This is a genomic window from Streptomyces xanthophaeus, from assembly GCF_000725805.1.
Lineage (GTDB): Bacteria > Actinomycetota > Actinomycetes > Streptomycetales > Streptomycetaceae > Streptomyces > Streptomyces xanthophaeus.
In genome coordinates this window covers 56,394-283,409 of sequence record NZ_KL647132.1, presented here as the reverse complement: position 1 = coordinate 283,409, position 227,016 = coordinate 56,394, and the positions used below count along the sequence as shown (strand labels likewise).

The 227,016-nt window shown below is 72.7% G+C and carries 209 protein-coding genes, 2 tRNA genes, 1 pseudogene and 1 riboswitch (2 of these 213 running past the window's edge); of the genes and pseudogenes, 120 read left to right on the top strand and 92 right to left on the bottom strand.

The window, feature by feature from the left end:
- Positions 1-502, top strand: the 3' portion of a protein-coding gene (locus IO30_RS0130670; protein ID WP_234321891.1) for a DUF2567 domain-containing protein. 146 nt of this gene lie to the left of the window's left edge; only the last 502 of its 648 coding nucleotides appear in the window; its start codon lies beyond the left edge, outside the window; it ends in the stop codon at positions 500-502.
- Between the two features lie 42 nt (positions 503-544).
- Here the strand turns inward: IO30_RS0130670 and ybaK are convergent, their stop codons facing one another.
- The 3 genes from ybaK to IO30_RS0130655 are packed head-to-tail and all read right to left on the bottom strand — an operon-like array spanning position 545 to position 3,420.
- Positions 545-1,039 carry a Cys-tRNA(Pro) deacylase gene (gene ybaK, locus IO30_RS0130665; protein WP_031148355.1) on the bottom strand — a complete coding sequence of 165 codons (495 nt, stop codon included), beginning with the start codon at positions 1,037-1,039 and terminating at the stop codon, positions 545-547.
- Positions 1,040-1,052: 13 nt separating this feature from the next.
- A complete protein-coding gene (locus IO30_RS0130660) occupies positions 1,053-1,790 on the bottom strand; it encodes an LON peptidase substrate-binding domain-containing protein (RefSeq protein WP_031148353.1) in 738 nt (245 codons plus the stop codon).
- Positions 1,791-1,824: 34 nt separating this feature from the next.
- Entirely contained in the window at positions 1,825-3,420 is a 1,596-nt protein-coding gene (locus IO30_RS0130655; protein WP_031148351.1) for a hypothetical protein, read from the bottom strand.
- Between the two features lie 125 nt (positions 3,421-3,545).
- On the opposite strand from IO30_RS0130655, the gene hisD reads away from it, so the two are divergent.
- From hisD to IO30_RS0130610, 9 genes are read left to right on the top strand one after another with little or no spacing between them, the layout of a single operon-like run.
- Complete coding sequence (gene hisD / locus IO30_RS0130650) at positions 3,546-4,886, top strand: histidinol dehydrogenase (RefSeq protein ID WP_031148349.1); 1,341 nt, start codon at positions 3,546-3,548, stop codon at positions 4,884-4,886.
- A complete protein-coding gene (locus tag IO30_RS0130645) occupies positions 4,883-5,989 on the top strand; it encodes a histidinol-phosphate transaminase (RefSeq protein WP_031148347.1) in 1,107 nt (368 codons plus the stop codon). The genes hisD and IO30_RS0130645 overlap by 4 nt, the downstream gene beginning before the upstream one ends.
- Complete coding sequence (hisB, locus tag IO30_RS0130640; RefSeq protein WP_031148346.1) at positions 5,986-6,579, top strand: imidazoleglycerol-phosphate dehydratase HisB; 594 nt, start codon at positions 5,986-5,988, stop codon at positions 6,577-6,579. The genes IO30_RS0130645 and hisB overlap by 4 nt, the downstream gene beginning before the upstream one ends.
- A 2-nt stretch (positions 6,580-6,581) precedes the next feature.
- Positions 6,582-6,749, top strand: a complete 168-nt coding sequence (locus tag IO30_RS46140) for a hypothetical protein (RefSeq protein ID WP_031148344.1) — start codon at positions 6,582-6,584, stop codon at positions 6,747-6,749.
- Positions 6,746-7,396, top strand: coding sequence for an imidazole glycerol phosphate synthase subunit HisH (hisH, locus tag IO30_RS0130630; protein WP_031148342.1), 651 nt, complete (start codon positions 6,746-6,748; stop codon positions 7,394-7,396). Before IO30_RS46140 ends, hisH begins: the two co-directional genes overlap by 4 nt.
- Positions 7,396-8,124, top strand: a complete 729-nt coding sequence (priA, locus tag IO30_RS0130625; protein ID WP_031148340.1) for a bifunctional 1-(5-phosphoribosyl)-5-((5-phosphoribosylamino)methylideneamino)imidazole-4-carboxamide isomerase/phosphoribosylanthranilate isomerase PriA — start codon at positions 7,396-7,398, stop codon at positions 8,122-8,124. Before hisH ends, priA begins: the two co-directional genes overlap by 1 nt.
- Positions 8,121-8,525: a RidA family protein gene (locus IO30_RS0130620; protein WP_031148338.1), complete on the top strand. Its 405-nt coding sequence runs from the start codon at positions 8,121-8,123 to the stop codon at positions 8,523-8,525. The genes priA and IO30_RS0130620 overlap by 4 nt, the downstream gene beginning before the upstream one ends.
- The gene (gene hisF, locus IO30_RS0130615) at positions 8,522-9,277 is read left to right on the top strand and encodes an imidazole glycerol phosphate synthase subunit HisF (RefSeq protein ID WP_031148336.1); all 756 of its coding nucleotides are present in this window, start codon (positions 8,522-8,524) and stop codon (positions 9,275-9,277) included. Before IO30_RS0130620 ends, hisF begins: the two co-directional genes overlap by 4 nt.
- A gap of 19 nt (positions 9,278-9,296) precedes the next feature.
- Positions 9,297-10,529 (top strand): MFS transporter, encoded by a 1,233-nt coding sequence (locus IO30_RS0130610; protein WP_237403480.1) that lies wholly within the window; start codon positions 9,297-9,299, stop codon positions 10,527-10,529.
- 651 nt (positions 10,530-11,180) lie between these two features.
- On the opposite strand, the gene IO30_RS0130605 is transcribed toward IO30_RS0130610, so the two are convergent.
- On the bottom strand, positions 11,181-11,813 hold the full coding sequence (locus IO30_RS0130605; protein WP_031148333.1) for a TIGR03085 family metal-binding protein: 633 nt from the start codon (positions 11,811-11,813) through the stop codon (positions 11,181-11,183).
- Between the two features lie 92 nt (positions 11,814-11,905).
- Between IO30_RS0130605 and hisI the strand changes: the two genes are divergently transcribed.
- The 11 genes from hisI to lgt all read left to right on the top strand — a co-directional run bounded on the left by hisI (position 11,906) and on the right by lgt (position 21,098).
- Positions 11,906-12,274: a phosphoribosyl-AMP cyclohydrolase gene (gene hisI, locus IO30_RS0130600; RefSeq protein WP_031148330.1), complete on the top strand. Its 369-nt coding sequence runs from the start codon at positions 11,906-11,908 to the stop codon at positions 12,272-12,274.
- Between the two features lie 17 nt (positions 12,275-12,291).
- On the top strand, positions 12,292-13,782 hold the full coding sequence (locus tag IO30_RS0130595) for an anthranilate synthase component I (protein WP_031148328.1): 1,491 nt from the start codon (positions 12,292-12,294) through the stop codon (positions 13,780-13,782).
- 14 nt (positions 13,783-13,796) lie between these two features.
- Entirely contained in the window at positions 13,797-14,465 is a 669-nt protein-coding gene (locus IO30_RS0130590) for a TIGR02234 family membrane protein (protein WP_031148326.1), read from the top strand.
- A gap of 115 nt (positions 14,466-14,580) precedes the next feature.
- Positions 14,581-14,832 (top strand): HGxxPAAW family protein, encoded by a 252-nt coding sequence (locus IO30_RS0130585; protein WP_031148324.1) that lies wholly within the window; start codon positions 14,581-14,583, stop codon positions 14,830-14,832.
- Between the two features lie 65 nt (positions 14,833-14,897).
- A complete protein-coding gene (locus IO30_RS0130580; protein WP_051902676.1) occupies positions 14,898-15,353 on the top strand; it encodes a DUF2752 domain-containing protein in 456 nt (151 codons plus the stop codon).
- Positions 15,354-15,525: 172 nt separating this feature from the next.
- Positions 15,526-16,335 carry an indole-3-glycerol phosphate synthase TrpC gene (trpC, locus tag IO30_RS0130575; RefSeq protein WP_031148320.1) on the top strand — a complete coding sequence of 270 codons (810 nt, stop codon included), beginning with the start codon at positions 15,526-15,528 and terminating at the stop codon, positions 16,333-16,335.
- Between the two features lie 9 nt (positions 16,336-16,344).
- Complete coding sequence (gene trpM / locus IO30_RS47305; RefSeq protein WP_031148318.1) at positions 16,345-16,554, top strand: tryptophan biosynthesis modulator TrpM; 210 nt, start codon at positions 16,345-16,347, stop codon at positions 16,552-16,554.
- Positions 16,555-16,759: 205 nt separating this feature from the next.
- Entirely contained in the window at positions 16,760-18,004 is a 1,245-nt protein-coding gene (trpB, locus tag IO30_RS0130565; RefSeq protein WP_031148316.1) for a tryptophan synthase subunit beta, read from the top strand.
- Entirely contained in the window at positions 18,001-18,843 is an 843-nt protein-coding gene (trpA, locus tag IO30_RS0130560; protein ID WP_031148314.1) for a tryptophan synthase subunit alpha, read from the top strand. Before trpB ends, trpA begins: the two co-directional genes overlap by 4 nt.
- Before the next feature lie 68 nt (positions 18,844-18,911).
- A complete protein-coding gene (locus IO30_RS0130555) occupies positions 18,912-19,949 on the top strand; it encodes a DsbA family protein (RefSeq protein WP_051859727.1) in 1,038 nt (345 codons plus the stop codon).
- Positions 19,950-20,066: 117 nt separating this feature from the next.
- The gene (gene lgt / locus IO30_RS0130550) at positions 20,067-21,098 is read left to right on the top strand and encodes a prolipoprotein diacylglyceryl transferase (RefSeq protein ID WP_078904323.1); all 1,032 of its coding nucleotides are present in this window, start codon (positions 20,067-20,069) and stop codon (positions 21,096-21,098) included.
- Between the two features lie 71 nt (positions 21,099-21,169).
- Here the strand turns inward: lgt and IO30_RS0130545 are convergent, their stop codons facing one another.
- From IO30_RS0130545 to IO30_RS0130515, 7 genes are all read right to left on the bottom strand, one after another.
- On the bottom strand, positions 21,170-21,985 hold the full coding sequence (locus IO30_RS0130545; RefSeq protein ID WP_031148309.1) for an HpcH/HpaI aldolase/citrate lyase family protein: 816 nt from the start codon (positions 21,983-21,985) through the stop codon (positions 21,170-21,172).
- Entirely contained in the window at positions 21,982-23,181 is a 1,200-nt protein-coding gene (locus tag IO30_RS0130540; RefSeq protein ID WP_031148308.1) for a CaiB/BaiF CoA transferase family protein, read from the bottom strand. The genes IO30_RS0130545 and IO30_RS0130540 overlap by 4 nt, the downstream gene beginning before the upstream one ends.
- Positions 23,181-24,086: a ribokinase gene (rbsK, locus tag IO30_RS0130535; protein ID WP_031148306.1), complete on the bottom strand. Its 906-nt coding sequence runs from the start codon at positions 24,084-24,086 to the stop codon at positions 23,181-23,183. Before rbsK ends, IO30_RS0130540 begins: the two co-directional genes overlap by 1 nt.
- Positions 24,083-25,549 (bottom strand): ADP-ribosylglycohydrolase family protein, encoded by a 1,467-nt coding sequence (locus IO30_RS0130530; RefSeq protein ID WP_063768475.1) that lies wholly within the window; start codon positions 25,547-25,549, stop codon positions 24,083-24,085. The genes rbsK and IO30_RS0130530 overlap by 4 nt, the downstream gene beginning before the upstream one ends.
- Before the next feature lie 236 nt (positions 25,550-25,785).
- Positions 25,786-26,931, bottom strand: a complete 1,146-nt coding sequence (locus tag IO30_RS0130525) for an ADP-ribosylglycohydrolase family protein (RefSeq protein ID WP_031148302.1) — start codon at positions 26,929-26,931, stop codon at positions 25,786-25,788.
- Between the two features lie 7 nt (positions 26,932-26,938).
- On the bottom strand, positions 26,939-28,456 hold the full coding sequence (locus IO30_RS0130520; protein ID WP_051859726.1) for an ADP-ribosylglycohydrolase family protein: 1,518 nt from the start codon (positions 28,454-28,456) through the stop codon (positions 26,939-26,941).
- 587 nt (positions 28,457-29,043) lie between these two features.
- Positions 29,044-30,030: an ADP-ribosylglycohydrolase family protein gene (locus IO30_RS0130515; RefSeq protein WP_031148298.1), complete on the bottom strand. Its 987-nt coding sequence runs from the start codon at positions 30,028-30,030 to the stop codon at positions 29,044-29,046.
- A gap of 246 nt (positions 30,031-30,276) precedes the next feature.
- Between IO30_RS0130515 and IO30_RS0130510 the strand changes: the two genes are divergently transcribed.
- The 3 genes from IO30_RS0130510 to IO30_RS0130500 all read left to right on the top strand — a co-directional run bounded on the left by IO30_RS0130510 (position 30,277) and on the right by IO30_RS0130500 (position 37,402).
- On the top strand, positions 30,277-31,008 hold the full coding sequence (locus IO30_RS0130510) for a VIT1/CCC1 transporter family protein (RefSeq protein WP_031148296.1): 732 nt from the start codon (positions 30,277-30,279) through the stop codon (positions 31,006-31,008).
- A 387-nt stretch (positions 31,009-31,395) separates the two neighbouring features.
- Complete coding sequence (gltB, locus tag IO30_RS0130505; RefSeq protein ID WP_031148294.1) at positions 31,396-35,949, top strand: glutamate synthase large subunit; 4,554 nt, start codon at positions 31,396-31,398, stop codon at positions 35,947-35,949.
- Positions 35,942-37,402, top strand: coding sequence for a glutamate synthase subunit beta (locus tag IO30_RS0130500; protein ID WP_031148293.1), 1,461 nt, complete (start codon positions 35,942-35,944; stop codon positions 37,400-37,402). Before gltB ends, IO30_RS0130500 begins: the two co-directional genes overlap by 8 nt.
- Before the next feature lie 289 nt (positions 37,403-37,691).
- On the opposite strand, the gene IO30_RS0130495 is transcribed toward IO30_RS0130500, so the two are convergent.
- The 10 genes and pseudogenes from IO30_RS0130495 to IO30_RS0130450 form a co-directional block, all read right to left on the bottom strand.
- Positions 37,692-38,366, bottom strand: coding sequence for a contact-dependent growth inhibition system immunity protein (locus tag IO30_RS0130495; RefSeq protein ID WP_031148291.1), 675 nt, complete (start codon positions 38,364-38,366; stop codon positions 37,692-37,694).
- 12 nt (positions 38,367-38,378) lie between these two features.
- Positions 38,379-38,678: an RNase A-like domain-containing protein gene (locus tag IO30_RS0130490; RefSeq protein WP_031148289.1), complete on the bottom strand. Its 300-nt coding sequence runs from the start codon at positions 38,676-38,678 to the stop codon at positions 38,379-38,381.
- Between the two features lie 31 nt (positions 38,679-38,709).
- Complete coding sequence (locus tag IO30_RS0130485; RefSeq protein WP_051902675.1) at positions 38,710-39,321, bottom strand: hypothetical protein; 612 nt, start codon at positions 39,319-39,321, stop codon at positions 38,710-38,712.
- A complete protein-coding gene (locus tag IO30_RS0130480) occupies positions 39,318-39,893 on the bottom strand; it encodes a hypothetical protein (protein ID WP_031148286.1) in 576 nt (191 codons plus the stop codon). Before IO30_RS0130480 ends, IO30_RS0130485 begins: the two co-directional genes overlap by 4 nt.
- 11 nt (positions 39,894-39,904) lie before the next feature.
- Positions 39,905-41,605 (bottom strand): RNase A-like domain-containing protein, encoded by a 1,701-nt coding sequence (locus tag IO30_RS0130475; RefSeq protein WP_031148284.1) that lies wholly within the window; start codon positions 41,603-41,605, stop codon positions 39,905-39,907.
- Positions 41,605-41,910: a WXG100 family type VII secretion target gene (locus IO30_RS0130470; RefSeq protein ID WP_031148282.1), complete on the bottom strand. Its 306-nt coding sequence runs from the start codon at positions 41,908-41,910 to the stop codon at positions 41,605-41,607. Before IO30_RS0130470 ends, IO30_RS0130475 begins: the two co-directional genes overlap by 1 nt.
- A 29-nt stretch (positions 41,911-41,939) precedes the next feature.
- Positions 41,940-42,389, bottom strand: coding sequence for a WXG100 family type VII secretion target (locus IO30_RS0130465; protein WP_031148280.1), 450 nt, complete (start codon positions 42,387-42,389; stop codon positions 41,940-41,942).
- Positions 42,390-42,606: 217 nt separating this feature from the next.
- Positions 42,607-43,104, bottom strand: a pseudogene (locus IO30_RS0130460) (pyridoxamine 5'-phosphate oxidase family protein); the annotation flags it as partial.
- Positions 43,101-43,859, bottom strand: a complete 759-nt coding sequence (locus IO30_RS0130455; protein ID WP_037895679.1) for a VWA domain-containing protein — start codon at positions 43,857-43,859, stop codon at positions 43,101-43,103. The gene IO30_RS0130455 and the pseudogene IO30_RS0130460, both read right to left, overlap by 4 nt.
- 10 nt (positions 43,860-43,869) lie before the next feature.
- Positions 43,870-44,484 (bottom strand): PadR family transcriptional regulator, encoded by a 615-nt coding sequence (locus tag IO30_RS0130450; RefSeq protein ID WP_037895677.1) that lies wholly within the window; start codon positions 44,482-44,484, stop codon positions 43,870-43,872.
- A 108-nt stretch (positions 44,485-44,592) separates the two neighbouring features.
- Between IO30_RS0130450 and IO30_RS0130445 the strand changes: the two genes are divergently transcribed.
- Positions 44,593-45,324, top strand: coding sequence for an SDR family NAD(P)-dependent oxidoreductase (locus IO30_RS0130445; RefSeq protein ID WP_031148273.1), 732 nt, complete (start codon positions 44,593-44,595; stop codon positions 45,322-45,324).
- Between the two features lie 13 nt (positions 45,325-45,337).
- Here the strand turns inward: IO30_RS0130445 and IO30_RS0130440 are convergent.
- A tRNA-Trp gene (locus IO30_RS0130440) sits at positions 45,338-45,410 on the bottom strand.
- Between the two features lie 136 nt (positions 45,411-45,546).
- Here IO30_RS0130440 and IO30_RS0130435 point away from each other — a divergent pair.
- Positions 45,547-46,272 carry a class I SAM-dependent methyltransferase gene (locus tag IO30_RS0130435; protein ID WP_031148272.1) on the top strand — a complete coding sequence of 242 codons (726 nt, stop codon included), beginning with the start codon at positions 45,547-45,549 and terminating at the stop codon, positions 46,270-46,272.
- Here the strand turns inward: IO30_RS0130435 and IO30_RS0130430 are convergent.
- Together IO30_RS0130430 and IO30_RS0130425 are read right to left on the bottom strand one after the other, a co-directional pair.
- Positions 46,253-47,278, bottom strand: a complete 1,026-nt coding sequence (locus IO30_RS0130430; protein WP_051902673.1) for an acyl-CoA dehydrogenase family protein — start codon at positions 47,276-47,278, stop codon at positions 46,253-46,255. The genes IO30_RS0130435 and IO30_RS0130430 overlap by 20 nt on opposite strands.
- Entirely contained in the window at positions 47,278-48,423 is a 1,146-nt protein-coding gene (locus IO30_RS0130425) for an acyl-CoA dehydrogenase family protein (RefSeq protein WP_031148268.1), read from the bottom strand. The genes IO30_RS0130430 and IO30_RS0130425 overlap by 1 nt, the downstream gene beginning before the upstream one ends.
- Positions 48,424-48,504: 81 nt before the next feature.
- On the opposite strand from IO30_RS0130425, the gene IO30_RS0130420 reads away from it, so the two are divergent.
- From IO30_RS0130420 to IO30_RS0130400, 5 genes are all read left to right on the top strand, one after another.
- Positions 48,505-49,287: an SDR family oxidoreductase gene (locus tag IO30_RS0130420; protein ID WP_031148266.1), complete on the top strand. Its 783-nt coding sequence runs from the start codon at positions 48,505-48,507 to the stop codon at positions 49,285-49,287.
- Between the two features lie 180 nt (positions 49,288-49,467).
- Positions 49,468-50,094, top strand: coding sequence for a TetR/AcrR family transcriptional regulator (locus IO30_RS0130415; RefSeq protein WP_078904863.1), 627 nt, complete (start codon positions 49,468-49,470; stop codon positions 50,092-50,094).
- A gap of 19 nt (positions 50,095-50,113) precedes the next feature.
- A complete protein-coding gene (locus IO30_RS0130410; protein ID WP_031148262.1) occupies positions 50,114-51,271 on the top strand; it encodes an acetyl-CoA C-acetyltransferase in 1,158 nt (385 codons plus the stop codon).
- 274 nt (positions 51,272-51,545) lie between these two features.
- Complete coding sequence (locus tag IO30_RS0130405) at positions 51,546-51,752, top strand: cold-shock protein (protein ID WP_030707191.1); 207 nt, start codon at positions 51,546-51,548, stop codon at positions 51,750-51,752.
- Positions 51,753-51,855: 103 nt separating this feature from the next.
- On the top strand, positions 51,856-53,544 hold the full coding sequence (locus IO30_RS0130400) for a DEAD/DEAH box helicase (RefSeq protein WP_031148261.1): 1,689 nt from the start codon (positions 51,856-51,858) through the stop codon (positions 53,542-53,544).
- Positions 53,545-53,616: 72 nt separating this feature from the next.
- Here the strand turns inward: IO30_RS0130400 and IO30_RS0130395 are convergent, their stop codons facing one another.
- From IO30_RS0130395 to IO30_RS0130375, 5 genes are read right to left on the bottom strand one after another with little or no spacing between them, the layout of a single operon-like run.
- Positions 53,617-54,555 carry a tyrosine-protein phosphatase gene (locus tag IO30_RS0130395; protein WP_031148259.1) on the bottom strand — a complete coding sequence of 313 codons (939 nt, stop codon included), beginning with the start codon at positions 54,553-54,555 and terminating at the stop codon, positions 53,617-53,619.
- Positions 54,556-54,586: 31 nt separating this feature from the next.
- On the bottom strand, positions 54,587-55,678 hold the full coding sequence (locus IO30_RS0130390; RefSeq protein ID WP_031148257.1) for an NAD(P)H-dependent flavin oxidoreductase: 1,092 nt from the start codon (positions 55,676-55,678) through the stop codon (positions 54,587-54,589).
- Positions 55,679-55,682: 4 nt separating this feature from the next.
- Positions 55,683-56,417, bottom strand: coding sequence for a CoA-transferase subunit beta (locus IO30_RS0130385; RefSeq protein WP_234321888.1), 735 nt, complete (start codon positions 56,415-56,417; stop codon positions 55,683-55,685).
- Positions 56,414-57,265 (bottom strand): CoA transferase subunit A, encoded by an 852-nt coding sequence (locus IO30_RS0130380; RefSeq protein WP_031148254.1) that lies wholly within the window; start codon positions 57,263-57,265, stop codon positions 56,414-56,416. The genes IO30_RS0130385 and IO30_RS0130380 overlap by 4 nt, the downstream gene beginning before the upstream one ends.
- Complete coding sequence (locus IO30_RS0130375; RefSeq protein ID WP_031148252.1) at positions 57,262-58,011, bottom strand: enoyl-CoA hydratase family protein; 750 nt, start codon at positions 58,009-58,011, stop codon at positions 57,262-57,264. The genes IO30_RS0130380 and IO30_RS0130375 overlap by 4 nt, the downstream gene beginning before the upstream one ends.
- Before the next feature lie 56 nt (positions 58,012-58,067).
- On the opposite strand from IO30_RS0130375, the gene IO30_RS0130370 reads away from it, so the two are divergent.
- The 4 genes from IO30_RS0130370 (at position 58,068) to IO30_RS0130355 (ending at position 61,420) form a co-directional block, all read left to right on the top strand.
- Positions 58,068-58,832: an SDR family oxidoreductase gene (locus IO30_RS0130370; protein ID WP_031148250.1), complete on the top strand. Its 765-nt coding sequence runs from the start codon at positions 58,068-58,070 to the stop codon at positions 58,830-58,832.
- Position 58,833: 1 nt separating this feature from the next.
- Positions 58,834-59,742, top strand: coding sequence for an SDR family oxidoreductase (locus IO30_RS0130365; RefSeq protein WP_031148249.1), 909 nt, complete (start codon positions 58,834-58,836; stop codon positions 59,740-59,742).
- A gap of 318 nt (positions 59,743-60,060) precedes the next feature.
- Positions 60,061-60,711 carry a DUF4360 domain-containing protein gene (locus IO30_RS0130360; RefSeq protein ID WP_031148247.1) on the top strand — a complete coding sequence of 217 codons (651 nt, stop codon included), beginning with the start codon at positions 60,061-60,063 and terminating at the stop codon, positions 60,709-60,711.
- 34 nt (positions 60,712-60,745) lie between these two features.
- Positions 60,746-61,420: a DUF4360 domain-containing protein gene (locus tag IO30_RS0130355; protein WP_051859763.1), complete on the top strand. Its 675-nt coding sequence runs from the start codon at positions 60,746-60,748 to the stop codon at positions 61,418-61,420.
- Positions 61,421-61,573: 153 nt separating this feature from the next.
- Here IO30_RS0130355 and IO30_RS0130350 read toward each other — a convergent pair whose 3' ends face one another.
- Together IO30_RS0130350 and IO30_RS0130345 are read right to left on the bottom strand one after the other, a co-directional pair.
- A complete protein-coding gene (locus tag IO30_RS0130350) occupies positions 61,574-62,296 on the bottom strand; it encodes an HAD family acid phosphatase (protein ID WP_051859721.1) in 723 nt (240 codons plus the stop codon).
- Between the two features lie 126 nt (positions 62,297-62,422).
- Entirely contained in the window at positions 62,423-63,337 is a 915-nt protein-coding gene (locus tag IO30_RS0130345) for a hypothetical protein (protein ID WP_031148242.1), read from the bottom strand.
- 163 nt (positions 63,338-63,500) lie between these two features.
- Here IO30_RS0130345 and IO30_RS0130340 point away from each other — a divergent pair, with 163 nt between their 5' ends.
- The 7 genes from IO30_RS0130340 to IO30_RS0130310 all read left to right on the top strand — a co-directional run bounded on the left by IO30_RS0130340 (position 63,501) and on the right by IO30_RS0130310 (position 74,507).
- On the top strand, positions 63,501-64,262 hold the full coding sequence (locus IO30_RS0130340; RefSeq protein WP_031148240.1) for a serine protease: 762 nt from the start codon (positions 63,501-63,503) through the stop codon (positions 64,260-64,262).
- Between the two features lie 307 nt (positions 64,263-64,569).
- Positions 64,570-65,226 (top strand): response regulator, encoded by a 657-nt coding sequence (locus IO30_RS0130335; RefSeq protein WP_031148239.1) that lies wholly within the window; start codon positions 64,570-64,572, stop codon positions 65,224-65,226.
- 652 nt (positions 65,227-65,878) lie between these two features.
- On the top strand, positions 65,879-67,096 hold the full coding sequence (locus tag IO30_RS0130330; protein WP_031148237.1) for a sensor histidine kinase: 1,218 nt from the start codon (positions 65,879-65,881) through the stop codon (positions 67,094-67,096).
- Positions 67,097-67,160: 64 nt separating this feature from the next.
- On the top strand, positions 67,161-67,499 hold the full coding sequence (locus IO30_RS0130325) for a chorismate mutase (protein WP_031148236.1): 339 nt from the start codon (positions 67,161-67,163) through the stop codon (positions 67,497-67,499).
- A gap of 96 nt (positions 67,500-67,595) precedes the next feature.
- Positions 67,596-70,163 (top strand): aminopeptidase N, encoded by a 2,568-nt coding sequence (pepN, locus tag IO30_RS0130320; protein WP_107066944.1) that lies wholly within the window; start codon positions 67,596-67,598, stop codon positions 70,161-70,163.
- Between the two features lie 1,549 nt (positions 70,164-71,712).
- Entirely contained in the window at positions 71,713-73,101 is a 1,389-nt protein-coding gene (locus tag IO30_RS0130315; protein ID WP_031148231.1) for a pyridoxal phosphate-dependent decarboxylase family protein, read from the top strand.
- On the top strand, positions 73,098-74,507 hold the full coding sequence (locus IO30_RS0130310) for a lysine N(6)-hydroxylase/L-ornithine N(5)-oxygenase family protein (RefSeq protein ID WP_031148229.1): 1,410 nt from the start codon (positions 73,098-73,100) through the stop codon (positions 74,505-74,507). Before IO30_RS0130315 ends, IO30_RS0130310 begins: the two co-directional genes overlap by 4 nt.
- Positions 74,508-74,538: 31 nt before the next feature.
- On the opposite strand, the gene IO30_RS0130305 is transcribed toward IO30_RS0130310, so the two are convergent.
- A complete protein-coding gene (locus tag IO30_RS0130305) occupies positions 74,539-76,350 on the bottom strand; it encodes a bifunctional metallophosphatase/5'-nucleotidase (RefSeq protein ID WP_031148227.1) in 1,812 nt (603 codons plus the stop codon).
- 142 nt (positions 76,351-76,492) lie between these two features.
- Between IO30_RS0130305 and IO30_RS0130300 the strand changes: the two genes are divergently transcribed.
- The 3 genes from IO30_RS0130300 to IO30_RS0130290 all read left to right on the top strand — a co-directional run bounded on the left by IO30_RS0130300 (position 76,493) and on the right by IO30_RS0130290 (position 79,343).
- Positions 76,493-77,194, top strand: a complete 702-nt coding sequence (locus IO30_RS0130300) for an SIMPL domain-containing protein (protein ID WP_031148225.1) — start codon at positions 76,493-76,495, stop codon at positions 77,192-77,194.
- 146 nt (positions 77,195-77,340) lie between these two features.
- On the top strand, positions 77,341-78,768 hold the full coding sequence (pyk, locus tag IO30_RS0130295; protein ID WP_031148223.1) for a pyruvate kinase: 1,428 nt from the start codon (positions 77,341-77,343) through the stop codon (positions 78,766-78,768).
- 119 nt (positions 78,769-78,887) lie between these two features.
- A complete protein-coding gene (locus IO30_RS0130290) occupies positions 78,888-79,343 on the top strand; it encodes a hypothetical protein (protein WP_031148221.1) in 456 nt (151 codons plus the stop codon).
- On the opposite strand, the gene IO30_RS0130285 is transcribed toward IO30_RS0130290, so the two are convergent.
- On the bottom strand, positions 79,340-80,116 hold the full coding sequence (locus IO30_RS0130285) for a hypothetical protein (protein ID WP_031148219.1): 777 nt from the start codon (positions 80,114-80,116) through the stop codon (positions 79,340-79,342). The two genes, IO30_RS0130290 and IO30_RS0130285, sit on opposite strands and share 4 nt — an antisense overlap.
- 86 nt (positions 80,117-80,202) lie before the next feature.
- A tRNA-Leu gene (locus tag IO30_RS0130280) sits at positions 80,203-80,285 on the bottom strand.
- Between the two features lie 119 nt (positions 80,286-80,404).
- Here IO30_RS0130280 and IO30_RS0130275 point away from each other — a divergent pair.
- Positions 80,405-81,031, top strand: coding sequence for an ANTAR domain-containing response regulator (locus tag IO30_RS0130275; protein ID WP_031148217.1), 627 nt, complete (start codon positions 80,405-80,407; stop codon positions 81,029-81,031).
- A 91-nt stretch (positions 81,032-81,122) separates the two neighbouring features.
- On the opposite strand, the gene IO30_RS0130270 is transcribed toward IO30_RS0130275, so the two are convergent.
- The 8 genes from IO30_RS0130270 to IO30_RS0130235 form a co-directional block, all read right to left on the bottom strand.
- Positions 81,123-81,839 (bottom strand): ABC transporter ATP-binding protein, encoded by a 717-nt coding sequence (locus IO30_RS0130270; protein WP_031148215.1) that lies wholly within the window; start codon positions 81,837-81,839, stop codon positions 81,123-81,125.
- Entirely contained in the window at positions 81,836-82,759 is a 924-nt protein-coding gene (locus IO30_RS0130265) for an ABC transporter ATP-binding protein (RefSeq protein WP_031148213.1), read from the bottom strand. The genes IO30_RS0130270 and IO30_RS0130265 overlap by 4 nt, the downstream gene beginning before the upstream one ends.
- 3 nt (positions 82,760-82,762) lie before the next feature.
- Positions 82,763-84,595 (bottom strand): branched-chain amino acid ABC transporter permease, encoded by a 1,833-nt coding sequence (locus IO30_RS0130260; RefSeq protein ID WP_031148211.1) that lies wholly within the window; start codon positions 84,593-84,595, stop codon positions 82,763-82,765.
- Positions 84,592-85,521, bottom strand: coding sequence for a branched-chain amino acid ABC transporter permease (locus tag IO30_RS0130255; RefSeq protein WP_031148209.1), 930 nt, complete (start codon positions 85,519-85,521; stop codon positions 84,592-84,594). Before IO30_RS0130255 ends, IO30_RS0130260 begins: the two co-directional genes overlap by 4 nt.
- Before the next feature lie 128 nt (positions 85,522-85,649).
- The gene (locus tag IO30_RS0130250; RefSeq protein WP_031148207.1) at positions 85,650-86,879 is read right to left on the bottom strand and encodes a branched-chain amino acid ABC transporter substrate-binding protein; all 1,230 of its coding nucleotides are present in this window, start codon (positions 86,877-86,879) and stop codon (positions 85,650-85,652) included.
- A gap of 644 nt (positions 86,880-87,523) precedes the next feature.
- Positions 87,524-87,964 carry a hypothetical protein gene (locus IO30_RS0130245; protein WP_031148205.1) on the bottom strand — a complete coding sequence of 147 codons (441 nt, stop codon included), beginning with the start codon at positions 87,962-87,964 and terminating at the stop codon, positions 87,524-87,526.
- Between the two features lie 39 nt (positions 87,965-88,003).
- Positions 88,004-88,480, bottom strand: coding sequence for a PaaI family thioesterase (locus IO30_RS0130240; protein WP_031148203.1), 477 nt, complete (start codon positions 88,478-88,480; stop codon positions 88,004-88,006).
- 54 nt (positions 88,481-88,534) lie between these two features.
- A complete protein-coding gene (locus tag IO30_RS0130235; protein WP_031148201.1) occupies positions 88,535-90,805 on the bottom strand; it encodes an FdhF/YdeP family oxidoreductase in 2,271 nt (756 codons plus the stop codon).
- 104 nt (positions 90,806-90,909) lie between these two features.
- On the opposite strand from IO30_RS0130235, the gene polA reads away from it, so the two are divergent.
- A complete protein-coding gene (polA, locus tag IO30_RS0130230; protein WP_031148199.1) occupies positions 90,910-93,633 on the top strand; it encodes a DNA polymerase I in 2,724 nt (907 codons plus the stop codon).
- A 31-nt stretch (positions 93,634-93,664) separates the two neighbouring features.
- Here the strand turns inward: polA and IO30_RS0130225 are convergent, their stop codons facing one another.
- Complete coding sequence (locus IO30_RS0130225; RefSeq protein WP_107065205.1) at positions 93,665-94,555, bottom strand: DUF4184 family protein; 891 nt, start codon at positions 94,553-94,555, stop codon at positions 93,665-93,667.
- A gap of 204 nt (positions 94,556-94,759) precedes the next feature.
- On the opposite strand from IO30_RS0130225, the gene IO30_RS41235 reads away from it, so the two are divergent.
- A complete protein-coding gene (locus IO30_RS41235; RefSeq protein WP_051902671.1) occupies positions 94,760-96,121 on the top strand; it encodes a lytic transglycosylase domain-containing protein in 1,362 nt (453 codons plus the stop codon).
- 22 nt (positions 96,122-96,143) lie between these two features.
- Here IO30_RS41235 and IO30_RS0130215 read toward each other — a convergent pair whose 3' ends face one another.
- A complete protein-coding gene (locus IO30_RS0130215) occupies positions 96,144-96,542 on the bottom strand; it encodes a DUF6234 family protein (RefSeq protein WP_031148193.1) in 399 nt (132 codons plus the stop codon).
- Positions 96,543-96,719: 177 nt separating this feature from the next.
- On the opposite strand from IO30_RS0130215, the gene IO30_RS44950 reads away from it, so the two are divergent.
- Together IO30_RS44950 and pgfA are read left to right on the top strand one after the other, a co-directional pair.
- Complete coding sequence (locus IO30_RS44950) at positions 96,720-96,860, top strand: SPW_0924 family protein (protein WP_107065204.1); 141 nt, start codon at positions 96,720-96,722, stop codon at positions 96,858-96,860.
- Between the two features lie 14 nt (positions 96,861-96,874).
- The gene (gene pgfA / locus IO30_RS0130205; protein ID WP_031148192.1) at positions 96,875-97,858 is read left to right on the top strand and encodes a cell envelope lipid trafficking protein PgfA; all 984 of its coding nucleotides are present in this window, start codon (positions 96,875-96,877) and stop codon (positions 97,856-97,858) included.
- Here the strand turns inward: pgfA and hrpB are convergent.
- Both hrpB and IO30_RS0130195 read right to left on the bottom strand, forming a co-directional pair.
- Entirely contained in the window at positions 97,848-100,532 is a 2,685-nt protein-coding gene (gene hrpB / locus IO30_RS0130200; RefSeq protein WP_078904861.1) for an ATP-dependent helicase HrpB, read from the bottom strand. The two genes, pgfA and hrpB, sit on opposite strands and share 11 nt — an antisense overlap.
- Positions 100,436-101,284 (bottom strand): class I SAM-dependent methyltransferase, encoded by an 849-nt coding sequence (locus tag IO30_RS0130195; RefSeq protein WP_031148190.1) that lies wholly within the window; start codon positions 101,282-101,284, stop codon positions 100,436-100,438. The genes hrpB and IO30_RS0130195 overlap by 97 nt, the downstream gene beginning before the upstream one ends.
- A gap of 343 nt (positions 101,285-101,627) precedes the next feature.
- On the opposite strand from IO30_RS0130195, the gene rpsA reads away from it, so the two are divergent.
- From rpsA to IO30_RS0130175, 4 genes are all read left to right on the top strand, one after another.
- Entirely contained in the window at positions 101,628-103,136 is a 1,509-nt protein-coding gene (rpsA, locus tag IO30_RS0130190) for a 30S ribosomal protein S1 (protein WP_031148189.1), read from the top strand.
- 262 nt (positions 103,137-103,398) lie between these two features.
- Positions 103,399-104,337 (top strand): PAC2 family protein, encoded by a 939-nt coding sequence (locus tag IO30_RS0130185; RefSeq protein WP_037895666.1) that lies wholly within the window; start codon positions 103,399-103,401, stop codon positions 104,335-104,337.
- Between the two features lie 49 nt (positions 104,338-104,386).
- Positions 104,387-105,016, top strand: coding sequence for a dephospho-CoA kinase (coaE, locus tag IO30_RS0130180; RefSeq protein WP_031148187.1), 630 nt, complete (start codon positions 104,387-104,389; stop codon positions 105,014-105,016).
- An 80-nt stretch (positions 105,017-105,096) separates the two neighbouring features.
- Positions 105,097-105,504, top strand: coding sequence for a tetratricopeptide repeat protein (locus tag IO30_RS0130175; RefSeq protein ID WP_199921113.1), 408 nt, complete (start codon positions 105,097-105,099; stop codon positions 105,502-105,504).
- Positions 105,505-105,541: 37 nt separating this feature from the next.
- On the opposite strand, the gene IO30_RS0130170 is transcribed toward IO30_RS0130175, so the two are convergent.
- Positions 105,542-105,835, bottom strand: a complete 294-nt coding sequence (locus tag IO30_RS0130170) for a DUF6343 family protein (protein WP_037895664.1) — start codon at positions 105,833-105,835, stop codon at positions 105,542-105,544.
- Positions 105,836-105,905: 70 nt separating this feature from the next.
- Positions 105,906-106,523 (bottom strand): hypothetical protein, encoded by a 618-nt coding sequence (locus IO30_RS0130165; protein ID WP_031148184.1) that lies wholly within the window; start codon positions 106,521-106,523, stop codon positions 105,906-105,908.
- Between the two features lie 236 nt (positions 106,524-106,759).
- Between IO30_RS0130165 and IO30_RS47755 the strand changes: the two genes are divergently transcribed.
- The 3 genes from IO30_RS47755 to IO30_RS0130150 all read left to right on the top strand — a co-directional run bounded on the left by IO30_RS47755 (position 106,760) and on the right by IO30_RS0130150 (position 112,423).
- The gene (locus IO30_RS47755; RefSeq protein ID WP_031148183.1) at positions 106,760-108,211 is read left to right on the top strand and encodes a helix-turn-helix domain-containing protein; all 1,452 of its coding nucleotides are present in this window, start codon (positions 106,760-106,762) and stop codon (positions 108,209-108,211) included.
- Between the two features lie 121 nt (positions 108,212-108,332).
- Positions 108,333-111,221 carry a DEAD/DEAH box helicase gene (locus IO30_RS0130155; protein WP_051902668.1) on the top strand — a complete coding sequence of 963 codons (2,889 nt, stop codon included), beginning with the start codon at positions 108,333-108,335 and terminating at the stop codon, positions 111,219-111,221.
- A complete protein-coding gene (locus IO30_RS0130150) occupies positions 111,218-112,423 on the top strand; it encodes an SWIM zinc finger family protein (protein ID WP_031148181.1) in 1,206 nt (401 codons plus the stop codon). The genes IO30_RS0130155 and IO30_RS0130150 overlap by 4 nt, the downstream gene beginning before the upstream one ends.
- Here the strand turns inward: IO30_RS0130150 and IO30_RS0130145 are convergent.
- Complete coding sequence (locus tag IO30_RS0130145) at positions 112,404-112,952, bottom strand: hypothetical protein (RefSeq protein WP_031148179.1); 549 nt, start codon at positions 112,950-112,952, stop codon at positions 112,404-112,406. The two genes, IO30_RS0130150 and IO30_RS0130145, sit on opposite strands and share 20 nt — an antisense overlap.
- A 196-nt stretch (positions 112,953-113,148) precedes the next feature.
- Here IO30_RS0130145 and IO30_RS0130140 point away from each other — a divergent pair, with 196 nt between their 5' ends.
- Positions 113,149-113,808, top strand: a complete 660-nt coding sequence (locus IO30_RS0130140; protein WP_308443075.1) for a chaplin — start codon at positions 113,149-113,151, stop codon at positions 113,806-113,808.
- 21 nt (positions 113,809-113,829) lie between these two features.
- Here IO30_RS0130140 and IO30_RS0130135 read toward each other — a convergent pair whose 3' ends face one another.
- Positions 113,830-114,492 (bottom strand): DUF2293 domain-containing protein, encoded by a 663-nt coding sequence (locus IO30_RS0130135; protein WP_031148174.1) that lies wholly within the window; start codon positions 114,490-114,492, stop codon positions 113,830-113,832.
- A gap of 146 nt (positions 114,493-114,638) precedes the next feature.
- Here IO30_RS0130135 and IO30_RS0130130 point away from each other — a divergent pair, with 146 nt between their 5' ends.
- Complete coding sequence (locus tag IO30_RS0130130; protein WP_051859718.1) at positions 114,639-115,007, top strand: cupin domain-containing protein; 369 nt, start codon at positions 114,639-114,641, stop codon at positions 115,005-115,007.
- Between the two features lie 7 nt (positions 115,008-115,014).
- Here IO30_RS0130130 and IO30_RS0130125 read toward each other — a convergent pair whose 3' ends face one another.
- On the bottom strand, positions 115,015-116,460 hold the full coding sequence (locus IO30_RS0130125; RefSeq protein ID WP_031148171.1) for a WGR domain-containing protein: 1,446 nt from the start codon (positions 116,458-116,460) through the stop codon (positions 115,015-115,017).
- A 92-nt stretch (positions 116,461-116,552) separates the two neighbouring features.
- Between IO30_RS0130125 and IO30_RS0130120 the strand changes: the two genes are divergently transcribed.
- Complete coding sequence (locus IO30_RS0130120) at positions 116,553-117,200, top strand: nucleoside/nucleotide kinase family protein (RefSeq protein WP_031148169.1); 648 nt, start codon at positions 116,553-116,555, stop codon at positions 117,198-117,200.
- Positions 117,201-117,666: 466 nt separating this feature from the next.
- On the opposite strand, the gene IO30_RS0130115 is transcribed toward IO30_RS0130120, so the two are convergent.
- On the bottom strand, positions 117,667-118,566 hold the full coding sequence (locus IO30_RS0130115; RefSeq protein WP_031148167.1) for a carbohydrate kinase family protein: 900 nt from the start codon (positions 118,564-118,566) through the stop codon (positions 117,667-117,669).
- Positions 118,563-119,507 carry a pseudouridine-5'-phosphate glycosidase gene (locus IO30_RS0130110; protein ID WP_031148165.1) on the bottom strand — a complete coding sequence of 315 codons (945 nt, stop codon included), beginning with the start codon at positions 119,505-119,507 and terminating at the stop codon, positions 118,563-118,565. Before IO30_RS0130110 ends, IO30_RS0130115 begins: the two co-directional genes overlap by 4 nt.
- A gap of 82 nt (positions 119,508-119,589) precedes the next feature.
- Between IO30_RS0130110 and IO30_RS0130105 the strand changes: the two genes are divergently transcribed.
- Both IO30_RS0130105 and IO30_RS0130100 read left to right on the top strand, forming a co-directional pair.
- Positions 119,590-120,357: a class I SAM-dependent methyltransferase gene (locus IO30_RS0130105; protein ID WP_031148163.1), complete on the top strand. Its 768-nt coding sequence runs from the start codon at positions 119,590-119,592 to the stop codon at positions 120,355-120,357.
- A 92-nt stretch (positions 120,358-120,449) separates the two neighbouring features.
- Positions 120,450-120,860, top strand: coding sequence for a cupin domain-containing protein (locus tag IO30_RS0130100; protein ID WP_031148162.1), 411 nt, complete (start codon positions 120,450-120,452; stop codon positions 120,858-120,860).
- On the opposite strand, the gene IO30_RS0130095 is transcribed toward IO30_RS0130100, so the two are convergent.
- The 3 genes from IO30_RS0130095 to IO30_RS0130085 form a co-directional block, all read right to left on the bottom strand.
- Positions 120,847-122,175 (bottom strand): MFS transporter, encoded by a 1,329-nt coding sequence (locus IO30_RS0130095; RefSeq protein ID WP_031148161.1) that lies wholly within the window; start codon positions 122,173-122,175, stop codon positions 120,847-120,849. The two genes, IO30_RS0130100 and IO30_RS0130095, sit on opposite strands and share 14 nt — an antisense overlap.
- Before the next feature lie 292 nt (positions 122,176-122,467).
- Complete coding sequence (locus tag IO30_RS0130090; protein ID WP_031148160.1) at positions 122,468-123,031, bottom strand: methylated-DNA--[protein]-cysteine S-methyltransferase; 564 nt, start codon at positions 123,029-123,031, stop codon at positions 122,468-122,470.
- 73 nt (positions 123,032-123,104) lie between these two features.
- Positions 123,105-124,061, bottom strand: a complete 957-nt coding sequence (locus IO30_RS0130085; RefSeq protein WP_031148158.1) for a glycerophosphodiester phosphodiesterase — start codon at positions 124,059-124,061, stop codon at positions 123,105-123,107.
- Between the two features lie 285 nt (positions 124,062-124,346).
- On the opposite strand from IO30_RS0130085, the gene uvrB reads away from it, so the two are divergent.
- From uvrB to IO30_RS0130065, 4 genes are all read left to right on the top strand, one after another.
- Positions 124,347-126,509 (top strand): excinuclease ABC subunit UvrB, encoded by a 2,163-nt coding sequence (gene uvrB / locus IO30_RS0130080; RefSeq protein ID WP_031148157.1) that lies wholly within the window; start codon positions 124,347-124,349, stop codon positions 126,507-126,509.
- 87 nt (positions 126,510-126,596) lie between these two features.
- Positions 126,597-127,175: a TerD family protein gene (locus IO30_RS0130075; RefSeq protein ID WP_031148155.1), complete on the top strand. Its 579-nt coding sequence runs from the start codon at positions 126,597-126,599 to the stop codon at positions 127,173-127,175.
- 123 nt (positions 127,176-127,298) lie between these two features.
- Positions 127,299-129,257: a TerD family protein gene (locus tag IO30_RS0130070; protein WP_031148154.1), complete on the top strand. Its 1,959-nt coding sequence runs from the start codon at positions 127,299-127,301 to the stop codon at positions 129,255-129,257.
- Between the two features lie 269 nt (positions 129,258-129,526).
- Complete coding sequence (locus IO30_RS0130065; protein WP_031148152.1) at positions 129,527-130,507, top strand: TerC/Alx family metal homeostasis membrane protein; 981 nt, start codon at positions 129,527-129,529, stop codon at positions 130,505-130,507.
- Between the two features lie 27 nt (positions 130,508-130,534).
- On the opposite strand, the gene IO30_RS0130060 is transcribed toward IO30_RS0130065, so the two are convergent.
- The 3 genes from IO30_RS0130060 to IO30_RS0130050 all read right to left on the bottom strand — a co-directional run bounded on the left by IO30_RS0130060 (position 130,535) and on the right by IO30_RS0130050 (position 133,380).
- Complete coding sequence (locus IO30_RS0130060) at positions 130,535-131,875, bottom strand: MFS transporter (protein WP_078904859.1); 1,341 nt, start codon at positions 131,873-131,875, stop codon at positions 130,535-130,537.
- 146 nt (positions 131,876-132,021) lie between these two features.
- Entirely contained in the window at positions 132,022-132,678 is a 657-nt protein-coding gene (locus tag IO30_RS0130055; RefSeq protein ID WP_031148148.1) for an MBL fold metallo-hydrolase, read from the bottom strand.
- A 9-nt stretch (positions 132,679-132,687) separates the two neighbouring features.
- Positions 132,688-133,380 carry a maleylpyruvate isomerase family mycothiol-dependent enzyme gene (locus IO30_RS0130050; protein WP_031148146.1) on the bottom strand — a complete coding sequence of 231 codons (693 nt, stop codon included), beginning with the start codon at positions 133,378-133,380 and terminating at the stop codon, positions 132,688-132,690.
- Positions 133,381-133,566: 186 nt separating this feature from the next.
- Between IO30_RS0130050 and uvrA the strand changes: the two genes are divergently transcribed.
- Positions 133,567-136,572, top strand: coding sequence for an excinuclease ABC subunit UvrA (uvrA, locus tag IO30_RS0130045; protein ID WP_031148145.1), 3,006 nt, complete (start codon positions 133,567-133,569; stop codon positions 136,570-136,572).
- 78 nt (positions 136,573-136,650) lie between these two features.
- Here uvrA and IO30_RS0130040 read toward each other — a convergent pair whose 3' ends face one another.
- Positions 136,651-137,532 carry a carbohydrate kinase family protein gene (locus tag IO30_RS0130040; RefSeq protein WP_031148143.1) on the bottom strand — a complete coding sequence of 294 codons (882 nt, stop codon included), beginning with the start codon at positions 137,530-137,532 and terminating at the stop codon, positions 136,651-136,653.
- 84 nt (positions 137,533-137,616) lie between these two features.
- Here IO30_RS0130040 and IO30_RS0130035 point away from each other — a divergent pair, with 84 nt between their 5' ends.
- Positions 137,617-138,048, top strand: coding sequence for a Rieske (2Fe-2S) protein (locus IO30_RS0130035; protein WP_031148142.1), 432 nt, complete (start codon positions 137,617-137,619; stop codon positions 138,046-138,048).
- 3 nt (positions 138,049-138,051) lie between these two features.
- On the opposite strand, the gene IO30_RS0130030 is transcribed toward IO30_RS0130035, so the two are convergent.
- Entirely contained in the window at positions 138,052-138,993 is a 942-nt protein-coding gene (locus IO30_RS0130030; protein WP_031148141.1) for a hypothetical protein, read from the bottom strand.
- A gap of 231 nt (positions 138,994-139,224) precedes the next feature.
- Here IO30_RS0130030 and IO30_RS0130025 point away from each other — a divergent pair, with 231 nt between their 5' ends.
- The 13 genes from IO30_RS0130025 (at position 139,225) to pgi (ending at position 155,115) form a co-directional block, all read left to right on the top strand.
- The gene (locus IO30_RS0130025) at positions 139,225-139,827 is read left to right on the top strand and encodes a papain-like cysteine protease family protein (RefSeq protein WP_031148140.1); all 603 of its coding nucleotides are present in this window, start codon (positions 139,225-139,227) and stop codon (positions 139,825-139,827) included.
- A gap of 5 nt (positions 139,828-139,832) precedes the next feature.
- Positions 139,833-140,633: a hypothetical protein gene (locus IO30_RS0130020; protein WP_031148138.1), complete on the top strand. Its 801-nt coding sequence runs from the start codon at positions 139,833-139,835 to the stop codon at positions 140,631-140,633.
- Between the two features lie 161 nt (positions 140,634-140,794).
- A complete protein-coding gene (uvrC, locus tag IO30_RS0130015; RefSeq protein ID WP_031148136.1) occupies positions 140,795-142,849 on the top strand; it encodes an excinuclease ABC subunit UvrC in 2,055 nt (684 codons plus the stop codon).
- The gene (gene rapZ, locus IO30_RS0130010; RefSeq protein ID WP_031148130.1) at positions 142,846-143,805 is read left to right on the top strand and encodes an RNase adapter RapZ; all 960 of its coding nucleotides are present in this window, start codon (positions 142,846-142,848) and stop codon (positions 143,803-143,805) included. Before uvrC ends, rapZ begins: the two co-directional genes overlap by 4 nt.
- Positions 143,802-144,857: a gluconeogenesis factor YvcK family protein gene (locus IO30_RS0130005; protein WP_031148129.1), complete on the top strand. Its 1,056-nt coding sequence runs from the start codon at positions 143,802-143,804 to the stop codon at positions 144,855-144,857. Before rapZ ends, IO30_RS0130005 begins: the two co-directional genes overlap by 4 nt.
- Entirely contained in the window at positions 144,848-145,843 is a 996-nt protein-coding gene (gene whiA / locus IO30_RS0130000; RefSeq protein WP_030009075.1) for a DNA-binding protein WhiA, read from the top strand. The genes IO30_RS0130005 and whiA overlap by 10 nt, the downstream gene beginning before the upstream one ends.
- Before the next feature lie 155 nt (positions 145,844-145,998).
- Complete coding sequence (locus IO30_RS0129995) at positions 145,999-148,968, top strand: M14 family metallopeptidase (protein WP_031148128.1); 2,970 nt, start codon at positions 145,999-146,001, stop codon at positions 148,966-148,968.
- A gap of 231 nt (positions 148,969-149,199) precedes the next feature.
- Positions 149,200-150,204 carry a type I glyceraldehyde-3-phosphate dehydrogenase gene (gene gap, locus IO30_RS0129990; RefSeq protein ID WP_031148127.1) on the top strand — a complete coding sequence of 335 codons (1,005 nt, stop codon included), beginning with the start codon at positions 149,200-149,202 and terminating at the stop codon, positions 150,202-150,204.
- Between the two features lie 156 nt (positions 150,205-150,360).
- Positions 150,361-151,581 carry a phosphoglycerate kinase gene (locus IO30_RS0129985; protein WP_031148125.1) on the top strand — a complete coding sequence of 407 codons (1,221 nt, stop codon included), beginning with the start codon at positions 150,361-150,363 and terminating at the stop codon, positions 151,579-151,581.
- Positions 151,582-151,587: 6 nt separating this feature from the next.
- Positions 151,588-152,370 (top strand): triose-phosphate isomerase, encoded by a 783-nt coding sequence (tpiA, locus tag IO30_RS0129980; protein WP_031148122.1) that lies wholly within the window; start codon positions 151,588-151,590, stop codon positions 152,368-152,370.
- 131 nt (positions 152,371-152,501) lie between these two features.
- Positions 152,502-152,732 (top strand): preprotein translocase subunit SecG, encoded by a 231-nt coding sequence (gene secG / locus IO30_RS0129975; protein WP_031148120.1) that lies wholly within the window; start codon positions 152,502-152,504, stop codon positions 152,730-152,732.
- A gap of 212 nt (positions 152,733-152,944) precedes the next feature.
- A complete protein-coding gene (locus IO30_RS0129970) occupies positions 152,945-153,280 on the top strand; it encodes an RNA polymerase-binding protein RbpA (protein ID WP_078904317.1) in 336 nt (111 codons plus the stop codon).
- A 179-nt stretch (positions 153,281-153,459) separates the two neighbouring features.
- A complete protein-coding gene (pgi, locus tag IO30_RS0129965; RefSeq protein WP_031148117.1) occupies positions 153,460-155,115 on the top strand; it encodes a glucose-6-phosphate isomerase in 1,656 nt (551 codons plus the stop codon).
- 73 nt (positions 155,116-155,188) lie between these two features.
- Here the strand turns inward: pgi and pgl are convergent, their stop codons facing one another.
- The 5 genes from pgl to tkt form a co-directional block, all read right to left on the bottom strand.
- Positions 155,189-155,971, bottom strand: coding sequence for a 6-phosphogluconolactonase (gene pgl, locus IO30_RS0129960; RefSeq protein ID WP_031148116.1), 783 nt, complete (start codon positions 155,969-155,971; stop codon positions 155,189-155,191).
- Positions 155,972-156,125: 154 nt separating this feature from the next.
- On the bottom strand, positions 156,126-157,184 hold the full coding sequence (gene opcA, locus IO30_RS0129955; protein WP_031148115.1) for a glucose-6-phosphate dehydrogenase assembly protein OpcA: 1,059 nt from the start codon (positions 157,182-157,184) through the stop codon (positions 156,126-156,128).
- Complete coding sequence (gene zwf / locus IO30_RS0129950) at positions 157,181-158,707, bottom strand: glucose-6-phosphate dehydrogenase (protein WP_031148114.1); 1,527 nt, start codon at positions 158,705-158,707, stop codon at positions 157,181-157,183. The genes opcA and zwf overlap by 4 nt, the downstream gene beginning before the upstream one ends.
- A gap of 5 nt (positions 158,708-158,712) precedes the next feature.
- Entirely contained in the window at positions 158,713-159,831 is a 1,119-nt protein-coding gene (gene tal / locus IO30_RS0129945; protein WP_031148113.1) for a transaldolase, read from the bottom strand.
- A 34-nt stretch (positions 159,832-159,865) separates the two neighbouring features.
- The gene (gene tkt / locus IO30_RS0129940) at positions 159,866-161,953 is read right to left on the bottom strand and encodes a transketolase (RefSeq protein WP_031148111.1); all 2,088 of its coding nucleotides are present in this window, start codon (positions 161,951-161,953) and stop codon (positions 159,866-159,868) included.
- 366 nt (positions 161,954-162,319) lie between these two features.
- Here tkt and IO30_RS0129935 point away from each other — a divergent pair, with 366 nt between their 5' ends.
- From IO30_RS0129935 to IO30_RS0129925, 3 genes are all read left to right on the top strand, one after another.
- Positions 162,320-163,261 (top strand): heme o synthase, encoded by a 942-nt coding sequence (locus IO30_RS0129935; RefSeq protein ID WP_031148110.1) that lies wholly within the window; start codon positions 162,320-162,322, stop codon positions 163,259-163,261.
- A gap of 15 nt (positions 163,262-163,276) precedes the next feature.
- Positions 163,277-163,639: a hypothetical protein gene (locus IO30_RS0129930; RefSeq protein WP_031148108.1), complete on the top strand. Its 363-nt coding sequence runs from the start codon at positions 163,277-163,279 to the stop codon at positions 163,637-163,639.
- Positions 163,640-163,770: 131 nt separating this feature from the next.
- Positions 163,771-164,892 carry an amidohydrolase family protein gene (locus tag IO30_RS0129925; protein ID WP_031148106.1) on the top strand — a complete coding sequence of 374 codons (1,122 nt, stop codon included), beginning with the start codon at positions 163,771-163,773 and terminating at the stop codon, positions 164,890-164,892.
- A gap of 26 nt (positions 164,893-164,918) precedes the next feature.
- Here IO30_RS0129925 and IO30_RS0129920 read toward each other — a convergent pair whose 3' ends face one another.
- The 4 genes from IO30_RS0129920 to IO30_RS0129905 all read right to left on the bottom strand — a co-directional run bounded on the left by IO30_RS0129920 (position 164,919) and on the right by IO30_RS0129905 (position 168,819).
- Positions 164,919-165,887, bottom strand: coding sequence for a COX15/CtaA family protein (locus IO30_RS0129920; protein WP_037895662.1), 969 nt, complete (start codon positions 165,885-165,887; stop codon positions 164,919-164,921).
- A gap of 25 nt (positions 165,888-165,912) precedes the next feature.
- A complete protein-coding gene (locus IO30_RS0129915; protein WP_037895661.1) occupies positions 165,913-167,046 on the bottom strand; it encodes a hypothetical protein in 1,134 nt (377 codons plus the stop codon).
- A gap of 82 nt (positions 167,047-167,128) precedes the next feature.
- Positions 167,129-167,896 carry an ABC transporter permease gene (locus tag IO30_RS0129910; RefSeq protein WP_031148101.1) on the bottom strand — a complete coding sequence of 256 codons (768 nt, stop codon included), beginning with the start codon at positions 167,894-167,896 and terminating at the stop codon, positions 167,129-167,131.
- The gene (locus tag IO30_RS0129905) at positions 167,893-168,819 is read right to left on the bottom strand and encodes an ABC transporter ATP-binding protein (RefSeq protein WP_031148099.1); all 927 of its coding nucleotides are present in this window, start codon (positions 168,817-168,819) and stop codon (positions 167,893-167,895) included. The genes IO30_RS0129910 and IO30_RS0129905 overlap by 4 nt, the downstream gene beginning before the upstream one ends.
- A gap of 120 nt (positions 168,820-168,939) precedes the next feature.
- Here IO30_RS0129905 and IO30_RS0129900 point away from each other — a divergent pair, with 120 nt between their 5' ends.
- From IO30_RS0129900 to IO30_RS0129855, 10 genes are all read left to right on the top strand, one after another.
- Positions 168,940-169,731, top strand: a complete 792-nt coding sequence (locus tag IO30_RS0129900; RefSeq protein ID WP_051859713.1) for a formate/nitrite transporter family protein — start codon at positions 168,940-168,942, stop codon at positions 169,729-169,731.
- 101 nt (positions 169,732-169,832) lie between these two features.
- Positions 169,833-170,594 carry a helix-turn-helix transcriptional regulator gene (locus IO30_RS0129895; RefSeq protein WP_031148095.1) on the top strand — a complete coding sequence of 254 codons (762 nt, stop codon included), beginning with the start codon at positions 169,833-169,835 and terminating at the stop codon, positions 170,592-170,594.
- Positions 170,591-172,006: a Fe-S cluster assembly protein SufB gene (gene sufB / locus IO30_RS0129890; RefSeq protein WP_031148094.1), complete on the top strand. Its 1,416-nt coding sequence runs from the start codon at positions 170,591-170,593 to the stop codon at positions 172,004-172,006. Before IO30_RS0129895 ends, sufB begins: the two co-directional genes overlap by 4 nt.
- A gap of 65 nt (positions 172,007-172,071) precedes the next feature.
- Positions 172,072-173,250, top strand: a complete 1,179-nt coding sequence (gene sufD, locus IO30_RS0129885) for a Fe-S cluster assembly protein SufD (protein WP_031148092.1) — start codon at positions 172,072-172,074, stop codon at positions 173,248-173,250.
- Complete coding sequence (locus tag IO30_RS0129880) at positions 173,250-173,579, top strand: bifunctional 3-phenylpropionate/cinnamic acid dioxygenase ferredoxin subunit (RefSeq protein ID WP_031148091.1); 330 nt, start codon at positions 173,250-173,252, stop codon at positions 173,577-173,579. Before sufD ends, IO30_RS0129880 begins: the two co-directional genes overlap by 1 nt.
- A gap of 7 nt (positions 173,580-173,586) precedes the next feature.
- The gene (sufC, locus tag IO30_RS0129875; protein WP_031148089.1) at positions 173,587-174,351 is read left to right on the top strand and encodes a Fe-S cluster assembly ATPase SufC; all 765 of its coding nucleotides are present in this window, start codon (positions 173,587-173,589) and stop codon (positions 174,349-174,351) included.
- Positions 174,348-175,604 (top strand): cysteine desulfurase, encoded by a 1,257-nt coding sequence (locus IO30_RS0129870; RefSeq protein WP_031148087.1) that lies wholly within the window; start codon positions 174,348-174,350, stop codon positions 175,602-175,604. Before sufC ends, IO30_RS0129870 begins: the two co-directional genes overlap by 4 nt.
- 16 nt (positions 175,605-175,620) lie before the next feature.
- On the top strand, positions 175,621-176,082 hold the full coding sequence (sufU, locus tag IO30_RS0129865; protein ID WP_031148086.1) for a Fe-S cluster assembly sulfur transfer protein SufU: 462 nt from the start codon (positions 175,621-175,623) through the stop codon (positions 176,080-176,082).
- A complete protein-coding gene (locus IO30_RS0129860) occupies positions 176,079-176,423 on the top strand; it encodes a metal-sulfur cluster assembly factor (RefSeq protein ID WP_030388904.1) in 345 nt (114 codons plus the stop codon). Before sufU ends, IO30_RS0129860 begins: the two co-directional genes overlap by 4 nt.
- Before the next feature lie 153 nt (positions 176,424-176,576).
- Positions 176,577-177,983, top strand: coding sequence for a hypothetical protein (locus tag IO30_RS0129855; protein WP_107065201.1), 1,407 nt, complete (start codon positions 176,577-176,579; stop codon positions 177,981-177,983).
- Here the strand turns inward: IO30_RS0129855 and IO30_RS0129850 are convergent.
- A complete protein-coding gene (locus IO30_RS0129850) occupies positions 177,970-178,851 on the bottom strand; it encodes a hypothetical protein (protein ID WP_031148082.1) in 882 nt (293 codons plus the stop codon). The two genes, IO30_RS0129855 and IO30_RS0129850, sit on opposite strands and share 14 nt — an antisense overlap.
- Positions 178,852-179,021: 170 nt before the next feature.
- Here IO30_RS0129850 and IO30_RS0129845 point away from each other — a divergent pair, with 170 nt between their 5' ends.
- Together IO30_RS0129845 and IO30_RS0129840 are read left to right on the top strand one after the other, a co-directional pair.
- Complete coding sequence (locus tag IO30_RS0129845; protein WP_031148080.1) at positions 179,022-179,342, top strand: DMT family transporter; 321 nt, start codon at positions 179,022-179,024, stop codon at positions 179,340-179,342.
- Positions 179,342-179,896, top strand: a complete 555-nt coding sequence (locus tag IO30_RS0129840; RefSeq protein WP_031148078.1) for a TetR/AcrR family transcriptional regulator — start codon at positions 179,342-179,344, stop codon at positions 179,894-179,896. Before IO30_RS0129845 ends, IO30_RS0129840 begins: the two co-directional genes overlap by 1 nt.
- Before the next feature lie 28 nt (positions 179,897-179,924).
- Here IO30_RS0129840 and IO30_RS0129835 read toward each other — a convergent pair whose 3' ends face one another.
- Positions 179,925-180,806 carry a winged helix-turn-helix transcriptional regulator gene (locus IO30_RS0129835; RefSeq protein ID WP_031148076.1) on the bottom strand — a complete coding sequence of 294 codons (882 nt, stop codon included), beginning with the start codon at positions 180,804-180,806 and terminating at the stop codon, positions 179,925-179,927.
- 78 nt (positions 180,807-180,884) lie between these two features.
- On the opposite strand from IO30_RS0129835, the gene IO30_RS0129830 reads away from it, so the two are divergent.
- Both IO30_RS0129830 and dapD read left to right on the top strand, forming a co-directional pair.
- Positions 180,885-182,198: an MFS transporter gene (locus IO30_RS0129830; protein ID WP_037895658.1), complete on the top strand. Its 1,314-nt coding sequence runs from the start codon at positions 180,885-180,887 to the stop codon at positions 182,196-182,198.
- 9 nt (positions 182,199-182,207) lie between these two features.
- Positions 182,208-183,188 carry a 2,3,4,5-tetrahydropyridine-2,6-dicarboxylate N-succinyltransferase gene (gene dapD / locus IO30_RS0129825; RefSeq protein WP_031148072.1) on the top strand — a complete coding sequence of 327 codons (981 nt, stop codon included), beginning with the start codon at positions 182,208-182,210 and terminating at the stop codon, positions 183,186-183,188.
- A 115-nt stretch (positions 183,189-183,303) separates the two neighbouring features.
- On the opposite strand, the gene IO30_RS46135 is transcribed toward dapD, so the two are convergent.
- The 4 genes from IO30_RS46135 to IO30_RS0129805 all read right to left on the bottom strand — a co-directional run bounded on the left by IO30_RS46135 (position 183,304) and on the right by IO30_RS0129805 (position 186,438).
- Positions 183,304-183,480 carry a hypothetical protein gene (locus IO30_RS46135; protein WP_167347296.1) on the bottom strand — a complete coding sequence of 59 codons (177 nt, stop codon included), beginning with the start codon at positions 183,478-183,480 and terminating at the stop codon, positions 183,304-183,306.
- Between the two features lie 111 nt (positions 183,481-183,591).
- Entirely contained in the window at positions 183,592-183,846 is a 255-nt protein-coding gene (locus IO30_RS0129815; protein ID WP_031148070.1) for a hypothetical protein, read from the bottom strand.
- 231 nt (positions 183,847-184,077) lie between these two features.
- The gene (locus IO30_RS0129810) at positions 184,078-184,533 is read right to left on the bottom strand and encodes a GNAT family N-acetyltransferase (RefSeq protein ID WP_031148068.1); all 456 of its coding nucleotides are present in this window, start codon (positions 184,531-184,533) and stop codon (positions 184,078-184,080) included.
- A 63-nt stretch (positions 184,534-184,596) separates the two neighbouring features.
- Positions 184,597-186,438, bottom strand: coding sequence for an endonuclease/exonuclease/phosphatase family protein (locus IO30_RS0129805; protein WP_031148066.1), 1,842 nt, complete (start codon positions 186,436-186,438; stop codon positions 184,597-184,599).
- Between the two features lie 374 nt (positions 186,439-186,812).
- Between IO30_RS0129805 and IO30_RS0129800 the strand changes: the two genes are divergently transcribed.
- Both IO30_RS0129800 and IO30_RS0129795 read left to right on the top strand, forming a co-directional pair.
- On the top strand, positions 186,813-188,327 hold the full coding sequence (locus tag IO30_RS0129800) for a hypothetical protein (RefSeq protein WP_031148065.1): 1,515 nt from the start codon (positions 186,813-186,815) through the stop codon (positions 188,325-188,327).
- Between the two features lie 590 nt (positions 188,328-188,917).
- Positions 188,918-190,357 (top strand): alkaline phosphatase PhoX, encoded by a 1,440-nt coding sequence (locus tag IO30_RS0129795; protein ID WP_031148063.1) that lies wholly within the window; start codon positions 188,918-188,920, stop codon positions 190,355-190,357.
- A 27-nt stretch (positions 190,358-190,384) separates the two neighbouring features.
- Here the strand turns inward: IO30_RS0129795 and IO30_RS46130 are convergent, their stop codons facing one another.
- From IO30_RS46130 to IO30_RS0129775, 4 genes are all read right to left on the bottom strand, one after another.
- Complete coding sequence (locus IO30_RS46130) at positions 190,385-190,561, bottom strand: hypothetical protein (RefSeq protein WP_167347295.1); 177 nt, start codon at positions 190,559-190,561, stop codon at positions 190,385-190,387.
- Between the two features lie 101 nt (positions 190,562-190,662).
- Positions 190,663-191,910 (bottom strand): TerD family protein, encoded by a 1,248-nt coding sequence (locus IO30_RS0129785; protein ID WP_199921112.1) that lies wholly within the window; start codon positions 191,908-191,910, stop codon positions 190,663-190,665.
- Between the two features lie 53 nt (positions 191,911-191,963).
- Entirely contained in the window at positions 191,964-192,185 is a 222-nt protein-coding gene (locus IO30_RS0129780) for a hypothetical protein (protein ID WP_031148059.1), read from the bottom strand.
- Positions 192,186-192,241: 56 nt separating this feature from the next.
- Complete coding sequence (locus IO30_RS0129775; protein ID WP_031148057.1) at positions 192,242-193,765, bottom strand: aldehyde dehydrogenase (NADP(+)); 1,524 nt, start codon at positions 193,763-193,765, stop codon at positions 192,242-192,244.
- A 126-nt stretch (positions 193,766-193,891) separates the two neighbouring features.
- Here IO30_RS0129775 and IO30_RS0129770 point away from each other — a divergent pair, with 126 nt between their 5' ends.
- The 8 genes from IO30_RS0129770 (at position 193,892) to IO30_RS0129735 (ending at position 202,086) form a co-directional block, all read left to right on the top strand.
- Complete coding sequence (locus tag IO30_RS0129770) at positions 193,892-194,674, top strand: IclR family transcriptional regulator (protein WP_031148055.1); 783 nt, start codon at positions 193,892-193,894, stop codon at positions 194,672-194,674.
- A 177-nt stretch (positions 194,675-194,851) separates the two neighbouring features.
- Positions 194,852-195,892, top strand: a complete 1,041-nt coding sequence (locus IO30_RS0129765) for a hypothetical protein (protein WP_078904858.1) — start codon at positions 194,852-194,854, stop codon at positions 195,890-195,892.
- Positions 195,893-195,993: 101 nt separating this feature from the next.
- Positions 195,994-197,352, top strand: coding sequence for a sensor histidine kinase (locus tag IO30_RS0129760; protein WP_373316426.1), 1,359 nt, complete (start codon positions 195,994-195,996; stop codon positions 197,350-197,352).
- Between the two features lie 59 nt (positions 197,353-197,411).
- Positions 197,412-198,026, top strand: coding sequence for a response regulator (locus IO30_RS0129755; protein ID WP_051859761.1), 615 nt, complete (start codon positions 197,412-197,414; stop codon positions 198,024-198,026).
- Positions 198,027-198,088: 62 nt separating this feature from the next.
- A complete protein-coding gene (locus IO30_RS0129750; RefSeq protein WP_031148048.1) occupies positions 198,089-199,537 on the top strand; it encodes a peptidoglycan D,D-transpeptidase FtsI family protein in 1,449 nt (482 codons plus the stop codon).
- Positions 199,522-200,100, top strand: a complete 579-nt coding sequence (locus IO30_RS0129745; RefSeq protein ID WP_308443074.1) for a GNAT family N-acetyltransferase — start codon at positions 199,522-199,524, stop codon at positions 200,098-200,100. Before IO30_RS0129750 ends, IO30_RS0129745 begins: the two co-directional genes overlap by 16 nt.
- 66 nt (positions 200,101-200,166) lie before the next feature.
- Entirely contained in the window at positions 200,167-200,898 is a 732-nt protein-coding gene (locus tag IO30_RS0129740) for a DsbA family oxidoreductase (RefSeq protein WP_031148045.1), read from the top strand.
- 129 nt (positions 200,899-201,027) lie between these two features.
- Positions 201,028-202,086, top strand: a complete 1,059-nt coding sequence (locus IO30_RS0129735; protein WP_031148043.1) for an aminotransferase class V-fold PLP-dependent enzyme — start codon at positions 201,028-201,030, stop codon at positions 202,084-202,086.
- A gap of 68 nt (positions 202,087-202,154) precedes the next feature.
- On the opposite strand, the gene IO30_RS0129730 is transcribed toward IO30_RS0129735, so the two are convergent.
- Complete coding sequence (locus IO30_RS0129730) at positions 202,155-203,246, bottom strand: aminotransferase class V-fold PLP-dependent enzyme (RefSeq protein ID WP_031148041.1); 1,092 nt, start codon at positions 203,244-203,246, stop codon at positions 202,155-202,157.
- 64 nt (positions 203,247-203,310) lie between these two features.
- Between IO30_RS0129730 and IO30_RS0129725 the strand changes: the two genes are divergently transcribed.
- Together IO30_RS0129725 and IO30_RS0129720 are read left to right on the top strand one after the other, a co-directional pair.
- On the top strand, positions 203,311-204,423 hold the full coding sequence (locus tag IO30_RS0129725) for an amidohydrolase family protein (protein WP_031148039.1): 1,113 nt from the start codon (positions 203,311-203,313) through the stop codon (positions 204,421-204,423).
- A 290-nt stretch (positions 204,424-204,713) separates the two neighbouring features.
- Complete coding sequence (locus tag IO30_RS0129720) at positions 204,714-205,643, top strand: SCO1860 family LAETG-anchored protein (protein WP_031148038.1); 930 nt, start codon at positions 204,714-204,716, stop codon at positions 205,641-205,643.
- A gap of 11 nt (positions 205,644-205,654) precedes the next feature.
- Here the strand turns inward: IO30_RS0129720 and IO30_RS0129715 are convergent, their stop codons facing one another.
- Together IO30_RS0129715 and cobC are read right to left on the bottom strand one after the other, a co-directional pair.
- Positions 205,655-206,890: a CapA family protein gene (locus tag IO30_RS0129715; RefSeq protein WP_237403317.1), complete on the bottom strand. Its 1,236-nt coding sequence runs from the start codon at positions 206,888-206,890 to the stop codon at positions 205,655-205,657.
- A 141-nt stretch (positions 206,891-207,031) separates the two neighbouring features.
- Complete coding sequence (cobC, locus tag IO30_RS0129710) at positions 207,032-208,453, bottom strand: Rv2231c family histidinol phosphate aminotransferase CobC (RefSeq protein WP_234321884.1); 1,422 nt, start codon at positions 208,451-208,453, stop codon at positions 207,032-207,034.
- Positions 208,454-208,673: 220 nt separating this feature from the next.
- Here cobC and IO30_RS0129705 point away from each other — a divergent pair, with 220 nt between their 5' ends.
- Positions 208,674-209,399 carry a ZIP family metal transporter gene (locus IO30_RS0129705; RefSeq protein ID WP_031148034.1) on the top strand — a complete coding sequence of 242 codons (726 nt, stop codon included), beginning with the start codon at positions 208,674-208,676 and terminating at the stop codon, positions 209,397-209,399.
- Between the two features lie 2 nt (positions 209,400-209,401).
- On the opposite strand, the gene IO30_RS0129700 is transcribed toward IO30_RS0129705, so the two are convergent.
- From IO30_RS0129700 to IO30_RS0129670, 7 genes are all read right to left on the bottom strand, one after another.
- On the bottom strand, positions 209,402-210,805 hold the full coding sequence (locus IO30_RS0129700; RefSeq protein WP_031148032.1) for a cobyrinic acid a,c-diamide synthase CobB: 1,404 nt from the start codon (positions 210,803-210,805) through the stop codon (positions 209,402-209,404).
- Positions 210,799-211,398: a cob(I)yrinic acid a,c-diamide adenosyltransferase gene (gene cobO, locus IO30_RS0129695; protein WP_031148030.1), complete on the bottom strand. Its 600-nt coding sequence runs from the start codon at positions 211,396-211,398 to the stop codon at positions 210,799-210,801. Before cobO ends, IO30_RS0129700 begins: the two co-directional genes overlap by 7 nt.
- Positions 211,398-213,509 (bottom strand): putative cobaltochelatase, encoded by a 2,112-nt coding sequence (locus IO30_RS0129690; protein WP_031148028.1) that lies wholly within the window; start codon positions 213,507-213,509, stop codon positions 211,398-211,400. Before IO30_RS0129690 ends, cobO begins: the two co-directional genes overlap by 1 nt.
- A gap of 67 nt (positions 213,510-213,576) precedes the next feature.
- Positions 213,577-215,097 (bottom strand): cobyric acid synthase, encoded by a 1,521-nt coding sequence (locus tag IO30_RS0129685; RefSeq protein WP_031148026.1) that lies wholly within the window; start codon positions 215,095-215,097, stop codon positions 213,577-213,579.
- The gene (locus tag IO30_RS0129680; RefSeq protein WP_031148024.1) at positions 215,094-216,053 is read right to left on the bottom strand and encodes a cobalamin biosynthesis protein; all 960 of its coding nucleotides are present in this window, start codon (positions 216,051-216,053) and stop codon (positions 215,094-215,096) included. Before IO30_RS0129680 ends, IO30_RS0129685 begins: the two co-directional genes overlap by 4 nt.
- A gap of 58 nt (positions 216,054-216,111) precedes the next feature.
- A riboswitch (cobalamin riboswitch) is annotated at positions 216,112-216,197 on the bottom strand.
- A 148-nt stretch (positions 216,198-216,345) separates the two neighbouring features.
- Positions 216,346-216,567, bottom strand: a complete 222-nt coding sequence (locus IO30_RS0129675) for a hypothetical protein (protein ID WP_031148022.1) — start codon at positions 216,565-216,567, stop codon at positions 216,346-216,348.
- 28 nt (positions 216,568-216,595) lie between these two features.
- Positions 216,596-217,873, bottom strand: coding sequence for an inorganic phosphate transporter (locus IO30_RS0129670; protein WP_031148020.1), 1,278 nt, complete (start codon positions 217,871-217,873; stop codon positions 216,596-216,598).
- A 310-nt stretch (positions 217,874-218,183) separates the two neighbouring features.
- On the opposite strand from IO30_RS0129670, the gene IO30_RS0129665 reads away from it, so the two are divergent.
- Complete coding sequence (locus tag IO30_RS0129665) at positions 218,184-219,314, top strand: alpha/beta hydrolase (protein ID WP_031148019.1); 1,131 nt, start codon at positions 218,184-218,186, stop codon at positions 219,312-219,314.
- Positions 219,315-219,458: 144 nt separating this feature from the next.
- Positions 219,459-220,862: a hypothetical protein gene (locus IO30_RS0129660; protein ID WP_373316425.1), complete on the top strand. Its 1,404-nt coding sequence runs from the start codon at positions 219,459-219,461 to the stop codon at positions 220,860-220,862.
- 50 nt (positions 220,863-220,912) lie between these two features.
- Here the strand turns inward: IO30_RS0129660 and IO30_RS0129655 are convergent, their stop codons facing one another.
- Both IO30_RS0129655 and ypfJ read right to left on the bottom strand, forming a co-directional pair.
- Complete coding sequence (locus IO30_RS0129655; protein ID WP_031148015.1) at positions 220,913-221,308, bottom strand: VOC family protein; 396 nt, start codon at positions 221,306-221,308, stop codon at positions 220,913-220,915.
- Positions 221,309-221,379: 71 nt separating this feature from the next.
- On the bottom strand, positions 221,380-222,270 hold the full coding sequence (gene ypfJ, locus IO30_RS0129650) for a KPN_02809 family neutral zinc metallopeptidase (protein WP_031148013.1): 891 nt from the start codon (positions 222,268-222,270) through the stop codon (positions 221,380-221,382).
- Between the two features lie 263 nt (positions 222,271-222,533).
- On the opposite strand from ypfJ, the gene IO30_RS0129645 reads away from it, so the two are divergent.
- From IO30_RS0129645 to IO30_RS0129615, 7 genes are all read left to right on the top strand, one after another.
- Positions 222,534-224,132 (top strand): ABC-F family ATP-binding cassette domain-containing protein, encoded by a 1,599-nt coding sequence (locus IO30_RS0129645; protein ID WP_031148011.1) that lies wholly within the window; start codon positions 222,534-222,536, stop codon positions 224,130-224,132.
- 427 nt (positions 224,133-224,559) lie between these two features.
- Complete coding sequence (locus IO30_RS0129640; RefSeq protein WP_030010789.1) at positions 224,560-224,781, top strand: helix-turn-helix domain-containing protein; 222 nt, start codon at positions 224,560-224,562, stop codon at positions 224,779-224,781.
- Positions 224,782-224,923: 142 nt separating this feature from the next.
- Complete coding sequence (locus tag IO30_RS0129635) at positions 224,924-225,703, top strand: enoyl-CoA hydratase/isomerase family protein (RefSeq protein ID WP_031148009.1); 780 nt, start codon at positions 224,924-224,926, stop codon at positions 225,701-225,703.
- 217 nt (positions 225,704-225,920) lie between these two features.
- The gene (locus tag IO30_RS0129630; RefSeq protein WP_031148007.1) at positions 225,921-226,352 is read left to right on the top strand and encodes an Asp23/Gls24 family envelope stress response protein; all 432 of its coding nucleotides are present in this window, start codon (positions 225,921-225,923) and stop codon (positions 226,350-226,352) included.
- Positions 226,353-226,366: 14 nt separating this feature from the next.
- Entirely contained in the window at positions 226,367-226,585 is a 219-nt protein-coding gene (locus tag IO30_RS0129625; protein WP_031148005.1) for a hypothetical protein, read from the top strand.
- Positions 226,560-226,961, top strand: a complete 402-nt coding sequence (locus tag IO30_RS0129620) for an Asp23/Gls24 family envelope stress response protein (RefSeq protein WP_373316424.1) — start codon at positions 226,560-226,562, stop codon at positions 226,959-226,961. Before IO30_RS0129625 ends, IO30_RS0129620 begins: the two co-directional genes overlap by 26 nt.
- Positions 226,958-227,016: the start of a DUF6286 domain-containing protein gene (locus tag IO30_RS0129615; RefSeq protein WP_037895649.1), read on the top strand. The gene runs 571 nt beyond the window's last position; only the first 59 of its 630 coding nucleotides appear in the window; its start codon is at positions 226,958-226,960; its stop codon lies beyond the right edge, outside the window. Before IO30_RS0129620 ends, IO30_RS0129615 begins: the two co-directional genes overlap by 4 nt.

Below are 227,016 nucleotides of genomic sequence, written 5' to 3'. Positions count from 1 at the left end.
CCTCGCCGTGCTGTGGGCCTGGCTGGCGCCGCGGGCGCAGTACGTGTCCAACGGTGAGGCCGTGTTCCTGCGCAACAGCGAGAGCGAGGCGCGGATCGGCGCCGACGGCACGTTCTTCCTGCTCTCGGTCGGATTCGGCGTCCTGAGCGCCGTGGCCGTCTTCCTGTGGCGCCGCAAGGGCGGGGTCCCGCTGGCGATCGGCCTCGGCCTCGGATCGGTCTTCGCCGCGCTCGTGGGCTGGCGCCTCGGACTGGTGATGGGGCCGTCCGCGGACCTGGCCGCCGCCGCGGCCGCGGCGGGCAAGGGGGTCGCCTTCGACGCGCCGCTCCAGCTGCTCGCGCACGGGGTGCTGCTGACCTGGCCGATGGCTGCGGTCCTGACCCATCTGGGCCTGACGGCCCTGTGGACCCCGCGCGATCCGCTCCCGGTGGCGGAATGGGCCGTCTACCCGCCGCCGCACGTCCACGCCGACCCGGCGTCGCCGGAGCCCCCGCGCGTCTGACGCAGCCGTCGTCGCACAGGGCCTGCGCGCGTCCGACGACGGCTACGCGCGGGCGATCGGGGCCAGGGTCGCGCCGGTGAGGGCGGTCAGGTCGGCGGGGGACAGCTCGACCTCCAGGCCGCGGCGGCCCGCCGAGCAGCAGACGGTGGCGTGGCCGGAGGCGGACGCGTCGACCACCGTGCGCAGCCGCTTGCGCTGGCCCAGCGGGGAGATCCCGCCGAGGACGTAGCCCGTGGTGCGTTCGGCCAGCGCCGGGTCGGCCATCACCGCACGCTTTCCGCCCACCGCGGCGGCCAGGGCCTTGAGGTCCAGCGACCCCGAGACCGGGACCACCGCCACCGTCAGGACGCCGTCCACGTCGGTCACCAGTGTCTTGAACACCTGCGTCGGTGAGACGCCCATCGCCTCGGCGGCCTCCTCGCCGTACGAGGGATGGGCCGGGTCGTGCTCGTACGCGTGGGTGGTGAAGGGGACCCCCGCCGCCGTCAGGGCGACGATCGCCGGGGTCCCGGCCGCCTGCTTGGACTTCTTCGCCATCGGTGCCGGCCTGTCAGTTGGGGCTCGTCGGAGCACGGGTCAGGTCCACCGCGGGCAGCGACGGCAGATGGCGGATCACCGCCGTCTCCGTCCGCAGCAGTTTCAGTTCCTCCGCCAGCCGCGTCGCCGTGTCCGGTGCCTGGAGCAGCCGCTGCTTGGCGGGGATGTCGAGCACGGCCGCCGCCGCCACCAGGTACGAGACCACCGACGGCTCGTCCGGCAGGTCCGCCCCGGTCAGGGACCGCTCACGGGCCCCCGCCAGGCGCTTCTGGTAGGCGCGGAAGGCCCGCAGGACCCCCTCGGCCAGCGCCCCGGCTCCCTCGCCCGTGTCCTCGGGGAGCTCTTCCAGCTCCGCGGTCAGGTAGGGGCCCGAGGAGTCGACGGACAGCAGCCGCACCCGGGAGGTACCGGTGGCCAGGACCTCGAAGCTGCCGTCCTCGCGCTCCCGGATCGTCGCCGCGTCCGCGATGCAGCCCACCCGGTGGAAGGCCTGGATCGGGTCCGCGCCGAAGCCCGCGGCGGGACCCCGCTCGGGCACCGCCGTCTGGTCCGGCAGGCCCGGCGCGGTCGGCGCGACCTCCCGGCCGTCGCGGATCGCGACGACCGCGAAACGGCGCGGCTCGTCCTCACCCGTCTTCAGCAACTCGCGCATCATGGCGCGATAACGCTCCTCGAAGATGTTCAGCGGGAGGACGAGTCCCGGGAACAGCACCGAGTTCAGCGGGAAGAGGGGCAGGCGAACGGTGGTCACGAGGCACAGGGTAATGGCCGGAGGCCAGGACCCGTCACCCCCGCCTCAGCAGGCGGGACGCGCCCGCCGCCACGGTCGTGGCCAGGATCCACCCCAGCAGCACGAGGGCCGCCGAGCCCCACTGCCAGCCCCCGGTCACCCGCCACTGGCCCTGCTGCCCCAGGTCGATCACCGGCAGCAGGAGGTCCAGGGCGTACAGGGCGGCGCTCCACTGCGGATGCTCGTCCGCCTTGATCGCCGGCGGGTCCAGCTGGGAGAACAGCAGAGCCCCCGCCGCCCACAGCACCGCCATCCACAGGGCCGCCCGGCCCGGGCGGTACCCGTAGACCACCGTCCAGTCCTGGACGTAGCCCCACACCTTGGCCGCCGGTGCCAAGGTGGTGCGGCGCCGCCGCTGCTTGGCCAGCAGCACCTCGCGGGCGTCCGAGTCCTCGCCGCTGGCCCGCAGGACGGCGGCGAGGCGCTCGTACGGCTCCGGCGAGTACTCGGGGGTGGCCGCCTCGACCCAGGCCAGCCTGCGGGCCAGCGGGAAGTGGCCGCGCGGCGCGAGGTTCTCGTAGACGAACCCCTCGATGGACACGCCGCCCGGGCCCGGCCAGCTCGTGGAGGTGTCGACGAGCTTGACCACCTTGGCCCCCGACACGACCACCCGCCCGTACTCGGGCCGCTCGCCCACGAAACGGAACTCAGGCGTCTGGATCCGGCGCAGCGATATCTCCTGCTCGGCGGTGAGCGTGAACCGCGCCCCGTAGAAGTCGATCGCATCGCCGAAGCGGCCGTCGTCCAGCCGCAGCCCGCCCCGGCACTCGAAGCGCTGCGCCCGCTGGCCGCGGGTCGGCGTCACCCCCAGCCCGTACGGGGGAGTGGAGGAATTCGTCCCCGGCACGTAGTCCAGGGCGATCGAGGTCAGGTACAGGGTCCGCTCGACGGTCAGCTGCGGGGCGTTCAGCGCATACCGGCCGTACGGGTTGCGCAGGCGGGCCCCGCGCAGGTTCATCGACACCCCCACCTTCGCCCCGCGCAGGCTCACCTCCCCGTACGTCTCCAGCAGCTCCCCCTGGAAGTCCTGCGCCACCGACAGCCCGTCCGCGGCGATCGCCCGGCCCTTGCCGTCCCGCTGCACCACGGCCTGGCTGATCAGCAGGTCGGTGCCGATCTGCGCGTCGGTCAGCCGCACGCCCCGGGCCACCCGGCAGCGCGGCATGTGCAGATCGCCCTCGGTGTGCAGGCGCGCCGCCTCCAGGCGGGGGATCGCGCAGTTCATCAGGCGCAGCGTGCCGAAGCGGGCCTCGGACAGCTGCACCTCGCTGTCGAAGCGGCAGGACTGCAGCTCCACGTACGGCTCCACGGTGCCCCCGGACAGGTCCAGACGCCCCGTGATCCGTACGCCGCGCAGCTTCAGCGAGGCCACCCGGCCCGGCACCGGGGGCGGCCCGTGGAGCAGCAGCAGCGCCACCACCTCGGCCCGGACACTGCGCTCGCGGCCCCAGACCCGGTCGGCGTGCGGATCGTCCCGGTCCGCCGACCGGGCGCTCAGATCGCACACGCTGCCCGTGCGGAAGGCGCCCCACATGCGGCGCTCGGGATCCGTGAGGTCCGCCGGTTCCTCACCGGCGCGTGCCTCGGTCATGGCGGCCCCCCTCCGCAGTCACTTACGTGTAAGGGAACGCTAACGGGCGCCTGTGACATCCGGGGCGTGTATCAGCCAGTGATACGGAAGAACGGCGGCGCGAAACGGTCTGAGAGAATTGGGGGGTGATCTCTCGTATCGACCTGCGCGGTGACGCCCTCCCCGAGGGCGGCGCCCTGCGCGATCTGCTGCCCCGTGCCGAGTTCGACGTAGAAGCTGCCCTGGAGAAGGTGCGGCCCATCTGCGAGGACGTCCATCATCGTGGCACGGCGGCGCTGATCGAGTACGCGCAGAAGTTCGACGGTGTCGAGCTCTCGCAGGTCCGGGTGCCCGCGGAGGCCATCAAGGCCGCCCTGGAGCAGCTGGACCCGGCCGTCCGCGCCGCCCTGGAGGAGTCGATCCGGCGCGCCCGGATCGTGCACCGCAACCAGCGCCGCACCGAGCACACCACCCAGGTGGTCCCCGGCGGCACGGTGACCGAGAAGTGGGTACCGGTGGAGCGCGTGGGGCTGTACGCCCCCGGCGGCCGCTCGGTGTACCCCTCCTCCGTCGTCATGAACGTCGTCCCGGCGCAGGAGGCGGGCGTCGAGTCGATCGCGCTGGCCTCCCCGCCGCAGAAGCCCGCTTTTGAAGGAGACCCAGCCGGCGGCCTGCCGCACCCCACCATCCTCGCGGCGTGCGCGCTGCTCGGCGTGGACGAGGTGTACGCGGCCGGCGGGGCCCAGGCCGTCGCGATGTTCGCGTACGGGACGGAAGAGTGCCTGCCTTCCAACATGGTGACCGGCCCCGGCAACATCTGGGTCGCCGCCGCCAAGCGCTACTTCACCGGGAAGATCGGCATCGACACCGAGGCCGGCCCGACCGAGATCGCCGTCCTCGCGGACTCCACCGCCGACCCCGTGCACGTGGCCGCCGACCTGATCAGCCAGGCCGAGCACGACCCGCTGGCCGCCGCCGTCCTCGTCACGGACTCCGCGGAGCTCGCGGACGCCGTCGAGAAGGAACTGGAACCGCAGGTCGCGGCCTCCAAGCACGTCGAGGACCGGATCAAGCCCGCCCTCGCCGGCAAGCAGTCCGCGATCGTGCTGGTCGACAGCCTGGAGGACGGCCTCAAGGTCGTCGACGCGTACGGCGCCGAGCACCTGGAGATCCAGACGGCCGACGCCGCCGCCTGGGCCGCCCGCGTGCGCAACGCCGGTGCGATCTTCGTCGGCCCCTGGGCCCCGGTCTCCCTCGGCGACTACTGCGCCGGGTCGAACCACGTGCTGCCCACCGGCGGCTGCGCCTGCCACTCCTCCGGCCTGTCCGTGCAGTCCTTCCTGCGCGGCATCCACATCGTCGACTACACGCGCGACGCCCTCGCCGAGGTCACCCACCACGTCGTGACCCTGGCCGAGGCCGAGGACCTGCCCGCGCACGGCGCCGCCCTCAAGGCGCGCTTCGGATGGAAGGTGCCCCAGGCGTGACCGGCATTGACGACCTCCCCATCCGGGACGAGCTGCGCGGCAAGACCCCGTACGGCGCCCCCCAGCTCGACGTGCCCGTCCAGCTGAACACCAACGAGAACCCCTACGAGCTCCCCCCGGAGCTCGTCGCACGGATCGCCGAGCGCGTCGCCGACGCCGCCCGCACCCTCAACCGCTACCCCGACCGGGACGCGGTCGAGCTGCGCACCGAGCTGGCCGCCTACCTCACCCGTACGGCCAAGCACCCGGTCGCGCGGGAGAACGTATGGGCGGCCAACGGCTCCAACGAGGTCATCCAGCAGCTGCTGCAGACCTTCGGCGGGCCCGGCCGCACCGCGATCGGCTTCGAGCCCTCCTACTCCATGCACGCGCTGATCTCCCGCGGCACCGGCACCGGCTGGATCTCCGGCCCTCGCCGCGAGGACTTCACCATCGATGTGGCGGCGGCGCGGCAGGCGATCGCCGAGAACGCCCCCGACGTCGTCTTCATCACCTCGCCCAACAACCCCACCGGCACCGCGGTCGAGGCCGAGACGGTCCTCGCCCTCTACGAGGCCGCGCAGGCCGCCAAGCCCTCCCTGGTGGTCGTCGACGAGGCGTACGTGGAGTTCAGCCACCGCGACTCGCTGCTGCCCCTCATCGAGGGCCGCCCGAACCTGGTGGTCTCCCGGACCATGTCCAAGGCCTTCGGCGCCGCGGGCCTGCGCCTGGGCTACCTGGCCGCGGACCCCGCCGTCGTCGACGCCGTCCAGCTGGTGCGCCTGCCGTACCACCTGTCGGCCGTCACCCAGGCGACCGCACTGGCCGCCCTGGAGCACACCGACACCCTGCTCGGCTACGTCGAGCAGCTCAAGGCCGAGCGCGACCGCCTGGTCGTGGAACTGCGGGCCCTCGGCTACGAGGTCACCGAGTCCGACGCGAACTTCATCCAGTTCGGGAAGTTCGACGACGCGCACACCGCCTGGCAGCAGATCCTCGACCAGGGCGTCCTGGTCCGTGACAACGGCGTACCGGGCTGGCTGCGGGTCACCGCCGGCACCCCGGCCGAGAACGACGCGTTCCTGGAAGCGGTTCGCGCACTGAAGAAGGAGCAGCACGCATGAGCCGCATCGGACGGGTCGAGCGCACCACGAAGGAGACCTCGGTCCTCGTCGAGATAAACCTCGACGGCACCGGCAAGGTCGACGTCTCGACGGGCGTGGGCTTCTACGACCACATGCTCGACCAGCTCGGCCGCCACGGCCTCTTCGACCTCACGGTCAAGACCGAGGGCGACCTGCACATCGACAGCCACCACACCATCGAGGACAGCGCGCTGGCGCTCGGCGCCGCCTTCAAGCAGGCCCTCGGCGACAAGGTGGGCATCTACCGCTTCGGCAACTGCACCGTGCCGCTCGACGAGTCCCTCGCCCAGGTGACCGTCGACCTCTCCGGCCGCCCCTACCTCGTGCACACCGAGCCCGAGAACATGGCGCCGATGATCGGCACCTACGACACGACGATGACCCGGCACATCTTCGAGTCCTTCGTCGCGCAGGCCCAGATCGCCCTGCACATCCACGTCCCGTACGGCCGCAACGCCCACCACATCGTGGAGTGCCAGTTCAAGGCCCTCGCGCGCGCCCTGCGGTACGCCGCCGAGTTCGACCCGCGCGCCGCCGGCATCCTTCCCTCCACGAAGGGCGCCCTCTAGCCGTGAACGGCCTCAACACCATCCTGATCGTCCTCGGCCTCTTCCTGGCCGGCGGCGTCTACTCCTTCCAGAAGCAGCAGATGCCCAAGTCGGTCGTCATCCTGCTCGCCATCGGCTCCGCGATGTGTCTCGCCGCCGGAGTCCTGCGGATCCAGGGGATTTGGGAATGAGCACAGCACGTCCCACCAAGAAGGTCGTGGTCTTCGACTACGGCTTCGGCAACGTCCGCTCCGCCGAGCGCGCCCTCGCGCGCGTCGGCGCGGACGTCGAGATCACCCGCGACTACGACAAGGCCATGGACGCCGACGGACTCCTCGTCCCCGGCGTCGGCGCCTTCTCCGCCTGCATGCAGGGACTCAAGGACGCCCGCGGCGACTGGATCATCGGCCGCAGGCTCTCCGGCGGCCGCCCCGTCATGGGCATCTGCGTCGGCATGCAGATCCTCTTCGAACGCGGCATCGAGCACGGCGTCGAGACCGAGGGCCTGGACGAATGGCCCGGCACGGTCGGCCCGCTCAAGGCCCCGATCGTCCCCCACATGGGCTGGAACACCGTCGAGGCCCCGGCCGACAGCCAGGCCTTCGCCGGGCTGGACGCCGACGCCCGCTTCTACTTCGTGCACTCCTACGCGGTGCGCGAGTGGAGCCTGGAGGTCACCAACCCGGCGATCCGCGCCCCCCAGGTCACCTGGGCCACCCACGGCGAACGCTTCGTCGCGGCGGTGGAGAACCGGGCCCTGTGGGCCACCCAGTTCCACCCCGAGAAGTCCGGCGACGCCGGGGCCCAGCTCCTCACCAACTGGATCGAGACCCTCTGATGCACAAGACGCTTGAGCTCCTCCCCGCGGTCGACGTCCGCGACGGACAGGCCGTCCGCCTCGTGCACGGCGTGTCCGGCAGCGAGACCTCCTACGGTTCCCCGCTGGAGGCGGCCCTCGCCTGGCAGCGCTCCGGCGCCGAATGGCTGCACCTGGTCGACCTGGACGCCGCCTTCGGCACCGGCGACAACCGCGCCCTGGTCGCCGAGATCACCGGCGCCATGGACATCAAGGTCGAGCTGTCCGGCGGCATCCGCGACGACGCCTCGCTGGCCGCGGCCCTCGCCACCGGCTGCACCCGCGTCAACCTCGGCACCGCCGCCCTGGAGACGCCCGAATGGGCCGCCAGGGCCATCGCCGAGCACGGCGACCGGATCGCCATCGGCCTCGACGTCACCGGCACCACCCTCAAGGGCCGCGGCTGGACCAGCGAGGGCGGCGACCTCTACGAGACCCTCGCCCGCCTGGACTCCGAGGGCTGCGCCCGGTACGTCCTCACCGACATCGGCAGGGACGGCACCCTCACCGGCCCCAACCTCGAACTGCTGAAGAACGTCTGCGCCGCCACCGACCGGCCCGTCGTCGCCTCCGGAGGCATCTCCTGCCTCGACGACCTGCGGGCCCTGTCCGAGCTGGTCCCGCAGGGCGTCGAGGGCGCCATCGTCGGCAAGGCCCTGTACGCCAAGGCCTTCACCCTGGAAGAAGCCCTGAAGGTGGTCTCCGCATGAGCAGTTCCTCCGCCGACTCCTCGCCCTCCGTACGGCGCATCTCCTCCGGCGGGCCCTACGAGGACGTCATCGCCTACTCCCGCGCCGTACAGCTCGGCAACGGCCTGGTCCTCGTCTCCGGCTGCACCGCCGCCGACGCGGGCGGCCCGTACGACCAGGCGGTCGCGGCCTTCGACGTCGCCTTCAAGGCCCTCGCCCAGGCGGGCCTCGGCCCCGAGGACGTCGTGCGCACCCGCATGTACCTCACCCACGCCCGTGACGTGGACGAGGTGGGCCGCGCCCACAAGGAGCTCTTCGACGCCGTCCGTCCCGCCGCGACGATGCTCATCGTCTCCGGCTTCGTCGACCCCGGCATGGTCGTCGAGGTGGAGGTCGAGGCGTACCGGGAGCCGTCCGCATGAGCCTGTCCGTACGTGTGATCCCCTGCCTGGACGTGGACAACGGCCGGGTCGTCAAGGGCGTCAACTTCCAGAACCTGCGCGACGCGGGCGACCCCGTGGAGATGGCCAAGCTGTACGACGCCGAAGGCGCCGACGAGCTGACCTTCCTCGACATCACGGCGTCCTCCGGCAACCGCGAGACCACCTACGACGTGGTGCGCCGCACCGCCGAGCAGGTCTTCATCCCGCTGACCGTGGGCGGCGGCGTCCGTACCGCGGACGACGTGGACAAACTGCTGCGGGCGGGCGCCGACAAGGTGGGCGTGAACACCGCCGCCATCGCGCGCCCCGAACTCATCCAGGAGATCGCGGAGCGCTTCGGCCGCCAGGTCCTGGTCCTGTCGGTGGACGCGCGCCGCACCGCCTCGGGCTCGTTCGAGGTCACCACGCACGGCGGCCGCAAGGGCACCGGCATCGACGCCGTCGAATGGGCCCACCGGGCGGCCGAACTGGGCGCCGGGGAAATCCTGTTGAACTCGATGGACGCCGACGGTACCAAGGACGGCTACGACACCGAGATGATCGCGGCCGTGCGCAGGCACGTCACGGTCCCGGTGATCGCCTCGGGCGGCGCGGGCTCCCTCGCGCACTTCCCGCCGGCGATCGCGGCCGGCGCCGACGCGGTGCTCGCGGCCTCGGTGTTCCACTTCGGTGACCTGCGGATCTCAGAGGTCAAGGACGTCCTCCGAGAGGCGGGCCACCCCGTCCGCTGACGTTCCCCGGGGGGTGGGGGTGAACCGGAACACCTGGCGCTGGCTGGCCGCGTACGCCGCTTCGCTGATCGGGGACGGGGTCTACTTCCTCGCCCTCGGCTGGGCGGCGGCGCAGTCGGCCGGCCCGGCCGAGGCCGGGCTGGTCATGGCCGCCGGAGCCGTGCCGCGCGCCCTGCTGATGCTCGGCGGCGGGGTGGTGGCCGACCGGTTCGGCCCGCGCCTGGTCGTCATCTCCTCCGACGCGGTCCGGTGCGCCGTCGTCCTGGCGCTGGCCGTGGCCATCGCCGTGACCTCGCCCGGGCCGGGGGTGCTTGTCCTCGTCGCGCTCGTCTTCGGCGCCGTCGACGCGCTGTTCATGCCCGCGGTGGGGGCGCTGCCCCCGCGGATCGCCGCGCCGGGCCGCCTGGTCCGCGTGCAGGGACTGCGCAGCCTCGCGGAACGGGTCGGCCACACCGCCGGGCCGCCGGTGGCGGGCCTGGCGGTGGGGCTGGGCGGACCGTCCGCGGCCTTCGCCGTGGCGGCCGCGCTGTTCGGGGTCTCGCTGGTGCTGCTGCTGGCCGTACGGATCGCCCCGCAGGCCGCCCCGGACCCCGTCGGGCCCGTGCGGGAGAGCCCGTGGCGGCAGCTGCGCGGCGGCATCGGCTACATACGGCGCCACGGGCTGATCGGACCGCTGGTCCTGTCCGGCGCGCTCAGCCAGCTCGGCACCTCGGCTCCGCTGACGCTGGGGCTGATCCTGCTGGCCGAGGAGCGGGACTGGGGGCCGGGCGGGATCGGCTGGATCGTCGGCGCGTTCGGGGCGGGCGCGGCGAGCAGTGCGCTGGTGCTGACGCTGGTGCCGAGGTTTCCCCGGGCGGGGGCGGTGCAGAACCTGACGCTGATCGTCGGCTCGGCCGGCATCGGAGCCCTGGCCCTGGCCCCGACCCTGCCGGTGGCGGTGGTCCTGGCCGTGCTGACGGGGCTGGTCTGCGGGGTCTGCGGAGGCCTGGCGGTGGCCCTGATCCAGAGCGCGACGGACCCCGCGTACCTGGGCCGGGTCAGCTCGGTGATGGCCTTCACCGCGGTGGGCCTGGCCCCCCTCGCCTACCCCCTGGCGGGGGCTGCGGCCGCGCTGTGGGGCGTCACCCCGGTCTTCCTGGCGGGCGCGGCCCTCAGCATGACGGGCGCGGCAATAGGCACGTCCGCCCCGGCGGTCCGCCGAGCGGAACTCTCCTTCACCGTTGCCCCTGCGGGGGGCTCGGCGGTGTCCTGATACCCGGGCTGGGCGGTGTCGTGGTGGCCCGTCTGCGGCTCTGTTGCACGGGGCTCCGCGGTGTCCCTGCGGGGCTGGGCGGTGTCGTGGTGGCCCGTCTGCGGCGCCGCTGCACGGGGCTCCGCCCCGGACCCCGCTCCTCAATCGCCGGAGGGGCTGATTTTTGCCTCGTTGCAGCGGGGGCTGTGCGTTGGGGGTCGGGGAGCGGTGCCCCTCCGGGGTGTCTCCTCGGCTCGCGCACCGAGCCCCGTCGGACACGTTCGGCCCTGGTTGCGCGCTCGTCCTGCGGGGACACCCCGCAGTATCCCCACTCCCCTCGACCACGGCTTCGCTTCCGACGCCTGGGCGTGTGGGGTGGGGGCGCGCAGGAGGGTCCCCGCAGGACGAGCGCGCAACCCAGGCCGCATCTCTCGCAGCATGGGCTAAGTGCGCGGGCCGAGGAGACACTCCGGAGGGACCCCGCCCCGCACACGACACCCAGGCCAAGACCCAACCCGGCCAGCACATCCAAAGCCCCACCTGGGCAAAAAACAGCCCCGCCCGGGGGTCCCCCCGGACGGAGTCTGGGGGAGCTTGAGGCGCGGGGTCCGGGGCGGAGCCCCGTGCAGGCGGGGCCGCAGACGGCAGGGCACACCGCAGCCGGGGGACGGGTCAGATGCCCAGTTGGGCCGTGGTCAGTTTGGCCACGGCGTCCTTCTCCCCGTCGAGCGCCACAGCGGCAGCGTCCTGGCGGCCGAAGCAGAACAGCGTCAGCTCCCCCGGCTCGCCCGTCACCGTCACCACCGGCGAGCCCTTGTGCGCCACCGCCGTCTGCCCGTTCGGCCGGCGCAGCACCAGGCCCACCGGGGAGCGGCGGCCGGTCAGGCGGGCCAGCTTCTCCAGGCGGGACCACAGGGAGTCCGAGAACACCGGGTCCAGCTCCCGCGGGGACCAGTCCGGCTGGGCCCGGCGGACGTCCTCCGCATGGACGAAGAACTCCACCGCGTTCGCCGCCTCGTCGATCTGCTTCAGCGCGTACACCGACAGCTTCGGCGGCCCCGTACGGATGAGCTGCACGAGCTCCTCGTACGGCTTGGCCGTGTACTCCTCCATCACCTTGTCCAGCCGGGCCTTCAGCACGTTCAGCAGGAGCCCGCCCGCCGCGTCCGGGCGCCGCTCGCGGACCACGACGTGCGCCGCGAGTTCCCGGCAGGTCCAGCCGTCGCACAGCGTCGGGGCCTCCGGGCCCGCCGCTTCCAACAGGTCCGCCAGCAACAGGCGTTCACGCTTCGCATGGGTAGACATGCGCGAAAGCCTACGGCCGGAACCCGCCGCGTGCCTGCTCATCAGGCGGACAGTGATCCGTATCCGGCTTTCCCGCCCGGCACAATGGCCGCATGAGTACGTCCCCCCGCCCCGGCAACCTCGATCCCGCCGTCGCCGCGCGCCTCAAGCGCTCCGCGGACGGCCTGGTACCGGCCATCGCCCAGCAGTACGACACCGGTGAGGTGCTGATGCTCGGCTGGATGGACGACGAGGCCCTGCACCGCACCCTGACCACCGGACGCTGCACGTACTGGTCGCGCAGCCGCCAGGAGTACTGGGTGAAGGGGGACACTTCCGGCCACTTCCAGCACGTGAAGTCCGTCGCCCTCGACTGCGACGCCGACACCGTGCTCGTCAAGGTCGACCAGGTCGGGGCCGCCTGCCACACCGGCGCCCGCACCTGCTTCGACGCCGATGTCCTCTTCCGCGAAGCCGACTGAGTAGGGTCCCCACGCACATGGATCTCGATACGTTCCGCAAGCTCGCGGTCGACCGCCGCGTCGTCCCCGTGAGCCGCAAGCTGCTGGCCGACGGGGACACCCCCGTGGGGCTGTACCGCAAGCTGGCCGGCGAGCGCCCCGGCACCTTCCTGCTGGAGTCCGCCGAGAACGGCCGCTCCTGGTCCCGCTACTCCTTCATCGGCGTGCGCAGCGACTCGACCCTGACCGTCCGCGACGGCCAGGCGCACTGGATCGGCACCCCGCCCGTCGGAGTCCCCACCGACGGCGACCCGCTGGACGCCCTGCGCGCGACCGTCGAGGCCCTGCACACCCCGCGGGACCTGGCCGCGGGCATGCCCCCCTTCACCGGCGGGATGGTCGGCTACCTCGGCTACGACATCGTGCGCCGCCTGGAACGGATCGGCGAGCACACCACCGACGACCTCGAACTGCCCGAGCTGACCATGCTGCTCACCTCGGACCTCGCGGTGCTGGACCACTGGGACGGCACCGTCCAGCTCATCGCCAACGCGATCAACCACAACGACCTCGACACCGGGGTCGACGAGGCGTACGCGGACGCCCTCGCCCGCCTCGACGCGATGGAGGCCGACCTGGCGCGGCCCGCCCCGTACGTGCCCGCCCCGCTGCCGGCCTCCGAACTGCCGGAGTTCTCCGCGCTGTGGGGCGGCGAGAAGTACCAGGCCGCGGTCGAGGACATCAAGGAGCGGATCCGGGCCGGCGAGGCCTTCCAGGTGGTTCCCTCGCAGCGGTTCGAGACCCCCTGCCGGGCCTCCGCGCTGGACGTCTACCGGGTGCTGCGGGCCACCAACCCGTCCCCGTACATGTACCTCTTCCGCTTCGAGAACGGCTTCGACGTCGTCGGCTCCAGCCCCGAGGCCCTGGTCAAGGTGGAGGACGGGCGGGCGATGGTCCACCCGATCGCCGGTACCCGCCACCGCGGCGCGACCCCGCAGGAGGACCACGAGCTCGCCGAGGAGCTGCTGGCCGACCCCAAGGAGCGGGCCGAGCACCTGATGCTCGTCGACCTGGGCCGCAACGACCTGGGCCGGGTGTGCGAGCCGGGTTCCGTCGAGGTGGTCGACTTCATGAACATCGAGCGGTACTCGCACGTCATGCACATCGTCTCCACCGTCACCGGCCGCGTGGCCGAGGGGAAGACCGCCTTCGACGTGCTGACGGCCTGCTTCCCGGCCGGCACGCTCTCCGGTGCGCCGAAGCCACGGGCCATGCAGATCATCGAGGAGCTGGAGCCCTCCCGGCGCGGCCTGTACGGCGGCTGCGTGGGCTATCTGGACTTCGCGGGGGACTCCGACACGGCCATCGCCATCCGCACCGCGCTGCTGCGCGACGGGACGGCGTACGTCCAGGCCGGCGCCGGGGTCGTGGCGGACTCGGTGCCCGAGCTGGAGGACAACGAGTGCCGCAACAAGGCGGCCGCCGTGCTGCGCGCGGTGGGAGCGGCGAACCGCCTCCACGGCGCGTGAGGGCGTAGGGGATAGTGGGATACGTGAGCGCCGTACCCCCGCCCCGAAACGATGACGCCTCCGAGCCCGAGGGCCCGCAGGCGCCCGCCGGCCCCGACAGCCGCAGCAGCCGCCGCAGTGTGGCGGCCGCGCTGCTGCTCGGGGGCCTCGGCGCGACCGTCGTCCTGCTCGCCTCCGGCCGGGTCTGGGCCCGCGGCACCGCGGCCGTCGGCGGCGGCGCGCTGCCGCTGACCGCGGACGGGCGGGCCGTCACCGGGCTCCCGGCGGCGCTGGCCATCGTGGGCCTGGCCGCGCTGGTGGCCGTGTTCGCCGTACGGGGCAAGGGGCGGCTGCTGGTCTCCGCGCTGCTCGCGCTGAGCGGCCTGGGCGCGGCGCTGGGCGCCGTCTTCGCCGCGGACGACCGCCAGGCCCTGGACGCGGAGGCCGCCCGGACGACGGCGGACAGCGCCGCGCAGGTGGCCGGGCTGACCCACACGGCGTGGCCGTACGTGACGGCCGGCGGCGGCGCCCTGATCCTGGTCGCCGGACTGCTCGCCCTGTGCTTCGGCCGTGGCTGGCCCGCGATGGGGGGCCGCTACGAGCGTGACGGAAGCCCGCGCAAGCGCGCCGCCGCGGCGGTTGATCCGGAGCGGCCGGAGGATCTGTGGAAGGCTCTGGACCGCGGAGAGGATCCGACCCGCTGACCCCGTGTGCCGACCGGACCCCCGTGGACGGCGGCACCGCCCGGTGCGGGACAATGGCCCCGAGCGTTCTACCCACCACGTGCGACAGAGCAGACAGAGCAACGAGGAGCAACTCATGGCGGGCACTTCACACGGACACACCCCGGCCGCCTGGACCGGTGTCATCATCGCCTTCATCGGTTTCTGCATCTCCGGTGCCTTCATGGTGCTGGCGAACCAGCTCGGGTTCTGGCTCGGTCTGGGTGTCGTCGTGCTCGGTGGTGTCGTCGGCATGGCGATGAAGGCCGCGGGCATGGGTGCGCCGAAGGCCACCTACACGGACCTCGCCGAGGTCATCGCCGCCTCCAAGGTCCCCGCCAAGGTCTGAGCGCCCGGCCGGGGCGGTTCCGGAGCAGCCGAAAGGCGCGGCCCCGTCGGGCTGCGCCTTTTGTCATGAGCGGAGAGAATCAGCGCGTGGACGCCTCCCGTACCCCCGAAGCCGCCCGGGCCGGCCTGGTCCGACGGATGGCCGCGCCCGTCCTGGTACTGGCCGGGGCCGTCGCCGCCTTCGGCTACGTGGGCGCCGTGGACCCGAACGAGCCCGGCCACTACCCGGTGTGCCCGCTCTTCCGGCTGACCGGCCTGCTGTGCCCCGGCTGCGGCGGCCTGCGCAGCGCGCACGCGTTCGCCCACGGCGATCTGATCACAGCTTTCGGGGCAAATGCCGTGGCCGTCGCGGGCTACTTCGTCTTCGCCGGATACATGGCCCTGTGGCTGCTGCGGGCGGCCCGCGGAGGGCCCCTGCCGGGGATCTCCCTGGCACCGCGCTACTGGTGGGGGATCGGCGCCGCGGCCCTGGTTTTCGCCGTGATCCGAAATCTTTCTTTCGGCTCCGCGCTGGCGCCCTGAGGCCTGTCAGCAGGCCATATGAAGCCCGGATTCCGAATGTCCAGTTACTGGGACGACGTCAACCGCGTGCGGAGAGCAAGGCCTCCTGCGGATACCATTTGAGTGCTGACCTTGCAGTTGTACGTGTCTGCAAGGCGGCCGACCGTCATCAACCCGGAAGGGGGCCGCTCGCGTGAGTGTGCTCGACGAGATCATCGAAGGGGTCCGCGAAGACCTTGCCGAACGGCAGGCCCGCGTGAGCCTCGACGAGCTCAAGGAGCGTGCCGCCAAGGCGCCCCAGGCCAAGGACGGCGTCGCTGCCCTGCGCGGCGACAGCGTCAAGGTGATCTGCGAGGTCAAGCGGTCCAGCCCGTCCAAGGGCGCGCTGGCCGCGATCGCCGATCCGGCCGGGCTCGCCGCGGACTACGAGGCGGGCGGTGCGGCGGTCATCTCCGTCCTCACCGAACAGCGTCGTTTCGGCGGCTCGCTGGCCGACCTGGAGGCAGTCCGCGCCCGCGTGGACATCCCGATCCTGCGCAAGGACTTCATCGTCACCGCGTACCAGCTGTGGGAGGCCCGCGCCTACGGCGCAGACCTCGCGCTGCTGATCGTCGCGGCCCTGGAGCAGGAGGCGCTCGTCTCCCTCATCGAGCGGGCCGAGTCCATCGGCCTCACCCCGCTCGTCGAGGTCCACGACGAGGAGGAGGTCGAGCGCGCGGTCGCCGCCGGCGCCAAGATCATCGGCGTCAACGCCCGCAACCTCAAGGACCTGAAGGTCGACCGCTCCACCTTCGAGCGCGTCGTCCCGGAGATCCCCGCCCACATCGTCAAGGTCGCCGAGTCCGGCATCCGCGGACCGCACGACCTGATCGCCTACGCCAACGAGGGCGCCGACGCCGTCCTGGTCGGGGAGTCCCTGGTCACCGGCCGCGACCCGAAGTCGGCCGTGGCCGACCTCGTCGCCGCCGGGGCCCACCCCGCCCTGCGCCACGGGCGGAGCTGACCCGCACCCATGGCCCACGACCGCTCCTCCGTCCGCACCCGGCCCGGCTCCGGCCGTGCCGCCGTGCCGACGGCGCACGCGCCCCTGGCGCGCGGCTGCCGCCCTCGCGGCTGCCGCGCCCCGGCCCGGCGCGTGCACGGGCGGCGGGTCCGGTACGTGATCGGCTCCGAGCCCGGTCAGGTCAACGGCATGCGATGGCGTCGCGGAAGCGCGCTGTAACGAGGAACGCCGGGCGGTCCCTGCTGCGAGGCAGGGCGCCCCGAGGGCTGTTCCCGTACGGTCCGCAGCCCGGGCCGCCGGCTCCGGGCACGGGCCGCCCCCTGCCGTACGCACGGCATGCCCCAGCGGGGTGTGCGCGTCACGGGCGGGCGGCGCAATACGGTGAAAACCCCCGCCGCACCACGCATCCGTAGGAGTACTGGGCATGTCCAGTGAGTTCTTCATTCCGGACCCGGAGGGTCACGTCCCGAACGCCGAGGGTTACTTCGGTGAGTTCGGCGGCAAGTTCATCCCGGAGGCGCTCGTCGCCGCCGTGGACGAGGTCGCCGTCGAGTACGAGAAGGCCAAGGCCGACCCCGCCTTCGCGGCCGAGCTCAACGACCTGATGGTCAACTACACCGGCCGGCCCAGCGCGCTCACCGAGGTGCCCCGCTTCGCCTCGCACGCGGGCGGCGCACGGATCTTCCTCAAGCGCGAGGACCTCAACCACACCGGCTCGCACAAGATCAACAACGTGCTGGGCCAGGCGCTGCTCACCAAGCGCATGGGCAAGACCCGCGTCATCGCCGAGACCGGCGCGGGCCAGCACGGCGTGGCCACCGCCACCGCCTGCGCCCTCTTCGGACTTGAGTGCACCGTCTACATGGGCGAGATCGACACCGAGCGCCAGGCCCTGAACGTGGCCCGGATGCGCATGCTCGGCGCCGAGGTCATCGCGGTGAAGTCCGGCTCCCGGACCCTCAAGGACGCCATCAACGAGGCGTTCCGGGACTGGGTCGCCAATGTGGACCGCACCCACTACCTCTTCGGCACGGTCGCCGGCCCCCACCCCTTCCCGGCCATGGTCCGCGACTTCCACCGGGTCATCGGCGTCGAGGCCCGCCGCCAGATCATCGAGCGCGCGGGCCGGCTGCCCGACGCCGTGGCGGCCTGCGTCGGCGGCGGCTCCAACGCCATCGGCCTCTTCCACGCTTTCATCCCGGACGCGGACGTCCGCCTGGTCGGCTTCGAGCCCGCCGGGCACGGCGTCGAGACGGGCGAGCACGCGGCCACGCTGACCGCGGGCGAGCCCGGCATCCTGCACGGCTCCCGCTCCTACGTCCTGCAGGACGAGGAGGGCCAGATCACCGAGCCGTACTCGATCTCCGCCGGTCTGGACTACCCGGGCATCGGCCCCGAGCACTCCTACCTCAAGGACACCGGCCGCGGCGAGTACCGCGCGGTGACCGACGACGCCGCGATGCAGGCCCTGCGCCTGCTCTCCCGCACCGAGGGGATCATCCCGGCCATCGAGTCGGCGCACGCCCTCGCGGGCGCCCTCGACCTGGGCAAGGAGCTCGGCGAGGACGGGCTGATCGTGGTCAACCTGTCCGGCCGCGGCGACAAGGACATGGACACGGCGGCCCGCTACTTCGGGCTGTACGACGGCACCGAGGGGGAGAGCAAGTGAGCACGGCCAGCGAGAAGACCGGGCGCATCCAGCTGCTGAAGGACACCCTCGCCAAGACGAAGTCCGAGGACCGCGCGGCCCTCGTCGCCTACCTCCCGGCCGGGTTCCCGACCGTGGACGGGGCCATCGAGGCCGTCAAGGCCGTCATCGAGGGCGGCGCGGACGTGGTCGAGATCGGCCTCCCGCACAGCGACCCGGTCCTGGACGGCGCGATCATCCAGACCGCCGACGACATCGCCCTGCGCGGCGGCGTCAAGATCGCCGACGTGCTGCGCACCGTCCGCGAGGCCCACGCGGCCACCGGCGCCCCGGTCCTGGTGATGACCTACTGGAACCCCATCGACCGCTACGGCGTGGAGCGGTTCGCCGCCGAGCTGGCCGAGGCGGGCGGCGCCGGCTGCATCCTGCCGGACCTGCCGGTCCAGGAGTCCGCGCTGTGGCGCGAGCACGCGGACGAGCACGGTCTGGCGACCGTGTTCGTCGTGGCTCCCAGCAGCAAGGACGAGCGCCTGGCCACCATCACGGAGGCCGGTTCCGGCTTCGTCTACGCCGCCTCCCTGATGGGTGTCACCGGCACCCGGGAGTCGGTCGGCAACCAGGCCCAGGACCTCGTGGAGCGCACCCGCGCCACCCCCGGCGCCCGGGAGGGCCTGCCGGTCTGCGTCGGGCTGGGCGTGTCCAACGCGGCGCAGGCCAAGGAGGTCGCGGCCTTCGCCGACGGCGTGATCGTCGGCTCGGCCTTCGTGAAGCTGCTCCTGGACGCGCCGGACCTGCCCGCCGGGCTCGCCGCGGTGCGGTCCCTGGCGGGCGAGCTTGCGGAAGGCGTACGCAGGAGCTGACGCACAGCGGTTCGCCGGGCGGGTTCTGTAGCCCGATCGGGTGGAAGTGGGAGCGGGGAGGCACGCGAGTGCCTCCCCGCTTCGTTTGGCCGAACGTGAGCGAGAAGAACGACGGTGCGAACCGCGATGCGACGAAACGATCGGCCCGGGAGCGACTCCAGATGGAGCGCGAGCGGCAGAAGACCCGGGACAAGCGCCGGCGGACCCTCGTCGTGTCGGCGGCGGTGGTCGGCGTGCTCGGCCTGGCCGCCGTCGTCGGCCTGATCGCGGCCAACACCGGCAAGAGCGGCGACTCCGCCAAGGACGGCCCGGTGGTCGCCCCCTCCGGGGCCTCCGGCAAGGACGCGCTCGCCATCCAGACGGGCAAGGGCGAGGCCAAGTCCACCCTGACGGTGTGGGAGGACTTCCGCTGCCCCGCGTGCAAGGCCTTCGAGGACAACTACCGGGACACGATCCACGACCTGGAGGCCAAGGGGCTGCTCAAGGTGGACTACCACCTGGTCACGCTCATCGACGGGAACATGGGCGGCAGCGGCTCCCTGAAGAGCGCCAATGCGGCGGCCTGCGCGCAGGACGCCGGCAAGTTCACCGCCTACCACGACGTGCTCTTCCAGAACCAGCCGCAGGAGGTCGACGACGCCTACGGCAAGGACGCCAAGCTGCTGGAGCTGGCGGGCAAGGTCGACGGGCTGGACACCCCGGCCTTCCGTTCCTGCGTCGCGGACGGCACGCACAACAGCTGGGTGGGCAAGTCGCAGGAGGCCTTCCGGGCCGGCAAGTTCCGGGGCACCCCGACCGTGCTGCTGGACGGCAAGGACATCTTCGCCGACCAGGCGAATCCGCTGACCCCGCAGAAGCTCAAGGCTCAGGTGGAGGCGGCGGCGAAGGACCCCGGCGGCGCAGACGGAGGGGTGTCGGGCTCCGGGGCCAAGAAGGGGTCGGACAAGGAATCGGACAAGGGGTCGGACAAGGGGTCGGACAAGTCCTCGCCGTCGGCCGGGACGGGCACACGCTCGGGCTCCGGGACGAAGTCCTCGCCCTCCTCCTCGGCCTCCTCCTCGGCCTCGTCCGGGTCCTCGGGCGCAGGGTCGAGGACGGCCCCGTAGGGCGGCTCGGTGGGGGTCGGCGGGTGAGCGCGACCCCGCGGGCCGTGTGTGGATTTGGTTTCGGCTTGCCGGGCGGTTGCGGTCAGCACCGCCCGGCAGGGTAGCGTCATGTCTGCCATGGACATTGCTTACATCCCCAGCCCGTCGACCGGCGTGATCCATCTCGGACCGATCCCGCTGCGCGGCTACGCGTTCTGCATCATTCTCGGCGTCTTCGTCGCTGTCTGGCTCGGCAACAAGCGGTGGATCGCGCGCGGCGGAAAGCCGGGCACGGTCGCGGACATCGCTGTGTGGGCAGTGCCGTTCGGCCTGGTCGGCGGTCGCCTCTACCACGTGATCACCGACTACCAGCTCTACTTCGGCGAGGGCCGCAACTGGGTCGACGCCTTCAAGATCTGGGAAGGCGGCCTCGGTATCTGGGGCGCGATCGCGCTGGGCGCGGTCGGCGCCTGGATCGGCTGCAGGCTGCGCGGCATCCCGCTGCCGGCCTGGGCCGACGCCCTGGCCCCGGGCATCGCCCTGGCCCAGGCCTGCGGCCGCTGGGGCAACTGGTTCAACCAGGAGCTGTACGGCCGCGCCACCGATCTGCCGTGGGCGGTGGAGATCAGCGAGGGCCCGAACCGGGTCGCCGGGACCTACCACCCGACCTTCCTCTACGAGTCGCTGTGGTGCATCGGCGTCGCCGTACTGGTGATCTGGGCCGACCGCCGCTTCAAGCTCGGCCACGGACGGGCCTTCGCCCTGTACGTCGCCGCGTACTGCGTCGGCCGCGGCTGGATCGAGTACATGCGGGTCGACGAGGCGCACCACATCCTGGGCCTGCGGCTCAACGTGTGGACCTCGATCGTCGTCTTCGTCCTGGCCGTGGTCTACCTGGTGCTGTCGGCGAAGCTGCGGCCGGGCCGCGAGGAGATCGTCGAGCCGGACACCTCCGGCGGTGCGGACGCGGACGCGAAGGTCCCGGCCGGGGACGGGTCCGCGGACACCACTGCCCCTTCCGGCGCGGAGGACGACGACCAGGACAAGGCGCAGGACGAGGCGCAGGACAAGGTCGAGGCGTCCGTGGCGACGAACGGCGAGCCCGCCAAGGCCGACCTGAGCAAGAAGCACCCGACCGAGGGCGAAGCCCCGGAGCCCAAGAAGCTCTGACCGCAACGATCCGTGAAAGGGGGCGCCGCGCACACCGCGGCGCCCCCTTCACGTTGCGCGGCCGGCCGCGGTCAGTGCGCGGGGACCCGCGCGGCCAGTGCGAGGGTGCGGTGCGCGGCGGCGACCACGGCAGGATCCACGAAACGCCCGTCGGGCAGCGCCAGCGCCCCGGGCGTGGCGCGGGCCGCGGCCAGCACCTCCCGGGCCGCGGTGACCTCTGCGGGAGCGGGCAGGTAGGCCTGCTCGATCACCGGCAGTTGCCGGGGGTGGATCGCCGCCCGCCCCAGGAAGCCGAGGGAGCGGCCCCGCGAGCAGGAGACGGCCAGCGCCTCCAGGTCCCGAATGTCGGGGAACACCGACTGGGCCGGCGGGACCAGCCCGGCGGCGCGGGCCGCGACCACCACCCGGGAGCGGCACCAGTCCAGGCCCGTCTCCGCGCTGACGGCCAGGTCGGCCCGCAGGTCCGCCTCGCCGAGGGAGAGCCCGCGCAGGGCGGGGTGCGCGCGGGCGATCTCGTAGGCGCGCTCCACACCCAGCGCGGATTCCAGCAGGGCGTACAGGGCGACCCCCCCGGTGCGGTCGGCGACCGCCGCGACCTGCTCCGGGGCGCTGATCTTGGGCAGCCGCAGCCCGGCCAGCCCGCGGCAGGGCGCCAGCGCGGTCAGGTCGACGCCGCCCCAGGGCGAGGCCAGGGCGTTCACCCGGACGTGCACGGGGACCGGGGGCCGCTCGGCGAGCAGTTCGGCCGTCGCGGCGCGGGCGTACTCCTTGCGGGAGGCCGGCACCGCGTCCTCCAGGTCCACGATGACGGCGTCGGCCCCGCAGCCGAGGGCCTTGGCCACCACCGCAGGACGGTCGCCCGGGGCGTACAGCCAGGTCAGGATCACAGCGCCCCCTCGGTGCGGAGCGCGGTGACCTCGGCCGGGGTCAGCCCCAGCTCGGTCAGCACCTCCTCGGTGTCCGCGCCGTGCGGGCGGCCCGCCCAGCGGATCGCCCCCGGAGTCTCGGAGAGCCTGAACAGGACGTTCTGCATCCGCAGCGGGCCGAGCTCCGGATCCTGCACCTCGGTGACCGTGTCCAGCGCGGCGAACTGCGGATCCTCCATCACGTCCCGCACGTCGTACACCAGCGCCACGGCCGCCTCGGCCTCCTCGAAGGCCGCGACCACCTCGTCCGCCTTGTGCCGGGCGATCCAGCCGCCCACCGCCTCGTCCAGGACGTGCCCGTGGGCGGCCCGCTCCGTGCCGGACGCGAACCAGGGCTCGTCGATCAGCTCGGGCCGCCCCACCAGCCGCACCACCCGTTCGGCGATGGACTGCGCGGAGGCCGAGACGGCCAGCCAGCGCCCGTCCGCACTGCGGTAGGTGTTGCGGGGCGCGTTGTTCGAGGAGCGGTTGCCGGTGCGCGGCTGGACGTAGCCGAGCTGGTCGTACCAGAGCGGGTGCGGGCCGAGCACGGTGAGGATCGGCTCGATGATGGCCAGGTCCACGACCTGCCCGTGCCCGGTGCGCTCGCGCCCGGCCAGCGCGGTCATCACGGCGTACGCGGTGGTCAGCGCGGCGATGGAGTCCGCGAGCCCGAACGGCGGCAGGGTGGGCGGGCCCTCAGGCTCCCCGGTGATCGCGGCGAAGCCGCTCATCGCCTCGGCGAGGGTGCCGAAGCCGGGCCGGTGCGCGTACGGGCCCTGCTGGCCGAAGGCCGTGACCCGGGCCAGGACCAGCCGGGGGTTGACGGCCGACAGCTCGGGCCAGCCCAGCCCCCACTTCTCCAGGGTGCCGGGGCGGAAGTTCTCGACGATCACGTCGGCGGTGGCCGCCAGACGCAGCAGGGTGTCCCGGCCGCCGGGCACCGACAGGTCGAGGGTCATCGTCCGCTTGTTCCGGCCGAGCAGCTTCCACCACAGGCCGATGCCGTCCTTGGCGGGGCCGTGGCCCCGGGAGGGGTCGGGCCGGCCGGGATGCTCCACCTTCACGACCTCGGCGCCGAAGTCACCGAGCAGGGTGGCGGCCAGCGGCCCGGCGAAGAGGGTGGCGAGGTCGAGGACGCGCAGCCCCCGCAGCGGTCCGGCGGGCGGCTCGGCCATCAGCGGACGCCCTGGGCGGCCGCGAAGGCGACGAGCTCGGCGCGGGACGGCATCGAGTCCTGCGCGCCCGGCCGCTGCACGGACAGCGCCGCCGCGCAGGAGGCCCAGGCGAGGGCGCCGTCCATCGCGCGGCCCTCCCCGAGCGCCACGGCCAGCGCCCCGACGAAGGTGTCCCCGGCGGCGGTGGTGTCCACGGCCCGCACCTGCGGGGCGGGCACGGCGCGCGGCTCCCGGCCCCTGGCCGCGTACAGCGATCCGGCGGCGCCCAGGGTGATCACGACCTCCGGCACCTGCTCCAGGAGCGCCTCGGCGGCCCGGTACGGGTCGGTGAGCCCGGTCAGGGCGGCCGCCTCGTGCTCGTTGGGGACCAGCAGGTCGGTGGCGGCGAGGAGCCCGGCGGGCAGCTGCTGCGCCGGGGCCGGGGTGAGGACCGTACGCACCCCGTGCGCGCGGGCCGCCAGGGCCCCGGCGAGCACCGCCTCCAGCGGCAGCTCCAGCTGGAGCAGCAGCAGGTCCGCGGCGCCGATCCGGCCGTCGTCACCCGCCTCCAGGCCGGTGACGTGCGCGTTCGCCCCGGGGACCACGATGATGCTGTTGGCGCCCTCGTCGTCCACCGTGATGTGCGCGGTGCCGCTGGCGCCCTCCACGGTGCGCAGGGCCGTCGTGTCGACCCCGGCGGAGGCGAGCGCGGAGCGCAGCCGCACACCGAAGTCGTCGGCCCCGACCGCCCCGATCATCACCACCTCCGCGCCGCTGCGGGCGGCGGCCACGGCCTGGTTGGCGCCCTTGCCGCCGGGGGCCGTGCGGAAGGCGCGGCCGGTGACGGTCTCCCCGAGGCGGGGGGCCTTCGGGACGTAGGCGACGAGGTCCATGTTCGTACTGCCGAGCACGGCGATGGCCGTCATGAGCGGGCTGCCTCCTGTGCGGTGAGGTGGGCGAGGGTGTCGAAGCCGATGCCGTCGAAACCGGCGACGGTCGTGGCGAGGCGGTTGCGCAGCGGAGCGGTCCAGCGCTCGGGCAGCCGCCCGGGCGACCCGGCCAGGATCCCGGCGAGCGCGCCGGCCGTGGCCCCGTTGGAGTCGGTGTCCCAACCGCCGGAAACGGCCCGGCAGATGGACCCGGTGAACTCGCCGCCGGCGTGGGTGAGGGCGGCGGCGACCAGAGCGGTGTTGGGGACGGCGTGCACCCAGTGGTAGTGGCCGTAGCGGGCGTGCAGCCGGTCGACGACGGCCTCGAAGTCCGGCTCCTCGCAGGCCGCCCCGATCCCGGAACGGACGGCCTCGGCGAGGCGCGAGCGCGGCGGTACGACGGCCAGCCCGGCCCGCAGCGCGCCGTGCACGTCGGCCCGGCCGGAGGCGGCCTCGGCGGTGGCGGCGGCGACGAACAGGGCCGCGTACACGCCGTTGCCGGTGTGGGTCAGGGCGGCGTCCCGGTAGGCGGCGGCCGCGGCGGCGGCCGGGTCGCCGGGGTGGGTCCAGCCGTGGACGTCGGCGCGGATGAGGGCGCCGATCCACTCGCGGAAGGGGTTGTGGTGGGTGGCGGTGGCGGGCGGTTCCAGGCCGAGGAGGAGATTGCGGTACGCGATGCGCTCGGCGGTGAAGGTCCGCCCCGCCGGCAGCTCGTCGAGCCAGAGGCGGCCCACGTCGGCGGTGGTGAAGCCCGGGCCGTGCCGCTGGAGCAGCAGCAGGCCCAGGAGGGGGTAGTTGAGGTCGTCGTCCTCGGGCATGCCGTCGATGTTCTCGGCGAGGGAGGTGGGGGCGGAGCGCCGGTTCCAGGGGTGCGCGGCCAGCAGTTCCGGCGGGACCCCCTCGGCGGTGAACCAGCCGTCGAGGGGCCAGTTGCCCGCCGCGCGGGCCAGGGCCCGGATGGCCTGGAGCGGGAGCTTCTCCACGGGCTTGCCCAGCAAGCAGCCCGCGGCGCGCCCGAGCCAGGCGGCCTCCAGCCGGTCCCGCAGGTCCGGCGGGACCGGGGGCCGCGGCGCGCCGGGCCCGGCGGCGCGGGGCGCGGCGTGGCCGGGCCCGGGCGCAGGGTGGGCGTCGGGGACGGGCGCTGCTTGGCCGTCGGGGACGGGCGCTGCTTGGCCGTCATGGGTGGGCCAGCAGGCGCGTACGGCTTCCCAGGTCTGCGGTTCGTCGACGGCCGACGGGGACGGCAGGGCCGCGAGTTCGTCCAGGAGACGGACGGCCAGGGCGCGCAGGGCCGGGTCTGCCGGGCCGGGGGAGGCCCCGGCGCGTTCCGGCGCGAGGTGCCCGCCCGCGGCGAGCCAGGCCCGCCGGGCGGGCCCCGGGTCGCGTCCGTCCTCGGCGGCCTGCCGCAACTCGTGCCCGATCAGGTCCTCGGGCTGCACCCAGGTCACCCGCAGCAGCACGTCGCCGTACTCCGCGGCGCCACCGCGGACGGGCCCGGAGCCCGGGCGGGCCGCCGGGCCGGGGTGCCGGCCGGGAGCAGGGGCCGGAGCCGGAGTCGGGGCCGGAGCCGGAGTCGGAGCCGGAGCCGGAGTCGGAGTCGGGGTCGGGGCCGGGGTGGGGGCCGGGGCGGCGCCGGGCGGGCCGGGCTCCGTACCGGGTGGCACCGGGCCGGGGGGCGCGAGGCCGGGGGCACGGTTCACCGGGGGGCCGAGATCGCGGTGAAGGCCGACTCGTGGGCATCGCGGCGTGCCAGGTCGCGGGTGAAGACCTCCCGGGCCACCGTGGCGAGGACCGCGGCCGGGGCGTGCAGGTCGAGGCGGCTGGCCTCGGCGACCTGCTTGGCCCAGGCCGCCGGGACCGCCTGCTCGCCGCCGAGCGCCCCGGCGATCGCCCCGGCCATGGTGGCGATGGAGTCGCAGTCCCGGCCGTAGTTGACCGCGCCGAGCACGGAGGTCTCGTAGGAGCCGTTCCCGACCAGCAGCATCCCGAGCGCGACGGGCAGTTCCTCGATGGAGTGCAGGCGCGAGGGGCGGCGGGCGCCCAGCGACGGGTTGCGGTAGTCCGGGCCGACCGAGTCGTACGGGGCCACCGCCGCCCGCAGCGGAGCCAGCGCCGACTCGAAGTCCCGGTGCGCCGAGGCCGCTTCGGCGACGGCGGCGATGGCCGCCCGGGTGCCGTCCTTGGCCAGGGACAGGGCCGTCTCCACCACCGAGGAGGCCGTCGCCCCGGGCAGGCAGGCGGCGGCCACCGCCGCCGCGAACACCCCGGCCGCCTCCCGCCCGTACGAGGACTGGTGGGCGCCGGCCAGGTCCAGCGCCTCCGCGTACGCGCCGTGCGGATTGCCCGCGTTGACGATCCCGACGGGCGCCATGTACATCGCGGCGCCGCAGTTGACGATGTTGCCGCTGCCGGCCTCGCGCGGGTCGACGTGCCCGTAGTGCAGCCGGGTCACGATCCACTTCTCGGCGAGGAAGATCCGCTGGAGCGGCAGGGCTTCGGCCTCCAGCTCGGGGATCCAGCGGGGGTTGGTCATCAGGTCGGGGACCAGGTGCTCGGCGACCGCGTACGCGTCCAGGTGGTCGCGCACGGTCGCGTAGACCCGCACCAGGGCGTGGGTCATGAGGGTGTCGTCGGTGACGTGCCCGTCGCCCTTGTGGTACGGGGCGATGGGGCGGGCCGTGCGCCAGTCCTCGTGCCACGGGCCGACGATGCCGTGCACGCGGCCGCCGTGCCGGTCGAGGATCTGCTCCGGGGTCCAGCCCTCCACCGGGCCGCCGAGGGCGTCGCCCACGGCGGCTCCGACGAGGGCGCCTGCGGCCCGTTCCTCCAACGTGAGCGTCATGTCCGAATCATCCCTTGGGTGAGGTGAGTTCCGTGCGGGTCAGGAGCGCGGCGAGTTCCACGAGGTCGGTGCCGGCGAGCCGGGGGAGGGCGCATCCGGAGAGGGTGCGGCAGGCCTCGCGCCAGGCCGTGGGGATCGAGTCGCCGCCGCCGAGGGCGCCGGTGAGCGCGCCGGCCAGGGCGGGGGCGGAGTCGGCTACGCGGGACAGGCAGGCCGCGGCCGGGACGGCCTCGGTGACCCTGCCGCGGGCGGCCGTCGCCAGGGCCAGGGCGACGGGCACGGTCTCGGCGGCGGCGATCCCGTAGCTGTACACGTGGTCCACGATCTCGTGTTCCAGGGTCGGGACGATGGCGAACGCACCGCCTTCCCGGCTCGTACGGGCGAGACGGACCGCGTGGCGGGCGTTGCGGCCGATCTCGGTGGCCTCGGGGAGCTGTCCGAGGGCGGCCTCGACCGCGGAGTCGACGTCCGCGCCGCCGAGGGCGGTCGCGATGGCGGCGGCCATGGCGCGGGCCCCGTGGACCCCGTCGCCGTCCTGGGTGTAGCGGGCGTCGAACTCGGCGAGGTCGGCGGCCGCGCGGGGGTCCCCGGGGTGGACGACGGCGAGGACACAGGCCCGGACGCAGGCGGCGTCGTCGAAGTAGTGCGGGTTGTCGTGGCCGGTGGCGGGCGGGCGGAGGCCTGCGGCGAGGTTGCCGAGACCGGCCCGGACGGAGATCCGGGCGCGGAGGGGGAGGACGGCGGATTCGACCTCGGGTGCGCGTTCGGCCGCCGCGGCGATCTCGGAGGCGAGGGCGTTCCAGGCGAGGTCGATGGCGGCGCGCATGCGGCGGGACCGGGAGAGGTCGCTGAGCAGCACGCCCGCGGCGGTGAGGACGGACTCGGCGACGAAGGCGGCCCATTCGGCGTCGTCGCTCGGGCCGAGGCGCAGGGGTTCGGGGGGCTGGTTGAGGGCGATGGGGACGGGGAGGGTGGTGGTGGCGTTCTGCTCGGCGAAGGTGTCGAGCTCGCGGGTGAGGCGGCGGGTCCACTCGGGCATCCGGCTGGCCCGGTGCCGGGCGGCGGGCCACCCGGCGGCGTCGCCTGCGGCGAGCCCGAGGAGCAGCCCCTCGATGGGCCGGACCCCTGCGCGGACCCCTGCGGGGAGCGACACGGGCCGGACCGCCGGGGCCGGGGCCGCCGGGGCTGCGGCGAGGGCCGATGCGGTACCGGCCCGTGCGGGCCCGGCGGCGGGTGCCAGGACCGGTACGGGGCCGGGCCCTACGGGGTGCAGGCCCGCCGGGGCCAGGGCCGGACGGGGCCCGGCGGGATGCAGGGCGGTCCCGGTGGGGGGCAGAACCGCACCGGGATCCGCGGCCGTGCCCGGCCCTGCGGGCTCGGGGACGGGGGACAGGGGCGGTACGGGGGGCAGGCCGGCCGGGGCCGGGTGGGGGTGGAGGACGATTCTGGTCCCGGGTCCGGAGAAGGGGGCCGGCGGGGCGAGGGCCACACCGCCGGCGGCCGGGGCCGTGGGCGCGGCGGGCACGGAGCCAGGCGCCGCAGCCCCGACGGCGGCCCCCGCGCCGGGTCCTGCCGCGGCGGTGGCGCTCGCGCCGAGGGGCGCTGGGGCCGCGGCCCGCGCGCCGAGGCCCGCCGGGGTTGCGGCCCCCGCGCCGAGGCCCGGAGTCGGGGCGCCAGTGCCGAGGCCCGCGGGGGCCGGGGTTGCCGGGCCGGAGGCTGCCGGGACGGGGCCAGTGGCCCCCGCGCCGGGTCCGGCCACGGCGGGGGCGCTCGCGCCGAGGCCCGCGAGGGTCGGGGTTGCCGGCCCGGAGGCTGCCGGGACGGGGCTGGTGGGCGGCGTGCCGAGGCCCGCCCGGGTTGAGGCCCCCGCGCCGAGGCCTGCCGGGGCCGAGGTCCCCGCCCCTAGAACTGCCGGAGTCGGGGCGCCAGTGCCGAGGGTTGGCGCGGGCGGGGTTGCCGGGCCGGAGGCTGACGGGACGGGGCCAGCGGCCCCCGCGCCGGGTCCTGCCGCGGCGGTGGCGCTCGCGCTGAGGCCTGCCGTAGTCGTGGCGCCCGCGCCGAGGGTTGGCGCGGGCGGGGTGGTGGTCGCCGGGGTGGGGTCGGGGGAGCGGGTCATCGGGGGGCCTCGTATTCGGGGGTGAGGAGGTCCGCGATGTCCAGGACGTGGTAGCCCCGCATCGAGGGCAGGCAGCTGCCCCGCACCGGGCCGATCGCCGAGGCCCATGCCTCGGGGATCGCCGCGGCGCCGGACATCGCCCCGGCCAGGGCGCCCGCGACGGCCGCCGTGGTGTCCGCGTCCCGTCCCATGTTCACGGCCGTCAGGACCGAGCCGGAGAAGTCCCCCCGGCAGGCGGCGAAGGCGCCGAAGGCCAGGCCCACCGCCTCCGGGGCCAGGTCGGTCCACGGGTAGCCGCCGATGACCACCGCCGAGCGCACCGCCCGTTCGCCGCGCGGGGCGGCGGTGACCGCCCGCCGCAGGGAGCGGGCCGTCCAGGAGTCGGACGGGATGACGGACAGGGCCGCCGAGACGACCGAGGCCGCGGAGCCGCCCGCCATCGCGGCGGCGACCCCCGCCGCGACCGCCTGGCCGCCGTAGATGCCCTCCCCGTCGTGGCTGACCGAGCCGTCGATCGCCACCAGCCGGGCCGCCTCCGCGGGCCGGCCCGCGGCGAACACCCCGAAGGGCGCCGCCCGCATGGCGAGGCCGTCCGACCACGCGTGCCGGTGCTGCGCCGAGATGGGGGCGGCGAGCCCCCGGCGGAGGTTCTCCAGGGTGCCGCGCTCGGAGAAGCCGGCGCCGCGGAAGGGGCCCTCGTCCAGGTCCGCGATCCAGTGGTGCCACGCCCGTTCCACGTGCGAGACGGTGAGGGCCGAGCCGTGCCGGGCCAGGAGGAGCCCCGAGAAGATCGCGTACTCGGTGTCGTCCGTACCCGCCGGGTCCTCCGACACGAAGCCTTCGATGCGGCCCCACTTCGCCCGGATCTCGGACGGCTTCATGTTCTCTGCGGGGGCGCCCAGCGCGTCACCCACCGCGAGGCCCAGAAGAGCGCCCCTGGCCCGTTCGAGGAGGACCTGCGGATTGCATGCAATCAGCTCCATGGCGCGCCTCTCCACTTGATGGGACTCATATTGAGCCCTTGGGGGATTTGTGCCATGGCATGTGGTTTGTCGCCTGTCGCGAAACACCCCGCGAAGACCCCCGTCACCCGGTCGCCGAGGCGCAAAACCGCAGGTAAGTACGGCCTTCCTTGCTGGCGGGGCCGAAAAATCGTGCGTAGGTTCGAGGTGTCAGGGGGAGCGGGACGTGTCGCGCCGCCCGTTCGCGCAAAAGGGGAGATTTGTCGCATGTCCATCATTGACGTCCAGGCACCGCTGCACACCGCCCACCGGGACAACCACACCCACCGGGACGTGAACGGCGGATGGCTGCGGCCGGCCGTGTTCGGCGCCATGGACGGGCTGGTCTCCAACCTCGCCCTGATGACCGGCATGGCCGGCGGCGCCGTCGCCCCGCAGACCCTGGTGATCACCGGCCTGGCGGGCCTGGCGGCCGGCGCCTTCTCGATGGCCGCCGGTGAGTACACCTCCGTCGCCTCACAGCGGGAGCTGGTCCTGGCCGAGCTGGACATCGAGCGCCAGCAGCTGCGCAAGCACCCGGTCGACGAGATGGAGGAGCTGGCCGAGCTCTACGTCTCGCGCGGCGTCGAGCCCGCCCTCGCCCGCGAGGTCGCCATGCAGCTGTCGCGCGATCCGGAGCAGGCGCTGGAGATACACGCCCGCGAGGAGCTCGGGATCGACCCCGACGACCTGCCCTCGCCGATGGTCGCCGCCGTCTCGTCCTTCGGCTCGTTCGCGCTCGGTGCGCTGCTGCCCGTACTGCCGTACCTGCTCGGGGCCACGTCCCTGTGGCCCGCGGTCCTGCTGGCGCTGGTGGGGCTCTTCGCCTGCGGCGCGGTCGTCGCCCGGGTCACGGCCAGGTCCTGGTGGTACAGCGGTGTGCGCCAGCTCGTCCTGGGTGGCGCGGCCGCGGGTGTGACGTACATCCTGGGAACCTGGATCGGTGGGGCCATAGGCTGACCGCGCAGGGAATGAGACACTATGCAGTAGGCAACATAAGTAGTCCGTTACTCGGCGGTTTCGATTGAGTGTCCGCCGGGCATCACACCAGGGCTCCGGGCAACGATGCCCGCCCTGCACCGGGACCCTCGCCCCGTGACGCATCCGTCGTACGACCTTCGGATGTTCAGCGAAGGTCCCCTCTTTTCTGCCTCGCGCAGTGTCCGCATGCTGGAATGACGTATCCGCTTCTCGGGATTGTCGTCATCATGTAATCTGCACGAAATTTCGCAGAGGGCCAACGTCGTCCCTCGGCTATGCACATATGCCACGACGACGACGGGAGAGCCGATGCGTTCCGCATCCACGCACTCCGCGACCGGCCTCAGCAACACCGCCTGGTCGCCCATGGACGGTCGCCCCGCCCAGCAGGGCATGTACGACCCGCGCAACGAGCACGACGCCTGCGGCGTCGGCTTTGTGGCCAACCTCACCGGCGAGGCCAGCCACACGCTGGTCGAGCAGGCGCTGACCGTATTGCGGAACCTCGAGCACCGCGGCGCCACCGGCTCCGAGCCCGACTCGGGCGACGGCGCCGGAATCCTTTCCCAGGTCCCCGACGCGTTCCTGCGCGAGGTGGCCGGATTCGACCTGCCCGAGGCCGGCGCGTACGCCGTCGGCATCGCCTTCCTCCCCGCCGACGGCACCGCACAGGCCGTCGCCGTGGAGCAGATCGAGGCCATCGCCGCCGAGGAGAACCTCACGGTCCTCGGCTGGCGCGAGGTCCCGGTCACCCCGGACCTCCTCGGCAACGGCGCCCGCGCCACCATGCCCGCGTTCTCCCAGCTCTTCGTGAGCAATGGTTCGACCGGCATCGAGCTGGACCGCAAGGCCTTCGTGCTGCGCAAGCGCGCCGAGCGCGAGGCCGGGGTCTACTTCCCGTCGCTCTCCGCGCGCACCATCGTCTACAAGGGCATGCTGACCACCGGCCAGCTGGAGCCCTTCTTCCCGGACCTCTCCGACCGTCGCTTCGCGTCGACGCTCGCCCTGGTCCACTCGCGGTTCTCGACGAACACCTTCCCGTCCTGGCCGCTCGCCCACCCGTACCGCTTCGTCGCGCACAACGGCGAGATCAACACGGTCAAGGGCAACCGCAACTGGATGAAGGCCCGCGAGTCCCAGCTGGCCTCCGAGGCCTTCGGCGACGGCGCGCTGGACCGGATCTTCCCGATCTGCACCCCGGACGCCTCCGACTCGGCCTCCTTCGACGAGGTCCTGGAGCTGCTCCACCTCGGCGGCCGCTCCCTCCCGCACAGCGTGCTGATGATGATCCCGGAGGCGTGGGAGAACCACACCTCCATGGACCCGGCCCGCCGCGCGTTCTACAAGTACCACTCGACCCAGATGGAGCCCTGGGACGGCCCCGCCTGCGTCACCTTCACCGACGGCACCCAGGTCGGCGCGGTCCTCGACCGCAACGGTCTGCGCCCCGGCCGCTACTGGGTCACCGACGACGGCCTCGTCGTCCTCGGCTCCGAGGTCGGCGTGCTCGACATCGACCCGGCCAAGGTCGTCCGCAAGGGCCGCCTCCAGCCCGGCAAGATGTTCCTCGTCGACACCGCCCAGAAGCGGATCATCGAGGACGACGAGATCAAGGCCGAACTGGCCGGCGCCGCTCCGTACGCCGAATGGCTGGAGACCGGCGAGATCGAGCTGACGGACCTGCCCGAGCGCGAGCACATCGTCCACACCCACGCCTCGGTCACCCGCCGCCAGCAGACCTTCGGCTACACCGAGGAAGAGCTGCGCGTCATCCTCGCGCCGATGGCCCGTACCGGCGGCGAGCCGCTCGGCTCCATGGGCACGGACTCCCCGATCGCGGCCCTGTCCGAGCGCCCCCGGCTGCTCTTCGACTACTTCACCCAGCTCTTCGCGCAGGTCACCAACCCGCCGCTGGACGCCATCCGCGAGGAGCTCGTCACCTCGCTGCTGTCCTCGCTGGGCCCGCAGGGCAACCTGCTGGAGCCGAACGCCGCGTCCTGCCGCAGCGTCACCCTGCCCTTCCCGGTGATCGACAACGACGAGCTGGCCAAGCTCATCCACGTCAACGCCGACGGCGACATGCCGGGCATGAAGGCGGCCACCCTCTCCGGCCTCTACCGGGTCTCCGGCGGCGGCGAGGCCCTGGCAGCGCGCATCGAGGAGATCCGCGGCGAGGCCGACGCGGCCATCGCCAACGGCGCCCGCCTCATCGTCCTGTCGGACCGCCACTCGGACGCCGAGCACGCACCGATCCCCTCGCTGCTGCTCACCTCCGCCGTGCACCACCACCTCATCGCCACCAAGCAGCGCACCCAGGTGGGCCTCCTGGTCGAGGCCGGTGACGTCCGCGAGGTCCACCACGTCGCCCTGCTGATCGGCTACGGCGCCGCCGCGGTCAACCCGTACCTCGCCATGGAGTCCGTCGAGGACCTCCTGCGCGCCGGTACCTTCCTGTCCGGCCTGGAGCCGGAGCAGGCCATCAAGAACCTGATCTACGCGCTCGGCAAGGGCGTCCTGAAGGTCATGTCCAAGATGGGCATCTCCACCGTCGCCTCCTACCGCGGCGCCCAGGTCTTCGAGGCCGTCGGCCTGAACGAGGAGTTCGTCGGCGCGTACTTCAACGGCACCGCCACCAAGATCGGCGGCGCCGGTCTGGACGTCGTCGCCAAGGAGGTCGCCGCCCGCCACGCCAAGGCGTACCCGGCCTCCGGCATCGCCGCCACGCACCGCGCGCTGGAGATCGGCGGCGAGTACCAGTGGCGCCGCGAGGGCGAGCCGCACCTGTTCGACCCGGAGACGGTCTTCCGCCTCCAGCACGCCACCCGCAACCGCCGGTACGACATCTTCAAGCAGTACACGGACCGGGTGAACGAGCAGTCCGAGCGCCTCATGACGCTCCGCGGCCTCTTCGGCTTCAAGACCGACGAAGCGGGGGCCCGCCCGGCGATCTCCGTCGACGAGGTCGAGTCGGTCCAGGACATCGTCAAGCGCTTCTCCACCGGCGCCATGTCGTACGGCTCCATCTCCAAGGAGGCGCACGAGACCCTCGCCATCGCCATGAACCAGCTGGGCGGCAAGTCCAACACCGGTGAGGGCGGCGAGGACCCGGACCGCCTGTACGACCCGGCGCGCCGCTCGTCCATCAAGCAGGTCGCCTCCGGCCGCTTCGGTGTCACCAGCGAGTACCTGGTCAACGCGGACGACATCCAGATCAAGATGGCGCAGGGCGCCAAGCCCGGCGAGGGCGGCCAGCTGCCCGGCCACAAGGTGTACCCGTGGGTCGCCAAGACCCGGCACTCCACCCCGGGCGTCGGCCTGATCTCCCCGCCGCCGCACCACGACATCTACTCCATCGAGGACCTGGCTCAGCTGATCCACGACCTCAAGAACGCCAACCCGGTCGCCCGCATCCACGTGAAGCTGGTCTCCGAGGTCGGCGTGGGTACGGTCGCGGCGGGCGTCTCCAAGGCCCACGCGGACGTCGTCCTCATCTCCGGCCACGACGGCGGTACGGGCGCCTCCCCGCTCACCTCGCTCAAGCACGCGGGCGGCCCCTGGGAGCTCGGCCTCGCCGAGACCCAGCAGACCCTGCTGCTCAACGGCCTGCGCGACCGCATCGTCGTCCAGACGGACGGCCAGCTCAAGACCGGCCGCGACGTGGTCATCGCCGCGCTGCTCGGCGCCGAGGAGTTCGGTTTCGCGACCGCGCCGCTCGTCGTCTCCGGCTGCGTCATGATGCGCGTCTGCCACCTGGACACCTGCCCGGTCGGCATCGCCACCCAGAACCCGGTCCTGCGCGACCGCTTCTCCGGCAAGCCCGAGTTCGTCGTCAACTTCTTCGAGTTCATCGCGGAGGAGGTCCGGGAGATCCTCGCCGAGCTGGGCTTCCGTACGCTCGAAGAGGCCGTCGGCCACGCCGAGCTGCTGGACACCACCAAGGCCGTCGCGCACTGGAAGGCCCAGGGCCTCGACCTGGAGCCCCTCTTCTACGTGCCCGAGCTCCCCGAAGGCGCGGTCCGCCACGCCCTCATCGAGCAGGACCACGGTCTGGAGAAGGCCCTCGACAACGAGCTCATCAAGCTCGCGGCCGACGCCCTGAACGCCGACTCCGCCGAGGCGGCCCAGCCGGTCCGCGCCCAGGTCGCGATCCGCAACATCAACCGGACCGTCGGCACCATGCTCGGCCACGAGGTCACGAAGAAGTTCGGCGGTGCGGGCCTGCCCGACGACACCATCGATCTGACCTTCACGGGCTCCGCCGGCCAGTCCTTCGGCGCCTTCGTGCCCAAGGGCATCACCCTCCGCCTGGAGGGCGACGCCAACGACTACGTCGGCAAGGGCCTCTCGGGCGGCCGGATCGTGGTCCGCCCGGACCGCGCGGCCGACCACCTCGCCGAGTACTCCACCATCGCCGGAAACACCATCGGCTACGGAGCCACCGGCGGCGAGATGTTCCTGCGCGGCCGCACCGGCGAGCGCTTCTGCGTCCGCAACTCCGGCGCCCTGGTCGTCTCGGAAGGCGTGGGCGACCACGGCTGCGAGTACATGACCGGCGGCCAGGCCGTCGTCCTGGGCGAGACGGGCCGCAACTTCGCGGCCGGCATGTCGGGCGGCGTCGCGTACGTCATCGACCTCGACCCGAACAACGTCAACGTCGGCAACACGGGTGCGGTCGAGACCGAGCTCTCCGACACCGACAAGCAGTGGCTGCACGATGTGGTGCGCCGCCACGAGGAGGAGACCGGCTCCACCGTCGCCGCGAAGCTCCTCGCTGACTGGTCCGTCGCGGCGGACCGCTTCAGCAAGATCATCCCGACCACGTACAAGGCAGTGCTCGCCGCCAAGGACGCCGCTGAGCTGGCCGGACTCTCTGAGTCCGAGACCACCGAGAAGATGATGGAGGCGGCGACCAATGGCTGACCCGAAGGGCTTCCTCACCACTGCGCGCGAGACCGCCTGCTCCCGTCCCGTGGCCGACCGGCTGAAGGACTGGAACGAGGTCTACGTCCCGGGCTCGCTGCTCCCGATCATCAGCAAGCAGGCCGGGCGCTGCATGGACTGCGGCATCCCGTTCTGTCACAACGGCTGCCCGCTCGGGAACCTCATCCCCGAGTGGAACGACTTCGCGTACCGCGAGGACTGGTCGGCGGCGTCCGAGCGGCTGCACGCCACGAACAACTTCCCGGAGTTCACCGGGCGGCTGTGCCCGGCTCCCTGCGAGTCGGCGTGCGTGCTCGGCATCAACCAGCCGGCCGTCACCATCAAGAACGTCGAAGTCTCGATCATCGACAAGGCCTGGGACAACGGCGACGTCACCCCGCAGCCGCCGGAGCGCCTGTCCGGCAAGACGGCCGCCGTCATCGGCTCGGGCCCGGCCGGTCTGGCCGCCGCCCAGCAGCTGACGCGGGCCGGCCACACCGTGGTGGTGTACGAGCGCGCGGACCGCGTCGGCGGCCTGCTGCGCTACGGCATCCCCGAGTTCAAGATGGAGAAGGTGCACATCAACCGCCGCATCGAGCAGATGCGCGCGGAGGGCACCAAGTTCCGCACCGGCATCGAGGTCGGCCGCGACATCACCGCCACCGACCTGCGCAAGCGGTTCGACGCGGTCGTCATCGCGGCGGGCGCGACCGTCTCCCGCGACCTGCCGGTCCCGGGGCGCGAGCTCGGCGGCATCCACTTCGCGATGGAGTACCTCCCCCTCGCGAACAAGGTCCAGGAGGGCGACTTCATGGCGCCCCCCATCACGGCCGAGGGCAAGCACGTCGTCGTGATCGGCGGCGGTGACACGGGCGCGGACTGCGTGGGCACCGCCCACCGCCAGGGCGCGGCCTCGGTCACGCAGCTGGAGATCATGCCGAAGCCGGGCGAGGACCGTCAGGCCAACCAGCCCTGGCCGACCTTCCCCATGCTGTACAAGGTCACCTCCGCGCACGAGGAGGGCGGCGAGCGGGTCTACTCCGTCTCCACCACCCACTTCGAGGGCGACGAGGACGGCAACGTCAAGGCGCTGCACCTCGTCGAGGTGGAGTTCAAGGACGGCAAGCTGGAGCAGAAGCCCGGAACCGAGCGCGTCCTCCCCGCGCAGCTGGTCACCCTGGCGATGGGCTTCACGGGCACGGACCAGGAGAACGGCCTGGTCCAGCAGTTCGGCCTGGCGCTGGACGCGCGCGGCAACATCGAGCGCGACGCGGCCTACACGACCAACGTCGACGGTGTCTTCGTCGCCGGTGACGCGGGCCGCGGCCAGTCGCTCATCGTCTGGGCCATCGCGGAGGGCCGCTCGGCCGCCCGCGGCGTGGACCGCTTCCTGACCGGCAGCAGCGCCCTCCCGTACCCGGTCAAGCCGACGGACCGCTCCCTGACGGTGTAGTCACCCCGCAGTACCCCCGCCCCAGGGCGGGGGTACTGCGGTCCGTACAACGGTGTGCGGAGCCCCTTCTTGACGCCGCGCTCGCACCGCTCGGCCGCAGGCGGCCTCCCGGGCTTCGCCCGGCTGCGCCGGCCTCCGACCGTCGGTGCCGGGCCCGCGCCACCGCAGTACCCCCGCCCCCGGGCGGGACCCCTCATACGGTCCGTACAACGGTGTGCGGAACCCTGACGCAGCGCCCGCCATGTCCCCGACCAGGGATGGCGGGCGCTGTGGCGTTCTGCTGGACTGGCTACGCGTACTCGGCGCGCGGGCCCGAGAGGTGGTCGGCCACGATCGTCAGCCAGGCGCTCGGGGTGTACGGGGCCGGGGGGTCGACCTCCATGCCCAGTTCGGCCACGGCGATCGCGTAGTCGACCTCCTCCAGGCCGAGGGCGAGGAGTTCGTGGATCTCGCCGACGAGGCGGGCCACCAGGGCCGGGGCCGTGGAGGCGGCGTAGTCGGTGACCGCGGCGGCGTGGTCCTCGAACTCGTCGGGCATGTCCTGCGAGAACCAGCCGCCCAGGAACTGGCCGAGCTCGGGGAAGCGGGCGTGCCACTCCCAGTGCGTGTCCGGCAGCGCGGCCGGGGGCGGGACCCGGCCCTCCTCGATGCTCAGCTTGATGTGGTCGGCGAGCAGCAGCAGCCACGCCTGGATCCCGTCCTCGGGGAGGCCGATGTCCGGGACCGGGTAGAACTCGCCGAGGCGCAGCCGCAGGCGGCCCGGCGGGTTCTGTGCGTAGGTGCGCAGCTGCTGCTCGGCCACCGACAGGGCCCAGGGCCGGGTGTGCCAGGTGTGGCGCAGGTAGGCGGTGAGGGCCTGACCGGGCCGTTCGGGGGTGTCGTCGGCGGCCAGGCCGGCGTACGCGCTGATCACCTGGTCGAGCTCGCCGTAGCGGCGGTCGAACTCCAGGGGCTTCATGGACATGGGCGTGCGCCTCTACAGGTAGATCGGGAAGGTGCCGTGCACGACGAAGCCGAGCGGGCTCGCGGGCTCCCGCCGGAGCACGACCCGCGCGGCCCGCACGTCCACGGCCCCGCGCCCGGCGAGGGCCATGGCCTGGATCAGGACGCGGCCGACCGGGTCCTCGCGCGAGGGCCAGGCCGCTTCGACGGTCAGGCGGGGGCGGGTGCCCTGGGCGAGCCAGCGGTGGATGGCCTGCTCGTTGCGGGTGACGACCTGCTGGGTGGCCCACTGGGCGGTTTCGCGGTCGGGGTACGTGGCGGATCTGGTGAGCACTTGTTCTTCCCGTTCGGCTTCGGCGGTCGGATCAGGTGTTCTGGAAGTTCCAGAACACGGCCACTTCGTCGTCGTTCACGGCGATCAGTCCGGCGTCCCAGTCGTAGGAGCTGAAGGGGTCGTAGCTTCGGGAGGAGGGGCTGTAGAAGTCGGGACGGTCGCCCTTCCAGCCGAGGTTGGTGTGGAAGCGGGTGCCGTCGGGGAAGCGGGACAGGATCGCCTCGGCCCGGCGTTCCATCCCGGGCCTGCGCTCTTCCCAGCCCTGTGACCTGGTGATGTCCAGGGGGCTGGCGGCGGATCCGAGCAGGACCAGGACCGACCGCACCGCCGAGCGGGGGAGCTCTTCCCCCATCCGCCGGCGGTAACGTTCCGCGTCCGCGGGGGTGGAGGGCGTCTCCAGCCAGGGGTGGAACGGATCGTCGCGGCGCTCCTCCTCCCCCTCGTAGGGGTCGATGGATTCCCAGCCCCGCGGGTCCCGGGTTTCCAGGCGCATGATCGCGCCGACGTCGAGCCACCACTCGTCGTGCTCGCGCCGGGCGACGCCGACGAACGTGCAGAGCCACTCGTACAGCGTGAGCGCGTCCGACCAGCTGCGGTCGGTGAGGCCGGTCGTCGTCGGGCCGTTCACGATCGAGTCGGTCACAGGGACTCGAAGGTCCACAGCACGGCCACTTCGGTGTCGCCGACCGCGATGAGGCCTGCGTCCCAGAGGTCCTGGCTCAACTGGTGCATCCCGGTCACCGGTTGCTCGTAGAAGTCCGGGTGCTCGCCCGTCCAGCCGACGTTGGAGTAGAAACGGGTGCCGTCGGGGAAGCGCGACAGGATCGCCTCGGCCCGGCGTTCCATCTCCGGCCTGCGTTCCTCCCAGCGCCAGGTCTTCGCGACGTCCATGCCGACGACGCCGAGGACGACCAGCAGGGACGCCGCCGAGGACCGAGGGAGTTCCCGGACCTTGGTGCGGAAGCGTTCCACGTCCTGCGCAGAGACGGGGGGCTCGATCCACGGGTACGGCGGCTCGGGACGCTCCAGGCCGACCTCGTCCTCGTACGGGTCGACCGCGCGCCAGCCGCGGGGGTCCTGGCTCTCGCCGCGCATGACCGCAGCCACGTCGAGCCACCATGCGGCGTGCGAACGGGCCGTGACGCCGACGCACGCGTGACGGGCGTCGAGCAGGTCGAGTGCGTCCGCCCAAGCGTCCGCGCGGGGATCAGCCATCATTCGCTCCATTATTCAGGCGCCGAGGTGAGGATGACGAACGGCGGATCGAGCCCGGCGTCGTACTTGAGCTTGGTGGTCACGCCGTACACGTCCTGGACCGGACCGGCGGTGAAGTCGTCCACGGCCTTCGAGCTCCGGCCGGTGGCCGTGGGCCCGGTCATGGGGCCCTCGGTCGGGACCGAGGGCACGTCGAAGGTCTTGGTCGGGGGATCCGGCGGAGGGTTCTTCAGCCAGTCCTGGATCTCCTGGGTGTTCGCGCGGACGCAGTGCTGGGTGTACTTCTGGGCGGATTCGAGGTCGGTGAACGTGGACGTGGCCCTCAGGCTCAGCTTGCCCGAGCCCTTCGCCTCGTCCTCGTGCCGTTGCAGGAGCTGCTCGTCCGTCTTGCCGACGTGCTTGTCGATGGTGTGGGCGCCGCCCAGGCCCTCTTGCGACGCCAGGTCCAGCGAGTACATGTACGGGAAGGGGCTCTCCCCGCCGATCTGCCAGCTGTGTTCCTTCTTGAACTCGTTGAGCGAGCGGGCGCCGAAGCTGTGGGCGCGGGCGATCTCGGCCCGGTAGGTCGGGGCGCTCTTGATGGCGATGTCGAGTTCCGGGACGAGGGCCTTGAGCTTGCCCGCCGCCTCCGTGAACTCCTTGTGGTAGGTCTCGACGACCGCGTCACAGCCTGATTTGTCCATGTGGGAACGGAAGACCAGCACGATCCGGCCGACGATCCCGCCGACCGCCAGCTTGGTCAGGTTCATCAGGCTCAGGTCGGTGAGGGACGAGGCCGTGGCCTTCGCCGCGTTGATGCCGGCCTGGCTGGTGAACTTGGTGGTCTTCTCGCCGACGTCCGAGACGTGTTCCAGGAGCGCCGCGACCTCGTCCGCCGTCTTCTTCAGGACGTCGACGATGGGGCGCCTCCCGGACGGCGGGAGGTCCTTGGTGGTGCGCCACTGGCGTCCCGCCTGGCTCCGGTTGCCTTCCGTGTCGAGCTGCCGGCCCCACGCCGTGGTGCCCCAGATGGTCTGGCCGAAGGTCCGCATGGCCGTCTGCCACTCGCCCCGGTCGCTCGGGTCGGTGATCCCGGAGATGGCGGTGTTGAAGTCGTCCGAGGCCTTCTCCGCCTCCGAGGCGAGCTTCTTCCAGGCCTTGGCCATGTCCCGGACCTCGTCCTCCTTGATGCCCGGGGTGATCTCGTGGACCTTGCCGAGGCGCAGTCCGTGCTCGATGGCGGGCCGGATGACGTCCGCGAGGAAGTCGGGGAACTCGCCGATGACGCCCGAGATCCACCAGGAGTCGACGTCCTCGCCGGTGCCCGTCCACTTGATGGGGTTGACCGGTCCGTAGCGCGGCGGCTTGTTGATGACCACGGGCTCCGGCTGGTTGCGCGGCTGCGTCCCCTTGCGGCCGCCCGCCTCCCATTCGGCCATGACGTAGTGGTTGGCGGTGTGGTTCAGCCCGACGGCCGCACCTCCGGCGCTGACGACGCTGCGGCCCCACGCCTCCAGGAACTTCGCGGCCACCTCCGCGTAGGCGTCCGCGAAGGCGTCCGCGCCCCGGCCGGTCCCGGCGGACTGGTTGTACTTGTTCAGCACGTCGACGAGGACGAACGCGCGCTCGGCGTGCGCGAACTGGGCCTCCTTCACCTTGTCGGCCGCATGGTGGACGTGCACCGGCTGGACGTCGAAGCCCCCGTTCGCCGCGGGGGAGGGCGGGGTGGTCATCAGGCGGCCCCCCAGCCGCGCAGCACCGCCCGGTGGGCGGAGGCGTAGGTGAGGTGGCCGTTCACCACGATCTCGTGCAGCCAGGCCTGGGTGGCTTGCAGGTCCTGGGCGGAGCGGTCCCACTTGTCGAGCTGGTCGACGAAGGCCTGGCGGGCTTCGCCGTCCCAGGTGAGGACGAGTTTCTCGACGCGCCGGTAGAGCAGGTCGAGCTGCTCGTTGAGCGTCTTGAGGATCTCCTCCAGGTCCCCGGCCATGCCCTGCAGCGCCGCGAAGTCGACTGATATGTGGCCGTCGTTCGACGACATGAATCCCCCTGGTGACTCTGGACGTGCTGCTACAGGTCGGCGATGCGGCTGCGCGGGCCCGGCGGCGGCGCGTCCGCCGCGGGAGCGGTGCGGGGCGTGGACAGCGCGTCGGTCTCCGCCTGGACGTCGGCGTGCGACTGGAGGCGCCTGAAGTCGTCCAGGAGTTCGAGCTCCTGCGCCGAGAAGCCGTCCTTGCTCATGAGGATCGCCTTGGCCAGGAGCTTCATCGTCTGCCGGATGTGGACGGCGTCCTCGGCGGCGGCCCGGTGCTTGGCCCGGTACGCCTCCGAGGCCGGTCCGCGCCAGCGGGCCTCGATGCCGTCCACGATCTCGTCCATGCGCAGGAGCTGTTTCTTCAGGACCTCCCGCATCGTGTCGAGGTCACCGGCAAGTTTGCTGAGTTTGTCGCCTTCGACCGCGAGGTCCGCCCGGGAACCGGCTGAACTTGCCGAACTGCCCGCGCCAGAAGCTGCATTCACGGTGCCCCTTCCCCCGAAGTGTGCCGTAGCAAGGTCGTCCGGTTGACCGTAGCAAACGCCTGGGAGGGGTGAGCAAAGCATTACCGGCAGTACCGGCAGTGCCGGCAGTACGGATCCGTCAGGCGGTCGGGGTGCCCGGGGTGCCCGGGGTGCCCGGGGTGTCCGGGGTGTCCGGGGTGCCCGAGTTCTCCGGGCCGTCCGGGCCGTCCTCGTCCGTGACCTCGCGCGCCGGCTCGTCGTCGTTGCCCCGGCGCAGCGTGCGCAGTCCGCGCGCCGGGGTCCAGGACCGCACCACCAGCTCGTCGCCGTCCACCCCGATGTGGACGACCTCCGTCAGATCCGCGTGGAAGAGGTGGAAGGGGTGCGGGGTCTCGGTCTCCTCGGCGTACCGGTGCAGTTCCGGCGGGTCCACGAGCTCCACCGCCCGCCCGGAGATCCGCACGTCCCCGTCCGGCATCGTCTCGCCCTCGCCCGGATTGGTGTGCAGGGCGAAGCGCGGGTCGCGCTGGAGGTCCCTGGCCTTCATCGAGCCCGCCATCATCCCCAGCCACAGCTCCCCGCCCCGGACGTCGACGTTGAGTCCGGCGACGCGGGGCGACCCGTCCTTGCGGAGGGTGGCCAGCACGTGGTGCGGGTACTGCGCGAAACGGGCGCGGACGGCTCGTGCGAACTCCGGTTCCGCCTTCTCGAACGCTGCCCAGTTGTTCGTCGTCATGGTGCCATCAAAGCGCCCTGTTCCTGCACGGACCGTACGATTCCCTCCCGGCGCGCCGCCGCCAGCCACCTGGGGAACTCCGCGACCAGCCGGTCGTACAGCTCGTCGTCCGGCACCGCGCGCGGGTCCATGCCCGCGTGGAAGTAGCCCGCGTTGTCCACCGGCCGCCTGCCCGGGACGGGCAGCTCGTCGAGCCGGCGCAGGAAGTCGAACTGCGAGCTGCGCGTGTTGCCGAAGCCGACGAACTGCCAGAACAGCGGCAGCCGGGCCGCCTTGCACAGGTACTTCTCCGCCGCGAGCTTGTTGACCGGCCCGCCGTCGGTCTGGAAGACGACCAGGGCGGGGGCCGAGGACCCCGAGTCCAGGTAGTGGTCGATGACCGCGTCCATCGCCGCGTGGTAGGACGTCTTGCCCATGTGGCCCAGGCGGGAGGCGATCTCGGTGACCCTGCCCTCGTGGCCGGACAGGGAGACCTCCTCCACCGCGTCGACCTCGGTGGAGAAGAACACCACCGGCACCCGCGCGTCGTCGTCCAGGTGCGCGGAGAGCCCCAGCACCCGGTCGGCGAGGGCCTGCACGCTGCCGTCCGCGTAGTACGGGCGCATCGACCCCGAGTAGTCCAGGACCAGGTACACGCAGGCGCGCCCGCCCTCCAGGCCGTACCTGCCGAGGGCCGCCCCGGCGCTCTCGTAGAGGCCCACGAGCGCCGGAGCCGTCTCCTGGACCTTGCGCAGGCTGATCGCACTTCCCGTCACGGCGTCCTCCTCAGGGCCGCTCGCCGCGCCCGGCGGCCAGCGCGTCGATGTCGGCGAGCGCGGCGGCCGCGAGGTCGCGCTCGGAGGCGTAGTACCGCTCCGCCCACTTCAGGGTGAGCGCCGGGTACGCCGCCCCGGCGTCGCCCGCCCCGCCCGCCCCGCCCGCCCCGCCCGCCCCGTCCGCCTCGTCGGCGATCGCGCGCAGCCGCATCGTCTCGGCGAACTCCTGCTGCTGGAGCAGCAGTTCACGCATCTGTCCGGGCTCCAGCAGATGGCCCAGCCACAGCCGCAGCATCGGCCCGTGCTTGAGGACCAGGGGGTCGACGGGGGCCTCGCGGGCCCACTCGCGTACCGCCGCCATGCCCTCGCCGGTGATCCGGTAGACCCGCTTGTCACGGGCGCCGGACTCCGGGGTGACCGTCCGCGAGGAGGCGTAGCCGGCCTTCTCCAGGCGTTTGAGCTCGCTGTAGATCTGGCTGAAGGAGGGGCTCCAGTAGAAGAAGCCCAGCGACCGGTCCGACCACTTCTTCAGGTCGTAGCCGGAGAGCTCCTCGCCGAAGGAGAGCAGCCCGAGCACTGCCCAGCCGGTCGCGGGGAGCGGGCGCCCGTTCGTCTCGTCTGCCACGCCGCGCAGTCTACGACCGCTGCCCGCGGGCCCCCTTCCGGCGGCGAGGGGTCACTGCTAGAAGTATTCCTCTTAGGAATACTTCCGCAGGGCAAGGAAGGGTGGGCCGTGACCGTCTCCCTCGACGGAAAGGTCGTCCTCGTCACCGGTGCCGGACGCGGCCAGGGCGCGGCCGAAGCCAGGCTGTGCGCGCAGGCCGGCGCGCGGGTCGTCGTTACGGACGTGCGGGAGGACGAGGGCCGGGCGGTCGCCGCCGAACTCGGCGACCAGGGCCTGTACGTACGCCACGACGTCGCCGACCCGGAGAGCTGGGCGACGGTGGTGGCGCGGGCCGTCGGCGCCTTCGGCACGGTCTCCGCGCTGGTCAACAACGCGGCCCTGTGGCGCACGGCCCACGTCGAGCGGCAGACGCTGGAGGGGTTCCAGGCGCTGCTCCGGGTCAATCTGCTGGGCCCGTTCCTCGGCATCCAGGCCGTGGCACCGGTGCTGCGGGAGGCCGGCGGCGGCTCGATCGTCAACATCTCCTCGACGGCCGGGCTGGCCGGGATACCGGGCCACGCGGCCTACGGCTCCACCAAGTTCGCGCTGCGCGGGCTGACCCGCTCGGCGGCCCTGGACCTGGCCCGGGACCGGATCCGGGTCAACTCGGTGCATCCGGGGGCCATCGACACCCCGATGGTCGCCGGGGCCGTCGAGGGCCGCGACTGGTCGCACGTACCGCTGGGGCGCATGGGCAGGCCGGAGGAGGTCGCGGAACTCGTCCTGTTCCTCTGCTCGGACGCGTCCTCGTACGTGACGGGCTCGGAGTTCGCCGTGGACGGCGGGACGACGGCCCGCTGAGAGCGCGGAAGGGTGGCGGGGCGGCCGGATTCGAACCGGCGTCCTCCTGCGATGGAGCAGGCGCACTGCCTCTGCGCTACGACCCCGCCGTGGGGGAGCCTACTGCGGTGACCGCCGCGCCGGAGAACCGCCCCCCGCCCCGTTCCCGCAGCCGGTGAGCGGCACCCGCCGCGGCGCACGGCGTCCCCCGGGCGGCCGGACGCGACCGAAGACAATGGCCGCATGACGACACGCGCACGGTCCTTCGACGCCGCAGCCGCCCTGTACGGCGCGCACCGTCCCGGCTACCCCCCGGCCCTGTTCGACGCCGTCGAGGGCCTCGCCGGACGGCCGCTCGCCGGGGCGCGGGTGGCCGACGTGGGGGCGGGCACCGGGATCGCCACCGCGCTGCTGCACGGCCGGGGGGCCGAAGTCCTCGCCGTGGAGCCCGGGGACGGGATGGCCGCCGAGTTCCGCCGGGCGCACCCCGGCATCCCCCTCGTGCGCGGGGACGGGGACCGGCTGCCCCTGGCGAGCGGCGCGTTCGACCTCCTCACCTACGCCCAGGCCTGGCACTGGACCGACCCGGCGCGCTCGGTCCCCGAGGCCCGCCGCGTGCTGCGCCCCGGCGGTGCGCTCGCCATCTGGTGGAACGACCCGGATGCCGCCGTGCCGTGGATCGCCGGGCAGCAGGAGCGGCTGCACGCCTTCTTCGGGGAGCAGGGGCAGAGCTTGCGCACCCTGCCCCGGGGGCTCGGGGAGTTCGCCACCCGCTCCGTGCGGTGGTCCCGGCGCGTCACGCTGGAGGGCCACCTCGCCAATCTCGCCAGCCACTCCGCCTTCCTGCTGCTCGGTGAGGCCGGAACCCGCGCGTACGTGGACGCCGAACGGGAGCGGCTGGCCCCGCTCTTCCCCGCCGGCACGGTCGAGGAGCAGTACGTGGTGACCCTCAGCGTCGCCCGGGTGTGACGGGGTCCGGCCCGCCCGTCCCGGGGCCGGCGCAGCGCACGACCTCCGCCCGGCACTGCGACGGCGTCCCCCACGCGTCGCGCAGCGGGCGGGCCTTGCGCAGCCACAGGGACAGGTCGAGCTCCTCGGTGTAGCCGACCGCGCCGTGCAGCTGGAGGGCGGTCATCGCGGCCCGGTAACAGGCCTCGCCCGCCGTCAGTTTGGCGGCCGCGACCTCGCCCGGCGCCAGGGACAGGGCCGCCGCCCGGACCAGGGGCCGGGCGAACTCCAGGGCCAGCAGGGTGTCCGCGAGGCGGTGCTTGACCGCCTGGAAGCCGCCGATCGGCGTCCCGAACTGGGTGCGCCGGCGCACGTACTCCACCGTGTGCGCCAGCAGTGCCTCGCCCACGCCCAGGCACTGGGCCGCCGTCAGCAGCCGGGCCCACTGCGCGGCGCGGTGCGCGGCCGCCGTGACCCGGGGCCCCTGCGCGAGGAGTTCGCCCCCGGCGGCCGGGGGCAGGAACAGCCTGCGCGCCGGGTCCGTGGACCGCTTCGCCTGCCAGGGGCCCGGGGCCAGGCGGAGTTCGCCCGCCGCCGACACGGTGAAGCAGTGCGCGGCGGCGTCCGCGTCCAGGGCGTACGGGCTCCCGCCGGCCAGGGTCAGCGTGGCCGCGGCCCGGCCCGCGACCAGGCCCGGCAGGAACCGCTTCGACAGCGCGTCGTCCGCCAGCCCGGTCAGCAGCACCGAGACGGCCGCGCTCTCCACCACCGGCCCCGGCACCCCGGCCCGGCCCGCCTCGACGAGGCCGAGGCACAGCTCCAGCGGGAGCAGGCCCGCGCCGTCGTAGGCCTCGGGCGCGGCCAGCGCGGTCAGCCCCGTGTCCGCCAGCCTCGACCAGAGCGCCAGCCCGGGCGCGTGGTCGCCGTCCGCCCAGGCACGTACCGCCGCGGGCACGTCCGCCGAGGCCAGCAATGAGCGCAGGGTGCGGGCGTAGTCGCCCTGCTCGTCGGTCAGCAGGAAGCGCATCAGCGGCGGCCCTTCGGGAGGCCGAGCAGCCGCTCGGCGATGATGTCGCGCTGGATCTCGTTGGTCCCGGCGTAGATCGGTCCGGCCAGGGAGAAGATCCACGGTTCGGCCCAGGCGCCGTCGGCGAGTTCGGCGTCCGGCCCCAGCAGGTCCAGGGCCGTTTCGTGGAGGGCGATGTCGTACTCCGACCAGAAGACCTTGTTCAGGCTCGACTCGGCGCCGATGGTCTCGCCCGCCGCGAAGCGGGAGGCGTTTCCCCAGGTGAACAGTTCGTAGGCGCGGGCCCCCACCAGCGCGTCGGCCACCCGGTCCCGCAGCGCGGTGTCGCCGGGGTCGCCGCTCTCCTGCCACAGGGCGAGGAGCCGTCCGGCGGCCGCCAGGAACCGGCCGGGGGAGCGCAGGGTCAGGCCCCGCTCGTTGCCGGTGGTCGACATCGCGATCCGCCAGCCCTGGCCCGGCTCACCGATGACGTCCTCGTCCGGGACGAAGACCCGGTCCAGGAAGAGCTCCGCGAAGGCCGGTTTGCCGTCCAGGCGGCCGATGGGCCGCACCGTCACCCCGGGCGCCCGCAGGTCGAACATCAGGTAGGTGAGCCCCTGGTGGGGCCGTGCGGCCTGCGGGTCGGTGCGGAAGATGCCGAAGGCGCGGTCCGCGAAGGCCGCCCGCGAGGACCAGGTCTTCTGTCCGGTCAGCAGCCAGCCCCCGTCGGTGCGTTCGGCCCGCGAGGTCAGCGAGGCGAGGTCGGAGCCCGCCTCCGGCTCCGACCAGGCCTGGGCCCAGACCACCTCGCCGCTCGCCATGGACGGCAGCACCCGGGCCCGCTGGGCGGGGCTCGCGTGGTCGAAGAGGGTCGGGGCGAGCAGGCTGATGCCGTTCTGCGAGACCCGGCCGGGCGCGCCCGCCGCCCAGTACTCCTCCTCGAAGACCAGCCAGCGCACGATGTCCGCGCCGCGGCCCCCGTACTCCTCGGGCCAGGACACCACCGCCCAGCGGCCGGCGTGCAGCAGGGCCTCCCACTCCCGGTGGGCCGCGAAGCCCGCCCGCGTCTCCAGGGACGGCAGGGGCGTGGCCGGTACGTGCCGGGCCAGCCAGGCCCGGGCCTCGGCCCGGAAGGCCGCCACCTCCGCCGTCTGGGTCAGATCCATCAGGTGCCCGCCCCCTCCACGCTTCCCTAACAAGTGTTTGGTAGGTTAACGTACGGCCATGAGCAGCGTCGAGGAGTGCGCATGAACGAGCCCCGCTACCTGGCCGGCCACGGCCTGCTGGAGGGCCGCTGCGCCGTCATCACCGCAGCGGCCGGGGCGGGCATCGGCGGCGCCACCGCCCGCCGTTTCCTGGAGGAAGGGGCCCGCATCCTCATCAGCGACGCCCACGCCCGCCGCCTGAAGGAGACCGAGGAGGCGCTCGCCGCCGAGTTCGGGTCCGCCAAGGTCGCCTCCCTGGCCTGCGACGTCACCGACGAGGACCAGGTCCAGGCCCTCTTCGCCCGCGCCGGGCACCTGCACGGCGGCCTCGACGTCGTGGTCAACAACGCGGGCCTGGGCGGCACCGCCGCACTCGTCGACATGACCGACGACCAGTGGTCGCGGGTCCTCGACGTCACCCTGAACGGCACCTTCCGCTGCACCCGCGCCGCACTGCGCTCCCTGAAGGCCGCCGGGCGCGGCGGGGTCGTCGTCAACAACGCCTCCGTCGTCGGCTGGCGCGCCCAGAGCGGCCAGGCCCACTACGCCGCCGCGAAGGCCGGGGTGATGGCCCTGACCCGCTGCGCGGCCCTGGAGGCCGCCGAGTTCGGCGTACGCGTCAACGCGGTCGCACCGAGCCTGGCCATGCACCCGCACCTGGTGAAGGTCACCAGCGAGGAAGTGCTCGCCGAACTGACCGCCCGCGAGGCCTTCGGCCGCTACGCCGAGCCCTGGGAGGTCGCCAACGTCATCGTCTTCCTGGCCAGCGGCTACTCGTCGTACATGACGGGCGAGACCGTCTCGGTCAGCAGCCAGCACGCCTAGGGGGTGTCTGGTGGATCTCCGCGGCGTCGCGACGCCCGGCACGCACTCTCGCCGCACCGGACGAAAGCCCGAGTACGGCCAGTACGGGGGCTTTCATCCGGCACGCCGAGAGCACGCACCGGACGCCGCTCCTTCCCTCACGGAGATCCACCAGACACCCCCTGGCCCCAGAATGGGCCCGTGCCAACGAACAAGCCGACAGCCAAGAAGAAGCCGCAGGTGACCGCTTCGCCCGAGCGTCGCAGGGAACTCCTCGCCACCGCCGCCGAGGTCTTCGCCGCGCAGGGCTACAACGCCACCACCGTCCGCAAGATCGCCGACGCCGCCGGGATGCTCGCCGGCAGCCTCTACTACCACTTCGATTCCAAGGAATCGATGCTCGACGAGATCCTCTCCGCCTTCCTGACCGAGCTGTGGCAGGGCTACGACACCGTCCTGGCGGCCGGCCTCGGCCCCAGGGAGACCATCGAGGCCCTGGTCACCGAGTCCTTCCGGGAGATCGACCGGCACCGCGACGCCGTCGCGATCTACCAGAAGGAGTCCCGCCACCTGTCGGTCCAGCCACGCTTCCACTACCTCGCCGACTCGCAGCAGAAGTTCGAGAAGGCCTGGCTGGGGACGCTGGAGCGCGGGGTCGCCGCGAAGGTGTTCCGCGCCGACCTCGACGTCCGCCTCACCTACCGCTTCGTCCGCGACACGGTGTGGGTGGCGGCCTCCTGGTACCGGCCCGGCGGACAGCACAGCCCCGAGGAGATCGCCCGCCAGTACCTCTCGATGGTGCTGGACGGGATCGCCCTGCGTACGTAACCCGATCCGAGGAGTCCCGATGCCTGAGGCCTACATCGTCGAAGCCGTACGCACCCCCGTGGGGCGGCGCAAAGGCGCCCTGTCCGCCGTCCACCCGGCCGACCTGGGCGCGCACGTCCTCAAGGCGCTGGTCGAGCGCTCCGGGGTGGACCCGGCCGCCGTGGAGGACGTGGTGTTCGGCTGCCTCGACACGGTGGGGCCGCAGGCGGGGGACATCGCGCGGACGGCATGGCTGGCGGCGGGCCTGCCGGAGGAGGTCCCCGGGGTCACCGTCGACCGCCAGTGCGGCTCCTCCCAGCAGGCGGTGCACTTCGCGGCCCAGGGCGTCCTCTCCGGCACCCAGGACCTCGTCGTCGCGGGCGGCACCCAGAACATGTCGATGATCCCCATCGCCTTCGCCTCCCGGCAGGCCGCCGAGCCGCTGGGCCTCACGGAGGGCCCCTACGCGGGCAGCGAGGGCTGGCGGGCCCGGTACGGGGACGCCCCGGTCAACCAGTTCCACGGGGCCGAGCTGATCGCGCGCAAGTGGGGCATCTCGCGCCGCGACATGGAGGAATTCGCCCTGCGGTCCCACCAGCGGGCACTGCGCGCCCTCGACGAGGGCCGCTTCGCGCGCGAGACGGTGGCGTACGGGGAGGTGACCGCGGACGAGGGCCCGCGGCGGGACACCACCCTGGAGAAGATGGCGGGCCTGAAACCGGTGGTGGAGGGCGGCACCATCACGGCCGCGGTCTCCTCGCAGGTCTCGGACGGCGCGGCGGCCATGCTGATCGCCTCCGCACGGGCGGTCCGCGAGCACGGCCTGCGGCCGCGGGCCCGCATCCACCACCTCTCCGTCCGCGGCGAGGACCCCATCCGCATGCTGTCGGCCCCCATCCCGGCCACCGCGTACGCCCTGAAGAAGACGGGCATGTCGCCGGCCGACATCGACCTGGTGGAGATCAACGAGGCCTTCGCCCCCGTGGTGCTGGCCTGGCTGAAGGAGACGGGCGCCGACCCGGAGAAGGTCAACGTCAACGGCGGCGCGATCGCCCTGGGCCACCCGCTGGGCGCGACCGGCGTCAAGCTCATGACCACCCTGCTCCACGAGCTGGAACGCACCGGAGGCCGCTTCGGCCTCCAGACGATGTGCGAGGGCGGCGGCCAGGCGAACGTGACGATCATCGAACGGCTGTGAGCGGCCGCCCGCCGCGGGGCCCGCGCCGTGCTGCTGTCGCGCGGCGCGGGCGGGGCCGCAGGGGCGGGCCATGCGGGTGCGCGGGTACCACGTGAGAGTGAGCTCGCACACCACCAGTGACACTTCCCGGCCGAGGTGTGCTAGCTTTGGACGCGTTGCAGTTGTGGTACCCATGAACTTTATGTGCGCCTGACGGGAATGTTCCTCAGGCGCTTTTATTGTTTTGCCGGACTCTCCGGATGGGGCCCTTTGCCGCCTATTCAGGAGATTTAAAATGGCACTTGGCACCGTGAAGTGGTTCAACTCGGAAAAGGGCTTCGGCTTCATCGAGCAGGACGGTGGCGGCCCGGACGTCTTCGCCCACTACTCGAACATCGCCACCCAGGGCTTCCGTGAGCTCCAGGAGGGCCAGCGCGTGTCCTTCGACGTCACCCAGGGCCAGAAGGGCCCCCAGGCGGAGAACATCCTCCCCGCCAACTAAGTATTTCAGCTGGCCGGGGTCCGCACCGCGAGGTGCGGGCCCCGGCTTGTCTGCTGTTTCGACCTTTTTGTTGTACCTGCCGGTTTCAGGAGGGCATTTCCGCATGACCAGCTCCAGCTCCGCACGACCCAGCCGCCGCCCCACCCGGGGCCGAGGTGCGGCCCAGGGACGTCCGAAGGCTGGCGCGGGACGGCAGAAGTCCGCCCCCGTGGCCAGGCCCCAAGAATTCACCATGCCCGTACCGCTGACCCCGGCCCTCCCGGCCGTCGAGGCGTTCGGCGACATGGACATGCCCGAGGCGCTGCTGAAGACCCTCGCCGCCCAGGGCGTCACCGAGCCGTTCCCGATCCAGGCAGCCACCCTGCCGAACTCCCTCGCCGGCCGTGACCTCCTCGGCCGCGGCCGCACCGGCTCCGGCAAGACCCTCGCCTTCGGCCTGGCACTGCTGGCCCGCACCGCAGGCCGCCGCGCGGAGCCCAAGGCCCCGCTCGCCCTGGTCCTCGTACCGACCCGCGAGCTCGCCCAGCAGGTCACCGACGCCCTGGCGCCCTACGCCACGTCCGTCAACCTGCGCATCGCGACCGTCGTCGGCGGCATGTCGATCAACCGGCAGTCGGGCGCCCTGCGCCGCGGCTCCGAGGTGCTCGTCGCCACCCCCGGCCGCCTGAAGGACCTCATCGACCGCGGTGACGCCGACCTCTCCCAGGTCGCCATCACGGTCCTCGACGAGGCCGACCAGATGACCGACATGGGCTTCATGCCGCAGGTCACCGCCCTGCTCAAGCAGGTCGCGCCCGGCGGCCAGACCATGCTGTTCTCCGCCACGCTCGACAAGAACATCGACAAGCTCGTCAAGATGTTCCTCACCGACCCGGTCGGCCACTCCGTCGACCCGTCGGCCGGCGCGGTCACCACCATGGAGCACCACGTCCTGTACGTCATGGACGAGACCGACAAGAAGGCCGTGGCGACGCGTATAGCCGCTCGCGACGGCCGGGTGATCATGTTCGTCGACACCAAGCGCGGGGTCGACCGCATGGTCAAGAAGCTCCTCGCCGACGGCGTCCGCGCCTCCGGCCTGCACGGCGGCCGCTCCCAGCCGCAGCGCAACCGGACCCTGGACTGGTTCAAGACGGGCGAGGTCACCGCACTGGTGGCCACCAACGTCGCCGCCCGCGGCATCCACATCGACGACCTCGACCTCGTCGTCAACGTGGACCCGCCCACCGACCACAAGGACTACCTGCACCGCGGCGGACGCACCGCCCGGGCCGGCGAGTCCGGCAGCGTGGTCACCCTGGTGCTCCCCGACCAGAAGCGGGACATGACCCGCCTCATGGCGGACGCCGGGATCTCCCCGCGCACCGCGCAGATCAAGTCCTCCGACGCGGAACTGGCCCGCCTTACCGGCGCCAAGGAGCCCTCGGGCATCCCCGTCGTCCTGGACGTGCCGCAGCCCACCCCGCCGCGCCAGCGCTCCGCCGGCCAGGGCGGCTCGGGCACCGGCGGTGGCGGACGCCGCCGCTCCGGCGGCCCGCGCACCGGCTCCGCCACCGGCACCGCCGCGGCCGGGGGCGGCCGCGGACGCCGCACCTCCGGCGGCGCCGCGGGCCAGGCCCCGGCCGCCGGCTCCGGCCAGCCCCGCCGCGGCCAGGGCGGCCAGGGCGCAACCGCAGCCGGCTCGGGCGAGCGCGGACGCCGCAGCACGGGCAACGCCTCCGGCGGCGCGGCCGCGGCTTCGGCCCGCAGCCGGGTCGGCGGCGCCGGCCAGGGACGCCGACGCTCGGCCTGACCCCACGCACCACCACGACGCCGGGCGGCGCGCACTGCGCACCGCCCGGCGTCGTGCCGTTCCCGGCCCGGATCAGCGCACCAGCTTCTCCTGGAGCTTCACCAGGGTCCGCAGGTCCAGGCCCAGCCCCTCGGTCAGGTACGCGTAGAAGCTGCCGTAGTCGGCCTCCAGCCGGTCCGTCGCAGCGTCCAGGTAGTCCTGGCGGACCTCCTGGAGCGGGATCAGCAGATCCGGGTTCTGCATCCGCCCCGACTGCTTCAGCCCGGCCCGCAGCTGGGCGTCGTAGGCCGCCCGGAAGGTGTTCGACGCCAGGTAGTCACGCTCGGCCGTGCCCTGCGGGACGGCCAGGGCGCGCAGCAGCACGTAGCTCGTCCAGCCCGTCCGGTCCTTTCCGGACGTGCAGTGGTACAGCAGCGGGCCCTGCTTGCCGTCGGCGATCTCCCGCAGCGTCGTCGCGAACTGCGCCCGGTTCTCGGGGCTGGTCACGAACGTCCTGTAGATGTCGCGCATGTACGCCTCGGCGCGGCCACCGCCGAGCATCTGCTCCTGCTTGACGGGATCGCCGCTGGAGATGGCACCCACCAGGGTGCCGTAGAGGCCGAGATCGCTGACCGGCCGCGAGGTGGCGGAGAGCCCCGCGGGCAGCTTGTCGGGGCCGTCGTACTGGAGCTCCATCGGGATGCGGAAGTCGACGACCTTCGTGAGGCGCAGACCGGCGACGGTGGAGACGTCCGAGGGGGTCAGCTTGCTCAGCGCATCGGCGCGGTAGACCAGCCCCTTACGGACCTGACCCCCCGTGTACGTACGGTAGCCGCCCAGGTCACGGACGTTGACGGCGCCCTGGAGCGGGATCTGGACGATCGGCTCCGCACCGGCCTGGTACCGGAGCGGGGAGCGGGCACTGGACGCGGCTTGCGGCGCGGGCGCGGCGAACGCGGAAGCGGGCAGGCCCGCGACGGCGAGAACGGCGGCGAGCACCGAGGTCGCCAGGCGGATTCGGGCACGGCTCATCTGTAGCGACTCCTGTGGCGGAGAAGGGAGATCACCCTGGTGGTGGCAGGGTGCCGAGCGGGTGCGGTCGCTCCAGCTGTTCCAGGTGCTTCAGCACGGTGTGTGCCTCGGCCATGACGCGGGAGACGAGCTCCGCGCAGGACGGGAGGTCATCGATCACCCCCGCGACCTGGCCCGATGCCATGACTCCGAGATCCGTACGGCCCTCGACCATGGACGCCTTGAGGAGCATGGGGGTGTTCGCGGCGAGCAGGACCTGGCTCCAGGACAGGTCCTTGCCGTGTTTCATCGCGAGACCGTCGCGCACCATCTGCGCCCAGCTCAGCCCGGAGAGCCTGCGGAAGCCCGCCGCATGCCGCACCGCCCGCACCAGCGCCCCGGCACGGCCAGAGCGCTCCAGCGCATCGACCAGCTCCGAACGGAGCATGCGGTGCGGCAGCCCGTCCACGGCCGTGGTGACGGTGACGTCCTTGACCGTGGCCGCCAGATAGCACGCCTTGACGGCGTCCGGGACCGTCGAGTCCGAGGTCAGCAGGAAGCGGGTGCCCATGGCGATGCCCGCGGCCCCGTACGACAGGGCCGCGACCAGGCCCCGTCCGTCACTGAACCCGCCCGCCGCGACCACCGGGACGTCCACCGCGTCCACGACCTGCGGCAGCAGGACCGTCGTGGCCACGTCCCCCGTGTGCCCCCCGCCCTCACCGCCCTGCACGATCACCGCGTCCGCACCCCAGGCCGCCACCTTCTCCGCGTGCCGCCGCGCCCCGACCGACGGGATGACGACCACGCCCGCGTCCTTCAGCCGCGCGATCAGCTCCCTCGACGGCGCGAGCGCGAACGAGGCCACCCGCACGCCCTCGTCGATGATCAGCTGCGCCCGCTCGGCCGCGTCCCCGGCGTCCGCACGCAGGTTGACCCCGAACGGCACGCCCTCCCCGGTACGGGACCTCACCTCGCGCACCGCCGACCGCAGCTGGTCCAGGGTCATCGTCGCCGAGGCCAGGATGCCCAGCGCGCCCGCGTTCGCCGCGCCCGACACCAGCCGCGGACCGGCCACCCAGCCCATGCCCGTCTGTACGAGGGGGTGGCGGACCCCCACCAGCTCCGTGAACGCCGTCTCCACCGGATCAGCCCCGCACTTCGCGCTCGCGCAGACCCTTGGGGTCGATCACCTCACGGATCAGCCGCAGCTCCTGCGCGTCCGGCTCCCGCGTGAACGGCACCTCGCCGTCCGCGGCCAGCTCGAAACCGGTGGCCGCCCGCACCTGCCCGACGGTCACACCGGGGTGCACCGAAGCCAGGCGCATGCTCTGGCCGGGACCGGTGAAATCGAAGACCCCGAGATCGCTGACCACCCGCGGCAGCCGGTGGTAGCGGGTCACCCCGGCCTCCCGGGCACGGTCGTGGCCGACCCCGCTCACCATGTCGACGCGCTCCACGAACACCCGCGCCGAATGCCGGGGGATCCAGTAACTCACCGGATTGTTCAAGGTGTTGACGGGAGCGCCGCGCACCCCCAGCAGCTGCCGGACAGGCTGCTCCCAGTCACCGATGCAGGAGATGTTCTGGTTGCCGAACCGGTCGATCTGGCTGGCGCCCATCATCACGTGCCGCTTGCCGCCCGTGACCATCGTCAGGTGCCGCCGGTACGGGAGCCAGCCCTCGGCCGTGCCGTCGAGACCGACGAGCATGGCCTCGCCGTCGGTCAGCAGCAGGTCGGGGGAGAAGGTCCGCTTCGCGAGCCGGGCCCCGAAGGAGGGGATCAGGCCCATCGGACTGGCGAGCACCTCGCCGTTGCCGCGCCAGGCCTCGGCGCAGGCGATGACGCAGTACTCGGCGCGGGTGACGCTTGCGGTGCTCACTGCTGCTCCTCGTGCCAGGTGCGGACGGCGGACTGGTAGTCGTGCTCGCTCGCGCCGGAGAGGAAGCGGGCGGCGAACTCGGGCCACGGGGTGGTGGCGTACAGCTTCTGGAAGGCCTCGTCGCGGTCGTAGTCGGGGACGCAGGAGGTGAAGTGGGCGCCGTTCGGGCTCTCCACGACGCCGGTGACGCAGTGCCTGCTGACCAGCAGGGACTGCGGGGGACCGGCCTTGGCGAGCTCGGCGGTCTCCACCAGCTGCTCGCAGGAGACGTAGGCGGTGTCCGCGGCCTCGCAGAACAGGTCGTCGAAGTAGGGGTCCGGGCCGAGGTACTGGGCGTTGCCGAGGCGGTCGGCGCGGTTGAGGTGGACCAGGGCGGCGTCCATGCGCAGGGCGGGTACGGCGACGAACTCCTCGCCGTCCGCGTAGGGCGAGGTGACGGTGCGCAGCTCGGGGTTGACCCGCATCACGTCGGAGCCGAGACCGGCCCGGACGGGGAGGAAGGGCAGCCGGTTGGCGGCGGCGTGCAGGCCCCACATGAACATGGCCTCGTCGAGCTCGGTGAGGGTGAAGGCGGCGCGCTCGCGGGCGGCCCGGAAGTGGGGTTCCAGGGGGATGGAGTCGAGGGTGGCGAAGGGGGTCACGAGCCTGCGGATGCGGCCCGCGGCGGCCAGCAGGCCCACGTCGGGGCCGCCGTACGCGATCACGGTGAGATCCGTGATCTCGGACCGGAGCAGCGCTCTCACCAGGGCCATGGGCTTGCGCCGCGACCCCCAGCCGCCGATGCCGAGCGTCATCCCGCTCTGCAGCCGCCCGACGACCTCTTCCGGGGTCATGGTCTTGTCGGTCATGGACGCGGTTCCTTCCCGAAGGTGTCGCGGACCCGGTCGGCCACCCCGCTGAGGTTGGCCTCGAAGGTGAAGCCCTGCTCGAAGCGGTAGCTGCGGCGCACGTCCACGGGGTCGATGCCGTTGATGGCGGCCTTGGCCAGCCGGATCAGGTAGCCGTCCTTGCGCGCGATCTCGGCGGCCAGCTCCAGGGCGGCGCCGGCCAGTTCCGCGCGCGGGACCACCTTCCAGACCGAGCCGTGCGCGTGCAGTTCGGCGGCGCTCGCCGTGCGCGAGGTGTAGTAGAGCGCCCGCATCAGGTGCTGCGGGACGAGACGGGCCAGGTGGGTGGCCGCGCCGAGGGCGCCCCGGTCGAGCTCGGGCAGGCCGAAGACCGCGTCCTCGGAGGCGACGATCGCGTCGGCGTTGCCGACGAGGCCGATGCCGCCGCCCAGGCAGAAGCCGTTCACGGCCGCGACGACGGGCACCTCGCACTCGTACACGGCGGCGAAGGCCTCGTAGCAGCCGCGGTTGGCGCCGATGAGGGAGGCGTGTCCCGCGTCCCGCTGCATCTCCTTGATGTCCACGCCCGCGTTGAACCCGCGGCCCTCGGCGGCGAGGACCACGCACCGGACCTCGGGGTCGCGGCCCGCGGCGCGCAGGGCGTCGGCGAGGTCGTACCAGCCCTGCACCGGCAGCGCGTTGACGGGCGGGAAGTCGACTGTGACACGTGCGATGCCCTTGCCCGGGCTCGAGGTGGAGACACCCATGAACGGATCAGCTACCTTTCCACCAAACATTTGTTAGGTGAGGAAGGTAGCAGCCTATGGAGCTCGACGGGAGGGTCGCCGTCGTCACCGGCGGAACCCGGGGCGTCGGCGCCGGCATCGCCCGGTCGTTCCTCGCGGCCGGGGCCGAAGTCTTCGTCTGCGCACGCCGCCCGCCCGCACAGCCGGTCACCGCCGGCGGCCGGGAAGCCGCCTTCAGCGCGGTCGACCTGCGCGACCCCGCAGCCGTCGAGGACTTCCTCGCCGCGGTCGCCGCACGCCACGGACGGCTCGACTGCCTGGTCAACAACGCCGGCGGCACCCCGTACCGGCTGCTGGCCGAAGGCGGCCCGCAGCGCCACGCACGGATCCTCGAACTCAACCTGACCGCCCCGATGACCGCCTCCCTGCTGGCCTACCCGTGGCTGCGGGAGGCCCGGGGCTCGGTCGTCATGATCGGCAGCGTGAGCGGCACCCGGCCCTCGCCCGGCACCGCCGCGTACGGGGCGGCCAAGGCGGGACTGGAGAGCCTGGCCCGGTCCCTGGCCGTGGAATGGGCGCCCGAGGTACGGGTCAACTCCCTGGTCCTGGGCATGGTGCGGACCGAACTGTCCCACCTGCACTACGGCGACGAGGCAGGGATCGCGGCGGTGGGCGCGACCGTACCGCTGGGACGGCTGGCCGAACCCTCGGACGTGGGGGAGGCCGCCGTGTTCCTGGCCTCCGCCCGCGCCGCGTACGTGAGCGGAGCGAGCCTGCTGGTGCACGGGGGCGGGGAGCGCCCGGCGTTTCTGGATGCGGCAACTGTGAACAAGGAGAGCTGAGATGGGCATTGCCGAAGGCCGAGTGGTCATCGTGACGGGCGCGGGACGGGGGCTGGGCCGGGCCCACGCCCTGGCCTTCGCGGCCGAGGGGGCGAAGGTCGTCGTCAACGACCTGGGGGTGGGCCTGGACGGGGCCCCGGGGACGGACGGCCCGGCCGGGCAGGTGGTCGCGGAGATCCGGGCGCGGGGCGGGGAGGCGGTGGCGCACGGCGGGGACATCGCCACCGCAGAGGGCGCCGCCTCCCTCGTGGAGTGCGCGGTCACGGCCTTCGGCCGGCTGGACACCCTCGTCAACAACGCGGGCTTCCTGCGCGACCGGATGCTCGTCAACCTGGACGAGGAGGACTGGGACGCCGTCATGCGGGTCCACCTCAAGGGGCACTTCCTGCCGCTGCGCAGCGCCGCCGCGTGGTGGAGGGCCGAGGCGAAGGCCGGCCGTCCGGTGGCGGCGCGGGTGGTCAACACCTCCTCCGGGGCCGGACTGCTGGGCTCGGTCGGGCAGGGCAACTACAGCGCGGCCAAGGCCGGGATCCTCGGCATGACCCTGGTCGCGGCCGCCGAGATGGGGCGCTACGGGGTCCAGGCCAATGCGATCGCCCCCGCCGCGCGGACCCGGATGACGGAGCAGACCTTCGCCGAGACCATGGCCGCTCCGGGGGAGGGCGGCTTCGACGCGATGGCGCCGGAGAACGTGTCCCCGCTGGTGGTCTGGCTGGGCTCGACGGCCTCGGCGGGGGTCTCGGGCCGGGTCTTCGAGGTGGAGGGCGGCCGCATCACGGTCATGGAGGGCTGGCGGCCGGGTCCCACCGCGGACCGCGGGGCCCGCTGGACCCCGGCCGAGGCGGGCGAGGCCGCGGCGAAACTCCTCGCGTCCGCACCGGCCCCGCTGCCGGTGTACGGGGCGCGCTGAGGGGACCGACCGGATCCGGCTCCGGGGCGTGGTCCGGCGGACCGGCGGATCGGCGTCCGGCGGATCGAGTTCCGGGCGGCGGTCCGGCGGATCGGGGGGTTCCGGTCATCTTCGGGGCCTGCGGGGGTCCGTACCGTCCGGCCGCCGCGGGTCGCGGGGCTGATGCGGGGCGCGGGGGCCGGATCGGCGCCCCGGGTTCCGGCCAGGGGAGGGCGGGCGCCCGGCGTTGGCCGTATCGCAGCCTTATCGGCACCCCGGCATGCGTGATGGCATGCGCATGCCGAATGGCGATCCGGTCCGAACGGAAATGGAGACACGATGACGTCGCTCCGAAGACTGACCGTCGGTGCGGTGGCGGTGGCCCTCTTGGCCGTCGCCGCACCCGCAGGTGCCGATCCCGCACCCACACCGCCGCCCGGGAGGATCACCGTCGAGGTGGTCGGGGTCAACGGCTCGGGCTGCCCGCAGGGGACCGCGGCCGTGGCGGCCGCCTCCGACAACACCTCCTTCACCGTCACCTACAGCGACTACCTGGCCCGGACGGGGGCCGGCTCGGGCGGCACCGAGTTCCGCAAGAACTGCCAGCTCGCCCTGCGCGTCCACGTGCCCCAGGGGTTCACGTACGCCATCGCCCGCGCCGACTACCGCGGCTTCGCCCACCTCCAGCGCGGGGCCTTCGGGCAGCAGCGCGCGAACTACTACTTCCAGGGCGCCGCGCAGACCGCCCGCAGCACCCACCAGTTCAACGGCCCGCACTCGGACAACTGGCAGGCGAGCGACCGCACGGAGTACCAGGACCTGGTCTGGGCCCCCTGCGGCGAGGAGCGCAACCTCAACGTCAACACCGAACTGCGCGTCTACGCGGGCACGTCGAGCCCGCAGGCGCTGAGCTTCATGAGCATGGACTCCACCGACGGCAGCGTCAGCACCGTCTACCACTTCGAGTGGAAGGAATGTCCGGCCTCCTGATCCGCCCGTGCTCGCGCAGAAGGAAGTGACGACGATGTCTCGTTCCCTGTCCCGCACCCTGCTCGTCGGAGCCGCGGCCGTGGCGCTGATCGCCACCGCCGCCCCGGCACAGGCGGGCGGTCCCGCCCCCGGCCCGATCACCGCACCGCCCGACAAGATCGTGATCGAGCTGGCCACGGTCAACGGCTCCGGCTGCCGGGAAGGCACCGCCGAGGTGGCCGTCGCCCCCGACAACACCGCCTTCACGGTCACCTACAGCGAGTACCTCGCGCAGGTCGGCCCCGGCGCCCCGCCGACGGCGTTCCGCAAGAACTGTCAGCTCAACCTCCGCGTCCACGTGCCCTCGGGGTTCACCTACGCGATCGTCCAGGCCGACTACCGCGGGTTCGCGTTCCTGCAGCCCGGCGCGTGGGGCCAGGAGCGGGCGAACTACTACTTCCAGGGGATGCCGCAGACCTCCCAGCGGACGCACACGTTCAACGGTCCGCTCAACGACAACTGGCAGGCGTCCGACCGGACGGAGTACGCGGACCTGGTCTGGGCGCCCTGCGGGGAGAAGCGCAACTTCAACATCAACACCGAACTGCGCGTGAACGCGGGCACGTCCAACCCGCAGACGGCGACCAGCTTCATGGCGATGGACTCCACGGACGCCAGCGTCAACACCCTCTACCACCTGGCCTGGCAGGTGTGCCCCGCCCCCAGGTAGCCGGCACGGGCGCAAAGCCCCCGGACGCGGCCGGGCCCGGCCCCCTGGCGAGGGGTCGGGTCCGGGTCCGTCACTCGTGCGATGAGGTATCAGTACCCGCTCCGGGCGGGTGCTGAACCGCGTTCACCCCATCATGTTGTCCCGTCGACCGGCTCAGGACAGCTTGCCGTCGTAGTCGGGCAGCTTGACGGTGCGTTCGGCGTGGCCGCCGACGAGGTCGGTGGGGCTGTTGCCGATGTTGGCGATGATCGTGTAGCCGCGGGCCTCGATCTCCGCGCGCTTGCTCGTCTTGTAGGCGCTGACCTCGTCGAACAGGTCGGGCAGATCGCGTACGTAGAGCCCGGAGACCGGGTAGCCGACGGCCTTGAGGTTGTGCGCGGTGAGGGACTCGATGATCCCGGGGCGGGCGGTGACGAAGAAGACGGCGACCCCGCGCTGGCTCGCGTACTGGGTGAGGGCGCGCACCTTGCTGATCGCCGGGGTCGGGAAGGTCCAGAACCAGTGGAAGTCCGTCTCCAGCGACGTGTTGTCGATGTCGAGGACGAGGGCGGGCTTCTCCCCGGCGGGGGAGGCGGCGATGCGCGCTTCGATGGCGGGGCGGGCCGCGTCGATGACGGCGGCGACGTCGCGCTGCCAGGTGGCGTAATCGATGCCGAGGATCGCAGCGTTGCCTCCGGGCGCGGAGGCGGTGACAGCGGCGGCGGCCGCGGGGGCCTGAACCTGGGCCGGGGTCGGGGCCGCCTGTGCTGCGGTGGCCGGAACCAGTGTCAGGATCGCGGCGGCGGCGGCCGTGCCGACGGCGGCGGTACGGGCGGCACGAACGGCACGAACGGTATGGGTGGGCCGGTCGTTGCGGGTGCGGCGGGTGATGCGCATGGGGGACGCTCCTCGGTCACGCAATTGGCATGTACGCGACCAGATTCGGTCAGGGCCGACCCCATGTCTACTGGCCGGTAAGAAACTTTTCGTGGCCGGGGGGTGAATCCGCGCCTTCGAGTGGATCTACGTAGCGCACTCCAGCACCGTGCGGCACAACCCGCACCGCGCCCGCAGCGCCCCGCGCACCGGCAGCCGCAGCCCCTGCCCGCACACCGGGCAGGGGAACTCCACCCGCAGCCCCGAGCCGTCCCTCCCGAAGCGGTAGGGGGCCCCGCCCCGGCCGTCGCCCCCGGGTGCGGTCCCGGGAGCGGTCCCGGTCCGCCGGGCCGCGGCGTAGCGCAGCCGCTCCGCCCGGCCCGCCGCGGCGAGCGGGGCCCGGCGCAGGTCCCGTCCGGCCAGGTCGCGGCCGCGCACGTAGGCCTCGTACGCCTGCGGGCTGGTGAACCAGGCGGAGGGGTCCTCGCCGAACAGGGCGGCCCGCCGGGCGAGGACGTAGCCGAACTCCTCCGGGGTGAGGTAGCCCAGCTTCTGGTGGGTGAGCGCGTCCTCGCGGTAGGCGTCGAGCAGCAGCCAGCCCGCCCCCAGGTAGACGGCGGCGGTGTCGGTGAGGATCTCGTTGTCCGCGACGGACGGGAGGCGCAGGTCCAGGCGGTGCAGCAGCACGTGGGTGACCTCGTGGGCCAGGGCCGCCGCCAGGTCCCGGCGGTGCGTGCGGAAACGGTCGTTGACCTCGACGAAGTACTCGGGCCCGTCGGCGAGTTCCACGGTGGCCGCCTCCTCCATCGGCCGGAACGCGACCACCATCCGGGCCTCGGGCAGACGCAGCGCGCGCACCATCGCCGAGGCCACCCGCTGCGCCCCCAGGTGCAGGTCCTCGGTGGCCTCGAAGGTGGCGTCGGCCGGGGCGAAGCTCGTCGCGTAGGCACCGATCCCCTCGGGCCCGAGGCGCCGGAAGAGGGCGGTGATGCAGGAGCGCACCGCCGTCACGTGCGGAAATCCGTGCTCGATCGGGCTGCGGACCCCGCCGTTCTGCGTCATGGAGCCCTCCTTACCGCAATCCCTGCCGCACGGACGGGAGTTGGCCGAAAATGCGTTCTTGATGGCGGCCACGGCTTCGATGTGTCATGGACCCGTCATTCACCCGATGACGCGCACGGCCCAACCCCCCACGAAAGGCAGTGTGTCGACTGTGTCCACCCTCATGCGGTTCATGAAGCGCACCCTTGCCGTCGGCGCGGTCGCCCTCGCCGCCGTCAGCCTCCAGCCCGGCTCCGCCACCGCCGGCACCGCCCCCGTCGTCGGCGGCACCCGCGCCGCCCAAGGCGAATTCCCCTTCATGGTCCGCCTCTCCATGGGCTGTGGCGGCGCGCTCTACACCCAGCAGATCGTCCTCACCGCCGCCCACTGCGTCAGCGGCTCCGGCAACAACACCTCCATCACCGCCACCGCCGGAGTCGTCGACCTCAACAGCTCCAGCGCCATCAAGGTCAAGTCCACCAAGGTCAAGCAGGCCACCGGCTACAACGGCACCGGCAAGGACTGGGCCCTCATCAAGCTCGCCAAACCCATCAACCTGCCCACCCTCAAGATCGCCGAGACCAAGCAGTACGACAACGGCACCTTCACCGTCGCCGGCTGGGGCGCCACCCGCGAAGGCGGCGGACAGCAGCGCTACCTGATGAAGGCCACCGTCCCCTTCGTCTCCGACGCCAGCTGCCAGCAGTCCTACGGCAGCTCCCTCGTCCCCAGCGAGGAGATCTGCGCAGGCTTCGACCAGGGCGGCGTCGACACCTGCCAGGGCGACTCCGGCGGCCCCATGTTCCGCCGCGACAACACCAACGCCTGGATCCAGGTCGGCATAGTCAGCTGGGGCCAGGGCTGCGCACGGCCCGACTACCCCGGCGTCTACACCGAGGTCTCCACCTTCGCCGCCCAGATCAAGGCCGCCGCGGCCGCGCTCTAGCCGCCACGGGAGCCCGTACGAGGTGCCGTACGAGGTGCCGAACGGGCTTCCGCACGGCACCCCGCACGACAGCCTCGCCTCGTCCTTCCGGCCGGACCAGGTCCGGCCGGAAGGACGAGGCACCGCACCCCGTACGCCCGTAGGGTCGAAGGCACTACCGCGAGGCCCGGACACCGCCGTCCCAGCCCCGCGGCACCCACCCGACGGTCCGGCGTGCGGTTGCGGGCCGACGCGCGCACCCGTCCCATGGAGAGGACCGGCCGGGGAACAGGACACCGGCAACGGGCGACAGTGGGGCAGGTGGCGCATGGCGATCAGAGTGGTCATCGCGGACGACCAGGAGATGGTCAGAACCGGATTCCGGATGATCCTCGAAAGCCAGCCCGACATCGAGGTCGTCGCCGACGTCGTCGACGGCGAAGCCGCCCTCGCCGCAGTGGCCGAACACCGCCCCGACGTCCTCCTCCTCGACATCCGCATGCCGAAGCTCGACGGACTCGAAGTCACCCGGCGCCTCTCCGCCCACGACGGACCCCGCATCGTCATCGTCACCACCTTCGACCTCGACGAGTACGTCCACGCGGCGCTCCACGGCGGAGCATCCGGCTTCCTCCTCAAGGACGCCAGCCCGGCCATGCTGGTTGAGGCCGTACGCGCCGCAGCCGTCGGCGACTCGCTCGTCTCACCCGCCATCACCGTGCGGCTGCTGCGCGACATGGCCCTGCGGACCCCCGCCGCCCTCGCGGCACGCCGCCCCGCCGAACCCCTGACCGAACGCGAGCGGGAAGTCGTACGCTGCCTCGCCCGCGGGCTCACCAACGCCGAGATCGCCGGGGAACTCTTCGTCTCACTCTCCACCGTCAAGACGCACCTCGCCAACGTCCAGGCCAAACTCGACGCCCGCAACCGCGTCGAGATCGCCGCCTGGGCCTGGGAAAGCGGCCTCGCCGCCAGCACGGCGTGACCCCCCACGCGTCCCGCACCCCGCCACCCCGCCCGACCCCGGAGCGCCCCACGGGGGCCCCGGCGGGCGGCCGCGGCCGGGCCCCGGCGAGCGCCTGCCGCGGAGGGTCCCGTACCGGCACAAGCCCGGTGAAACAGCTCCCCGCGGCCCGTGCGGACCACCACGGCCGCGGGGGGAGCCGTACCTGTACCCGTGCCTGGACCGGCAGCCGCGATCGCCTCCGTGCCGGCGCCCGTACCAGTACCAGTACCCGTACCCGGCCATGCAGCCTGACCGGCACCCCGATCGGCCTCGGTACGGGTGCCCGCACCTGGGCCAGGTCCCGGACGGCCACTCGGGACGGCCTCCGGGCGGCGGGCTCGGCGGGCCTTCGCCCGAGACCCCGGACCCGGAGCGGCCCCGGCAGCGGAACCGCTGCTCGCACGGCCAGTCGCGACGGGCTCTGCGCGGGCGGCCGGCCCGGTCCGTGCAGGGGAACCCGCGCCCGGAGCGGCAGCCGGGGCGACGCCCGCACGGCCACGCGGCACGGCCTCCGTACGGCGGCCCCTCCCTGGAGCAGCGCTCGCACCCGCAGCACCCGGGCCGGCCTGCGCACGCGAACCCAGACCCGGAGCGGCAGCCGCAGGCGCGCCCGGCCCCGCGGGGGCGCGGCGTGAGCCCCCTCGCCAGCTGGGCGCGGCGCCACCCGCACGCCGCCGACTGGATCCGGCTCTGCCTCTCCCTCGCCCTGCTCGCCCTCGTCACCTTCGAAGGCGTCGTCCTCGCCCGCCAGCCCAGCCTCCCGCACGCCGCCGTATGGGTCTCCGGGATCCTCGTCTGCCTCAGCGCCGTGCCCTGGCCCGCCCTGCCGCTCCTCGGCCGCGCCTGGTTCGCCGCCGCCGTCACCTGGACCGTCACCCTCCTGCTCATCTTCGGCAACCACCCCCTCGTCGTCTGGGGCGGAGGCGAAGCCATCGCCCTCCTCGTCCTCCTCTCCCAGGTCCTGCTCCGCGCCCCCGCCCGCACCGCCGCCGTCCTCGGCCCGCTCCTCGGGCTCGGCTGCATGGCCGTCCCCGTCCGCGACACCGACCCCGGCCGCTTCACCCTCCTCTTCTCCGTCCTCACCGTCGTCGTCGGCGCGTACTCCCTCCTGCTGCGCCTCCAGGCCGCCCAGCGGGTCCGCGAGCTGCGCGCCGTACGCACCGCCGAACGCCTCGAACTCGCCCGCGAACTCCACGACCTCGTCGCCCACCACGTCACCGGGATCGTCGTCGAGGCCCGCGCGGCCCGCTTCACCAAGGTCTCCGCGGAACGCGCCGCCGAGGTCCTCGGCCGCATCGAGACCGCCGGCGACGAAGCCCTCGGCTCCATGCGCCGCCTCGTGAAGATCCTCCGCGAGGACGAGGACGAGGGCGAAGGCCCCGACGGCCCCGACGGACCCACCGCCACCGGCACGGCCTCCGCCACCGGTACCGGCCGCCGGGCCGGCACCGCCCCCGTCGCCGGCCTCGCCGACATCCGCACCCTCACCGAACGCTTCTCCGTCACCGGCCCGCCCGTCGTCCTCTACATCGAAGCCGGACTGGAGGAACACCTCCCCGGCGACGTCGCCGCCACCGCCCACCGCATCGTCCTCGAAGCCCTCACCAACATCGCCAAGCACGCAGCCACCGCCACCGCCGTACGGGTCGGCCTGCGCACCGTCCCCGCCGGACTGGAGGTCCGCATCGCCGATGACGGCGGCCGCCCCGCCCGCCTCTCCGAGAACGCCCGCGGCGGCGGCTACGGCCTCGTCGGCATGACCGAACGCGCCCAAGCCCTCGGCGGCTCCCTCACCGCAGGCCCCGCCCCCGAAGGCGGCTGGCTCGTCACCGCCGTCCTGCCGCTCTGACGTGCCGTCTCACGGACCGACTGGCCGCAGGACCACCCGCCACCGCCACGTATTCTCGGTGACCATGAACAAGAGCGACAGCGACAACGGCACCGGCGGGATCGACTCGGACGTCACCGCCGAGCTGGCCCGACTGCGGGACAGCATCGACAACATCGACGCGGCCGTGGTCCACATGCTCGCCGAACGCTTCAAGTGCACCCAGCAGGTCGGCCACCTCAAGGCCAAGCACCAGCTGCCCCCGGCCGACCCGAACCGCGAAGCCAGCCAGATCGCCCGGCTGCGCCAGCTCGCCGAGAACGCCAAGCTCGACCCGGCCTTCGCCGAGAAGCTCCTCAACTTCATCATCGCCGAGGTCATCCGCCACCACGAGACGATCGCCGCCGGCGAAGACGCCCCGTAGCCCCGGCCCCCGCCCCCCGGCCCCCGCCCCTCGGCCCGTAGTCCCGTAGCGCCGTAGATCACACCGCCTGGGGCCCGGCTGCCCCCTTGCGGCAGCATGGGCCCCATGTCCGCACTGACGCGCAACGAAGCGCAGCACCGAGCCCAGCTCCTCGACGTCCACCACTACGCCGTCACCCTCGACCTCACCGGCGGCGACGAGACCTTCGACTCCACCACCGTCATCCGGTTCACCACCCGCACCGCCGGAGACACCTTCCTGGAGCTGAAGCCGGACGAACTGCGCTCCGTCACGCTCGACGGCCACCCCCTCGACCCCGCCTCCCTCGACGGCAACCGCCTCCCCCTCCCCGGCCTGGCCGAAGGCCCCCACGAGCTGCGCACCGACACCCGCATGCGCTACTCCCGCACCGGCGAGGGCCTGCACCGCTTCACCGACCCCGCGGACGGCCGGACGTACGTCTACAGCCAGATGTTCCTCGACGACGTCCAGCGGGTCTTCCCGGCCTTCGACCAGCCCGACCTGAAGGCCGTCTTCGAATTCACCGTCACCGCGCCCGCACACTGGACCGTCCTCGCCAACGGCATCACCACGCGCATCGACACGACGGACACGACGGACACGACGGACAGCCCGGACGGTAGGGACACCGCCGAGGGCCGGACCGCAGTGTGGCGGTCCGCCGCCACACCCCCCATCCCCACCTACCTCGCCGCCGTAGCCGCAGGCCCCTGGCACAGCGTGACCACCGAACACGCCGGACTCCCCTTCGGCATCCACTGCCGCCAGTCCCTCGCCCCCCACCTGGACGCCGACGCCGAAGAGATCCTCTCCATCACCAAGGACTGCTTCGACCGCTACCAGCAGAAATTCACCGAGCCCTACCCCTTCGACTCCTACGACCAGGCCTTCGTCCCCGAGTTCAACGCCGGAGCCATGGAAAACCCCGGCCTCGTCACCTTCCGCGACGAATACGTCTTCCGCTCCGCCGTCACCGACACCGAACGCCAGCGCCGCGCCGTCACCATCGCCCACGAGATGGCCCACATGTGGTTCGGCGACCTCGTCACTCTCCGCTGGTTCGACGACATCTGGCTCAACGAGTCCTTCGCCGAATACATGGGCTACCAGACCCTCACCGAAGCCACCCGCTTCACCGGCACCTGGACCGACTTCGCCGCCACCCGCAAGCCCTGGGGCTACGACGCAGACCAGCGCCCCTCCACCCACCCCGTCGCCCCCGACCCCGACGACGTACCCGACACCGCCTCCGCCCTCCTCAACTTCGACGGCATCTCCTACGCCAAGGGCGCCTCCGCCCTGCGCCAGCTCGTCGCCTGGCTCGGCGAGAAGGACTTCCTCGCCGGAATCAACACCCACTTCGCCCGCCACAAGTTCGCCAACGCTTCCCTCGCCGACTTCGTCGACTCCCTCGCCGCCCACACCGACCGCGACGTCCACGCCTGGGCCGACACCTGGCTCCGCACCACCGGCACCGACACCCTCACCCCCAAGATCCAGGTCAGCGCCGACGGACCCCCCGGCTGGACCCTCACCGTCGACCGCCGCGGCAGCCGCCCCCACCACATCGCCGCCGGCCTCTACGACCACGACCCCGTCGACGACCGCGTCCTGGAACTGCGCGAACTCCTCGACCTCGACGTCCCCTCCGACGAGATCCTCTCCGCCAGCGGCCCGCGCCCCGCACTCCTCGTCCTCAACGACGCCGACCTCACCTACGCCAAGGTCCGCCTCGACCCCACCTCCGTCGACACCGCCCTGCGCAGCCTCTCCGGCATCCCCGACCCGCTCACCCGCGCCGTCGTCTGGAACTCCCTGCGCGACATGGTCCGCGACGGCGAACTCGCCCCCGCCGACTACCTCGCCACCGCCCGCGCCCACCTGCCCGCAGAAGCCGACCTCGCCATCGTCCAAGGCGTTCTCGGCTTCGCCCGCACCCAGGTCGCCGACTGCTACACCGCCCCCGACCAGCGCGGCGCCGCCCTCGCCACCCTCACCGCCATCGCCCGCGACCTGCTGCGCCGCACCGAGGACGGCTCCGACCCGGGCCTGCGGCTCACCGCCGTACGCGTCCTCATCGACAGCGCCACCCAGCCCCACACCCTCACGACCTGGCTCGCCGACGACACCGTCCCCGGCGGCCCCGAACTCGACCCCGAACTGCGCTGGCGCACCCTCGCCCGCCTCTGCGTCCTCGGCGCCGCCGGTGAACCCGAGATCGACGCCGCCCTTGCCGCCGACCCCAGCGCCACCGGCCAGGAAGGCGCCGCCCGCTGCCGCGCCGCACTGCCCACCCCCGAGGCCAAGGCCGCCGCCTGGCAGCAGCTGTTCCACGACGACGGCCTCTCCAACTACCTGTTCACCGCCGTCGCCCAGGGCTTCTGGCAGCCCGAACAGAGCGAACTCGTACGGGACTACGTGCCGCGCTACTACCCCGAGGCCGTCGCCCTCAGCGCCCGCCGCGGCCCCGCCATCGGCGCAGCCGCAGGCCGCTGGGCCTTCCCCGCCTACGCCGTCGACGAAGCCAACCTCCAGGCCGGCCGCGCCTGCCTCGCCGACCCGGACATCCAGCCGTCACTGCGCCGCAAGCTCGACGACCAACTCGCCGACCTCTCCCGAGCCCTCCACGTCCGCACCCCCTGACCCACCCCCTCCCCGATGCGCCGAGCCCCCGGGGGGACGGAGGCCACCCCAGCCCTGCACCCCGCCACCGGGGCCCGGCTGGTATGCCCCCGCCCCCGGGGCCCGTCCCGTCGGTGCAACCCGCGCCGGGCCGTCCCGCCCCCGGGGGTGGGGCCCGGTAGTGGGCCCCGCCTCCGGGGCCCGTCCCGTCGGTGCAACCCGCGCCGGGCCGTCCCGTCACTCGGGGTGGGGCTCCGGTGGTGCGCCCCCGCCCTCGGGGGTCCGTCCCGTCTGGTGGGTGTGACCTCCGCCGGGTCGGCTTGCCACCGGGGGTGGGGCTCCGGTGGTGCGCCCCCGCCCTCGGGGGTCCGTCCCGTCTGGTGGGTGCAACCCGCGCCGGGCCGTCCCGCCACCTGGGGTGAGGCTCGGTGGTGTGTCCCCGACCCCAGGGGTCCGTCCCGTCTGGTGGGTGTGACCTCCGCCGGGCCGTCCCGCCACCGGGGTTGGGGCCCGGTGGTGCGCCCCCGACCCCGGGGTCCGCCCCGCCCGGTTGGTGTGACCTCCGCCGGGCTGGCTCGCCACTGGGGGCGGGGGCCCGGTCGGTGTGCCCCCGACCCCGGGGGAGCGTCCCGTCCGGTTGGCGCGACCCGCGCGGGGGCTCGCCTCAGCCGGTTGGTGTGACCCTCCACCCCAGGGGTCCGCCTTGCGCGGGTGGTGCGACCCGAGCGGGGGCGCCACACGAGGTTGAGCCCCCTCCGGCCGGGTGACGCGCCCGTTCCGCTGCCCGGTTCGCGCCGACCCGGCCGCCGCGGTCCCGCGCGGGCTCCGGGCCGCCCCGCCTGTGCCGGCCGGGCTCGGAGCCAGAGGGTTCCGTACTGACCGGGCCGTCGTCCCGCCAGCCCACTTTCCCCCCCCGCCCTGGCGACCGTTGGGGGAGTCCCGGCCACTCCGTCCAGGCGTCTGCGATCCGGCGGTCGTACGGGCCCGCCCCGGCCCTGCCCGCCCCGGCGGGCAGCGGGAAAGCCCAGTCCCGCGGCGGGCAGCGGCAGAGCCCCGCCCCCGCGGGCAGCGGCAGAGCCCAGCCCCCGGCGGGCAGCGACAGAGCCTCGCCCCTGCGTGCAGTGGCAGAGCCCAGCCCCGTTCCCGCGGGCAGCGGCAAAGCCCAGCCCCCGCGGGCCGTGGCAGAGCCCAGCCCCCGGCGGGCAGCGACAGAGCCTCGCCCCTGCGTGCAGTGGCAGAGCCCAGCCCCGTTCCCGCGGGCAGCGGCAAAGCCCCGCCCCCGCGGGCAGCGGCAAAGCCCAGCCCCCGCGGGCCGTGGCAGAGCCCAGCCCGGGCGGGCAATGGCAGAGCCCCGCCCAGCCCCGCAAGCAGCGGCAGAGCCCGCCCCCGCCCAGCCCCCGCGGGCAGCGGTAGGGCCCCACCGGTCGGCCCCGCGCCAGCGGGACCGCGCCAGCGGAACGGGCACGGACAAACCCCGGCGGTTACCCCATTCGGGTCGGATCGTTGTACCCACCGGGGGCCCAGCCCCAGCCGCCCCCGGGCAGCGCCGAACCCGCCTCCGGAGGACCCGATGACCGCGCCGCCCGGCACACCACCCCTCGCCGGCGGCCCCGCAGGCCCCGACGCCCTACGGCCGCTCCTCGACACCGTCCTCGACGCCCTCCGCACCGGCGCCCGCGCCCGCGGCGGACCCCTCCCCGCCGGCGGCCCCGACACCGTCACCGCCCAGGTCCACGCCGCACTCGGCGACGTACTGCCCGCCCACGGCACCGGCGACCACGAAGCCCTGCGCACCCTCGTCCACACCCTGGCCGCCGGCGCCGCCGACCCCGCCGAACCCCTCTGCGCAGCCCACCTGCACTGCCCACCCCTCGCCGTCGCAGCCGCCGCCGACCTCGCCGCCAGCGCCCTCAACCCCTCCCTCGACTCCTGGGACCAGGCCCCCGCCGCCTCCGCCGTCGAAGCCCTCCTCACCCGCACCCTTGCCGCCGAGTTCTACCCCCACGCCCCCCACCCCGACGCCCTCGTCACCACCGGCGGCACCGAAGCCAACCAACTCGCCCTGCTCCTCGCCCGCGAACGCCACGGCCCCCGCCTCACCGTCCTCCACGGAGCCAACGCCCACCACTCCGTCCCCCGCGCCGCCTGGCTCCTCGGCCTCCCGCCCGCCATCACCGTCCCCACCCCCACCGGCACCCTGCACCCCGACGACCTCGCCCGAGCCCTCGCCGCCACCCCCGGCCCCGTCCTCGTCACCGCCACCGCCGGAACCACCGACGCCGGACTCATCGACCCCCTCCACCCCATCGCCGACCTCTGCGAACACCACGGCGCCGACCTCCACATCGACGCCGCCTACGGAGGCCTCCTCGCCCTCAGCCCCCGCCACCGCCACCAGCTCGACGGACTCGACCGCGCCCACTCCCTCACCATCGACCTGCACAAACTCGGCTGGCAGCCCGTCGCCGCCGGACTCCTCGCCGTCCCCGACACCACCCTCCTGACCCCCCTCGCCCACCAGGCCGACTACCTCAACGCCACCGACGACACCGAAGCAGGCCTCCCCGACCTCCTCGGCCGCTCCCTCCGCACCACCCGACGCCCCGACGCCTTCAAAACCGCCGCCACCCTGCGCTCCCTCGGCCGCGACGGAATCACCCGCCTCATCGACCACACCTGCGCACTCGCCCAACACCTCGCACACCTCCTCGACGCCCACCCCGGCTTCGAGCTGCACTCGGCGCCCACCATCAGCACCGTGCTCTTCCGGCCCACCCGAGCCGACGACAACCAGGTCGCCGCCCTGCGCCGCACCCTCCTCCACGAGGGCCGCGCAGTCCTCGGCCGCACCCACACCGCCGGCCGCCTCTGGCTCAAAGCCACCCTGCTCAACCCCCACACCACGGCGGCAGACCTGGACACCCTCATCGCACTCCTGGAAGGCAGCACCCACCGATGACCGCCCAGCTCGATGCACCCCACGACCTCGTCGGAATCGGCATCGGCCCCTTCAACCTGTCCCTCGCAGCCCTCGCCCACGGCCTCCCCCGACAAGGCGCAGGCGAACTCGCCACCGCCTTCTACGACCAGCGCCGCGACTTCCGATGGCACCCCGGACTCCTCATCGAAGGCGCCACCCTCCAAGTCCCCCACCTCGCCGACCTCGTCACCCTCGCCGACCCCACCAGCCCCTGGAGCTTCCTCAACTACCTCAAACACAAAGAACGGCTCTTCCCCTTCTACTTCGCCGAGCAGTCCCACATCCACCGCGCCGAATACGACGCCTACTGCCGCTGGGTCGCCGGCCGCATCCCCGGACTCCACTTCGGCCACCAGGTCGACGCCGTCCGCTGGAACCCCGAACGCGACCTCTTCGAAGTCGACTTCACCCAACTCGACCCCGACGGCGAAGCCGAAGCCCTCGGCCGCACCTACACCCGCCACCTCGCCCTCGGCATCGGCACCGCCCCCCACATCCCCGAACCCCTACGACCCCTCGTAGAAGCCCCCACCGTCCCCGTCATCCACTCCGCCGACTACCTCGACCACCGCGACCGCATCCTCGGCGCCCCCCACGTCACCGTCATCGGAGCAGGCCAATCCGGCGCCGAAGTCTTCCTCGACCTCCTCCGCGCCCGCCCCGACAGCCGAGAACGCCTCACCTGGCTCGCCCGCACCCCCTCCTTCGCCCCCATGGAGTACTCCAAACTCGGCCTCGAACACTTCACCCCCGACTACACCCGCTACTTCCACTCCCTCCCCGAACCCGTACGCGACCGCCTCGTACCCGCCCAATGGCAGCTCCACAAAGGCATCGACGCCGACACCATCGCCGCCATCCACCACGAGCTCTACCGCCGCACCCTCCACGGAGGCTGGCCCGACGCCGTCCTCACCCCCGGCGTCCACGTCCGCACCGCCGGCCGCGTCGCCACCACCAAAGTCGAACTCCACCTCGAACACGTCGAAGAAGGCACCCGCTCCCGCCTCACCACCGACGCCGTCGTCCTCGCCACCGGCTACCGAGAACGCCCCCTCAGCCGCCTCCTCGCCGGACTCGACCCCTACCTGCGCAAAGACTCCTCCGGCCGCCCCCGCATCGACGACCGCTACCGGATGATCACCGACCCCGCCGTCACCGGCAGCATCTTCGTCCAGAACGGCGAACGCCACACCCACGGCGTCGGCGCCCCCGACCTCGGCCTCGCCGCCTGGCGCAGCGCCGCCATCCTCAACACCCTCACCGGCAAAGAGCCCTACCCCCAGCCCCGCCGCACCGCCTTCACCACCTTCGGCCTCGAACAGCGGGAGCACACCCGCCCCCGACCCGCCGGCGAACTGCTCCCGCTGGTCGACCACCCCTGACGACCGGACAACCCCTAACAACCCACCACGGCTAGAACACCGGGACCGACCCCCGCGTCAGCCGCCAGCCCACCGAAGCGAACTGCGCCGCATCCACCGTCCCCTTCGCCTTCACCCACGACACGATCGTGTTCCGGATCTCATCCGAATCCGCCCACAACTGCCTGGCCTGCGGAACATGCGGGAAGTTCCCACCCCCCGAGGCCCGGTAGTTGTTCACCGCCAGCACGAACCGCTCCGCCGGATCCACCGCCCGACCCCCGAACGACAACCCCGTGATCCGCGAACCCACCGGCTGCGCGATGTCCACGTCGTACACCAGCCCGGACACCGCGTCGTAGTTGTAGTCCGGAATCCCCTCCGCATTCGTCAGCTTCGCCGGATCCACCACATCTCCCGGCGCCGTCCGCACGAAATACCGAGCCGAATACTCCAGATAATCCTTCAACTGCGCACCCGTCAGCAGCCGCGCCTCCAACGTGTTCTCGAACGGATACAGACCCGCCGCATCCCGGATCGTCACCTGACCCGCCGGTATCCCCGCCGTCCGCGAGAAACACGAAGCCTGCGACACCACCGGCAACGCCGCCCACTCCGAACCCGCCAGAGCCGCCCGCACCGTCTCCGCCTGCACATGGTTGATCAGATCGATCACCGGCACGTCCTTCACCGGACCCTCCGCCGAACTCATCGCCTGCAACGACGTACCGATCACCTGGTTCACGTACGCCACCACCTTGCGGTGCTCGTCCGACAACAACCCCGTGATCTTCGGATCCTCCACCGCCACATTCGAATTCATGACGCTCGCCGACACCTTCGCCACCGACCAACGCCCCTTCACCCACGTCAGCTCGAAATCGAACAACGTCAGCCGCTGCCCCCACTTCAACGGCTCCGACAACACCACCTCCTTACCCGTCGCCTTGTTCCTCACCCGGTACTCCGGGATCTCCGTATGCGCATGCCCCACCAGAATCGCGTCGATCCCCGGCACCTGCTCCGCCACCAGAGCCACCGCATTCTCCACGTACGGCAACTGGTCCCCGTACGAAGACGTACCGCTCGACCCCGAATGCGCCGACACGATCACCACATCCGCACCCATCGAACGCAACCGCGGCACATACTTCGCCGCCTGCTCCTCCAGACCCGGGAACGTCATCTTCCCCTGCACGTGCGCCTTGTCCCAGATCGCGATCCCCGGATTCGTCAACCCCAGCACCGCCACCTTCACATCCCGCCCGCACGGCGTCCGCAACCGGTGCATGCTGTACGGCGCGAACGCCGGCCGCAACGTCTTCGCATCCAGCGCATTCGCCCCCAGCAGCGGAAAATCACACTGCTCCTCGAACTTCCGCAACACCGGAATCCCGTAATTGAACTCGTGATTCCCCAGCGCCGCCGCGTCGTACCCGATCGCATTCATCGCCTGCGCCATCGGATGCACCGGACCACGCCGCGCCGTGATCGGATCCACCTTCGCGTAGTAATACGACAACTGCGTGCCCTGGATCGTGTCACCCGCATCGATCAGCAGCGTATTGCGCCGCCCCTTCGCTGCCCGCACCTCATTCACCAGAGTCGAAATCTTCGCCAGACCCACGTCGTTGTGCGCCTTGTCATCGAACTCCCGGTCCGTGAAGTAGTCCCAGTTGAAGACGTTCCCGTGCAGATCCGTCGTCCCCATCACCGTGAACGCATACGTCCGCGAGCCCTGCGACCCCTGCCCCGCCGGCTGCGCAGCGGCAGCAGCAGCCGGAGCGGCCGCGCCCCCCACCAGCGCCACCGCCGCACCCGTCACAGCCGTGGAACCCAAGAACGTCCTGCGGTCGAACCCCATGCCATCTCCCTCGTGAGGAACCAACAACGCGCGTAGATCAGCGCGCGTAGATTCTGACCCGGCCACGACAACCGGCAACACCCCCACAAGGTTTCGATCCGATGACCCCACCCCTCCGCACCACAGTGCGACAGTGGAAACCATGACCCAGGACGTATCGCACCAGCCCTACGGAACCCCCGAAACCCCCCGCGTCGCCGTCCGCGGCGAAGCCCGCCTCGAAGTCGAACCCGAAATCGCCCGCATCACCATCACCGTCAGCGCCCGCGGCACCGACCGCCGCACCGCCCTCGAAGACCTCACCCGACGCAACGCCACCGTCCTCGACCTCATCAAGAGCTACGGCGACCCCGTCGAAAAACTGGAGACCGGCTCCTTCTCCATCAGCCCCGAACTCACCCGCCACGGCCGCGGCGAACGCATCCGCGCCTACCACGGACGCGTCCACATCACCGCCGAACTCAACGACTTCACCACCCTCGGCGAACTCACCACCCGCCTCGCCGACCTCGAACTCACCCAGGTCGACGGCCCCTGGTGGGCCCTGCGCCCCACCTCACCCGCCCACGGCCAAGCCCGCCGCCAAGCCGTACTCGAAGCCGTCCAGCGCGCCCGCGAATACGCCGAAGCCCTCGGCGCACGCCTCGCCGCCCTCGTCGAACTCGCCGACCTCGGAGCCGAGAACGCCGACCCCTTCCCCGCCCACCCCGGCAGCGGAATGCGCACCATGGCCTTCAGCACCACCGAGGACGCAGGCGCCCCGCCCCTCGACCTCGAACCGCAGCGCCAGACCGTCTACGCCCAGGTGAACGCACGCTTCACAATGACCCCGCCGCAGCTCTGAGAACACGCGGAAACGGGCCCATGAGGGTGCTCATCAGAGCACCCTCATGCACATTCAACAGTTGTCAACAAGCTTTTGCTCAAAGGTTGTTGAGTGGACACCAGGAACCAATTTCCTACTCCCTGGTAGGGGCATACGCTCACCCCATGCGCCGAGCGAAAATCGTATGTACCCTGGGCCCCGCCACCGACTCATACGACCAGATCAAAGCACTGGTCGAAGCCGGAATGGACATCGCCCGCCTCAACCTCAGCCACGGCACCTACGCCGAACACGAAGAGCGCTACCAGCGCGTACGCAAAGCCTCCGACGAAACCGGCCACAGCGTCGGCATCCTCGCCGACCTTCAAGGCCCGAAGATCCGACTCGGCCGCTTCCGCGAAGGACCCGTACTACTCGAACGCGGCGACGAGTTCACCATCACCGTCGAAGACCACGAAGGCGACCGCCACACCTGCGGCACCACCTACAAAGGACTCGCCGCAGACGTCACCACCGGCGAACGCATCCTCGTCGACGACGGCCGCGTCACCCTCGAAGTCACCGCCGTAGACGGCCCCCACGTCCGCACCACCGTCATCGAAGGCGGCATGGTCTCCGACCACAAGGGCCTCAACCTCCCCGGCGTCGCCGTCTCCGTGCCCGCCCTCTCCGAAAAAGACATCGACGACCTCCGCTGGGCCCTGCGCACCGGCGCCGACGTCATCGCCCTCTCCTTCGTCCGCAGCGGCGACGACATCAAGGACGTCCACCGCATCATGGACGAGGAAGGCCGACGCCTCCCCGTCATCGCCAAGATCGAAAAGCCCCAGGCCGTCGAGAACATCGACAGCATCGTCGCCGCCTTCGACGGCATCATGGTCGCCCGCGGCGACCTCGGCGTCGAAATGCCCCTCGAACAAGTCCCCATCGTCCAAAAGCGCGCCGTCAAACTCGCCAAGCGCAACGCCAAACCCGTCATCGTCGCCACCCAGATGCTCGACTCGATGATCGACAACTCCCGACCCACCCGCGCCGAAGCCTCCGACGTCGCCAACGCCGTCATCGACGGCACCGACGCCGTCATGCTCTCCGGCGAAACCAGCGTCGGCAAATACCCCGTCGAAACCGTCCGCACCATGTCCCGCATCGTCGAAGCCGCCGAAGAAGACATCCTCGCCAAGGGCCTCCCCCCACTCACCGACCGCAACAAGCCCCGCACCCAAGGCGGCGCCGTCGCCCGCGCAGCCGCCGAAATGGGCGACTTCCTCGACGCCAAATTCCTCGTCGCCTTCACCCAGAGCGGCGACACCGTCCGCCGACTCTCCCGCTACCGCTCACCCATCCCCCTCCTCGCCTTCACCCCCGACCCCGCCACCCGCTCCCAACTCAACCTCACCTGGGGCGTCGAAACCTTCCTCGGCCCCCACGTCGACTCCACCGACGCCATGGTCGCCCAGGTCGAAGAAGAACTCCTGCGCATCGGCCGCTGCGTACCCGGCGACACCGTCGTCATCACCGCCGGCTCACCCCCCGGCGTCAGCGGCTCCACCAACCTGGTCCGCATCCACCACATCGGCGACGCCGTCCGCTGACCGTCGACGACGACACACCGCGTCGGGCCGCTCCCCACCGCACAGAGGGAGCGCCCGCCCGACGCGGTCGCCCCCGACTCCCTTGACCTCAAGTCCGGTCGAGCTCCTACGCTCACACCATGACGATCAAGGAATACCCCCAGGCCCGCCTCGCCGCCCAGCCCATCGGCTACTGGACCCGCGAAGCCGCCAACCTGGTCATCGGCGGCCTCCGCACCGCCCTCGCCGAAGAAGACCTCACCCAGCCCCACTGGTGGACCCTCAACCACGTCGCCGGCTCCCCGGCCACCTGGACGCGCACCGCCCTCACCGCGAAGCTGGCCCCCTTCGACGACCAGGACACCGACTTCGAGGCCCTCTATGACGACCTCACCGCCCGCGGCTGGCTCACCGGGACCGACGGCACCCTCACCCTCACCGAAGCCGGCGAAGCGGGCCGCCGGCGCGCCCACGACCGCAACGCCAAGGTCCACGCCCGCATGCGCGAAGGCATCGACGACGCGACGTACGCCGCCACCATCGACACCCTCCGCCGCCTGGTCGCCAACCTCGGCGGCAACGGCGACCTCCCCTAGTACTTCGCCCCGACGTGGGCATCCAGCAGCACGACGGACGCCCGCCGGGCGATCGACACGTTGAACGGGTCACTGCCCCGCGCCAGGATCGTCCACTCGACGCCGACCTTCGCGAGGGTGTCCGTGCACAGCTTCCGGATGTCGTCCGACTTGTTGGTGAAGAAGTACCGCGGGTACTCGTAGCGCTTGCCGTTGCGGACGGTCCAGTTGGTGACCCGACACCCGTCGGAATGGATCAGCCCCCGGATGAACTCCCAGGGATGCGCATCGACGATCTCCTGCTGCCAGTCCTCAAGGGCGATGCGGCGCTCGTGTTTGCGGCCGGGGCCATGCTGTGGGAACAGGCAGGGGAGGTGCTTCGAGTACACCTTGACGTTGTGGCATCCGGTCTTCCGTACGCGGCACACCTGGTTGAAGGGGAACACGCGCTGCATGGCCTGCTCTGTGGCGTCCATGAGGCCGGGCCAATGGTCATCGCATGTGATCATCAGATTGGGCACCCTGTGGCCTGAATACCGGCTTATGTGGCCGTCTCCCAGGTATAGGCCGAGGAGATAGGAGTAGGCCTCCGTGTCGAGCGGGCTACCGTCACACCGTGGGCAGTCGGGTTGATGGGGCCCGGGGCATTCGCCACGCTTCGCCCGGTCCTTGTGCTTCCAGTAGCTGATCGTGCCGAGCGGCACCTTCAGCTTGCGGGCCACTTCCGCGTTGCGGACACCTTCACGCAGCAGGGTGACGGCCGTCTGTCGTACTTCGAGGCTGTGAAACTCCATGAGGACACCGTGCGTGATGAGCGGTGACCCTGTGCAGCAAAAAGCGAACGTTCACGCGAAGGTGAACGTCCGCTTTTCGGACTCTGTGCCGGGTGCGGGACTCGAACCCGCAAGCCCTCACGGGCAGATGTGTTTGAGACATCCGTGTATGCCATTCCACCAACCCGGCAGGGTCGCACGTCGGAGTGTACCGGGTGACCATCGGGCTCCGCTGCTAGGTAGGCTCATACAAGCAGCACAGCCCCGCAAAGAGGAGCCCCCGTGACCGCCGAGCACGAGTCGACGCCCATGCCCGACGCCGACCAGTCGCACGTTCCGCCGCTGACGACCCGCGTCGTCATCGCCGAGGACGAGGCGCTCATCCGTCTCGACCTGAAGGAGATGCTGGAGGAGGAGGGGTACTCCGTCGTCGGTGAGGCCGGGGACGGCCAGCGGGCCGTGGAGCTCGCGCGTGAGCACCGGCCCGACCTGGTGATCCTCGACGTGAAGATGCCCGTCCTGGACGGGATCTCCGCCGCGGAGAAGATCGCGGAGGAGTCCATCGCCCCGGTGCTCATGCTCACCGCGTTCTCGCAGCGCGACCTGGTCGAGCGGGCCCGGGACGCCGGGGCCATGGCGTACCTGGTGAAGCCGTTCAGCAAGAGCGACGTGGTGCCGGCCATCGAGATGGCGGTGTCGCGGTTCGCGGAGCTGCGTGCGCTGGAGAAGGAGGTCGAGGACCTCTCGCAGCGGCTGGAGACCCGCAAGCTGGTGGACCGGGCCAAGAGCATCCTGCAGACGCAGTACGGGCTGAGCGAGCCGGCCGCCTTCCGGTGGATCCAGAAGACGTCCATGGACCGCCGCATGTCGATGCAGCAGGTCGCCGAGGCGGTCATCGAGGACGCCGAGGAGAAGAAGAACGCGGCCAAGGGCTGACAAGGGCCGAGGCCCCCGGTACGTACGTGAGGCCCGCCTCCCCCCGAGGGGAGGCGGGCCTCACGCGTGTGTGGCGGTCCTGCGGCGGGGGTCAGTCCTCGCCGAGGTAGGCCTTGCGGACGTCCTCGTTGGTGAGGAGGTCGCGGCCGGGGCCGGACAGGACGACGTTGCCGATCTCCATCACGTGGCCCTGGTCGGCCAGGGAGAGCGCGGCCTGGGCGTTCTGCTCGACCAGGAGGATGGTCGTGCCCTGGGCCTTGAGCTCGGCGATGGTCGCCATGATCTTCTGCATCATGATCGGGGAGAGGCCCATGGAGGGCTCGTCGAGCATGAGCAGCTTGGGCTGGGACATGAGGGCGCGGCCCATGGCGAGCATCTGCTGTTCGCCGCCGGAGAGGGTGCCTGCGGCCTGCTTGCGGCGTTCTCCCAGGATGGGGAAGAGGTCGTAGGCGCGCTGGACGTCCTTCTGGATGGCTTCCCTGTCCTTGCGGAGGAAGGCGCCCAGGAGGAGGTTGTCCTCGATGGTCATGCGGGGGAAGATGTGCCGGCCCTCGGGGGAGTGGGCGAGGCCGAGCGCGACGATGTCGTGCGCGGGGACCTTCTTCAGCGACTTGCCGTTGAACTTGATCTGGCCGCCGCGCGGTTTGATCAGGCCGGAGAGGGTCCGCAGGGTGGTGGTCTTGCCCGCGCCGTTGGTGCCGATGAGGGTGACGATCTGGCCGGCGTCGACGCTGAAGGAGATGCCCTTGACGGCTTCGATCTTGCCGTAGGCGACGCGGAGGTCCTCGACCTCGAGGAGGGCGGTCACTTGGCTTCTCCGTCCGTGCTGGTGGTGCTGTGCGCCTCGGCCGCCTCGGCTTGGGCGGCTACGGCCTCAGCCACTTCGGCTTCGGCGGCTTCGACCTCTGCGGCTTCTTCGGCGCCGGGGGCGCCTTCGAAGGGTTCGCCGAGGTAGGCGGCGATGACGCGCTCGTCGCTCTGGACCTCGCTGGCGGTGCCTTCGATGAGCTTCTCGCCCTGGACCAGGCAGGCGACCCGGTCGCAGAGGTTGAAGATGAAGCGCATGTCGTGCTCGATGACGAGGACGGCGATGCCCTGGTCCCGGATGGCGAAGATGAGTTCTTCGGTGGCTCGGGTTTCCTGGGGGTTCATGCCGGCGGTGGGCTCGTCCAGGAGGATGAGTCCGGGGTCGCTGGCGAGGGCGCGGGCGATCTCCAGCTTGCGCTGTTCTCCGTAGGGGAGGTTGCGCGCGAGGTGTTCGGCCTTGTGGGCGAGGCCGATGAACTCCAGGAGTTCCATGGACCGTTCGCGGCTGGCGGCTTCCTCGCGGTGGAAGACGGGGAGGCGCAGGAGCGAGGACCAGAGGCCTTGCTTGGTGCGGGTGTGGCGGCCGACGAGGACGTTTTCCAGGACCGTCATGTTGTTGAAGAGACGGATGTTCTGGAAGGTGCGGGCGACGCCGGCGGCGGTGACCTTGAAGGACTTGGGCGGCAGGACCGTGTCCTTGTACCGGACTTCTCCCTCGGTGGGGATGTAGAGGCCGGTGAGGCAGTTGAAGAAGGTGGTCTTGCCGGCGCCGTTGGGTCCGATGAGGCCGACGATTTCGCCGCTGCGGACGGTGAGGTCGACGTTCTTGACGGCGGTGAGGCCGCCGAAGCGCATCGTGACGCCGCGTGCGTCGAGGACGGTTTCCGCCGTGGTGGGGGCGGGGGTGGTGGTGGTCGTCATGGGTCAGACCCCTGCCTTGCCGAGGACGGTCGGGGCGGCAGCCTCGTCGTGGAGTTCGAGCTGGTTGCGCCGGTTGGGGATGAGGCCTTCGGGGCGCAGTCGCATCAGGATGATGAGGGCGAAGCCGAAGACGAGGAGCTGGTACTCACCCAGGAACTGGAGCTTGTTGGGGATGAGGAAGAGGAGTGCGCCGCCGACGAGGGGTCCGGAGATGGTGCCCATGCCGCCGAGGACGACCGCGGCGAGCAGGAACGCGGAGTTCGGGGGTACGGCGTTGGCGAACTGGTACTGGTCGGGGGTGACCGTGTACTGGACGTGTGCCTGGACGACTCCGGCGAGGCCGGCGAGGGTGGCGCCGAGGGCGAAGGCGATGAGCTTGACGCGGAAGCCGTTGATGCCCATGGCTTCGGCGGCGGTTTCGTCTTCGCGGATGGCGACCCAGGCGCGGCCGATGCGGGATTCGGCGCTGCGGCGGAAGACCAGGACGACGATGAGGGTGATCGCCAGCATGAGGAGGAAGTAGTTGGCGAATCGGCCGATGGTGAAGCCGAGGAAGGTGTGTGCGGCTCCGAAGTCGAATCCGAACAGGTTGATGTTCGGGATGTTGGCGACGCCGTTGGGGCCGTTGGTGACGTCGGGGCCGGAGACGCCGTCGAGGTTGTTCATGGAGATGCGGAAGATCTCTCCGAAGCCGAGCGTGACGATGGCGAGGTAGTCGCCGCGCAGTCGCAGGGTCGGGGCGCCGATGAGGACGCCGAAGATCATGGATGCTGCTGCTCCGGCGAGGAGTGCGGCCCAGAAGGGGAGCTGGACGCCGAAGGGGGAGTTGGGGCTGCCGGAGACCAGGGCTGCGGTGTAGGCGCCGACGCCGAGGAAGGCGACGTAGCCGAGGTCGAGGAGGCCGGTGAGGCCGACGACGATGTTGAGGCCGAGGGCGACGGTGGCGAAGATGAGGATGTTGACGCCGAGGCTTGCGTACTGGTCGTCGGTCTGGGTGAGGGGGAAGGCGGCCGCTGCTGCGAAGGCGCCGACGAGGGCGACGTTGCGGTGGCGGTTGGTGAGGGTGGTGAGGCGGGCCATGAGGCCTGCCTTGTTGAGTGCGGCGGCACCGAAGCTGGTGGTGATCAGGAAGCCGATGAAGAGTTCCTGGTAGGCGGTGGTGATGCCGTAGGTGAAGACGAGGAGTCCGAGGCCGAGGACGGCGGCGATCAGGAGGATCTCGGTCCAGGCGGGGAGGACTTTGGCGGGGGTGACGGGGCCGGTGGCGAAGGAGGCCTTGAAGGTGGCCCACTTGTTGCCGGCTTCGTGCTTGAACTTGTCCCAGTCGTTGTCGTCGGGGTCGGGGCCTTCGAGAGCCGGTCGCTTGAAGGGCAGGGCGAAGGCGCCGATGACGGCGGCGAGGCTGACGAGGGCGGCGAAGGCTGCGCCGGGTTCGAGGTCGACGAGGGCGCCGAGCTCGACCACGATGGAGACGACGGTGTACCAGGTGGTGACGAATGCGGCGAGGGCGGAGAGCTTGATGGCCGCGTCGGTGCCGGCGGGGGCGAGCCAGCTGAGGCCCTTGACTCCGTAGGAGGCGAGGCCGAAGAGGGTGGTGAGGATGCCGCCGATGAGGACGAGGACCTGGAGGCCGCCGGGGTAGCCGTAGACGGTGAGGTTGCCGGGGTAGGCGGTGGTCCAGGTCCAGGCGAGGAAGGCGGAGAGGGCGGTGAGGGCGCCGCCGCCGGTGGCGAGGAGTCGGGCCGTCTTTTCGGAGAGGGCGATGAAGCCCTTTTCCGTGGTGGGGCTCTTCTCGGTGTTCGCGGTGTCCGCGGTGATGGTCGTCATGGAGGTCACACCCTGTCCGACACGCGCTGGCCCAGCAGGCCTTGCGGCCGGAAGAGGAGCACGAGGATGAGAAGTACGAACGCCCAGGTGTTGCCCCAGGACTGTCCGCCGAGCTGCTGGAGGCCGGGGATGTCGTCTACGTAGACGGTGGTCAGGGTTTCGGCGAGTCCGAGGACGAGGCCGCCGACCATGGCGCCGTAGATGTTCCCGATGCCGCCGAGGACGGCTGCGGTGAAGGCCTTGAGGCCGAGGAGGAAGCCCATCTTGAACTGGACTTCGCCGTACTTGAGGCCGTAGGCGACGGCTCCGACGGCGGCGAAGAGGGCGCCGAGGGCGAACGCGGTGGTGATGATGCGGTCGGTGTTGATGCCCATGAGCTTGGCGGTGTCGGGGTCCTGGGCGGTTGCCTGCATGCCGCGGCCGGTGCGGGTCTTCTTGACGAAGAAGCCGAGGAAGGCCATGGAGACGGGGGCTGCGATCAGGAGGAAGACGTCACCGGTCTGGATGGTGATGCTGCCGAGGTGGAAGGGTCCGCCGGGGATCTCGGGGAAGACGATGGAGCTGGTGGCGCCCGGGTACCAGGCCCATACCGCCTGCTGGAGGGCGATGGAGAGGCCGATGGCGGTGATGAGCGGGGCGAGGCGTGGTGCGTTGCGCAGGGGGCGGTAGGCGAAGCGTTCCGCGCCGACGGCGATGGTGGTTGCCACGATGACCGCGCCTATGAGCATGAGCGGTAGGGCGATCCACATGGTGGTGCCGCCGGGGAGCATCAGCCAGACCGTGAGCGCGCCGAAGCCGCCGGTCATGAAGATCTCGCCGTGGGCGAAGTTGATGAGCTGGACAATGCCATAGACCATCGTGTAGCCGATGGCGACGAGCCCGTACATGGATCCCAGTAGCAGGCCGTTGACCAGCTGTTGCGGCAGTTCGTGCACCGCAGGTCCTCCGAGTCTTTCGACGGATGTGACACCGCGCGGGGCGCTTTGTGTGCGCGCCCCGCGCGGCAGAGAGGGGTGGGGGTGCTAGCGGGTGGCCGGGGGGCTGCCGGCTAGCGGGTGGGAGGTCAGCTGAGGGTGCCGGACTCGACGGTCTTGAAGTCGTCGCCCTCGACCTTGTAGACGGTCAGCTGCTTGTTGGTGGCGTCGCCGAACTCGTCGAAGGAGACCTTGCCGGTCACGCCGTCGAAGGAGACCTTCTGGACGGCGTCGAGGACCTTGGCGCGGGCGTCGGCGGGGAGCTTGCCGTTGTTGGCTTCGACGACGGTCTTGATGGCCTCGATGATGGCCCAGGCCGAGTCGTAGGAGTAGCCGCCGTAGGCGGAGAAGTCGTCCTTGAAGCCGGCCTTCTTGTAGTTGGCGATGAAGTCCTGCGCGGAGGGGAGGGTCTCCACGGGGGCGCCGACCGAGGTGCTGAAGTCGCCCTGGGCGCCTTCACCGGCGAGCTCGACGTACTTCTTGTCCTTGATGCCGTCGCCGCCGGCGAGCGGGATGTTGGTGCCGGAGGCCTTGATCTGCTTGCTGAGCGGGCCGGCTGCGGGGTACTCGCCGCCGTAGTAGACGACGTCGGCGCCGGAGCTCTTGACCTGGGTCACGACGGCGGAGAAGTCCTTGCTCTCCGGGTCGATGTGGCCTTCGCCGACGACCTGGCCGCCGAGCTTGGTGAATTCTCCCTTGAAGGTGCCGGCGAGGCCTGCGCCGTAGGTCTTCTTGTCATCGATGATGAAGACCTTCTTCTTGCCGGCCTTGTTGAAGAGGTACTGCGCCGCGAAGGGGCCCTGGATGGCGTCCGTGGTGGCGGTGCGGAAGTAGCTCTTGTAGGTGCGGGCCTTCTCGCCGGTGGCCCACTTGGGTCCCTGGGTGAGGGAGGGGCTGGTGTTGGCGGGGGAGATCTGGACGAGCTTGGCGTCGTCGAAGACCTTCTGCATGGACTCGGAGACCGAGGAGTTCAGGGGGCCGACGACGCCGAGGACGTCCTTGTTCGCGACGAGCTTGGTCGCGTTCTGCTGGCCGGATGCGGCCTGCGCCTGGTCGTCGAGGGCTTCGAGCTTGAAGGTGATGCCCTTGACGTACTTCTTCTCGTTGGCCTGGCGGACGGCCAGGTCGACGGAGTTGCGGATGCCGAGGCCGAGGGCCGACAGGTCGCCGGTCGTCGGGGAGTCGACGCCGATGACGACCGTGGTGTCGCCGCCGCCGGCGTCGTTCCCGCCCTTGTCGTCGCGCGATCCACAGGCGGTGAGAGTGAGGGCTCCCGCGGCAAGCGCGGCCGTCACGGCAATGAGGGAACGATGACGCACGATCAGTCCTTTCCAGGCACGGCGTCCCCCGTGGGACGCGCCGAGTCGTAACGCGGGGAACCGAACTGAAAGGAATCCGGTGGTCGCGGTGACTGGCCGTGACTCTAAGCGGCTGATAGGCCCATATGGAGGGCTCAGGCCAATGATGTGACTCTCTTGTTATGCCACGGCGTAATACATAGCGGATCTGTGGGGGTGGAACGGGGGAATTCCGGCCGGTTCGTCTTGTCCGCATGGTGAGATGCGGCAGGACTGTCTGGGGGTTTGAGTCCTGACCGTGCAGGACTGTGGCGGGTTTTGGTCATGACCTGCCGGGGGGTGGGTCGTCTCGATCTCCGGGACAAGGCCTGGTCAGGGGGTTGAAATGATCCCCTTCATAAGGGTTGCCCGGGGTGGAGGGGTGGCCTGCTTTTCGATGGTCATTGCGCAGAGTTACCCCCGGAAATGGGAGTCCTGAATTCCGTGTCATATGAACCCATTCGAAGGGTCAATCGCCGCCCCTGCCCGGCCGGGGGCTCCGGTGCCGGTCGCAGAGGGTGTGCGACGTGTCCGCGTCACCGTGCGTGTCCGCCGGAGGGGGTCCGTCCGCTGGGCGGTCACCGGCGGGGCGCAGGGCGGGCCGCAACGGACGGTGAGGGTCTCGGTCACCAGGGGCCGCCGGTGGGGGTGCCGGAGCGGTAGCGCTCCTCGCAGCGCAGCCGGGCCTCGCGGGCGACGAGGGCGCGGGAGGCCTCGCGTCCCGCGGTCTGCTCTTCGGTGCGGGCGGCGGCGACGACGGCGCGCAGGATGTCGTTCTGGCCGCCGGAGAGTCCCATGGCCTGGTAGTCGAGGCCTACGGGGTCCTGGCCGGGTCCGGCGTCGAGGAGGACGCCGCTCCAGTGGGTGATCAGGTGGGTGCACAGGTCCTGGGGGGACGTGGTGTGCGGGGCGGGGGCGGAGGGGGTGCTGGAGGCCGTGGGGGCGCCCCTGGTGCCGTCTGCGGTGCCGCCCGTGCCGCCGCCCGTGGTGCAGCCGAGGGCGAGGGCGGCGACGAGGGCCGCCGCGCCTGCTGTCCGGGCGCTCCGCGGCGCCGGTCCCGTACCCATGCGGGGCACGCTAGACCGGCGCCGGGGAAGTCACAACGGTCAGGCGTTGCCGGGGTGTTGCGGGTCTGTGTCGCGCAGCAGGCAGGTGAGGCGGGCGGTGCAGATCCGCTTGTCCTGCTCGTCGGTGATGACGATCTCGAAGGTGGTGGTCGAGCGGCCGCGGTGCACCGGGGTGGCGACGCCGGTGACCAGGCCGGAGCGGGCGCCGCGGTGGTGGGTGCAGTTCAGGTCGACGCCGACGGCGATCTTGTTGATGCCGCCGTGCATCATGGCGCCGATCGAGCCGAGGGTCTCGGCCAGCACGGCCGAGGCACCGCCGTGCAGCAGTCCGTAGGGCTGGGTGTTGCCCTTGACCGGCATGGTGCCGACGACGCGGTCGGCCGAGGCCTCCAGGATGCGGATGTCCATCCGCTCGCCGAGGTCTCCGGCCGAGAACAGAGCGGGCAGGTCGATGCCCAGGGCCGCGTACTCGTCGAGTACCTCCTGCGGGAACTTCACTGCGTGCTTCTCGCCCATGGGCCGGCTCCGTTCGTCAACGCTCGTTAACCATCTTGTCCTGGGGTCGTTCTATCAGGCCGGTTCGAAGCGGATGACGACGGACTTGGATGCGGGGGTGTTGCTGGTGTCGGCGGTGGAGTCGAGGGGGACCAGGACGTTGGTCTCGGGGTAGTAGGCGGCGGCGCATCCGCGGGCGGTGGGGTAGTGGACGATGCGGAAGCCGGGGGCGCGGCGTTCCACGCCGTCCTTCCATTCGCCGATCAGGTCGGTGTAGGCGCCGTCGGCGAGTCCGAGTTCGGCGGCGTCCTCGGGGTTGACCATGACGATGCGGCGGCCGCCGGTGATGCCGCGGTAGCGGTCGTCGAGGCCGTAGATGGTGGTGTTGTACTGGTCGTGGCTGCGCAGGGTCTGCAGGAGCAGGCGTCCTTGGGGGACGCGGGGGTATTCCACGGGTGCGGCGGTGAAGTTGGCCTTGCCGGTCGTGGTGGGGAAGCGGCGTTCGTCGCGGGGGCCGTGCGGGAGCTGGAAGCCGCCGGGGCGGGCGACCCGGGTGTTGAAGTCCTGGAAGCCGGGGACGACGCGGGAGATCCGGTCGCGGATGGTGGCGTAGTCCTGCTCGAACTCCTCCCAGGGGGTGCTGGAGGCGCTGCCGAGGACGGCGCGGGCCATGCGGGCGACGATGGCGGGCTCGGAGAGCAGGGCGGGGCCGGCGGGGGTGAGGTTGCCGCGGGAGGCGTGGACCATGCCCATGGAGTCCTCGACGGTCACGAACTGCTTGCCGGTGGCCTGGACGTCCTTGTCGGTGCGGCCGAGGGTGGGCAGGATCAGGGCGCGCCGGCCGGTGACGGCGTGGGAGCGGTTGAGTTTGGTGGAGACGTGGACGGTCAGGCGGGCGCGGCGGACGGCGGCCTCGGTGACGTCGGTGTCGGGGGTGGCTCCGACGAAGTTGCCGCCCATGGCGAAGAAGACCTTGGCCTCGCCGTCGCGCAGGGCCTCGATGGCGCGGACCACGTCGAAGCCGTGGTGGCGGGGCGAGGTGATGCCGAATTCCTTGTCGAGGGCGTCGAGGAAGGCGGGTGCGGGGCGTTCGAAGATGCCCATGGTGCGGTCGCCCTGGACGTTGGAGTGGCCGCGGACGGGGCAGACGCCGGCGCCGGGGCGGCCGATGTTGCCGCGGAGCAGGAGGAGGTTGACGACCTCGCGGATGGTGGCGACGGAGTGCTTGTGCTGGGTGAGGCCCATGGCCCAGCAGATGATGGTGCGCTCGGAGGCCAGGATCATGGCGAGGGCGCGTTCGATGTCGGGGCGGGTGAGGCCGGTGGCGGTGAGGGTGTCGTCCCAGTCGGTTTCCTTGGCGGCTGCGGCGAACTCCTCGTAGCCGTGGGTGTGTTCGCGGATGAAGTCTTCGTCGGTGGCGCCGCCGGCCTCGATGACGAGTTTGTTCAGGAGGCGGAAGAGGGCCTGGTCGCCGCCGATGCGGATCTGGAGGAACAGGTCGTTCAGGGCGGTGCCCTTGAGCATGCCGGCGGCGGTCTGGGGGTCCTTGAAGCGTTCCATGCCGGCTTCGGGCAGCGGGTTCACCGAGATGATCTTCGCGCCGGCGGACTTGGCCTTGTCCAGGGCGGAGAGCATGCGGGGGTGGTTGGTGCCCGGGTTCTGTCCGGCGACGATGATCAGGTCGGCCTGGTGGAGGTCCTCCAGGGAGACGCTGCCCTTGCCGATGCCGATGGTCTCGTTCAGTGCGGAGCCCGAGGACTCGTGGCACATGTTGGAGCAGTCGGGCAGGTTGTTGGTGCCGAATTCGCGGACGAAGAGCTGGAAGAGGAACGCGGCTTCGTTGCTGGTGCGGCCGGAGGTGTAGAAGACGGCCTCGTCGGGGGAGTCGAGGGCGGTGAGCTCCTCGGCGATGACGGCGAAGGCCCGCTCCCAGCTGATCTCCTCGTACCGGTCGGCGCCCTCGGGCAGGTACACGGGGTGGGTGATGCGGCCCTGCTGGCCCAGCCAGTAGCCGGAGCGGCCGGCCAGGTCGGCGAGCGGGTGCGCGGCGAAGAATTCGGGGGTGACCCGGCGCAGGGTGGCTTCCTCGGCGACGGCCTTGGCGCCGTTCTCGCAGAATTCGAAGGTGTGCCGCTTGTCGCCCTCGGGCCAGGCGCAGCCGGGGCAGTCGAAGCCGTCCTTCTGGTTGACCTTGAGGAGGGTGCGGGCGGTGCGGGCCAGGCCCATCTGCTGCTGCGCGGCCTTCAGCGTGTACCCGATGGCGGGCAGTCCGGCGGCCGCGTGCTTGGGGGGCGCGACCTGCGGCGCGTCCTGTACGGGATCACCTGCGGGCGGCTTGGCGGCCATGTCGCTCCCCTTCGAGCTGTCATCGCTTACGTGTCCGATCCTGTCACGCCCGGGGGACATCGCCGACGCCGGAATTGTCGGCGGGGGCGCCTAGGATCGGGGGCGTGGCAGATTCAGCATCGAAGAAGACCGACCAGACGACCGCAGCGGGCCGCCCCCGCCTGATGCTCATGGACGGGCACTCCCTGGCGTACCGGGCGTTCTTCGCGCTGCCCGCGGAGAATTTCACGACGGCGACCGGCCAGCCGACGAACGCCATCTACGGCTTCGCGTCGATGCTGGCGAACACGCTGCGCGACGAGGCGCCCACGCACTTCGCGGTGGCGTTCGACGTGTCCCGCAAGACGTGGCGCTCGACCGAGTTCCCCGAGTACAAGGCGAACCGTTCCAAGACGCCGGACGAGTTCAAGGGGCAGGTCGAGCTGATCGGCGAGCTCCTCGACGCGATGAAGGTGCCGCGGTTCGCCGTGGACGGCTTCGAGGCGGACGACGTGATCGCGACGCTGGCGACGCAGGCGGAGGCCCTCGGCTTCGACGTCCTGATCGTCACCGGTGACCGGGACTCCTTCCAGCTCGTGTCCGAGCGGACGACCGTGCTGTACCCGACGAAGGGCGTCTCCGAGCTGACCCGGTTCACGCCGGAGAAGGTCGAGGAGAAGTACGGGCTCACCCCGCAGCAGTACCCGGATTTCGCGGCGCTGCGCGGGGACCCGTCCGACAACCTGCCGGGCATTCCGGGCGTCGGGGAGAAGACGGCCGCCAAGTGGATCACGCAGTTCGGGTCGTTCAAGGAGCTCGTCGAGCGGGCCGAGGAGGTCAAGGGGAAGGCCGGGCAGAACTTCCGGGACCACCTGGAGGCCGTCAAGCTCAACCGGGTCCTGACCGAGATGGTCAAGGACGTGGAGCTGCCGAAGGCGCCCGAGGACCTGGCCCGCGCCCCCTACGACCGGTCCGCGGTGACCGGGGTGCTGGACGTGCTGGAGATCCGCAACGCCTCGCTGCGGGAGCGGCTGCTGGCCGTGGACCCGGGCGCTGCCGAGGAGGAGGCGCCGGCCCCGGTCGCGGCGGGTGTGGAGCTGGACGGGTCCGTGCTGGGCGCGGGCGAGCTCGGGCCGTGGCTTCAGGCCCGTGGGGGTGCGCCGCTGGGTGTGTCCACCGTCGACAGCTGGGCCCTGGGCCAGGGCAACGTGAGCGAGATCGCGCTGGCGGCGGCCGACGGCCCGGCCGCCTGGTTCGAGCCGTCCGCGCTGGACGAGGCCGATGAGCGGGCTTTCGCGGCCTGGGCCGCGGACGCGGCGCGGCCGAAGGTCGTGCACAACGCGAAGGGCCTGATGCGGGTCTTCCCGGAGCACGGCTGGACCCTGGCGGGCGTCACCATGGACACCGCGCTCGCCGCGTACCTGGTCAAGCCGGGCCGGCGGTCCTTCGCCCTGGACGTCCTGTCGAACGAGTACCTGCACCGGGAGCTGGCTCCGGCCGCCGCGGACGGGCAGCTGGCCTTCGGCGCCGACGACACGGCCGAGGCGGAGGCGCTGATGGCGCAGGCCCGTGCGGTCCTGGACCTCGGTGAGGCCTTCACCGGCAAGCTGGACGAGGTGGGTGCGGCGGAGCTGCTGCACGACATGGAGCTGCCGACCTCGGAGCTGCTGGCCCGGATGGAGCGGGCCGGTATCGCCGCCGACCGCGATCACCTGGAGGCCATGGAGCAGCAGTTCGCGGGCGCCGTGCAGCAGGCGGTGAAGGAGGCGCACGCGGCGGTCGGCCACGAGTTCAACCTGGGATCGCCCAAGCAGCTCCAGGAGGTCTTCTTCGGCGAGCTGGACCTGCCGAAGACCAAGAAGACCAAGACCGGCTACACCACGGACGCGGACGCCCTGGCCTGGCTGGCCACGCAGACCGACCACGAACTGCCGGTGATCATGCTGCGTCACCGTGAGCAGGCCAAGCTGCGGGTGACCGTGGAGGGCCTGGTCAAGACCATCGGCGCGGACGGGCGGGTGCACACCAGCTTCAGCCAGACCGTCGCCGCGACGGGCCGGCTGTCCTCGACCGACCCGAACCTGCAGAACGTGCCGGTGCGCACCGACGAGGGCCGCGCCATCCGCCGCGGTTTCGTCGTCGGCGAGGGCTTCGAGTCCCTGATGACGGCCGACTACAGCCAGATCGAGCTGCGCGTGATGGCGCACCTGTCCGAGGACGAGGGCCTGATCGAGGCGTTCGCGACCGGCGAGGACCTGCACACCACCGTCGCCTCCCAGGTGTTCGGGGTCGAGCGGTCCGCGGTCGATGCCGAGATGCGCCGCAAGATCAAGGCCATGTCGTACGGGCTCGCGTACGGGCTGTCCGCCTTCGGGCTGGCCCAGCAGCTGAACATCGAGCCCGCCGAGGCGCGCGGCCTGATGGACACCTTCTTCGAGCGGTTCGGCGGGGTCCGCGAGTACCTCCAGCGGGTCGTCGACGAGGCCCGGGCGACCGGGTACACGGCGACGGTCTTCGGCCGCCGCCGCTACCTGCCCGACCTCAACAGCGACAACCGCCAGCGTCGTGAGGCCGCCGAGCGGATGGCGTTGAACGCCCCGATCCAGGGCACGGCGGCCGACATCGTGAAGGTGGCGATGCTGCGCGTGGACCGGGCGGTCACGGAGGCCGGGCTGAAGTCGCGGATGCTGCTCCAGGTCCATGACGAAATCGTGCTGGAGATCGCCCCGGGCGAGCGGAAGAAGGTGGAGGAGCTGGTGCGCCGCGAGATGGGCGCCGCCGTCGAGCTCCGCGCCCCGCTGGACGTCTCGGTGGGCGTCGGCGCGGACTGGGAGTCCGCCGCGCACTGACCTGCACCGGCCCGCGGACGCCCGTCCCCCGTTATGCGGTGGGGACGGGCGTCCGTGCGTCGCGGCCGTCGTGACCGTTGCTGTCCTGGTCCTGGTCCTGGTCGTGGTCGCGGCGGTGGCGGTGGCGGTGGCGCAGCCGTACGAGGGCCCCGTACAGCAGCAGCGCGACGGCGAGGCCGCCGCCCGCGCCGAAGCAGACCGTCGGGATGATGTCGAGCGGACTGTCGATCCGGTCGAAGAACGTGAAGAAGCGGACCACCCGCATCGTGACCCCGGCCGCGACGCACACCGTCACCAGTGCGAGCGCGCCCCGCACTTCGGCGCGGGTCAGCACCGGGACGGACGCGGGGGCCGGGGCCGGCGGCAGCCGCCGCAGCGCGGTCGCCGTGAACCACACCAGCGCCACGGCCGCCACCGCCGAACTGCCGTACTGGAGGTAGGAGTACAGCGGCAGCCCGAAGGCGAGCGGCTCGCCGAGGTCCGGCAGGAGCTGCGTCCCCCAGCGGTCCAGGTGCGTGAAGCTGTCCCACACCACGTGCGTGAGCGAGCCGGCCACCGCCGAGAGGTAGAACCAGAGCGCGAGCGGCAGGAGCCGGCGGCCCCGCCAGTGCTCGCCGCGCACGAACGCGTGCACCCGGCCCCGCCAGCCGGCCGGCAGGAGCGCGATCAGCGGTTCGCGCAGCAACAGCCAGCAGGCCACGAGGGCGGCGGTGAGCGCCGCGTCCGCGGTCAGGACACCGGGCAGGGAGTGCGTGAACGTCCCGTACCCCATGACGCCGGAGACCACCGCGTCGGCGAAGTAGAAGGTGTCCGGCGCGAACGATCCGAGGACCAGGGCCGAGGCGACGAGCGGCCCGCGTGCGCGTCCGGTGCGGCGGACGGCCGGAAGTACGGCGGCCGCATGGCTGAGAGTGAACGGCACGGCGCCTCTCCTCGGGGGGTCGGGGACCGCCGGGAGCCCCCGGCGCGGGTTCCTTACTTCGGGCCAATGCCCATGAAGGGTCTGGACAGTATGCGTGACCTGGGCAGGGACGTGGGGATGTGGTGAAATCCCCGTCACGGTGCGTGCCGTGTGCAGGGAGTTGGCATAAGGTCGCGCGGACGTCGAGGGGGAGGGGTCCGGCTCATGTCGGCTCGAATATTCGGACGCAGGCTGCGCCGGGGCGCCATGGCCGCCCTCGCCTCCGCGCTGGTGGTCGCCGCGGTGACCGCGTCCCAGGGTCCGGGCGCCGGGAGCGCCGGGCGGACGGACACGGCGGGGAAGGGCAGCCCGCAGCCCCTTCCCGCGGCAGAATCCGGAGGCGACTCCTCCTACTTCACCGAACTGCCGCCGCTGATCAGCCCCGAGCCGCCGGCCGTCCTGCTGCCCGAGGACGGGCAGCAGCAGCCGCCGGACGCGGCGGACCCGGCGCAGGCGCAGCAGCCGCAGGCCGGGACGGGAGCGCAGGCCGAGCAGGTGGTCACCGGCGCGGGCGAGGGCGCGCAGGGGATACCGGCGAGCGTGCTCGCGGCGTACCGGCGGGCGGAGGCGACGGTGGGGGAGAGCGACCCGGGCTGCGGGCTGCGCTGGCAACTGCTCGCGGCGATCGGCAAGGTGGAGTCCGGGCAGGCGCGCGGCGGCCGGGTGGACGGGGCGGGGACCACGCTGCGGCCGATCCTGGGACCGGTGCTCGACGGCAACGGCTTCGCGAACATCTCCGACACGGACGGCGGGGCCTACGACGGGGACGGCCGCTACGACCGGGCGGTCGGGCCGATGCAGTTCATCCCCTCCACGTGGGCGGCTTGGGGGCAGGACGCGGACGGCGACGGCCGGCGCAACCCGAACAACGTGTACGACGCGGCGCTGGCGGCCGGACGGTACCTGTGCGCGGGCGACCGGGACCTGCGGCGGGACGCCGACCTGGACCGGGCGGTGCTCTCGTACAACCGGTCCACGGCTTACCTGCGGACGGTGCGGTCCTGGTTCACGTACTACCTGAAGGGGACGCACGAGGTCCCGGACGGTGCGGGCGCGGGCGCGGGTACCGGGGCGGGCGTGCCCGCGGTGAGCCCGCCGAAGCAGGAGCCCAAGCCGGACCCGAAGCCGAAGCCGGACCCGAAGCCGGAGCCCACGCCGGACCCGAAGCCCAGCCCTACGCCGGACCCGAAGCCGAGCCCGACGCCTGAGCCGACGCCTACACCGACTCCCACGCCGACGCCGACACCTGAGCCAACTCCTACCCCTGAGCCGACTCCCACGCCCACGCGGACGCCTGAGCCGACTCCCACCCCGACGCCGACGCCGACCCCTGAGCCGACGCCGACGCCGACTCCCACCCCGACCCCGACTCCCACCCCGACGCCGACCCCCACCCCCAAGCCGACCCCGACCGCGAGTTCCGCGCCCAGCCCGAAGCCCAGCCCCTCCGCCAGTGCCCGGCCCACGCCCTCGGCCTCCGGAGCGGCGGCCCCCGGCCCGGTGCAGGGTCCGGCCGAAGCCCCGTAGGCGCGCGGTCCGGTCCGGTCCGTCAGCCGTAGCACCACGGTGCGGAGGGCGACTTCAGGCACGGGTCCGGAGGCGGCGGGGTGTCCTCGCGGTGCTGGTAGGAGGCGCCGCCGAGGATCACCACCACCGTCCCCATCGCCATGAGGGCCTGCGTCACGGCGGTCACCCCTTCGCCGCGGTGGGACGCGCCCAGGCTCGCCCAGGTCATCAGGACCGCCAGGCACCCCGCGGCCACCAGGTAGCCCCAGACCGGATGGCCCTCGTCCGTCGAGGGGCCGAAGCTCAGCCCGGAGAGCACCCACAGGAAGAAGACCGTGGCCAGGGCGAGGAGTTCGCCCACGATCAGGAAGGCGGCCCGGGCGACGTCCGCGCCCGGGCCCCGGTGTTCCCGCGGGCCGGCAGGCGCAGGTGAGGTGTCCATGCCCACCACCCTGCCCTCGGGAGCCCGCCCGGGCATGAGTACCCGTACTCAGGGCCGACGCTGCGCGGCCCGCGCCGCCGCCGCCCGTGAAACTGCAGGCCCAGACGGTTCTCATCTCGCCTCCGCGTTGCTACGGTGCCTCCGCCCTGACGCCCTATCAGATTCCGGAGGCCCGGCATGCGCGCAGCCATCGCCGCCGCCGGCGGGCTCGTCCTCGCGGTGCTCCTCGTCCTCGCCGTCACGGCGTTCGGGGCGCCCGAAGGCAAGACCTCGCCCAAGCCGTTGCTCACCACCGCGCCCGCCGCGCCCGGAAAGTAGAGGAGGGCCCGGCCATGCGACGCAGAGCGAGCCTTGTCCTGCTGGCCCTCGCCGTGTTCTGCGCGGCCCTCGCGCCGCTGCTGCGCTGGTACGCGTACCCGCGGCTCGCGAAGATCCCGCCGAACCAGTACCAGGAGATGGTCCTGGAGGCGAAGGACGCCACCCTCATCGACTACAACGACGGCATGAAGCCCAAGAAGGTCGACAAGGTCACGATCGTCCAGACCCTCAAGGGCAACGTGGAGGCGTCGAAGGAGATCGAGGCCGACGCGGGCAAGGACGTCGTCGTCTGGGACACGCTGTCGTACATCATCGGGCCGGACGGGAAGATGGTCTCCCAGATCCCCGAGCGCTACATCTTCGACGCCCACACCCAGGACCCGGTGCACGCCACCGGCGAGATGGTCGACGGGGACCCCGTCAAGCGCGAGGGCATCGAGTTCAAGTGGCCGTTCTTCACCGAGCCCCGCGACTACCTCTACTTCGACGCGCAGACCCGCTCCTCCTCGCCGATCCACTACGTCGGCCCGCGCACCTACCGGGGGATGGAGGTCTACTACTTCGAGCAGACCGTCCCGTGGACCAAGGTCCCCATGCCCAAGAAGATGCCGATCGAGGGCATCGACCCGGCGACGATCGAACAGACCACCGGCACCAGCCTCTGGTACACGGTCAAGGCGATGTTCTGGGTCGACCCGGTGACCGGGGCGCCCGTCAACGCCGAGCAGCAGATCCAGCAGGAGATGCGCGGCGGCATCGCGGCGGGCGGCCCCGACGGGAAGCTCACCGCCTTCGCGGGCCACGTCAAGATGCGCGCCGACTACGCCGACCACACCTTCGACCTGGTCTCCGCGAACCGTACGAAGGTCCTCGCCCTGCACACCTACGCCCCGGCGGGCCTCGCCGCCGGCGGGCTGCTGTTCCTCGGGCTGGCTCTGTGGCTGGAGGCCCGGGGCCGCAGGCCGCGGGAGGTCCCGGAGGAGGGGCTCAGCGCCTGAGCCGGGCGTTGGTGTGCCGGGTGGGCTCGGCGGTGGCCGGGTCCTCCGGCCAGGGGTGCTTGGGGTAGCGGCCGCGCAGCTCGGCCCGGACGGCCCGGTAGCCGCCCTGCCAGAAGGAGGCGAGGTCGGCGGTGACCGCGGCGGGCCGCCCGGCGGGCGACAGCAGGTGCACCAGGACGGGCACGCCCGCGACCCGGGGGGTCTCGGCCAGCCCGAACAGCTCCTGGACCTTCACGGCGAGCACCGGCTGGTCCGCCGTGTAGTCCACCCGGATGCGGGAACCGCTGGGCACCTCGATCCGTTCGGGCGCCAGCTCGTCCAGCCGGGCGGCCTCTCCGGTGGCCCACGGCAGCAGCCGGTTCAGGGCCTGACCGGCATCGATGCGGCCGAGGTCCGCGCGGCGCCGGGCCCGTGACAGCTCGGGCTCCAGCCAGTCGTCGGCGCGCTCCAGCAGGGCGGCGTCGTCCGCCACGTCGGGCCAGCCGCCGCCGAGCGTCCGGTGCAGGAAGCCCAGCCGGGCCCGCAGCCCCGCGGCGTCCTGGGTCCAGCGCAGCAGGCCGAGCCCCTCCTGGCGCAGGCCCGCCAGCAGTGCCTCGCGGGTCCGGCCGGGAGCGGGATCGCGCAGCGGGCGCACCGACAGCTCGATCGCGCCGAGCCGCTCGACGGAGCGGGCCACCACGTCGCCGTCCTCCCAGCGCACCTCCTCGCCGCCGCTCAGCAGGTGCCCGGAGGCCGTACGGGCGGTCTCCTCGTCGACGACGGCGGCGAGCCGTACCCGGGCGGACGCGGAGTGCGCGGCCCGGTCGGCGACGGCGACGGCCAGCCAGGGCGCGCTGCGCAGGGCCGACCCGTCGCCGAGTTCGGCCCCGGTGCCGGAGGCCATGAGGAACGCCCCCGCGCCCCGGGCCTTCGCGACCCGCTCGGGGAACGCCAGGGCGGCGACGAGCCCGGCGGCCGCGTCGTCGGCGAGCGCGCGGGAGCGGGCCGGGGCGGACCCGGGGCCCGAGGGGCCCGCCGGACTCGCAGGGTCCGCCGGGCTCGCAGCGTCCGCCGGGTCCTGGGCGGACCGCTCCAGGCGGCGGACCTCCGCGCGCCAGCGTGCCGCGTAGCCGTCCGCACCCCGGCGGGCCGCCCGCCAGGCCGCGGCCAGGTCGTCCCCGTACTCGCGCGGCGGCTCCTCGCTCAGCAGGGCCACCACCTCGGCCGCCCGCCGGGCCCCGAGGGCCGCGGTCCCGTCGAGCAGGGCGCGGGCCAGCCGGGGGTGCAGCCCCAGGCGGGACATCCGCAGGCCGCGCGGGGTCGGGCGGCCCGCCGCGTCCACGGCGCCGACGGTGATCAGCACCTCCCGCGCCGCGGCCATCGCGCCGGCGGGCGGCGGGTCCAGCAGGGCCAGCCCGGCCGCGTCGGGATCGCCCCAGCAGGCGGACTGGAGGGCGAACTGCGCCAGGTCGGCGAGGCGGATCTCCGGCGCGGGGAAGGAGGGGAGCCGCAGGTCCTCGGCCTCGGCCCAGCAGCGGTACACCGTGCCCGGCGCCTCGCGCCCGGCCCTGCCCGCCCGCTGGCGCCCGGCCGCGCGGGAGGCCCGTACGGTCGCCAGCGCGCCCAGCCCGCGGGCATGGTCGACCCGGGGTTCGCGGGCCAGCCCCGAGTCCACGACCACGCGCACCCCGGGCACCGTCAGGCTCGACTCGGCCACCGCGGTGGAGAGGATCACGCGGCGGTGCGCCGCGGCGGTCAGCGCCGCGTCCTGCACGGCCGCCGACGCCCGGCCGTGGACCTGGAGCACCTCGGCGTCCACGCCGCCGAGCTGCCCGGCGACCCGGGCGATCTCCCCGACGCCGGGCAGGAAGCACAGGACGTCGCCCTCGCGCTCCGCCAGGGCCCGCCGCACCACCGAGGCCACGTGCGTCAGCTGCGCCGGGTCCACCCGCATCCCGTGCGGGGGCCGCACCGGCCTGGCCGGGGGAGCCCACACGGTCTCCACCGGGTACGCGACCCCGGCGGCCTCCACCACCGGCGCGCCGCCCAGCAGCCGGGACCAGCCGGCCGCGTCGGTCGTCGCCGAGGCCGCGACCAGGCGCAGCTCCGGCCGCAGGGTCTCCCGTACGTCCAGGAGGAAGGCGGCGACGGTGTCGGCGTCCAGATGCCGCTCGTGGCACTCGTCCAGGACGACCACGTCGACGCCGGACAGTTCCTGGTCGCGCTGGAGCCGCTGGAGCAGCACACCGGTGGTGACCACCTCCACCAGCGTGCCCGGGCCCACCACCCGTTCGCCGCGCACGGTGAAGCCCACCCGTTTGCCGGGCTGCTCGCCCAGCAGCCAGGCCATCCGCCGGGCTGCCGCCCGGGCGGCGATCCGGCGGGGCTCGGCGACGACCACCCGGCGCCGCGGGCCCCCGCCCGCCAGCCCGGCCAGGACCAGCGGGACCAGGGTGGTCTTGCCGGTGCCGGGAGGGGCGCAGAGCACGGCCGTGCCGTGGCCGTCGAGCGCTGCGAGGAGCGCGGGCACGGCCTCCCGTACGGGAAGGGCGGCGAGGGCGGCGCTGCGGTCGGGGGGCGGCGCGGAGGTCAAGGGAGTCAGTCCCTCTCGCACACGAAGATCGCGGTGCCCGGGATCAGGTTGCCGCGCAGCGGGGACCAGCCGCCCCACTCCTGGCTGTTCCACTCGGGCCATTGCGGTTCGACCAGGTCGAGGAGGCGGAAGCCGCCCGCGACCACGTCGCGGACCCGGTCGCCGATCGTGCGGTGGTGCTCGACGTAGACGGCGTTGCCGTCCTCGTCCTGTTCCACGTACGGGGTCCGGTCGAAGTAGGAGGCGGCGACCGACAGCCCCTCGGGGCCGGGTTCGTCGGGGAACGCCCAGCGGATCGGGTGGGTGACGGAGAAGACCCAGCGGCCGCCGGGGCGCAGGACGCGGCGGACCTCGCGCATCACGTTCACCGGATCGGCGACGAAGGGGACGGCGCCGTAGGCGGAGCAGGCGAGGTCGAAGGAGGCGTCGCGGAAGGGGAGCCTTCCGGCGTCGGCCTCGACCAGGGGCACGTCGTCGCCGATGCGCAGGGCGTGCTGGAGCTGGCGGTGGGAGAGGTCCAGGGCGACCGGGCGTGCGCCCTGGGCGGCCAGCCAGCGCGAGCACTGGGCGGCGCCGGCGCCGATCTCCAGGACGTCCTTGCCCTTGAGGGAGGCGGCGGGGCCCAGGAGGGCGGCCTGCGCCTCGTCGAGTCCCTCCGGGCCCCAGACGAAGCGGTCGTCGCCCAGGAAGGCCCCGTGCTCGCTCTGGTACTCGTCGGCGTTGCGGTCCCACCAGCCCCGGCTGGCCCGACTGCTCTCCGCTTCCCCCGCGTCACGGCGGGTGGCCTCGGCGTCGTCCGGGGCGTCGCCGTCCGCTCCGTGCGCGTCTTGGGGGGCGTAGGACTCTTGGTTCATGGGGCCCGTCGTCGTAGTCTGCGAATACGGCAGGAAGGGCCATCAGGGCCTCCCCGCCGAAGAATTGTGCCGGTTATCCGGCGATCCGCCCGGGGTGTGCGCCTTCGCGCATTGACCCTGTCCGGCTGCCCCCGTATGCTACAAGTTGCGCTGCGAGCCTGTGCTCCTCAGACCTAGCAGGCTGCGCTTGCATCTGTTGATGTCCCCTCGGTTTTCGAGGCCCCGCCGCTCATCTTGCGGATCGGGGGCCTCCTTGGCTGTCCGGTCTTCGGTGGATGCCGATAAGGGCTCCCGGCGTAGCAGTACCTACGACTTTCTGTCCGTAACCGGAGCCCTTTCCCACATGACGAGCAGCACCGAGACCACCGCCACCACTCCGCAGGTTGCGGTCAACGACATCGGCGACGCGGACGCGTTCCTCGCGGCGATCGACGAGACGATCAAGTACTTCAACGATGGCGACATCGTCGACGGCGTCATCGTCAAGGTTGACCGGGACGAGGTTCTCCTCGACATCGGTTACAAGACCGAAGGCGTCATCCCCAGCCGCGAGCTCTCGATCAAGCACGACGTCGACCCGAACGAGGTCGTCAAGGTCGGCGACGAGATCGAGGCCCTGGTTCTCCAGAAGGAGGACAAGGAAGGCCGCCTGATCCTCTCGAAGAAGCGCGCTCAGTACGAGCGTGCCTGGGGCACCATCGAGAAGATCAAGGAAGAAGACGGCATCGTCACCGGTACCGTCATCGAGGTCGTCAAGGGTGGTCTCATCCTCGACATCGGCCTCCGCGGCTTCCTGCCGGCCTCTCTCGTCGAGATGCGTCGCGTCCGCGACCTCCAGCCCTACGTGGGCAAGGAGCTCGAGGCGAAGATCATCGAGCTGGACAAGAACCGCAACAACGTGGTCCTGTCCCGCCGCGCCTGGCTCGAGCAGACCCAGTCCGAGGTTCGCCAGACGTTCCTCACCACCCTGCAGAAGGGTCAGGTCCGCTCCGGCGTCGTTTCCTCGATCGTCAACTTCGGTGCCTTCGTGGACCTGGGCGGCGTCGACGGTCTCGTCCACGTCTCCGAGCTGTCCTGGAAGCACATCGACCACCCGTCCGAGGTTGTCGAGGTCGGCCAGGAAGTCACCGTCGAGGTCCTCGACGTCGACATGGACCGCGAGCGCGTCTCCCTGTCGCTGAAGGCGACGCAGGAAGACCCGTGGCAGCAGTTCGCCCGGACGCACCAGATCGGTCAGGTCGTCCCGGGTAAGGTCACCAAGCTGGTTCCGTTCGGTGCGTTCGTCCGCGTGGACGAGGGCATCGAGGGTCTGGTCCACATCTCCGAGCTGGCCGAGCGCCACGTGGAGATCCCGGAGCAGGTCGTCCAGGTCAACGACGAGATCTTCGTCAAGGTCATCGACATCGACCTCGAGCGTCGCCGGATCTCGCTGTCGCTGAAGCAGGCCAACGAGTCCTTCGGTGCCGACCCGGCCTCGGTCGAGTTCGACCCGACGCTGTACGGCATGGCCGCGTCGTACGACGACCAGGGGAACTACATCTACCCCGAGGGCTTCGACCCCGAGACCAACGACTGGCTCGAGGGCTTCGACAAGCAGCGCGAGGCCTGGGAGACCCAGTACGCCGAGGCGCAGCAGCGCTTCGAGCAGCACCAGGCGCAGGTCATCAAGAGCCGCGAGGCCGACGAGGCCGCTGCCGCCGAGGGTGCTGCCGCCCCGGCCGCCAGTGGCAACGCCGGTGCGGGCATCTCGGGTGGTTCGTACTCCTCGGAGTCGGACGAGACCTCCGGCGCCCTGGCGTCGGACGAGGCCCTGGCCGCGCTCCGCGAGAAGCTGGCCGGCGGCCAGAGCTGATCGCAGCGCATCACACCCCGGTGTGAGCTGAGCTGAGCTGAACGTGAGGCCCGTCCCCTTCGGGGGGCGGGCCTCACTGCTGTCTCCCGGCCGCCTCCCGGCTGTCTTCCGGTTGCCGCACTGCTTGTCTCCCGCGCGCTCTCCCCGCGCTCTTCCGCGTTGCCGTCCCGTGTTGCTTTCCTGTGAAAGGGGCCAACTGGGGAATGGCGCAGCAGCCTTGGACGTTCTTGGCAGGGAACGCGGCGAGGAGGAGTGGTTGACGGTGCTTGATCCACAGGGTTTGTACGAATGGGACGCCAAGGGCCTGGCGGTGGCCGACCTGGCGCTGGCCCAGGACTCGGCCGGTCTGGTCATGCTCTACCACTTCGAGGGGTACATCGACGCAGGTGAGGCCGGGGAGCAGATCGTGGAGCGGCTCCTGGACACCCTGCCGCACCAGGTGGTGGCCCGCTTCGACGCGGACCGCCTCGTGGACTACCGGGCCCGGCGCCCGCTGCTCACCTTCCAGCGCGACCACTGGACGGAGTTCGAGGAGCCCCGGCTGGAGGTGCGCCTCGTCCAGGACGCCACCGGCGCCCCCTTCCTGCTGTTCTCCGGCCCCGAGCCGGACGTGGAGTGGGAGCGGTTCTCCGTCGCCGTCCGGCAGATAGTCGAGCGGCTCGGCGTGCGGCTCTCGGTCAACTTCCACGGCATCCCGATGGGCGTCCCGCACACCCGGCCCGTCGGGATCACCCCGCACGGCAACCGCACCGACCTCATGCCGGGGCACCGCAGCCCCTTCGACGAGGCCCAGGTGCCCGGCAGCGCCGAATCGCTGGTGGAGTTCCGCCTCGGCCAGGCCGGCCACGACGTCCTGGGCGTCGCCGCCCACGTACCGCACTACGTGGCCCGCTCCGCGTACCCCGACGCCGCGCTGACGGTGCTCGAAGCCATCACGGCGGCGACCGGGCTGGTCCTGCCGGCCGTGGCGCACGCGCTGCGCACCGAGGCGCACCGCACGCAGACGGAGATCGACCGGCAGATCCGCGAGGGCGACGACGAGCTGGTCACCCTGGTGCAGGGCCTGGAGCACCAGTACGACGCGGCGGCCGGAGCCGAGACCCGCGGCAACATGATCGCCGAACCGGCCGAGATCCCCTCGGCGGACGAGATCGGCCGCGAGTTCGAGCGGTTCCTGGCGGAGCGCGAGGGCGAGAACTGACACAGGGGGTTCCGGTGACCCCTTCCGGTGGCGGCACTAGGCTGCGGGCATGCTGAAAGTGGGCCTGACGGGCGGAATCGGTGCCGGCAAGAGCGAGGTCTCGCGGCTGCTGGCGGGGTACGGGGCGGTCGTCGTCGACGCCGACCGGATCGCACGGGAGGTCGTCGAGCCCGGAACCCCCGGGCTCGCGGCCGTCGTCGCGGCCTTCGGGCCGGACGTGCTGACCGCCGAAGGCACCCTGGACCGGCCCAAGCTGGGGTCGATCGTCTTCGCCGACCCGGCGAAGCTCCGGACGCTCAACGCGATCGTGCACCCGCTGGTCGGGGCCCGGTCCGCCGAGCTGGAGGCCGCCGCGGGCCCCGGAGCCATCGTGGTGCACGACGTACCGCTGCTCGCCGAGAACGGACTGGCCCCGCTCTACGACCTGGTGGTCGTGGTGGACGCGGCCCCGCAGACCCAGCTGACCCGGCTGACGGCGCTGCGCGGGATGGCCGAGGAGGAGGCGCGGGCCCGGATGGCCGCGCAGGCCACGCGCGAGCAGCGGCTGGCCGTGGCCACCCTCGTGATCGACAACGACGGGCCCCTGGAGGCCCTGGAGCCCCAGGTGCGCAAGGTGTGGGCGGAGCTCACCGAGCGGGCCCGGGCAGCCGGGGCGGACACCGGGGGTGCCGGGGCCTGACGCCCGCCCCGTGACGTGCTCATGGAATAGGGGACGGGCCCCGGGGCGTTGAACGCGCCCGTAGAGGGAAGGATCAGACCGTGTCCGACACCACGCCGCAGCCTCCGCCGTCCTCGCCCGTGCCGTCCGGCCCGGCGAGCCCGGAGACGCACGTCATCGACTACCGGGCCGCCGAGCAGCTGCTCGCCGCCCGCGACCCGCGCGGCGCCGTCAAACTGCTCGACTCGGTGATAGCCGCCCACCCGGAGAACACCGCGGCCCGGCTGCTGCGCGCGCGGGCCTTCTTCGCCGCTGCGCAACTGCGCCCGGCCGAGCTGGAGTTCGAGCTGGTGCTGGAACGGGAGCCGGACAACGCCTTCGCCCACTTCGCACTGGCCCGCACCCACCAGCGCTCCGGCAGGCCCGCGCAGGCGCGCAAACACTTCCGGCTGGCCGCCGCCCTCGACCCGCAGCCCGAGTACCTGGAAGCGGCCCGCTTCGAGGAGTAGGCGGACCGAGCGGCAGGGTCGTTCGCGCGGCGGGCCGTCAGCCGCGCGATGGCTTGTCTGCGCGCCCGTCCGCGGGCCCGTCCGGAGGCTCGTAGGGCGGGACATCGGGGCCCGGCTGGTAGTGGGGCCCCTGGCCGAGGTGCCGGAGCACCACGAACAGGTCCGTGGCCGCCAGCAGTGCCAGTACCCCGCAGGCCGCCGCCCACCCGGGACGGCCGGCCACGGAGAATGCGGCCGTCCCGGCGGCGGCCCAGACCAGCCCCCACAGACTCAGCCAGAACCGCAGCCGCAGCGGGCTGCGGGCGGTCACCGGCTCGTTCCCGGAACGCATCACTCTCGCCTCGGATCGTGCGGAGGTCCCTCGTCCCATGGTCCCACCGGGACCGCCCGTACGCGGCGGATCAGGGGTTGAGCTTGTTCACGGCCTTGGTCGTCGTCTTCTTGAACGCGCCGACCGGAGCGTGCGACAGGTTGCCCATCTCACCCCACTGCACGACGGTCACGGTCGCCCCGTCCCGGCCGATGCCGAAGAGGTGCACGCTCGGCTCGGACTCGGGGATGGAGACGTGCACCCCGTAGACGTGCGCACCCTCCTCGACGGCCACCTTCCCGTAGTCCTGCCAGGAAGCCGTCCCGCCCGGGGTCGTCCGCAGCCAGTCGGCGGCGCAGGCCGCGACCTTGCGCTCCAGCGTGCCGGCGAGCTTGGCCGCCGCAGAGGCCGACGCGGACCGTACGGAGACCTGAACGGCGCCGGTGTCGAATTCGGTGCCGAACTGGCGGTGCCAGCTGCCCGCCGCCGGAAGCACACCGTCCAGGCAGAACGGCGCGAACTCGGGCAGGCCCTTGGTGACGTCACCGGCGAACCACGGGGAGCTGGCGTGCGGCGGCAGGTCGGTCCCGATGAGGAACCCCGGCGCGGTGGCCGCTGTGGCGGTGGTCGAGGCGGTGAGGACGAGGGCGGCGGCCGCCGCGAGGACGGTGGAGGCGAAAGTGGCGGCGGTACCCGTACGTCGGAACATGGTCGGTGTCTCCCGTTTCAACATGACGCGCCTCAACCCGGCGCGCCGTCAGTGCGGATGCTGATGCCAACAGCCTTTCCCCGGGCCGGGGTGTCGGACGACGGATCGCGGCGGATTCGGGACACTGGAACGGCCGTACGTGCTGTCACCTGGGGGAACACCCCCTGCATGGAACGCAGTCGTGGGACGGGGGGAACGCCGTGGGTGTGGGAGTGGGCGTGGGGGAGGACGGAAGCGTGGGAGAGGACGCGGGGGCGGGCGAGGGCGAGGCGCAGCGGTTCGCCCGGCTGATGCGGGAGCTCAAGGAACGTGCCGGGCTGAGCTACGGGGTGCTGGCGCGCAAGCTGCACACGAGCACCTCGACGCTGCACCGCTACTGCAACGGCGAGGCCGTGCCGACGGAGTTCGCCGTCGTGGACCGCTTCGCGCGGCTCTGCGGTGCGCGGCCGGCCGAGGCGGTGGAGCTGCACCGGGCGTGGCTGCTGGCGGACGCCCGGCGGCGGGCGGTGGCAAGGGCCGCGCCGGTGCCGGTGCCGCTGCCGGTGGTCGTTCCGGAGTCGGAGCCGGAGCCGGAGCCGGAGCCGGATCGGGAGGCGGAGCCGGTTCCTGTGCCGGAGGCGGCGCCCGCGGTGGAGGCGCCGTCCGTTGCTCAGGCCGCCGGGGTCCCGGAGCCGGAAGCGGAGCCGGAACCGGCTGAGGCTGCCGAGGTCGGACGGGTGGACGTACCGGAGCCGGTCCGGCCGCGCTGGTACCGGCGGCGGGGAGCCGCCGTGGCCGTCGCCGGGGCCGCGGCGGGTGCGGTGGCTGTGGCGGTGCTGACCGCGGCCCTGCCGGACCGGGGGACGCCCTCGGCCGGAGCGGGCCCGGCCGCCTCCGCGCCGCCCTCGGCTCCGTCCCGGGCGGCGACGGACACCGCAGCACCGCAGCCGACGGCCCCCGAATCCGGGGCGGTCTCCGCCCCGCCCTCCGGCCCGGCCACGGTTCCTGCCGCGCCCCAGGGCTCGGCCGCCGGCTCCGCCCCCGCGCAGGGTCCCGCGCCCTCGGGCGGCACGGGGCCCGGTACGGCCCCCGCCGCGGGCGCGCCGCTCAGGGCCGCGGTCCGCCCGCACGTGTGGGCCTCGGGCTGCGACCACGCCTACCTCGCCGCACAGGGCCCCGGGGCCCTGCCCCCGCCGCCGGTGGAGGCGGACGCGGCCGCCTGGGCGTCCTCGCAGCGGGCGGTGCACGCCGGGACGCAGATCGTGGAGGTCACCCTGCACGGCACGGGCCCGGGCGCCGTGGTCCTGGAGGACCTGGAGGTGAGGGTGAGCGCGCGCCGGACCCCGCTGCCCTGGAACGTCTACCAGATGTCCCAGGGCTGCGGCGGGGCCCTCACCCCGGCCAAGTTCACGGTGAACCTGGACGCGCCGCGCCCGCTGGCCCGCCCCGTCGCGGGGAACGACTCCGGGAGCGCCCTGCCCGCCCCCGCCTTCCCGCTGCGGGTCTCGGCGTCCGAACCGGTGGTGCTGCGGATCGAGGCCGCCACCGAGGGCTGCGACTGCGACTGGTCCCTCGACCTGCGCTGGACCGGACCGTCCGGGTCCGGCACCCTCCGGGTCGACGACAACGGCCGGCCGCTGCGCACGAGCGCCACCAAGGGCCGGCCCGTCTACGGCTACGCCACGGAACAGGGACGCTGGGCACGCTGACCACCGGTGCCGCGGCAAGGACAGCGGCCGGAGAGGATACGTGCAGGTCAGCTGTGTTGTCAGTGCCCGGACCTAGACTCGGTGCACAGGAGATCCGCATCGACCGGGGGAGGGGGACCGCATGACAGCGCAGCCGCATGCCCGAGCGCAGCCGCACGCGCCGGCGGCCGACACCGCCCGTGCGCTGCTGCGCCATGCCGCCGTCTTCCTGCCCGCCGCCGTCCCCCGCGAGGGACGGGTCGCCTTCTGGTCGCCCGAGGGGGACGCGCTGCCCGAGGGGGAAGCGCTGCCCGAGGAGGGCAGAGCTGCGCCGCTCACCGTCGTACGCCCGCACGGAGAGGGGGTCCGCAGCCGGACCGTGCCCGCCGTGAGCTTCTCCGTGGCCGCCGCCCTGCCCCTGCTGGTACGGGCTCCCCGCAGCCCCGCCGCACACCCCGCGACCCGCGCCTGGGGCACCGCCGCCGCCCAGGCGCTCGCCCTGGTGGCCCGCGGCAGGCTGCTCCCCGGCCTGACCCCCGAGGGCATCGACGCCTGGCGTGCCGGACCGCTCGACGCCGCCGATGTCGGCCACCTCCGCGCGGTGGCCGCAGCGATGCCCCACGAGGGGTACGCCACGCCCCTGGCCGGCCGCCGCCCGCTCCAGCTGCCCGAACCGGAGGCCCTGCTCCGCGCCTTCCTCGACGCCGTCGCCGACACCCTGCCCCGCACCCCGGCCGCCGCGGTGGCCGCCGGACAGCCCTTCGCCGCGCAGCAGGCGCAGAAGGTGCCCGGGATACGGGACTGGGCCGCGCAGGTCGCGGCCGGCGCCGACACCGGCGTGGGGATCTCGCTGCGGCTCGACCTGTCCTCCTTCGGCCTCTTCGACCGGGACGAGGAGGACGACGGCCCCGGGGCGGAGGTCCGGCGTGCCGGGGCCGCCGTCGTCCAGGTGCACAGCCTCGCCGATCCCACCCTGGTCACCGATGCGGGGCTGCTGTGGGCCGGTGCGGCCGCCGCCGGCTTCGGCCCCCGGGCCCGTATCGATGCCGTGCTCGCGCTGCGCCGGGCCGCGCGGGTCTGGCCGCCCCTGCTGCGGCTGCTGGACCAGCCCGTGCCCGATGCGCTGGCCCTGTCCGATCCGGAGCTCGAAGACCTGCTGGGCTCCGCCGCGAACCGGCTGGCCGCCGCCGGGGTCCTGGTCCACTGGCCGCGCGAGCTGGCCCGTACGCTCTCCGCGGCCGCCGTCGTGCGCTCCACCGCGCCCGGGTCCGCCACCGACGGCACCGCCTTCTTCGATGCCGACCACCTCTTCGCCTTCTCCTGGGAACTCGCCCTGGGCGGTGACCGCCTCACCCCGGGGGAGATGGACGCCCTGGCGCAGGCGCACCGGCCCGTGGTGCGGCTGCGGGACCAGTGGGTGCGGGTGGATCCCGAGCTGGTGCGCAAGGCCCGCAAGCGGGAGCTGGGCCTCCTGGACCCGGTGGACGCGCTGGCCGTCGCCCTGTCGGGCACGGCCGAGGTCGACGGGGAGCCGGTCGAGGCCGTCCCGGTGGGCGCGCTGGCCGCGCTGCGCGAACGGCTGACGGGGGAGCTGGCTCCGCTTCCGCAGCCGGCCGGGCTGAAGGCCACCCTGCGCGACTACCAGGCCCGCGGCCTGGCCTGGCTGGACCTGATGACCTCGCTCGGGCTCGGCGGCTGCCTCGCCGACGACATGGGCCTGGGCAAGACCGTCACGCTGATCGCCCTGCACCTGCACCGCGACCGCGCCGAGCCCACACTCGTGGTGTGCCCCGCGTCCCTGCTGGGCAACTGGCAGCGGGAGATCGAGAAGTTCGCGCCGGGGGTAGCGGTGCGCCGCTTCCACGGCGGCGCCCGCAGCCTGGACGGGCTGGCGGGGGGCTTCGTCCTCACCACGTACGGCACGATGCGCGCCAGTGCCCCCCGGCTGGCCGAGCAGGCCTGGGGCATGGTCGTCGCCGATGAGGCGCAGCACGTCAAGAACCCGCACTCGGCGACCGCGAAGGCGCTGCGCACGATCCCGTCGCCCGCCCGGGTGGCGCTGACCGGCACCCCGGTGGAGAACAACCTCTCCGAGCTGTGGGCGCTGCTCGACTGGACCACGCCCGGGCTGCTGGGTCCGCTCACCGCCTTCCGGGCCCGGCACGCCCGCCCGGTGGAGCACCAGCAGGAGGAGGACGGGGGCAATGAGGCGGCGGTGGCCCGGCTGGCCGCCCTGGTGCGGCCGTTCCTGCTGCGCCGCAAGAAGTCCGACCCCGGGATCGCGCCCGAACTCCCGCCCAAGACGGAGACGGATCATCCGGTCTCTCTCACGCGCGAGCAGGCCTCGCTCTACCAGGCCGCGGTGGACGAGGCGATGGCCGTGATCGGGGCGAGCGAGGGCATCGAGCGGCGCGGCATGATCATGAAACTGCTGGCCTCGCTCAAGCAGATCTGCAACCACCCCGCCCAGTACCTGAAGGAGGAGCAGCCCCGGATCCCGCACCGCTCGGGCAAGCTGGCCCTGCTGGACGAGCTCCTGGACACGATCCTGGCCGAGGACGGCTCGGTGCTGGTCTTCACCCAGTACGTGACGATGGCCCGCCTCATCGAGCAGCACCTGTCGGCCAGGGGCATCTCCCACCAGCTGTTGCACGGCGGGACGCCGGTGCCGCGCCGCGAGGAGCTCGTGGACCGCTTCCAGGCGGGCGAGGTGCCCGTCTTCCTGCTGTCGCTGAAGGCGGCGGGCACCGGGCTGAACCTCACCCGGGCCGGACACGTCATCCACTTCGACCGCTGGTGGAACCCGGCCGTGGAGGAGCAGGCCACCGACCGCGCCTACCGGATCGGCCAGACCCAGCCGGTGCAGGTGCACCGGATCATCGCCGAGGGCACCGTCGAGGACCGGATCGCCGAGATGCTGGAGGCGAAGCGGGCACTGGCCGATGCGGTGCTCGGCTCCGGCGAGGCGGCGCTGACCGAACTGACCGACCGGGAGCTCGCCGATCTCGTCTCCCTGCGGAGGCCCGCGTGATCACCGCCAAGGACGACCGCCGCCGCACCTTCGAGACCGTGCCCGCCGGGGCGCAGGCGGTGAGCTGGTGGGGCCGGGCCTGGGTGTCGGCGCTGGAGCAGGTCGCGCGTGACCCGGCGCGGCTGGCCCGCGGCCGTACGTACGCGGACGGGGGCCAAGTCGATGCGGTCACCGTCACCCCGGGCCGGATCGTGGCGTACGTACGGGGCAGCCGTCCCCGCCCCTACCGCACCGAACTGGTCCTGCCCGCCTTCCCGGACGCGCAGTGGAGCGAGCTCCTGGAGACGGTCGCCGCCGATCCCGCGGCGCTCGCCGCCCTGCTGGAGCGGGAGGTCCCGCAGAGCCTCGCGGATTCGGTCCTGCCGGGTGTCGGCGAGCTCGTCCCGCGCTGCTCCTGCCCGGACGTGGCGCGTCCGCCCTGCAAGCACGCCGCCGCCCTGTGCTACCGGGCGGCCCGGCTGCTGGACGAGGACCCGTTCGTCCTGCTGCTGGTGCGCGGCCGCGGGGAGCGGGAACTGCTGGAGGACCTCACCCGCCGCAACGCCGCCCACGCCGCGCGCGAACGGCCCGACGCCACACCGGACTTCCCCGGAGTCCCGGCCCGCGAGGCGCTGGCTCGGCGCGGGCTGCCGCTGCCGCCCGCGCCCCTCGCCGCGCCCGCCGCGCCGGGCCTCCCTCCCGCGTACCCGGCCGACCCGGCGGCCCCGGACCCGCTGGCACTGGACCAGCTCGCCTGCGACGCGGCGGCCCGCGCCCACGCCCTGCTGGCCACCGCCGAGGACCCGATCGCCGGGCTCGGCCTCTGGCAGGACGCCGTCCGGCTGGCCTCCGCGCACGCCACGGCCGGCCTGACGGGAGCCGCCCGCATCCTCTACCGCGACCTGGCCCGCGCCACCGGCCGCAGCACCACCGACCTGGCCCGCGCCGCCGCGGCCTGGCGTCAGGGCGGCCGCCCGGCCCTCGCTGCCCTGGAGGAGCCCTGGGACCCCCCGGCGGGCCCCTTCGACCGGGCCCGCCCGCTGCTCCTGGCCGCCGCCCAGGGCTCCTTCCGCCCCGAGCGCAACCGGCTGACGGCCGCCACCCGCCAGCTCCGTCTCGGCCGCGACGCCCTCTGGTACGCCTACGAGTCCCGCCCGGGCGACGAGGACTGGTGGCCCACGGGCCGGCCCTCACCGGACCCGCTCACGGCACTGCGGGGCTGATCCCGGCCGCCCACCGGCCGAGGGTGGTGAAGTCGCGGGTGCGCAGGCCGTGGCGCGGGTGGATGCGCAGGAGCAGGGCGGGCGACGGGTGGTGGGCCGCGACCCAGGCCCGGTCGAGGGGGGTGATCATGTCGTCGACCCAGGCGAAGGGGCGGCCGGCGGCCCATTCGACGAGGGGGCGGGTCTTCCAGGAGAGGCCCTCGGGGTCGCGGGCGAAGAGTTCCGGCCAGTCGATGACAGGAAGATCGCCGGGAAGTCCGATGTGCGGGGCGATCATCGTGTTGGCCTGGTGGGTCCAGGCGGTGGCCCAGGTGAGCTCGAAGGGCAGGGCCTGCAAGCGGGCCCCGTGGGAGGGGTGCAGGCGCACCCGCGCGCCGCGCCGGGCCTTGCGGGAGTCGGGGTCGCGGTAGGAGAGCCACACGTCCGGGCGCATCCGGTGGCTCGTGTACCCGCGCAGACCGGCGGACAGGGACCGGAACGGGTTCAGGGGGCCGTCCACATCGAGGAGGAGCAGCGGGCGAACAGTCATGAAATAGGCATTACCCAGTACACGATGGGGTGAAATGCCTAACGGCCCTATAACCCGAACGGGTTCAGGGCGTTGTCTCCGGTACGGGTGCCATGCCCGTGTACCTCTCCGGAAGGCAGGAAAACTGATGCGTCACAGTCGTCGAAATGGCTTGATCGCGGCGGTGGTTGCGGGAGGCGGTCTGACGGTCGTGGGCGTGAGCGGGTTCGCCTACGCCGATGCGGACGCGGGCGGCGCCGCCGAGAGGTCGCCGGGGCTGCTGTCGGGGAATCTGGTGCAACTGCCCGTGCACACCCCGGTGAACGTGTGCGGGAACACCGTGAGCGTGGTGGGCGTGCTCAACTCGGCCACCGGCAACCGCTGTACCAACGAGGCGCCGAGGGGCGGCAGTCATCACGGATCGAGGTCCTCGCAGCCCTCGTCCCTATCCGCACATCCCTCGAAACCCGGTACGGGCAGCGGCTCGGGCAACGGAGGCGGGGCCACAGCTGAGGGCCGCGGAAAGGATTCACCGGGGCTGCTCTCCGGCAACGGGATCCAGCTCCCCGTCGACATCCCGCTGAACCTCAGCGGCAACTCGGTGAGCGTCGTCGGCATCGGCAACAGCTCCAGCGGCAACACCTCCGTCAACGGCGAGGTGCCCAGCGGCCCCAAGCCGCCCCAGCCCCAGCCCCCGGTCGTCGAACAGCCCGTGACCCCGCCGCCGCCGGTACCGCCGGCACCGCCCGCCCCGCCGCGCCACACCGAGGCACTCGCCCAGACCGGAGCCGACGGCCTCGGATACCTGCTCCCCGGCGGCGGAGCCCTGCTGCTCGGCGGCGCACTCCTATACCGGCGCTTCCGCCCGGTGAGCTAGGGCGCCCTCGGGCCCGGAAGGTCAGGGCCGGGGCGGTACGGGGCGCCAGCCGTCCAGGACGGCGTCGATCTGCGCGGCGAGCCGGGCGCGAGCGGCGAAGCGCGGGACGCCCGCCATCAGCAGGGCGTCGTACTCGGTGTCGGTGTGCCGCACGGCGGCGCGCACCGCGTACGAGACCGCCAGCTCGTCCAGGGCCCGGCCGGCCGCGCTGCGGCCCACGCGGCCGCTGCCGCGCACCGAGGCGTGCGTGGCGATCGCGACGGCCCGGTCCGCCGGGCACCCGGGGAAGAGCCGCACTATCTCGGCGGCGAAGGCCGCCGTGAAGCGGGTGTCCTCGGCCGCGCGGCGCAGCCGGTCGCGCTCACGGCGCCGGGCCCGCGCCTCGGAGTCCGCGAGGCAGGCGCGCTCGGCGCGGGCGAGGGCGGCGTCCTCGACGAGCATCCCCTGACGCTCGTAGCGACGGCGGCGCCGGTTGAAGCGGACGACGACGGCGCAGAGCGAACTCCCCTCCCGGGAACGGCGGGTGAGCGCCGCGTCCCCGCGCGGAAGGTAGACCAGATGTCCGAGATCGGCACAGTCCAGGCAGCGCGGTACGCCCGCCTCGCGCACGAGGTGCCGCAGCGGGCCCTGCCGGCACTCCGCGCAGTGGATCTGCTTCGCGGACTCGAAGACGACCAGGCTCATACGGGTGTGATACCGCCGAACGGGCCGCATATCACCTGGTGGAGAGGGTCGGTTGATGTTTCGTCAACTCTTCCTCGAAGCGGTGCTGCCCTTCTACGGTGTGGCGGGTGGACGGTGGCCGCCGGCCGGTCCGCCGAGGAGGGCACATGGGTGGACAGCAGATGAAGGTACGGCCCGCGCGACGACGCGTCGCCGCGGCTCCGGCCGGCCGGAAGATCGTCATAGCGCCGGGCGGCTGCACGGGCTGGCACTACCACCACGTGCCGCTGTACGCCGTCGTCCTGGCGGGGACGCTGACCCGGGTCCTGCACGACCGCACCATCGAGGTCCATCCGGCCGGTACCACCTTCGTGGAACCCGCGGGCATCGGACACGTCCACCTCGGCCACAACCTCGGCACCGACCCGGTCGTGCTGCAGGTGACCCCCGCGCGGCCCGAGGTGACCCCCTTCTCCATACCCAGCCCGGCCCCCCGTGGGGCCACGCCCGCGGTGTGCCGGGAGCACACCGCGTGAAGGACGCTCAGACCAGGCGGCGTATCTCCCCGCGCACCCGGTAGAAGCCCCCCGAGGCCGCGTGCAGCCCCTCCACCACGTACCGGGCGCCGGGCTCCCGGATCCCGCGCGGGAACTGCACGTTCCACGAGGGCTCGAAGCCGTCCGACACCACCTGGACCCGCATCCGGCCGCCCTGCTGGACGCACTCCACGACCACACCGCCCGCGGGCGCCGAGGCCACCGAGACCGTCGCCACCGCCGCGGCGGAGGCGGCCGGGGTGAACACCGGCAGCGCCGCCGCCGACTTCACGTCCAGGGCCGTCGGCACCGAGCCCTGCTGGGCCGCGGCGATCGCCTGCTCGCTCGCGTCCACGCACACCAGCGAGCCGTCGGTGGTGACCAGGTACAGCCGCCCGTCGAGGTACTGCATGGACAGGGCCGCCCCGCTGCCCGTGCCCAGCTTCCACAGCCGCTGCCCGTCGGCGTCGAAGCAGTACACCGAGGAGGAGAGGTCGCCCGCGAAGACGTGCCGGCCGTCAGGAGAGGTCGCGCACGAGTACACCGCCGCGTCGCACCGGTAGCTGGCCTCCACCGCGCCCGTCGCCTTCGACAGCCGCTGCACGGTGTTGCGCCCGGTGCCCGCGTACACCGCGTGCTCCTCCTGCCAGCCGAACAGCACCGAGCCGTTGGTGGCCGTGTGCCACAACTCCCCGCCGCCGTCCGGGGCGTACGCCGTGACCCCCTGGCTGTGCCCGTGGTAGATCCCGTCCGCATCCGCCCGGACCATCCAGGCGTTGGAGCCCGCCGAGCGCCGCGACCACTGGAACTCGTCCTCGTGGTCGATGACGGTGAGCCCGCCGTTGCGGTCGGACACGTTCAGCACGCCCTCGCGGATGTCGAGCCAGAAGATGTCCACGTCCGCCGCGATGTCGTACGCGCCGAACGGCACCTTCGACGACAGGTCGTACACCGTGCCGTCGTCACAGCCCGCGTATATCCAGAACTCGTCCGCGACCAGGCACTTCACCCCGTCCGGAAGGGAGTAGCGGGCCAGCACCTCGCCGCCGTGGCTCAGCGTGTAGACATCTCCCGCCTGGTTGCCGACCCAGCAGCGGTCCTCGTCCACATGGATCCCGAAGGCCGAGGAGCCGGTGCGGAAGCGCCACAGCACGGGGGCCACCGCGCGGGCCGTGGACGGCGCCGCCGTGACCTGGCGGCGGGTCACCGAGCGGGCCGCGCGCTGCCCGGCCACGGCCGGGGCGTAACCCTTGCGGACCTTCTCCCCGATCTTCTTCGCGGCGGCCGCCCGCGCCTTCTCGGCGGTCGGGAAGGAGGAGCTCTGCAGCTGTCCGTCCGCACCGATGCGCCCGTACCGCACGGAGACGGCGGTGCCGTCCACCGTCACCTCGTAGAACTTGTGCGCTCCGCCGCCATCCTGCGAAAGCTCCAGGTACGTCGTCTCCCGAGCCATGACAGACCCCTCCCCAAGGCCGGGCCGCCGGCGCCCTTTCCGCCGGTGATCCCTCGTGGAAAAAGCTACGGGCCCCCACTGACAATGGGCTGGTGCAGTTGGAAGCGATCACATGGCAGCGGATGGCCGAGCGGCTCGCCGGTCACCTCGACGACCCCGCGGCGGCCTCCGGCCCCGGCGTCTGGCAGCGGGTGGGCGTCGACGGCGCGCCCGCCGCCGGCACCGGCGTGCTCGCCGGGCTCCTGGCCGAGGAACTGCGGCTGCGCGGCCGGGCGGTCCTCGTGGTCCCGGCCGAGGGCTTCCTGCGGCCGGCCTCCCTGCGCTTCGAGTTCGGCCGCGAGGACGTGGACACCTACCTGGGCGGCTGGTACGACACGGCCGCGCTGTGGCGCGAGGTCTTCGGCCCCACGGACCCCGGTGGCACCGGCCGGGTGCTGCCCGACCTGTGGGACCCGGTGACCGACCGGGCGACCCGCAGCGCGTACGCCGAACTCCCGCCCGGCGCCGTGGTGATCGTGCACGGCCCGCTGCTGCTGGGCCACTGGTTCCCCTTCGACCTCAGCGTGCACATCCGCCTCTCCCCGGCGGCGCTCGCCCGGCGCACCGAGGAGTCCGCGCGCTGGACGCTGCCCGCCTTCGCCCGCTACGAGGCCGACACCGACCCGGGGGCGACGGCCGACGCGGTGGTCCGCGCCGACGACCCCCGCCACCCGGCGTGGACCGGCCTGCGCGGCCAATAACGGCCCTCCGCCTGCCCGGCCCTGCCCGCTTTGCGTCTGCCCGGCCCGGCCCGCCCTGCGCCTGCCCGGCCCTGCCCGCTTTGCGTCTGCCCGGCCCGGCCCGCCCTGCGCCTGCCCGGCCTGCCCGGCCCGGCGGTTGCCGGGCCTGCCCGGCGTACAAGGCTCTGCGCTTGCCCGGGTGCCTGCCCCGCGAGGGCGAGAGTTTGCCCGGATGCCTGGCCTGTGAGGCCCTGCGCGTGCCTGGCCTGCCCGGCCCTGTGCGTGTGCCCGGCGTGCCCGGCTCACGCGGCTCTACGCCTGCCTGGCGTGCGCGGCACTGCGCCTGCCCGGCCCACTGCGCCTGCCCGGCCCACTGCGCCTGCCCGGCGGGCCCGGCCCACTGCGCCTGCCCGCCTGCCCGCCTGCCTGGTTTGCCCGGCCTGTGCGCCCCTGTGCCTGCCTGGCCGCCCCCGCCCGCGCCGGGCCCCTACGGCCTGCCGCCCAGGCGGGTGATGGCCAGGGCTGCCGCCCGGCAGCCCGCGCGGGCCGCGTCCGCCGGGCCGGCCCCCGTCAGCCGGGCCGCGAGGAACCCGCCGGTGAAGGCGTCCCCGGCGCCCGTGGAGTCCACCGCCTCGGCCGGCTCGGCCGGGACCTCGGCGGTGACCCGGCCGTCCTCGGCGACCAGCGCCCCGCCCGCGCCCCGGGTGACCACCACCAGCGGTACCCGGCGGCTCAGTTCGGCCGCAGCCCGCGCCGCCCCGGCGTCCCCGGGCAGCCCGGCCAGCAGCAGGGCCTCGTCCTCGTTGGGCAGCAGTGCGCCCACCCCCGCGACGGAGTCGAGGAAGCGCCGCGGCCCCAGGGTGAGCAGGAACCCGGCCGAGGCGGGGTCCACGCTCACCGGCACCCCGCGCGCCCGGGCCGCCCGCAGCGCGACCAGTGCCAGCTCCCGGCTGCTGTCGGCGAAGAACAGGTAGCCGGACAGGTGCAGGTGCGCCGCTCCGTCCAGCAGGGACGGCGTCCAGTCGGCGGGGCACAGCCGCAGTGCGGCCCCGCTGTCCGTCAGGAAGGTCCGCTCCGCGTCCTTGCCGACCAGCACCACCACCGTCCCGGTGGGCTCCTCCGCGTCGACCACCAGGTGCGGCCGCACCCCCGCGGCCAGCAGCGCCCGTTCGTGCCACTGCGCTGAACCGGCGCCCACCCGGGCCAGGAGCCGTACCTCCGGGGCCCCCGTACGCGCCGCCCAGCAGGCCGCGTTGGCCCCCGCGCCACCCGGCAGGGTCCTGATCCGGGCGGCCGTGTCGGTGGCCGGAGCCAGCGGCTCCTGGTGCACCGCCACCACGTCCGTCACCACGTCCCCGACGACCAGCAGCGCCCCCGCCCCGGTCATGCCCAGGCCGCCCAGGCCCCCGCGATCCGCGCGCCGAGCCGCACGTTGCCCCGTACCGCGGCCAGGTTCGCCTCCAGCGAGGCCCCGTCCGTCGCTCGGACCAGGAAGCCCAGCAGGAACGGGGTCACCGCCTGCCCCGTGATCCCCTGCTCGCGGCAGACCGCGAGCGCCTCGGCCAGCACCCGGTCGTGGAGTTCCGGATCCAGCTGTTCCGTCTCCGCCACCGGATTCGCCACGAGCAGCGCCGACTCCGGGCCGCCCAGCGCGTCCTGCGCGGCCATCACCCCCGCGACCTCCTCGGGCCGCTCCACGCTCCAGTCCACCGGCTCCCCGGAATCGGCCAGGTAGAAGCCCGGGAACCGGCGCGTCCGGTAACCCAGCACCCCCACCCCCAGCGTCTCCAGGCGCTGCAAGGTGGCCGGCACGTCCAGGATCGACTTCACCCCCGCGCACACCACCGTGATCCGCGTCCGCGACAGGAGCGCCAGGTCCGCCGACTCGTCCTGGCTCTGCGCCCATTCCCGGTGCACGCCGCCCAGCCCGCCCGTGGCGAAGACCCGCAGCCCCGCCCGCGCGGCCAGGAAGGCCGTCGCGGACACCGTCGTCGCCCCGGTCGCCCCCCTCGCCAGGGCGGGCGCCAGGTCGCGGTGGCCGAGCTTGCGCACGCCCTCACCGCTCGCGATCCGTTCCAGCTGCGCCTTGTCGAGGCCCGCGTACGGGACCCCGTCCAGGACCGCGACCGTTGCCGGAACGGCCCCCTCCGAGCGGACCAGGGCCTCCAGTTCCTCACCCACCGCCAGATTGCGCGGGCGGGGCAGGCCGTGCGCGATGATCGTCGACTCCAGGGCCACGACGGGCGCCCGCCGGGAGAGCGCCTCGGCCACCTCCTCCGACAGGACCGGAACGCCGGGCAGGGACGCGGATGCTGTGTGCTGTGACATGTCCCCATCCATGGCACCGGATGCGCGCCCCCAAACGCACTCCCGTCACAGCCGCCCCAAGCTGTCCGAGTAGCGTTCCTCCATGGACCCGCGCGCCTTCTACGACGAGCTGGCAGACCGGTACGACCTCATGTACGCGGACTGGGACGCGAGCACGGCCCGCCAGGGCCGGGCCCTCGACGCCCTGCTCACCGCCGGGCTCGGCCCGGGTCCGCACGCCGTCCTGGACAGCGCCTGCGGCATCGGCACCCAGGCCCTGGGCCTGGCCGCCCTGGGCCACCGCGTCACCGGGGCCGACCTGAGCCCCGTCTCGGTGACCCGCGCCGCCCGCGAGGCCGGACGGCGCGCAGTGGCCCTGCCCGTCGTGACCGCCGACATGCGCGCCCTGCCCTTCGAGGACGCCGCCTTCGACGCCGTGGTCTGCGCCGACAACGCCCTGCCGCACCTGCTCACGCCCGAGGACGTGCACACCGCCCTGGCCGAAACCCTGAGGGTGCTGCGCCCCGGCGGACTGCTGCTGCTGTCCACCCGCCCGTACGACGAACTGCGCCGGACCCGGCCGCGGAGCGAGGCCCCGCACGTGCGCGAGGGGGCCGACGGACGGACCGTCACCTTCCAGCTGTGGCACTGGCACCCCGACGGCGAACGCTACGACCTGGAGCTCTTCCAACTGCTCCCGTCCGGTGACACCTGGACCACGCGGACGTCGAGCACCACCTACTGGGCGCTGCCGCAGGAGCGGACGGCGGAGTTCGCCCGGCAGGCCGGGTTCCGCGACACGCGCTGGCACGCGCCGCAGGACAGCGGATTCCACCAGCCGGTCCTCGCCGCGCGGCGGCCCGCTCCCTGACCGGGCGCTGGACAGGGTGCCCCGTCCGCCCCGCCGGCGCTGGACGCTCTGGTCACCGCGCAGGACAGCCCGGGCGGATTAGGGTGCGCGTCATGAGCACCAGTGATCACCGCGCGGCCGCCCCGGCCCCCGCCGCCCCTGCTTCCGGCCCCGCCTCCTTCGCCGTCTCCGTCCCGGACTTCCCGGACGCCGAACTGGAGGCGGAGGAGCTCGATCCGGAGCAGGTCGTCTCGGGTGCGCCGGTGGTGACGGGCAAGCTGCTGTGGGAGTCCCCGGACGGCAAGCAGCTGCGCGGGATCTGGCAGATCACCCCGGGAGTGGTCACCGACACCGAGGCCGACGAACTGTTCGTCGTGGTCAGCGGCCGCGCCACCATCGAGGTCGAGGGCGGCGCGACCCTGGAGGTCGGCCCCGGTTCCGCCTGCGTCCTGCGGGAGGGCGACCGGACCACCTGGACCGTGCACGAGACGCTCCGCAAGGCGTACCACATCAGCCTTCCGTGACACCGTCCGCGGAGGTGGCCGGGCCGGGCGCGGCCTTCGCGGGCACCGGGTGCCGGCGCGAGGTGAACAGGGCGAGCGCGGCCATGGGCAGCAGCAGGGCGGCGCCGATGGCGTTCAGCCAGCCGTAGCCGGCCTGGGCCATCACCAGGCCGGAGGCGGCCCCGCCCACGCCCGCGGCGGTGTTCATGGTCAGGTCGCTCAGGCCCTGTACGGCGGCCCGCGCGGGCTGCGGGACCGAGTCGGTCAGCAGCGCCGAGCCGGACACCATCCCGGCGGACCAGCCGAGGCCCAGCAGGAACAGTCCGAGCGCGGTCTGGCCGTGGTGCGGTCCGGCCGTGCCCGCGAGCAGCGCGGCGACGGACAGCAGCCCGGCGGCCAGGCCGATCACCGACAGCCGGCCCAGGCGGTCGGCGAGCCAGCCCATCACCGGGGAGAAGGCGAACATGCCCGCGATGTGACCGCTGATCACCAGCCCGATGAGTTCGAGCCCGGCTCCGTGGTGGGCGAGGTCCATCGGCGTCATCACCATGATCGACACCATGGTGGTGTGGGTGACGGCGACGGTCAGCAGGGCGAGCCGCGCCCGCGGGGAGGCCTTCACGGCCTCGAACCCGGCGCGCAGTGAGCGCCCCTCGCGGGTCTGCTCCGCGGGCGAGGCCAGCGACCGGGCCGTCAGCAGCGGGTCCGGCCGCAGGAATACGGCGATCAGGGCGCCGGTGAGCAGGAAGACGGCTCCGGCCCAGACGAAGGGCCCGGCCGTCTCGGGTATGGAGGTCCCGGCGAAGCTGCGGCTGGCGGGGGCGGACAGGTTGGGGCCGAGCACCGCGCCGATGGTGGAGGCCCACACCACGAGGGAGATCGCCCGGGCCCGGTGGTCCGGGGCTGCGAGGTCCGCGGCGGCGAACCGCGACTGGAGGTTGGCGGAGGAGGCGGCGCCGAAGGCGGCCATGCCGAGCAGCAGCAGCGGGAAGTTCCCGATCGCGGCGGCGACCACGACGAGGCCGGCGCCGACCGCGCCGATCGCGTAGGCCAGGACCAGCCCCGGCCGGCGCCCGCGCGCGGTCATCAGGGCGGCGAGCGGGAGCGAGACCACGGCGGTGCCGATGACGGCGGCCGTGGACGCCAGGCCGGACATGGCCTCCGTACCGCCGATCTCGGTCGCCAGCACCGGGGCCAGGGCGATGCTGATGGGCACCCCCAGGCCGCCGAGCATCTGGGAGGCGATCAGCACCCCGGAGGTACGCCGCCGGAGCCGGGGCAGGTCCTCCTGGGTGACGGCGGGAGCGGGTCGGCCGGTGTCCGGCGAGGCGGTCATGCCGTACACCCCGTCCGGGGGTGCGGGGCGCGCTGGGAGGATATGGGGCCTGGGGCGACGGCAGGAGTGGTCACCGCGGCAGTTTCCCACCCCGCACCGCGCCGCGAAACCCGAAATGCCCGGCCTGACCGGGAGCCCGCCCCCGTGACCGACGCGCTGACCTGGGCTCCGACCGGGCCCGCTGACCGGCCCCGCCGACCCGGCTCGCTGACCGGGGCCGCCGACCGGCCGGCCGACAGCGCCCGCCGACCGGGCCTGGCGCCCAGGTCCGCCGACAAGACCCCCGGCCCGCTCAGAACAGCGGCTGCGGGAGCACGCCCTCCAGCGCGAGCAGGATGCGCTTGGTCTCCACCCCGCCGCCGAAACCCCCGATCCCCCCGTCGTTCTCCACGACGCGGTGGCAGGCCACCACGAGCGGCAGCGGGTTCGATCCCATGGCGTTGCCCACGGCCTGGGCGGCGCCGGGCTGCCCCACCCGGGCGGCCAGCTCCCCGTACCCGACGACCGCCCCGTACGGAACGGAGCGGTCCAGCTCCTGGAGCACCTGACGGTTGAAGCCGGAGCTGAGCCGCCAGTCCAGCGGGAGCTCGAAGCGCCGCAGGGACCCGGCGAAGTACGCGGCCAGCTGGCGGACGGGCTCGGCCAGCAGCACCTCCTCGCCCGGTGCGGGCCGCCAGGCGTCGGCGCCGAGCCGGGAGACGAGCGCGCCGATCATGGGGGCGACCCGGTCCGGCACGGCATGGAACTCGACCCGGACCAGTCCGTCGGGGGTCGCGGCCAGGAGCAGAGGTCCGATGTCGCTGGCGACGACGGTCCATTCGAGGTGCGGCCCGCGGGGCCGCTCGGTGCTGTCCACGCGTCCACGGTACGGCGCGCCGCCGACAGGACCGGCAGGACCGGCAGGACCGGCGGCGCCGGGCGGCGCGCGGTCAGAACCCGCCCACGGCCTCCTGCACCACGTCCGGGGCGTTGGTGATGATCCCGTCCACCCCCATGTCCTGCACCTTGCGGGCGGTCGCCGCGTCGTCCACGATCCAGGTGTCCACCTCCATGGCCTTGCCGTGGGCCCCCAGCAGACCGTGCACCGCCGCGACCCAGTCGGCCGTGATCGTGGTGTGCCACGGGTTGATCCGGTCGGTGAACTGCGCGTACCGGGGGAGGTCTGCCACCGGCGGGGTGCCGAGGAAGGCCGTCACGAGGTCGGGGCGCAGCTGGTGCACGAGGCGCACGCAGTCCGCGCTGAAGCTCTGGACGACCAGCCGCTGCGTGACGTGGCGCTCGTCGAGCCAGCCGGTCTCCTCCAGCACCTCCAGGGTCTGCTCCTCGATCCCGGGGTACAGCTCCGGCTTCTTGATCTCCAGGAGCAGCCGCTGCTGGTTGCGCTGCACGCGGTCCATGTACTGCCGCAGGGTCGGCACCCGGGCCCCGGTGAACTGCGCGCCGAACCAGCTGCCCGCGTCCAGCCGGGCGATCTCGGCGGCCGTGAAGTCCTTGACCTTCCAGGGGGAGCGGCCCGGGAAGACCTGCTCGACGTCGGTGGTCCGGGACAGCGTGTCGTCGTGGATCACCACGAGCACGCCGTCCTTGGTGCGCTGGACGTCGTTCTCGACCCAGTCGAAGCCCAGCCGCATGGCGAGGTCGATCGCGGCGAGGGTGTTCTCGGGGGCGTAGGCCGATGCTCCCCGGTGGGCGTAGACGACGGGCCCCAGCAGTCCGTCCAGCGGGCCGCCGGGGGAGGCCGCGGAGCCGGGGGCGCCCGAGGCGCCCGCGGAGGGGGCGGTGGGGGAGGAGGCGGAGGAGGCGGAGCAGGCTGTCCCGCCGAGCACGGTGAGGGTGAAGCCCAGGAAGGCGGCGGCGGCCGCGGCGGCGGGTCGGACGACGTACATGTGCGTTCTCCTCGGGTCGTGAGAGCCCTGGTCCTGCGTCAGACATGTGCGGAGCGACCAACGTTGCGGCGATGCGCTGCACGCCGGAGCCTGTACCGCGATCATGGGGTTGAAGATCACCGCGCCGCCACCGAACTACGACAAACGGACCAGAACGTGTGAGGGGACACGGCCTGCCGGACCCGCCTGCCGGACGTGCCCGCCGGGGCCGCCCGCCCGGCCTGCCCGGGCGCCGCGCAGCCGTGCGGCTGCGTGAGTGTCAGTGGCGGGTCGTACGGTGGACTCATGCGGCCCGTATCGAAGATCGAACGCACGGTGGCGCCTTTCGAGGTCGTCAGCCCCTACCAGCCCAGCGGCGACCAGCCGGCGGCCATCGCCGAGCTGGAGAAGCGCATCCGTGCAGGTGAGAAGGATGTCGTCCTGCTGGGTGCGACCGGCACGGGCAAGTCGGCGACGACCGCCTGGATGATCGAGAAGCTTCAGCGCCCCACCCTGGTCATGGCGCCGAACAAGACGCTCGCCGCCCAGCTGGCGAACGAGTTCCGCGAGCTCCTGCCGAACAACGCCGTCGAGTACTTCGTCTCGTACTACGACTACTACCAGCCCGAGGCCTACGTACCGCAGTCCGACACCTACATCGAGAAGGACTCCTCGATCAACGAGGAGGTGGAGCGGCTGCGCCACTCCGCGACCAACTCGCTGCTGACCCGGCGCGACGTGATCGTCGTCGCCTCCGTGTCCTGCATCTACGGCCTCGGCACCCCGCAGGAGTACGTGGACCGGATGGTCTCGCTCAAGGTGGGCGAGGAGATGGACCGGGACCAGCTGCTGCGCCGCTTCGTCGACATCCAGTACACGCGCAACGACGTGGCCTTCACCCGCGGCACCTTCCGGGTGCGCGGCGACACCATCGAGATCTTCCCGGTCTACGAGGAACTGGCCGTCCGGATCGAGATGTTCGGCGACGAGATCGAGGCCCTCTCCACCCTGCACCCGCTGACCGGCGAGGTCATCAGCGAGGACCGCGAGCTGTACGTCTTCCCCGCCAGCCACTACGTCGCCGGCCCCGAGCGCATGGAGAAGGCGGTCCGCGGCATCGAGGCCGAGCTGGCCGAGCGCCTCGCGGAGCTGGAGAAGCAGGGCAAGATGCTGGAGGCCCAGCGCCTGCGCATGCGCACCACCTACGACCTGGAGATGATGCGCCAGATCGGGTCCTGCTCGGGCATCGAGAACTACTCGCTGCACATGGACGACCGTGAGCGCGGCTCCGCTCCCAACACCCTCATCGACTACTTCCCCGAGGACTTCCTCCTCGTCATCGACGAATCGCACGTCACCGTGCCGCAGATCGGCGCGATGTACGAGGGCGACGCCTCCCGCAAGCGCACCCTGGTCGACCACGGTTTCCGGCTGCCGTCGGCCCTCGACAACCGGCCGCTGAAGTGGGAAGAGTTCCAGGAGCGGATCGGCCAGACCGTCTACCTGTCGGCGACCCCCGGCAAGTACGAGCTCTCGCGCGGCGACGGCTTCGTCGAGCAGATCATCCGTCCCACCGGCCTCATCGACCCCGAGGTCGTCGTCAAGCCCACCGAGGGCCAGATCGACGACCTGGTCCACGAGATCCGGCAGCGGGTGGAGAAGGACGAGCGCGTCCTGGTCACCACCCTCACCAAGAAGATGTCCGAGGACCTCACGGACTACTTCCTGGAGCTCGGCATCCAGGTCCGCTACCTGCACAGCGACGTGGACACGCTGCGCCGCATCGAGCTGCTGCGGGAGCTGCGCGCCGGCGAGTACGACGTCCTGGTCGGCATCAACCTGCTGCGCGAGGGCCTCGACCTCCCCGAGGTGTCCCTGGTGGCCATCCTCGACGCGGACAAGGAGGGCTTCCTGCGCTCCGGGACCTCCCTGATCCAGACCATCGGCCGCGCGGCGCGCAACGTGTCGGGTCAGGTCCACATGTACGCGGACAAGATGACCCCGGCGATGGAGAAGGCCATCGACGAGACGAACCGGCGCCGCGAGAAGCAGATCGCCTACAACACGGCCAACGGGATCGACCCGCAGCCCCTGCGCAAGAAGATCAACGACATCGTCGCCACCATCGCCCGCGAGGAGCTCGACACCGAGGAGCTCCTCGGCACCGGCTACCGGCAGACGAAGGACGGCAAGGCGGCCAAGGCGCCGGTGCCGGCCCTCGGCGGCAAGGCGGCCGTGGGGAAGGCGGGCAAGGCCGCCAAGGGGGCGAAGGGCGCCAAGGGTGCAGCCGCCGGGGAGGTCCTCACCGACCGGCCCGCCGCCGAACTGGCCTCGCTCATCGAGCAGATGACGGAGCGCATGCGCGGCGCGGCCGCCGAGCTGCAGTTCGAGGTGGCCGCCCGGATCCGCGACGAGGTGAGCGAGCTGAAGAAGGAGCTGCGGCAGATGAAGGAAGCGGGCCTCGCCTGAGCCGGAGCCTGTCAGTAGGGTTGTGCCACAGCCGCAGGTACATGCTGCGCGCCCGTTAGCGGGCGGGCTACGGAGAGGGGACAGTACGTGACGGTCAACATGACCAAGGGTCAGGCCATCAGTCTGCAGAAGGCGGACGGGGGCACGCTGACCGCGGTCCGGATGGGCCTCGGCTGGCAGGCGGCGAAGCGCCGCGGGCTGTTCGGTTCGCGGACCCGTGAGATCGACCTGGACGCCTCGGCGGTACTCTTCGCCGACAAGCAGCCCGTGGACGTCGTGTTCTTCCGGCACCTGCAGAGCGACGACGGCTCGGTCCGGCACACCGGCGACAACCTCGTCGGCGGCGTGGGCGCGGGCGGTGACGACGAGTCGATCCTCGTCGACCTCCAGCGCGTGCCGGTGCACATCGACCAGATCGTCTTCACGGTGAACTCGTTCACCGGCCAGACCTTCCAGGAAGTGCAGAACGCGTTCTGCCGCATCGTCGACGAGACCAACGGCCAGGAGCTGGCCCGCTACACCCTCGACGGCGGCGGCCAGTACACCGCGCAGATCATGGCGAAGGTGTCCCGCGTCGGGACCGGCTGGCAGATGACGGCCCTCGGCAACCCGGCCAACGGCCGGACGTTCCAGGACCTGATGCCGTCGATCCTGCCGCACCTGTAGGACGTGGAGCCGCAGGGCCCGCCGGGTCCCTGCGGTCCCTGCACAACAACGCAAGACGTGACGTACGGACGCAAGCCGTACGAGAGCTGTGAACAGAAGAAGGCACGGGGGAGGGGCTGCACGATGACGGCCGAACTGGTCCGGGGGCAGAACCACCCCGTGTCCCACAGCCGGGTGGAGGTCAGGGTCTCGGCGGGCACGCCCGTGCTCGTCCTGGCCTCGCTCGCCGACGAACAGGGCCGGTTCGCCGGCTCCGGGACCCTGGGCCACCCCGGTGCCCGCTCCCTCCCCGGCCTCCAGGTGCCGGGGGAGGCCGCGGACCGGCACGCCTTCGCGGTGGACCTCGACGCGGTCGCCGCCGAGATACACCAGGTCGGCGTCCTCCTCGTGCTGCCGCCCGGCGGGCCTGCCCGCTTCGGCGCCGTCCCCGCCTCCTACGTCGCCGTGGCCGACGGGGCCGGGGCCGAGCTCGCCTGCTTCACCCTCACCGGGCTGGAGGCCGAGACCGCCGTCGTCGCCCTGGAGCTGTACCGGCGCCAGGGCGCCTGGAAGGTCCGGGCCGTCGGCCAGGGGTACGCGGACGGGCTCGGAGCCCTGCTCGCCGCCGGCGGCATGGCCCTGCCCGAGGCCACGGAGCTGGCCGCCACCGTCCTGCGGACCGCCTCGCCCGCAGGCGGCGTCCTCGGCGACGACGACCGCACCCTCGCCGCGATGCCCTCGGCCACGCGGGAGCTGCACGCCCCGCAGGAGCCCGCGCCCGAGCCGCCGCCGCAGCCGGTCCCGCTCTCCGGGAGCCCGTACGCCGGCACCCCCGGCACCGCCCCGGGCGGTGACACCGCCGGCTCCCCGCCCACCATCAGCTACGCCCACCCGCGCCGCCGTCGCACCAGCACCGAGCCGCCCGAGCCGGCGCCGCGGGCCGCACCCGCGCCGCAGCCCGGCCGTCCGCCGGTGCCCGTCGCCGGGGACGCCAGCGGCTGGTCCATGGAGGAGCGGCTCTACAACCAGGTGTGGGGCATGTTCGAGGACCTGGCCCGCACGGTCGCCGCCTACCGCAGCGCCGTCGAGTTCGCCGACTCCCGGATGGACCGCGAGCTCGACGAGGCCCTGTCCGACCCGCGCCACCGCCTCGGCGGCTCCGGGAACGCCGCCCGCGACACCGCGCGGGCCCGGCGCGAGGAGCTCGTCGCCCAGGCGCGGGCCGTCCTGGACCGGGACCTCGTCCAGCTGGTCGCGGAGTCCGAGGTGGTCGAGCCCGCGCTGCCCGCCTCGTACGCGCGCTGGGACAATCCCGTGTGGCACGGCCACCGCACGCCCGAGGAGGGGCCGCTCGCCCTGCGCCTGGGCGACCTGCACCTGCCCGAGCAGCCCTCCCTGCGTATCCCCATGCTGGTCCGGGTCCCGCTGGAGCGTGGCCTGTGGATCGACAACGGCCGCACCGGCTCCGAGGCCGCGATGACCATGGACACCGACCGGCTGCGCCGGGCCGCCATGGACATGGCCGTCGCGCACGCCGTGCGGCTGCTCGCGGTGCACCCCGGGGACCGGTTCTCCGTCCACGTCATCGACGCCGCCGGGGCCGGAGCCGCCTCCCTGGCGCCGCTGGTGCGGGCAGGGGTGCTGGCCGGGCCGCCCGCCGCCGGGGCCGCGGGCGTCACCAAGACCCTGGCGGAGCTGACCCGCCGGGTGGACCTCGTACAGATGGCGCTGCGGGCCGGCGCCCCCGAGGACCTGCCGCCGGACCTGGACACGGCCGAGCAGCTGCTGATCGTGCACGACTTCCCGCACGGGTTCGACGACCGGGCCGTCACCCAGCTCCGTTACCTCGCCGACGAGGGCTCGGCGGTCGGCGTGCACCTGCTGATGGTCGCGGACCGTGACGAGGCCTCGGCCTACGGACCGCTGCTGGACCCGCTGTGGCGCTCGCTGATGCGCCTGTCGCCCGTCCCGGACAACCATCTCGCCGACCCCTGGGTCGGCCACGCCTGGACCTTCGAGCCGGACCTGCCCCCGCAGGGCAGCCGGGTCCTCGACCAGGCACTGGAGCGGATCGCGCAGGCCCGGCGGACGGCCCGGCCGTGACGGGAAGCGGCGGGCGGATGACCTGCCGCTGACCAGTCCTTGGTACTCCCTTTACCTAATCCGCCTCGGCCGGGTAGGCTAAGCGGTGCGGAGGGGAGTATTCCTGCTTTCCTGCTACGACGTACCCGTCAATACGGACCGCTGCGGTGAACGACCGCCGCCGGGCCCGGGGCGTCGGCCCACGGCCTCCAGGCCGTCCGGGTGGAAGAGACCTCCGGCAGCGATGACGCTGACGAAGTGCTGAGCCATCCGCCGGAGGCGTGTTTACCGTGGAAGTTTCCTGGACCCTGTGGGCGTTGACCATTCTCGGTCTGTCGCTCCTCATCGGCGCCGATTTCTTCATCGGCCGCAAACCGCACGACGTATCGATCAAGGAAGCGGGCACCTGGACGATCGTCTGGATCGTCCTCGCCGGACTCTTCGGCCTCGGCCTGTGGTTCTTCGGCAACGGCCAGGCCTCCCAGGAGTTCTTCGCCGGCTTCATCACCGAGAAGTCCCTGAGCGTGGACAACCTCTTCGTCTTCGTCCTGATCATGGCGAAGTTCGCGGTGCCCTCCCACCTCCAGCAGCGGGTCCTGCTCGTGGGCGTGCTCATCGCCCTGGTGCTGCGCGCGATCTTCATCGCGGCCGGCGCGGCGATCATCGCCAGCTTCTCCTGGGTCTTCTACATCTTCGGCGCGTTCCTCATCTACACCGCCTGGAAGCTGATCCAGGAGGCCCGCAAGGACGAGGACGAGGAGGAGTTCGAGGAGAACCGCCTCCTGAAGTCCGTCGAGAGGAAGTTCGGCGTCGCCGACAAGTACCACGGCACCAAGCTCTTCATCGAGACCAACGGCAAGCGCGTCCTGACCCCGCTCATGGTCGTCATGCTCGCCATCGGCACCACCGACGTGCTCTTCGCCCTGGACTCGATCCCCGCGATCTTCGGCCTCACCCAGGACCCGTACATCGTGTTCACCGCGAACGCCTTCGCGCTGATGGGTCTGCGCCAGCTCTACTTCCTCATCGGCGGACTGCTCAAGAAGCTCGTCCACCTCAGCTACGGCCTCTCGATCATCCTGGGCTTCATCGGCGTCAAGCTGGTGCTGCACGCCCTGCACGAGAGCGGGGTGCACGTCCCGGTGATCTCGATCCCCGTCTCCCTCGGCGTGATCTGCGGCGTCCTGGTGATCACCACGATCACCAGCCTCATCGCCTCCAAGAAGCAGGCGGCTGCCGAGGCCGCCGCCCAGGAGAGCGTCGAGGCGTAACGCCGGTAGTTGCGAGGGCTACGGGAGCTACACGGGGGCGGCCGCTTCGGCCGCCCCCTTCTCCGTACCCGCACCCGTACCCGCACCAGCATCCGTATCCGTACGCGCCCGCCTGCTGAGCGCCGCCGGAGCGGTCTCCGGCAGCAGCGCGAAGCAGCCCAGGCTGAGCAGGGCGACGGCCGTCAGGTACACCGCCACGCCCCACGGCGGACCGGAACCGTCCGCCAGGGCCGTCGCCACGAGCGGGGTCAGCGCCCCGCCCAGCACCCCGCCGAGGTTGTAGCCGACGGCCGCGCCCGTGCAGCGGATCCGCGGGGCGTACAGCTCGGGCAGGTACGCCCCCACCACCGCGAACATCGTCACCATGCCCAGCAGCGCCACGACGAAGCCCAGGGTCATCAGCAGGGGATCGGCCGTGTCCAGCAGGGCCACGAGCGGGAACATCCACAGGGCGCAGGCCGTGCATCCGGCCAGGCACAGGGGCCGGCGCCCGTACCGGTCGCCCGCCACCGCGACCAGCGGAGTCACCAGTCCCTTGAGCGCGACCGCGCCCATGATGCAGGCCAGCACCACCGTGCGGCTCACCCCGAGCTGCTCGGTGGCGTAGGCGAGGGACCAGGTGGTGACCGCGTAGAAGACGGCGTAACCCACGGCGAGCGCCCCGCCGGTCAGCAGCAGCAGCCGCCAGTGGCCGCGGACCACCTCGGCCAGCGGGGCCTCGGCCCGCCGCCCGGACTCGGCGAGCGCGCGGAACTGCGGGGTCTCCTCCACCGAGCGGCGCAGCCACAGCCCGGCGAGGGCCAGCAGCCCGGCCGCCCAGAACGGCACCCGCCAGCCCCAGGAGGTGAACTGGGCCTCGGTGAGGGTCGCGGACAGGGCCAGGACGATCCCGTTGGCCAGCAGGAACCCCACCGACGGACCGATCTGCGGGAAGCTCGACCAGAGCCCGCGCCGCCGCTCGGGGGCGTGCTCGGCGGTCAGCAGGACGGCCCCGCCCCATTCACCGCCCAGGCCCAGCCCCTGCAGGAAGCGCAGCAGGAGCAGCAGGAGGGGCGCGGCCACGCCGATCGAGGCGAAGGTCGGGACGCAGCCGACGGCCACCGTGGCGAGGCCGGTGAGCAGCAGGGAGCCCAGCAGTACGGGCCGACGGCCGTAGCGGTCGCCGATGTGGCCGAACAGGGCCGAGCCCAGCGGGCGGGCGAGGAAGCCGACGCCGAAGGTGCCGAACGCGGCGAGGGTCCCGGCGAGGGGGGAGAAGGAGGGGAAGAAGAGCGGGCCGAGCACCAGGGCCGCGGCCGTGCCGTAGACGAAGAAGTCGTAGAACTCGATGGCGGTGCCGGCGAGCGAGGCCGAGGCGAGCCGCAGCATCCCGGGCCCGGAGGTGCCGGTCGGGGTCGGGGAGGGGTCTTGTCGCATGGAGCAGCAGATACCCCCTCCCCGGCCGTCAGGACGTGCGTTCGGCCTTCATCGACCGGAAGGAGTGCAGCGCGTACCGGAATTGACGCGCGGGCCGTCTACCAGCCGCGCTCGCGCCACTCGGCCAGGTGCGGCCGCTCGGCGCCGAGAGTGGTGTCGTTGCCGTGTCCCGGGTAGACCCAGGCCTCGTCCGGCAGCTGCTCGAAGAGCTTGTGCTCGACGTCGTCGACCAGCTGCGCGAAGGCCTTCGGGTCGCCCCAGGTGTTGCCGACGCCGCCCGGGAAGAGGCAGTCGCCGGTGAACACGTGCGGGTGCCCGTGCGGGTCGTCGTAGATCAGGGCGATCGAGCCGGGGGTGTGGCCGACCAGGTGCCGCGCGGTCAGCTCGACCCGGCCGACGCGTACGGTGTCGCCGTCCGCGACCGGGACGTCGGTCGGCACCGGGATGCCCTCGGCGTCGTAGGCGCCCGCGTACGTGGTCGCGCCCGTCGCCTCGACGACGCTCTGCAGCGCGCCCCAGTGGTCGCCGTGCCGGTGGGTGGTGACGACGGACTCGATGCCGTCCTCCCCGATCAGGCTGAGCAGCGCGTCCGCGTCCGCGGCCGCGTCGATCAGCAGCTGCTTGCCGGTGGCCCGGCAGCGCAGCAGGTAGGCGTTGTTGTTCATCGCGCCCACCGCGACCTTGGAAATCATCAGGTCCGCGAGTTCGTGTACGTCGGCCGGACCGCCGACCTTGACCGCTCCGCTGTACGTCATGTCCTGATCCTAGAGCGGCGGGAGCGCGGGGAGGCCGTCTCCGGCCACGACGGTGAGACCGGCGCCCCGGCGGCCGCGCCCGGCCAGCCAGCCGAGCAGCTCGTCCCGGGGGCCCTGGAGGGCCACCGGGGTGCCCTCGGTGCCGCCGGTGTGCCAGACCTCGCCGGGGCCGGCCTCCAGGGTCACCGGGGGGACCTCGGGGCGGCCGGACCAGCGGTCGGCGAGGAAGACGATCTCGCGGGTGGTGAACTCCTCCGAGAGGTCCGAGAGCTCGTAGCCGATGTTCAGGTCGACGTGGTGCAGCTCGACCTCGACGAGCCGGCGGAAGGGCACGTTGGCCGCGAGGTCGGTGACTCCGTTGCGCAGCTCGACCGTGCGGGACCAGTCCTGGGCGGGCTCGGTGGTGGCGAGGAAGCGGGCCCCGGAATCACGGAGGTCCGTCAGGTGTTCTTCCAGGGACCGGTCGCTGTCGCGTGCGATGTCCGCGTCCCGCGCGGAGGCGCTCTCGTACATGGGGCGCCCCTCGAGGACGTTGACGAGGGCGTCCGCGTTGCGTGCGAGGTGGGCCAGGATGTGCCCGCGGGTCCAGCCGGGGAGATGTGACTCCCCGGCCAGGGCGGCGTTGTCCAGTTTCGCGACAGCGGTCAGCAGTCGGTCCGTGGCTTCACGTACAGATCGCAGGTCGTGCACATGATCAGTCATGGTCCCGAGCCTAGTGCTCGGGGCCCCCGGCCACACGATCGGGTGAAGCGGTCTGCGCAGTGCCGTAAATCGAATGTGCGTGCTATACGCTCGGAAGTCCAGACAGCAAGTCCATCGCAGAGGCGCCCCCCATACCCTGGGACGGGGGCCCGTGCCCCCGCTCTCTCAAGAAAGGTGCGGACCGGCGTGACCGACCGTCTCATCGTTCGTGGCGCTCGCGAGCACAACCTGAAGAACGTCTCGCTCGACCTGCCCCGCGACTCACTCATCGTCTTCACCGGACTCTCCGGGTCGGGCAAGTCCTCCCTGGCCTTCGACACGATCTTCGCCGAGGGCCAGCGCCGCTACGTCGAGTCGCTCTCGTCGTACGCACGCCAGTTCCTCGGGCAGATGGACAAGCCCGACGTGGACTTCATCGAGGGCCTCTCCCCGGCCGTCTCGATCGACCAGAAGTCGACCTCGCGCAACCCGCGCTCGACCGTGGGCACGATCACCGAGGTCTACGACTACCTCCGCCTGCTGTTCGCCCGCATCGGCAAGCCGCACTGCCCCGAGTGCCGCCGCCCCATCTCCCGCCAGTCGCCGCAGGCCATCGTCGACAAGGTGCTCGCGCTCCCCGAGGGCAGCCGCTTCCAGGTGCTCTCGCCGCTGGTGCGCGAGCGCAAGGGCGAGTTCGTCGACCTCTTCGCCGACCTGCAGACCAAGGGCTACAGCCGGGCGCGGGTGGACGGGCAGACCATCCAGCTCTCCGAGCCGCCCACGCTGAAGAAGCAGGAGAAGCACACCATCGAGGTGGTCATCGACCGCCTCACCGTCAAGGACAGCGCCAAGCGCCGGCTCACCGACTCGGTGGAGACCGCCCTCGGCCTCTCCGGCGGCATGGTCATCCTGGACTTCGTCGACCTCGCCGAGGACGACCCCGAGCGCGAGCGGATGTATTCCGAGCACCTCTACTGCCCGTACGACGACCTGTCCTTCGAGGAGCTGGAGCCGCGCTCCTTCTCCTTCAACTCGCCCTTCGGCGCCTGCCCGGAGTGCACGGGCATCGGCACGCGCATGGAGGTGGACCCGGAGCTGATCGTCCCGGACGAGGACAGGTCCCTCGACGAGGGCGCCGTCTCGCCGTGGTCGCTCGGCCACACCAAGGACTACTTCCAGCGGCTGGTCGGTGCGCTCGCCCAGGAGCTGGGCTTCCGCACCGACATCGCGTGGGCCGGTCTGCCGCTGCGCGCGAAGAAGGCCCTGCTGTACGGGCACAAGACGCAGATCGAGGTCCGCTACCGCAACCGGTACGGGCGGGAGCGGGCCTACACCACGGCCTTCGAGGGCGCCGTGCCCTTCGTGAAGCGGCGGCACTCGGAGTCGGAGAGCGACGCGAGCCGCGAGCGCTTCGAGGGCTACATGCGCGAGGTGCCCTGCCCGACCTGTGACGGGACCCGGCTCAAGCCGATCGTCCTGGCCGTGACGGTGATGGAGAAGTCCATCGCCGAGGTCGCCGCGATGTCGATCAGCGAGTGCGCGGACTTCCTGGGCCGGATGCGCCTGGACGCCCGCGACAAGAAGATCGCCGAGCGCGTCCTCAAGGAGGTCAACGAGCGGCTGCGCTTCCTCGTGGACGTCGGCCTGGACTACCTCTCGCTCAACCGCGCCGCCGGCACCCTGTCGGGCGGCGAGGCCCAGCGCATCCGCCTGGCCACGCAGATCGGCTCCGGCCTGGTCGGCGTGCTCTACGTCCTGGACGAGCCCTCCATCGGCCTGCACCAGCGGGACAACCACCGGCTGATCGAGACGCTGGTGCGGCTGCGGGACATGGGCAACACGCTCATCGTCGTCGAGCACGACGAGGACACCATCAAGGTGGCCGACTGGGTCGTGGACATCGGCCCGGGCGCCGGCGAGCACGGCGGCAAGGTCGTGCACAGCGGCTCGCTGAAGGACCTGCTGAAGAACCCCGAGTCGATGACCGGGCAGTACCTGTCGGGCAAGCGCTCCATCGCGATCCCGGACGTCCGCCGGCCCGTGAACGGCGAGCGCAGGCTGACCGTCCACGGCGCCAAGGAGAACAACCTGCGGGACATCGACGTGTCCTTCCCGCTGGGCGTGCTCACCGCCGTGACCGGCGTGTCCGGATCGGGCAAGTCGACCCTGGTCAACGACATCCTCTACACGCACCTGGCGCGCGAGCTGAACGGCGCCCGCTCGGTGCCCGGCCGCCACACCCGGGTGGACGGGGACGACCTCGTCGACAAGGTCGTGCATGTGGACCAGTCGCCGATCGGCCGGACCCCGCGGTCCAACCCGGCGACGTACACCGGCGTCTTCGACCACGTGCGCAAGCTCTTCGCGGAGACGATGGAGGCGAAGGTGCGCGGCTACCTGCCGGGCCGCTTCTCCTTCAACGTGAAGGGCGGCCGGTGCGAGAACTGCTCCGGCGACGGCACGATCAAGATCGAGATGAACTTCCTGCCGGACGTCTACGTCCCCTGCGAGGTCTGCCACGGCGACCGCTACAACCGGGAGACGCTGGAGGTCCACTACAAGGGCAAGTCCATCGCGGAAGTCCTCAACATGCCGATCGAGGAGGCGCTGGACTTCTTCGAGGCGGTGCCGACCATCGCGCGCCACCTGCGGACGCTGAACGAGGTCGGGCTGGGCTACGTCCGCCTCGGCCAGTCCGCGCCGACGCTGTCGGGCGGCGAGGCGCAGCGCGTGAAGCTGGCCTCCGAGCTCCAGAAGCGGTCGACGGGCCGGACGGTGTACGTCCTGGACGAGCCGACCACGGGTCTGCACTTCGAGGACATCTCGAAGCTGATCAAGGTGCTGTCGGGGCTCGTGGACAAGGGCAACTCGGTGATCGTCATCGAGCACAACCTGGACGTCATCAAGACCGCGGACTGGGTCATCGACATGGGCCCGGAGGGCGGTTACGGCGGCGGTCTGGTCGTGGCCGAGGGCACGCCGGAGCAGGTCGCCTCGGTCGGGGCGAGCCACACCGGCAAGTTCCTGCGCGACATCCTGGGCGCCGACCGGATCTCCGACGCGGAGGTGCCCCCGGCGCGGTCCGCGGCCAAGAAGGCCCCGGCCAAGAAGGCTCCGGCCAAGCGGGCCGCGGCCCCGGCGAAGAAGACGGCGGCCGCCGCGAAGAAGGCGGCCCCGGCGAAGAAGGCGACGACGAGGACCCGCAAGGCGTAGCCGCTGCGCGGTACCGCCGAGGAGGGGTCCGGCCATGAGGCCGGGCCCCTCAGCCGTACGGGGCCCGGGGCGTCCCGGTCAGCTGGTGAGTTCGGCTGCGTACGGGGGTTCCGCGCCCGGGCGGCTGCAGGTCAGGGACGCCGCGTGTGCGGCGTAGGCCAGGACCTGGGGCCAGTCCACCGGGGCGCCGGGCGCGGCCGCCAGCCGGTGCAGCAGGGCCGCGTTGACGGTGTCGCCCGCCCCGATCGTGTCGGCCACGGCGACCGGCCGGGCCGCGGCCGTGTGCTCCGCGCCCTCCCGGGTCCACACCGTCAGGCCCGCCGCCCCCCGGGTCAGCACCACCGCCGACGGTCCAGCCGCCAGCCAGTCCGAGGGCCGGCCCCCGAGCCACAGCGCGTCCTCCTCCGACAGCTTGAGGACGGTCGTGCAGGGCAGCAGCCGGTCCAGGAACCGGGCCCGGTAGGCCGCCGGGTCCGCGATCAGCGCGGGCCGGATGTTGGGGTCCAGCAAGGTCAGCAGCCCGCGCCCGGACTCGCGGCGCAGCAGGTCCTCGTACGCGCTCGCCCCCGGCTCCAGGACCAGCGAGCAGGTGCCGAGCGCGAGAGCCCGGGCCCCTGGCGGGAGGGCGGGGGGCAGGGTGAACAGCCGGTCCGCGGTGCCCTCCACGTAGAAGCCGTACGAGGCCGAGCCGTCCGGACCCAGCGAGGGCACGGCCAGGGTGGTCGGCTCGGGCCCGCGCTGGACGAGCGACAGGTCCACCCCGGCCGCCCGCAGCCCGGCCAGCAGGGTCTCCCCGAAGCCGTCCGCCGAGACCCGGGAGCAGAAGGCCACCTCCGCGCCGAGCCGCCCGAGCGCCAACGCGGTGTTGTACGGTCCGCCGCCCGGCCGCGGCAGCAGCGCGCCAGGCGGCCGGGCCACGGGCACGAGGTCGATCAGGGCTTCTCCGCCGACGACGATCACGCGGGGGAAGGTACCCCATCCGGCGGCGGTATCGTCGGGAGCGCCGTGCCCAGCCCCTCGCAGCCCTTCCTCCAGGAGCACCAGATGCCCGCGTCGCCGTCCCCCGCCCGCCGTACCGTTCTGCGGGGCGCCGCCGCGCTCGCGGGAGCCGCCGGCGCCGGTGCGGCCCTCACGGCCTGCTCCATCGCGACGAACAGCGGCGGGAACACCCCTGCGACGCCCACCGCCCCGGTGGAGCTGGGGGCCGCCGCCGACGTGCCGGTGGGCGGGGCGAAGCTCTACCGGGAGCGGAAGCTGATCGTCAGCTGCCCGGCGGAGGGGGAGTACAAGGCGTTCAGCGCCCAGTGCACGCACGCCGGCTGCGTCCTGGACAAGATCGTCGAAGGTGAGGGGAACTGCCCCTGCCACGGCAGCCGCTTCGACGTGAGCACCGGCAAGGTGCTGCGCGGACCGGCCACCGACCCGCTGCCCGCCGTCCCGGTCCGCGCCGAGAACGGCAACCTCGTCGCGGGCTGACGCTCAGGCCCAGTCCCAGGCGATGCCCAGGAGCCCGCGCCGCACCTCGCGTTCCACCAGGTGCACCGCCCGGTGCCGGCCGCTCGGGGTCAGGTCCGCCAGGCCGGTGCGCGGGGCCCCGGGGCCGCTGCGGGCGAACCGCAGGCAGCGCACCGGCAGCGCGGCCTCGTCGAAGCGGACCTGGAGCATGTACTGGCCGCCCGCGTAGTTGAAACCGCGCACGTACTCGGTGCTGCGCGCGCCCGTGCCGTCCTCGACGCGGTAGCCGAACACGTACGTGTCGCCGCGCCGCAGCCGGGCGTCGAAGAGCAGCTCGGCGACCACCAGCCCCGCCTCGGGGTGCCACCGGACCCGGCCCGTGCGGCAGTTCTCGTACGCCGTCACCTCCACCCGGGACGGGTCGCAGCCCGGGTCGCCGTGGTGGACGGCGAGGTAGCGGTCGACGCCGTCGCGGTGCGCGCGCACGATCTGCTGGGAGTCGCGCCCGCGCAGTTCGCCCGCGGGGCCGATGCGGACCCGTTCGTGGTGGCCCACCGAGTGCAGGCCGCCGTCCGGCGGGAGGTCCATCGACTCCAGCAGCCGTTCCACCGCCGCGCCCGCGTCCACCAGGGCCCGGTAGGAGCGGCCCGGAGGGCGGGTGGGTCCGGTGCCGGGCCCGGGGGTGCTCAGCAGGCGCAGCAGGGCCCCGTCCGGCAGTTCCAGGATCTCCTCCAGGGCGCGGACGGCCCGGAGCGACTCCGCGTGGCGGGGCCGCCGGGCCCCCTGCTGCCAGTAGCTGAGGCTGGTGACCCCGACCTTGATGCCGCGGGCCGCCAGGCGGTGCTGCACCCGGTGCAGGGGGAGCCCGCGGGCGGCCAGGGCGGCCCGCAGGGCCAGGTGGAAGGGGCCGCCGCGGAGCAGTTGGCCGAACTCCGCCGTACCCGCCGTTTCCCCGGCCGTCCCCATGGAGCCTCCTCTGTGAACGTTCACTCGCGCCGGAGCAGGGGGAACGCGCCGGCGGACGGGAGACCAGGTGGAACCGCAGCCACCGTTCACACCGCAGTCCCCACCGTTCACACTGCGATGTCACCGCGTATTGAAGCGTGTTGACCTGATCGCGACAACACCCTGATGCTCCTCCACAGCGTCCGGACGCGCTCCTCCACCCCCCCCACTCCCCACCTCGGGAGGAACGCGATGCGCAACCGAAACCGGCGGCTTTCCCTGGCCGCCTTCCTCACCGCCCTGCTCATGGCCCTGTCCACCGCCGGCACCGCCACCGCCGCCGAGGCCGGCCCGGACACCGTGAGCGCGGCCCTCGCCTCCAAGCGCCTGAACATCACCATGCAGGCGCAGCAGAAGACCAACTGGTGCTGGGCCGCGGGCGGCAACACCATCGCCACCTGGTTCGGCCGCAACTACAGCCAGAACCAGTTCTGCAACGCCGCCTTCAACCGCCAGCAGGGCTACGACTGCCCCAACAACCAGGCCACCCTCGGCAACGTCCAGACCGGCCTGCGCTGGGCCGGAGTCAACTCCGGCTCCTACGTGAACGGCTGGCTCCAGTACTCCACCGTCCAGACCGAGATCAACGCCAACCGTCCGGTCGAGACCCGCATCCAGTGGGCGAACGGCGGCGGCCACATGCACGTCATCTACGGCTACGACACCGCCAACAGCTGGGTCTACTGGGGCGACCCCTGGCCCTCCAGCGACCGCTACAACTGGGCCTCCCACGCCTGGTACGTCGACAACAGCACCTTCTCCTGGACCCACTCCCTCTACCGGATAGGGGCGTGACCGCCATGACCCCGCGCGCCACCGCCGCGGCCGCGGTCCTCGCCGCCGCCGTCCTGCTCGGCCCCGCTCCGCAGGCCTCCGCCGCCGCAGCGGCTCCGGCACCCCGGCCCGAGGCCGCCACCGCCGAGGCCCGGGCGGCCGCCGCCGGGGCCGCCGCAGCCCCGGACACCCTGGCCACCCTCGCCCGGTTCTTCGCCCGGGAGGGCAAGGTCTCCCTCACCGCGGCGCAGCCCCGCATCGAGGGCGAGGCCGTCCCGGTGCACCACCTCTCCCCGGACTTCGTCGCGGGCAGGGCCGGGGCGAGCGTCGCCCGGCTGGAGTTCCTCGCCAGCAAGGCGGTCTCCTCCGACGGCCAGCAGGCCGCGCTGTGGACCGCGCGGACCGGGTCCGGCTGGCAGGTCGTGAACATCGCCACCGGGGACGACGAGTTCCGCTACGCGCAGCTCGGCGCCGCCAAGCTGCCCGGCGGGACCGTCTTCCGGGAGCCCCAGATCGACGCCTGGTACGTCGCCGGGGACGCCGAGGTGCTGCCCCTGGACGAGGACGCGGTGCGGGCCGTGGGCGCCGGGGGCACCACCCTCGCCGCGTACCGCCTGCGCGTGACCAAGGAGTACGGGGACAAGCTCCCCGGCTCGGCGTACGCCCGCCAGGGCGTGGCCGGGGGCTTCGCGCAGCCCGGCCCCCGGGAATCCGGGACCCCGGCGGGCCTGCTCGCAGGCGGGGCGGGGGCGCTCGCCCTGGCCGGTGCCCGCCTGCTGGCCCTGCGCCGCCGCCGCGGCCTGACCCGCAGGGCCGCCGAGGCCTGATCCGCCGCCGCGCAGCCGCCGTGGTCGGACCCGCCGCGCAGCCGCCGTGGTCCGACCCGCCGCCCCGGCTCCGCGCAGGGCCCGGCTCCCCGCCAGGAGCCGGGCCCTGCGCCCGCCGGGGGTACGGCCGGTTGTCGGCCCGCGCAAGTAGGGTGGTCGACATGGCCGACCCTTCCAGCTACCGCCCCAAGCCGGGACAGGTCCCCGACTCCCCGGGGGTCTACCGGTTCCGCGACGAGCACCGCCGCGTGATCTACGTCGGGAAGGCCAAGAGCCTGCGCCAACGCCTGGCCAGCTACTTCCAGGACGTCGCCGGACTGCATCCCCGTACCGCCACGATGGTCACCACCGCCGCCTCCGTCGAATGGACCGTGGTGTCCACCGAGGTCGAGGCGCTCCAGCTGGAGTACTCCTGGATCAAGGAGTACGACCCCCGGTTCAACGTCAAGTACCGCGACGACAAGAGCTACCCCTCGCTCGCCGTCACCATGAACGAGCAGTACCCCCGCGTCCAGGTCATGCGCGGCCCGAAGAAGAAGGGCGTGCGCTACTTCGGCCCCTACGGCCACGCCTGGGCCATCCGCGAGACCGTCGACCTGATGCTCCGGGTGTTCCCGGTACGGACCTGCTCCGCCGGGGTGTTCAAGCGCTCCGCCCAGATCGGCCGCCCCTGCCTGCTCGGCTACATCGGCAAGTGCTCCGCGCCCTGCGTCGGCCGGGTCACCCCCGAAGAGCACCGCGAACTGGCCGAGGACTTCTGCGACTTCATGGCCGGCCGCACCGGCACCTACCTCTCCCGCCTCGAACAGCAGATGCAGGAGGCCGCCGAGGAGATGGAGTACGAGAAGGCCGCCCGGCTGCGCGACGACATAGGGGCGCTGCGCCGGGCCATGGAGAAGAACGCCGTGGTGCTCGCCGACGCCACCGACGCCGACCTGATCGCGGTCGCCGAGGACGAGCTCGAAGCCGCCGTGCAGATCTTCCACGTACGCGGCGGCCGGGTCCGCGGCCAGCGCGGCTGGGTCACCGACAAGGTCGAGGCCGTCGACACGGCCGGGCTCGTCGAGCACGCGCTCCAGCAGCTCTACGGGGAGGAGAAGGGCGAGGCCGTGCCCAAGGAGGTGCTGGTCCCGGCGCTCCCCGAGGACACCCCGGCCCTGAGCCTGTGGCTCGCCGAGCGCCGCGGGTCCCAGGTCAGCCTGCGGATCCCGCAGCGCGGCGACAAGAAGGCCCTCATGGAGACGGTCCACCGCAACGCGCTGCAGTCCCTCGCCCTGCACAAGACCAAGCGCGCCAGCGACCTGACCACCCGCTCCCGGGCCCTGGAGGAGATCGCCGAGGCCCTGGAGCTGGACGGGGCCCCGCTGCGCATCGAGTGCTTCGACATCTCCCACCTCCAGGGCGACGACGTGGTGGCCTCGATGGTGGTCTTCGAGGACGGCCTCGCACGCAAGAGCGAGTACCGGCGCTTCCAGATCAAGACCTTCGAGGGGCAGGACGACGTCCGCTCCATGCACGAGGTGGTCTCGCGGCGCTTCCGCCGGTACCTCCAGGAGAAGCTGAAGACGGGGGAGTGGTCCCCCGAAGAAGGCGTTGACAGCGCTGTCGGCGCTGTCGGCGCCGCCGGCCCCGTCGTGGAGGACCCGCTCGCCGAGGACGACGGGCGGCCCCGGCGCTTCGCGTACCCGCCGCAGCTCGTCGTCGTCGACGGCGGGCAGCCGCAGGTCGCCGCCGCCAAGCGGGCCCTGGAGGAGCTCGGCATCGACGACGTGGCCGTGTGCGGCCTCGCCAAGCGGCTGGAGGAGGTCTGGCTGCCCGGCGAGGACGACCCGGTCGTGCTGCCCCGCACCAGCGAGGGCCTCTACCTGCTCCAGCGGGTCCGTGACGAAGCCCACCGCTTCGCCATCCAGTACCAGCGCAACAAGCGCGGCAAGCGCCTGAAATCCGGACCGCTGGACGAGGTGCCCGGCCTCGGGGAGAGCCGCAAGCAGGCCCTGGTGAAGCACTTCGGTTCGGTGAAGAAGCTGAGACAGGCGACAATCGACCAGATCTGCGAGGTCCCGGGCATAGGGCGCAAGACGGCCGAGACCGTGGCCGCGGCCCTCGCCCAGGCGGTTCCCGCTGGTCCTGCGGTCAACACGGCCACAGGAGAGATCATTGAGGATGAGACTCCCGCACCCGCGGGAGCAGCGTCCGAACGGGGGACCGAGCAATGACCGAGCACGAGTCCGATCGCACGAACACGCACGACCGAGACGGAGCACAGGTGAGTACGGGCACGACAGTGGAGCCCGGAGATACCGCCGAGGCGGCCATCCCCGAGCTGGTGATCATCTCCGGAATGTCCGGGGCGGGCCGCAGTACGGCGGCCAAGTGTCTGGAGGACCTCGGCTGGTTCGTCGTCGACAACCTCCCGCCCGCGCTGATCCCCACCATGGTGGAGCTCGGTGCCCGTTCCCAGGGCAACGTGGCGCGGATCGCCGTCGTCGTCGACGTCCGCGGCCGGCAGTTCTTCGACGCCCTGCGGGAATCCCTCGCCGACCTCGACAGCCGCGGCGTCACCCGGCGCATCGTCTTCCTGGAGTCCTCCGACGACGCCCTGGTGCGCCGCTTCGAGTCGGTCCGCCGTCCGCACCCGCTCCAGGGTGACGGCCGCATCACCGACGGCATCGCCGCCGAGCGCGACCTGCTGCGCGAGCTGCGCGGGGACGCCGACCTGGTGATCGACACCTCCAGCCTGAACGTGCACGAGCTGCGCGCCAAGATGGACGCCCAGTTCGCCGGCGACGAGGAGCCCGAGCTGCGGGCCACCGTCATGTCCTTCGGCTACAAGTACGGCCTCCCCGTCGACGCCGACCTCGTCGTCGACTGCCGCTTCATCCCCAACCCGCACTGGGTGCCGGAGCTGCGGCCCTTCACCGGGCTCAACGAGGAGGTGTCGGGCTACGTGTTCAGCCAGCCCGGCGCCAAGGAGTTCCTCGACCGCTACACCGAGCTGCTCCAGCTGATCGCCACCGGCTACCGCCGCGAGGGCAAGCGCTACGTGACCATCGCGGTCGGGTGCACGGGCGGCAAGCACCGCAGCGTGGCCATGTCCGAGAAGCTCGCCGCCCGCCTTGCCTCCGAAGGAGTCGAGACCGTCGTCGTCCACCGGGACATGGGGCGCGAGTGACCGCACGGACCCCGCGGCTGAGCCGCCTGCGCCGCCTCACCCCGGGACGGGGCGAGGTCGGCGTGGGCCGCTCCGGCCGCAGGCGCGGCGCCGCGCCCAAGGTGGTCGCGCTCGGCGGCGGACAGGGCCTGTCGGCCTCCCTCGCCGCGCTGCGCCGGATCACCGGTGACCTGACCGCCGTGGTCACCGTCGCCGACGACGGCGGCTCCAGCGGCCGCCTCCGCGAGGAGCTCGGCGTCCTGCCGCCCGGCGACCTGCGCAAGGCGCTGGCCGCGCTGTGCGGGGACGACGACTGGGGCCAGACCTGGGCCCGCGTCATCCAGCACCGCTTCCAGTCCCAGGGCGACCTGCACGGGCACGCCGTCGGCAACCTGCTGATCGTCGCCCTGTGGGAACAGCTCGGCGACCCCGTCCAGGCCCTCGACCTGGTCGGCACGCTGCTCGGCGCGCAGGGCCGGGTCCTGCCGATGTCGGCGGTGCCGCTGGAGCTCCAGGCCCTGGTCAAGGGCCACGACCCGGCCCGCCCGGAGGAGGTGGACACCGTGCGCGGGCAGGCCACGGTGGCCCTGACCCCCGGCGAGGTGCTCTCCGTGCAGGTGGTGCCGAGCGACCCGCCCGCCGTGCCGGAGGCCGTCGCGGCAGTCCTGGACGCCGACTGGGTCGTGCTCGGCCCCGGGTCCTGGTTCTCCTCCGTCATCCCGCACCTCCTGGTGCCGGAACTGCTCGACGCACTGGTCGAGACGAAGGCCCGGCGGGTCCTCTCGCTGAACCTCGCACCGCAGCCCGGTGAAACAGAGGGCTTCTCTCCGCAGCGTCATTTGGAGGTTTTGGCCCGACACGCCCCTAAACTCGCCCTGGACGTGGTGTTGGCCGACGAGGCCGCCGTGCCCGACCGCGAGTCCCTTGCCGATGCCGCAAAACGCTTCGGTGCCGCGGTCGAGCTGGCGCCGGTGGCCAGGGAAGACGGCTCTCCGAAGCATGATCCGGAGCTGCTTGCAGCCGCGTACGACCGTATTTTTCGGATGCATGGAAGGATCGGCCCATGGCGATGACGCCCGCGGTGAAGGACGAGATCTCGCGCCTCCCGGTCACCCGGACCTGCTGCAGGAAGGCGGAGGTCTCGGCGATCCTTCGGTTCGCGGGAGGCCTGCACCTGGTGAGCGGCCGCATCGTCATCGAGGCGGAGCTGGACACGGGGATCGCGGCGCGGCGCCTGCGCAAGGACATCCTGGAGATCTTCGGCCATTCCTCGGACCTCGTGGTCATGGCCCCCGGCGGACTGCGCCGCGGCAGCCGGTACGTCGTCCGGGTGGTGGCCGGCGGTGACCAGCTGGCCCGCCAGACGGGCCTCGTGGACGGCCGCGGACGCCCCATCCGGGGTCTTCCCCCGCAGGTGGTCTCCGGGGCCACCTGCGATGCCGAGGCGGCCTGGCGCGGTGCCTTCCTGGCCCACGGCTCGCTCACCGAACCGGGCCGGTCCTCCTCCCTGGAGGTCACCTGCCCCGGCCCGGAGGCCGCCCTGGCCCTGGTGGGCGCCGCCCGCAGGCTCTCCATCGCCGCCAAGGCGCGCGAGGTGCGCGGGGTGGACCGGGTCGTGGTCCGCGACGGGGACGCGATCGGCGCCCTGCTGACCCGGCTCGGCGCGCACGAGTCGGTGCTGGCCTGGGAGGAGCGGCGGATGCGGCGCGAGGTGCGCGCCACCGCCAACCGCCTCGCCAACTTCGACGACGCCAACCTGCGCCGCTCGGCACGGGCCGCCGTGGCCGCGGGAGCCCGCGTGCAGCGTGCGCTGGAGATCCTCGGCGAGGAGGTCCCCGAGCACCTCGCCGCGGCCGGCCGGCTGCGCATGGAGCACAAGCAGGCCTCCCTGGAGGAGCTGGGCGCGCTCGCCGACCCGCCGCTGACCAAGGACGCGGTCGCGGGCCGCATCCGCCGCCTGCTGGCGATGGCGGACAAGCGGGCCCAGGACCTCGGCATCCCGGGCACCGAGTCGAACCTCGACCTCAGCGAGGAAATGGCCGACAACATGGCCGGCTGACCCGTTCCCCCGTACGGCCGGAAAAGGGCCCGCACGTTCGTCCGTGCGGGCCCTTTTCCGGCTGTATCACCCGGAGGGCCCATTGACATGAGCATGGGCTGGTCGTGAGCCTGGCGTCCGCACGCTTTGGTGGCAGACGACGCCCAGGGGGGCACATGAGGCACCGCGCGAGATCGATCCTCGCCGCAAGCGCACTCGTCTTCGGAACCACGCTCGCCGCACTACCCGCCGCGGCCCAGCCCCAGCCCGCCTCCGCAGGCCCCACCGGAGCCCCGGGCGCCGATGAGGTGCGGGTCTACGAGGCCGACATCACGAAGGAACAGGTCCCGCTCGTCCTCGCCGCCGGACAGGACGCCCACGAGCTCTCCGAGCGGGCCCCCGAGACCGGCACCGCCCGGGTCGAGCTCTTCCTCACCGGCGCCCAGGCCGGGGACCTCGCGGCCCAGGGCATCGCGCTCGCCGAACGCAAGGTCCCGGCCAATGCCGCGGCCCGTTCCGGTGCGGTGGGCGACGGGGTCTTCCGTCCCTACAGTGGCAAGGGAGGTCTCCAGGAGGAGATCCTGCGGACGGCCGGGTCCCACCCCGCGCTCACCAAGGTCGTCTCCATCGGCAAGACCGTCCAGGGCAAGGACATCCTCGCCCTGAAGGTCAGCAAGAACGCCAGGAAGACCGCGGACGGCGACAAGCCGTCCGTGCTGTACATGTCGAACCAGCACGCCCGGGAGTGGATCACCCCGGAGATGACCCGTCGGCTGATGCACCACACGCTCGACAACTACGGCAAGGACCGGCGCATCACCGAGCTGGTGGACTCCACCGAGCTGTGGTTCCTGCTCTCCGCCAACCCGGACGGGTACGACTACACGCACGCCCCCGACGGCCGCCGGCTGTGGCGCAAGAACCTGCGCGACAACGACGCGGACGGGAAGACCACCTCCGCGGACGGGGTCGACCTCAACCGGAACTTCGCCTACAAGTGGGCCTACGACAACGAGGGTTCCTCCCCCAACTCCGCCAGCGACACCTACCGCGGCCCCAAGGCCCAGTCCGAGCCGGAGACCGTCGCCCTCGACCGCTTCCAGAAGCGGATCGGCTTCGAGTACGCCATCAACTACCACTCCGCCGCGGAACTGCTGCTCTACGGCGTGGGCTGGCAGGTGGCCACCCCGACCCCCGACGACATCGCCTACAAGACCCTCACCGGCACCCCGGAGAACCCGGCGGTCCCCGGCTACTACCCGCAGGTCTCCTCCGAGCTCTACACCACCAACGGCGAGGCCGACGGACACGCCTCGAACGTGAACGGCATCATGATGTTCACGCCGGAGATGACCACCTGCCAGACGGCCTCCGAGAGCGTCCCGGACGACCGGTGGAAGCCCGAGGACTGCGCCTCCGGCTTCCACTTCCCGGACGACGAGTCGCTCATCCAGGCGGAGTTCGCCAAGAACGTCCCCTTCGCGCTGTCCGTCGGCGAGAGCGCCGCCCGCCCGGACCGGCCCGTCTCCTCCGTGGGCCTGAGCGCCCCGGACTTCACCCTGGACCCGTTCACCACCTCCTACGCCGCCCGCGGCGAGGACCAGGAGGTCGCCGTCACGGCCCGCAAGTCCCTGCGGGACAAGGAGCTCAACTACCGCATCAACGGCGGCCGCACGCACGACGAGGACCTCAAGGCCTGGAAGGGCGGCGACGTCTACGGCGGCGAGGACAACAACTGGTTCGACGAGTACCGCGCCGAGGTGGACGGCGCCCGGCCCGGCGACAGGGTCGAGGTCTGGTTCACCGGCCGCGACCGCTCCGGCAAGCAGGTCTCCAGCGAGCACTTCACCTACACCGTGGCCGAACGGCCGCGCGCGGACGTGCTGGTGATCGCCGAGGAAGGGGCCCCGGCCCAGCACGCGCAGACCTACGTGGACGCCCTGCGCGCCAACGGACGGTCCGCCGCGGTCTGGGACGTCGCGGCCCAGGGCGTGCCGCACCACCTCGGGACGCTGTCCCACTTCCGCACCGCCGTCCACTACACGGGGGGCAGGACCCCCGGCGGTGACACCCAGCTCGCGGTGCGCGACTTCCTGAACGAGGGCGGCAAGCTGATCGAGGCCGGTGAGCTGGCGGGCGGCAACGCCCAGGTCGGCCGCGCCGTGACCAACGACTTCAGCCAGTACTGGCTCGGCGCCTACGGCCGTACGAGCGGCAGCGGAGCCACCGGCTTCACCGGCGCGGGCACCCTCGCCGGGGCCCGGGGCGGCCTCGGCGACGCGGCGGGCAACCCGCTGAACGCCCCCGGCTCCTACACCGTGACCTCCGAGACCCTGGCTCCCGAGCTGTTCCCGCAGTTCAAGAGCGCCCAGGCGGGCAGTTACGCGGGGGTCGTGAACCCGTACGCCCCGTACGCCGGGTCCCAGATGGCCTCGGCCCTCCACCAGGACGACGACTGGAAGCGGCTGACCCGCACGATCGACCTCACCGGGGTCACCGCCGCCGACAGGCCGCAGCTCAAGACGGCCCTGAGCTGGAACACCGAGGAGGGCTACGACCACGCCGTGCTGGAGGCCCGTACGGCGGGCGGCGACGACTGGACCACGCTGCCCGAAGCCTCCGGCCTGACCAGCTCGGCCGTCCCCGAGGAGTGCGCGGCCGGGTTCTTCCTCAACGGCCACCCGTTCCTGGGCCGCTACCTCACCCTGGGCGCCGGCGGCTGCACGGCGCAGGGCACCAGCGGCACCTGGAACAGCTTCACCGGTTCCTCCGGCGGCTGGAAGCAGGTCTCTTTCGACCTGAGCGCCTACGCGGGCAAGACGATCGAGGTCTCGCTCTCCTCCATCACCGACCCGGGCTCGGGCGGCCGCGGGGTGTTCGCGGACGAGGCGCGGCTGAGCGTGGGCGGAACCGACCAGGCTGCGGAGGGCTTCGAGAGCGGCCTGGGCGCCTGGACCGCACAGGGCGCACCTGCCGGAAGTCCCGAAGTTCCGGGCGACTGGTCCCGGTCGGGGGAGCTGTTCAAGTCCTACGCGTCGGTCACTACGCGTGACACGGTCCTCCTGGGCTTCGGGCTGGAGCACCTGCCGGCCGCCGGAGACCGTGCCCTACTCGTCGGTAAGGCGCTCAAGTCCCTGAGCCGCTGATCAGCGGCCCGCCCGTCACTCACCCTGAGTGACGGGCCCAAGGTCCCCGAAGTCCCGTGCCGGCACGCCCGGAACGGGCTTCGGAGGTGGTCCCCCCGCGAAGTAGGGGGAGTGTCAGGCCCCGGCCGATGTCACTCCGAAGCTCACGGAGAGGTAGGGTCGTAAGCGGTCGGGGACATCCCATACAGCTCGCCGGCGCACTTACCGGCGCACCAACGAGGAGATCGGTTCGTGACGATCCGCGTAGGCATCAACGGTTTTGGCCGCATTGGCCGCAACTACTTCCGGGCGCTCCTTGAGCAGGGAGCGGACATCGAGATCGTCGGTGTCAACGACCTGACTGACAACGCCACTCTGGTGCACCTGCTCAAGTACGACACCATTCTGGGCCGCCTCAAGGCCGAGGTCTCCCACACCGACGACACCATCACCGTCGACGGCAACACCTTCAAGACCTTTGCCGAGCGTGACCCCGCGAACCTGCCCTGGGGCGAGCTGGGCGCCGACATCGTCATCGAGTCGACCGGCATCTTCACCAAGAAGGCCGACGCCGCCAAGCACATCGCCGCCGGCGCGAAGAAGGTCCTCATCTCGGCTCCGGCCAAGGACGAGGACATCACGATCGTGATGGGCGTCAACCAGGACAAGTACGACGCGGCCAGCCACCACGTCATCTCCAACGCCTCCTGCACCACCAACTGCGTGGCGCCGATGGCCAAGGTCCTCCTGGAGAACTTCGGCATCGTCAAGGGCATGATGACGACGGTCCACGCCTACACGAACGACCAGCGGATCCTGGACTTCCCGCACTCGGACCTGCGCCGCGCCCGCGCCGCCGCCGAGAACATCATCCCGACCACCACCGGTGCCGCCAAGGCCACCGCGCTGGTGATCCCGGAGCTGGCGGGCAAGCTCGACGGCATCGCGATGCGCGTCCCGGTCCCGACCGGTTCCGTGACCGACCTGGTCATCGAGCTGGAGCGCGAGGTGACCAAGGACGAGGTCAACAACGCCTTCCAGAAGGCCGCCGAGGGCCAGCTGAAGGGCATCCTCGACTACACCGAGGACGCGATCGTCTCCTCCGACATCGTGAACTGGCCCGCCTCCTGCACCTTCGACTCCTCCCTGACCATGGTCCAGGGCAAGAACGTCAAGGTCATCGGCTGGTACGACAACGAGTGGGGCTACTCCAACCGTCTCGTCGACCTCACGGTCTTCGTCGGTGGCCAGCTCTAAGGCCTTCCGGCTTCCTGTACACGAGGTCTAAGGCAAGGCACCAGGATGTGAGCACAGGGTCCGGGCAGCGCGACGAAGCGCCGCACGGGCCCTGTGGCTTGTCTCGTTCTCCCTTCCTCGCCCTAGGGTGAAGGGCTGACAAGGAGTAGGAACCACATGAAGACGATCGACGAACTGCTCGCCGAGGGCGTCAAGGGCAAGCGGGTCTTCGTCCGCGCGGACCTCAACGTCCCGTTCGCGAAGGGCACCACCACCATCACCGACGACGGCCGCATCCGCGCCGTCCAGCCGACCATCGCGAAGCTCGCCGAAGCCGGCGCCCGCGTGGTCGTCGCCTCGCACCTCGGCCGCCCCAAGGGCACGGGCGTGGAGCCGGAGTTCTCCCTCGCCCCCGCCGCCGCGCGGCTCGGCGAGCTGCTCGGCGCGGACGTCGCGTTCGCCACCGACACCGTCGGCTCCTCCGCCAAGGAGACCGTCGCGGCCCTCACCGACGGCCAGGTCGCCGTCATCGAGAACCTGCGCTTCAACGCGGGCGAGACCTCGAAGGACGACGCCGAGCGCGGCGCCTTCGCCGACCAGCTCGCCGAGCTGGCCGACGTCTACGTCGGTGACGGCTTCGGCGCCGTGCACCGCAAGCACGCCTCGGTCTTCGACCTGCCCGCGCGCCTGCCGCACGTGGCCGGCTACCTCATCGCCACCGAGGTCGGCGTCCTGAAGAAGCTGACCGACGAGGTCGAGCGCCCGTACGTGGTCGTGCTCGGCGGCGCCAAGGTCTCCGACAAGCTCGCCGTCATCGACCAGCTGCTCGGCAAGGCCGACCGCATCCTCATCGGCGGCGGCATGGCGTACACCTTCCTCCACGCCCAGGGTCACGAGGTCGGCATCTCCCTGCTCCAGAAGGACCAGGTGGACGTCGTCAAGGAGTACATGAAGCGCGCCGAGGACACCGGCGTCGAGCTGGTCCTGCCGGTCGACGTCCTGGTCTCCTCCGACTTCCCGGACCTGAAGACCAAGGCCCCCGCCGACTTCGAGACCGTCGCCGCCGACGCGATCCCGGAGACCAAGGAAGGCCTCGACATCGGTCCCAAGACGCGCGAGCTCTACGCGTCCAAGATCGCCGACGCCAAGACCGTCTTCTGGAACGGTCCGGTCGGCGTCTTCGAGCACCCCGACTACGCGGGCGGTACCACCGCCATCGCGCAGGCCCTCGTCGACAGCAGCGCCTTCACCGTCGTCGGCGGTGGCGACAGCGCTGCCGCGGTCCGCATCCTGGGCTTCGACGAGAACGCATTCGGCCACATTTCCACCGGTGGCGGCGCCTCCCTCGAATACCTCGAGGGCAAGACGCTCCCCGGTCTCGCCGCCCTGGAGGGCTGAACCCCCATGTCTGCTGACACCCGCACCCCGCTCATGGCGGGCAACTGGAAGATGAACCTCAACCACCTCGAGGCCATCGCCCACGTCCAGAAGCTCGCCTTCGCGCTCGCCGACAAGGACTACGACGCCGTCGACGTCGCCGTCCTGCCGCCCTTCACCGACCTGCGCTCGGTCCAGACGCTGGTCGACGGCGACAAGCTGAAGATCAAGTACGGCGCCCAGGACCTCTCGGCGCAGGACTCCGGTGCCTACACCGGCGAGATCTCCGGCTCCATGCTGTCGAAGCTGAAGTGCACCTTCGTGGCCGTCGGCCACAGCGAGCGCCGCCAGTACCACGCCGAGAACGACGAGGTCTGCAACGCCAAGGTCAAGGCCGCCTACCGGCACGGGATCACCCCGATCCTGTGCGTCGGCGAGGGCCTGGACGTCCGCAAGGCCGGCCAGCAGGTCCCGCACACGCTGGCCCAGGTCGACGGCGGCCTCAAGGACGTCCCGGCCGAGCAGGTCGAGTCCATCGTGATCGCGTACGAGCCCGTCTGGGCCATCGGCACCGGCGAGGTCGCCACCCCCGAGGACGCCCAGGAGGTCTGCGGGGCGATCCGCGGCCGCCTCGCCGAGCTGTACTCCCAGGAGCTGGCCGACAAGGTCCGCATCCAGTACGGCGGCTCGGTCAAGTCCGGCAACATCGCGGCGATCATGGCCCAGCCCGATGTCGACGGCGCCCTGATCGGCGGCGCGGCGCTGGACGTGGACGAGTTCGTCAAGATCGTCCGCTTCCGCGACCAGTGAGTATGCGGTAGGGCGGATCCGTCGTACCCTTGCGGGGGCCAGGAGGCTGAACCACCAGCCACTGGCCCCCGCGCACTTCCCGGCACTGCCGGAAAGCCAGAGAAGCCAGAAAGTAGGAATCAGCCGTGATTATGGGGTTCTCGATCGCCCTGATCGTCTTCAGTGCCCTGCTGATGCTGCTCGTGCTGATGCACAAGGGCAAGGGCGGCGGCCTTTCCGACATGTTCGGTGGAGGCATGCAGTCGTCGGTCGGCGGTTCGTCCGTCGCCGAGCGGAACCTGGACCGGATCACCGTCGTCATCGGTCTGCTGTGGTTCGCGTGCATCCTGGCGCTGGGCCTGCTGATGAAGTCGAGCAGCTGACCGTTCTGGCCATTCCGGCGGACCGGTCGGCTCCGCCCGGCCTATCATGAGGTTCGGCGCCCGGTCGCGGAACGAGTAACTCTGCTTCCCGCCTCTGCGGGGTCGGTCCCTCCGTTCGCTGCAAGCGAGTTGGGCCGTACGTAGACCCAGGCGCCCGCAGCGGACATTTTCCACTCACGCTTTGCGGCACCATCACGCAGGGAGTTACGACCGTGGCAAGTGGCAACGCGATCCGTGGTAGCCGGGTCGGAGCGGGGCCGATGGGTGAGGCCGAGCGCGGCGAGTCCGCGCCCCGCCTGCGCATCTCCTTCTGGTGCTCGAACGGGCACGAGACGCAGCCCAGTTTCGCCAGCGACGCACAGGTGCCGGACAACTGGGACTGCCCGCGCTGCGGGTTCCCGGCCGGTCAGGACCGGGACAACCCCCCGGCACCGCCCCGCACCGAGCCCTACAAGACCCACTTGGCGTACGTACGGGAGCGTCGTACGGACGCCGACGGCGAGGCGATCCTCGCGGAGGCCCTCGCCAAGCTCCGCGGCGAGATCTGAATCCACCCGGCGCGCACATGACTTGGGGCCCGGCCCCGCAGGAAAGCCCTTCCTGCGGGGCCGGGCCTTTTTTGTGGAGGAGCGCGCCGATTGCGCCGGTACGCCGCAGCGCCTTCCGATCCTTTAAGTTGGAGCCCGGCGGGGCACGACAGGACGGAAGAAGTGGGTTGATGTCGGAGATGGACGCAGAGGGACGTACGAAGCTCGACCGGACGCCGCAGTGGCACGCACTGGGCAAGCACCGGGAGGAGTTCGGGCAGACGCATCTGCGGGAGCTGTTCGAGGCTCACCCGGGCCGCGGCACCGGATACACCCTGCAGGTCGGGGACCTGCACATCGACTACTCGAAGCACCTCGTGACCGACGAGACGCTGACCCTGCTGCGCGAGCTGGCGCAGGCCACCGGGGTGGCGGAGCTGCGCGAGGCGATGTTCCGCGGAGAGAAGATCAACACGACGGAGGACCGGGCCGTCCTGCACACCGCCCTGCGGGCGCCGAAGGGCACGGTCGTCGAGGTGGACGGGGAGGACGTGGTCCCCGGCGTCCACGCCGTCCTCGACAAGATGGCGGCCTTCGCCGACCGCGTCCGGTCGGGGGAGTGGACCGGCTTCACCGGCGAGCGCATCACGAACGTCGTCAACATCGGCATCGGCGGCTCCGACCTCGGTCCGGCGATGGCGTACGAAGCCCTGCGCGCCTTCACCGACCGCGGCCTGACCCTGCGGTTCGTCTCCAACGTGGACGGCGCGGACCTGCACGAAGCCCTGCGGGACCTGGACCCGGCCCGGACGCTGTTCATCATCGCCTCCAAGACCTTCACCACCATCGAGACCATCACCAACGCCACTTCGGCGCGCGGCTGGCTGCTCGACGGTCTCGGCGGCGACCAGCAGGCGGTGGCACGGCACTTCGTGGCGCTGTCCACCAACGCCGAGAAGGTCACGGACTTCGGCATCGACCCGGCCAACATGTTCGAGTTCTGGGACTGGGTCGGCGGCCGCTACTCCTTCGACTCCGCCATCGGGCTCTCCCTGATGATCGCGATCGGCCCGGACGCCTTCCGCGAGCTGCTCGGCGGCTTCCACGCCATGGACCGGCACTTCCGCACGGCGCCGCCGGAGGAGAACGCCCCGCTCCTGCTGGGGCTGTTGGGGATCTGGTACAGCGCGTTCTTCGACGCGCAGTCGCACGCCGTCCTCCCGTACAGCCACTACCTGTCGCGCTTCACCGCGTACTTGCAGCAGCTGGACATGGAGTCCAACGGCAAGTCCGTCGACCGCGACGGCGATCCGGTGCAGTGGCAGACCGGCCCGGTGGTGTGGGGCACGCCCGGCACCAACGGGCAGCACGCCTACTACCAGCTGATCCACCAGGGCACCCGGATGATCCCCGCGGACTTCATCGGCTTCGCCCGCCCGGTGGCCGACCTCCCGCCGGCGCTGGCGGCCCAGCACGACCTGCTGATGGCGAACTTCTTCGCCCAGACGCAGGCGCTGGCCTTCGGCAAGACGGCCGACGAGGTCCGGGCGGAGGGCGCCCCGGAGTCGCTGGTCCCGCACAAGACCTTCCAGGGCAACCACCCGACGACCACGATCCTGGCCCGCGACCTCACCCCGTCCGTACTGGGCCAGCTGGTCGCCCTGTACGAGCACAAGGTGTTCGTCCAGGGCGCGGTCTGGAACATCGACTCCTTCGACCAGTGGGGCGTCGAGCTCGGCAAGGTGCTCGCCAAGCGCGTCGAGCCCGCGCTGACGGAGGGCGCGGACGTGCCGGGCCTGGACGCCTCGACGAAGGCGCTGGTGGCCACGTACCGCAAGCTGCGCGACCGCGGCTGAGGCGACCGGAGCCGCCGGTACGACGGAGCGCCCCGCACCGGGAAGGTGCGGGGCGCTCTGCGTCGTGGCCGGGTCAGGCCTGGGACGGCGGGTACATGTCCAAGGGGAGCCGGGCCGCCGCCGCGCGGTCCAGGAGCCACAGGGTGCGGGACCGGCCGCGGGCGGCCGCCGCCGGGGCCTGGACCTCGCCCGCGCCGCCGAGGGCGATGGCCACGGCGCCGGCCTTGTCCTCACCCGCCGCCAGCAGCCAGACCTCGCGGGCCGCCCGGATGGCCGGGAGGGTCAGCGAGATCCGGGTGGGCGGGGGCTTCGGGGCGCCGTGGACGCCGACCACCGTGCGCTCGCCCTCGCGGGCGGCCGGGTGCTCGGGGAACAGGGACGCCACGTGCGTGTCCGGGCCCACGCCCAGCATGAGCACGTCGAAGGTGGGGACGGGGCCGTGGTCCTCCGGGCCGGCGGCCTTCGCCAGCTCCGCCGCGTACGCCGCGGCCGCCGCGTCCACGTCGGCGCCGTACGGGCCGTCCGAGGCGGGCATGGCGTGCACGCGCGCGGGATCCACCGGGACGGCGTCCAGGAGGGCCTCGCGGGCCTGGACGTGGTTGCGTTCGGGGTCGTCGGCGGGGACGTAGCGCTCGTCGCCCCACCACAGGTCCAGCCGGGACCAGTCGACCGCGTCCCGGGCCGGGGCGGCGGCGAGGGCCGCCAGCAGCCCGTTGCCGTTGCGGCCGCCGGTGAGGACCACGGACGCGGAGCCGCGGGCCGCCTGCGCGTCCACGATCTTCGTGATGAGCCGGGCCGCCGCGGCCTGGGCCATCAGCTCCTTGTCCCGGTGGACGACGACCTGGGGAGTCGTCATACCCATGTGCTGCCGCCTTCGAGGTTGTGCGGGTGCGGATGTGGGTGCCGTTCCCGGGCCCGTACGGACCCCGGTCCCAGAACGCCGGGCGGGGCTGGGGATCCAGCCCCGCCCGGCGTCCGGGGTGCGGGTCCGGGCAGGGCCCGGGCCGGTGCTACTTGGCGGCCTTCTTCGCCGGCTTCGGCGAAGCGGGCTTCGGGGCAGGCGCCCCGGCCCCGGCGTCGGCCTCGGGCTCGGACCCGGGCTCGGACCCGGCCTTCGCCTTGGGCTTCGGCTCGGCCGGAGCCGCCTGGGCCAGCTTGGCCACGCCGAACTTCAGTGCGGACTCGTACGTGTTGTCCGGGTCCAGCCGGCGCAGTTCCTCCGCCAGGAGCTCGGCGGTCTCGCGGCGCTTGAGCGCCACCGCACGGTCGGGCTGCCCCGGCATGCACAGCGTGGCCAGGGCCCCGTCCGCCCGGTCCAGGACGATGTCGCCGTCCTTGGTCTCCAGGCGCACGGCCGTGAGGCCCGGGCCCGAGGACAGGGTGCGCTTGACGGGGACCTGGAGCCGGTCCGCCAGCCACATGGCCAGCAGCTCGCAGCTCGGGTTCTCGTCCTCGCCCTCGACGGTCGCGGAGAGCACCGAGTGCGACTGCTGGTCCAGCGCCGCCGCCAGCATGGAGCGCCACGGGGTGATCCGGGTCCAGGACAGGTCCGTGTCCCCGGGGGCGTACGCCGCGGCCCGCTTGGCGAGGGCCGGGACCGGTTCCTCGCAGGAGTACGTGTCCGTGATCCGGCGCTGCCCCAGTGTGCCGAGCGGATCGCCCGCCAGGTCCGCGGGAGCACCGTCCGGCCACCAGACGACCACGGGGGCGTCCGGCAGGAGCAGCGGGAGGACCACCGACTGCGCGTGGTCGACGAGCTCGCCGTGCAGGCGGAGCACAACCGTTTCACCGCTGCCGGAGTCCGCCCCGACGCGGACTTCCGCGTCGAGACGGGCGTCGCGGCGGCTGCGCGGCGAGCGGCTGACCCGCTTGACGACGACGACGATCCGCGAGGGGTGTTCGTGGGACGCGTCGTTCGCCGACTTGAGCGCGTCGTACGCGTTCTCCTCGTCGGTCACGATCACCAGCGTGAGGACCATGCCGATGGCCGGCGTGCCGATGTCCCGGCGTGCCTGCACCATCGCGGCATTGATCTTGCTGGAGTTGGTCTCCGTGAGGTCGATCTTCATGGCCGGCGCCAGCTCCGTCCGTCTCGTGCGAGCATCTCGTCCGCCTCGACCGGTCCCCAGGTGCCCGCCGGGTACTGCGCGGGCTTGCCGTGCTTGTCCCAGTACTCCTCGATCGGGTCGAGGATGTTCCAGGACAGCTCCACTTCCTGGTGGCGCGGGAAGAGGTTCGCGTCGCCGAGGAGCACGTCGAGGATCAGCCGCTCGTACGCCTCGGGGCTCGACTCCGTGAAGGACTCGCCGTAGGCGAAGTCCATCGTCACGTCCCGGACCTCCATGGAGGTGCCCGGAACCTTGGAACCGAAGCGGACCGTCACGCCCTCGTCCGGCTGGACCCGGATGACCAGGGCGTTCTGCCCCAGCTCCTCGGTCGCGCCCGACTCGAACGGGAGGTACGGGGCCCGCTTGAAGACCACCGCGATCTCGGTCACCCGGCGGCCCAGGCGCTTGCCGGTCCGCAGGTAGAACGGGACGCCCGCCCAGCGGCGGTTGTTGATCTCCAGGCGGACGGCCGCGTAGGTGTCGGTCTTCGACTTGGGGTCGATGCCGTCCTCTTCGAGGTAGCCGACGACCTTCTCGCCGCCCTGCCAGGCCGCCGAGTACTGGCCGCGCACGGTGTGCTTGCCCAGGTCCTCCGGCAGCTCCACGGCGGTCAGCACCTTGAGCTTCTCCGCCACCAGCGCCTTGGGGTGGAAGGAGCCGGGCTCCTCCATCGCGGTCAGCGCGAGCAGCTGGAGCAGGTGGTTCTGGATGACGTCACGGGCCGCGCCGATGCCGTCGTAGTAGCCGGCCCGGCCGCCGATGCCGATGTCCTCGGCCATGGTGATCTGCACGTGGTCGACGTACGACCGGTTCCAGATCGGCTCGAACATGGTGTTGGCGAAGCGGAGCGCCAGGATGTTCTGGACGGTCTCCTTGCCGAGGTAGTGGTCGATCCGGAAGACCTCGTCGCGCGGGAAGACCTCGTGGACGACCTTGTTGAGCTCTTCCGCGCTCTTCAGGTCGTGTCCGAAGGGCTTCTCGATGACGGCGCGCCGCCAGGAGCCGTCCTTCTGGGCCAGCCCGTGGTCCTTGAGCTGCTGGACCACCTTGGGGAAGAATTTCGGCGGGACGGACAGGTAGAAGGCGAAGTTGCCGCCCGTGCCCTGCGCCTTGTCCAGCTCCTCGATGGTGGCCTTCAGGGTCTCGAAGGCCGCGTCGTCGTCGAAGTCGCCCTGGACGAAGCGGCAGCCCTGCACCAGCTGCTGCCAGACCTCCTCGCGGAACGGCGTGCGCGAGTGCTCCTTGACGGCCTCGTACACCTCCGTGGCGAAGTCCTCGTGCTCCCACTCCCGGCGGGCGAAGCCGATCAGGGAGAAGCCCGGGGGAAGCAGGCCGCGATTGGCCAGGTCGTAGACGGCAGGCATCAGCTTCTTGCGCGACAGGTCACCCGTAACGCCGAAAATGACCAGGCCGGACGGCCCCGCGATGCGCGGGAGCCGCCGGTCCTGTGCGTCACGAAGCGGGTTCGCTCCGTTAACAGACAAAGTGTTCAGGCCTCCGTGGGGGCGAGGCGCTCAAGCTCCGCCTCGGTCGACTTCAGCAGGTCGTTCCAGGACACCGCGAACTTCTCGACGCCCTCGTCTTCCAGCAGCTGCACCACATCGTCGTACGAGATGCCCAGCTTCGCGACCGCATCGAGCTCGGCGCGGGCCTGCTCGTAGGTGCCGCGCACGGTGTCGCCCGTGATCTGCCCGTGGTCGGCCGCGGCCTCCAGGGTGGCCTCCGGCATGGTGTTCACCGTGTTCGGGGCGACCAGGTCGTCCACGTACAGGGTGTCCTTGTACGCCGGGTCCTTGACGCCGGTCGAGGCCCACAGCGGACGCTGCTTGTTGGCGCCGACCCGCTCCAGGGCGGTCCAGCGGTCCGAGGAGAAGACCTCCTCGTAGGCCTCGTAGGCCAGACGGGCGTTGGCGAGCGCCGCCTTGCCCTTGAGGGCCTTGGCCTCGTCCGTGCCCACCGCGTCCAGGCGCTTGTCGATCTCGCTGTCCACGCGGGACACGAAGAAGGAGGCGACCGAGTGGATCAGGGACAGGTCCAGGCCCGCGGCCTTGGCCTTCTCCAGACCCGCCAGGTACGCGTCCATGACCTCGCGGTAGCGCTCCAGCGAGAAGATCAGCGTGACGTTGACGCTGATGCCCTTGCCGATGACCTCGGTGATCGCCGGCAGGCCGGCCTTGGTCGCCGGGATCTTGATGAGCGTGTTCGGGCGGTCCACCAGCCAGGCCAGCTGCTTGGCCTCGGCGACGGTGGCCGGGGTGTTGTGCGCCAGGCGCGGGTCGACCTCGATCGACACGCGGCCGTCCTGGCCGTCCGTGCGGTCGTAGACCGGGCGCAGGATGTCGGCGGCGTCGCGGACGTCCGCCGTCGTGATCATGCGCAGGGCCTCTTCGACGGTCACCTTGCGGGTCGCGAGGTCGGTGAGCTGCTGCTCGTACCCCTCGCCGCCGCTGATGGCCTTCTGGAAGATCGCCGGGTTGGTGGTGACACCGACCACGTGCGACTGGTCGATGAGCTCCGCCAGGTTGCCGGACGTGATGCGCTTGCGGGACAGGTCGTCCAGCCAGATCGCCACGCCCTCGTCGGAGAGGCGCTTGAGTGCGTCTGTCATGGGAATTGCATCTCCTACTGGTGTTGTACCGGCGTCAGCGCGCGGCGGCGGCGAGGGACTCGTGGGCAGCGGCCGCGACGCGCTCGGGGGTGAAGCCGAACTCGCGGAACAGCACCTTCGCGTCGGCCGAGGCACCGAAGTGCTCCAGCGAGACGATCCGGCCCGCGTCGCCCACGTAGCGGTGCCAGGTCAGGCCGATGCCGGCCTCGACCGCGACGCGCGCCTTGACGGAGGGCGGCAGGACGCTGTCCTTGTACGCCTGGTCCTGCTCCTCGAACCACTCGACGGACGGCATCGAGACCACCCGGGTGGGGATGCCCTCGGCCTGGAGCTGCTCGCGCGCCTCCACGGCCAGGTGCACCTCGGAGCCGGTACCGATGAGGACGACCTGCGGCTCGCCGCCGGTGGCCTCGAACAGGACGTAGCCGCCCTTGGCCGCGTCCTCGTTGCGCTCGTACGTCGGCACGCCCTGGCGGGTCAGCGCCAGACCGTGCGGGGCGCCCTTGCCGAACACCTTGGTGTGACGGCGCAGGATCTCGCGCCAGGCGACGGCGGTCTCGTTCGCGTCGGCCGGGCGGACCAGGTTCAGGCCCGGGATGGCGCGCAGCGAGGCGAGGTGCTCGACGGGCTGGTGGGTCGGGCCGTCCTCGCCGAGGCCGATGGAGTCGTGCGTCCACACGTAGGTGACCGGCACGTGCATCAGCGCGGACAGGCGGACGGCGTTGCGCATGTAGTCGGAGAACACCAGGAAGGTGCCGCCGTAGATGCGGGTGTGGCCGTGCAGGGCGATGCCGTTCATGGCCGCGGCCATGGCGTGCTCGCGGATGCCGAAGTGGATGGTGCGGCCGTACGGGTCGGCCTCCGGCAGCGGGTTGCCCACCGGCAGGAACGAGGAGTCCTTGTCGATGGTCGTGTTGTTGGAGCCGGCCAGGTCGGCCGAGCCGCCCCACAGCTCCGGGATGACCGCGCCGAGGGCCTGGAGCACCTTGCCGGAGGCGGCGCGGGTGGCGACGCCCTTGCCGGCCTCGAAGACGGGGAGCTCGTCCTCCCAGCCCGCGGGCAGCTCGTTGGCCTGGATGCGGTCGAACTCGGCGGCGCGCTCCGGGTTGGCGGTGCGCCAGGCGGAGAAGTCCTTCTCCCAGGCGGCCTTGGCCTCGCGGCCGCGGTCCCCGAGGGCGCGGGTGTGGGCGATGACCTCGTCGGAGACCTCGAAGGCCTGCTCCGGGTCGAAGCCGAGGACGCGCTTGGTGGCCGCGACCTCGTCGTCTCCGAGCGCGGAGCCGTGGGCGGCCTCGGTGTTCTGGGCGTGCGGCGCGGGCCAGGCGATGATCGAGCGGGCCGCGATGAAGGACGGGCGGCCGGTCTCGGCCTTGGCGGCCTGGAGGGCCGCGAACAGCGCCTTCGGGTCGAGGTCGCCGTTCTCCTGCTGCGCGACGCGCTGCACGTGCCAGCCGTACGCCTCGTAGCGCTTCAGGGTGTCCTCGGAGACGGCCGTCTCCGTGTCGCCCTCGATGGAGATGTGGTTGTCGTCCCACAGCAGGACGAGGTTGCCCAGCTTCTGGTGGCCGGCCAGTGCGGACGCCTCGTGCGAGATGCCCTCCTGGAGGCAGCCGTCGCCCGCGACCGCGTAGATCATGTGGTCGAACGGGGAGCTGCCCTGGGCGGCCTCGGGGTCGAACAGGCCGCGCTCGTAGCGGGAGGCCATGGCCATGCCCACCGCGTTGGCGATGCCCTGGCCGAGGGGGCCGGTGGTGGTCTCGACGCCGGTCGTGTGGCCGTACTCCGGGTGGCCGGGGGTCTTGGAGCCCCAGGTGCGGAACGCCTTGAGGTCGTCCAGCTCCAGCCCGAACCCGCCGAGGTACAGCTGGGTGTAAAGGGTGAGGGACGAGTGCCCAGCGGAGAGCACGAAGCGGTCGCGGCCCACCCACTCGGGGTCCGCCGGGTCGTGCCGCATCACCTTCTGGAAGAGGGTGTACGCGGCGGGGGCCAGGCTCATCGCCGTACCGGGGTGGCCGTTTCCGACCTTCTGGACCGCGTCAGCGGCCAGGATGCGGGCGGTGTCGACGGCCCGCTGGTCCAGTTCGGTCCACTCGAGCTCTGTGGTGGTCGGCTTGGTGCTCACCGTTGGTCAGGGCTCCTCTCCACATGTCTGTTCCCGGTGACGAACGGTGCACCGGCGCGATTCCGAGCCTACCCCCGCAACGGCGTGCAGCTATTCGAGTGTCCACAGTCCGTCACCGCGTCGGCAGCCCGTGTTCACCTGCCCGCGGGTGTGCGCGCCGGCGCTCCGGGGGTGCCCTTCGGCGGATCCGTTCACGGTCCGTCAGCGGCCGGCGGCCGGTCCGATCGGCCCAACACGAAGCGACCCCCGCGCAGGGCCACGTAAGTGCAACGTCTAGAGTGGCGTGGTACGCGCAAGCCTTTACCCGGCCTTCACGATGTGAACGGTCCGGGTCGGAGCTTGCTGGATTCTCTCTCAGGGGTGCGTGTGACGGCCGTCGAATCCCGTCCAGCGGGGGTGCTCGGGACGAGCCCCGTTCACCGGCCGTTCGGGGCCCGGGTCATGGCTTTCGTGGCTTTGACCAAGCCGCGGATCATCGAACTTCTGCTGATCACCACAGTGCCGGTGATGTTCCTCGCCGAGCAAGGTGTCCCTTCCCTGTGGCTGGTCCTCGCGACCTGCTTCGGCGGGTACCTCTCCGCGGGCGGCGCCAACGCGCTGAACATGTACATCGACCGCGACATCGACGCGCTGATGGACCGCACGTCGCAGCGCCCGCTGGTGACCGGCATGGTCAGTCCCCGCGAGTGCCTGGTCTTCGGCATCACCCTCGGGGTGGTCTCGACCCTGTTCTTCGGTCTGCTGATCAACTGGCTGTCGGCCGCCCTCGCGCTCGGTGCGCTCCTCTTCTACGTCGTGGTCTACACGATGCTGCTGAAGCGCCGCACCGCGCAGAACATCGTCTGGGGCGGCATCGCGGGCTGCATGCCCGTGCTCATCGGCTGGTCGGCGGTCAAGAACGAGGTCTCCTGGGCCGCGGTCATCCTCTTCCTCGTCATCTTCTTCTGGACGCCGCCGCACTACTGGCCGCTGTCGATGAAGGTGAAGGACGACTACGCGCGCGTCGGCGTGCCGATGCTCCCGGTCGTCGCGGGCAACCAGGTCGTGGCGCGCCAGATCGTCCTCTACAGCTGGGTGATGGTGGCGGTCTCGCTGCTGCTGACCCCGCTGGGGTACACGGGCTGGTTCTACACCTCGGTCGCGCTGCTGGCCGGCGGCTGGTGGCTGTGGGAGGCGCACGCGCTCCACGCGCGGGCCAAGGCGGGCGTGACGGGCGGCAAGCTCAAGGAGATGCGGCTGTTCCACTGGTCGATCACCTATGTGTCGCTGCTCTTCGTCGCCGTGGCCGTGGATCCCTTCCTCCGATGATTACTCGCCGGTAGCATGCCGTTCATGGCAGAGACCACGGGCACCGCAGACACCACCACCGACAAGAGCCAGGACCGCAAGGCCGCGAAGCTGGCCAAGCAGATCCGCGCGTTCGCCGAGCAGCACGGCGGCGTCGACGGCCACCTCGCCCACATCGGCCAGGCCGGCACCCGGATCGTCCTCGTGGGCACGGACGGCGGCTGGGGCGATCTGGTGGCCCCGACCTGGGCGGTGGCCGAGCTGGCCGCCGAGAAGGCCGGGCTCACCCTCCACGAGGAGTTCGACGGGGAGCTGGCCGCGCGCGTGCGGACCGGCCCGTACGAGTGGACGCGGATGGCGGGCATCCAAGTGGGCGGTCCGGCCAACCCGGCCGCCTGAACCGCGTCCCCCGCGCCGGTCCGCCGGACGAGGGGTCCGCTCGGTCAACAGCGCGAGCAACACCTCACACCCCGCTCACCCGTTAGGACGTGTGGAAGCCCCTTCCTCACGTCCGCAAACGGGATGCCCGGATGATCGAAACGCCGCCCCTGGTGGACCAGTACTGCCACGGAGTGCTCCGTACGGAGCTGGGTCTCGGCACCTTCGAGGCCCAGCTGGTCCGCTCGGCCGGCCCGCCCGCCGCGGGCACGACCTTCTTCGACACGCAGGCCGGCTTCGCGGTGCGCCGCTGGTGCCCGCCGCTGCTCGGCCTGGAACCGCACTGTGCCCCCGCCCGTTACCTGGCCCGGCGGCGCGAGCTGGGCGCGGCCGAAGTGGCGCGGCGCCTGCTGCGCGGTTCCGGGGTCGGCGCCTACCTGGTCGACACCGGGGCGCCGGGGGACCTGACGGGGCCCGGGGAGCTGGCGCTGGCCGGGGAGGCCGAGGCCTTCGAGGCCGTGCGGCTGGAACCGCTGGCCGAGCAGGTCGCCGACACCTCCGGCACCGTGGCCGCCTTCCTCGCCAACCTCGCCGGGGCGGTCCACGCCGCCGCCTCTTCGGCCGCGGCCTTCACCTGTGGCGCCGGCCCGGGGCGCGGCCTGGCCCCGGCCCTGTCGGCCGAGCCGCCCGGACCCGGTGAGGTGCGCGGGGCGGCCGGGCGGTGGCTGGGCCGGCGGTCCCGGGGCGGGGCCTTACGGGACCCCGTACTCCTGCGGCACCTGCTGTGGAGCGCGGTGGCGTCCGGGCTGCCGATCCAGCTGCACACCGGCCCGGGGGAGCCCGCGGAGCGGCCGGACCCGGCCGGGCCCGGGCTGCTGACGGACTTCGCCCAGGCCACCGCGGGCCTCGGTACGCGGCTGGTGCTGCTCGGCGGCCACCCGTACCACCGGCACGCGGCGCACCTGGCGGCAGCCTTCCCGCACGTGCACGCCGATGCCGGGGCGGCCCTGGGGCGGACCGGGGCCGGGGCCGCGGCGGTCCTGGCCGAACTGCTGGAGCTGGCGCCGTTCGGGAAGCTGCTGTTCTCCAGCGGTGCGGGGCGGCTGCCCGAACTCCACGCCGTGGGGGCCCTGGTCTTCCGCGAGGCGCTCGGCAAGGTGCTGGGCGGCCGGGTCGCGGAAGGGGCCTGGTCCTGGCGGGACGCGGACCGGGTGGCCGCCATGCTCGCCGCGGGCAACGCCCGCCGCGTCTACCGGCTGGACGGGGGCGGCTGAGCCCCCGCCGGCCGTCCCGGCCGGGGTCAGGCCGTGACCAGCCGGGGTTCGCCCTGTGCCGGGACCGGGGCCCGTCCGGCGGGCCGCTCGCGCAGGCTCAGCGCGACGCGGAGCACCGCGATCCACACCAGGCACGAGCCGAGCATGTGGGCGGCCACGAGGACCTCGGGCAGCTCGGTGGCGAACTGCACGTAGCCGACGGCGCCCTGGGCGAGCAGGACGACCAGCAGGTCACGGGCGCGGGCCCGGGTGTCGGTGGGGGCGTCGACCACGCGCAGCACCAGCCACATCGCGACGGCGAGCGCGCACACGATCCAGGCGGCGACGGCGTGCACGTGCGCGGTGGTCTCCCAGTCGAACGGCATCCGCGCGATCTCGCTGCTGTCGCCCGCGTGCGGCCCGGAGCCGGTGACCACGGTGCCCGCGGCGATCAGTACGAAGGCCGTCGCGAGCAGGGCCCACGAGAGCTTGCGCACGGGACCGGGCACCCGCGGCCGGGGGGCGGTGTCGCCCTCGGCGGTGCGCTGCCAGGTCAGGGTGGTCACCGTGATCAGCGCGGTGGCGAGCAGGAAGTGCCCCGCCACGCTGTACGGGTTGAGGCCCGTCATGACGGTGATGCCGCCGAGGACGGCGTTGGCCATGACGATGGCGAACTGGAGCCAGCCGAGCCGCGTCAGCACCTTGCGCCAGGGCTTGGCCGCGCGGGCCGCGAGGATGACCCAGCCCACGGCCGCGCAGAGCACGTACGTCAGCATCCGGTTGCCGAATTCGACGGCGCCGTGGAAGCCCTGGGCGGGCGTCGCGATCAGGCTGTCGTCGGTGCACTTGGGCCAGGTGTCGCAGCCGAGACCGGATCCGGTCAGCCGCACCGCGCCGCCCGTGACGACGATGGCCACGCTCATGAAGAGCGCGGCGAACGCGGCGCGCCGGAGGGTCCGGGGTGACGGGGTCCAGCGGCCTGCGAGGTATGCGAATGGGTTGAACACGGCACCCATCGTAGGCGGAGCCTTGTGCAAAGTTTCACGAGGGGTTGGCCGAAGCGGAATCGGGGCCCGTCACGCGGCTGAACCTGGCGCCCGCGGGGTCGCCCTCCTCGTGCCACCACACGCGGACGCGCCAAGGGGCGCCGTCGCGGGGGCAGTCCGCCGACTCCGCGAAACCGCGCACCAATTCAGCCCCTACGTCACCAGCTGTCCTATTTCTGACTTCTGTGGCGCTGTGCCAGGAAAGGCCCGGTACGGTCCACAGTCCGTCAGGTCCGCGCACCTCCACGCGCCAGACCGCACGCCAGGGAGTGACCTCCAGCATCGTGCGGACCTGCTCGGGCCCCAGGCCCAGCCCCGCAGCGATCCCCGGCTCGGCCACCCCCTGGATCCGGGCGGCCACCACGGCCTGGGGCAGCAGCCGTTCGGGCAGCAGACCCCTCGCGCGCAAGCCGGTCAGGGAGTCGAAGGACAGGAAGCGCAGGCGCAGTTCCAGCTGGCGGCCGATGTGGTCCAGGGCCTCCTCGGTCTCGGCGGACTCCTGCCCGCCGGGGTCCGACAGCAGCAGGTGCCGCAAACCCGCCTCCGCGTCGACCGCCCAGGCCACCGCCTCCTCGGCGAAGCCCAGCTCCGCGAGCCGGTCCCCGAGGAACACCTTGGCCTGGGCGAGGCCCCGCCGGTTGACCGCCTCGCGCTGGTCCAGTCCCGCCCACACCTCGACGGCGGCCCGGGTCAGGTCACGGGCCCGCTCGCCCGCGGCCCGCTCCATGGCACTGGGCCCCTCGCCGGCGGCCGTCCCCAGCGGGTGCCGGGGCAGCCGGGCCGCGTCGCTCAGCGGCCAGGCCAGCCAGACCCCGTGGTTGATCAGCCCGCGGCCGTACCAGCGGGCGAACTCGGGGGCGTAGGCCGCGGCCCGCTCGGAGCTGCGCAGCGCCTCCTCGATCGTGGCGAGGGCGGCGGCCCGGTCGCCCTCGGCGAAGCGCAGCGCGGCCCGGTCCGCCAGGCGCAGCCCCAGCAGGGCCGTGCACTCGGGGTCGGCGGGCCAGGAGCGCAGGGCCCCGATCAGTTCGTCCAGCAGCCGTTCGCGTTCCCCGGGCCCGGCGGGCACGGCCCCGGAGCGGACCTGCGCCCACCGGTCGTCCAGTCGAAGAACAGCCTCTCGCTCCGCCATGTCCGCCCCCCGGCGTCGTGGTCCGCGCACCTCACGGTGACGCGTTCATAGTCGCGGGAAGGCGGACCTCAGCGGAAGGGTTTCATTCCCAGCGGAACAGCCGCGCGGCGGCGCCCAGCCCGAGGACGGCCCAGCCCGCCAGCAGCGCGGCGGCGCCCCACGGCAGCGCGGCCCCCTGCTGGAGCACCTCGCGCAGCCCGTCGGACAGGGCCGAGATGGGCAGCAGGCCCAGGACGGACTGCGCCGCGTCCGGGAACTTCTCCAGCGGCACGATCACCCCGCCGCCGACCAGCAGCAGCAGGAAGACCAGGTTGGCGGCGGCCAGGGTCACCTCCGCCTTGAGCGTGCCGGCCATCAGCAGGCCGAGCCCGGAGAAGGCGGCGGTGCCCAGCAGCAGCAGGAAGGCCACCGACAGCGGGTTGCCGTGCGGGGACCAGCCCAGCGCGAGGGCGATCACCGTGAGCAGGGCGATCTGGAGCACCTCGGTGACCAGCACCGACAGGGTCTTGGCGGCCATCAGCGCCCAGCGCGGCAGCGGGGAGGCCCCGAGCCGCTTGAGGACCCCGTACCGCCGGTCGAAGCCGGTGCCGATCGCCTGGCCGGTGAAGGCGGTGGACATCACGGCGAGCGCCAGGACGCCGGGGGCGAGGAAGTCCACGGACTTCCCGGCACCCGTGTCGAGGATGTCCACGGTGGAGAAGAGGGTCAGCAGCAGCGCCGGGATGACCACGGTCAGCAGCAGCTGCTCGCCGTTGCGCAGCAGCATCCGGGTCTCCAGCGCCGTCTGCGCGGCGATCATGCGCGAGACGGGCGCCGCGCCCGGGCGGGGGGTGAACGTGCCGGCGCTCATCCGCGCAGCTCCTTACCGGTCAGTTCGAGGAAGACGTCCTCCAGGGTGTGCCGCTCCACCGAGAGGGTGTCCGGCATCACGCCGTGCTGGGCGCACCAGGAGGCGACGGTGGCCAGCAGCTGCGGGTGGACGTCGCCGGTGACCCGGTAGGCGCCCGGGGTGAGCTCGGCGGCCTGGGTGCCGTCGGGCAGCGCCTTGAGCAGCGAGGCGAGGTCGAGGCCGGGGCGGCCGGTGAAGCGCAGGGTGTTCTCGGCGCCGCCCCGGCACAGCTGCTCGGGGCTGCCGTGGGCGATGACCCGGCCCGCGTCGACGATGGCGACCTCGTCGGCGAGCTGCTCGGCCTCGTCCATGTGGTGGGTGGTGAGCACGACGGTGACCCCGTCGGCGCGCAGCTCCCGTACGAGGTCCCAGGTCGCCCGGCGGGCCTGGGGGTCGAGGCCCGCGGTGGGCTCGTCCAGGAAGACCAGCTCGGGGCGGCCGACCACGGCCATGGCGAGGGCGAGGCGCTGCTGCTGGCCGCCGGAGAGCCTGCGGTAGGTGGTGCGGCCGCAGCTGCCGAGCCCGAGGCGCTCCACCAGGGAGTCCACGTCCAGGGGGTCGGCGTAGAGCTTGGCCGTGTGGCGCAGCATCTCGACGGCGCGCACGCCGGAGTAGATGCCTCCGGACTGGAGCATGACGCCGATCCGGGGCCGCAGGGCGGCCGCCTGGGCGACCGGGTCGAGGCCGAGGACGCGGACGGTGCCGGAGTCGGGGCGGTGGTAGCCCTCGCAGGTCTCCACCGTGGTCGTCTTGCCCGCGCCGTTGGGACCGAGGACGGCGGTGACCGAGGCCCTGGGGACGGTGAGGTCCAGGCCGTCCACCGCGGTCTTGGGTCCGTACCGCTTCACCAGTCCGCGGATCTCCACGGCGGGGTCGTTGCTCATGGGGGCCCAGTCTACGGAGCGGGGAGGGGGTCCTAGGTCCCGGGGTCGAAGGGTCACGGGCCCGCTCATTCATGACCTTTTCGGGCCGTCGGGAGGCCGCTGCGCCCCTAGCGTCGAAGGGTGGACAGCATCGCTCAGAACGTCGAAGCCACCTCGGGGCAGGCCGAGCACAAGGCCCACGACCTGGGGCACCCCCCGCGCTACTTCGTGTCGGCGGTGCTCGCGGGCGCCTACATCGGCATCGGCGAGGTGCTGCTGCTGGTGGCGGTCTCGCCCTTCGTGGCCCAGGGCTCGGCGGCGGTGAAGCTGCTGGAGGGCGCGGTCTTCCCGGTCGCCCTGACCATCGTGATGTTCGCCGGGGCCCAGCTCTTCACCAGCAACGTGATGGTCATGCTGGTCGGCGCGCTGTCGGGGCGGACCGGGCTGAAGGACCTGTTCTCCTCGTGGACCCTGTCGCTGGGCGGAAATCTGGTCGGCGCCTTCGCCTTCAGTGCGATGGTGCACGCCTCGGGTGTCCTCTCGTCGCCCTCGGCGCGGGCGATGCTCACCGAGATGGTCCACGGGAAGACGGCGCTGGGCGGGGGACAGCTGTTCTGGCGCGCGGTCCTGTGCAACATGCTCGTCTGCCTGGCGATCTGGATGTTCACCCGGGCCCGGGGCGATGCGGCCAAGATTTTCGTGCTGTGGCTCCCGGTGGCGGTGTTCGTGGCGGTCGGATTCGAGCACTGCGTCGCCAATATGGCTCTTTTCAGCCTGGCGATCCTGGATGGCTCAGCCGGTTTGGGTGACCTTTTCAGAAATCTGATCTTCACCGTCCCGGGGAACGTCGTGGGCGGAGGATTGCTGGTGGGAGCCGTGTACTGGTTCGCCGGGGGCGCTCACAGGGAATGCGGAGCGATGCCCTCCGAATAACTCTGCGTAGACAAATTAGGTAACCCTTAGTGATGGAGGCCACCAGGAGTGGCCTCCGTCACGGCTTGTCGGGGCTCGACTAATTACGCAACAATGGCGTTGTGAAATACGGCGAACGGCAGACCGAGACCCCCCAGGGGGAGCTCGCGACCGGGGAGCGGTCAACCCGCAACCGGGTCGCGCGGTCGATCCTGGACCACGGTCCGTCCACCGTCGCCGACCTCGCCGCGCGTCTCGGCCTCACCCAGGCCGCCGTCCGCCGCCACCTCGACACGCTCGTCACCGACGACGTGGTCGCATCCCGTGAGCAGCGCGTGTACGGCACGCGCACCCGGGGCCGGCCCGCCAAGGTGTTCGAGCTCACCGACTGCGGCCGCGACGCCTTCGACCAGTCCTACGACACCCTGGCCGCGGACGCCCTGCGCTGGATCGCGCAGTCCGTCGGCGGCGGGGAGCGGGGCGAGGCGGCCGTCGCCGCCTTCGCCCGGGCGAGGATGGAAACGCAGGCCGAGGGCTACCGGGCAGCCGTGGAAGCGGCGCCCCCGGAAGGCCGCGCGGAGGCCCTCGCCAGGGCATTGACCGTGGACGGGTACGCTGCTACGGCGAAGAGCGCTCCCGGTCCGCACAGCGGTGAACAGCTCTGTCAGCACCACTGTCCGGTCGCTCACGTGGCCGAGCAGTTCCCGCAGCTCTGCGAGGCGGAGACCGAGGTCTTCTCCCGTCTGCTCGGGACGCATGTGCAGCGCCTCGCCACGATCGCCCACGGCGACGGGGTGTGCACGACGTTCATTCCGCGAAGCGCGAGCGCCACACAGACCGACACATCAGTATCTGCAAGTACGGCCGGGAGGAACCCCGCATGACCACGGAGACTGCTCACCCTGAGCTCGATGGCCTGGGCACCTACGAATACGGCTGGGCCGACTCCGACGCGGCCGGCGCCGCTGCCAAGCGGGGCCTGTCCGAGGACGTCGTCCGCGACATCTCGTCGAAGAAGTCCGAGCCGGAGTGGATGCTGAAGCTCCGCCTCAAGGGCCTCAAGCTGTTCGACAAGAAGCCCATGCCCAACTGGGGTTCCGACCTCTCGGGCATCGACTTCGACAACATCAAGTACTTCGTGCGTTCCACCGAGAAGCAGGCTGCTTCGTGGGAGGACCTGCCGGAGGACATCAAGAACACCTACGACAAGCTCGGCATCCCGGAGGCGGAGAAGCAGCGCCTCGTCGCCGGTGTCGCGGCCCAGTACGAGTCCGAGGTCGTCTACCACCAGATCCGCGAGGACCTGGAGGAGCAGGGTGTCATCTTCCTCGACACCGACACCGCGCTCAAGGAGCACCCGGAGCTCTTCCAGGAGTACTTCGGCACGGTCATCCCGGTCGGCGACAACAAGTTCGCGTCGCTGAACACCGCGGTGTGGTCCGGCGGCTCCTTCATCTACGTCCCCAAGGGCGTCAAGGTCGACATCCCGCTCCAGGCCTACTTCCGTATCAACACGGAGAACATGGGCCAGTTCGAGCGGACGCTGATCATCGTCGACGAGGACGCCTACGTCCACTACGTCGAGGGCTGCACCGCCCCGATCTACTCCTCGGACTCGCTGCACAGCGCCGTGGTCGAGATCATCGTGAAGAAGGGCGGCCGCTGCCGCTACACGACCATCCAGAACTGGTCGAACAACGTCTACAACCTGGTCACCAAGCGCGCCGTGGCGTACGAGGGCGCGACCATGGAGTGGATCGACGGCAACATCGGTTCCAAGGTCACCATGAAGTACCCGGCCGTCTACCTGATGGGCGAGCACGCCAAGGGCGAGACCCTCTCCATCGCCTTCGCGGGCGAGGGCCAGCACCAGGACGCCGGCTCCAAGATGGTCCACATGGCGCCGTACACCTCCTCGAACATCGTCTCCAAGTCGGTGGCGCGAGGCGGCGGCCGCACCTCCTACCGCGGTCTGGTCGAGATCGGCGAGGGCGCGCACGGCTCGAAGTCCAACGTGCTGTGTGACGCGCTCCTGGTCGACACGATCTCCCGCTCGGACACGTACCCCTACGTGGACGTCCGCGAGGACGACGTGTCCATGGGCCACGAGGCGACCGTCTCCAAGGTCTCGGACGACCAGCTCTTCTACCTGATGAGCCGCGGCCTGACCGAGTTCGAGGCCATGGCGATGATCGTGCGCGGCTTCGTCGAGCCCATCGCGCGCGAGCTCCCGATGGAGTACGCGCTGGAGCTCAACCGGCTGATCGAGCTGCAGATGGAAGGTTCGGTCGGCTAGTAGGCCCGACCGTCCGGCATCACGCAGCACATTCTTAGACGTAGGAAGAGAGCAAGACGACAGCCATGGCAGAGGCTCAGAACATTCCGGCGGGTTCCACCACCGCCGGCGCGATCGCGGTGGCCGCCGAGTCGACCGTCGCCACCCGGATGAGTGCGCCCCCGTCCTTCGACGTGGCGGACTTCCCCGTCCCGCACGGCCGCGAGGAGGAGTGGCGGTTCACCCCGCTCGCCCGCCTCAAGGGTCTGCACGACGGCACCGCGGTCGCCAACGGCACCATGAAGGCCCAGATCGACGCGCCCGAGGGCGTCACCGTCGAGTCGGTGGAGCGCGACGACGCGCGCATCGGCAAGGCCGGCACCCCGGTGGACCGGGTCGCCGCGCAGGCGTTCACGTCCTTCGCCAAGGCCACGGTCGTGACCGTGCCCAAGGAGGCCGTCCTGACCGAGCCCGTGCGCGTCTCGCTGCACGGCGAGGGCGGCACCACCTTCGGCCACACCGTCTTCGACGTCCAGGCCTTCGCCGAGGCCGTCGTCGTCATCGACCACACCGGTGACGGCGTGCGCGCCGCCAACGTCGACTTCCTCGTCGGCGACGGCGCCAAGCTCACCGTCGTGTCGGTGCAGGACTGGGACGACACCGCCGTCCACGTCTCCCAGCACAACGCGCTGGTCGGCCGCGACGCGACCTTCAAGTCGATCGTGGTCACCTTCGGCGGCGACCTCGTACGCCTCCACCCCCGCGTGACCTACGCGGGCCCCGGCGGCGAGGCCGAGCTCCTCGGCCTGTACTTCACCGACGCCGGCCAGCACCAGGAGCACCGCCTCCTCGTCGACCACAAGGCGCCGCACTGCAAGTCGCACGTGGTCTACAAGGGCGCGCTCCAGGGCCAGGACGCCCACGCCGTCTGGATCGGTGACGTGCTCATCGAGAAGACCGCCGAGGGCACCGACACCTACGAGATGAACCGCAACCTCGTCCTCACGGACGGCGCGCGGGTCGACTCGGTGCCGAACCTGGAGATCGAGACCGGCGAGATCGTCGGCGCCGGCCACGCCTCCGCGACCGGCCGCTTCGACGACGAGCAGCTCTTCTACCTCCAGGCCCGTGGCATCCCGGCCGACGAGGCCCGCCGTCTGGTCGTGCGCGGCTTCTTCGCCGAGCTCGTCCAGCAGATCGGTGTCGACGACATCGAAGAGCGTCTGCTCTCCAAGATCGAGACCGAGCTCCAGGGTTCCGTCTGATGAGTTACGTCAAGGCCTGTGCGCTGAGCGAGCTGGAGGCTGACACCCCCAAGCGGGTGGAGCTGGACGGCACGCCGGTGTCCATCGTCTCCACCGAGGGGGAGGTGTTCGCGATCAACGACATCTGCTCGCACGCGAACGTCTCCCTCTCGGAGGGCGAGGTCGAGGACTGCATGATCGAGTGCTGGCTGCACGGGTCGGCCTTCGACCTGCGCACCGGCAAGCCGTCCGGCCTGCCCGCGACGCGCCCCGTACCCGTTTACCCCGTAAAGATCGAAGGGGGCAGCGTCCTTGTTGACGTACGCGCCTCCCTCACCCAGGAGTCCTGAGGTATCCATGGCAACGCTTGAAATCCACGACCTGCACGTCTCCGTCGAGGCCGAGAACGGCGCCCGCGAGATCCTCAAGGGCGTCGACCTCACCGTCAAGCAGGGTGAGACGCACGCCATCATGGGTCCGAACGGCTCCGGCAAGTCCACCCTGGCCTACTCCCTGGCCGGTCACCCGAAGTACACCATCACCGGTGGCACCGTGACCCTCGACGGCGAGGACGTCCTCGAGATGTCCGTCGACGAGCGCGCCCGCGCCGGCGTCTTCCTCGCCATGCAGTACCCGGTCGAGGTCCCCGGCGTCTCGGTCTCCAACTTCCTGCGCACCTCGGCCACCGCCATCCGTGGCGAGGCGCCGAAGCTGCGCACGTGGGTGAAGGAGGTCAAGGCCGCGATGGAGCAGCTGCAGATGGACCCGGCCTTCGCCGAGCGCAACGTCAACGAGGGCTTCTCCGGCGGTGAGAAGAAGCGCCACGAGATCCTCCAGCTGGAGCTCCTCAAGCCGAAGATCGCGATCCTCGACGAGACCGACTCCGGCCTGGACGTCGACGCCCTGCGCGTCGTCTCCGAGGGCGTCAACCGGGTCCGTGAGGGCGGCGAGGTCGGCACCCTGCTGATCACGCACTACACGCGCATCCTCCGCTACATCAAGCCCGACTTCGTGCACGTGTTCGCGAACGGCCGCATCGCCGAGTCCGGTGGCGCCGAGCTCGCCGACCAGCTGGAGGCCGAGGGTTACGACAAGTACGTGAAGGGTGGCGCGACCGCGTGACACAGCTGCCCGGCCTCCTCGACATCGAGGCGATCCGCAAGGACTTCCCCCTGCTGGATCGTGTGGTCCACGACGGGAAGAAGATCGTCTACCTGGACAACGCGGCGACCTCCCAGAAGCCGCGCCAGGTGCTCGACGCGCTGAACGAGTACTACGAGCGGCACAACGCGAATGTGCACCGCGGCGTACACGTGCTCGCCGAGGAGGCCACGGCGCTGTACGAGGGCGCTCGTGACAAGGTCGCCACCTTCATCAACGCGCCCAGCCGCGACGAGGTGATCTTCACCAAGAACGCCTCGGAGTCGCTCAACCTGGTCGCGAACATGCTCGGCTGGGCGGACGAGCCCTACCGGGTCGACCGCGAGACCGAGATCGCCATCACGGAGATGGAGCACCACTCCAACATCGTGCCGTGGCAGCTGCTCGCGCAGCGCACCGGCGCGAAGCTGAAGTGGTTCGGCCTGACCGACGACGGCCGGCTCGACCTGTCCAACATCGAAGAGGTCATCACGGAGAAGACGAAGATCGTCTCCTTCACGCTGGTCTCCAACATCATGGGCACGGTCAACCCGGTCGAGGCGATCGTGCGGCGCGCCCAGGACGTCGGCGCCCTCGTGCTGATCGACGCCTCCCAGGCCGCCCCGCACATGCCGCTGGACGTGCAGGCGCTCGGCGCCGACTTCGTGGCCTTCACCGGCCACAAGATGTGCGGCCCGACCGGCATCGGCGTCCTCTGGGGCCGCCAGGAGCTGCTGGAAGACCTGCCTCCGTTCCTCGGTGGCGGCGAGATGATCGAGACCGTGTCGATGCACGCCTCGACCTACGCCCCGGCACCCCACAAGTTCGAGGCCGGTACGCCCCCGATCGCCCAGGCCGTCGGCCTCGGTGCGGCCGTGGACTACCTGACCGCGATCGGCATGGACAAGATCGCCGCGCACGAGCACGCGATCACGGAGTACGCGATCAAGCGCCTCGCCGAGGTGCCCGACCTGCGGATCATCGGCCCCACCACGGCCGAGGACCGCGGAGCCGCGATCTCCTTCGTGCTGGGCGACATCCACCCGCACGACGTGGGCCAGGTGCTGGACGAGCAGGGCATCGCCGTACGCGTGGGTCACCACTGCGCGCGCCCGGTCTGCCTGCGCTACGGAATTCCTGCGACCACGCGAGCGTCTTTCTACCTGTACTCCTCTCCGGCCGAGGTCGACGCCCTGGTCGACGGGCTGGAGCACGTACGGAACTTCTTCGGCTGAGGGGGGCGACGAAGCAGTGAAGCTGGATTCGATGTACCAGGAACTGATCCTGGACCACTACAAGCACCCGCATGGGCGTGGCCTGCGCGACGGCGACGCCGAGGTGCACCACGTCAATCCGACGTGCGGTGACGAGATCACGCTGCGCGTGAAGTACGACGGCGAGACGCTGACCGACGTCTCGTACGAGGGCCAGGGCTGCTCGATCAGCCAGGCCAGCGCGTCCGTACTGAACGAGCTGCTCGTGGGCAAGGAACTCGCCGAGGCGCAGAAGATCCAGAGCGTGTTCCTGGAGCTGATGCAGTCCAAGGGCAAGGTCGAGCCCGACGAGGCGATGGAGGAGGTGCTGGAGGACGCGATCGCGTTCGCCGGTGTCTCCAAGTATCCCGCGCGCGTGAAGTGTGCTCTGCTGAGCTGGATGGCGTGGAAGGACGCGACCGCCCAGGCACTGGGCGACGCGGAGAGGAAGACGGCATGACCGAGAACGCGACGCCCGAGGCGTCGATCAAGCCGGCCACCGAGGAGGAGGTCCGCGAGGCCCTCTACGACGTGGTCGACCCCGAGCTGGGCATCGATGTCGTCAACCTGGGCCTGATCTACGGCATCCACATCGACGACGCGAACATCGCGACCCTCGACATGACGCTGACCTCGGCGGCCTGCCCGCTGACGGACGTCATCGAGGACCAGGCGAAGTCGGCGACGGACGGCATCGTCAACGAACTCCGCATCAACTGGGTCTGGATGCCCCCGTGGGGCCCGGACAAGATCACGGACGACGGCCGTGAGCAACTGCGCGCGCTCGGCTTCAACGTCTGATCGACGCCCGCAGGTGAGGGCCCCCGGCACGGTCGTGCCGGGGGCCCTCCCTGTTCTCCGGGCGGACGGATGGTGTGCACCGGGTGTTGGCCGCGGTGGCCGAATCTTCTCGACGGCCGTCACGCCGTGACGCAGCACACGAGAGGACCATCCGTGACCGTTCGCCTTTCACCGGGTCGCCGCCTGGGCGCCGCGGGCGTCGCAGGAGCCGCGGCCCTGCTCCTCGCCGGGGCGCTCCCGCCCGCGTACGCCGCCGGGCGCACCGCCGGGTACGCCGACCCGACGATCTCGCTCTCCGCCACGCACCTGAGCGGCGCGGTGGGCGCGTACGGCGACCCCGCCGTGACGGTGGACGTGGAGCAGGCCGGGATCCCGGCGGGCTTCCTGAGGCTGCGGGTGGTGTCCTCCAGCAACCCCGCGGTGGCGGACGCGGGCGACGTACGGCAGGAGCGGAACCGGACGGGCGAGCGCGTCCTGACGGTGCGGCCCCGCAGCCAGGGCTACACCGACCTGACCCTCGAAGTGACGGGCCGCGGCGGCCGCAAGGCCACGGCCACCCTCTCCTACGCCGCCTCGGCGCGGGTTTCCGGCGCACCCACCACCCGCTACCTCACCGGCTCCGCGGACGCCTCGGCCGCCGTCGACGTGGGCGGCGGTCACGTGCTGGTGGCCGACGACGAGTCCAACGTGCTGCGCCTGTACGACCGCGCCCGCTCCGGCGCACCGGTCAGGACCTGGGACCTGGGCCCCGCGCTCGGCTGGAAGAAGGAGGCCGACATCGAGGCCGCCGCCCGGGTGGGGGACACCGTCTACTGGACGGGCTCGCTGGGCAACAACAAGGACGGCAAGTACAAGGCCGAGCGGAACACCGTCTTCACCACGCGGATCACCGGCTCCGGGGCCGCCACCGAGATCGTCTTCGGCAGCGCCTACAAGGGCCTGCGCGAGGACCTGATCGCCTGGGACACCGCGCACGGCAACCGCTACGGCTTCGCGGCCGGGACCGCGGCCGGGCAGACGCCGAAGCAGATCGACGGGTTCAACGTGGAGGGCCTGGAATTCGCGCCCGGCTCCACGACCACCGCCTACCTGGGCTTCCGTGCCCCGCTGGCGCCCGTGGTGCCCGGCGGAAAGGCCCTGCTCGTACCGGTCGTCAATCTGGACCAGGTCGTCGCGACGGGGGCCCGGGCGGTGTTCGGCGAGCCGGTGGAGATGGACCTGGGCGGGCTCGCCGTCCGCGACCTCCGCAAGAACGCCGCCGGCCAGTACCTGATCCTGGCGGGCTCCTACGCCGCCGACGACAACTCCGACCCGTACGCCCTCTACCAGTGGGACGGGATCCCCGGGCACGCCCCGAAGAAGCGGGCGGACCTGCCCACCACCGACCCCGGCGGCTGGGAGGCCCTGGTGAACGTGCCCGACCTGCGGGTCCCCGGCGCGCGCGTCCAGCTGATCACCGACAGCGGCGCCGCCGACCTGTACGGCGACGGCAAGGAGGCCAAGGACCTCGGCCACCCGGAGTGGAAGAAGGCCCGCGCGGCCTGGTTCACCCTGCGCTGACGCCCGCCCGCGGCGCCGCGAGCACCTCGCCGGGGTGCTCGTGGCGCAGCCTGCGGTCCAGGTACAGCAGCCCGGACACCAGCGGGGGGAAGGCCAGGAGCAGAGCGGCCCCCAGCAGCGCGCCGGGCGGGCCCCACAGGAGCGCGGCGGCGTACGCGGCCCCGGGCGCGAGCACCCAGCCCGGGGCCGCGACCCCCAGGGTCCGCCACCAGGAGCCGCGGACCAGGACGGCCGAACGCCGCAGGGCCGCCGCGGGGCCGAGCCCCTCGTACCCGGCGGCCGTGGGCGCCAGGGACAGCAGCACCCCGAGCCAGAGGGACACCGGGGCGAGCAGCAGCGGCGCCGGTGGCGGCAGGCCCGCGGCGAGGCATGCCGCGGGCGGGGCGGCGACCGCCGCCAGGACCAGCAGCTGGGCGCCGAGCACCGCCGGGGCGCGGGCCGCGGCCGCCCGCAGCAGACCGGGCGCCGTCACCGGCCGGCCGAGCACCGAGGGCCGGAGCAGGGCCGCGGCCAGGGCGGTGACCAGCGCACAGGCGGACAGCAGGAACAGGGCGGCCACGGCCGGGACGAGCACGGGGACCGGGTTGCGGCCTCCTGCGGCGAGCACCGGGGCCGCGAGCGCGGCGAGCGCGGCGGTGACCGGCAGGCAGCCGAGCAGCCCGAGCAGCAGGGCGCCGAGCAGGTGCCCGCCGTGGCGGCCGAGGCAGCTCAGGGCGCCGCCGAGGATCTCGCCGGGACCCAGCGGGCGCAGCGGCACCGGCCCGGGCCGCAGCGGATGCGGGGCGGGGCCGGCCCCGGGCGGGTACGGGGCCGCTCCCGGCCGGGGCAGGTCCGGGCCGTCGCAGCTGCCCGTGCGTGGCTGCGCCATGTCCGGGCCCCCTGTCCCCTCGGCCGAGGCGGACACCGTAACCGGGCGGGGCGCAGGAGTCCCGGGTCGTGCGGGCCCTCCTTCGGCCGGAGGCACGGTACGACGGCGGCTCGGCGGCGGCCCTGCTTCGATGTGTACGGCCGTACGCAACGATGTGTACCCTCGTACACATGCCTTACGTACTGCTCGCCGCGGCCATCGTCGCCGAGGTCGCCGGGACCACCGCCATGAAGTACAGCGACGGCTTCACGAAGCTCTGGCCCTCGCTGGGCACCCTGCTCGGGTACGTCATCGCCTTCACCCTGCTCGCGCAGACGCTCAAGTCGATGTCGGTCGGTACGGCGTACGCGATCTGGGCCGGGGTCGGCACGGCCGCGATCGCCGCCATCGGCATGGTGTTCCTGGGCGAGCAGGCCACCGCGGCGAAGATCGCCGGGATCGCGCTGGTGATCGGCGGGGTGGTCCTGCTGAACCTCGGGGGGGCCCACTGATGGCCCCGGGCGCGCGCCGCCGCTACGACCCCGAGCGGCGGCAGCGGATCATCGACGCGGCGATCCGGGTGGTGGGGGCCAAGGGCATCGCGGGGCTCAGCCACCGCAGCGCGGCCGCGGAGGCCGACGTACCGCTCGGCTCGACCACCTACCACTTCGCGACGCTCGACGACCTGCTCGTCGCGGCGCTGCACCAGGCCAACCAGGCCTTCGCCGAGGCCGTGGCCGCCTCGCCGGCCCTGGCCGATCCGGAGGCGGACCTGGCGGGCGCGCTGGCCCGGCTGCTCGGCGAGTTCCTCGCCGGGGACCGCGGCCAGGTGGAGCTGGAGTACGAGCTCTACCTCGCCGCCCTGCGCCGCCCCGCGCTGCGGCCGGTGGCGGCCCAGTGGTGCGAGTCGGTGGTGACGGCCCTGGCCGCACGCACGGACCCGGTGACGGCGCGGGCCCTGGTCGCGGTGATGGACGGCATCGGGCTCCAGGTCCTGCTGACGGACGCGGCGTACGACGAGCCGTACGCCCGCGAGGTCCTGAGCCGGGTGCTGGGTCCTCGGTAGGGCCCGGCAGGATCCGAGGGGGGCGGGCCTATGAGGCCCCCGCCGTGCGGACGGCCGCGAGGGCCGCCCGGACGCTCGCCTCGATGTCCCCGATCGGGTAGAACACCTCGCGGACCGTGCGTTCGCGGTCGAGCACCAGGGTCAGCCGCTTGATCCGGCTCACCCCCGCCGCCCGGAAGGTCGGCAGCCGCAGCGCCGCCGTCAAGGTCAGCTCCGCGTCCGACAGGAGGGGGAAGCGCAGCCCCTCCTGCTCCGCGAACTCCCGCTGTTCGTCCGGCCGCTGGGTCGACACCCCGTGCACCGTGGCCCCCGCCTCCGTGAACAGGGCGAGCTGGTCGCGGTAGGTGCACGACTCGAAGGTGCAACCCTTGGCGCCCGGGATCCCCGCCCAGCCCGGCGGGTAGGCCTCGGCGCGGGCGTACGCGCCGGGGAAGCAGTACAGGACGGTGAACGGGGTGTCGGCGACGGGGTCGCGCAGCTCGCCGGTCCGGTCCGGCAGCAGCAGCTCCGGCAGCCTGGTGCCGCGCAGTGCGTGGACCCGCGCCGCCTCCCGCGAGGCCTCGTCGGCCGTCGCCGTCATCTCTCCCTCTCCCAGGACCCAGGTGTCTCCCCAGTCCTGGAGGGCCACCAGGACCGGCAGCAGCGCCCGCCCGCGCGGGGTCAGCCGGTAGGCGTGCCGCACCGGGCGTTCCTGGTACGGCTCGCGCGTCAGCACCCCGGCCTCGACCAGCAGCTTCAGCCGCTCCGCCAACACCTTCCGGGACACGCCCAGTTCGCGCTGGAGCTCGTCGAAGCGGTGCAGGCCGCGCGCCGCGTCGCGCACGATCAGCAGCGTCCACCAGTCGCCCACGACGTCGAGCGCCTGCGCGATGGAGCAGTCGTCGTCGCCGAGGTGTGTGCGCTGGGCCATGGCACTCCTTATGTCCGTTGACCCCAGGCTGTCATGCTGACATAGTCCGTTCCCAAAAGGAACTAACCATCTGGAGATGTGGGGGACACGGGTGTGCTGAAGGGGTTCAAGGACGTACCGCGGACTGTGTGGCTGCTGGCTGCGGGGGTCTTCGTCAATGCGGTCATCAGCTTCACCTTCGTCTTCGTCTTCCTCTACCTGACCGGGCCGCGGGCCCTGGGCGCCGCCGAAGCCGGCCTCGTCACCGGCATCGGCGGCGTCGGCCTCGTCGCGGGCAACTTCACCGGCGGCTGGTACGGCGACCGCTTCGGCCACCGCCGGGTGCTGCTCGTCGCCTCCGCCCTCGGCGGCCTCGCCCTGACGGCGCTCCCGCTGCTGCCGACCCCGCTGCTGTACGCCGCCCTGCCGCTGGCCGAGTACGCCTCCGGGGTGGTGCGGGCGGCCAACTCCGCCCTGGTCGCCGTCACCGTGCCCGAAGGGGCCCGCCGCCAGGCCTTCGCCGTCGTGCGCTGTGCGGCCAACGGCGGCTTCACCCTCGGCCCGCCCCTCGGAGCCCTGGTCGCGACCGGGATCTCGTACGACTGGCTCTTCGTCGGCGACGGGCTCGGCACCCTCCTCCTCGCCCTGTGGACCGCCCGGGTCGTCCCGGCCCGCGGCGCCCCCGCCAAGCCCGCCGCGGCCCCGGACGGGGGTCTGGGCCGCGGCGCCCGCGGCATCCGGAGCGAACTGCGGGCCAGGCCCGCCCTGCTGGTCCTCCTCGGCGCGATCCTGGTCACCGACCTCGTCTACCGCCAGCAGTACGGGGCGTTCCCGCTCTTCCTCGCCGAACAGGGCCTGGACGCGAGGGTGTTCGGCCTCGTCATCGCGCTCAACGGCGGGGTCATCCTGCTGCTGGAACTGCCCGCCGCGATCGCCCTGCGCAAGCGGCCCGCGCTGCCCGTCATCGGCACCGGGCTGGTACTGGTCGGCGCCGGGTACGCGGCGCTGCTGCTCGGGGCCGGGCTCGCGGGGGCCGTGCTGATGATGGTGCTGCTGAGCCTCGGCGAGATCCTGTACAAGACCACCGCCACCGCCTACGTCGCCGACCAGGCGCCCGAACACGCCGTCGGACGCTTCCAGAGCCTGTACGCCGGGGTCTCCGTCAGCGGGGTCGTCCTCGGCCCGCCGCTGGGCGGGGCGCTGTACTCCGCGGCGCCCGGGCTGTTGTGGCCGCTGTGCGCGGTGCTGGCGGCGGGGGCGGGCGCAGCGGTCCTGTGGGCCTCCCGGCTCAAGGGGGGCGGGGCGGGCGGGGCGGACGGGCCGGGTGGAGCGGACGGGGCTGATCCGGAGCCGCGACACGCGGCGCGACCGGCACATGAGACCGGTTCGCGACCCCGGGCCGTCGCCGGTTAGGTTTCAGGCATGACTGCTACGCGTACCACCGGCGCCGTCGCCGCCGGACTTGCCACCATCACCGCCGACGGCACCGTCCTCGACACCTGGTTCCCCGCCCCCCAGCTGGTCGACGCGCCCGGCCCGGCCGGCACCGAGCGCCTCACCGCCGACCAGGCCGTGGAGCTGCTGGGCGCCACCGCTCCGAAGGCGATCCGCTCGGACGCGGTGCGCGGCGTCGAGGTCGTGGCCGTCCGTACGGTGATCTCCTCGCTCGAGGACAAGCCGTTGGACGCGCACGACGCGTACCTGCGCCTGCACCTGCTCAGCCACCGCCTGGTCAAGCCGCACGGCCAGAACCTCGACGGGGTCTTCGGCCTGCTGACCAACGTGGCCTGGACCTCGCTGGGCCCGGTCGCGGTCGACCAGGTCGAGACCGTCCGCCTCAACGCCCGAGCCGAGGGCCTGCACCTCCAGGTCACCTCGATCGACAAGTTCCCGCGGATGACGGACTACGTCGCCCCCAAGGGCGTGCGCATCGCCGACGCGGACCGCGTCCGCCTCGGCGCGCACCTCGCCGAGGGCACCACCGTCATGCACGAGGGCTTCGTCAACTTCAACGCCGGCACCCTCGGCACCTCCATGGTCGAGGGCCGCATCTCCGCGGGCGTCGTCGTCGGCGACGGCTCCGACATCGGCGGCGGCGCCTCCACCATGGGCACCCTGTCGGGCGGCGGCAAGCAGATCATCTCGATCGGCGAGCGCTGCCTGGTCGGTGCCGAGGCGGGCGTCGGCATCGCCCTGGGCGACGAGTGCATCGTCGAGGCCGGCCTGTACGTGACCGCGGGCACCCGCGTCACCCTGCCGGACGGCCAGATCGTCAAGGCCCTGGAGCTCTCGGGCGCCAGCAACATCCTCTTCCGCCGCAACTCGGTCACCGGCGCCGTCGAGGCCCGCCCGAACAACGCGGTCTGGGGCGGCCTGAACGAGGTCCTCCACAGCCACAACTGACCCGCGCGGTCCGGCTGTCACGAACGCCCTCCCACCCCGTCCGGGGCGGGAGGGCGTCCGGCCGTACGGATGCCCCCTGTGCCTGGCTGCGTCTGCCCGGCCTTCCTGCGCTTTCCTACGCTTTCCTGCGCTGTGCGCGCAGCCGGGCCTGGGCGGCCTTGCGCTGCTCCCTGGCCATGCCGTACGCGGTCCACTTGCCGCGGTGCTGGTAGCAGCGGGAGTGGCCCACCATCGCGGGCCTGCGGCAGCGGCCGCTGGGTTCGAGCGGCGCCCCGCACTTCGGCTGAGTCATGGTCCTGCCCCCTCGACGGACCCTCGGGCGGGGCCCCCGTCCACGGTGGCCGAGGCGGCCACCGGCCCGGGAGGCGCGGCGGGGTGGCGCCGGGGGCACGGCCCGCGCGCGTCAGCGCAGGGGGAGGGAACGGATCACTTCGGCGAAGGCCTGCTGCTCCGCCTCGGTCAGCTCCACCGACTCCATCGGGTGCGCGGCGGCGCTGCGCTGGGCCGGGATCACCGGGAGGCCGTCGAAGGCGCCCGGCTCCGGGTGGTGGAAGCGGCTGTCCCACAGCATGTGGCCGAGGCCGACCACCCAGACCAGGGTGGCCACGAAGAGGACGGCGAGGCCGATCTCCTGGGCGAGCGAGATGGAGGGGAACACTCGGTCCTCCGGAGGGTGCGGGCGGTACAAGCCGGGGCAAGATCGGGCGTGCAGACACTCAACACCACAACCGGCCGGTTCGGTGAGGATGTGGCGAGCCTCACGCCAGGGCCGAAAGTCCCGACCTCGCCCGGAATGCGGACGGTCACCCAGAGGCACGGGAGCGCGCACGGGAGTGCGGGAGGCGCCGGATGCAGCGGCGCCGACCGCCGTGGCCCTGGCGGGGCCGGGTCACGGCTCCAGGAGCAGCTTGAAGCCCTCGTGGCTGCGCGCGAAGCCCAGGCGCTCGTAGAACCGGTGCGCCGCCGTGCGCCGCTTGTTGCTGGTCAGCTGGACGAGGCCGCACCCGCGTCCGCGGGCCCGCTCGACGGCCCGCCGCATCAGTTCCGCGCCCAGGCCGGCGCCCCGCCGGTCCGGGCGGACCCGTACCGCCTCCACCAGGGCCCGCTCCCGTCCGCCCTGGCCCAGGCCCGGCACGTACGTCAGCTGGAGGCAGCCCAGGACGGTCCCGTCCGCCCCGTCCGTCAGGACCAGCATCTCGTTGCGGGGGTCCGCCCCGATGGCGGCGAAGGCCCGCTCGTGCTCCTCGGCGACGACCACCGACGCCGGGTCCACGACCCGGTCCTCGTCGGCCAGCAGGGCCAGCACGGCCGGCAGGTCGGCGCGCGTGGCGGTACGGAAGATCATGGCCAGGAGTGTGGCAGGGGGCCCGGCCGGGACGGCGGCCGGGCCCCCTGCGGTCCGGGGAGACTACGGGCGGAAACGCAGCACCTGCGGGTCGTGGTCGCTGTTCTGCGCCGAGAACTCGGCGTTGATGTGCACGCTGTCGTACGTGAACTGCTTGATCGCCGGGCTGGTCAGGATCTGGTCCAGCACCTGGGCGTTGCCCTGGTAGACGTACGAGTACCGCTCCGACTTCGGCAGCGAGGTGATCGCCGGGTGCAGTGCCCCGCCGTCCGCCAGCGCCTGCGTGGTCGCCGAGAACTCGAAGTCGTTGATGTCGCCGAGGACGAGGACGTTCGCGTTCTTCTGCGCCGCGAGGATCTCCTTCACGAAGCCGTTCACGGCCTGCGCCTGGAGCAGCCGCTTCTCCTCCGACTTGCGCAGCGGCGGCTGGTGGTGCGAGGTCAGCCCCTCGTCGCCGCCCTTGGAACCGAAGTGGTTGGCGATCACGAAGACCGTCTTGCCCTTGAAGACGAACTCACCGGCCAGCGGCTTGCGGCTGTCGGCCCACGCCGGGTTGGCGGGGTCCACGCGGCCGGGGGAGTGGGTCAGCGCGGCCTTGCCGTTCGCCGAGGTCACCCCGGTCGCCGTCACCGCGTCGCCCGGGGCGCGCTCGGTGAAGGAGACCCGCGCCGGGTTGTAGAGGAACACCTGGCGGATGTTGCCGCCGGGCTCGCCGCCGTCCTTCTTGTCCTCCGGGTCGACGGTCGTCCACTGGTAGGCGGGGCCGCCCGCCGCGGCGATCGCCGCGGTGAACTTTGCCAGGGTCTGCCCGGCCGAGACGGTGCCGTCGTTCTTGGCGCCGTTGTCGTCCTGGATCTCCTCCAGCGCGAGGACGTCGGGCGAGGCGAGGTTCTCGACGACGGCCTTCGCCAGCGCGTCGAACTTCTCCTGCGGGTCGGTCGGGTCGAGGTTCTCGACGTTGTACGTGGCCACCGCGAGTTCGTTCGCGGCCTGCGGCTTGGTCTTCTCGGGGGCGAGGGTGCCCGCCTTGACCGTGCCGAGGGTGCGGGCCACCAGGGTGTAGCCGCCGAACTGGTTGAAGTCCAGCGGGCCCTCGGTGGTGCCCGTCAGCTTGTCGCCGACGTTGGCCACCGGGAAGGGCTGCTGCGCGACGGGCGCGAGCTGCTGGATCTGGAGGCGGCCGGTGTTCTGGGACTCGTAGGAGCCGTAGACCGTACCGCCGCGCTTGGCGGCGTTCTCCCAGCCCTTCACCGTGACCCAGAGCTCGGAGTACGGGTCGGTGGCGCCGACGACGCGGGAGGTGCCGATCTTGACGTTCATGCCCTCGAGGGACTCGTAGAAGTCCAGGGCGTAGCGCGAGGGCTCCAGGGTCAGGCCGTTGATGCTGCCGTCGGCGGCCGGGTCGCCGGCCGGGGCGTAGCCGGCGGGCACGGTGTACTCGTTGACCGCGGCGGCCTGCGGCAGCGCATTGCCCGAGGAGACCACGGTGACCGTCGGCTTGGAGATCTGCGTCACCGACTGGTTGCCGGAGGTGAGACCGCCCGGGACGTACTCGCCGACCGTGCCGGTGACCTTGACGGCGTCGCCCACGGCGACGGTCGGGACCGAGCTGGTGAAGACGAACACGCCCTCGCTGGTGGCCGCGTCGTCGTCGGCGTCCGGGTCCTGGATCCAGAAGCCGCGCGAGCCGTACGTGCGCACGCCCGTCACGATGCCCTCGACGTCGGTGACCTGCTTGCCGTTGAGCGGGGATATCCGGGTGGTGCCCTGGATGTCGTGAATGCGTATCGGATCGGCGGACGCGGCGCCCTCGGCCGCGTCGGCGGAGCCCACGAGCAGGCCGGTGGCCAGGGCGGTGGCGACGAGGGCCGCGACGGCGGCGGAACGGGGATGCGAGGAGCGCATGGTCAGGAACTCCGGTGTGTGGATGAGGAAAGAGGGGGCGGTGCCGGTGCAGCGGTGATCCGTGGATCGAAGTGGTGCAAGTCGTACATGTGGCGTGCGATCGGTGGGATCTGCGGTCACCCGGGGGTCCGTCACATGTCTACGCGCGTCAATTTCCTGTGTGGCCAGCAAAGTTGTCAAGGCCTCCAGGGGATACACCTGCTGACTGTGGGATGAACCAAAGGCGATGGCCCGGCGGGAGCGCCCGAATTGCGTCTACGCTGGGACGCCGAAAGACCGTCACCACCGTCACCACGGCCACACGGCGACACGGCCACAGGCCATTTCGCCCCGTCGCCCCACAGCCCCACCGCGTCCGCGAGGAGAACCGCCCCATGTCCGCAGAGCCGCACCCCTCGCTGCCGCCGGTACGGCTGCATCCCGATGCGGAACTCGCCCGCGACGCGCTCGTCGCCCCGCTGTTCGCCCGGGCCGTGCGCCTGGCCCGCTGGGCCGGGCCCGACACCCGCGTCGACACCGGCGGCGAACTCGTCGCCGCGCAGCTGCCCGAGGCGGTCGCCGTGCTCGGCCTCGACGCCGCCGACCCGGAGGCCACGGCGTTCGCGAGCCAGGCCTGGCGGGTGGCCGTGGACAGCGGCCTCGTGGACGTGACCGAGCCGGAGGAGGACACCGGGGCGGACGGCGAGGCGCAGTTCGGCACCGCCGCCCCCGGCGAGGACCTGGCCCTGGTGACGAGCGGTACGCCCGGGGACGTGCTCGACCTGTGGCTGGCCGCGGTGGACACCGTGCTCGCGGACGCGGCCGTGCCCGACCTGGACGACCTCGTCGACGCGCTCGACGAGGGCGGCGAGATCGACTTCGACCAGCTGGACTGGAACCCGCGCCGCGAGGCGGACTTCCTCGACGGGGTCCTCGCCAACCTCTACCTGCTGACCGTCGCCGAAGGCGGGGCGGCGGACGCGCCCGTCCCGCTGCCGGTGCTCGCCGCGTCGATGGTCGTGCCCGAGGGCATGGGCGAGCCGACCGACGCCGTGCTGGAGCAGGTCTCGGACGCGATGATGCGCCTGGACGACCAGTTCCGGCAGATGGAACCCATCGGGCTGGTCGAGTTCCGGCCCGTCGACGAGGCGCTGATGGCAGAGGCCGGGGAACCGGCCGCGGCGGCGGGCGTGCGCGCCGATCCGGGCGCTGCCGACGAGGACGACGAGGACGTCTCCCGGTACGGGATGGTCCGGCTGACCCCGCTCGGCCTCTACGGGATCCGCGCCCGGATGCTGGAGGCCGGGGTCGAGGCCCCGGCGGTCGGCGACCTGGCCGACAAGGGCGCGGACGCGCTGCTCGACGCGGTCGCCTCCTACCCCGAGAGCGCCGCCCAGGCCGAGATCGAGCAGTGGCTCCAGGGGCGCGAACTGTCCGCCGCCGCGGCCGAACTGCTGGCGGCGGCCCGCGGGGACGACGACGGGGGCCCGCTGCGCCGGCTGCGCTGCCAGCAGGCCCTCGCACCGGCCGGACCGGAGGCCGAGCCCGCGGTCCGCGCGGTGCTGGACGACGCGGAGCTCGGCGGTCTGGCCCGGGTCTGGCTGGCCGAGCGCGGGGCGAGCGACGTACCGGCGCCGGACCCGGCGATGGTGTTCTGGCTGACGGTCGACACGATCGCGGCGCAGCTCGCGGCGGACGGGGAGACGGAGGAGCTGCCCCTCCTGATGGAGTCCCTGACGGCCCACCACGCGGGCTTCTTCGAGCAGGTGTGGCGGGTGGAGCACCCGGCGACGGCGTACGTGCTGGAGTCGATGGGCCGGCTGCACCCGGACAAGAAGTCGGCGAAGGAGGCCCGCAAGGCCGCCTTCAAGGCGCGCTCGCGCCAGCCCTGGCCGGGCGGCCACTCCTGACGGGGCGGGCCACGGGAGGCCGTTGACGGCGGGGCGGACGGCCGTCCCCCGACGGTCGGCTCGGGCCGCAGTTCCGGCTGCGGGCGCGGGAGCCGCGCCCGCAGCCGTGCCGGGGGCAGCGCCGGAGCGGCGCCCGCAGCCGCGTCCGGGCCCCGCCGATGGCCGTGCCGGAGCCTTCCCGTGAGTCGTGCCGGGGCCGTGTCAGGGATCGGGCTGAAGCCGCTGGGGCCGCGCCCGCAGCCGCGCTGAGGCCGGCTGGGGCCGCTGCCGATGGCCGCACTGAAGCCGCGCCGGGCCGTCCGATGGCCGCGCCGGGGCCGTGCCACCGCTGCGTCGGGAGCCGTGCCGGGGGCTGCGCCGGTGGCCGTGACGTCGCTGTGTCGGGGCCGCGCCCCGGACATGCCAGGGGTGCCTCGTGGGGTGGCGGGGGGCGACAATGCGCCGTTCCCGGGGCGGACTTGGCCATTCCAGGGCCCTCCGAGGGGGCGGCTGCCCTTCGTGGGTAGTTCAGCCGCCGTTCACGTGCGGGCGGGAGCGTGTGCGCCGACGACCGTACGACAGGCGCACCACCTCCCCACCCTGGAGATCCGATGCCGCTCAGCCGCAGAGACTTCACCGCCCGTACCGTCCTCGCAGGCGCGGGCGTCGCGCTCACCGGGACGGTCGCAGCCCTCGCCACCGCTCCGGGGGCGCTGGCGGCCGAGGACGGCACGCGGCGCGACGAGCAGGGCCGCCCCTGCGAGCCCGGCTACGGCCCCCTCGTCCCCGACCCGGCCGGACTGCTCGCGCTCCCCGCCGGGTTCACCTACCGCGTGATCACCCACAGCGGGGTGACGAAGCTGGAGTCCGGCGAGAGCACCCCGTCCCACCACGACGGCACCGCCGCCTTCGAGGGCCGCCGCGGGGTCACCCTCCTCGTCAACAACCACGAGCTCAGGGGCCGCCGGGAGGACTGGCCCCACCCCGTCCCGCACACCGAGGGCCTCGTCTACGACCCGGCCGCGGCGGGCGGCTGCACGGTCGTCGAGGTCCGGCGCGGCGGCGGGGTCGCCGAATGGGTGGGCATCGCCGGTACGTCCACCAACTGCGCGGGCGGTTCCACCCCCTGGGGCACCTGGCTGACCTGCGAGGAGAGCTCGGACCTCGCGGGCAGGAACGGCATGACCAAGGACCACGGCTACGTCTTCGAGGTGGACCCGCACGACCGCCGCGCCAACCGCGACCCGCGCCCGGTCAAGGCCTTCGGCCGCTACGACCACGAGGCCGTGGTCATCGACCCGCGCCAGGGCCACGCCTACCTGACCGAGGACGCCTCCGGCCCCAACGGGCTGCTCTACCGCTGGACCCCGCCGGGCGGGTTCCGCCACGGCCGAGGCCGCCTGCGCACCCTCGCGGCGGACGCGGGCGTGCTCCAGGCGGCGAAGTGCTTCGACAGCTCGGGCCGGCTCGTCGACGACCTCAGCCGCGCGAGCCGCACCGGCACCGTCTACGGGGTCGACTGGGTGGACGTACCGGACCGCGACGCGCGGACCGTGCCGGTCCGCAAGCAGTTCGCGGACGGGGCGGTGACGCGGGGGCGCAAGCTGGAGGGCATGTGGTGGGCCGACGGAGGCGCGTACTTCGTCTCCTCCTTCGCCCGTGCGGAGAGCCCGGGCGCGGCGCACGACGGCCAGGTGTGGTTCTACGACCCCAAGCGGCGCACGATCCGGCTCACCGTCCTGATCGGGGTGAACGCGGACCCGTCGACCGGCGGCGGCTACGACGGCCCGGACAACATCACGGTGTCGCCCTACGGAGGCCTCGTCATCGCCGAGGACGGCTCGGGCCTCCAGCACCTCTTCGGTACGACCGACTCCGGCCGCACCTACCCGCTGGCGCGCAACGAGCTGAACATCGGCTCGGCCGAGGAACCGGAGTACTCCGAGTTCACCGGCGTCTGCTTCTCCCCGGACGGGCGGACGCTGTACGCCAGTCTCCAGGCCCCGGGGATCATGCTGGCCGTCACGGGCCCGTGGCGGCGCTCCAGCTGATCTCCGCAGGCCGGGCGGCCGCGGGCGTCACTGAGCCGCGGCGACGTCCCCGCGGCTGGCCGCGGCCCACTCCTCGAGCAGGAATTCGTACGCCGCGGAGGGCCATTCCTCGTCCACCCGGGTTTCGACCAGGTGCCTGATCGCCTCGTTCGCCTCTGCGGCGGACGGGCGGGCGGGACCCGCGGCCCGGAGTGTCTGATGCATGCTTCAAGGCTACGGGCGGGCACTGACAGCAACGCGCGCATTACGGGTGGCATCCATCACCCGCTACGGCCCGCTGTGGCTGCATGTGCCCGCCCACCTGCTCAGAGTGCCTGCGAGGCGGGCTTGACCATGCCGCGCACTGTGCGGGACTTCACAAAGTCGCCCAGGGCCGTCATCTCCCACTCGCCGGAGAACTGCTTGATCAGCTTCGCCATCATCACGCCGGTCTGCGGCTCGGCGCCCGTGAGGTCGAAGCGCACCAGCTCCTCGCCGGTCGCCGCGTCGATCAGGCGGCAGTACGCCTTGGCGACCTCGGTGAACTTCTGGCCGGAGAAGGAGTTGACGGTGAAGACCAGGCCGGTGGCATCGGCGGGCAGCCGGCCGAGGTCCACGACGATCACCTCGTCGTCCCCGGCACCCTCGCCGGTGAGGTTGTCACCGGAGTGCTTGATGGAGCCGTTGAGGATGGACAGCTTGCCGAAGTAGCAGCTGTCGAGGTGGTTGCGCTGCGGGCCGTACGCGATGACCGAGGCGTCGAGGTCGATGTCCTTGCCGCGGAAGGCGGGCTCCCAGCCGAGGCCCATCTTGACCTGGGAGAGCAGCGGCCGGCCGCCCTTGACCAGGGAGACGGTCTGGTTCTTCTGGAGGTTGACCCGGCCCTTGTCCAGATTGATCTTCCCTGCGCCGAGGGGCGCGGCGGGGGCGGGGGCCGCGGGGGCCGGCGCGGCCGGGGCGGGCGTGGTGGCGCCGCCGAGCCAGGGGGAGACCGGAGGGGCCGTGGGCGGGGCGGGCGGAGCCGGCGGCACGGGCGGGACGACGGTGACGGGCGCGGCGGGCGGAGCCGGCTCGTCCTCCACCGAGACGCCGAAGTCGGTGGCGATGCCCGCGAGGCCGTTGGAGTACCCCTGGCCGACCGCGCGCACCTTCCACACGCCGCCGCGCTGGTACACCTCGACCACGACGAGGGCCGTCTCGCTGCCCAGCTGCGGCGGGGTGAAGGTGGCGATCAGCGAGCCGCCGTCCGCATTGCGCACGGTGGCGGTGGGCTCGACGCCCTGGAAGGTCTGTCCGGCGGCGTCGGGGCTGGCGGTGACCACGATCCGCTCGATGCCGGGCGGCAGCGCCCCGGTGTCCACGGTGATCGAGTCCGGGGCGCTGCCGCCGCCCGACCGGTAGCTGACACCGGGCCCGGCGGGCTGGTTGTAGAAGATGAAGTCGGCATCGGAGCGCACCTTGCCGTCTGCCGTGAGGAGGAGTCCCGATACGTCGAGCCGCACCGGAGCAGCCACGTCCACCGTCACCCGGACGGCATTGAGCGGCAGATTGGAACCAGGGGTCATAGCGGTCATGCCCGGAGAACGACCGGAGGTGCTTTGCCGTTCCCTTACCCTCGCGGGAGATTTCAGCGCCGGTTGCGCGGGTGGTTCTTCGCCATGCGCTCGTTGCCGAACTTGTACGCCCCGGTCCAGCGGGCCATCACGAGCTGGGCGTCGCCGGACTCCACCTCGGCCAGGAACTTGTCGGCGCGGCCCCCGCGCAGGGTGCCTGCGGCGCGGCCCTGGTGGGTGATGACGACGCAGTGGTCGGCGCGCACCTCGTACGTGAATCCGTGTGGTCTCGGCATGGGCCGCAGCCTGCCCCGCCGCGGGCGGGGCAGGCAACGCAATTACCCGGGCGGGCTCAGCCCCCGGTGACCCGGCGCGGCAGCCCCAGGGGGTTGGCCTCGCGCAGTTCCGCCGGGAGGAGGGCGTCCGGCACCGACTGGAAGGCCACCGGCCGCAGCCAGCGCTCGATCGCCGTGCCGCCGACCGAGGTGGAGTGGGAGGTGGCCGCGGGGTACGGCCCGCCGTGGTGCTGGGCCGGGGCGACGGCGACCCCGGTCGGCCAGCCGTTGACCACGATCCGCCCGGCCAGCCCCGTGACCTGGCCGATCAGCTCGGCGGCCGGACCCGGCGCGCCTGCGGTCTCGGCGGCCGACAGCTGGAGCGTGGCGCTCAGGTTCCCCGGCAGCCGCCCGAGCACCGCCGCGGCCTCGCCCTGGTCCCCGTACCGCACCACGACGGTGACGGGGCCGAAGCACTCCTCCAGCAGCAGCTCGTACGCCCCGCCCTCCAGGAGAGAGCCGGCCGCCACGGTCAGGTAGCCCGCGCCCACCGTGTGCTCCCCGCCGGAGCCCGGGGTGACGGGCGCGGCGACGCCCGGCAGGGCCGCGCGTGCGGCCACGCCGGAGACGAAGTTCTCCCGCATCCGGTGGTCCAGGAGCACCCCCGGCTCGGTCTCGCCGAGCGCCTTGGTGAGCGCGTCGGCGAGCCGGTCGCCGTCCGGGCCCTCGGGGACCAGCACCAGGCCGGGCTTCACGCAGAACTGGCCGACGCCGAGGGTGACCGCGCCCGCGAGCCCGGCGCCGATCTCCTCGGCGCGTTCGGCGGCGGCGGCCGGGGTGACCACGACGGGGTTGAGCGAGCCGAGCTCGCCGTGGAAGGGGATGGGCACGGGCCGGGCGGCTGCCGCGTCGAACAGGGCCCGTCCGCCGCGGACCGAACCGGTGAACCCGGCGGCGGCCACCAACGGGTGGCGGATCAGCTCCAGGCCCGCGTCGAAGCCGTGGACCACGGTCACCACGTCGGCCGGCAGCCCGGTGGCCACGGCCGCCCGGCGCAGCAGCGAGGCGCACAGCTCGGAGGTGGCCGGGTGGTCGGGGTGCGCCTTGACCACCACCGGGCAGCCGGCGGCCAGCGCGCTCGCGGTGTCCCCGCCGGGGACGGAGAAGGCGAGGGGGAAGTTGGAGGCGGCGTAGACCGCGACCACGCCCAGCGGCACCTTGTAGCGCCGCAGTTCGGGGCGCGGCGGGCTGAGGGCGGGGTCGGCGCGGTCGATCCGGACGTCGAGGTACGCCCCCTCGTCCACGGCGTCGGCGAAACCGCGCAGCTGGCCGGTGGTGCGGGCGAGTTCTCCCGTGAGGCGGCCCGGGCCGAGCGCGGTCTCGGCGTCGGCGGCCTCGATGACGTGGGCGGCGGCCTCGTCGAGCAGGGCGGCGGCCGCGCGCAGGAAGGCGGCGCGGGCGGGGGCGTCGGCCAGGGCGGCACGGGCTTCGTGTGCCGCGCGGACGGCTCCGTCGACCTCCTGGGGTGTGGCCTCCGCCGCAACCTGCTCGCGCGGCCTTCCGGTGCGGGGGTCCACACTCCAGACTGGTGTCGCTGTCATGGCCCGCTGCCTCCTGGATCGTTCAGTATTCTGAACGCCGTTCCGGTGGATGAATGATCACATCTGCTGCGGACTCTATTTCCGCGCCCTGCGCGTGACAAGGGGCGAGCAGAGGAGAGCAGGGGTATGACGACGACCGATCCGGCGGGCCCGATCGCGGCCGCGCCGGTCAAATCGGCGGTGCGCACGGTCCTGTTGCTGGAGCACTTCGCGGCGCACCCGGGACTGCACAGCCTGGCCGACATCCAGAACGACCTCTCCCTGCCGAAGTCCAGCCTGTACATGCTGCTGCGCACGCTGGTGAACCTGGGGTGGGTGGAGACGGACGCCACGGGCACCCGCTACGGCATCGGCGTACGGGCCCTGCTGGTCGGGAGCTCGTACATCGACGGCGACGAGGTCGTGGCCGCGGCCCGGCCCACCCTGGACCGGCTCTCCGACGACACGACCGAGACCATCCACCTGGCCAGGATGGACGGGACCAGCGTGGTCTACCTGGCCACCCGGCAGTCCCAGCACTACCTGAGGCCCTTCACCCGGGTCGGACGGCGGCTGCCCGTGCACTCGACCGCCCTGGGCAAGGCGCTGCTGGCCACGCACTCGGACGAGGAGGTGCGCAGGCTGCTGCCGCGGCGGCTGGAGGCGGTCACCGAGCACACCGTCACGGACCGGGAGCGGCTGATCGAGGAGCTGGCCCTGGTGCGGGAGCAGGGGTACGCGGTGGACCGGGAGGAGAACACCCTCGGGCTGCGCTGCTTCGGCGTGGCCGTGCCGTACCGGACCCCGGCGCGGGACGCGGTGAGCTGCTCGGTGCCGGTGGCCCGGCTGACGCCCGGGCACGAACAGGTCATCAAGGCGGCGCTCTTCGAGGCGCGGGACCGGCTGTCGGTGGTGACGCGGCGCATGTGAGGGGGGCGTGGTGACGCGGCCCATGTGAGGCGGGCGTGGTGACCCGGCCCATGCGAGGGGGCGGGAGCGGGCCGTCGTGTGTGCCCCGGTGGACGGAGGTGTTCCTCCCCCGGGCGGGGGAGGCGGTTCCCCTCGGAGGGGGAGGTGGCGCGGCGGCGGACGCGGGACCGTTGATCCATGACCACACGAGAGGTTCACCCGACGTGCAAGCCCCGGCCGCCCGAGCTCCGGGCGTCCGCACCTGGGCCGCCTGCGCCCCGGCCGTCCGAGCCCCGGCCCGGGCGGGTGCGGCTGGTCCTGGGGGCGCTGGCCGCGGCCGCGACCGTGCCGTACCTGCTGCTCAAGGCCGCCTGGGTGGCGGGGAGTCACCTGGGGATACCGGCCGACAGCGTCCTGCGCGAGCCCGGCCCGGTGCTCCTCGTCGCCAACGCCGTCACCCTGGCCATGGACGCATGCGTGATCCTCCTGGTGCTGGTGTTCACCCGTCCCTGGGGCATGCGGGTGCCGGCCTGGCTGCTGACGGTTCCCGTCTTCGTCGCCACGGGACTGCTCACCCCGATCCTGTTCGGGTTCTCGGGCCAACTGCTCGCCCGGGCCCTGGGCTTCGGTGCGGATACGGACGCGGACGTGCACGGAGCGGGCGGGCAGCAGCCCTTCCTGGACCCCTGGGTCCCCGACCTCGTGTACGCCGGCTTCACCGTCCAAGGTCTCGCCCTGGCCGGACTGTTCGTGCCCTACGCGCGGGAGCGCTGGGGCCGGCTGTGGCAGGGCGTGCCGGGGGAGCGGCTGCCGCCGTCCACGGGGGTGATGGCGGCAGCCGCAGCCCTGGTGGGCGCGGCCGTGGGCGGGGCTCACCTCTACTGGGCCTTCGGGGGCACGGCCGGCCTGGCCGAGGAGCGGGTGGCGTCGTGGTCCGTCGAGGCGAGCGTGGGCTCAGCGGTGCACGGGGTCTGCGCCGTGGTCGCCGGGGCGGTGGCGGTGCTGCTGGCCCGTGGCGGGCGCAGGGGTGCCCGGTGGCCCCTGGCCGTCGCCTGGACGAGTTCGGCCGCCACCGCGTGCTGGGGCCTGTGGATGCTGACCGCCTACGCGGGCCAGGACTTCGGCCCGGCGGAGGAGACCACCTTGATCATGTACCTGCCCTACGCTGGCCAGATGATCACGGGATTGCTCTCGGTCGCCGTCCTCACCCGCTTCCTCATATCCCGCCGTCCGGCATGAGGCGGGGCGGTGCGGTCGGCCCGGGGGCAGCGGGCGGGCGGGCAGCGGGCCCGGGTCCCCGGGCGGGGAGGGTGCTCGGACCGCGGGCCCGGCTGCGGTGGGTGCACCTGATACTCGGCGGGGCCCTGCTGATGCCGTACTTCCTGCTCACTCAGGTGGGGGTCGGCATGGCGGCGGGCAGGGGCAACGCCTTCGACTCGCTGCCGATGTCCCTCGCGGCCTACGCGGCGGCCCTGCCGCTGGCCTCGGCGACGGCCCTGTTCGGACCGGTCAGGCCCTTGTCGGTGACCGCCGTCCGTGCCCTGTGCGACGTGCCGGGGGAACGGCTCGCGGAAGGGCCCGCGCGGTCCTGGGCGGCGCGGGGGCGGACATCGGCCTGGTGGACCCTGCACCTGGGGGTCGGCGCGATGGTCAGCGGGATGACCCTCGCGGTGCCGCCGATGGCCGTGGCGCTGATCGGGCTGCCCTTCGTCGGCGGGTGGCGGGAGCTCATGCTGGAGGCGGGGTGGCTGGGAGGCGGGACCGATCCGTACGCCGCGCCCCTGCTCGGACTCGCCCTGCTGGCCGCCCTCGCGGGCGTCGCCGCCGCGGCCGGAGCGCTGCTGGCCCGGCTGGCCCCCGTACTGCTGGGCCCGACCGCGGCGGACCGGCTGGCCGCGGCCGAGGAGCGGGCCACCGACCTTGCGGTGCGCAACCGGCTGGCCAGGGAGCTGCACGACTCGGTCGGGCACGCGCTGAGCGCCGTCACCCTCCAGGCGGCCGCCGCCCGGCGGGTGCTCGACCGGGACCCCGCTTTCGTCCGGGAGGCCCTGGCCGCGATCGAGGACACCACGCGGCGGACGGTGGGCGAGCTGGACGCCGTACTGGGCCTGCTGCGGGACGGGGACCCAGCCGGGCCGGACGCTGTGTTCGCGCCGACGCTGGCCGCCGACCTCGACGGGCTGCTGGCCCGTACCCGGGCGGCGGGCACCAGCGTCACCGCCCACCAGGACCCCGGACCCGCCGGGGACTGGTCCTGGCTCCCGGCGATCACCTCCCGCGAGGCGTACCGGATCGTCCAGGAAGGCCTCAGCAACGCCCTGCGGCACGGCACGGCCCCCCTGGAACTGCGGATCTCCGTACGGGGAGGGAAGGCCGACGGGCACCATGACGCCGTCGGGCGTGACACCGGGGAAGACCGTGACGGACGCAAGGAGGGCGACGGCCGGGAAGGCCATGGAGGCCGGGAAGGCCGTGGGGACCGGGAAGGCCGTGGAGACCGTGGAGAGCGTGTACTGGAGGTCGTCATGACCAATCCGCAGGCCGGGCCGGGAAGCCGGGAGGCCCGCGCCACCGGGGGCCGCGGGCTGCGCGGGGCGGCGGAACGGGCCGCCCTGCTCGGCGGCCGCGTCGAGGCGGGCCCGTACGAGGGCCGCTGGCGGCTGCGGGCCGTCCTCCCGCTCGCCGGGGGCAAGCGGTGAAGGCGGCCGTTGCGGGTTCCCGGCCGCCGCTGCGCATCGTGCTCTGCGACGACGAGCGGATGGTCCGCACCGCCCTGCGCGTCATCCTGGAGGCCGAGCCCGACCTGGAGGTCGTGGGCGAGGCGGCCAACGGGGCCGAGGCCGTACCGCTGGTCCGTTCCCTGGCCCCCGACGTGGTGCTGATGGACGTCCGGATGCCCGAGATCGACGGCATCCGGGCCACCGAGCAGATCCTCGCCACCATGGCCGAGCCGCCCCGCATCGTGGTCGTCACCACCTTCGAGAACGACGACCACGTCTACGACGCACTGCGGGCGGGAGCCTCGGGCTTCCTCCTCAAGCGGGCCGGAGCCGACGAACTGATCGGCGCGGTCCGGCTCGTCGCCCGCGGGGACTCGCTGCTCTTCCCGGCCGCCGTCCGTTCCCTGGCCGCGGCCCGCGCGGAGACCCGGACCGCCGCCGCACCCTGGGTGGCCCGGCTCACGGACCGTGAGGCCGAGGTGCTGCGCCTGATGGCCGCCGGACTGTCCAACCAGGAGATGACCGGGAGCCTCGGAGTGGGAGCGCAGACGGTCAAGACGCACGTCGCGTCCGTGCTCGCCAAGACCGGTTCCCGGGACCGCACCCAGGCCGTCATCGCCGCCTACGAAGGAGGCTTCATGAGGAAAGGCTGAGAAGTCCGCCACAAACGGGGCAGAGCGGAACGCCCCGGACGGCTGGAGCGTCCTTCCGGGGGATGAACAAGACGATCAGGCGTGCGTCGGTCTTCTGTCTGCTCCTGGTGCTGGCCCTGCTGGTCCGCGTCACCTGGGTGCAGGCATACCAAGGCCAGGCCCTCGCAGACGACAAGCACAACCGGCGGAATCTCATCGGGCAGTACGAGAACCCGCTGGGCAACATCATCGTGGGCGGGGAGGCGATCACCGGCTCGGAGAAGACGGGCGGCAAGGACTTCGGGTACAAGCGGACCTACACCGACGGGCCGCTCTACGCACCGATTACCGGCTACAGCTCCCAGGCCTTCGGCACCAGCATGCTGGAGGGCGTCTACCGCAACGTCCTCAACGGCTCGGACAGCCGGCTGAAGACCATCATGGACACGCTCACCAACAAGCGGGCCGCCCCGGGCAACGTCCTGACCACCATCGACAAGGACGTCCAGAAGGCCGCCTACGACGCGCTCCAGGGCAAGCAGGGTGCCGCCGTGGCGCTCGACCCGGCCACCGGCGAGATCCTCGCGGTCGTCAACAACCCCTCCTTCGACCCCGGCCGCATCGCGGGCGCCAACGACACGGCCGCCTGGGAGGAGCTCTCCGCCGACAAGGGCAAGGCCATGGAGAACGTGGCCCTGCGCAAGCCGCAGGCGCCCGGCTCCACCTTCAAGCTGGTCACGCTCGCCGCTGCGATCGAGAACGGGCTCGTCACCGACCTCGACCGGCAGACCGGCATCCCGGACCCGTACACGATCCCGGGCACCCGCACCCCGCTGCCCAGCGAGGCGGGCTCGGCGGCCTGCAACAACGTCTCGGTCCGCACCGCACTGCGGCTGTCCTGCAACAACGTCTTCGCGGAACTGGCCTCCAAGCTCGGCCAGGACAAGATGCGCGCCACGGCCGAGAAGCTGGGCTTCAACGTGCAGATCGACACCCCGGTCCGCACCAACCCGCCGAGCAGCTACCCGTCGAAGAAGATGTCGGTCGACCAGGTCGCGCAGACGGGCATCGGCCAGTTCGACGTCCAGGCCACGCCCCTGCAGATGGCGATGGTGACGGCAGCGATCCAGAACGGCGGCAAGCTCGTCGCCCCGCACATGGTCTCCCAGGTCACCGACTCCAACGGCAACGTGCTGGAGAGCTTCAAGGACCCGAAGTCCCAGCAGGTCCTGAGCGCGAAGACCGCCTCGATGATCCAGGACGCCATGCGCACGGTCGCCACCCAGGGCGGCGGCCAGCCGGCCCAGGTGCCGGGCGCCGAGGTGGGCGGCAAGACCGGCACCGCCCAGCGCGGTGTGGGCAACAGCCTCGACCCGCTCGCCTGGTTCACCTCGTACGGGAAGCTGAACGGCAAGCAGATCGCCGTGGCCGTCGTGATCGAGAACTCCGACACCGACCGCTCCGAGATCGGCGGCGGCAAGCTGGCCGCGCCCATCGCCAAGAAGATGATGGAGGCGTGGCTGAAGAAGTAGCCCCGCCGCCGCACGGCCGACGCGCCGGGAACCGCCCGGGCTCCCGGCGCGTTTCCCTGTCCATGATCAGAGCCGCGCACCCCGCCGACCTCGACGCCATAGCCGCCCTGCACACCCGGGCCCGCGCCACCTACTACCAGGGCCACATCCCCGAGCAGGCCTACGCGGGCGACGCCGAGCTCCGGCGGACCCGCGAGGGCTGGTCCCGCGCCGTGGCCCGCGCCGCCACCGATGGCGGGGTGCTCTGCGCCGAGCGGGACGGGGAGCTGACCGGGGTCGCCGCCTTCCGCACGGAGGACGGCGAGACCACGCTCACCCAGCTCCACGTCGACCCGGTCCACTGGCGCCGCGGCACCGGGGCCGCCCTGCACGCGGCCTGCGTCGAGGCCTGGCTCCTCGCCGGGATCCACCGGGTCCGCCTCGAGGTCTACGAGAAGAACCTCCGCGCCCAGGCCTTCTACGCCGCCCACGGCTGGCTCCCGGACCCCACCGCGCCCGCCTCCGGCTCCCACCGCACCCTGTGGCTGACGCTGACCGCCGGGGCGCGGGCGTCCGGGGAATGAGACGGGGGGCCGGGTGGTTGAAGGGGAAACTGTCTTAGTTCACCGGACCCGGAGAGAAGAAGGATCATGCGCGTCGAGATCTGGAGCGACATCGCCTGCCCGTGGTGCTACATCGGCAAGGCCCGTTTCACCAAGGGGCTGGCCGAGTTCGCGCACCGCGACCAGGTGGAGGTCGTCTTCCGGTCCTTCGAGCTCGACCCGAACGGCCCGCGGACCTCCCCGGTGCCCGTCGTGGAGATGCTCGCCAAGAAGTACGGCCGCACGCTGGAGGAGGCGCGCGGCATGGAGGAGCACGTCGCGGGCAGCGCCCGCGCCGAGGGCCTGGTCTACCGCACCGACGGGCGTGACCACGGGAACACCTTCGACATCCACCGCCTGCTGCACCTGGCCGCCGCCCGGGGCCGCCAGGAGGAGCTGCTCGACCTCGCCTACCGCGCCAACTTCGGCGAGGAGCGCTCCGTCTTCGACCCCGAGGTGCTGGTCGCGCTCGCCGTGGAGGCCGGGCTGGAGGAGGCCGAGGCGCGCGCCGTCCTGGCCGACGGGTCCGCGTACGCCGCCGAGGTGCGGGCCGACGAGCAGGAGGCCGCCGCGCTGGGGGCCAACGCCGTGCCGTTCTTCGTCCTGGACCGCCGCTACGGGATCTCGGGCGGGCAGCCCGCCGAGGTGTTCACCCGGGCCCTGGAGCAGGCTTGGGCCGGCCGCGAGGTCGCGGCGCCGGAGTCCGTGGCCGGGGCCGAGGGCGAAGGCGAGGGCGAGGCCTGCGAGCCCGACGGGGCGTGCGCGGTGCCCCGGGCCTGACCGGCCCCCCGAGCGTTCCTGACTGCCCAGCAGGCGTTGCAGCCCCAAGCGATCCATAAGGATCGCTTGGGGCTGGCTCGGTTAATTAGGCAATGGACTTTGGGCCGCTCCTGGCGCAGAGTGGACGGCATGGATCTTTCGCTCCTCCAAGCGGCCCGAGCCGAGTTCGCGCACTCCACCACCTACCTCAACACCGCCACGTGCGGGATCCTCCCGCGCTCCGCCGTCGCGGCCGTACGGGAAATGGCCGAGGCGGCCGGGGCCGGAATCCCCGCCGGATTCGGTGACTTCGACCGGGTGAACCGGGTCCGCGCCTCCTTCGCCCGGCTGGCCGGGGTGGACGTCGCGCGGGTGGCCGTCGGCTCGGCCGTGGCCACCCACGTCGGCCTGATCGCGGCCTCCCTCCCGCCCGGCGCCGAAGTCCTTTGCCCCGAAGGCGAGTTCGCCTCGGTGATCAACCCCTTCGTGGTCCGCGGCGACCTCAAGGTCCGCTTCGCACCGCTGGAGGACATCGCAGGGAACGTCGGCCCGGGCACCGCCCTGGTCGCGCTGAGCGCCGTGCAGTCCGCCGACGGGCGCGCGGCCGACCTCGCCGCGGTGCGGGCCGCGACGAGCGCCCACGGGGCCCGGATGCTGGTGGACGCCACCCAGGCCGCGGGCTGGCTGCCCTTCGACGCCTCCCCCTACGAGTACACGGTCACCGCCGGGTACAAGTGGCTGCTCGGCTCCCGCGGGGTCTCCTTCCTGACCGTCTCCGAGGAGGCCCAGGACACCCTGACCCCGCTGCACGCCGGATGGGTGGCGGCCGAGTCGATGTGGGACGCCACCTACGGCCCGATGCCGGAACTGGCCCACGGGGCCCGGCGGTTCGACGAGTCCCCGGCCTTCCTCGCCTACCACGCGGCCGAGCCCTCGCTGGCCCTGCTGGAGCGGATCGGCATCGAGGCCGTGCACGCACACGACACCGCCCTCGCGGCCCGCTACCGGGCCGGCCTGGCGCGCCTCGGCCACGAACCGGTGCCCGGCGACGCGCCCATCGTCTCGGTGCCCGGGCTGGCCGGCCGCCAGCCCGCCCTGCTGGCCGCCGGGATCGCCACGGCCGCCCGCGCGGGCGCCCTGCGGGCCTCGTTCCACCTCTACACCACCGAGGCGGACGTCGACCGGCTCCTGGACGTCCTGTCGGACTGACGCGGGCCGACACGGCTGACGTGGGCTGACGCGGGTTCACGCCGGGTCGGCGCCGGGCCGGCGCCGGATCAGCGCAGGGTGTCCGCCCAGGCCGACTCCGCCGCCGAAACGGCCGCGTCGGCCGCCCCGGCGGGCGCCGACAGTGCGGCGGCCAGCGCCCCCAGACAGTCCCGGACCACACCGAGGGAGGCCGCCGGGCCGTAGTGGTTGACCCGGAGCATCTCCCGGGCCAGCGCCCCGCCGCCCGCCGCCAGCGGCACGGACGGGTCCGCGGCCAGGGCCTTGGCCGCCACCAGCGAGGCCTCGGCCACGCGCAGGGTCGTGGCCACCGGGGCGGCCTCCTCGACCCGGCCCACGTACGGGGCCAGGCCCAGCGCCTGCGCACCCGCGCGGGTCGCCGCCGCGGCCGCCGCGTGGCGGGCCGCCACCGCGGGCAGCCCCTCGGCCGCGATCCGGTCGAGGCAGGCCTCCAGGGCGAGCATCTCCAGCTGCGCCGGAGCGTGCAGCAGCGCCTTGCGCCCGCCGTCGATCCAGCGTTCCTTCCAGTCCAGCAGCGAGAGGTACGAACGCCGCGGCGCCGCCGGGTTCTCGGCGAACCGGGCCCACGCGCGGTCCGAGACCGAGACCGCGGAGACCCCGGCCGGGCCGCCCATCGCCTTCTGCGCACCGATCACGCACAGGTCCACGCCCCATGCGTCCGGCAGCAGCGGCTCCGCGCCCACCGAGGCCACGGCGTCCAGCATGAACAGGGCGCCGTGCTCCCGTACGACCTCGCCGATCGCCGCGACCGGGTTGGTGTTGCCGGTCGCCGCCTCCGCGTGCACGAGCGAGACGAAGTCGATCTCCGGGTCCGCCGCCAGCGCCCCGGCCACCTGAGCGGCCGTCACCGCCGTGTCGAACGGCACCTGGAGGTCCACCACGGTGGCCCCGCAGTCGCGCAGCCAGTTGCCGAAGGTGGTGCCGTAGGGGCCGGTGACCACGTTCAGGGCCGTCGATCCGGGCCGTGCGCCCGAGCGGATGCACCCCTCCAGGGGGAGCAGCGCCTCGCCCTGGGTGATCACCACGTCCTGCCGGGTGGACAGGAGGTCCGCGACCCCCTGCTCGATCGACGCGAAACGCTCCGCGGTGAGCGGCGGGAGGTCCAGGAGGGGGTGGGTCACGGTGGTGCTCTCTTCGTCCGGGGCTACCCGCAGAGCCTACCGAGCACGCCCGTACAGTGCCGACATGAGCGATGTGAGCGACGGGAACGGCGTGAGCGGCGTACTGCACGTGAAGGGGCGGGTGCTGGTCGGGCCCGACGAGGTGCGCGACGAACTCTGGGTGGTCGGCGGGCGGGTCTCCTACGAACGCCCGCCCACCGCCCGTGACGTCACCACGGTGAGCGGCTGGGTGCTGCCCGGCCTGGTCGACGCGCACTGTCACGTGGGACTGGACTCCCACGGCCCGGTCGACGCCGCGACCGCCGAGCGCCAGGCCCTCACCGACCGCGACGCGGGCACCCTCCTCATCCGCGACGCGGGATCGCCCTCCGACACCCGCTGGATCGACGACCGCGAGGACCTGCCCAAGGTCATCCGGGCCGGCCGGCACATCGCCCGCACCCGGCGCTACATCCGCAACTACGCCCATGAGATCGAGCCCGCCGACCTCGTCGCGTACGTCGGCCGGGAGGCCCGGCGCGGCGACGGATGGGTGAAGCTGGTGGGGGACTGGATCGACCGCGACGCGGGCGACCTGGCGGCCTGCTGGCCGCGCGCCGAGGTCGAGGCGGCCATCGCCGAGGCGCACCGGCTGGGCGCCCGGGTCACCGCGCACTGCTTCTCCGAGGACTCGCTGCGCGATCTGGTCGAGGCGGGCATCGACTGCATCGAGCACGCCACCGGGCTCACCGAGGAGACCATCCCGCTGTTCGCGGAGCGCGGGGTCGCCATCGTCCCGACCCTGGTCAACACCGCGACGTTTCCCAAGCTGGCGGCCTCGGGGGAGGGGAAGTTCCCGAAGTGGTCGGCGCACATGCGCCGGCTCCACGAGCGCCGCTACGACACCGTCCGGGCGGCCCACGACGCGGGCATCGCGGTGTACGTCGGCACCGACGCGGGCGGCTCCCTGCCGCACGGCCTGGTCGCCGCGGAGGTCGCGGAGCTGGTGAAGGCCGGTATCCCCGCGCTGGACGCGCTGTCGGCGACGGCCTGGGCGGCCCGCCGGTGGCTGGGCCGGCCCGGCCTGACCGAGGGCGCGCCCGCGGACCTCGTGGTCTACGGGTCCGACCCGCGGGCCGACGTACGGGCGCTCGCGCAGCCGCTGCGGGTCGTGGTGAACGGCGCGGTCCGGGCCTGAGTCCTCGCCGCCGTGTTGACTTCGCGTGACGTCGGCGGCCCGCCGGTCGTTGTCAACGCCCGCGCGGGTGGCTGGTATCAGCCGTTCCGGTGACGGGAGGGAACTCGCGTTCCTCCTGAGGCGTCGGGATTCGAATGCATGCGTGGAAACCACCCTTTGGGGTGAACTCACGTCAGGTTGCTGCCCGTTCACTCTCAGTGCGTAAAGATTCCGGGGTCGAGGCCGTCGGCGCGCGCAATGTCCCCCATTGGCGGCGCGACGGCACCCATCTCCCCGGGGGTTCCACCACCTTGAACAGCAACACCTTCCGCATGCCCGCGGCCGCCCTGCTCGCCACGGGAGCGGTAGCCCTGCTCACCGCTCCGCCCGCCTTCGCCACGGGAGGCGGCGGCGCCGGGAGCGAGGGCAAGGCGGGCGCCGTCGTCCTGCGCACCACCCTGGACGTCGGCCTGCTCAACAAGACCGTGCACGTCCCGCTGAAGACCACCCTGAACGAGGTCAGCGCCCCGGCGACGGCCGAGAAGACGGCGCTGACCGTCACCCTGGACGGGGTCGAGGGGGGAACCCCGGTCCATGTCCTGAAGGCCGACGTGGCCACGGCGAAGGCGACCGCGGACAAGAACAGGGCCGAGGCGGAGGCCAACCTCGCCAAGGCGAAGGTGCACGTGCCGGGCCTGCCGGCGCTCTCCCTGATCGAGGTGGAGAAGGTCACCTCCAAGGCCGTCTGCGAGGCCGGCAAGAAGCCCGTGGCCAGCTCGAACGTGCTCGGTACGGTGACCGCGCTGGGCAAGAAGGTCACCCTGTCGGCGGGCGGGCCCACCAAGCTGGAGGTCCCGGGCGTCGGCCTGGTCAGCCTGGAGCTGTCCGGCACCCAGACCACCTCCACCACCGCCGCCGCGGCCGCACTGCGCCTGAAGGTGTCGGTGAACCCGCTGAACCTGAACGTGGCGCAGGTGGAGGGCGAGGTCGTCCTCGCCGAGGCGCACTGCGAGTCCCCGAAGGGCCCGGCCGCGAGCCCGGCGGCCACGCCGGACGCCAAGCCGGACGTCAAGCCCCAGACGGCGACCGGGACGGGCACCGGCGCGGGCGCCCCCACCGGCGCCAACCTGGCCGAGACCGGCGGCGGTTCGACGACCCCGTACGTCGCGGGCGGCGCGCTGCTCCTGCTGGGCATCGGCGCGGGCGCCATGGTCGTGACCCGCAGGGGCCGGGCCTCGTAGCACGGGCCCCGTCAGCGCTCCGTGCGCGTCAGCCCCTGCTCGCCCGCGCCGCGCGACATCACGGCCTCGGTGACCTGCTTGTCGATCCGGGCGTACTCGGCCCGCTTGGCCTCCGGGAGCGTGCTGTCGGAGGCCGAGCAGGAGGCGCAGACGACGCGGAACGGCGGGCCCATGTCCGAGTACTGCGTGAAGTACTCGGCCTTGACCACCTCCCAGCGGCCCGGATGAGCAGCCGCCGGGGCGAAGGTGAAGCGCGGCACCGAGGACTGGTTGCCGCGCAGCTTGTCGGCCGGGACGAAGCTGGCGACCTGGTCGCCCATACCGAAGACCACCCAGGTGCCGTTGATCTTCTCGTAGGGCTGCGGTACGTGGTTGTGCGTCCCGATGACCAGGTCGATGTCGGCCAGTCCGTCGGCTCCGCGCGAGGCGGTCAGCGTCTGGGCCAGATCACGCTGCTGCTGGTCGGGCGCCGTCTGCCACTCCGTCCCCCAGTGGACGCTGAGCACCACCACCTGCGCGCCCGCGGCCCGGGCGGCGCGGGCGTCGGAGACGATCCGGTCCGGGTCGATGAGGTTGACCGCCCACGGCTTGTCCTGCGGGAGCGGGATGCCGTTGGTGCCGTAGGTGTACGACAGCTGGGCGACCTTGGCCCCGCCGGCCGAGAGCAGGGCGGGGGCCTTGGCCTCCTCCGCGCTGCGGGCGGACCCGACGTGCGGGATGCCGACCCGGTCCAGGTGGTCGAGGGTGCGGGAGAGGCCCTCGTAGCCGTCGTCCAGGGTGTGGTTCGAGGCGGTGGAACAGCTGTCGTACCCGGCGTCCTTGAGGGCGTCGGCCAGCTGGTGCGGCGCCTTGAAGGTGGGATAGCCGGTGTAGGGGCCGCCGGGGCGCCCGTACGGTATCTCGTGGTGGCATATCGCCAGGTCGGCCGCGGACACCAGGGGTTTGACCCCCGCGAGTATCTTCCGGAAGTCGTACTCCCCGGCCTTCTCCGCATCCTGCGCGGACCGCTGGACGATCGACGGGTACGGGATGATGTCGCCCGTCGCCACCAGGGTGAACGGCTGCCCGGCGGGTGCGGCCGCGCCCGGTTCCGCCGCCCCGGCCCCGGTCCCGGCCTCGGGCGTGGCCCCGAGCCGCTGCTGCGCGGCGGGCCCGCCGCCGTCGAGCAGCTCCGGGACCGCGTAGATCCCGCCGCCCAGCAGGGCCAGCCCCGCCACCGCGGCGGCCGCCTTCGCCGATGCCTTCATGTCCAGTCCCCCGGTTCGCACGGCCGATGCGGGGCTCGTCGCTCCACCCCGTCCCGTCCGCCATCGTAGGCAGCCCGCCGGATGACGGCAGCCGGGACGGCGCACGGGCGCCGCGCCGCCGTCGTCAGCGAGCCTTCGGCGTCAGCGCGCCGTCAGCGTCAGCGCGTGGTCCATCGCCTGGAGCAGCCGGCCCGTCGTCGCCCGGTCGCGGACCGCGAGGCGCAGCCATGACCGGTCCAGGCCGGGGAAGGTGTCCCCGCGGCGCACCGCGAAACCGAGGGCGCGCAGCCGGACGCGCACCTCGGCGGCGCCCGCCACCTGGATCAGCACGAACGGGCCCTGCGCCACCCCCGCCACCCGGATCTCGTCGAACTCCGCGAGCCCGGCCAGCAGGTGCGCCCGGTCCACCGCGATCCGCCGCGCGGCCTCCTGCGCCTCGGCCAGCGCCGCCGGGGCCACGCAGGCCTCGGCCGCCACCAGCGCCGGGGCCGACACCGGCCACAGCGGCTGGGCCGCCGCCAGCTTCGCGATCACCTCGGGCTCGGCCAGCACGTAGCCGATCCGCAGCCCCGCCAGCCCCCAGGTCTTCGTCAGGCTCCGCAGCACCACCAGCCCCGGCAGGTCCGTCCGTCCGGCCAGGGCCTCCTGCTCGCCGGGGACGGCGTCCATGAAGGCCTCGTCGACCACCAGGATCCGGCCGGGCCGGGCCAGCGCGGCCAGCGCGGCCGCCGGGTGCAGGACGGAGGTCGGATTGGTCGGGTTGCCGATCACCACGAGGTCCGCGTCCTCGGGCACCGCCGACGGGTCCAGCCGGAAGCCGTCCTCCGGCCGCAGCACCACCCGTCCGACCCGGTGGCCCGCGTCCCGCAGGGCCGCCTCCGGCTCGGTGAACTGCGGGTGCACCACCACCGGCCGTTCGGCGCCCAGGGCCCGCGCGATCAGGACGAAGGCCTCCGCGGCCCCGGCCGTCAGCAGCACCCGCTCCACGGGCAGCCCGTGCCGGGCCGCCACCGCCGCGCGCGCCTGCCGCCCGTCGGGGTACGCCGCGAGGTCGTCCAGGGAGGCCGCGATCCGCTGCTTGAGCCAGGCCGGAGGGGTGTCCGACCGTACGTTCACGGCGAGGTCCACGAGCGCCGCGCCCGCGTCGGCCACCTCCGCGTCCCCGTGGTGGCGCAGGTCGTGCGCGCAGAGCGTGGCCACCGCGCAGGTCGCCGCCACCGACCGCCGCTTCGGTACGAGGAGTTCCCCGCCCCCGGCGAGGGCCGCGGCCTCGGCGACCGAGGGGGTCCCGGCCGCCTCGCGCGCGGTCTCCGAGGGGTGGGGCACGACAACGGAGGCCAGTTCCTCGGCGGGATAGCTGAGGAGGGGCACGCCGAAACGTTCCGCCGCACCCGTGATCCCCGGCTCGCCCGCCTTCGACTCCACCGTCGCCAGCGCCGTCACCGCCTCCGAGGGCAGCCCGGCACCCCGCAGCGTCTCCTCGACCAGGGCGCAGACCTCCGCCACGGAAACCCCCGCGCGTCCCCCGACCCCGACCACCAGCTGCGTCGCGTACCCGTCCACCGGGGGGCCTCCTTCCGTAGTAGCCGTCACCGTGCCCGTCACGCTCCCGTCCCCGTCACCGTCTGCGCCACCCTCGCACGCACATGCGCACGAGCCCTCGCGGGCCCCCGCACGCGCCGTCGTCCGTACGTCACCGGCACGGGCCGGCCGTCAACGCCGCGCAGCCCGCCACCCGCGCCCGGACGTGCACGCGGGCCGCGGAGTCGGTATCCAGGGGCACATGGCCGTGATCGTGGCGTTGGGCGCGTTCCTGATGACCCTGGCGGGCGGGTGGACGGCGCAACGCGTCACCGACCGCCGCCACCTCGTGCTGGGCCTGGCCGGCGGGCTGATGCTCGGCGTGGTCGGCCTCGACCTGCTGCCGGAGGCCCTGCACGCGGCGGGCGACGAGGTGTTCGGCGTCCCGCTGGCCCTGCTGCTCTTCGTGGCCGGGTTCCTCGTCGCGCACGTGGCGGAGCGGATGCTGGCCGTACGCCAGGCCGCGCACGGCGGCGACGACAGCGCGCGCACCCCCCAGGTCGGGCTCGCCGCGGCCTGCGCGATGGTGGGCCACAGCCTTGCCGACGGGGTGGCGCTGGGCGCCGCCTTCCAGGTCGGGGGCGGGATGGGCGTCGCCGTGGCGCTGGCCGTCATCACCCACGACTTCGCCGACGGGTTCAACACGTACACGCTCACGAGCGTCTACGGGAACGACCGCCGCAAGGCCCTGCTCATGCTCTTCGCGGACGCCGCGGCCCCGGTCGTGGGGGCGGCGTCCACTTTGCTGTTCACCCTTCCGGAGGAACCGCTCGGCGCGTACCTGGGATTCTTCGGCGGGGTCCTGCTCTACCTCGCCGCCGCGGAGATCCTCCCCGAGGCCCACCACAAGCACCCCGCCCTGTCCACGCTGCTGTGCACGGTGGGCGGGGTGGCCGGGATCTGGCTGGTGGTGGGCATCGCGGAGTGAGCTCACGGCCGGTCCGCCGCCGCTGCGACGAAGCGGCGGGCGACGGAGGGCTCCGCCGCCCAGTGCGTGTGCAGGTAGCTGGCGTGCACGCCCCCCGCCACGAACCCCTCGACGCGCCGTTCCGGATGCGTGAAGCCCCACGCCGGTGCGGCCCCCGCACCCGGCTCGATCACCGTGCGGTGGAACTCGTGCCCGCGCAGCCGGGTCCCGGCCGCCGCGAGCGCGCTGTCGGACACCGCCACCGCCTCGCGGTAGCCCAGGGTGAGGCGCTCCGACATCCGCGCGTCGGCGTCCAGCACCCCGCACATCGGCTTCCCGTCCAGGGACCGCGCCAGGTACAGCAGCCCGGCGCACTCGGCGGCCACCGGGCCGCCGGCCGCGGCGAAGGCGGCCACGGCCGCGCGCAGCTTCTCGTTGGCGGACAGCTCGGGCGCGTACACCTCCGGGAACCCGCCGCCGATCACCAGACCGCGGGTGCCGGCCGGCAGGGCCTCGTCCCGCAGGGGGTCGAAGGTGACGACCTCCGCGCCCGCGGCGGTGAGCAGTTCCACGTGCTCGGCGTAGGAGAACGTGAACGCGGCACCGCCCGCCACGGCGACGACCGGCCGTCCGCCGGGCAGCGCGCCCCCGCCGGCCAGGGCGTCCGCCGCGCCCGGGCCCGCCAGGGCGGCCTGCGGCGACCACGGTTCGCAGTCGAGCGGCGGAGCCGTCCGGGCCAGGGCCAGCAGAGCGTCCAGGTCGCACCCGGCCCGGACCTGCTCGGCCAGCGCCGAGACCGCGGCCAGCGCGTCGGACCGCCGCTCCGCCACCGGCACCAGCCCCAGGTGCCGCGAGGGCGCGGCCACCTGCGGAGCCCGCCGCAGGACGCCGAGGACCGGCATCCCGGCCTCCTCCAGCGCCTCGCGCAGCATCGCCTCGTGCCGGTCGGAGCCGACCTTGTTCAAGATGACGCCGCCCAGGCGCACCTGCGGGTCGAAGGAGGCGAAGCCGTGCACGAGCGCGGCCACGGACCGCGACTGCGAGGAGGCGTCGACCACCAGCACCACCGGCGCCCGGAGCAGCTTCGCGACGTGCGCGGTCGAGGCGAGCTCGCCCCGCCCGGCGGCCCCGTCGTAGAGCCCCATCACGCCCTCGACCACGGCGAGGTCACAGCCCGCGGCCCCGTGCGCGAACAGCGGGGCGACCAGCTCCGGCCCGCACATGAACGCGTCGAGGTTGCGGCCCGGGCGGCCCGTGGCCAGCGCGTGGTAGCCGGGGTCGATGTAGTCGGGCCCGGCCTTGTGCGGGGACACGGCCAGGCCGCGCTCCGCGAAGGCCGCCATCAGGCCCGTCGCGACGGTGGTCTTGCCGCTGCCGGACGAGGGCGCGGCGACCACCAGCCGCGGGACGTGGAGCGAAGTCACCACTCGATGCCCTTCTGGCCCTTCTGGCCGGCGTCCATCGGGTGCTTCACCTTGGTCATCTCGGTGACCAGGTCCGCGAACTCCACCAGCTTCTCCGGGGCGTTGCGCCCCGTGATCACCACGTGCTGGGTGCCCGGACGCGTGCGCAGCACCTCGATGACCTCGTCGACGTCGATCCATCCCCAGTGCATCGGGTACGCGAACTCGTCGAGCACGTACAGCTTGTGCGTCTCGGCGGCCAGGTCGCGCTTGACCTGCTCCCAGCCCTCCTTGGCGGCCTGCTCGTTGTCGAGCTGGGCGTCCCGCTGGACCCAGGACCAGCCCTCGCCCATCTTGTGCCAGACCACGGAGCCGCCCTCGCCGGAGGCGCCGAGCACCTTGAGCGCGTTCTCCTCGCCGACCTTCCACTTCGCCGACTTGACGAACTGGAACACCCCGATCGGCCAGCCCTGGTTCCACGCGCGCAGCGCCAGCCCGAAGGCCGCCGTCGACTTGCCCTTGCCGGGGCCGGTGTGGACGAAGACGAGCGGACGGTTGCGGCGCTGGCGCGTCGTGAGTCCGTCGTCCGGAACGACGGACGGCTGTCCCTGCGGCATTACGCGGCCCTCCTCTTGCTGCTCTGCGCAGCGGACGATGTCACTGATGTACGTACGTTCTTCACGAGCCCGGCCAGCGAGTCGGCCCGCAGCCCGTCGAGCGTGACGGCGGGCCCGCCGAGGTCACCGGCCAGCGCCCCGGCCAGTCCCAGCCGCACCGGCCCGGACTCGCAGTCCACCACCACGGAGGTGACCCCTTCCGAGGCCAGCAGCAGGGCGCTGCGCGACGACAGGGCGCGCGGGTCCCCGCCGAGGGACCCGGCCGAGGTGGCCCGGCCGTCGGTGACGACCACGAGCAGCGGACGCCTGCTCGGGTCCCGCAGCCGCTCGATGCGCAGCACTTCGCGGGCCTTGAGCAGCCCGGCGGCCAGCGGGGTGCGGCCGCCGGTCGGCAGCTGCTCCAGCCGGGCGGCCGCCGCGTCCACGGAGGAGGTGGGCGGCAGCGCCAGCTCGGCGCCGGAGCCGCGGAAGGTGATCAGGCCGACCTTGTCCCGGCGCTGGTAGGCGTCCAGCAGCAGGGACAGCACCGCACCCTTGACGGCGCTCATGCGCTGCCGGGCCGCCATGGAACCGGAGGCGTCGACGAGGAAGAGCACCAGGTTGCCCTCGCGCCCCTCGCGGGTCGCCTGCCGCAGGTCGTCCTTGCGGACGACGAGACCGCGGCCGCTGCGCCCGCGGGCCTTCTGGTGCGGGGCGGCGGCCTGCACCGTGGCCGCCAGGTGCAGCTTCGTCAGATGCCCCCGGGGGCGCAGGGAACCGGTGGTCCGGCCGTGCGCGGTGCGGGCGCGCGAACGCCGCCCGGCGGCGCCCTCGCCGAGCCCGGGCACGCTCAGCATCTTGGTGCGGAAGGGCTCGGTGGCCCGTACGGCGGCCTGTTCGGCCGCGCCGGCCCCCTGCGGGGAGGACTCCGGGGCGTCGGGGGCCTGCGCGGGGGCGTCGGGAGCCTGCCCGGGGGAGTCCGGGCCGTCCTCGGGGGCGCCGCCCTGGTCGTGGGGGCCGCCGTCCTGCGGGGGCACGCCACCGCCGTCGGGGCCGCCTCCGTCGTCGTCCGGGCCCTCCGGCTCCGGGTCGGGCTCCGGCTCCTCCTGCGGCTCCTCGTCGGGGAACCGGTCGAGGATCTCGTCCAGCTTGTCCTCGTCCAGACCCGGAGCGTCGAAGGGGTTGCGGCGCCGCCGGTGGGGGAGCGCCAGCAGCGCCGCCTGGCGCACGTCCGCCTTCACCACGTCGGTCCGCCCGGCCCAGGCGGCCAGCGCGGTCGCGCAGCGGGCCATCACGATGTCGGCGCGCATCCCGTCGACCTCGAAGCCCGCGCAGGCCGCGGCGATCTGCAGCAGCGCGGTGTCCCCGAGCCGCACCTGGGGCAGCAGCGCCCGCGCCGCCACCACCCGGGCGCGCACCTCGTGCTCGTCACCGGCCCAGCGGGTCGCGAAACCGGCCGGGTCGTCCTCGTAGGCGAGGCGGCGGCGCACGACCTCGACCCGCTGCGCGGGCTCGCGGGAGGCGGCCACCTCGACGGTCAGCCCGAACCGGTCCAGGAGCTGCGGCCGCAGCTCGCCCTCCTCGGGGTTCATCGTGCCGACGAGCAGGAAGCGGGCCGCGTGGCGCACCGAGACGCCCTCGCGCTCCACGTAGGAGGCGCCCATCGCGGCCGCGTCCAGGAGGACGTCCACCAAGTGGTCGTGGAGGAGATTGACCTCGTCGACGTAGAGGATTCCGCGGTGGGCGTCGGCCAGCAGGCCGGGCTCGAAGGCCTTCACGCCCTCCGCGAGGGCCCGTTCGATGTCGAGGGCCCCGACCAGCCGGTCCTCGGAAGCACCCACCGGCAGCTCCACCATCCGGGCCGGCCGCGCCGCGCCCGGGCCTTCCCCGTGCGGGCCGTCCGGGCAGACCGGGTCCGGTGCACCGGGAGCGCAGGAGAAGCGGCAGCCGGGGACGACGTCCACCTGCGGCAGCAGTGCCGACAGTGCGCGCACGGCGGTGGACTTGGCGGTCCCCTTCTCGCCGCGCACCAGTACACCGCCCACAGCCGGGCTCACTGCGTTCAGCAGCAGCGCCAGCCGCAGGTCGTCCTGGCCGACCACGGCTGTGAACGGAAAGTGGGTGGTGCTCATGCGTTGTCCACTCCTTCTCGGTGTACGTGCGGCGTTCGGGCGGGACGGCCCCACCGGGCCGGGCCCCTCACGGCGCTCCCGGCGGCAGGAAGGGCAGGCCGACAGGGGCCCCGCCCTCGATCAGCCGCAGCAGGGCGTCCGTGTCCGCGTGCTCCTCGATCAGATCGCCCAGCAGGTCCAGCTGTTCCTCGCGCAGCGACTCGAACGAGGTGTCCGGGGCCGGGACGAAACGCCGTCCGGCCGCCGCGGCCACCTCGCGCAGGAACGCCCGGCGGAAGCCGTCCGACTCCAGCGAGCCGTGCCAGTGCGTGCCCCACACGGCGCCGACCCGGCAGCCGTCCAGGAAGGGGTCCCCGCCGAGCACCTCGGCCACGCCGTGGTGGATCTCGTAGCCCGAGACCTCCTCGCCCAGCGCCGAGCCCACCGGCCGGGCCAGGGTCTTCTCCACCGCGAAGCGGACGCGTACGGGCAGCAGGCCCAGGCCCGCCACCGATCCCGCCCGGGACTCGACCTCGTCCTCGATGTGCTCGCCCAGCAGCTGGAAGCCGCCGCAGATGCCGAGGACCGGACGCCCCTCGGCGGCCCGCCGCACCAGCGCGTCCGCGAGCCCGCGCTCGCGCAGCCAGGCCAGCGCCTTCACCGTCCCGCGGGTGCCGGGCACGACGACCAGGTCCGCGTCGGCCAGCTCCTCGGCCCGGTCCACGAACCGCACCACGACGCCCGGTTCCGCCGCCAGCGCGTCGACGTCCGTGAAGTTCGACATCAGCGGCACCGCGCACACCGCGACCCGCAGCACGTCCTCGCCGGCCGGCGGCGCCACCACGGACTCGCGCACGGCGCCCCGCAGCGAGACCCGCAGGCCGTCCTCCTCGTCGATGCCCAGCCCGTGCTGGAAGGGCAGCACCCCGTACGTGGCCCGGCCCGTGAGGCCGCGCAGCATCTCCATGCCCGGTTCCAGCAGCGAGACGTCGCCGCGGAACTTGTTGACCAGGTAGCCCGCGATCAGGGACTGGTCCTCGGGCGACAGCAGGGCCGTCGTCCCGAAGAAGGACGCGAAGACCCCGCCCCGGTCGATGTCCCCGACCACGACCACCGGGAACCGCGCGGCCCGCGCGATGCCCATGTTCACGATGTCGGTCCGGCGCAGGTTGATCTCGGCCGGACTGCCCGCCCCCTCGCAGATCACGGCGTCATACGTGCCCCGCAGCTGCTCCAGGCAGTCCGTGACGATGCCCAGCAACTGCTCCTGGCGCCCGCCGTGGTAGCCGCGGGCGCTCATCTCGCCCACCGGCTTGCCCAGCAGCACCACCTGGCTGCTGCGGTCGCTGCCGGGCTTGAGCAGGACGGGGTTCATCAGCGCGGTCGGCTCCACGCGGGCGGCCTGCGCCTGCATGGCCTGGGCGCGCCCGATCTCGGCGCCCTCCCGCGTCACGAACGAGTTCAGCGACATGTTCTGCGCCTTGAAGGGCGCCACCTTCACGCCGCGGCGGGCCAGCCAGCGGCAGATCCCGGCCGTCACCACGCTCTTGCCCGCGTCCGACGTGGTCCCGGCGACGAGCAGTCCGCCGCCGCGCTTCGCGCCGCTCATGCGCGCCGCCCCTTCCTCGTACCGGAGACCAGCAGCCGGGCGGCGACGCACGCCCCCAGCGCCAGCCAGGTCACCTGCCGCGACAGCCGGACCGCCCGCTCGATGTCCGCGACCTCCACCGGCCGCCCCACCGCACCGTTGAGCACGGTCCGGTGCTCGACCCGCCCGCCGTAGGAGAGCGTCCCGCCGAGGCGTACGCCCAGTGCCCCGGCGAAGGAGGCCTCCACGGGCCCGGCGTTCGGGCTCGGGTGCCCGGCGGCGTCCGCGCGCCAGGCCCGCAGGGCCCCGCGCCGGTCGGGGCCCGCGGCCACGGCGGCGAGGGCGGTCAGCCGGGCGCCCGGCCAGCCCGCCAGGTCGTCGAGCCGGGCCGAGGCCCAGCCGTAGCGCAGGTAGCGGGGGGACTTGTGGCCGACCATCGCGTCGAGGGTGTTCACGGCGCGGAAGGCCAGCAGCCCCGGGACACCGGCGACGGCGCCCCACACCAGGGCCCCGACCACCGCGTCGGAGGTGTTCTCGGCGACCGACTCCACGACGGCGCGGGCCATCTGCTGCTCGTCCAGGGCCTGCGGGTCGCGTCCGCACAGGTGGGGCAGGCGCTCGCGGGCCACTTCGGCGTCCCCGGCGGCCAGGGCGCCGCCGATGGCGCGGGCCTCCCGGCCGAGCGAGGTGCCCCCGACGACGGCCCAGGTGGCGGCGGCGGTGAGGGCGATGCGGGCGGCCGCGGGCCGGGCACGCACGGCGCGGGCGCCCAGCGCGCCCACGGCGGCGGTACTACCGGCGCATATCAGGGTGTGCAGGACGCCCCGGGCGCGGTCGTCGCGCCACAGGGCGCGTTCGACTGCGGCGGCGGCTCGTCCGAAGGCGGCCACGGGATGCCCCCGGCGGGGATCCCCGAGGATCCGGTCGCCGATCAGGCCGGCCGTGGCGCCGTACGCGAAGACGCGGTCGGCACGCATGGTGGCAGGTATGTCCTCACTCAGGGTCCGCGCCCTGGTTCGACGTGTCCGGCGGCGAGAGTTCCTGGCTCCCGGGACCCGCGCACTGCGCGCGTTCCCCGGTGACAGTGGCGGGACCGCGCCGGATTCGCACCGGACTTCCTCTCCATGCCGCCGCATTGGCCCGGGCAGTCCACCACGCTGTGCGAATGCCCGTCAACTCGCCGTTGACCTGCGGCGGGGTACGCGAAGGCTCCCCCCGGGAGAATCCCGGAGGGAGCCTTGGTCCCTCACCTGCCGCGGGTGCGGCGGTTCAGGCGACGATCAGGTAGATCCCGTAGCCCACGGCCGCCGTGACGAGCGCGAAGCAGGCGTAGGCGCCGGTGCGGGCGAGGGTGGCGGTGCCGCCCTGCTCGGTGGCGGCCTCGTGCTTGGACAGGCCCACCAGACCCAGGGTGAACAGGGTCACGAGGGCGACGGTGGCGGAGAGGCTGACCCCGAAGACGGAGCCGAGTGCTTCCCAGTCGATCTTCATGCTGCGGATACCTCTGTCGTTCTCGGGGTCAGACCGCGGCGGCGGGGGACGCCGGGGTGGCCGGGGACGCCGTCGCGGCCGGGATGGTGGCCTTCAGGGCGTCGTCCGTGACCGAGGCGGTCGTACCGGCCGCGGCCGTGGTCGGCGGGACGGTGACGGCGGCCATGGCCGTGGTGACGACCCCGGCCTCCTCGGCCCCGGCCGGCTCGAGCTCGTTGACGTTGTTGTGGTCGACGACCTGGCGGCGCGAGATGACCCAGATGGCGAAGCAGGACGCGACCAGGAAGACCGCGACGGCGGCGACGCCGACGTCACCGGTACGCATGACCAGCTCGGCACCGGCGGCGACGAGGGCGGCGGCCGGCAGGGTCAGGCCCCAGGCGATGAACATCCGGGTGGCGGTGGACCAGCGGACCACGCCGCCCTTGCGGCCCAGCCCCGCACCCATGACGGCGCCGGAGCACGCGTGGGTGGTGGAGAGGGAGAAGCCGAGGGTGGAGGAGGCCAGGATGACGCTGGCGGCCGAGGTCTGGGCGGCGAAGCCCTGCTGCGGCTGCAGGTCGGTCAGGCCCTTGCCCATGGTGCGGATGATGCGCCAGCCGCCGAGGTAGGTGCCCATCGCGATGGCCAGACCGGCGGAGACGATGACCCAGACCGGCGGGTTGGCGCCGGCGGGCAGGGCGTTCCCGGCGATGAGGGCCAGGGTGATGATGCCCATCGTCTTCTGCGCGTCGTTGGTGCCGTGCGCGAGGGAGACGAGTCCGGCCGAGGCGATCTGGCCGGCCCGGTAGCCCTTGGCCGAGGTCTTCTCGCCGACCCGGTTGCCGAGCTTGTAGGTGACCTTGGCGGCGAGCATCGCGGCCGCACCGGCCACGAGCGGCGCGGCGATCGCGGGGATCAGCACCTTGGTGACGACCACGCTGCCGTTGACGGCGCCGATGCCGGCGGAGGCGACCGCGGCACCGATCAGGCCGCCCATCAGGGCGTGGGAGGAGCTGGAGGGCAGTCCGACCAGCCAGGTGACGAGGTTCCAGAGGATCGCGCCGACCAGGGCGGCGAAGATGACCTCCGGCTGGATGCCTTCCTCGTTGACCAGGCCCTTGGAGATCGTCTTGGCGACCTCCACGGACATGAACGCGCCGACGAGGTTGAGCACGGCGGACATGGCCACCGCCGTCTTGGGCTTGAGGGCGCCGGTCGAGATGGTGGTGGCCATCGCGTTGGCTGTGTCGTGGAAACCGTTCGTGAAGTCGAACACGAGAGCGGTGATGATCACGATCCCGAGGAGAAGCGTTATGTGCTCCATTTACCCAGGCTTCTGTTTGACGTCAGTGGCACGGCGACCGTAGGCAACCTGAATGAACGGAAGATGAACTGACATGGGCTGATCGGTGTACTCGCCTCCCGCTGTATCGGGATGTTCGTCCCGTTTCTTCAGTGGATCCGCCTATTAATGCACGTCAAAGCCGGGTGAATGAACCCCTCCGGGCAGGACCTCCGGCCTGCCGGCCGGGCGAACCGGAACGGGGAAAGAGACGCGGATCACTCCGCCCGCCGTCCGGCTGGAAGGATCACCTCCGGTGGCCCTCCGGAGTCCGCGCCCCGACACTGGAGCCGTGCGTACCGCCACAGCGACGGCAGCTGCCGTCACCACCGCCCTCCTGGGTGCCGGCGCGGCCGCGGTAGCGGCGGGCCGGTACGCTGCCGACGCCGCCCTGCGGCCCGAACCGGGACGCCCGCTGCCGGACGGCCCCCGCCTCAGCGTCCACTCCGCCGGCGACGGCCGGGTCGCCCTGACCCGCTCCCTGGGCTCACTGCGCCCGGGGACGTACGGCCTCACCGCCCCCGGGGTGCACGCCGCCGTCGGCCCCGTCCTCACCGACGCCCCGCACGGCCCCGACACCGTCGTACGGCGCCTGCTCTCCGTCACCCACGGCAGTCTCCGCCCCGGCACCCGGGTCACCCTCACCCCGCAGGTCCACCTCGGTGACCCGCGCACCGCCCTCGGGCTGGAGCACGCCGACGTGGACGTGCCCGGGGAGCTCGGGGCGCTGCCGGCCTGGTTCGTGCCCGGCGCCCGGGACACCTGGGTCATCACCGTCCACGGCCTCGGCAGCAGCCGCGAGCACCCGATGGTGGTGATGCCCTTCCTGCACCGTCAGCAGCTGCCCGTGCTCGACCTCGCCTACCGGGGCGACCTCGGCGCCCCCGCCTCCCCCGACGGCCTCGGCCACCTCGGCGAATCCGAGTGGCGGGACCTGGATGCCGCCATCCGCTACGCCCTGCGCTACGGCGCCCGGCGCGTGGTCCTGCACGGCTGGTCCACCGGCGCCACCATGGCCCTGCACGCCGCCGAACGCTCGGCGCTCGCCGGCCGGATCGCCGGGCTCGTGCTGGACTCGCCCGTGCTCGACTGGCACGCCACCCTGCGCGGACTCGCCGCGGCCCGCCGGACCCCGGCCGCCCTGCTGCCGTTCGCCGTGCGCTCCGCCGAGGGCCGGGCCGGGCTGCGGGCCGACAGGCAGCCCCCGGGAGCCGACCCGGCCGCCCTGCGCATCCCCGTACTCGTCTTCCACGGCCCCGACGACACCCTGGCCCCCTGGGAGCCCTCCCGCCGGCTCGCCGAGGCCCGCCCCGACCTCGTCACCCTGCACACCGTGCGCGGAGCCGGGCACGGTGCGATGTGGAACGCCGACCCGGCCGGGTACGAGGAAGCCCTGCGCCGTTTCCTCACTCCGCTCATGTGAGGTCGTGTGAGGGACCGTCACATGTGAAGGCCCTGTGCCGGACAGGGGTCCGGGGGGTGTCTTGTCCGGATCTGGCACCCCGCTGCCAGTAGTAACGGATGCTTCCGTTTGGGCTTTCGGCCAGTGACGGGCGAGACTGCTTCCGTGACGTCCCGAAAGCCTGATGAGCAGTTGGCTCGCGACTCCAGACTCCGACTCGTCTCCCCGCGCTCCGTCGCCGCGGCCCGCAAGGCGGTGACCGACCGAAGGACCCGGACGGCCCCGCGGCCTCCGGCGGGCACGCCCGCCACGGCCGACCTCGCGAACCGGGCCCGGGCCTCGCTCGCCGACGCCGTCCGCCTGACCCGCTGGGCCGAGCTCAACCTCGGCGCGGGAGACGGCGGCCGGCCCGCCCCGACGGGCGCCCTGCCCACCCTCGACGTCGAACGAGCCGCCGGGGAGCTGAACCTGACGCACGGCCAGATCAGGGTCGGCTGGGACCGCGCCCGGCTCGCCGGACTCGTCGAGGTCCACGGAGGCCACGCCCGGCCCGGCTGGCGCCTGCGCGCCTGGGACCGTGACGACACCGCCGTGCTGCGCGGCTGGGTCGCGCTCTTCGACGCCTGGTCGCTGGTCCACCCGGCCCCCGCCGACATCGCCCCCGCGGCCGTCGCCGAGGTGGTCGAGGCGATGCCCCAGCTGCTGTCCCTGCTCCAGCTGTCGGCCGGTCCCGTGACCGTCCCCGACCTGCTCGACCTGCTCGGACAGCGGGTCACCGAGCTGCGCGACGAACGGTGCGAGATCCCCTACGACGCCGCACCGCAGCCCGCGCTCACCGCGCCCCCCGTACCGCTCGCCCGGCTGCTGCGCTGGGCCCTCGGCGGACTCGCCGCCGTGGACGCCGTCACCCTCGGCCCCGCCCAGGCCGCCCTCACCCCGCTCGGCAGCTGGGCCGTCTGGGTCAAGCTCGAACAGATCTGCGTCGCCGCGCAGAGCACCGCCGGGAACATCGAGCAGTCGGCCGCCGCCATGCTGCACGGCTGCGCCCGCCTCACCCCCGGCCCCGCCCGGGCCGAGTACCGGGCCTGGCTCGCCGCCCGGCCCGTCGGCCACGCCGTCAGCGAGCTGCTGCACGCCGCCCGGGGCGAGGACGCGCTGCTGCGCGGCCTGGCCTTCGAGGCGCTGCGCGTGGTCGGCGCCCCGGCCGAGCCCGAGGTGCGCGCCGCCGTGCGCGAGGCCGCCCTGCGGCCCTACGCCCTGCTCTGGCTCGCCGAGCACGACGGGGTCGACCCCGACGAGGCCCAGGACGTCCTCACCGCCGAGGAGCAGACCTGGCTCTGGGTGGACACCGCCGCGGCCATCGCCGACCACGGCGAGGCCGAGCTGCTGGCCCGCCACCTGGACTCGGCCGTGCGGACCACCGTCCCCCGGCTGCTGGACGAGGTCCGGGCCGTCGGACATCCGCGCACGGTGCAGGTGCTCGTCGCGCTGGCCGCGGCCCATCCCGACCCGGCGCTGGCCAAGGCGGTCCGCAGGGCCGCCTTCCAGGTCCACACCGGCGGGGTCTAGGCCGGGCGGGTCCGGGCGGGGCGGACCCGGCAAGATCCGAAAGAGACGGCCTAGACCTGGGGTGCGTACGTCCCGAAGCTCCAGATGTTGCCCTCGGCGTCCCGGGCCATGTAGTCCCGGGAGCCGTAGTCCTGGTCGGTGGGCTCCATCACGATCTCCACGCCGTGCTCGGCGGTCCGCCGGTGGTGGGCGTCCACGTCCTCGACCACGACGTAGACCCCGCAGGGCCCGGAGGTCTCCATCGCCTTGTCGAAGACCCCGCCGGTGCCCTTGCTGCCGAGCATCACCGCGCCGTTCCCGTACGACAGCTCCGCGTGCACCACTGCGCCGTCGTCCCCCTCGTACACGGCGACCTGGGTGAAGCCGAACGCTTCCGTCAGCTGCTGGATCGCCGCCTTGGCGTCGCGGTAGAGCAGCGTCGGACAGATGGACGGAACGCCTGCCATGACCATCACTCCCTCTGGTGCTGATGACGTGCCTGTGACCCACGACACAGCATGGCAGGCGCCGCCGACAGTCAGCGGAAGGTGTTGCACTGGGCCATGTCGCCGGTGCGGTAGCCCTGGTAGAACCACTGCTGGCGCTGCTCGGCCGAGCCGTGCGTCCAGGACTCCGGGGTCACCCGGCCCTGGAACTTCTCCTGGATCCGGTCGTCGCCGACCGCCGCCGCCGCGTCCAGCCCGTCCCGGATGTCCTGGTCGGTCAGGCTGGTGATCAGCGGCCGGCCCGTCGACTCGTCCGGGGTCTTCGTCGCGTTGTGCGCCCACACCCCGGCGTAGCAGTCGGCCTGGAGCTCGACCTTGACCGCGTTGCTGTTCGCGCCCTGCCGTCCGTCCTGGGAGCGCTGGAGGGTCCCGGTCAGGTTCTGGATGTGGTGCCCGTACTCGTGGGCGACGACGTACGCCTGGGCGAAGGGGCCGCCGCTCGCGCCGAACTTCGTCCGGAGCTCGTTGAAGAACCCGAGGTCCAGGTAGACCTGCCGGTCGGCGGGGCAGTAGAAGGGGCCCACCGCGGAGGTGGCGGCGCCGCACGCCGTGTTCACCCGGCCGGTGAAGAAGACCGTCGACGCCGGGGCGTACTGCCCTCCGCGCCGGGTGAACTCCTGCTTCCAGAAGTCCTGGGTGCTGTTGACCACCGCGACGAGGCGGCAGTCCTCCCGGGCGTTCGCGTCCTGCCCGGTCCGGCAGGCCTGCTGCACCTGGTTGACGGAGGAGGAGGCCGGGTCCGGCTCCTGGTCCCCCGAGGACAGGCCCAGCTGCTCGGGGCCCACACCGAACAGCAGGCCCATGATCAGCGCGATGAAGCCGATGATGCCGCCGCCGACCGTGGCCCTTCCGCCCGGGATGCGGCTCCCGCGCACGTCCTTGACCTCGGACGTGTCCAGATTGGCGTTGTCGTCGAACTGCATCCCGCACCGCCCTCGCTTCCACGTGGTCCGCCCCTGCGGTGAGTATCAACCCATTCAGACCGGTACGCCCCCTGGCTCCCGGGTGGGGTCACTGGGCCGGACGGGGGACGCGTGCGGCGGGGCGCCGGCCGTCCGGCAGCCTGATAAGTAGTTGCGCACCCCCGGTAGAATGTCTCTCATGGCAAATCTCCTCGCGGATTAGCGGCGTCGAAGCTTCGCGTCCTGCCCCCCTTCCGCCGTCCCCACCGCCCTGGAGTATTTCCGTGATCACCGCCACCGGCATCGAGCTGCGCGCCGGCGCCCGCGTCCTCATCGAGTCCGCCTCCTTCCGCGTCGCCAAGGGCGACCGCATCGGCCTGGTCGGCCGCAACGGAGCGGGCAAGACCACCCTCACCAAGTGCCTCGCGGGCGAGGGCCAGCCCGCCGCCGGCTCCATCGCCCGCTCGGGCGAGGTCGGCTACCTCCCGCAGGACCCGCGCACCGGCGACCTCGACGTCCTGGCCCGCGACCGGATCCTCTCCGCCCGCGGCCTCGACGTCCTGCTCAAGAAGATGCGGATGAACGAGGAGCGCATCTCCACCGGCTCCGGCGCCACCCGCGAGAAGGCCATGCGCCAGTACGAGCGCCAGGAGACCGAGTTCCTGACCAAGGGCGGTTACGCCGCCGAGTCCGAGGCCGCGACCATCTCGGCCGCCCTCGGTCTGCCGGACCGGGTGCTCGGCCAGCCGCTGCACACCCTCTCCGGTGGTCAGCGCCGCCGCGTCGAGCTTGCCCGGATCCTCTTCTCGGACGCCGACACCCTGCTCCTCGACGAGCCCACCAACCACCTCGACGCGGACTCGATCGTCTGGCTGCGCGACTACCTGAAGAACTACCGCGGCGGCTTCATCGTGATCTCCCACGACGTCGACCTGGTCGAGACCGTGGTGAACAAGGTCTTCTACCTGGACGCCAACCGCTCCCAGATCGACGTCTACAACATGGGCTGGAAGCTCTACCAGCAGCAGCGCGAGGCCGACGAGAAGCGCCGCAAGCGCGAGCGTCAGAACGCGGAGAAGAAGGCCGCGGCCCTGAACTCGCAGGCCGACAAGATGCGCGCCAAGGCGACCAAGACCGTCGCCGCCCAGAACATGGCCAAGCGCGCCGACCGGCTGCTCGCCGGCCTGGAGGCCGTCCGCGCCTCCGACAAGGTCGCCAAGCTGCGCTTCCCGGACCCGGCGCCCTGCGGCAAGACCCCGCTGACCGCCGAGGGGCTGTCGAAGTCGTACGGCTCGCTGGAGATCTTCACCGACGTCGACCTGGCCATCGACAAGGGCTCCCGCGTCGTCATCCTCGGCCTCAACGGCGCCGGCAAGACCACCCTGCTGCGCCTGCTGTCGGGCACCGAGAAGCCGGACACCGGCACCGTCGTCCCCGGCCACGGCCTCAAGCTCGGCTACTACGCCCAGGAGCACGAGACCCTGGACCCGGAGCGCACGGTCCTGGAGAACATGCGTTCCTCCGCGCCCGACCTGGACCTGGTCGCCGTACGCAAGACCCTCGGCTCGTTCCTGTTCTCCGGCGACGACGTGGACAAGCCCGCCGGGGTGCTCTCCGGCGGCGAGAAGACCCGTCTGGCCCTGGCCACGCTGGTCGTCTCCTCGGCGAACGTGCTGCTCCTCGACGAGCCCACGAACAACCTCGACCCGGCCAGCCGCGAGGAGATCCTCGGCGCGCTGCGCACCTACAAGGGCGCCGTCATCCTCGTCACGCACGACGAGGGCGCGGTCGAGGCCCTGGAGCCGGAGCGGATCATCCTGCTGCCGGACGGCGTGGAGGACCTCTGGGGTCCGGACTACCGGGACCTGGTCGCCCTCGCCTGACCCGCGGAGCCCGCCGTGGGACCCCGCGGCGGGTCGCACGGCGCCCTGCGGCGCCCGCCCCGCGCCCGCCCGCACTCGTCCCGGCCGGGTGATCCAGTTCCTTATGGATCATTCGGCTCAGGCGTGATCCATCATCTGAGTGAGACGGTCTCGTACCGTTGCGCGCTGTTCGACGGCCCCGGCCGCGCCCACGAAGGCGTGCGGCCGGGGCCGGCCCGTATCCGGCGTCCGGCCCCTGACCTGGCGATTCCCGGTAGAGACGGAGAAGTGTGACGGAGGTCATGCAGCGGAAGAGAAGATTCCGTTCTGCGCGCGCGTCCACTCCTCGAGAAATGCCGTTGCACGGACCTTGCTGAATGGGTGGCCAGGAAGCCGGGGAGGGGTGATCATGAGAAGTCCAGAGCGCACTTCCCATGAGGAGGCACGGGTGGCCGAGACTCTGAAGAAGGGCAGCCGGGTAACCGGCGCCGCGCGCGACAAGCTCGCGGCAGACCTGAAGAAGAAGTACGACTCCGGTGCGAGTATCCGGGCGCTGGCCGAAGAGACCGGCCGGTCCTACGGATTCGTCCACCGGATGCTCAGTGAGTCCGGGGTATCGCTGCGTGGCCGCGGTGGCGCGACGCGCGGCAAGAAGGCGGCTACGGCCTGACCCCGGTCCAACCGTTTCCGATGGCTCCACCTGCTCCAACGGTTCCTTCGGTGACCCCCGGTCGGCTTTCCGGTCGACTGGGTGGTTACTGTGCAGTCACTTAGGCCGAGTCCGCGGCCGACTGCACACCGGAGGCATACAGATGGCTCTGCTCGACAAGGACGGCGTACGGCTCACCGTCGACGACACGGTCGCCACGGTGACACTGACCAATCCGGCCAAGCGAAACGCTCAATCCCCTGCGCTCTGGCGGGCTTTGGCGGAGGCCGGAAGGTTGTTGCCGGGCACCGTCCGGGTCGTGGTGCTGCGCGGCGAGGGCAGATCCTTCTCCGCGGGGCTGGACCGGCAGGCCTTCACCCCCGAAGGTTTCGACGGCGAGCCGTCGTTCCTCGATCTGGCGCGCGGTTCGGACGAACTGCTCGACTCCACCATCGCCGAATACCAGGAGGCATTCACCTGGTGGCGCCGCAATGACGTCATCTCCGTCGCCGCCGTACAGGGGCATGCGATCGGAGCCGGCTTCCAGCTCGCGCTCGCGTGCGACCTGCGCGTTGTCGCCGACGACGTGCAGTTCGCCATGCGCGAGACCAGCCTGGGCCTGGTCCCCGACCTGACCGGCACCCAGCCCCTGACCTCGCTGGTCGGCTACGCCCGCGCGCTGGAGATCTGCGCGACGGGCCGCTTCGTGCACGCCGAGGAGGCCGAGCGCGTAGGCCTCGCCAACCTCGTGGTCCCGGCCGACGAGCTCGACGCCGCCGTCCAGGACCTCACCACCGCCCTGCTGGCTCCGGCGCGCGACGCCGTGACGGAGACCAAGGCGCTCCTGCGCGGCGCGACGTCCCGTCCGTACGACGAGCAGCGCGCCGCGGAGCGTGCGGCCCAGGCCCGGCGCCTGCGGGACCTGGCGGGCCTCTCCGACTGAAGTCCGGCGCGCCCCGCGCGCCCCCTGCGCACCGGCTTCCGCCCCGTTTCCCCCACCGGAGACGGGGCGGTGGCATGCCCGGGCCGCGGCGGGGCAGGAGGCCGGAGCGGTTCCGGCCGTCCGGCCGTCCGGCCGTCTGGCTTAGTCCCCGGGCGCCGACGGGCGTACCCGCTTACCGTGGACAGGAGTCAGGCCTTCCGATCCTTAAGGACGAGCGATGACCGAATCCGCAGCAGGAGGTACCGCGAAGGCTCCGGCCGACCGCGGCCGCACGACCGTTGCCGACGGGGTGGTCGAGAAGATCGCCGGGCTGGCCGCCCGCGAGGTCGTGGGCGTGCACGCCATGGGCAGCGGCTCCGGCCTCTCCCGCACCTTCGGCGCGGTCCGCGACCGCGTCCCCGGAGCCCAGCGCCCCTCCGTCAGCCGGGGGGTCAAGGCCGAGGTCGGCGAGGTGCAGACGGCGCTCGACCTGGAGATCGTCGTCGACTACGGCGTGTCGATCCGCGAGGTCGCCCGGGCGGTCCGTGAGAACGTCATCTCGGCCGTGGAGCGGATGACCGGTCTGGAGGTCGTCGAGGTCAACATCGCGGTCAGCGACGTATGGCTGCCCGACGAGGAGGACGAGGAGCCGGAGTCCAGGCTCCAGTGACCGGGAGGAACCCGATGAGCATGGCGATCGCCGGCCTGTTGGCCGGCATGGCACTGGGGTTCGCCGGGTACTTCGGCGGCTTCGGGGCCTTCCTGCTGGTGGCGGCCCTCGGCGCCGTCGGTTTCGTCGTCGGCCGGTTCCTCGACGGGGACCTGGACCCGGGCGACCTGCTGCGGCCCCGTGACCGGGGCGGCCGGGGCGACCGTGGTGACCAGCGCGACCGGCGCCGGTGAGCCGCCGGTGACCGCGCCGCGTTCCACGCCGCCCCGGGTGCCCGCCGCCGACCGGGGAGCCACCCGCATCGCCGACAGGGTCGTGGCCAAGATCGCGGCCCAGGCCGCCCGCGAGGCCCTCGCGACCGAGCCGGGCGGGCCCCCGCATCCGCACGCCACCGTCACCGTGCACCACGACATCGCGCGGGTCCGGATCAGCCTGGAGCTCGCCTACCCCTCCGACCTCGCCGACCAGTGCGCGGCCGTACGCCGCCAGGTCGCCCGGCGCGTCGAGGAGTGCGCGGCCATGACGGTGCCCGAGGTCGACATCGAGATCGAGCACCTGCACTCCCCGCCCGCGCGGCCGGCCTCCGGCCGGGACCGGCGGCTGCGGTGACGGCCCCCGGCGCCGCCGCCCCGCCGGCCGCCCCCGTACCCGCACCGGACCCGGC

Bases quoted from the DNA above. Each gene is read 5' to 3' on its own strand.
- IO30_RS0130360 (WP_031148247.1), top strand. From the start codon at position 60,061: ATGACGTCGCTCCGAAGACTGACCGTCGGTGCGGTGGCGGTGGCCCTC.
- hisH (WP_031148342.1), top strand. From the start codon at position 6,746: ATGAGCACAGCACGTCCCACCAAGAAGGTCGTGGTCTTCGACTACGGC.
- IO30_RS0130310 (WP_031148229.1), top strand. From the start codon at position 73,098: ATGACCGCCCAGCTCGATGCACCCCACGACCTCGTCGGAATCGGCATC.
- IO30_RS0130405 (WP_030707191.1), top strand. From the start codon at position 51,546: ATGGCACTTGGCACCGTGAAGTGGTTCAACTCGGAAAAGGGCTTCGGC.
- IO30_RS0130655 (WP_031148351.1), bottom strand. From the start codon at position 3,420: ATGACCGAGGCACGCGCCGGTGAGGAACCGGCGGACCTCACGGATCCC.
- rbsK (WP_031148306.1), bottom strand. From the start codon at position 24,086: ATGACGGCCATCGCCGTGCTCGGCAGTACGAACATGGACCTCGTCGCC.
- sufD (WP_031148092.1), top strand. From the start codon at position 172,072: ATGGCAGAGGCTCAGAACATTCCGGCGGGTTCCACCACCGCCGGCGCG.
- IO30_RS0130165 (WP_031148184.1), bottom strand. From the start codon at position 106,523: ATGTTCCGACGTACGGGTACCGCCGCCACTTTCGCCTCCACCGTCCTC.
- IO30_RS0130580 (WP_051902676.1), top strand. From the start codon at position 14,898: ATGAGCGGAGAGAATCAGCGCGTGGACGCCTCCCGTACCCCCGAAGCC.
- IO30_RS0129780 (WP_031148059.1), bottom strand. From the start codon at position 192,185: ATGCCGAGACCACACGGATTCACGTACGAGGTGCGCGCCGACCACTGC.
- IO30_RS46130 (WP_167347295.1), bottom strand. From the start codon at position 190,561: ATGCATCAGACACTCCGGGCCGCGGGTCCCGCCCGCCCGTCCGCCGCA.
- IO30_RS0130365 (WP_031148249.1), top strand. From the start codon at position 58,834: ATGGGCATTGCCGAAGGCCGAGTGGTCATCGTGACGGGCGCGGGACGG.
- IO30_RS0130235 (WP_031148201.1), bottom strand. From the start codon at position 90,805: ATGGCCGCCAAGCCGCCCGCAGGTGATCCCGTACAGGACGCGCCGCAG.
- rapZ (WP_031148130.1), top strand. From the start codon at position 142,846: ATGACCGAGCACGAGTCCGATCGCACGAACACGCACGACCGAGACGGA.
- IO30_RS46135 (WP_167347296.1), bottom strand. From the start codon at position 183,480: ATGACTCAGCCGAAGTGCGGGGCGCCGCTCGAACCCAGCGGCCGCTGC.
- IO30_RS0130265 (WP_031148213.1), bottom strand. From the start codon at position 82,759: ATGACGACCACCACCACCCCCGCCCCCACCACGGCGGAAACCGTCCTC.
- IO30_RS0129810 (WP_031148068.1), bottom strand. From the start codon at position 184,533: ATGATCTTCCGTACCGCCACGCGCGCCGACCTGCCGGCCGTGCTGGCC.
- pgfA (WP_031148192.1), top strand. From the start codon at position 96,875: ATGCGACGCAGAGCGAGCCTTGTCCTGCTGGCCCTCGCCGTGTTCTGC.
- rpsA (WP_031148189.1), top strand. From the start codon at position 101,628: ATGACGAGCAGCACCGAGACCACCGCCACCACTCCGCAGGTTGCGGTC.
- whiA (WP_030009075.1), top strand. From the start codon at position 144,848: ATGGCGATGACGCCCGCGGTGAAGGACGAGATCTCGCGCCTCCCGGTC.
- IO30_RS0130605 (WP_031148333.1), bottom strand. From the start codon at position 11,813: ATGTCTACCCATGCGAAGCGTGAACGCCTGTTGCTGGCGGACCTGTTG.
- IO30_RS0129770 (WP_031148055.1), top strand. From the start codon at position 193,892: ATGACGACGACCGATCCGGCGGGCCCGATCGCGGCCGCGCCGGTCAAA.
- IO30_RS0130155 (WP_051902668.1), top strand. From the start codon at position 108,333: ATGACAGCGCAGCCGCATGCCCGAGCGCAGCCGCACGCGCCGGCGGCC.
- IO30_RS0129670 (WP_031148020.1), bottom strand. From the start codon at position 217,873: ATGGAGCACATAACGCTTCTCCTCGGGATCGTGATCATCACCGCTCTC.
- hrpB (WP_078904861.1), bottom strand. From the start codon at position 100,532: ATGGCCCGAGTGGAACAGCCAGGAGTGGGGCGGCTGGTCCCCGCTGCG.
- IO30_RS0129800 (WP_031148065.1), top strand. From the start codon at position 186,813: ATGTCCGCAGAGCCGCACCCCTCGCTGCCGCCGGTACGGCTGCATCCC.
- IO30_RS0130620 (WP_031148338.1), top strand. From the start codon at position 8,121: ATGAGCAGTTCCTCCGCCGACTCCTCGCCCTCCGTACGGCGCATCTCC.
- IO30_RS0130105 (WP_031148163.1), top strand. From the start codon at position 119,590: ATGGACCCGCGCGCCTTCTACGACGAGCTGGCAGACCGGTACGACCTC.
- IO30_RS0130135 (WP_031148174.1), bottom strand. From the start codon at position 114,492: ATGAGCCTGGTCGTCTTCGAGTCCGCGAAGCAGATCCACTGCGCGGAG.
- IO30_RS0130055 (WP_031148148.1), bottom strand. From the start codon at position 132,678: ATGACGTACAGCGGAGCGGTCAAGGTCGGCGGTCCGGCCGACGTACAC.
- IO30_RS0130595 (WP_031148328.1), top strand. From the start codon at position 12,292: ATGGATCTCGATACGTTCCGCAAGCTCGCGGTCGACCGCCGCGTCGTC.
- IO30_RS0129905 (WP_031148099.1), bottom strand. From the start codon at position 168,819: ATGAGCAACGACCCCGCCGTGGAGATCCGCGGACTGGTGAAGCGGTAC.
- IO30_RS0129775 (WP_031148057.1), bottom strand. From the start codon at position 193,765: ATGACAGCGACACCAGTCTGGAGTGTGGACCCCCGCACCGGAAGGCCG.
- IO30_RS0129850 (WP_031148082.1), bottom strand. From the start codon at position 178,851: ATGGCGCAGCCACGCACGGGCAGCTGCGACGGCCCGGACCTGCCCCGG.
- IO30_RS0129690 (WP_031148028.1), bottom strand. From the start codon at position 213,509: ATGAGCACCACCCACTTTCCGTTCACAGCCGTGGTCGGCCAGGACGAC.
- IO30_RS0129930 (WP_031148108.1), top strand. From the start codon at position 163,277: ATGCCGTTCATGGCAGAGACCACGGGCACCGCAGACACCACCACCGAC.
- IO30_RS0129675 (WP_031148022.1), bottom strand. From the start codon at position 216,567: ATGAAGATCGACTGGGAAGCACTCGGCTCCGTCTTCGGGGTCAGCCTC.
- IO30_RS0130425 (WP_031148268.1), bottom strand. From the start codon at position 48,423: ATGGATCTGACCCAGACGGCGGAGGTGGCGGCCTTCCGGGCCGAGGCC.
- IO30_RS0130245 (WP_031148205.1), bottom strand. From the start codon at position 87,964: ATGGGTACGGGACCGGCGCCGCGGAGCGCCCGGACAGCAGGCGCGGCG.
- IO30_RS0130435 (WP_031148272.1), top strand. From the start codon at position 45,547: ATGACGACACGCGCACGGTCCTTCGACGCCGCAGCCGCCCTGTACGGC.
- IO30_RS0130370 (WP_031148250.1), top strand. From the start codon at position 58,068: ATGGAGCTCGACGGGAGGGTCGCCGTCGTCACCGGCGGAACCCGGGGC.
- IO30_RS0129735 (WP_031148043.1), top strand. From the start codon at position 201,028: ATGGATCTTTCGCTCCTCCAAGCGGCCCGAGCCGAGTTCGCGCACTCC.
- gltB (WP_031148294.1), top strand. From the start codon at position 31,396: ATGGACGGTCGCCCCGCCCAGCAGGGCATGTACGACCCGCGCAACGAG.
- IO30_RS0130335 (WP_031148239.1), top strand. From the start codon at position 64,570: ATGGCGATCAGAGTGGTCATCGCGGACGACCAGGAGATGGTCAGAACC.
- IO30_RS0130345 (WP_031148242.1), bottom strand. From the start codon at position 63,337: ATGACGCAGAACGGCGGGGTCCGCAGCCCGATCGAGCACGGATTTCCG.
- IO30_RS0130510 (WP_031148296.1), top strand. From the start codon at position 30,277: ATGTCCATCATTGACGTCCAGGCACCGCTGCACACCGCCCACCGGGAC.
- IO30_RS41235 (WP_051902671.1), top strand. From the start codon at position 94,760: ATGTCGGCTCGAATATTCGGACGCAGGCTGCGCCGGGGCGCCATGGCC.
- IO30_RS0130290 (WP_031148221.1), top strand. From the start codon at position 78,888: ATGACGATCAAGGAATACCCCCAGGCCCGCCTCGCCGCCCAGCCCATC.
- tal (WP_031148113.1), bottom strand. From the start codon at position 159,831: ATGACAGACGCACTCAAGCGCCTCTCCGACGAGGGCGTGGCGATCTGG.
- IO30_RS0129860 (WP_030388904.1), top strand. From the start codon at position 176,079: ATGACCGAGAACGCGACGCCCGAGGCGTCGATCAAGCCGGCCACCGAG.
- IO30_RS44950 (WP_107065204.1), top strand. From the start codon at position 96,720: ATGCGCGCAGCCATCGCCGCCGCCGGCGGGCTCGTCCTCGCGGTGCTC.
- IO30_RS0130430 (WP_051902673.1), bottom strand. From the start codon at position 47,278: ATGCGCTTCCTGCTGACCGACGAGCAGGGCGACTACGCCCGCACCCTG.
- ypfJ (WP_031148013.1), bottom strand. From the start codon at position 222,270: ATGCAGTTCGACGACAACGCCAATCTGGACACGTCCGAGGTCAAGGAC.
- IO30_RS0129740 (WP_031148045.1), top strand. From the start codon at position 200,167: ATGCGCGTCGAGATCTGGAGCGACATCGCCTGCCCGTGGTGCTACATC.
- tpiA (WP_031148122.1), top strand. From the start codon at position 151,588: ATGTCTGCTGACACCCGCACCCCGCTCATGGCGGGCAACTGGAAGATG.
- IO30_RS0130070 (WP_031148154.1), top strand. From the start codon at position 127,299: ATGACGGCCGAACTGGTCCGGGGGCAGAACCACCCCGTGTCCCACAGC.
- IO30_RS0130325 (WP_031148236.1), top strand. From the start codon at position 67,161: ATGAACAAGAGCGACAGCGACAACGGCACCGGCGGGATCGACTCGGAC.
- IO30_RS0129755 (WP_051859761.1), top strand. From the start codon at position 197,412: ATGGTCCGCACCGCCCTGCGCGTCATCCTGGAGGCCGAGCCCGACCTG.
- pgi (WP_031148117.1), top strand. From the start codon at position 153,460: ATGGACGCAGAGGGACGTACGAAGCTCGACCGGACGCCGCAGTGGCAC.
- IO30_RS0129765 (WP_078904858.1), top strand. From the start codon at position 194,852: ATGACCACACGAGAGGTTCACCCGACGTGCAAGCCCCGGCCGCCCGAG.
- IO30_RS0130275 (WP_031148217.1), top strand. From the start codon at position 80,405: ATGCCCGACGCCGACCAGTCGCACGTTCCGCCGCTGACGACCCGCGTC.
- IO30_RS0130085 (WP_031148158.1), bottom strand. From the start codon at position 124,061: ATGTACGTCGTCCGACCCGCCGCCGCGGCCGCCGCCGCCTTCCTGGGC.
- IO30_RS0130470 (WP_031148282.1), bottom strand. From the start codon at position 41,910: ATGTCGTCGAACGACGGCCACATATCAGTCGACTTCGCGGCGCTGCAG.
- IO30_RS0130035 (WP_031148142.1), top strand. From the start codon at position 137,617: ATGCCCGCGTCGCCGTCCCCCGCCCGCCGTACCGTTCTGCGGGGCGCC.
- IO30_RS0130195 (WP_031148190.1), bottom strand. From the start codon at position 101,284: ATGAACCAAGAGTCCTACGCCCCCCAAGACGCGCACGGAGCGGACGGC.
- IO30_RS0130375 (WP_031148252.1), bottom strand. From the start codon at position 58,011: ATGGGTGTCTCCACCTCGAGCCCGGGCAAGGGCATCGCACGTGTCACA.
- IO30_RS0129840 (WP_031148078.1), top strand. From the start codon at position 179,342: ATGGCCCCGGGCGCGCGCCGCCGCTACGACCCCGAGCGGCGGCAGCGG.
- IO30_RS0129795 (WP_031148063.1), top strand. From the start codon at position 188,918: ATGCCGCTCAGCCGCAGAGACTTCACCGCCCGTACCGTCCTCGCAGGC.
- IO30_RS0130525 (WP_031148302.1), bottom strand. From the start codon at position 26,931: ATGACGCTCACGTTGGAGGAACGGGCCGCAGGCGCCCTCGTCGGAGCC.
- IO30_RS0130495 (WP_031148291.1), bottom strand. From the start codon at position 38,366: ATGTCCATGAAGCCCCTGGAGTTCGACCGCCGCTACGGCGAGCTCGAC.
- IO30_RS0130060 (WP_078904859.1), bottom strand. From the start codon at position 131,875: ATGCTGCGGCTCGCCTCGGCCTCGCTCGCCGGCACCGCCATCGAGTTC.
- IO30_RS0129705 (WP_031148034.1), top strand. From the start codon at position 208,674: ATGGCCGTGATCGTGGCGTTGGGCGCGTTCCTGATGACCCTGGCGGGC.
- IO30_RS0130115 (WP_031148167.1), bottom strand. From the start codon at position 118,566: ATGACCGGGGCGGGGGCGCTGCTGGTCGTCGGGGACGTGGTGACGGAC.
- IO30_RS0129715 (WP_237403317.1), bottom strand. From the start codon at position 206,890: ATGAAGGCATCGGCGAAGGCGGCCGCCGCGGTGGCGGGGCTGGCCCTG.
- IO30_RS0129635 (WP_031148009.1), top strand. From the start codon at position 224,924: ATGGCTCTGCTCGACAAGGACGGCGTACGGCTCACCGTCGACGACACG.
- IO30_RS0129925 (WP_031148106.1), top strand. From the start codon at position 163,771: ATGATCGAAACGCCGCCCCTGGTGGACCAGTACTGCCACGGAGTGCTC.
- IO30_RS0129655 (WP_031148015.1), bottom strand. From the start codon at position 221,308: ATGGCAGGCGTTCCGTCCATCTGTCCGACGCTGCTCTACCGCGACGCC.
- IO30_RS0130400 (WP_031148261.1), top strand. From the start codon at position 51,856: ATGACCAGCTCCAGCTCCGCACGACCCAGCCGCCGCCCCACCCGGGGC.
- IO30_RS0129915 (WP_037895661.1), bottom strand. From the start codon at position 167,046: ATGGCGGAGCGAGAGGCTGTTCTTCGACTGGACGACCGGTGGGCGCAG.
- hisI (WP_031148330.1), top strand. From the start codon at position 11,906: ATGAGTACGTCCCCCCGCCCCGGCAACCTCGATCCCGCCGTCGCCGCG.
- IO30_RS0130355 (WP_051859763.1), top strand. From the start codon at position 60,746: ATGTCTCGTTCCCTGTCCCGCACCCTGCTCGTCGGAGCCGCGGCCGTG.
- IO30_RS0130020 (WP_031148138.1), top strand. From the start codon at position 139,833: ATGACCCCGCGCGCCACCGCCGCGGCCGCGGTCCTCGCCGCCGCCGTC.
- sufC (WP_031148089.1), top strand. From the start codon at position 173,587: ATGGCAACGCTTGAAATCCACGACCTGCACGTCTCCGTCGAGGCCGAG.
- IO30_RS0130540 (WP_031148308.1), bottom strand. From the start codon at position 23,181: ATGGCCGAGCCGCCCGCCGGACCGCTGCGGGGGCTGCGCGTCCTCGAC.
- IO30_RS0129630 (WP_031148007.1), top strand. From the start codon at position 225,921: ATGACCGAATCCGCAGCAGGAGGTACCGCGAAGGCTCCGGCCGACCGC.
- IO30_RS0130240 (WP_031148203.1), bottom strand. From the start codon at position 88,480: ATGGGCGAGAAGCACGCAGTGAAGTTCCCGCAGGAGGTACTCGACGAG.
- IO30_RS0129785 (WP_199921112.1), bottom strand. From the start codon at position 191,910: ATGACCGCTATGACCCCTGGTTCCAATCTGCCGCTCAATGCCGTCCGG.
- IO30_RS0130285 (WP_031148219.1), bottom strand. From the start codon at position 80,116: ATGGAGTTTCACAGCCTCGAAGTACGACAGACGGCCGTCACCCTGCTG.
- pyk (WP_031148223.1), top strand. From the start codon at position 77,341: ATGCGCCGAGCGAAAATCGTATGTACCCTGGGCCCCGCCACCGACTCA.
- IO30_RS0130395 (WP_031148259.1), bottom strand. From the start codon at position 54,555: ATGAGCCGTGCCCGAATCCGCCTGGCGACCTCGGTGCTCGCCGCCGTT.
- IO30_RS0130215 (WP_031148193.1), bottom strand. From the start codon at position 96,542: ATGGACACCTCACCTGCGCCTGCCGGCCCGCGGGAACACCGGGGCCCG.
- IO30_RS0130475 (WP_031148284.1), bottom strand. From the start codon at position 41,605: ATGACCACCCCGCCCTCCCCCGCGGCGAACGGGGGCTTCGACGTCCAG.
- uvrC (WP_031148136.1), top strand. From the start codon at position 140,795: ATGGCCGACCCTTCCAGCTACCGCCCCAAGCCGGGACAGGTCCCCGAC.
- secG (WP_031148120.1), top strand. From the start codon at position 152,502: ATGGGGTTCTCGATCGCCCTGATCGTCTTCAGTGCCCTGCTGATGCTG.
- IO30_RS0130300 (WP_031148225.1), top strand. From the start codon at position 76,493: ATGACCCAGGACGTATCGCACCAGCCCTACGGAACCCCCGAAACCCCC.
- opcA (WP_031148115.1), bottom strand. From the start codon at position 157,184: ATGAAGATCGACCTCACGGAGACCAACTCCAGCAAGATCAATGCCGCG.
- IO30_RS0130145 (WP_031148179.1), bottom strand. From the start codon at position 112,952: ATGACTGTTCGCCCGCTGCTCCTCCTCGATGTGGACGGCCCCCTGAAC.
- IO30_RS0130340 (WP_031148240.1), top strand. From the start codon at position 63,501: ATGCGGTTCATGAAGCGCACCCTTGCCGTCGGCGCGGTCGCCCTCGCC.
- IO30_RS0130350 (WP_051859721.1), bottom strand. From the start codon at position 62,296: ATGCGCATCACCCGCCGCACCCGCAACGACCGGCCCACCCATACCGTT.
- IO30_RS0130025 (WP_031148140.1), top strand. From the start codon at position 139,225: ATGCGCAACCGAAACCGGCGGCTTTCCCTGGCCGCCTTCCTCACCGCC.
- IO30_RS0130480 (WP_031148286.1), bottom strand. From the start codon at position 39,893: ATGGCTGATCCCCGCGCGGACGCTTGGGCGGACGCACTCGACCTGCTC.
- IO30_RS0130030 (WP_031148141.1), bottom strand. From the start codon at position 138,993: ATGGGGACGGCCGGGGAAACGGCGGGTACGGCGGAGTTCGGCCAACTG.
- lgt (WP_078904323.1), top strand. From the start codon at position 20,067: ATGGACATTGCTTACATCCCCAGCCCGTCGACCGGCGTGATCCATCTC.
- pgl (WP_031148116.1), bottom strand. From the start codon at position 155,971: ATGACGACTCCCCAGGTCGTCGTCCACCGGGACAAGGAGCTGATGGCC.
- dapD (WP_031148072.1), top strand. From the start codon at position 182,208: ATGACTGCTACGCGTACCACCGGCGCCGTCGCCGCCGGACTTGCCACC.
- IO30_RS0130050 (WP_031148146.1), bottom strand. From the start codon at position 133,380: ATGACTGATCATGTGCACGACCTGCGATCTGTACGTGAAGCCACGGAC.
- IO30_RS0129920 (WP_037895662.1), bottom strand. From the start codon at position 165,887: ATGGGTGCCGTGTTCAACCCATTCGCATACCTCGCAGGCCGCTGGACC.
- IO30_RS0129685 (WP_031148026.1), bottom strand. From the start codon at position 215,097: ATGAGCGGCGCGAAGCGCGGCGGCGGACTGCTCGTCGCCGGGACCACG.
- IO30_RS0130305 (WP_031148227.1), bottom strand. From the start codon at position 76,350: ATGGGGTTCGACCGCAGGACGTTCTTGGGTTCCACGGCTGTGACGGGT.
- IO30_RS0130095 (WP_031148161.1), bottom strand. From the start codon at position 122,175: ATGACCGCCTCGCCGGACACCGGCCGACCCGCTCCCGCCGTCACCCAG.
- hisB (WP_031148346.1), top strand. From the start codon at position 5,986: ATGAGCCGCATCGGACGGGTCGAGCGCACCACGAAGGAGACCTCGGTC.
- trpB (WP_031148316.1), top strand. From the start codon at position 16,760: ATGTCCAGTGAGTTCTTCATTCCGGACCCGGAGGGTCACGTCCCGAAC.
- IO30_RS0130380 (WP_031148254.1), bottom strand. From the start codon at position 57,265: ATGACCGACAAGACCATGACCCCGGAAGAGGTCGTCGGGCGGCTGCAG.
- IO30_RS0129835 (WP_031148076.1), bottom strand. From the start codon at position 180,806: ATGGCCCAGCGCACACACCTCGGCGACGACGACTGCTCCATCGCGCAG.
- ybaK (WP_031148355.1), bottom strand. From the start codon at position 1,039: ATGGCGAAGAAGTCCAAGCAGGCGGCCGGGACCCCGGCGATCGTCGCC.
- IO30_RS0130500 (WP_031148293.1), top strand. From the start codon at position 35,942: ATGGCTGACCCGAAGGGCTTCCTCACCACTGCGCGCGAGACCGCCTGC.
- IO30_RS0129985 (WP_031148125.1), top strand. From the start codon at position 150,361: ATGAAGACGATCGACGAACTGCTCGCCGAGGGCGTCAAGGGCAAGCGG.
- priA (WP_031148340.1), top strand. From the start codon at position 7,396: ATGCACAAGACGCTTGAGCTCCTCCCCGCGGTCGACGTCCGCGACGGA.
- IO30_RS0130130 (WP_051859718.1), top strand. From the start codon at position 114,639: ATGGGTGGACAGCAGATGAAGGTACGGCCCGCGCGACGACGCGTCGCC.
- IO30_RS0130170 (WP_037895664.1), bottom strand. From the start codon at position 105,835: ATGCGTTCCGGGAACGAGCCGGTGACCGCCCGCAGCCCGCTGCGGCTG.
- IO30_RS0130410 (WP_031148262.1), top strand. From the start codon at position 50,114: ATGCCTGAGGCCTACATCGTCGAAGCCGTACGCACCCCCGTGGGGCGG.
- IO30_RS0129625 (WP_031148005.1), top strand. From the start codon at position 226,367: ATGAGCATGGCGATCGCCGGCCTGTTGGCCGGCATGGCACTGGGGTTC.
- IO30_RS0129750 (WP_031148048.1), top strand. From the start codon at position 198,089: ATGAACAAGACGATCAGGCGTGCGTCGGTCTTCTGTCTGCTCCTGGTG.
- IO30_RS0130100 (WP_031148162.1), top strand. From the start codon at position 120,450: ATGAGCACCAGTGATCACCGCGCGGCCGCCCCGGCCCCCGCCGCCCCT.
- coaE (WP_031148187.1), top strand. From the start codon at position 104,387: ATGCTGAAAGTGGGCCTGACGGGCGGAATCGGTGCCGGCAAGAGCGAG.
- IO30_RS0129725 (WP_031148039.1), top strand. From the start codon at position 203,311: ATGAGCGATGTGAGCGACGGGAACGGCGTGAGCGGCGTACTGCACGTG.
- IO30_RS0130515 (WP_031148298.1), bottom strand. From the start codon at position 30,030: ATGGAGCTGATTGCATGCAATCCGCAGGTCCTCCTCGAACGGGCCAGG.
- IO30_RS0130315 (WP_031148231.1), top strand. From the start codon at position 71,713: ATGACCGCGCCGCCCGGCACACCACCCCTCGCCGGCGGCCCCGCAGGC.
- IO30_RS0129845 (WP_031148080.1), top strand. From the start codon at position 179,022: ATGCCTTACGTACTGCTCGCCGCGGCCATCGTCGCCGAGGTCGCCGGG.
- IO30_RS0130125 (WP_031148171.1), bottom strand. From the start codon at position 116,460: ATGGCTCGGGAGACGACGTACCTGGAGCTTTCGCAGGATGGCGGCGGA.
- IO30_RS0129680 (WP_031148024.1), bottom strand. From the start codon at position 216,053: ATGCGTGCCGACCGCGTCTTCGCGTACGGCGCCACGGCCGGCCTGATC.
- IO30_RS0129805 (WP_031148066.1), bottom strand. From the start codon at position 186,438: ATGCGCTCCTCGCATCCCCGTTCCGCCGCCGTCGCGGCCCTCGTCGCC.
- IO30_RS0130110 (WP_031148165.1), bottom strand. From the start codon at position 119,507: ATGTCACAGCACACAGCATCCGCGTCCCTGCCCGGCGTTCCGGTCCTG.
- cobO (WP_031148030.1), bottom strand. From the start codon at position 211,398: ATGCCGCAGGGACAGCCGTCCGTCGTTCCGGACGACGGACTCACGACG.
- hisF (WP_031148336.1), top strand. From the start codon at position 8,522: ATGAGCCTGTCCGTACGTGTGATCCCCTGCCTGGACGTGGACAACGGC.
- IO30_RS0129910 (WP_031148101.1), bottom strand. From the start codon at position 167,896: ATGAGCGCCGGCACGTTCACCCCCCGCCCGGGCGCGGCGCCCGTCTCG.
- trpM (WP_031148318.1), top strand. From the start codon at position 16,345: ATGGCCCACGACCGCTCCTCCGTCCGCACCCGGCCCGGCTCCGGCCGT.
- uvrB (WP_031148157.1), top strand. From the start codon at position 124,347: ATGCGGCCCGTATCGAAGATCGAACGCACGGTGGCGCCTTTCGAGGTC.
- IO30_RS0129880 (WP_031148091.1), top strand. From the start codon at position 173,250: ATGAGTTACGTCAAGGCCTGTGCGCTGAGCGAGCTGGAGGCTGACACC.
- IO30_RS0130420 (WP_031148266.1), top strand. From the start codon at position 48,505: ATGAACGAGCCCCGCTACCTGGCCGGCCACGGCCTGCTGGAGGGCCGC.
- IO30_RS0129995 (WP_031148128.1), top strand. From the start codon at position 145,999: ATGAGGCACCGCGCGAGATCGATCCTCGCCGCAAGCGCACTCGTCTTC.
- IO30_RS0130585 (WP_031148324.1), top strand. From the start codon at position 14,581: ATGGCGGGCACTTCACACGGACACACCCCGGCCGCCTGGACCGGTGTC.
- sufB (WP_031148094.1), top strand. From the start codon at position 170,591: ATGACCACGGAGACTGCTCACCCTGAGCTCGATGGCCTGGGCACCTAC.
- pepN (WP_107066944.1), top strand. From the start codon at position 67,596: ATGGGCCCCATGTCCGCACTGACGCGCAACGAAGCGCAGCACCGAGCC.